The organism is Turicibacter sp. KK003, from assembly GCF_037014675.1.
GTDB lineage: Bacteria > Bacillota_I > Bacilli_A > MOL361 > Turicibacteraceae > Turicibacter > Turicibacter faecis.
This window is the reverse complement of record NZ_CP142738.1, coordinates 1-162,500: the sequence shown is the minus strand read 5'-3', so window position 1 is coordinate 162,500 and position 162,500 is coordinate 1. Positions and strand designations below refer to the sequence as shown.

At 35.7% G+C, this 162,500-nt stretch carries 153 protein-coding genes, 2 riboswitches and 1 other annotated feature (1 of these 156 running past the window's edge); of the genes, 45 read left to right on the top strand and 108 right to left on the bottom strand.

Annotated features, from left to right (window positions below):
• The 11 genes from VXM77_RS00765 to VXM77_RS00715 form a co-directional block, all read right to left on the bottom strand.
• Positions 1-808: the 5' portion of an alanine--glyoxylate aminotransferase family protein gene (locus VXM77_RS00765; RefSeq protein WP_262951162.1), read on the bottom strand. 284 nt of this gene lie to the left of the window's left edge; 808 of the gene's 1,092 nt are visible here — the first part of the coding sequence; it begins with the start codon at positions 806-808; the stop codon falls past the left edge of the window.
• Between the two features lie 125 nt (positions 809-933).
• On the bottom strand, positions 934-2,187 hold the full coding sequence (gene purD, locus VXM77_RS00760; RefSeq protein ID WP_161832471.1) for a phosphoribosylamine--glycine ligase: 1,254 nt from the start codon (positions 2,185-2,187) through the stop codon (positions 934-936).
• Positions 2,188-2,213: 26 nt separating this feature from the next.
• Positions 2,214-3,746: a bifunctional phosphoribosylaminoimidazolecarboxamide formyltransferase/IMP cyclohydrolase gene (purH, locus tag VXM77_RS00755; RefSeq protein WP_338506632.1), complete on the bottom strand. Its 1,533-nt coding sequence runs from the start codon at positions 3,744-3,746 to the stop codon at positions 2,214-2,216.
• A gap of 14 nt (positions 3,747-3,760) precedes the next feature.
• Positions 3,761-4,321, bottom strand: coding sequence for a phosphoribosylglycinamide formyltransferase (gene purN / locus VXM77_RS00750; RefSeq protein ID WP_338506630.1), 561 nt, complete (start codon positions 4,319-4,321; stop codon positions 3,761-3,763).
• Positions 4,318-5,343 (bottom strand): phosphoribosylformylglycinamidine cyclo-ligase, encoded by a 1,026-nt coding sequence (gene purM, locus VXM77_RS00745; RefSeq protein WP_338506628.1) that lies wholly within the window; start codon positions 5,341-5,343, stop codon positions 4,318-4,320. The genes purN and purM overlap by 4 nt, the downstream gene beginning before the upstream one ends.
• Positions 5,344-5,357: 14 nt before the next feature.
• Positions 5,358-6,788: an amidophosphoribosyltransferase gene (purF, locus tag VXM77_RS00740; protein ID WP_338506625.1), complete on the bottom strand. Its 1,431-nt coding sequence runs from the start codon at positions 6,786-6,788 to the stop codon at positions 5,358-5,360.
• Positions 6,789-6,798: 10 nt separating this feature from the next.
• Entirely contained in the window at positions 6,799-7,509 is a 711-nt protein-coding gene (purC, locus tag VXM77_RS00735; RefSeq protein ID WP_161832466.1) for a phosphoribosylaminoimidazolesuccinocarboxamide synthase, read from the bottom strand.
• A gap of 124 nt (positions 7,510-7,633) precedes the next feature.
• On the bottom strand, positions 7,634-11,341 hold the full coding sequence (locus VXM77_RS00730) for a phosphoribosylformylglycinamidine synthase (protein WP_161832465.1): 3,708 nt from the start codon (positions 11,339-11,341) through the stop codon (positions 7,634-7,636).
• A 16-nt stretch (positions 11,342-11,357) separates the two neighbouring features.
• On the bottom strand, positions 11,358-12,488 hold the full coding sequence (gene purK, locus VXM77_RS00725; protein ID WP_338506621.1) for a 5-(carboxyamino)imidazole ribonucleotide synthase: 1,131 nt from the start codon (positions 12,486-12,488) through the stop codon (positions 11,358-11,360).
• Complete coding sequence (gene purE, locus VXM77_RS00720; protein ID WP_161832463.1) at positions 12,481-12,993, bottom strand: 5-(carboxyamino)imidazole ribonucleotide mutase; 513 nt, start codon at positions 12,991-12,993, stop codon at positions 12,481-12,483. Before purE ends, purK begins: the two co-directional genes overlap by 8 nt.
• 126 nt (positions 12,994-13,119) lie before the next feature.
• Entirely contained in the window at positions 13,120-14,781 is a 1,662-nt protein-coding gene (locus VXM77_RS00715; protein WP_338506620.1) for a formate--tetrahydrofolate ligase, read from the bottom strand.
• A 213-nt stretch (positions 14,782-14,994) separates the two neighbouring features.
• A riboswitch (purine riboswitch) is annotated at positions 14,995-15,095 on the bottom strand.
• A 430-nt stretch (positions 15,096-15,525) separates the two neighbouring features.
• On the opposite strand from VXM77_RS00715, the gene guaB reads away from it, so the two are divergent.
• Complete coding sequence (guaB, locus tag VXM77_RS00710; RefSeq protein ID WP_161832461.1) at positions 15,526-17,001, top strand: IMP dehydrogenase; 1,476 nt, start codon at positions 15,526-15,528, stop codon at positions 16,999-17,001.
• A gap of 127 nt (positions 17,002-17,128) precedes the next feature.
• Here the strand turns inward: guaB and VXM77_RS00705 are convergent, their stop codons facing one another.
• The 13 genes from VXM77_RS00705 to VXM77_RS00645 form a co-directional block, all read right to left on the bottom strand.
• Positions 17,129-17,668 carry a stage V sporulation T C-terminal domain-containing protein gene (locus tag VXM77_RS00705; protein WP_161832460.1) on the bottom strand — a complete coding sequence of 180 codons (540 nt, stop codon included), beginning with the start codon at positions 17,666-17,668 and terminating at the stop codon, positions 17,129-17,131.
• Positions 17,669-17,726: 58 nt separating this feature from the next.
• On the bottom strand, positions 17,727-21,257 hold the full coding sequence (gene mfd, locus VXM77_RS00700; protein WP_338506619.1) for a transcription-repair coupling factor: 3,531 nt from the start codon (positions 21,255-21,257) through the stop codon (positions 17,727-17,729).
• Between the two features lie 25 nt (positions 21,258-21,282).
• On the bottom strand, positions 21,283-21,843 hold the full coding sequence (pth, locus tag VXM77_RS00695; protein WP_161832458.1) for an aminoacyl-tRNA hydrolase: 561 nt from the start codon (positions 21,841-21,843) through the stop codon (positions 21,283-21,285).
• Between the two features lie 322 nt (positions 21,844-22,165).
• Positions 22,166-23,140: a ribose-phosphate diphosphokinase gene (locus tag VXM77_RS00690; RefSeq protein WP_161832457.1), complete on the bottom strand. Its 975-nt coding sequence runs from the start codon at positions 23,138-23,140 to the stop codon at positions 22,166-22,168.
• Between the two features lie 107 nt (positions 23,141-23,247).
• Positions 23,248-24,615, bottom strand: a complete 1,368-nt coding sequence (glmU, locus tag VXM77_RS00685; RefSeq protein ID WP_161832456.1) for a bifunctional UDP-N-acetylglucosamine diphosphorylase/glucosamine-1-phosphate N-acetyltransferase GlmU — start codon at positions 24,613-24,615, stop codon at positions 23,248-23,250.
• 79 nt (positions 24,616-24,694) lie between these two features.
• Positions 24,695-26,025 (bottom strand): IS3 family transposase gene (locus VXM77_RS00680; protein WP_338505737.1). Its coding sequence is split into 2 segments (ribosomal slippage): positions 24,695-25,644 and positions 25,644-26,025, totalling 1,332 coding nucleotides; the frame shifts between segments, so codons are not numbered across the junction.
• A gap of 186 nt (positions 26,026-26,211) precedes the next feature.
• Positions 26,212-26,466 (bottom strand): septation regulator SpoVG, encoded by a 255-nt coding sequence (spoVG, locus tag VXM77_RS00675; protein WP_161832399.1) that lies wholly within the window; start codon positions 26,464-26,466, stop codon positions 26,212-26,214.
• Between the two features lie 192 nt (positions 26,467-26,658).
• A complete protein-coding gene (gene ispE, locus VXM77_RS00670; protein ID WP_161832400.1) occupies positions 26,659-27,513 on the bottom strand; it encodes a 4-(cytidine 5'-diphospho)-2-C-methyl-D-erythritol kinase in 855 nt (284 codons plus the stop codon).
• An 80-nt stretch (positions 27,514-27,593) separates the two neighbouring features.
• Positions 27,594-27,827 carry a Veg family protein gene (locus VXM77_RS00665; RefSeq protein WP_161832401.1) on the bottom strand — a complete coding sequence of 78 codons (234 nt, stop codon included), beginning with the start codon at positions 27,825-27,827 and terminating at the stop codon, positions 27,594-27,596.
• 111 nt (positions 27,828-27,938) lie between these two features.
• Positions 27,939-28,751 (bottom strand): sporulation peptidase YabG, encoded by an 813-nt coding sequence (gene yabG / locus VXM77_RS00660; protein ID WP_161832402.1) that lies wholly within the window; start codon positions 28,749-28,751, stop codon positions 27,939-27,941.
• A gap of 175 nt (positions 28,752-28,926) precedes the next feature.
• A complete protein-coding gene (rsmA, locus tag VXM77_RS00655; RefSeq protein ID WP_161832403.1) occupies positions 28,927-29,799 on the bottom strand; it encodes a 16S rRNA (adenine(1518)-N(6)/adenine(1519)-N(6))-dimethyltransferase RsmA in 873 nt (290 codons plus the stop codon).
• Between the two features lie 19 nt (positions 29,800-29,818).
• A complete protein-coding gene (rnmV, locus tag VXM77_RS00650; protein WP_161832404.1) occupies positions 29,819-30,370 on the bottom strand; it encodes a ribonuclease M5 in 552 nt (183 codons plus the stop codon).
• A gap of 28 nt (positions 30,371-30,398) precedes the next feature.
• Positions 30,399-31,697 carry an HD domain-containing protein gene (locus tag VXM77_RS00645; protein ID WP_161832405.1) on the bottom strand — a complete coding sequence of 433 codons (1,299 nt, stop codon included), beginning with the start codon at positions 31,695-31,697 and terminating at the stop codon, positions 30,399-30,401.
• A 208-nt stretch (positions 31,698-31,905) separates the two neighbouring features.
• Here VXM77_RS00645 and VXM77_RS00640 point away from each other — a divergent pair, with 208 nt between their 5' ends.
• Positions 31,906-32,232, top strand: coding sequence for a hypothetical protein (locus VXM77_RS00640; RefSeq protein ID WP_161832406.1), 327 nt, complete (start codon positions 31,906-31,908; stop codon positions 32,230-32,232).
• A gap of 43 nt (positions 32,233-32,275) precedes the next feature.
• On the opposite strand, the gene VXM77_RS00635 is transcribed toward VXM77_RS00640, so the two are convergent.
• Both VXM77_RS00635 and pta read right to left on the bottom strand, forming a co-directional pair.
• Positions 32,276-32,527, bottom strand: coding sequence for a DUF1450 domain-containing protein (locus VXM77_RS00635; protein ID WP_161832407.1), 252 nt, complete (start codon positions 32,525-32,527; stop codon positions 32,276-32,278).
• A gap of 107 nt (positions 32,528-32,634) precedes the next feature.
• Positions 32,635-33,600 (bottom strand): phosphate acetyltransferase, encoded by a 966-nt coding sequence (pta, locus tag VXM77_RS00630; protein WP_161832408.1) that lies wholly within the window; start codon positions 33,598-33,600, stop codon positions 32,635-32,637.
• Between the two features lie 339 nt (positions 33,601-33,939).
• Here pta and VXM77_RS00625 point away from each other — a divergent pair, with 339 nt between their 5' ends.
• Together VXM77_RS00625 and gerQ are read left to right on the top strand one after the other, a co-directional pair.
• Positions 33,940-34,362 carry a cell wall hydrolase gene (locus tag VXM77_RS00625; protein ID WP_161832409.1) on the top strand — a complete coding sequence of 141 codons (423 nt, stop codon included), beginning with the start codon at positions 33,940-33,942 and terminating at the stop codon, positions 34,360-34,362.
• 24 nt (positions 34,363-34,386) lie between these two features.
• Positions 34,387-35,052, top strand: coding sequence for a spore coat protein GerQ (gerQ, locus tag VXM77_RS00620; RefSeq protein ID WP_161832410.1), 666 nt, complete (start codon positions 34,387-34,389; stop codon positions 35,050-35,052).
• Between the two features lie 48 nt (positions 35,053-35,100).
• On the opposite strand, the gene VXM77_RS00615 is transcribed toward gerQ, so the two are convergent.
• The 5 genes from VXM77_RS00615 to VXM77_RS00595 all read right to left on the bottom strand — a co-directional run bounded on the left by VXM77_RS00615 (position 35,101) and on the right by VXM77_RS00595 (position 38,584).
• Positions 35,101-35,991 carry an IS3 family transposase gene (locus VXM77_RS00615; RefSeq protein ID WP_161832944.1) on the bottom strand — a complete coding sequence of 297 codons (891 nt, stop codon included), beginning with the start codon at positions 35,989-35,991 and terminating at the stop codon, positions 35,101-35,103.
• Positions 35,946-36,479: a helix-turn-helix domain-containing protein gene (locus tag VXM77_RS00610; RefSeq protein WP_161832943.1), complete on the bottom strand. Its 534-nt coding sequence runs from the start codon at positions 36,477-36,479 to the stop codon at positions 35,946-35,948. Before VXM77_RS00610 ends, VXM77_RS00615 begins: the two co-directional genes overlap by 46 nt.
• 76 nt (positions 36,480-36,555) lie before the next feature.
• Positions 36,556-37,224, bottom strand: a complete 669-nt coding sequence (locus VXM77_RS00605; protein ID WP_338506614.1) for a uracil-DNA glycosylase — start codon at positions 37,222-37,224, stop codon at positions 36,556-36,558.
• A gap of 28 nt (positions 37,225-37,252) precedes the next feature.
• Positions 37,253-38,026, bottom strand: coding sequence for an energy-coupling factor transporter transmembrane component T (locus tag VXM77_RS00600; protein ID WP_237658959.1), 774 nt, complete (start codon positions 38,024-38,026; stop codon positions 37,253-37,255).
• Between the two features lie 6 nt (positions 38,027-38,032).
• Entirely contained in the window at positions 38,033-38,584 is a 552-nt protein-coding gene (locus VXM77_RS00595; protein ID WP_161832412.1) for a Gx transporter family protein, read from the bottom strand.
• Positions 38,585-38,814: 230 nt separating this feature from the next.
• Here VXM77_RS00595 and VXM77_RS00590 point away from each other — a divergent pair, with 230 nt between their 5' ends.
• The 4 genes from VXM77_RS00590 (at position 38,815) to VXM77_RS00575 (ending at position 41,517) form a co-directional block, all read left to right on the top strand.
• On the top strand, positions 38,815-39,234 hold the full coding sequence (locus VXM77_RS00590) for an HIT family protein (protein WP_161832413.1): 420 nt from the start codon (positions 38,815-38,817) through the stop codon (positions 39,232-39,234).
• 75 nt (positions 39,235-39,309) lie between these two features.
• Positions 39,310-39,741 carry a hypothetical protein gene (locus tag VXM77_RS00585; protein WP_338506609.1) on the top strand — a complete coding sequence of 144 codons (432 nt, stop codon included), beginning with the start codon at positions 39,310-39,312 and terminating at the stop codon, positions 39,739-39,741.
• Positions 39,722-40,687, top strand: a complete 966-nt coding sequence (locus VXM77_RS00580) for a polyprenyl synthetase family protein (RefSeq protein ID WP_237658960.1) — start codon at positions 39,722-39,724, stop codon at positions 40,685-40,687. Before VXM77_RS00585 ends, VXM77_RS00580 begins: the two co-directional genes overlap by 20 nt.
• A 17-nt stretch (positions 40,688-40,704) precedes the next feature.
• On the top strand, positions 40,705-41,517 hold the full coding sequence (locus VXM77_RS00575) for a Cof-type HAD-IIB family hydrolase (RefSeq protein WP_161832415.1): 813 nt from the start codon (positions 40,705-40,707) through the stop codon (positions 41,515-41,517).
• Between the two features lie 144 nt (positions 41,518-41,661).
• Here VXM77_RS00575 and pflA read toward each other — a convergent pair whose 3' ends face one another.
• The 3 genes from pflA to VXM77_RS00560 form a co-directional block, all read right to left on the bottom strand.
• Positions 41,662-42,393 (bottom strand): pyruvate formate-lyase-activating protein, encoded by a 732-nt coding sequence (gene pflA, locus VXM77_RS00570; protein ID WP_161832416.1) that lies wholly within the window; start codon positions 42,391-42,393, stop codon positions 41,662-41,664.
• Positions 42,394-42,421: 28 nt separating this feature from the next.
• Positions 42,422-44,647 carry a formate C-acetyltransferase gene (gene pflB / locus VXM77_RS00565; RefSeq protein WP_161832417.1) on the bottom strand — a complete coding sequence of 742 codons (2,226 nt, stop codon included), beginning with the start codon at positions 44,645-44,647 and terminating at the stop codon, positions 42,422-42,424.
• 338 nt (positions 44,648-44,985) lie between these two features.
• Complete coding sequence (locus VXM77_RS00560) at positions 44,986-45,570, bottom strand: manganese efflux pump (RefSeq protein ID WP_237658961.1); 585 nt, start codon at positions 45,568-45,570, stop codon at positions 44,986-44,988.
• Between the two features lie 349 nt (positions 45,571-45,919).
• On the opposite strand from VXM77_RS00560, the gene VXM77_RS00555 reads away from it, so the two are divergent.
• From VXM77_RS00555 to VXM77_RS00535, 5 genes are all read left to right on the top strand, one after another.
• Positions 45,920-46,933 (top strand): ATP-binding cassette domain-containing protein, encoded by a 1,014-nt coding sequence (locus VXM77_RS00555; protein WP_262951158.1) that lies wholly within the window; start codon positions 45,920-45,922, stop codon positions 46,931-46,933.
• On the top strand, positions 46,933-47,601 hold the full coding sequence (locus tag VXM77_RS00550; RefSeq protein ID WP_338506604.1) for a methionine ABC transporter permease: 669 nt from the start codon (positions 46,933-46,935) through the stop codon (positions 47,599-47,601). The genes VXM77_RS00555 and VXM77_RS00550 overlap by 1 nt, the downstream gene beginning before the upstream one ends.
• Positions 47,602-47,676: 75 nt before the next feature.
• Positions 47,677-48,489 (top strand): MetQ/NlpA family ABC transporter substrate-binding protein, encoded by an 813-nt coding sequence (locus VXM77_RS00545; protein WP_161832420.1) that lies wholly within the window; start codon positions 47,677-47,679, stop codon positions 48,487-48,489.
• Positions 48,490-48,631: 142 nt separating this feature from the next.
• A complete protein-coding gene (locus tag VXM77_RS00540; RefSeq protein WP_161832421.1) occupies positions 48,632-50,092 on the top strand; it encodes a leucyl aminopeptidase in 1,461 nt (486 codons plus the stop codon).
• Positions 50,093-50,203: 111 nt separating this feature from the next.
• Positions 50,204-51,505 (top strand): alanine/glycine:cation symporter family protein, encoded by a 1,302-nt coding sequence (locus VXM77_RS00535; protein WP_202618780.1) that lies wholly within the window; start codon positions 50,204-50,206, stop codon positions 51,503-51,505.
• Between the two features lie 23 nt (positions 51,506-51,528).
• Here VXM77_RS00535 and VXM77_RS00530 read toward each other — a convergent pair whose 3' ends face one another.
• Both VXM77_RS00530 and VXM77_RS00525 read right to left on the bottom strand, forming a co-directional pair.
• Positions 51,529-52,077, bottom strand: a complete 549-nt coding sequence (locus VXM77_RS00530; RefSeq protein WP_161832422.1) for a hypothetical protein — start codon at positions 52,075-52,077, stop codon at positions 51,529-51,531.
• Positions 52,078-52,135: 58 nt separating this feature from the next.
• On the bottom strand, positions 52,136-53,416 hold the full coding sequence (locus tag VXM77_RS00525; protein WP_338506589.1) for an ArsB/NhaD family transporter: 1,281 nt from the start codon (positions 53,414-53,416) through the stop codon (positions 52,136-52,138).
• A gap of 506 nt (positions 53,417-53,922) precedes the next feature.
• Here VXM77_RS00525 and VXM77_RS00520 point away from each other — a divergent pair.
• Entirely contained in the window at positions 53,923-55,290 is a 1,368-nt protein-coding gene (locus tag VXM77_RS00520) for an MATE family efflux transporter (RefSeq protein ID WP_262951154.1), read from the top strand.
• Between the two features lie 165 nt (positions 55,291-55,455).
• Here VXM77_RS00520 and VXM77_RS00515 read toward each other — a convergent pair whose 3' ends face one another.
• The 4 genes from VXM77_RS00515 to VXM77_RS00500 form a co-directional block, all read right to left on the bottom strand.
• Complete coding sequence (locus VXM77_RS00515; RefSeq protein WP_262953871.1) at positions 55,456-55,866, bottom strand: hypothetical protein; 411 nt, start codon at positions 55,864-55,866, stop codon at positions 55,456-55,458.
• A 112-nt stretch (positions 55,867-55,978) separates the two neighbouring features.
• Positions 55,979-56,536: a hypothetical protein gene (locus VXM77_RS00510; protein WP_338506586.1), complete on the bottom strand. Its 558-nt coding sequence runs from the start codon at positions 56,534-56,536 to the stop codon at positions 55,979-55,981.
• 62 nt (positions 56,537-56,598) lie between these two features.
• Positions 56,599-57,174: a hypothetical protein gene (locus VXM77_RS00505; RefSeq protein ID WP_338506584.1), complete on the bottom strand. Its 576-nt coding sequence runs from the start codon at positions 57,172-57,174 to the stop codon at positions 56,599-56,601.
• 73 nt (positions 57,175-57,247) lie between these two features.
• On the bottom strand, positions 57,248-57,787 hold the full coding sequence (locus VXM77_RS00500; RefSeq protein ID WP_338506582.1) for a hypothetical protein: 540 nt from the start codon (positions 57,785-57,787) through the stop codon (positions 57,248-57,250).
• Between the two features lie 318 nt (positions 57,788-58,105).
• Here VXM77_RS00500 and VXM77_RS00495 point away from each other — a divergent pair, with 318 nt between their 5' ends.
• Complete coding sequence (locus VXM77_RS00495; RefSeq protein ID WP_338506581.1) at positions 58,106-58,660, top strand: hypothetical protein; 555 nt, start codon at positions 58,106-58,108, stop codon at positions 58,658-58,660.
• A gap of 78 nt (positions 58,661-58,738) precedes the next feature.
• Here the strand turns inward: VXM77_RS00495 and VXM77_RS00490 are convergent, their stop codons facing one another.
• From VXM77_RS00490 to VXM77_RS00475, 4 genes are all read right to left on the bottom strand, one after another.
• Positions 58,739-61,447, bottom strand: coding sequence for an N-acetylmuramoyl-L-alanine amidase (locus VXM77_RS00490; protein ID WP_338506579.1), 2,709 nt, complete (start codon positions 61,445-61,447; stop codon positions 58,739-58,741).
• Between the two features lie 12 nt (positions 61,448-61,459).
• A complete protein-coding gene (locus VXM77_RS00485) occupies positions 61,460-61,588 on the bottom strand; it encodes a hypothetical protein (protein ID WP_338506577.1) in 129 nt (42 codons plus the stop codon).
• An 86-nt stretch (positions 61,589-61,674) separates the two neighbouring features.
• A complete protein-coding gene (locus VXM77_RS00480) occupies positions 61,675-61,947 on the bottom strand; it encodes a hypothetical protein (RefSeq protein WP_338506575.1) in 273 nt (90 codons plus the stop codon).
• Positions 61,948-62,080: 133 nt separating this feature from the next.
• Complete coding sequence (locus VXM77_RS00475) at positions 62,081-62,428, bottom strand: sigma factor-like helix-turn-helix DNA-binding protein (RefSeq protein WP_338506573.1); 348 nt, start codon at positions 62,426-62,428, stop codon at positions 62,081-62,083.
• A gap of 375 nt (positions 62,429-62,803) precedes the next feature.
• Between VXM77_RS00475 and VXM77_RS00470 the strand changes: the two genes are divergently transcribed.
• The 4 genes from VXM77_RS00470 (at position 62,804) to VXM77_RS00455 (ending at position 67,676) form a co-directional block, all read left to right on the top strand.
• The gene (locus tag VXM77_RS00470; RefSeq protein ID WP_338506570.1) at positions 62,804-63,340 is read left to right on the top strand and encodes a hypothetical protein; all 537 of its coding nucleotides are present in this window, start codon (positions 62,804-62,806) and stop codon (positions 63,338-63,340) included.
• 400 nt (positions 63,341-63,740) lie between these two features.
• On the top strand, positions 63,741-66,212 hold the full coding sequence (locus VXM77_RS00465) for a glycoside hydrolase domain-containing protein (protein ID WP_338506568.1): 2,472 nt from the start codon (positions 63,741-63,743) through the stop codon (positions 66,210-66,212).
• A gap of 85 nt (positions 66,213-66,297) precedes the next feature.
• The gene (locus VXM77_RS00460) at positions 66,298-66,831 is read left to right on the top strand and encodes a helix-turn-helix domain-containing protein (protein ID WP_161832943.1); all 534 of its coding nucleotides are present in this window, start codon (positions 66,298-66,300) and stop codon (positions 66,829-66,831) included.
• Positions 66,786-67,676, top strand: a complete 891-nt coding sequence (locus VXM77_RS00455) for an IS3 family transposase (RefSeq protein WP_161832944.1) — start codon at positions 66,786-66,788, stop codon at positions 67,674-67,676. The genes VXM77_RS00460 and VXM77_RS00455 overlap by 46 nt, the downstream gene beginning before the upstream one ends.
• Positions 67,677-67,823: 147 nt before the next feature.
• Here the strand turns inward: VXM77_RS00455 and VXM77_RS00450 are convergent, their stop codons facing one another.
• Positions 67,824-68,588, bottom strand: coding sequence for a hypothetical protein (locus VXM77_RS00450; protein ID WP_161832743.1), 765 nt, complete (start codon positions 68,586-68,588; stop codon positions 67,824-67,826).
• A 430-nt stretch (positions 68,589-69,018) separates the two neighbouring features.
• On the opposite strand from VXM77_RS00450, the gene VXM77_RS00445 reads away from it, so the two are divergent.
• Entirely contained in the window at positions 69,019-70,248 is a 1,230-nt protein-coding gene (locus VXM77_RS00445; protein WP_161832790.1) for an IS110 family transposase, read from the top strand.
• A 452-nt stretch (positions 70,249-70,700) separates the two neighbouring features.
• Here the strand turns inward: VXM77_RS00445 and VXM77_RS00440 are convergent, their stop codons facing one another.
• From VXM77_RS00440 to VXM77_RS00425, 4 genes are all read right to left on the bottom strand, one after another.
• The gene (locus tag VXM77_RS00440; protein WP_338506565.1) at positions 70,701-71,321 is read right to left on the bottom strand and encodes a hypothetical protein; all 621 of its coding nucleotides are present in this window, start codon (positions 71,319-71,321) and stop codon (positions 70,701-70,703) included.
• Positions 71,322-71,554: 233 nt separating this feature from the next.
• Entirely contained in the window at positions 71,555-72,100 is a 546-nt protein-coding gene (locus tag VXM77_RS00435; protein WP_338506563.1) for a hypothetical protein, read from the bottom strand.
• Positions 72,101-72,559: 459 nt separating this feature from the next.
• Positions 72,560-73,135 (bottom strand): hypothetical protein, encoded by a 576-nt coding sequence (locus tag VXM77_RS00430; protein ID WP_338506560.1) that lies wholly within the window; start codon positions 73,133-73,135, stop codon positions 72,560-72,562.
• Between the two features lie 186 nt (positions 73,136-73,321).
• Entirely contained in the window at positions 73,322-73,690 is a 369-nt protein-coding gene (locus VXM77_RS00425) for a hypothetical protein (protein WP_338506559.1), read from the bottom strand.
• A gap of 750 nt (positions 73,691-74,440) precedes the next feature.
• Between VXM77_RS00425 and VXM77_RS00420 the strand changes: the two genes are divergently transcribed.
• From VXM77_RS00420 to VXM77_RS00410, 3 genes are read left to right on the top strand one after another with little or no spacing between them, the layout of a single operon-like run.
• Entirely contained in the window at positions 74,441-75,376 is a 936-nt protein-coding gene (locus VXM77_RS00420) for a hypothetical protein (protein ID WP_237658984.1), read from the top strand.
• Positions 75,376-75,624, top strand: coding sequence for a spore coat protein CotJB (locus tag VXM77_RS00415; RefSeq protein WP_161832740.1), 249 nt, complete (start codon positions 75,376-75,378; stop codon positions 75,622-75,624). Before VXM77_RS00420 ends, VXM77_RS00415 begins: the two co-directional genes overlap by 1 nt.
• Positions 75,625-75,639: 15 nt before the next feature.
• On the top strand, positions 75,640-76,230 hold the full coding sequence (locus tag VXM77_RS00410) for a manganese catalase family protein (protein ID WP_338506556.1): 591 nt from the start codon (positions 75,640-75,642) through the stop codon (positions 76,228-76,230).
• A gap of 70 nt (positions 76,231-76,300) precedes the next feature.
• Here VXM77_RS00410 and VXM77_RS00405 read toward each other — a convergent pair whose 3' ends face one another.
• The 3 genes from VXM77_RS00405 to VXM77_RS00395 form a co-directional block, all read right to left on the bottom strand.
• Positions 76,301-76,708, bottom strand: coding sequence for a GNAT family N-acetyltransferase (locus tag VXM77_RS00405; protein ID WP_262953757.1), 408 nt, complete (start codon positions 76,706-76,708; stop codon positions 76,301-76,303).
• A 38-nt stretch (positions 76,709-76,746) separates the two neighbouring features.
• Positions 76,747-78,405 carry a sulfate permease gene (sulP, locus tag VXM77_RS00400; protein WP_338506553.1) on the bottom strand — a complete coding sequence of 553 codons (1,659 nt, stop codon included), beginning with the start codon at positions 78,403-78,405 and terminating at the stop codon, positions 76,747-76,749.
• Between the two features lie 74 nt (positions 78,406-78,479).
• Positions 78,480-80,093, bottom strand: coding sequence for a DEAD/DEAH box helicase (locus VXM77_RS00395; RefSeq protein WP_161832736.1), 1,614 nt, complete (start codon positions 80,091-80,093; stop codon positions 78,480-78,482).
• A gap of 458 nt (positions 80,094-80,551) precedes the next feature.
• Here VXM77_RS00395 and VXM77_RS00390 point away from each other — a divergent pair, with 458 nt between their 5' ends.
• A complete protein-coding gene (locus VXM77_RS00390) occupies positions 80,552-82,132 on the top strand; it encodes an ABC-F family ATP-binding cassette domain-containing protein (RefSeq protein WP_161832735.1) in 1,581 nt (526 codons plus the stop codon).
• 1,251 nt (positions 82,133-83,383) lie between these two features.
• On the opposite strand, the gene VXM77_RS00385 is transcribed toward VXM77_RS00390, so the two are convergent.
• From VXM77_RS00385 to VXM77_RS00375, 3 genes are all read right to left on the bottom strand, one after another.
• Positions 83,384-83,863, bottom strand: a complete 480-nt coding sequence (locus VXM77_RS00385; RefSeq protein WP_161831535.1) for a hypothetical protein — start codon at positions 83,861-83,863, stop codon at positions 83,384-83,386.
• A 548-nt stretch (positions 83,864-84,411) separates the two neighbouring features.
• Positions 84,412-85,161: a LytTR family DNA-binding domain-containing protein gene (locus VXM77_RS00380; RefSeq protein ID WP_262953759.1), complete on the bottom strand. Its 750-nt coding sequence runs from the start codon at positions 85,159-85,161 to the stop codon at positions 84,412-84,414.
• Between the two features lie 4 nt (positions 85,162-85,165).
• Positions 85,166-86,467, bottom strand: coding sequence for a GHKL domain-containing protein (locus VXM77_RS00375; protein WP_262953760.1), 1,302 nt, complete (start codon positions 86,465-86,467; stop codon positions 85,166-85,168).
• Between the two features lie 300 nt (positions 86,468-86,767).
• Between VXM77_RS00375 and VXM77_RS00370 the strand changes: the two genes are divergently transcribed.
• From VXM77_RS00370 to VXM77_RS00355, 4 genes are all read left to right on the top strand, one after another.
• The gene (locus VXM77_RS00370; RefSeq protein WP_262953761.1) at positions 86,768-87,202 is read left to right on the top strand and encodes a GNAT family N-acetyltransferase; all 435 of its coding nucleotides are present in this window, start codon (positions 86,768-86,770) and stop codon (positions 87,200-87,202) included.
• Between the two features lie 267 nt (positions 87,203-87,469).
• On the top strand, positions 87,470-88,162 hold the full coding sequence (locus VXM77_RS00365) for a hypothetical protein (RefSeq protein ID WP_161831531.1): 693 nt from the start codon (positions 87,470-87,472) through the stop codon (positions 88,160-88,162).
• Between the two features lie 13 nt (positions 88,163-88,175).
• Positions 88,176-89,057, top strand: a complete 882-nt coding sequence (locus tag VXM77_RS00360; RefSeq protein WP_161831530.1) for a stalk domain-containing protein — start codon at positions 88,176-88,178, stop codon at positions 89,055-89,057.
• Between the two features lie 61 nt (positions 89,058-89,118).
• Positions 89,119-89,304: a hypothetical protein gene (locus tag VXM77_RS00355; protein WP_161831529.1), complete on the top strand. Its 186-nt coding sequence runs from the start codon at positions 89,119-89,121 to the stop codon at positions 89,302-89,304.
• Positions 89,305-89,335: 31 nt separating this feature from the next.
• Here VXM77_RS00355 and VXM77_RS00350 read toward each other — a convergent pair whose 3' ends face one another.
• The gene (locus tag VXM77_RS00350; protein WP_161831528.1) at positions 89,336-89,833 is read right to left on the bottom strand and encodes a GNAT family N-acetyltransferase; all 498 of its coding nucleotides are present in this window, start codon (positions 89,831-89,833) and stop codon (positions 89,336-89,338) included.
• Between the two features lie 183 nt (positions 89,834-90,016).
• Positions 90,017-90,331: a YbjQ family protein gene (locus tag VXM77_RS00345; protein ID WP_161831527.1), complete on the bottom strand. Its 315-nt coding sequence runs from the start codon at positions 90,329-90,331 to the stop codon at positions 90,017-90,019.
• Positions 90,332-90,807: 476 nt separating this feature from the next.
• Between VXM77_RS00345 and VXM77_RS00340 the strand changes: the two genes are divergently transcribed.
• Positions 90,808-90,987 carry a (2Fe-2S)-binding protein gene (locus VXM77_RS00340; RefSeq protein ID WP_161831526.1) on the top strand — a complete coding sequence of 60 codons (180 nt, stop codon included), beginning with the start codon at positions 90,808-90,810 and terminating at the stop codon, positions 90,985-90,987.
• A 76-nt stretch (positions 90,988-91,063) separates the two neighbouring features.
• Here the strand turns inward: VXM77_RS00340 and VXM77_RS00335 are convergent, their stop codons facing one another.
• Positions 91,064-91,276 (bottom strand): zinc ribbon domain-containing protein, encoded by a 213-nt coding sequence (locus VXM77_RS00335; RefSeq protein WP_161831525.1) that lies wholly within the window; start codon positions 91,274-91,276, stop codon positions 91,064-91,066.
• A gap of 192 nt (positions 91,277-91,468) precedes the next feature.
• On the opposite strand from VXM77_RS00335, the gene VXM77_RS00330 reads away from it, so the two are divergent.
• A complete protein-coding gene (locus VXM77_RS00330) occupies positions 91,469-92,197 on the top strand; it encodes a YebC/PmpR family DNA-binding transcriptional regulator (RefSeq protein WP_161831524.1) in 729 nt (242 codons plus the stop codon).
• Between the two features lie 156 nt (positions 92,198-92,353).
• Positions 92,354-92,731: a hypothetical protein gene (locus VXM77_RS00325; protein WP_161831523.1), complete on the top strand. Its 378-nt coding sequence runs from the start codon at positions 92,354-92,356 to the stop codon at positions 92,729-92,731.
• 132 nt (positions 92,732-92,863) lie between these two features.
• Here VXM77_RS00325 and VXM77_RS00320 read toward each other — a convergent pair whose 3' ends face one another.
• The 5 genes from VXM77_RS00320 to VXM77_RS00300 all read right to left on the bottom strand — a co-directional run bounded on the left by VXM77_RS00320 (position 92,864) and on the right by VXM77_RS00300 (position 97,960).
• Entirely contained in the window at positions 92,864-93,466 is a 603-nt protein-coding gene (locus tag VXM77_RS00320; RefSeq protein ID WP_161831522.1) for a VanZ family protein, read from the bottom strand.
• 20 nt (positions 93,467-93,486) lie between these two features.
• Positions 93,487-94,083, bottom strand: a complete 597-nt coding sequence (locus VXM77_RS00315; RefSeq protein WP_161831521.1) for a VanZ family protein — start codon at positions 94,081-94,083, stop codon at positions 93,487-93,489.
• Positions 94,084-94,279: 196 nt separating this feature from the next.
• The gene (locus VXM77_RS00310) at positions 94,280-95,107 is read right to left on the bottom strand and encodes an undecaprenyl-diphosphate phosphatase (RefSeq protein WP_161831520.1); all 828 of its coding nucleotides are present in this window, start codon (positions 95,105-95,107) and stop codon (positions 94,280-94,282) included.
• A gap of 188 nt (positions 95,108-95,295) precedes the next feature.
• Positions 95,296-96,990, bottom strand: coding sequence for a M3 family oligoendopeptidase (locus VXM77_RS00305; RefSeq protein ID WP_161831519.1), 1,695 nt, complete (start codon positions 96,988-96,990; stop codon positions 95,296-95,298).
• Positions 96,991-97,213: 223 nt separating this feature from the next.
• Complete coding sequence (locus VXM77_RS00300; protein ID WP_161831518.1) at positions 97,214-97,960, bottom strand: M15 family metallopeptidase; 747 nt, start codon at positions 97,958-97,960, stop codon at positions 97,214-97,216.
• Positions 97,961-98,307: 347 nt separating this feature from the next.
• Here VXM77_RS00300 and VXM77_RS00295 point away from each other — a divergent pair, with 347 nt between their 5' ends.
• Together VXM77_RS00295 and VXM77_RS00290 are read left to right on the top strand one after the other, a co-directional pair.
• Positions 98,308-99,021, top strand: coding sequence for a pirin family protein (locus VXM77_RS00295; protein ID WP_161831516.1), 714 nt, complete (start codon positions 98,308-98,310; stop codon positions 99,019-99,021).
• Positions 99,022-99,227: 206 nt separating this feature from the next.
• Positions 99,228-99,695, top strand: coding sequence for a hypothetical protein (locus tag VXM77_RS00290; protein WP_262953762.1), 468 nt, complete (start codon positions 99,228-99,230; stop codon positions 99,693-99,695).
• Between the two features lie 77 nt (positions 99,696-99,772).
• Here the strand turns inward: VXM77_RS00290 and VXM77_RS00285 are convergent, their stop codons facing one another.
• Entirely contained in the window at positions 99,773-101,329 is a 1,557-nt protein-coding gene (locus VXM77_RS00285; protein ID WP_161831512.1) for an AbgT family transporter, read from the bottom strand.
• Positions 101,330-101,680: 351 nt separating this feature from the next.
• Here VXM77_RS00285 and VXM77_RS00280 point away from each other — a divergent pair, with 351 nt between their 5' ends.
• Complete coding sequence (locus tag VXM77_RS00280; protein WP_202618713.1) at positions 101,681-103,051, top strand: GntP family permease; 1,371 nt, start codon at positions 101,681-101,683, stop codon at positions 103,049-103,051.
• A gap of 257 nt (positions 103,052-103,308) precedes the next feature.
• Positions 103,309-103,728, top strand: coding sequence for a hypothetical protein (locus VXM77_RS00275; RefSeq protein WP_161831510.1), 420 nt, complete (start codon positions 103,309-103,311; stop codon positions 103,726-103,728).
• Between the two features lie 104 nt (positions 103,729-103,832).
• Here VXM77_RS00275 and VXM77_RS00270 read toward each other — a convergent pair whose 3' ends face one another.
• The 3 genes from VXM77_RS00270 to VXM77_RS00260 all read right to left on the bottom strand — a co-directional run bounded on the left by VXM77_RS00270 (position 103,833) and on the right by VXM77_RS00260 (position 106,633).
• Positions 103,833-105,119, bottom strand: a complete 1,287-nt coding sequence (locus VXM77_RS00270; protein WP_289461271.1) for an ISL3 family transposase — start codon at positions 105,117-105,119, stop codon at positions 103,833-103,835.
• A gap of 219 nt (positions 105,120-105,338) precedes the next feature.
• Positions 105,339-105,947: a hypothetical protein gene (locus tag VXM77_RS00265; protein WP_161831508.1), complete on the bottom strand. Its 609-nt coding sequence runs from the start codon at positions 105,945-105,947 to the stop codon at positions 105,339-105,341.
• Between the two features lie 284 nt (positions 105,948-106,231).
• A complete protein-coding gene (locus VXM77_RS00260; protein WP_161831506.1) occupies positions 106,232-106,633 on the bottom strand; it encodes a helix-turn-helix transcriptional regulator in 402 nt (133 codons plus the stop codon).
• Positions 106,634-106,767: 134 nt separating this feature from the next.
• On the opposite strand from VXM77_RS00260, the gene VXM77_RS00255 reads away from it, so the two are divergent.
• The gene (locus VXM77_RS00255; RefSeq protein ID WP_161831504.1) at positions 106,768-108,744 is read left to right on the top strand and encodes a M28 family peptidase; all 1,977 of its coding nucleotides are present in this window, start codon (positions 106,768-106,770) and stop codon (positions 108,742-108,744) included.
• 50 nt (positions 108,745-108,794) lie between these two features.
• On the opposite strand, the gene VXM77_RS00250 is transcribed toward VXM77_RS00255, so the two are convergent.
• Complete coding sequence (locus tag VXM77_RS00250; RefSeq protein WP_161831502.1) at positions 108,795-109,004, bottom strand: hypothetical protein; 210 nt, start codon at positions 109,002-109,004, stop codon at positions 108,795-108,797.
• Between the two features lie 317 nt (positions 109,005-109,321).
• Between VXM77_RS00250 and VXM77_RS00245 the strand changes: the two genes are divergently transcribed.
• Positions 109,322-109,618: a CD3324 family protein gene (locus VXM77_RS00245; protein WP_338506540.1), complete on the top strand. Its 297-nt coding sequence runs from the start codon at positions 109,322-109,324 to the stop codon at positions 109,616-109,618.
• A gap of 94 nt (positions 109,619-109,712) precedes the next feature.
• On the top strand, positions 109,713-110,360 hold the full coding sequence (locus VXM77_RS00240; protein WP_262950769.1) for an FBP domain-containing protein: 648 nt from the start codon (positions 109,713-109,715) through the stop codon (positions 110,358-110,360).
• A gap of 30 nt (positions 110,361-110,390) precedes the next feature.
• On the opposite strand, the gene VXM77_RS00235 is transcribed toward VXM77_RS00240, so the two are convergent.
• The 4 genes from VXM77_RS00235 to VXM77_RS00220 all read right to left on the bottom strand — a co-directional run bounded on the left by VXM77_RS00235 (position 110,391) and on the right by VXM77_RS00220 (position 113,379).
• Positions 110,391-111,221, bottom strand: a complete 831-nt coding sequence (locus tag VXM77_RS00235) for a metallophosphoesterase (protein WP_161831496.1) — start codon at positions 111,219-111,221, stop codon at positions 110,391-110,393.
• Positions 111,222-111,399: 178 nt separating this feature from the next.
• Positions 111,400-111,624: a hypothetical protein gene (locus tag VXM77_RS00230; protein ID WP_338506536.1), complete on the bottom strand. Its 225-nt coding sequence runs from the start codon at positions 111,622-111,624 to the stop codon at positions 111,400-111,402.
• 25 nt (positions 111,625-111,649) lie between these two features.
• Entirely contained in the window at positions 111,650-112,468 is an 819-nt protein-coding gene (locus tag VXM77_RS00225; RefSeq protein WP_338506534.1) for a helix-turn-helix transcriptional regulator, read from the bottom strand.
• Between the two features lie 107 nt (positions 112,469-112,575).
• Positions 112,576-113,379, bottom strand: a complete 804-nt coding sequence (locus VXM77_RS00220) for a MerR family transcriptional regulator (RefSeq protein WP_161831492.1) — start codon at positions 113,377-113,379, stop codon at positions 112,576-112,578.
• A gap of 71 nt (positions 113,380-113,450) precedes the next feature.
• Here VXM77_RS00220 and VXM77_RS00215 point away from each other — a divergent pair, with 71 nt between their 5' ends.
• Entirely contained in the window at positions 113,451-114,776 is a 1,326-nt protein-coding gene (locus VXM77_RS00215; protein WP_237658894.1) for an MATE family efflux transporter, read from the top strand.
• A gap of 42 nt (positions 114,777-114,818) precedes the next feature.
• Here VXM77_RS00215 and VXM77_RS00210 read toward each other — a convergent pair whose 3' ends face one another.
• From VXM77_RS00210 to VXM77_RS00195, 4 genes are all read right to left on the bottom strand, one after another.
• The gene (locus tag VXM77_RS00210) at positions 114,819-115,298 is read right to left on the bottom strand and encodes an SH3 domain-containing protein (protein ID WP_161831490.1); all 480 of its coding nucleotides are present in this window, start codon (positions 115,296-115,298) and stop codon (positions 114,819-114,821) included.
• Positions 115,299-115,472: 174 nt separating this feature from the next.
• Positions 115,473-116,264, bottom strand: a complete 792-nt coding sequence (locus VXM77_RS00205; protein ID WP_338506532.1) for a hypothetical protein — start codon at positions 116,262-116,264, stop codon at positions 115,473-115,475.
• Between the two features lie 158 nt (positions 116,265-116,422).
• Positions 116,423-117,874 carry a DUF4179 domain-containing protein gene (locus VXM77_RS00200; protein ID WP_338506530.1) on the bottom strand — a complete coding sequence of 484 codons (1,452 nt, stop codon included), beginning with the start codon at positions 117,872-117,874 and terminating at the stop codon, positions 116,423-116,425.
• A gap of 1 nt (position 117,875) precedes the next feature.
• Positions 117,876-118,418 carry a sigma-70 family RNA polymerase sigma factor gene (locus tag VXM77_RS00195; protein ID WP_161831484.1) on the bottom strand — a complete coding sequence of 181 codons (543 nt, stop codon included), beginning with the start codon at positions 118,416-118,418 and terminating at the stop codon, positions 117,876-117,878.
• Positions 118,419-118,608: 190 nt separating this feature from the next.
• Here VXM77_RS00195 and VXM77_RS00190 point away from each other — a divergent pair, with 190 nt between their 5' ends.
• Positions 118,609-119,085, top strand: coding sequence for a flavodoxin family protein (locus tag VXM77_RS00190; protein WP_338506527.1), 477 nt, complete (start codon positions 118,609-118,611; stop codon positions 119,083-119,085).
• A gap of 319 nt (positions 119,086-119,404) precedes the next feature.
• Here the strand turns inward: VXM77_RS00190 and VXM77_RS00185 are convergent, their stop codons facing one another.
• Positions 119,405-120,025, bottom strand: a complete 621-nt coding sequence (locus VXM77_RS00185; RefSeq protein WP_338506524.1) for a hypothetical protein — start codon at positions 120,023-120,025, stop codon at positions 119,405-119,407.
• Between the two features lie 389 nt (positions 120,026-120,414).
• On the opposite strand from VXM77_RS00185, the gene VXM77_RS00180 reads away from it, so the two are divergent.
• On the top strand, positions 120,415-121,323 hold the full coding sequence (locus VXM77_RS00180; RefSeq protein WP_338506521.1) for an MBL fold metallo-hydrolase: 909 nt from the start codon (positions 120,415-120,417) through the stop codon (positions 121,321-121,323).
• Between the two features lie 2 nt (positions 121,324-121,325).
• Here VXM77_RS00180 and VXM77_RS00175 read toward each other — a convergent pair whose 3' ends face one another.
• Entirely contained in the window at positions 121,326-121,991 is a 666-nt protein-coding gene (locus VXM77_RS00175) for a DUF305 domain-containing protein (RefSeq protein ID WP_161831476.1), read from the bottom strand.
• Positions 121,992-122,658: 667 nt separating this feature from the next.
• Between VXM77_RS00175 and VXM77_RS00170 the strand changes: the two genes are divergently transcribed.
• Both VXM77_RS00170 and VXM77_RS00165 read left to right on the top strand, forming a co-directional pair.
• The gene (locus VXM77_RS00170; protein ID WP_161831474.1) at positions 122,659-122,835 is read left to right on the top strand and encodes a hypothetical protein; all 177 of its coding nucleotides are present in this window, start codon (positions 122,659-122,661) and stop codon (positions 122,833-122,835) included.
• Positions 122,836-123,700: 865 nt separating this feature from the next.
• Positions 123,701-124,720 carry a YdcF family protein gene (locus VXM77_RS00165; RefSeq protein WP_262950768.1) on the top strand — a complete coding sequence of 340 codons (1,020 nt, stop codon included), beginning with the start codon at positions 123,701-123,703 and terminating at the stop codon, positions 124,718-124,720.
• Positions 124,721-125,085: 365 nt separating this feature from the next.
• Here VXM77_RS00165 and ugpC read toward each other — a convergent pair whose 3' ends face one another.
• The 11 genes from ugpC to VXM77_RS00110 all read right to left on the bottom strand — a co-directional run bounded on the left by ugpC (position 125,086) and on the right by VXM77_RS00110 (position 136,406).
• A complete protein-coding gene (ugpC, locus tag VXM77_RS00160; protein ID WP_262950767.1) occupies positions 125,086-126,213 on the bottom strand; it encodes a sn-glycerol-3-phosphate ABC transporter ATP-binding protein UgpC in 1,128 nt (375 codons plus the stop codon).
• 11 nt (positions 126,214-126,224) lie between these two features.
• Entirely contained in the window at positions 126,225-126,965 is a 741-nt protein-coding gene (locus VXM77_RS00155) for a glycerophosphodiester phosphodiesterase (RefSeq protein WP_338506518.1), read from the bottom strand.
• A 1-nt stretch (position 126,966) separates the two neighbouring features.
• The gene (locus VXM77_RS00150; protein WP_338506516.1) at positions 126,967-127,764 is read right to left on the bottom strand and encodes an HAD family hydrolase; all 798 of its coding nucleotides are present in this window, start codon (positions 127,762-127,764) and stop codon (positions 126,967-126,969) included.
• A gap of 15 nt (positions 127,765-127,779) precedes the next feature.
• On the bottom strand, positions 127,780-129,084 hold the full coding sequence (locus tag VXM77_RS00145) for an ABC transporter substrate-binding protein (RefSeq protein WP_338506514.1): 1,305 nt from the start codon (positions 129,082-129,084) through the stop codon (positions 127,780-127,782).
• Positions 129,085-129,098: 14 nt separating this feature from the next.
• Complete coding sequence (locus VXM77_RS00140; RefSeq protein WP_338506511.1) at positions 129,099-129,923, bottom strand: carbohydrate ABC transporter permease; 825 nt, start codon at positions 129,921-129,923, stop codon at positions 129,099-129,101.
• Positions 129,923-130,852: a sugar ABC transporter permease gene (locus VXM77_RS00135; protein WP_338506508.1), complete on the bottom strand. Its 930-nt coding sequence runs from the start codon at positions 130,850-130,852 to the stop codon at positions 129,923-129,925. Before VXM77_RS00135 ends, VXM77_RS00140 begins: the two co-directional genes overlap by 1 nt.
• Before the next feature lie 183 nt (positions 130,853-131,035).
• Positions 131,036-131,611 (bottom strand): xanthine phosphoribosyltransferase, encoded by a 576-nt coding sequence (locus VXM77_RS00130; protein WP_338506507.1) that lies wholly within the window; start codon positions 131,609-131,611, stop codon positions 131,036-131,038.
• Positions 131,612-132,949: a nucleobase:cation symporter-2 family protein gene (locus tag VXM77_RS00125; RefSeq protein ID WP_338506505.1), complete on the bottom strand. Its 1,338-nt coding sequence runs from the start codon at positions 132,947-132,949 to the stop codon at positions 131,612-131,614.
• 90 nt (positions 132,950-133,039) lie between these two features.
• Positions 133,040-133,141: riboswitch (purine riboswitch) on the bottom strand.
• Positions 133,142-133,916: 775 nt separating this feature from the next.
• Positions 133,917-135,287, bottom strand: coding sequence for an RsmF rRNA methyltransferase first C-terminal domain-containing protein (locus VXM77_RS00120; protein ID WP_161831468.1), 1,371 nt, complete (start codon positions 135,285-135,287; stop codon positions 133,917-133,919).
• A gap of 170 nt (positions 135,288-135,457) precedes the next feature.
• Positions 135,458-135,805, bottom strand: a complete 348-nt coding sequence (locus tag VXM77_RS00115) for a zinc ribbon domain-containing protein YjdM (protein WP_161831466.1) — start codon at positions 135,803-135,805, stop codon at positions 135,458-135,460.
• Positions 135,806-135,965: 160 nt separating this feature from the next.
• Positions 135,966-136,406 carry a metallophosphoesterase family protein gene (locus VXM77_RS00110; protein WP_338506501.1) on the bottom strand — a complete coding sequence of 147 codons (441 nt, stop codon included), beginning with the start codon at positions 136,404-136,406 and terminating at the stop codon, positions 135,966-135,968.
• A 1,510-nt stretch (positions 136,407-137,916) separates the two neighbouring features.
• On the opposite strand from VXM77_RS00110, the gene VXM77_RS00105 reads away from it, so the two are divergent.
• Positions 137,917-139,296 (top strand): leucine-rich repeat domain-containing protein, encoded by a 1,380-nt coding sequence (locus VXM77_RS00105; protein WP_338506498.1) that lies wholly within the window; start codon positions 137,917-137,919, stop codon positions 139,294-139,296.
• Positions 139,297-139,456: 160 nt separating this feature from the next.
• Here VXM77_RS00105 and VXM77_RS00100 read toward each other — a convergent pair whose 3' ends face one another.
• The 14 genes from VXM77_RS00100 to VXM77_RS00035 form a co-directional block, all read right to left on the bottom strand.
• Positions 139,457-140,269: an HAD family hydrolase gene (locus VXM77_RS00100; RefSeq protein ID WP_338506496.1), complete on the bottom strand. Its 813-nt coding sequence runs from the start codon at positions 140,267-140,269 to the stop codon at positions 139,457-139,459.
• Between the two features lie 130 nt (positions 140,270-140,399).
• A complete protein-coding gene (locus VXM77_RS00095; RefSeq protein WP_338506494.1) occupies positions 140,400-141,260 on the bottom strand; it encodes a MurR/RpiR family transcriptional regulator in 861 nt (286 codons plus the stop codon).
• 54 nt (positions 141,261-141,314) lie between these two features.
• Positions 141,315-141,794, bottom strand: a complete 480-nt coding sequence (gene rlmH, locus VXM77_RS00090) for a 23S rRNA (pseudouridine(1915)-N(3))-methyltransferase RlmH (protein ID WP_338506492.1) — start codon at positions 141,792-141,794, stop codon at positions 141,315-141,317.
• Positions 141,795-141,847: 53 nt separating this feature from the next.
• Positions 141,848-142,021 (bottom strand): CxxH/CxxC protein, encoded by a 174-nt coding sequence (locus VXM77_RS00085; protein WP_161831454.1) that lies wholly within the window; start codon positions 142,019-142,021, stop codon positions 141,848-141,850.
• A gap of 13 nt (positions 142,022-142,034) precedes the next feature.
• Entirely contained in the window at positions 142,035-142,823 is a 789-nt protein-coding gene (locus VXM77_RS00080; RefSeq protein WP_161831452.1) for an MBL fold metallo-hydrolase, read from the bottom strand.
• Positions 142,824-142,950: 127 nt separating this feature from the next.
• Entirely contained in the window at positions 142,951-144,225 is a 1,275-nt protein-coding gene (gene serS / locus VXM77_RS00075) for a serine--tRNA ligase (protein WP_161831450.1), read from the bottom strand.
• A gap of 64 nt (positions 144,226-144,289) precedes the next feature.
• Positions 144,290-144,520 (bottom strand) — a binding site (T-box leader).
• Positions 144,521-144,619: 99 nt separating this feature from the next.
• The gene (gene gyrA / locus VXM77_RS00070; RefSeq protein WP_161831448.1) at positions 144,620-147,127 is read right to left on the bottom strand and encodes a DNA gyrase subunit A; all 2,508 of its coding nucleotides are present in this window, start codon (positions 147,125-147,127) and stop codon (positions 144,620-144,622) included.
• A 34-nt stretch (positions 147,128-147,161) separates the two neighbouring features.
• Complete coding sequence (gyrB, locus tag VXM77_RS00065; RefSeq protein ID WP_161831446.1) at positions 147,162-149,084, bottom strand: DNA topoisomerase (ATP-hydrolyzing) subunit B; 1,923 nt, start codon at positions 149,082-149,084, stop codon at positions 147,162-147,164.
• A complete protein-coding gene (recF, locus tag VXM77_RS00060) occupies positions 149,050-150,186 on the bottom strand; it encodes a DNA replication/repair protein RecF (protein ID WP_161831444.1) in 1,137 nt (378 codons plus the stop codon). The genes gyrB and recF overlap by 35 nt, the downstream gene beginning before the upstream one ends.
• Before the next feature lie 12 nt (positions 150,187-150,198).
• Positions 150,199-150,420 (bottom strand): S4 domain-containing protein YaaA, encoded by a 222-nt coding sequence (yaaA, locus tag VXM77_RS00055; RefSeq protein WP_161831537.1) that lies wholly within the window; start codon positions 150,418-150,420, stop codon positions 150,199-150,201.
• A gap of 314 nt (positions 150,421-150,734) precedes the next feature.
• Entirely contained in the window at positions 150,735-150,941 is a 207-nt protein-coding gene (locus tag VXM77_RS00050) for a DUF951 domain-containing protein (protein WP_161831442.1), read from the bottom strand.
• The gene (locus VXM77_RS00045) at positions 150,941-151,876 is read right to left on the bottom strand and encodes a mechanosensitive ion channel domain-containing protein (RefSeq protein ID WP_237658889.1); all 936 of its coding nucleotides are present in this window, start codon (positions 151,874-151,876) and stop codon (positions 150,941-150,943) included. Before VXM77_RS00045 ends, VXM77_RS00050 begins: the two co-directional genes overlap by 1 nt.
• Before the next feature lie 16 nt (positions 151,877-151,892).
• Positions 151,893-152,768: a ParB/RepB/Spo0J family partition protein gene (locus VXM77_RS00040; RefSeq protein WP_161831440.1), complete on the bottom strand. Its 876-nt coding sequence runs from the start codon at positions 152,766-152,768 to the stop codon at positions 151,893-151,895.
• A complete protein-coding gene (locus VXM77_RS00035; RefSeq protein ID WP_161831438.1) occupies positions 152,755-153,525 on the bottom strand; it encodes an AAA family ATPase in 771 nt (256 codons plus the stop codon). The genes VXM77_RS00040 and VXM77_RS00035 overlap by 14 nt, the downstream gene beginning before the upstream one ends.
• Positions 153,526-153,974: 449 nt before the next feature.
• Between VXM77_RS00035 and VXM77_RS00030 the strand changes: the two genes are divergently transcribed.
• Positions 153,975-155,261 (top strand): ISL3 family transposase, encoded by a 1,287-nt coding sequence (locus tag VXM77_RS00030; RefSeq protein WP_289461271.1) that lies wholly within the window; start codon positions 153,975-153,977, stop codon positions 155,259-155,261.
• 79 nt (positions 155,262-155,340) lie between these two features.
• Here the strand turns inward: VXM77_RS00030 and noc are convergent, their stop codons facing one another.
• The 5 genes from noc to dnaA all read right to left on the bottom strand — a co-directional run bounded on the left by noc (position 155,341) and on the right by dnaA (position 162,500).
• Entirely contained in the window at positions 155,341-156,162 is an 822-nt protein-coding gene (gene noc, locus VXM77_RS00025) for a nucleoid occlusion protein (protein WP_161831436.1), read from the bottom strand.
• A 117-nt stretch (positions 156,163-156,279) separates the two neighbouring features.
• The gene (gene rsmG / locus VXM77_RS00020) at positions 156,280-156,993 is read right to left on the bottom strand and encodes a 16S rRNA (guanine(527)-N(7))-methyltransferase RsmG (protein WP_161831434.1); all 714 of its coding nucleotides are present in this window, start codon (positions 156,991-156,993) and stop codon (positions 156,280-156,282) included.
• 64 nt (positions 156,994-157,057) lie between these two features.
• Positions 157,058-158,929, bottom strand: a complete 1,872-nt coding sequence (gene mnmG, locus VXM77_RS00015) for a tRNA uridine-5-carboxymethylaminomethyl(34) synthesis enzyme MnmG (RefSeq protein ID WP_338506485.1) — start codon at positions 158,927-158,929, stop codon at positions 157,058-157,060.
• Between the two features lie 907 nt (positions 158,930-159,836).
• Positions 159,837-160,973 carry a DNA polymerase III subunit beta gene (gene dnaN / locus VXM77_RS00010; protein WP_161831430.1) on the bottom strand — a complete coding sequence of 379 codons (1,137 nt, stop codon included), beginning with the start codon at positions 160,971-160,973 and terminating at the stop codon, positions 159,837-159,839.
• A 180-nt stretch (positions 160,974-161,153) separates the two neighbouring features.
• Positions 161,154-162,500, bottom strand: coding sequence for a chromosomal replication initiator protein DnaA (dnaA, locus tag VXM77_RS00005; RefSeq protein WP_161831428.1), 1,347 nt, complete (start codon positions 162,498-162,500; stop codon positions 161,154-161,156).

Here is a 162,500-nt window from a genome sequence, read left to right as displayed (position 1 = left end):
TAAGCATTCTCTTCTCATCAACGACTGTTGTTACACCTTTGTCTAGCAAGTAACTTAACGATTCCTTTAAAGCAACGACAATCGAAATAGCTGGCGTAAAAGGTTGTTCGCACTTTTCATTAAAAGAATTAAAATATTTTTTATAATCCCAATAATATTTAGGTAAACTCGATTGTTCCATGGCATCCTTTGCCTTATCGCTTAAGGCGACAAAACTTAATCCCGGTGGAAGCAAGAATCCCTTTTGACTACTAGCAACTGCACAGTCGACTCCCCATTCATCCATGTGAAATTCATGAACAATCATCCCGCTAATGCAATCTGTAATTAATAGGCAGCCTCTATTTCGCGTTAAATTCCCTAACGGTTTCAAATTGTTCAAAACACCTGTCGAGGTTTCATGATATGTCACAAAAACTCCTTTAATTTCCGGGAATTTATCCAAAATATTTTCAACTTCGTCAATATTATAACTATTTCCCCACTCATAACATAATTCATGAACAGTTAACCCATAAACCTGGCAGATTTCAATAAATCTTTTCCCAAACCATCCCGTATTAATAACCAGTACGGAATCACCTTGTGAAAAAAGGTTAACAACGGTTGATTCCATTGACCCTGTTCCAGAAGATGTTAAAACTAAAACATCGTTCGATGTACCGAACACAACTTTTAAATCTTCGTTGATTTCCTTTAGTAACTCGTGATAGTCTGCCATTCGATGATGAATTAAATCTCGTCCAAGAACCTCTCTAATAAAATCAGGAACATTCGTCGGTCCTGGTGTAAATAAAACTTTACTCATTCTCCTTCACCCTCTTTTCATTTATCACATAATCTTAGAAGCCTATTATCTCCAATCTTATAAACATTCATTAACTAATCTATGCAATTAAAGGGAGATAAAATGATATCTCCCTTCTATTTTAATTAACTATTTATCACTTTTTTTGCGATATCTGTACGGTAGAACAAATCTTTACAGTCTATTTTTTTTACTTCTTGATAGACTTTTTGACGTGCATCTTCAAGCGTATCGCCAGTTCCCACAACAAACAGAACACGCCCGCCATTTAAGGAGATTTGATTATCAATTAATTTCGTTCCCATATGACAAACATCTACATCGACTAATTCGTCTAATCCTTTAATTGGTGTTCCTTTTACGTAAGCACCTGGATATCCCTTAGCAGCCAAAACGATTCCGACAGTGGCTTTATCATTCCAATGACACTCAATATCTTTACCTTCTAATAAGGATAACATAATATCAGTTAAGTCTGTTTCAAGGCGTGGGAGTAACACCTCCGTCTCAGGATCACCGAATCTGGCATTAAATTCAATAACCTTAATCCCTTCCGCTGTCTTCATTAAACCAGCATATAAAATTCCTGTGAAAGGGATTCCCTCTTCAATCATCGCCTTTGTCATTGGTTCAATCACTTGGTTAATTGCATCTTCATAATCAGTGTCAAAAATTAATGGGTGAGGACTATGATTTCCCATTCCTCCCGTATTTAATCCCAAATCACCATCATGAGCACGTTTATAATCACGTGCGATAGGCATTGCCTTATAAATTTCATTTGAAACAAAAGCCATTAAAGAAAACTCTTCTCCGTCTAAAAACTCCTCAATAACAATTTTAGATGATGCATCATCAAATTTTCGATCAAGAAGCATTTCCTTGACAGTAGCTTCAGCTTCTTCCAACGTTTGACAAATCACAACTCCCTTTCCAGCCGCCAATCCGTCAGCTTTAATTACAATTGGCATCTTTTGTGTTCTTAGATAAGCCGTAGCCTCTTCTATATTAGTGAACTCTCCATAGGCCGCCGTCGGAATATCATACTTTTGCATCATATATTTTGCAAAGGCTTTACTACCTTCAATTAAAGCTGCCTCTTTAGTAGGACCAAAGATAGGTAGCCCTAATTGATTAAACTCATTAACAACCCCTGCCATTAGAGATACCTCAGGACCGACAATTGTTAAATCAATCTGATTTTCTTGAGCAAAAGCCGCCAATTCCGCAACATGAGTCTCCTCAATTGGAACAAGGGTTGCTTCACTCATTCCATCGTTTCCTGGGGCACAAAAAATTTGAGATGCCTTACGATCACGTACTAATTTTTTTACGATGGCATGCTCACGTCCACCGCGTCCAATAACTAAAACTTTCATAGCCTACTCCTCTTATCACTCATCCATTAATGTTTAAAATGACGAACCTTTGTAAATACCATGCATATTCCATGCTTGTTACATGCATCAATTGAATCTTGATCTTTAATTGATCCACCTGGTTGAATAATAGCTTTGATACCATATTTTGCAGCTAACTCCACCGTGTCAGACATCGGGAAGAAAGCATCTGATGCCAAATAAGCCCCTTGTGATAACTCTCCGGCTTGTTCTAACGCAATCTTAGCTGATCCTACACGGTTCATTTGTCCTGCACCAATTCCAATAGTCATATCCTCTTTTACTAAAGTAATTGCATTTGATTTTACATGCTTGCACACATTAAACCCAAACATTAATTGTTTTAAGTCCTCGCTTGTTGGTTGAACTTCAGTCACACACTCTAATTCTTCTTTGTTAACTTGAAGCGTATCAAGATCTTGAACAAGCACTCCACCTTTAACTGATGCTAATTTCATTCCATTTTCTAATCGTTTTGACATATCAGTAATTAAAAGACGAAGATTTTTCTTTTGTTTTAAAATCGCTAAGGCTTCCTCACTAAAGCTTGGTGCGATAACGATTTCTAAAAATAACTGATGTAATTTTTCAGCTACCTCTTTAGTCACCTCTTTGTTCAATGCAACAATTCCACCAAAAATAGATACTGGATCCGCTTGGTATGCTTTATCATATGCTTCTTCAATCGTTGAACCTAACCCAACACCACATGGATTCATATGCTTAACCGCAACGGCTGCTGGTCCTTCAAATTCTTGTAAAATTTCGAGTGCAGCATTTGCATCCGCAATGTTATTATAAGACAATTCCTTCCCATGTAATTGTTGACTATTAACCACACTATATGAAGGCTGTTGTAACGTTTGATAAAACGCCGCCTTTTGATGAGGGTTTTCACCATAACGTAATCCCTGTTTTAAGTCATAAGTTAACGTTAATTTCTCTGGAAATTCGATTTCATTAATTTCATTAAAATAATTAGCAATCATCGCATCATATGCTGCTGTATGATTAAACACTTTTCCTGCTAACATTTGACGTGTTTTTAATGTTGTATTTTGATTCTCTTCAATTTCTGAAATAACTAAATCGTAATCTTTTGCATCGACAATAACTGTCACATCATTAAAGTTCTTAGCGGCAGAACGTAACATTGAAGGTCCACCAATATCGATATTTTCAATTTTATCCTCATGAGTTGAAGCCGTATTTTGAATAGTTTTAGCAAATGGATATAAGTTGACACACACAAGATCGATATACTTGATTTGATTTTCATCCACCTGTTGTTGATGAGAACTATCCCCACGTTTTGCCAATAAGCCTCCGTGAATCATTGGATGTAACGTTTTAACGCGCCCTTCTAATATTTCTGGAAATCCAGTCACCGCATCAACTGCAATAACTTCCACACCGGCTTCCTCTAAAGCCTTTTTAGTTCCACCTGTTGAAATAATCTCATACCCTAATTCTACTAATCTTTTTACAAAAGGTACTAAATTTGTTTTATCTGATACACTAACTAACGCTCGTTTCATTCCCTAAACGCCTCCTATAACTCTAAAAGTCTTTCAATAACTTGTGGATACAATTCATGTTCTAACTCATGAATACGATTTATTATTTCTTCCTTAGATTCTTGACCTGAACGTTTGAAACACGATTGATCAATAATTTTCCCTGTATCTATTCCTGCATCAACGTAGTGAACCGTGACACCCATAATCTTCACACCATAATTCAAGGCATCTGTAATTCCATCACGACCTGGAAAAGCAGGTAATAATGCTGGATGAATATTAATGATCTTACCTTCATAGGCATCTAAAAGTGTCTGACCAATAATACGCATATATCCCGCTAAAACGATTAAATCGGGCTCCACCTTAGATAACTCCTGACAAATTACCTTTTCAAAGTCTGCCTTTTTGGCATAATCCTTAGGATGGAAGACGAAAGTCGGGATACCAAGCAGTTTGGCACGCTCTACACAATAGGCTCCTTCTTTATCGCAAACTAACAAGGCTACTTCACATTTTTTTAGATGTAATTTTTCAACAATAGTTTGAAAGTTGCTTCCACTCCCAGATGCAAAAACAACTATTTTCTTCATACTAATTGAACTCCTTCTCCCTCAATGACCTCTCCAATAATATAAGGTTCCTCATCACAGTTTTTCAAAATTTGCATTGTCTTTTCTGCATCCTGACGATCAACAATAATAACCATTCCAATCCCCATATTAAAGACATTGTACATTTCACGTTCTTCTAAGTTACCTAACTCTCTTAGGTAGTTAAAAACTGGAGGTATAGGATAAGAGTTCTTATTAATCTTCACACCACAACCTTTAGGTAAAGCACGTGGGATATTTTCATCAAATCCTCCACCTGTAATATGTGCCATACCATGGACACCGATTTCCTTAATAAGCGATAAAATAGGTTTTACATAAATCTTTGTAGAGGCTAAGACAGCTTCTTTCACTGTCATACCTAATGAATCTTCATAACGATTTAAGTCAATGTCATTATCTTTAAATAAAATCTTTCGAACAAGAGAATACCCATTTGAATGAATTCCACTCGATGGTAAACCAATTAGGACATCGCCTGCTTTCACCTTTTCACCGGTAATCAACTGGTCTTTTTCAACAACGCCAACTGCAAATCCTGCCAAATCGTAATGATCTAAGTCATACATATCCGGCATTTCTGCTGTTTCACCACCAATTAATGCGGCACCAGCTTGTTGGCACCCATCAGCTACTCCCTTAACGATAGCTTCAATTTTTTCAGGCTCATTTTTGCCAACAGCGACGTAATCTAAAAAGTAAAGGGGTTGAGCTCCTTGCACAACGATATCATTTACACACATAGCTACGCAATCAATTCCAATTGTATCGTGAACATCAGCTTTAATAGCAACCATTAATTTAGTTCCTACTCCATCAGTCCCCGAAACTAATAACGGTTTTTTATAATTTAATTCTGATAAGTCAAACATTGCTCCAAAAGCACCAATTCCTGAGAAAACTCCTTGTCGATGCGTTTTTGCTACATGTTTTTTAATTCGATTTACACTTTCATAACCCGCTTCTAAGCTAACACCAGATAACTCGTATGCTTTACTCATTTCTCTTTCACCTCTTATTTAACTTCCTTATTGGCACTTTTTACATCTTCATATAAGTACGTCGGGTAGTCCCCGTTAAAGCAGGCCACGCATTGACCACAGTTCTTTCCAAGTTTAGAATCACGTCCAATACCCTTTGTTAAACCGTCAACTGAGACAAACGCTAATGAATCCGCCCCAATTAACTCACATATTTGATCCGTTGTATGTGTAGCCGCCACTAATTCATCATAAGTTGAAAAATCTACCCCGTAAAAACAAGGAAACTTTATCTCGGGTGAAGCAATTCTCACATGCACTTCTCGAGCACCGGCCTCACGTAACATATCAACCATTCGTCGTGAAGTCGTCCCACGAACGATTGAATCATCAATTAGAACAACTCGTTTATCTTTAACGATTGAATGAACAGCTGATAACTTCATTTTAACTCCCTGTTCTCGAAGAGACTGTGAAGGTTGAATAAAAGTACGTCCGATGTATTTATTTTTGACCATCCCAATTTCAAATGGAATCATCGATTCTTCTGCATACCCAATCGCCGCACTCAATCCCGAATCAGGCACACCAACAACAATATCTGCCTCAACAGGAGCTTCTTTAGCTAAAATACGTCCACAATTTTTTCGCGCCTGATGAACATTAATTCCCTCAATATCACTATCAGGACGAGCGAAGTAGACATATTCCATACTGCACATACTCTGCTCACCCTTCACCGCATAACTTTCTGAAGTCATCCCTTCTAAATCAATACGGATGACCTCACCCGGTTTAACATCACGAATATAAGTTGCTCCAATCACATCGAAAGCACAAGTTTCTGAGGCAACAACAAATCCATTTTCACCAATTTTCCCAAGCGATAAAGGGCGCAGCCCTAATTTATCCAAAGCAATATACATTTCGTTTTCCTTTAATAATAAGAAAGCAAAGGCACCCTCGATATAAAGCAATGATTCTTTTAGGGCACTTAACATATCGCCACGTTGTCTTTTTAACAAATGCGCTAAAATTTCCGAATCAGATGTTGTTTGAAAAATACTACCTTCATTCTCCAAATATCCTTTTAATTGATGGGCATTAACTAAATTACCATTATGACACAACCCAAGTCTCCCCGTTTGAGATTGGAATAAAAAAGGTTGCACATTCATGATACCTCCACCACCTGCTGTTGAATAACGAACATGACCGATGGCATGAATTCCTGCTAATCGATTAATATCTTGTTGTGTAAATATGTTATGAACTAGCCCTTCACCCTTATGTTGGTGAAGAGTTTGTCCATCACTTGTAACAATTCCGGCTCCCTCTTGCCCACGATGTTGGAGGGCATGTAACCCGTAATAAGTTAACTCTGCCGCATTTTCGTGATTAAATACACCGAACACGCCGCATTCTTCATTCATTTTATTTTCAAAAAATAAGTCTAATTCTGACATTCCACTCACCCTATCGACTGACACGATTTAAAATTTCAATATACGCTTCTTCTACATTCCCAAGATCTCGTCGGAAACGGTCTTTATCTAATTTTTCGTTTGTCTCTTTATCCCATAATCGGCATGTATCTGGAGAAATCTCATCTGCTAATACAATGGTTCCATCATTTTTACGACCAAATTCGATTTTAAAATCAATTAATCGAATCCCTTGCTTATCGAAAAACTCAATAAGTGCTTGATTAATTTCTAATGTCATTTTTTTAATTGTGGCTAATTCCTCGTATGTTGCCAATCCTAATGCCACAGCATGATCATCATTAATTAATGGGTCACCATACGTATCGTTTTTATAGCATAATTCATATACAACGTTACTTGGTACTGTCCCTTCTTCAATTCCTAAACGTTTTGCCATGCTTCCAGCAATAACATTACGAATAATCACCTCTAAAGGAATAATTTCTACTTGATGGCATAATTGATCACGTTCATTTATTTTTTCGATAAAATGTGTCTTAATTCCGCGTTTTTCTAACATTTCAAAAATGATGGTTGTAATAGCGTTATTTAAGATTCCCTTATTAGCAATACTCGATTTTTTTACTCCATTAAACGCTGTTGCGTCATCCTTATAATGAATAACTACCTTTGCTGCATCATCTGTTTTAAAAATTTGTTTCGCTTTTCCTTCATATAACATTACACGATTTTGACTCATTATAATCATCCTCCGTCTTCTCTATATACCTCTATATATTATAGAAAGGAATTTGAGGGGATTAGACTGATCAATCCCTCTCAATCCCTCTCAATCCTTCACATAAACCGTAAACCAATAACTTCTATTTGAAATATTTAACTCCACTTTCAAAAATTAACTGATCATAATCCCCTGGGACATTTTTAAAAATTTGGTCTCCCATTCGCTCTGAGTGCCCCATTTTACCAAGGATTCGTCCATCTGGACTCGTAATCCCCTCGATAGCCATAATAGATCCATTTGGATTATAAATACCATCCATGGTCGCTTGATTATTTAAGTCAACATATTGCGTTGCAATTTGACCATTTTCAATTAATTGTTTAATCATTTTATCATTCGCTACAAACTTACCTTCACCATGAGAAATTGCCACATTATGAATAGCCCCTACCTCAGTTTGCGATAACCATGGCGATTTATTGGATGCGATTCTTGTACGAACAATTTTAGAAAGGTGGCGATTAATATCGTTCTTTACTAGCGTCGGTGAATCCTCTGTTACTTGATTAAATTTTCCATAAGGTAATAATCCAGATTTGATTAATGCTTGGAATCCATTACAAATTCCTAAGATTAATCCGTCACGCTCGAGTAATCCTTCAACACTTTCTCGAATTCGTTCATTCATTAAAACAGATGTAATAAATTTACCTGATCCATCTGGTTCATCTCCGGCACTGAATCCACCTGAAAGCATTAAAATTTGTGATTGATCAATATGTTTCACCATACGTTCAATGGAAGACTCAATATCTTGGTGATTTTGGTTACCAAAAACATCGATAATAGTTTGAGCTCCTGCCCTTTCAAAAGCTCGTGCTGTATCGTATTCGCAATTTGTTCCAGGGAACACAGGTAAAAATACTTGTGGAGTCGCTCCTAAAGGAGAGGTTTTAATATGTCTATTCGTGTAGTCAACTGTTTGAACCATTTTTTCCGATGATGAAGAGGCAATCGGATAGACGTGTTCAAATTTCCCTTGCCATGCTGCCAAACACTCATCAATCGTTAATACCTCTTGATTAACAATAATTAACGGATCTTTCGTCGTTTTCCCTAATAAATGAGCATGTTCAAATAATAGTGGGCGATCTGTTTCAACGATGATCGATCCAAAATCTATATTAAATAAATCATAACCTGTCTTAATGCTTGCCCCAATCTTATTACCAAACGACATTTTGGCAATCGCTTCAGCAATCCCCCCCTGTTTAATACTAAACGCAGATTTAATATGACCAAGCGTCACCATGTCGTAAATAAAATTATAATTTTCTTTTAATTGTTCAATGTTTGGCATTAAATCCTTCGTCGGATTATGCTTAATTAAATAAATGTAGTTATCTACCTCCTTAAATTCAGGAGATAAAACTTTAGACGCCTTTTCAGTTTGCACTGCAAATGAAATAAGTGTTGGTGGGACATGTAAATCACCAAATGATCCACTCATACTATCCTTTCCACCAATAGCCGGTAGATTAAATCCTTGTTGAACATAGATTGAACCTAATAGCGCGGCGAATGGTTGACCCCAATTTTCTGGATCTTGACCTAAGCGACGGAAATATTCCTGGAATGAAAAACGAATTCCTTGCCATTTTCCACCTAACGCTATAATACGTGCGATCGATTCAATTACTGCGTAAGCCGCCCCATGAAATGGTGACCAAGTTGTAATATCTGGATTATATCCATGTGTTAACATACTTACTGTATTTGTCACCCCATGACGAAGTGGAATTTTATGTACAGATCCCTCTGTTTCAGTTAATTGATACTTTCCTCCATAAGGCATTAAAACACTTGTTCCCCCAATTGTTGCATCAAACATTTCAACCATCCCTTGTAAAGATGCGACATTAGGTTGTCTTAAGTTATTTAAAAACTTTTCCTTAATGGTTTCTCCTTCAATTTTACTCGCAAATGGATCTTCTTCCTTTGGTGTGACAACTTTGACATCCATGTATTGACGTGCACCATTTGTATCTAAAAACTCACGTGATAAGTTGACGATCACCTTATCATTCCAATACATTACTAGTCGGTTTGTATCAGTAACCTTAGCAACCACTGTTGCCTCTAAATTTTCTTCAGTAGCAAATCCAATGAACGTGTCTAAATCCTTTGGATCAATTAAAACAGCCATACGTTCCTGAGATTCTGAAACGGCTAATTCTGTCCCGTTTAACCCTTCATATTTTACTGGAACTTTGTTTAAATCAATCTCAAGTCCATCTGCTAACTCACCAATGGCAACACAAACCCCACCTGCTCCAAAGTCATTACATTTTTTAATTAGACGTGTTACTTCTCCATTTCTAAATAAACGTTGAATTTTACGCTCGGTTGGCGCGTTCCCTTTTTGAACCTCAGACGAAGCCGTTTGAATAGATGTTTTAGTGTGAGCCTTTGATGACCCCGTTGCTCCACCAATACCATCGCGTCCTGTTCTTCCACCTAATAACACAATGATATCCCCTGCTTGTGGTTTTTCACGACGAACATCACTAGCCTTAACTGCACCAACTACAGCCCCTACTTCCATGTGTTTTGCCTTATACCCTTCATGGTAAATTTCACGTACAAAGGTTGTTGCTAAACCAATTTGATTTCCGTAAGAACTATTTCCATCAGCCGATCGTTTAGAGATGACTTGCTGTGGAAGTTTACCTTCCATCGTTTCTTCGATTGTTTCAAGAATATTTGCTCCACCACTGATACGCATCGCTTGATAAACGTATGAGCGTCCAGATAGTGGGTCACGGATAGCCCCACCAATACAAGTTGAAGCTCCACCAAATGGTTCAATTTCAGTAGGGTGATTATGCGTCTCATTTTTAAACATTAATAACCATGGTTCGATTACACCATCTACATCAACATCGATGAAAATACTACATGCATTGATTTCGTCTGAAACTTCTAAATCTTTTAATAACCCTAACCTTCTTTGCTCCTTCATTGAAATAGTCGCCATATCCATTAAAGTCATCGGCTTGCGATTATGATGTACACGTTGACGCATCTCACAATACTCGTTGTAAGTTGACTCTAAAATTTCATGAAAACGTCCACTTTCAAACGTTACGTTTTGAAGAACCGTTTCAAAGGTCGTATGACGACAATGGTCAGACCAATAAGTATCAAGCACCTTTAATTCAGTTTCTGTCGGATTTCGGTGTTCTTTTCGACAAAAATACGCTTGAATTAACTTGATATCATCTAAAGTCATCGCCATATTATGTTCGTGTAAAAATTGATCTAATTGCTCATCATTATAATCGATAAAACCTAGATGAATTTGTACATCTTCAATCTCAACTGACTCATCTAATTTCAAAGGAGAATCCATATCCTTTTCACGCATTTCAATCGGATTAATATAGTAATGTTTAATTTTTTCTAAATCCTCGTTAGAAGTATCTTCATCTAGAAGAATTACTTTACCACTTTTAACACGAACTTCGTCATTTCCTGTTAAAAGTTGAATACACTGCATAGCAGAGTCGGCACGTTGATCATATTGTCCCGGTAAAAATTCAACAGCAAAGTAAACCTTATTTTCTAGATCTAATGTCTCGCTAACCACATCCGTTACTTTTTCAGACAAAACATTTTGTTTCGTCACTTCTAATTGTTGATCATTAATATTAAACACGTCGTACACATTAACAATACGAACATTTTTTAATGCAAGGTGCAAGTTCTCGTTCAACTCATGCGCTAAGCTCATAGCCTCCGTTGCGTAACTCTCTTTCTTTTCTACATAAACGCGATACTGACTCATTTCTCATCCTCATCCTTTACTTGGGAAAATTATTTAAAAATTGATTAACCTGTTCTAATACTGTTGCTTCACACGGATTAACAAACGTGAGGTGCCCCATTTTACGATTTCTTTTTGCTTCTGCTTTTCCATAAAGATGAAGTTTAGCCTCTGAAAACTCGGGCTTTTTCCACATCTCTAACGCATAATCTACATGTTGGCCTAGAAGATTTAACATCGTCGCAGATTTAATTAATTGTGGTTTGATCAAAGGCAATCCACAAATGGCACGAATATGTTGTTCAAATTGAGAAACATTACACGCATCAATCGTATAATGACCTGAATTATGAGGGCGTGGAGCTAACTCATTAATAATAAGCTCATCTCCTACAACAAACATCTCAATCGCAAGTGTTCCCACAAAGTCTAATTTCTCAATTAATGTTTTTCCAATTTCCTCTGCTTGTAATTGTTGACGTTTATCTATTCGGGCAGGCACAACACTTAAGTGCAAAATATGATTGTGATGAATATTTTCAACAATCGGAAAAACCTCAACTTGTTTGTTCGTTCCCCGCGTCACAATAACTGAAATTTCTTTTGTAAATGGAACAAAATCTTCTAAAATACAAGGTTGAGTCGCTACAACGGATTGGACATTTTCTAAATCTAAATCAGACTTTAATGTCCATTGGCCTTTTCCATCATAACCTCCACTTACTGTTTTAAGAATACATGGGTAACCAATATTTAACACTGCCTGCTTTAATTCATCGACTCCTTCTACTTTTTCATAAGGGGCCGTTTGAAACCCACACTTATTAATTGCTTTTTTTTCGATATACCTTTGTTGGGTCAACATTAAAGGACGCTCTCCCTGAGGTAAATACCCTCTAGCTTCTACCCTTTTAATTTGACTTCCATCAATATTTTCAAACTCATACGTGACAACATCACTTAAATTTAATAACTTTATTAAAGCCTCTTCACAATCATAAGGGGCATTGATTTCATAATCAGCGATTTGAGCGAGGGGGCCATTTTTTGAAGGCTCCAACACCGCTATTTTATATCCCATTTGTTTTGCCGATATTGCCATCATTCGTCCAAGTTGCCCGCCACCAATAATCCCAATAGTAGCACCGGGTAAAATCACTCTACTCACCTAGATCACTTTCCTTTAACACAGATTCCGTCATTTCTTCACGATATTCATCTAGCTTTTTTGTAATCGTAGCGTTACTTGTACTCAAAATAGAAGCTGCAAGCAATCCCGCATTTTTCGCACCTGCTTTACCGATTGCAACAGTGGCAACTGGAATTCCTCCAGGCATTTGAACGATTGAAAGAAGCGAATCTATCCCATTTAACGTTCTAGACTGAACAGGAACACCGATAACAGGAAGTGTCGTTTTAGCTGCAACCATTCCAGGTAAGTGAGCAGCTCCTCCTGCTCCAGCAATAATCACCTTAATCCCTCTTTCTCGCGCAAGTTCAGCATATTCGAACATTTTATCTGGCGTACGATGAGCGGATACAACGTGTGCCTCATATGAAATTTGCAATTCGTCCAATACTTTCATCGACTCTTGCATCGTTTCTAAATCGGATTTACTACCCATGATAATTCCAACTAATGGTTTACTTGAAATTTCATAAATTCTCTCCATAAGTTTTTTCCTCCAAACTAGATCAAAACTCTATCCTTATATTTATTAAGTTAGAAGGAGGGAACCGTTAGCCCCGTTCCTTCCTATTTTAACCTCAAAATATATCGAGCGGATGCTTATTACTCTCTAGAATAATCCGACACATTCTCCCTCTGGCGTCACATCCATTTTAAGTGCAGCTGGTTGTTTTGGTAAGCCTGGCATCGTTAATACATTTCCTGTTAAACATACAATAAACCCTGCACCTGCCGAAATGCGAATTTCACGAATCGTAATATCAAAGTTTGTTGGACGTCCTAATACCTTTGGATCATCGCTTAACGAAACTGGTGTTTTAGCCATGCATACTAGGAAATCTTCATAACCTAACTCTTTAATTTTTTGAAGTTGATTTTTAGCTTCATCTGTATAAACAACTCCACGAGCTCCGTAAATGTTTTTTGCAATAGTTAAAATTTTGTCCTCTAACTTTGCCTCACGCTCATATAAAACTTTAAATGTTTGGTCATTATTCTCAACTAATTCAATAACACGATTAGCTAACTCCTTAGCACCTGCTCCACCATTTAACCAAACGTTAGCAATCTCGCATGGGTGGTTATTTTCCTCACACCATTTTTTTAGGAATTCTAATTCTGCTTCTGTATCGTGAGTAAACTGATTCACGGCAACCACATACGGTAAGTTGAATTTTTGAATAGAGTCGATATGTTTCGCTAAATTTTCAATTCCTTTTGCTAATGCCTCAACATTTTCTTCTTTTAAATTGTCGTATTCTACCCCACCATGCATTTTTAACGCACGAACTGTCGCAACAATAACAACACAATCAGGTGTTAATTTACCTTCACGACATTTAATATCTAAGAACTTTTCAGCACCTAAGTCAGCACCAAAACCAGCTTCAGTTACAACATATTCCCCTAATTTTAACGCCGTTTTAGTCGCAATAATTGAGTTACATCCGTGGGCAATGTTTGCAAATGGACCTCCATGAACAATTGCAGGTGTATTTTCACACGTTTGAACTAAATTTGGCTTTAAAGCATCCTTTAATAACATCGTAATCGCACCTTGGATTTTTAAATCCTTCACAAATACCGGTTGATCATTTTTTGTATACGCAACAATAATGTTACCAATTCTTTCTTTTAAATCCTCTAAACTAGTTGCCAAACATAAAACAGCCATAATTTCAGAAGCAACAGTAATATTAAATCCATCTTTACGTTCAATTCCATTAACATGTGACCCTTGTCCAATTGTAATTTCACGTAACGTACGATCATTTAAATCTAGGCAACGTTTAAACACAATTTTGGTTGGATCAATCTCACATTCATTTCCTTGATAAATATGATTATCTAACAAAGCACAGATGGCATTATTAGCACTTGTAATAGCGTGAATATCACCAGTAAAATGCAAATTCAAATCTTCCATCGGTAACACTTGAGAGTAACCCCCACCAGCTGCTCCACCTTTTAGTCCCATAACCGGTCCTAATGATGGTTCACGTAAAGCAATCACAGACTGTTTGCCAACATGATAGAAACCTTGTCCTAATCCAACTGTCATCGTTGTTTTTCCTTCACCAGCTTTCGTTGGACTAATCGCTGTCACTAAGACCAACTTTCCATCTTTACGTTGATTATTCATGACACTTAAATCAATTTTAGCTTTATATTTACCGTAGCACTCAATATCATCTAAGATATTTAGTTCCTCCGCAATTGTTGTAATCGATTTTAATTCAATCTCTTTAGCAATTTGTAAGTCGTTTTTCATTTTAAATACACTCCTTTTCACATCATAAGAAACTGCCCTACCCATTTAGAATAAACAATATCGGTCAAAACATAAACAAAAGGCACCTCTAGCTAAGAACTAAAGGTGCCTAAAACATTACATAAGTTTTAAAAATTCTCCCCTGGATAAAAAGCATTAACTCTACTTCATCCTGTATTAACGAATTTTCATTGTTTCTTCAACTTATTTAACTTTATTTTATGCAACCTTCATAGTCCCTAATTTTACGGTAAGGGGTAGAAACTTTCGAACCATATTATCGATGATATATGAATGTTGTAATATTTATTCAATTAAAAAGACTAAAAAACATACACGTTAAAAAACGCAATTAACCCTTATGCCTTTTAGTCTCTTTATTAATATTGTATTGAGGACATGATAAAATTGTCTGCTTTTTCTTTACTTTTCGAATATACATACAATTCATCCCAATGACCTCCTACAAATTTTTTCATTTAATAACAAAATATTTACAATTGAATTATAAACCAATTATTTGAAAATATCAATCATAATTTTCAAAATAACTCTATATTGTTTACCTAATCCATCCATTTTATTCTCCCACAACATGATTTTTCCGTTATTCATTCATTATATTATTTTTTGTAGTTGCACGCTACTACCAATTATGCTATCATGTTTACAAATTTAACAAGGCACACAAAATATACTATGCACGCCGAGGACATAAAATAACCAACTATAGGAGGACCTACTATGAATTCATTAAACGGAAAGGTTGTTTCAACAGGATTAACATTTGATGATGTATTGTTAATCCCTCAAAGAAGTGAAGTATTACCTAAAGATGTATCGTTAAAAACAAAATTAACACGTCAAATCGAATTAAATGTTCCTATCATCTCTTCAGCGATGGATACAGTCACTGAATCTCGTTTAGCAATCGCCCTGGCTCATCAAGGAGGAGTTGGATTTATCCACAAAAACATGACAATCACTGAACAGGCCGAAGAAGTGCGTCGTGTTAAACTTTATCAAAACGGAATGATTTCAGACCCAGTAACACTTTTAGAGGATGTAACACTTGAAGAAGCTAACGAGAAATGTAAACATTATAAAGTATCTGGATTCCCAGTTGTCGATGAATTTGGAATTTTAAAAGGAATCGTAACAAATCGTGACTTAAAATATCGTAATAACCATACCTTAAAAGTTAGTGAAGTTATGACAGGACGCGATAAGTTAGTGACTGCCCCTATCGGAATCACTTTAGATGAGGCAAAAGAAATCCTTATGAACCATCGCATCGAAAAACTACCTCTAATCGACGAAAATGGAGTCTTACGTGGACTAATCACTATCAAAGATATTGATAAAACAATGTCATATCCTAATAGCTGTAAGGACGAACATGGACGATTACGTTGTGGTGCTGCAGTTGGAATTGGTTTAGACACAATGGAACGTGTATCAGCTTTAGTCAATGCCGGTGTAGACGTTATTACGGTAGACTCAGCGCACGGTCACTCATTAGGAGTTATTAACACAGTTCGTCAAATCAAAGAAGCTTTCCCACAATTACAAGTAATCGGTGGAAACATCGTCACACCTGAAGCTGCTAAGGACTTAATCGCTGCGGGTGCTGATGCTGTAAAAGTAGGAATCGGTCCGGGATCAATCTGTACAACTCGCGTCGTAGCTGGTGTAGGTGTACCTCAAATTTCAGCTGTAAACGACGTTTACGAATACTGTAAAACTGTAGGGGTTCCAGTAATTGCAGATGGTGGATTAAAACTAAGTGGAGACTTTGTTAAAGCAATTGCTGCGGGTGCTGACTGCGCTATGTTTGGTGGATTATTCGCCGGATGTGAGGAGGCTCCTGGAGAAGAGATTTTATATAATGGACGTCGCTATAAAACTTATGTAGGAATGGGATCTTTAGCTGCTATGAAACGTGGATCAAGTGATCGCTACTTCCAAGGAAAGCAACAAGAAGCTAAAAAGTTAGTGCCTGAAGGAATCGAAGCCCGTGTTCCGTATAAAGGTAAATTAGAAGATGTAATCTATCAATTATGTGGTGGATTACGTGCAGGAATGGGTTACTGTGGAACAGCAACTATTGAGGAATTAAAAACAAATGCTAAATTTGTTCGTATTACCAATGCGGGTCTACGAGAATCACATCCACATGATGTTGAAATCACACAAGAAGCACCTAACTATCAAAAATAAAAAAAGAGTGTGGATTATCCACACTCTTTTTTTGACCATAAATTAATAAAACAAAATCATTTCATAAAATTTATCATGAATTTTAAAGGACATTAGCTTTTAATCAAAGTTAATGTCCTTTTCTTTATTATCCCTCTAAATATTTTCCTAAGAAGGCTGTTGCAATTTTAGCGCTATTAATATCTAATTCATTAACGAATTCATCTTCTTCAGTTCCAACTAAAATAACGGCACCTAAGCTATCACCATTTGAAATAATAGGAACCATAACAAATGAACGTTCTGTTGTCTCACCGTCTACGATTTCTAACACTTCTTTTCCTTCAGCAATTTTAGAGGTACGATTTTCAATCATATCGCTTAAAGGACGGCTTACTCGGCGATTTAAATATTGTTTTCTAATTTCACCCGAAGCAGCAATAATATCTTCGCGATCAACAATTAAAACACCTTTTTTAGTTGAACCTTGTACTGCATCTGCATATTGTTGAGCAAAAGCAGAAATATCTGCAATAGGAGAATATTTTTTTAAAACGACCTCTCCTGATTGATTAACGAAAATTTCTAAAGAATCCCCTTCACGAATACGCATTGTTCTACGAATTTCTTTTGGTATTACAACTCGACCTAAATCATCTATACGACGTACGACTCCTGTAGCTTTCATCTTTCTCAAAACCTCACTTTCGGATTATCTAACATTAGTTTTTATGTTTTTTTATAAATTATACCTTTTTTACATTATTTTTGAATCTTTCAAAATCTTTAAAGAGGTCCAATGCATATTCGAACCATTGTAATCTTTTTACAACAGGTAAATCAAAAATAATATTGATTCTTCCCTCTTTGTAAGCTAAGCGAATCATTGAACCAATCTTATGAACAGCCTCAAATAGCTTCTGTCCATTAATATCTTGTGTAATTTCTTCCTTTAATATGAATTCTATCGTATTTTTAGTCGATTTTGTTTTTTCAATATATCCTTCTGTTAAGTTTTTTAAATAAGTTAAATCAATTAAATACTTAACCTCATCAGGAAAATCTCCAAAACGGTCAATTAATTCATCGATAATATCATTATAAGAATGATCATTGGTAATTTTTTTAATTTTTTGATAAATTTCTATTTTTGTTGATTCATCACTAATATAAAAGTCTGGTATATAGGCATCGACTTTCGTAGGAAAGTCAAACTCTACCTTTGGTACTTCAAATGAAGAGACTTCAAAATCGCTACCTTCTCTAGCATGAACGACTGCTTCACTTAATAATTGGGTATATAAATCTAATCCGACCGTGTCAATAAACCCATATTGCTTCGCACCTAACATATCTCCGGCTCCCCGTATCGCCAAATCACGCATTGCAATTTTAAAACCTGATCCTAATTCAGTAAATTCCTTAATTGTCTGTAACCTTTTTTCAGCATTTTCAGTCAACACCTTATTTCGTGGGTACATACAATAAGCATAAGCAATCCGATCACTACGACCCACACGCCCTCTTAACTGATAAAGTTGTGATAATCCTAGGCGATATGCATCAGAGATAAGCAGTGTATTTGCATTAGGTATATCGATCCCTGTTTCAATAATCGTTGTACAAACTAAAACATTAAATTTCTTTTCTTCAAAATCTGCCATTGTTTGTTCAAGCTGCTCTTTACTCATTTGACCATGTGCATATTCTACAACTGCATCTGGAACTAATTTTTGTATTTTCGCAGCCCGCTTCTCTATATCAGATACTCTATTATACAAATAGAATACTTGTCCATCCCTCGCCAATTCACGCTCAATCGCATCTCGTATAACCCCATCGTGTTCCTCTAAAACATAAGTTTGTACAGGATAACGATTCATCGGGGGAGTTTCAATCAGCGATAAACTTCTAATTCCAATCATCGACATCTGTAATGTTCTTGGAATGGGTGTTGCAGTCAGCGTTAAGACGTCAACTTCAGTTTTAAACTCTTTGATTTTTTCCTTATGTTCAACCCCGAAGCGTTGCTCTTCATCAATAATCAAAAGTCCTAAATCTTTAAAAATAACATCTTTTGATAAAATCCGATGAGTTCCGACAACGATATTTATTTTACCACTTTTTATACTTTCTAGCAATTCCTGTTGTTCTTTTACTGAAATATATCTGTTCAGTAAGCCCACCTTGACATCAAAATCCCGAAAGCGCGAAACAAATGATTCATAATGTTGTTTAGACAAAATGGTTGTGGGTGCCAAATAAGCAACCTGTTTACCATCTTGAACGGCCTTAAAGGCTGCTCGCATCGCAACTTCCGTTTTACCATAACCTACATCCCCAATTAACAAGCGATCCATTGGATGTGGGGCTTCCATATCTTCCTTAATTTCACTTGCAGCTCTTAATTGATCGTCAGTCTCCACGTATGGAAAGGCATTTTCAAAGGCATGTTGTTCAATCGTGTCTTTCGCAAAAGCGTAACCCGGAAGATGTTCCCTTTTGGCGTAGATTTTAATCAACTTATCCGCAATATCTTTAACGGTCTTCTTAACTTTAGATTTCGTTTTCTCCCACTCGGATGTCCCTAATTTGTTAATTTTCGGCTTGGCTCCCTCGGAACCTACATATTTCTGAACCATCTGAATTTTATCAATAGGAACATATAGCTTATCGTCCCCGCGATAGGCAATCATTAAAAAGTCTTTACGCGCTCCATTAGTTTCTAATGTTTCAATTCCAATGTACTGACCAATTCCGTGTTGAACATGAACGACATAATCTCCCAGTTGTAGTTCATTATAATCTTTCATTTTTTTTCCTTCTTTAAAGTTGCTCTTATACGCCGTAGATTTCTTACGCTTTGTATGGACCTCATAATCGGTGTAGACAACAATATGTGGCTCTAATAGTTCATATCCTACCGCCAAGCAATCACAAATAAGATGAATAGACCCTTCGCGAATCTCGTCAATGGTTGTAGGGAATGCTACACCAACACCTAATTCATCCAAATAGTTCGCCAAATTATTCCGTGCTTCAACACTCGAAACAGCCACAAAAACCGTCGCGCCATTTTCTCTTAAACGTTTACATTCCTTAGCAAAGAATTCTAGTTGTCCGTGAAACTCCGATACACTTTTCGTTGCCAATTTAACATGTTGGTCCAATTCCACATTAGGTAACGTACCAAGATGTTCAGATAAAAATAACTGATGAGCTACTGAAATGGTCGTGATAGGTTGATACAGATTTAACCCTTTGACTGTTTTTCCATTTTCAATCGCGCCTTCTTGCCAAGCTAACGCATCTTCATTCATATGCTCTTGATTTTCCAAAACACGGGCATAATCAATATAAATAACAAGCGGATTGTCTAAATAGGATAATAAAGTATCCGGATCCTTATATAGAAGCGAAATATATTTATGCATTAATTCTAAATCCTGATGATTTTGAATTTTTTCGATATCTTGATAAATTCTCGCATATAACATCTCTCGTGCTTCCCCATCCACAAGAGGTAACGTTTTGTTCAAAAGATCCTTTATGCTTGATTCAAAGGCCTTAATCTCCTGATCCGAATATACCAACTCAAAGGTTGGAACAATGACAGCCCGCTCAACTTTCTTTATCGAACGTTGTGTATCCGTTGTAAAATAGCGTATCGTGTCAATCTCATCGTCAAAAAATTCTATACGTAATGGATTTTCTTCCGTCATTGGAAACACATCAAGAATTCCACCGCGCACACTAAACTCTCCCATATGTTCCACGGCACGTACAGATTGGTAGCCAAGTTCAATTAGCTTTCTTTTTAATGTATCTAAATCGTAACACTCACCAACCTCTAATGAAATATCCGCCTGTTGAAAAACTTCCTTAGGCGGTAAAAAACGGGCAGCACCTGCGACATGAGTAACGATGATCCTGTTAGGATCCTCAATAATCGAAGATAATGTATTCATCCTTTCAATACGTAATTCAGAACTTGAAGCTAGCATTTCCGCTGTGATAAATTCGTCCATTGGAAAAAGACGGACCAACCCTTCGTCCATCAACTCCACTAACTGATCATACAAACGCTGGGCCTGATATAAATTTTGCATCATAATAACTACAGGCCTTCTTTTATTCTCATACAACATTTGCATTAATGACGCATAAAAAGACGGAGTTACTCCGCTAAGTAAAACGTTTTGATGCTCACCATCTAACGCCTTTATCAAAGTTTGGATTGCATCCGACTTTGAAATATACTGATTCATTATATTCATTCTTCCATCCACCCCTTAGTTAAAACTACTTACTATACTCTGTCATCACCTTATTAAAAGATTCAGTTAATGTCATTTCACATGCTTTCACTGATAAATCAATCGCTTGATTGACTAATGCCAGTTCATCCTCTGTAAATTTTCCTAAAACATAATCCACAACAGGAATCTTAGGATGACGGTCAATTCCAATACGAATACGTTTAAACTCCTGAGTTTTAAGGTGTGCAATTAATGACTTAATACCATTATGCCCCCCTGCACTCCCCTTTAAACGCATTCTAATTTTTCCATGAGGTAAATCTAAATCATCATAAATTACAATAATATCTTCTACATCAATATCGTAAAAATCAATAAGTGCACGAACGGACTCACCTGATAAATTCATAAACGTCGTCGGTTTCAGTAATATAACTTTCTCACCCTTTACAATTCCTCTTCCCATCTCACCTTTAAACTTTTTCTCTTCTATTAAGGGAATATTCCATGCTGAACTTAGTCTATCAATCACCATAAACCCCGCGTTATGACGTGTTCTTTCATATTTTGAACCTGGATTTCCCAGACCTACAAACAATTTCATAAAAATCACCTCGTCTTGAGTTTTAATAGCCTCTTCTATTTTACATGAACCTTATATATTTTACCAATCATTATTCAATCATCGATTAGCTTTTTCCATACCTCAAAAAAATGTCCTTTAATTCCTACTCTTTTTCTAAAATAAAACTGGAAACCTTGATAAGCCACGCGTCCCCTCTCTCATCCATTTCTTGCCCATTAATTTGTTCATCAGGCTAGTCACCCTCTATTACTAGGGCCCCATTCTTAACTGGCATTCACTCATAGAGCACATAAAAAGGCAAAGCTAATGATTAGCTTTGCCCCCTCAGTTCATCATTTAATTAAAAATTATATAAGTCACGATTATAGACAAATAAGTCTGATACCGGCTCATCATTTAAAATATGTAAAATACCTTCTGCTAATAATTCGCCAACAGATAATTGTGTAATTTTAGAACTTCGTTTTTCTTCTGGTAGGTTAATTGTATTTGTAGTAACTAATTCTTTAATGGCTGAATTTTCAATACGTTCAACAGCTGGACCCGAAAGAATTGGATGTGTACAAGCCGCATAAACAGATAACGCCCCACGCTCTTTTAACGCATTCGCTGCAATCTGAATCGTTCCCGCTGTATCAATCATATCATCGATAATAATAGCATGCTTTCCTTCAACTTCTCCGATTAATCCCATAACTTCTGCAACATTTGGTTTCGGACGACGTTTATCAATAATTGCGATAGGAGCATCTAAATATTCAGCAAGTACGCGAGCGCGAGTTGCTCCTCCATGGTCTGGCGATACAACAACAATATCATCTAAGTTTTTATCAATAAAGTATTTTGCAATAATAGGCATTGCTCGGAAGTCATCGATTGGAATATCAAAGAATCCTTGGATTTGCGTCGCATGTAAATCCATTGTCATCACACGTGTTGCTCCTGCAGCTTCAATTAAGTTCGCTACTAATTTCGCTGTAATTGGCTGACGCGCTTTTGCTTTTCTATCCTGACGAGAATATCCATAATAAGGCATGATTACATTAATGGTTTTAGCTGATGCACGCTTTAAAGCATCGATCATAACTAAAAGCTCCATTAAGTGATCATTTACTGGATTATGTGTTGGTTGTACAACGAAAACATGATGTCCACGTACAGTTTCATTAATATTAACTTGTACCTCACCATCTGCAAAACGATTAACTGTTAAATCCGATAAAGGAACACCGATACGATCTGCAATTTCTTGTGCTAATGGACGATTAGCATTTAAACTAAAAATCTTAAACTTTTTACGATTAATTTCTGCCATGCTGATTTAACCTCCTAGAATAAACACACTTCAGACAATATTTTACACAATTTCGCATTTATTTTCAATTATTTCAATAAATGTTTAAATTTAATCTTTTTGTTAAATTATTTTTGTCGAATAATCTTAGCGTAGCCCTCTTTATTTTCTTGCTTTGAACGAGCAATCGCAAGCGCATCCTCTGGTACATTTTTTGTAATTGTCGAACCAGCCGCTAAGTAAGCATTAGGCTCAATTGTCACTGGTGCAACTAAATTCACGTTACATCCAACCATCGTATTAGCTCCAATTATGGTTTGATGTTTATTCTTTCCATCGTAGTTAACAGTAATTGAACCACATCCCATATTTACATTCTCACCTAAAATTGCATCACCAATATAACTTAAGTGTGCGGCTTTTGCCCCATCTTTAAACACTGATTTCTTAATTTCTACGAAATTTCCAATACGTGCATGACTTCCAACCTCAGCGTGCATACGAATATGAGCAAAAGGCCCTACTGTTGTATTCGCACCAATCACCGAATCTGAAATAACTGAGGCATTAATCGTTGAATTTTTTCCGATAACCGATGAGTTAATTTGTGAATTAGCACCAATGATAACCTCATCTTCAATTTTTGAACATCCCGTAATCATTGTTCCAGGATAGATAATAACATCTTGCCCAATTTCCACTTCAGTTCCAATATACGTAGCCTCTGGGTTAATAATCGTAACACCATTTCTCATATGCTGTTCATTTACACGTTTTCTTAAAACTTTTTCAGCATAGGCTAACTGAACACGGTCATTAACTCCTAATGTTTCTTCAAAATCTTCATTCTCATAGGCAACAACCTTTAATCCCATGTCGCGAATAATTCCAACTAAATCTGTTAAGTAGTATTCTCCTTGTGAATTGTTGTTCGTGATTTTCGTTAAGGCCTCAAACAATACCTTATTATCATAACAGCAAACACCCGTATTAATTTCCTTGACTAATAATTCTTGCTCATTTGCATCCTTTTGTTCAACAATTCGTAAAACATTACCCGCTTCATCACGAATGATACGCCCGTATCCCGTCGGATTATCTGTCGATGCAGTTAAAATAGTAATTGCTGCCTCTTGTTCTTGATGATAGTCAAATAAATTAGAAATAGTTTGTTCTGTTAATAACGGAACATCACCATAAGTTACAATCGTTACCCCTTCAAGACCTTCTAACAAATCTTTCGTCATCATCACAGCGTGCCCCGTCCCTAACTGTTCCGTTTGCATCGCATATTCTACGCGGTCTTTCAATTCTGCACGAACTGAATCCGCTTCATAACCAATCACCGTTACAATTTTATCTACCCCAATTTTTTCTAAGTTTGTAACTGCGTGGTCCACCATCGATTTTCCTAATACTTGGTGTAATACTTTATGTAAATTAGACTTCATACGGGTTCCTTTTCCCGCGGCTAATACAACTGCATACTTATTCATTAAAATCCCTCCGTTAATCTAACTTCTTTATTTAGTATAGCACTAATCTGTACCCTTTGTCAAGGACAAAGAAAAAAACCTAAGCAACTTGAAGCTGATTTCTGTATCCTACAGGAGTCAGCTTTTTTAAATTCCATTGATATCTAAAGTTGTTATGATAATCTATATATTCTTCAATTTCAATGAGTAAATCATCAAATGTCAGTTGATTGGTTATATCTGCTTCATCTTTTAGATGCCCAAAAAATGATTCTTGTGGAGCGTTATCCCAACAATTCCCCTTCCTAGACATTGATTGTTGAATTCCTAATTCCTTTAATTGATTCGAAAATTGCGGACTCGTATAATGCACGCCCTGATCGGAGTGAATAATCGTTTCCTTCGTTAATTGGACAGTCGGATTTTCTTGAAGTTGGTTCAGTGTTTGGAGAACAAAATCTATCTTTAAATGCTCACTTAATTGAAAAGCTAAAACTTCATTTGTTGCACTATCTAAGATGGTCGAGAGATAGGCAGTCTGACCCTTTCCATATTTTAAATAAGTGATATCGGTTAATAGAACTTTATAAGGTTCTAATGGCCTAAATTGACGATTAACAAGATTTGGACAGACACGATGTGCTTGTGTCGCTTTAGCGAGTTTACGATAGGGATTGCTTCGACGAACTTGACTCAATAGTCCATACTTTTTCATGATTCGATGAATAGATTTTAGGTTAAAGATAATGTTGAATTCCCCTTTAAGAACCATCGCTACTTGGCGAATTCCCTTGTTTTTTCGTCCCTTAAAACAAATGGCCTTTTGAATAACTTCTAAACGATGTTGTTCCTCCTTTAATCGCTTTAAACGAGCTTCTTCAGCACATAACGAAAAATAACGATAATAACCTGATCTTGAAACACCAAGACTATCGCATAAATGAGAAATTAAAGATTTAAATTTAGTTGATGTCTGATTCACTACTTGATGAATCATTTGAAACTTTACTTCTTTAGAGACTATTCGAGCATTTTTCTCATGAGTCTCAACTTTTTTAATAATTCGTTCTCAATCTTTAAAACTTCTAATTTAGCCTGCGTGCGTAATAATTGTTCTTCTAGCGTTAACTCTCGTTTTAGGGACCTTCCAGAATTCTTAGTACGACTATCATCCAATCCTAATGGGCCCTGGGTTTTAAAGGCTTGTTTCCAACGTTTAGCTGCAGAATTCACACGCTGCATGCCAAGCACCGTAACATTAAATCCATAGTATTCGAATATCTCTCGCGGAAACTTTCCTTTCTCGCTCATCATAATAAAGTTCTCCTTAAATTCTTTCGTATAAGTAATCCCTTTTTCAGATACTGACTTAACATATTCGTTTTGTTTGAGTTGTTCAATCTCTTGTGGTGTAAATAACTTCTTGCTCATTTAAAATCCTCCTAAAATCTAATAGTTAATATTATAACAAAAAGGCCCTAGAAGGTAGACTTTTTTTATTTGTCTACTCTCTAGGGTACATTTTAAAAAGAAGGTAGCTTTTTAAACATTCATTCATGACGCTTTTTTTATGTGTCATAATACGCCCATAACCTTTCAGTCTAAGCATTCACTCTCTTATTCTGCTTCCTCATAGGCCTTAATAACAAAGTCTTCTACTTCCTTACGGGTTTCATGATTAATTGGATGTGCAATGTCTTTAAATTCCCCCGTTGACGTCTTACGACTAGGCATTGCCACGAATAAGTGTTCATCCCCCTGAATGACTCTTAAATCATGGATAACAAAGCACCCATCTAAGGTAATTGATGCGATTGCTTTCATTCTATTATCTGTCTCTACTTTTCGAATTCTAACGTCTGTAATATTCATTCTCTCATCCTCCTAAGTTGTCCATATCACCTCTTCATTATACCACATACTGTAAGTGCTTTTTATGTCATTTGTGTGTTTTTCTTACAATTATATACATTCTCATGAATTTTTTTCCGATACTCTTTTAACTGTTTTGTTAATCCGACAAAAAAGCATCTTAATCGATAAACAATTAAGATGCTTTTCATACTAGCCAATTAATCTAACTGCATAAACTTCATGCTCTCTTAGGCAACCATTAATACTATTTATAATACGCCTTAACTTGTACTCTTTACGAACAAGAGCAAAAACTGTCGGTCCACTCCCACTCATGAGTACGGCATCTGCTCCAAATTGAATTAATTTATTCTTTATTTCTTCAACGACCGGATACCGTTCAAACGTTACGCTCTCTAACGAGTTACCTAAACGATTACAAATCCCCTGATAGTCCTGTAACTCGATACAGTCTAACATCCCTTTAATATCTAAATGTTGAACCTCATTTGCGTTGAGTGCCTCATAAATCTCTTTTGTTGACACGCCAATTCGCGGTTTAATTAAAATAACCCAACATTTTGGAGGGGACGGAATCGGATGAATAATTTCTCCACGACCTGTTGCTAATGCGGTCCCACCATAAACGCAAAACGGAATGTCTGACCCTAATCGTGCACCTAATTCGGCCAACTCATCCATCGTACAATCTACTTTAAAAAGTTCCCTTAGCGCCTTTAAAGTCGCCGCTGCATTACTACTTCCACCAGCTAAACCAGCCGCTACTGGGATTTTCTTTTTAATATAAATTTCAACCCCTTGCTTAATGTTAAAATGTTTTCTAAAAAGTTCAGCCGCTTGATAGGCTAAATTCTTTTCATTCAATGGAATTGTAAACTCATTTGATTGAATAACAATTTTATCGTCGTTACGGGGAGTGACTGTAATATAATCTGCTAGATCAACAGTTGTCATAATCATTTCAACCTCATGATAATTGTCATCTCGTTTATAGAGCGTATCAAGTGCCAAATTTATTTTTGCTGGAGCTTTAATTGTTACCATAGCCATTCCTCCAATCAGTATGATTTTATTTTATCATACAAAAAAAAGTAGTAAACATCGTCAACTACTTTTTTTTAATATTAATTAAACTTTAATTCTACCGATCCCGTTAAAACATCAATATAACTATAAGAAACTCGGTCAACTGAGTCGCGTTGACTATCTAAATCAATCACAAAAATAGAAGGATACGTATTCGATAAAATACCTGTATGTTCTACCACTCGATTACGACTTTCATAAGCGGTTAATTTCACTTCTTTACCGACTTGTTCACTCAACTCTTGACGAATATTAACAATATTATTTGCCAAAACATCACGACCTTTCTATCATAAAGCATACCATAAAAAGAAAATTTTTTCAATATTATTATATGCTAAAGGGTTGAAATTATTCATTATCAATGATAAAATAAAATATTTTTACATTTTCCTGATTCCATAGCGAAGGGTTCCCTTCGTTTGAAGACCACCAATTCCCGCTATTTTAGCAATCGTTTTTTCAATCGCTTCCCTTAAATCCACTTGTTCCTCGTAAGGGGTTAGGGCAATCGTTGCCGCAATAATCGCTGGATCAAGCGCGTGTATATTAATACGTTTAGGCGATGATGCAAAATTTGCTCCAGAACCAATCAACGCCTCAAAATGCGATTGGCACGCCCCAGCTATAACGATCAAATAATCAAGCGAAGGTTCGATTTCACGCAATGCATTAACCGTCTCTACAAAGTATTTTGAACTTCTATACGCCATCAAATCATCTTCATGTTCTTTATCTTCTAATGCATCATGCCCCGTAATAACAACAATATTTGGTCTTAACCGTTTAACTAATTCAGGAACTTTAACCTTCATATCCTTCTCAGGAACCGCAAATGCCTGTGCATAAACTTTTGCATATTTATACAGTTTGATACTTTTCTGGAGGTACTCTTCATCCCCATCAATGTGTAAAATCCGTCCACTAATATAAAAATCTCCATTATCATAACTTCTCATATTATCCATAACAGGGGGGAGAATGGTTCGATATTGATCAAACTCCACCTGCTCTGCACGTTGATACTCCTCACGCGAAATAATTTCTAAATCACTTAATGGGGCATCCGCCGTCAAACGAAAGAAGATTCCCTTTAAATGGGCGACGTCTCCCGTAATTTCCTCAATACGAAACATCGTGTCAGATCCATAAGAACGACGGCCTACAATATCCCCTACTTTGACTTCTTCATCCATCCTTATCACCTCACGTTATTATATGCCCCACCCCTTTAAATGTGCCTACACAAAAAAGCATAAAAAGATTCCTCTTCCCATGCTTTCAAATAAACTTAAAATGAATTGATTCCAGTAACCTTTATAGTCTAAAAGCCCCTTATAATAAGGGGCTTTTAGACTATAAAGAGAGAATTTATGCCTTTAAATGACGATAAAACACATTAGATAGATGGGCGAACTCCTCAATGGATAAAGATTCCCCACGGCGGTTCGGTAAAATATTGGCCTCTTCTAGAATTGCTGTCACTTCTTCCTTCGATAAAGAAGTAAAGTGTTGATTTAAATTATTTTGTAATGTTTTTCTTCGTTGCCTAAAAGCACCGTGAACAACTTCCATAAAGAAATCCTCATCTAAAACATCAACTGCTAACTCTTTACGTTTTGTTAAACGAACAACCGCACTATCAACATTCGGAGCGGGAATGAAAACAGTCTTTGGAACTGTTAAAGCAATTTTAGCCTCCGTATAATATTGAACGGCAATTGATAAAGCATTATAATCTTTTGATCCCGGAGAGGCTGATAAACGTTGCGCTACCTCTTTTTGCATCATAGTCACGTAACGATCAATAGGTAATTTCTTTTCGATGAGTCCCATCAAAATAGGAGTTGTAATATAATACGGTAAGTTAGCAACTACCGCAATTTCCTTCACATCTTTAAACTCTTCCTCAATCATCGATGCGACATCTGCCTTCAAAATATCTTGATGGATAATCTTTACATTATCATATGGGGCTAATGTTTCCGCTAAAATTGGAATTAAACGCGGATCGATTTCGTAAGCCACCACTTTTTTTGCCTTACGCGCAATAAACTCAGTTAAGGCCCCGATACCTGGCCCAATTTCAATGACACCCACCTCATCTGATAAATCAGCGGCATCTACAATTTTATTTAAAATATTTGTATCTGTTAAGAAGTTTTGCCCAAAGCTTTTTTTAAAGGTAAACCCATGTCTTTCTATAATTTCTCTTGTGTTTGACTTCGTTGCGATATCTCTCATACTTAATAGCTCCTTTATTTTAGACACTTTTTGGTTCTTCTGCTAATGCATTAACAACTTGTTGTTTAGTAACTCCAAACATCATTAAACGCTTTTGAAGTTGTTTTCCGTTCACATAGCCGATTCCTAACACTTCGCCTAGCTTTTCCCGTATTTTTGCACTATTTGGATGACCAATTAATCCTAAATCAAACAAAAATTCTGTTTCAATCTCCTCCGTCACCTCAGTTTTAGGCGTGATGACATCTTGTAAAGCCCGCTTAATCGATTCGGCGCTTGCATGCTCAACCCCGACTCCCTTATCATTTTTAGCAATTGCCTCCCGTTTAGGAAGGTGGGCATGTTTACAAAGTGGCACCTCTTGCATAATGCGTTGACGAATTTTATTTCCCGGAAAATCAGGATCGGTAAAAATAATCACTCCACGTTTTTTCTGCAACTCCTTGATGCGTGAAATAACGTCCTCATTAATAGCCGATCCGTTTGTCTCTAACGTTTCAATTTCTGGATATACCTCTTTTAATCGCCTCGTATCATCCCGACCTTCGACTACAATAATCTCTTTAAACATCTTTTTTCCTCGATTTCTATGTTAACTTTTACTGAATATTTTCAGGTAATAGCTCTAAAATTTTATTTTTTATCTCTACATTCCCACTCGCTTTAATTAAATCTAGCGGAAAATAAATTTTATATTCCTGTTTTGGTTTAACGGCAATAATCCCCTTAATAATCGTTGATACTTCCGATATTTCTTTAATAGAACCATCACGCATCAACAATTCGATGCAATCCGGTAAACAATTCGTCTTATGACCATAATAATCATACGGTGTTTTAACACTATGATCGGTAATTAAATAGTAGGTTGGATTGATACCTAAGATGGACATATATTCCCCGATTTTTATTAAATTTTTGTTCACTTCGTCATTTGGTACATAATGCATTTCCTTTAATAAACGACGATGAATAAAGCGATCCGCAAAATCGCTCAATATCTCATCTTCCTCTTCAACAAATAACGACGCATAGTGACTAATTGTCGCATCATCAAACTTTAAATACGTTTCAACAGATAAGTCCTTCTCCAAAAACAGGTCTGCTAACGCCCCAATAGGATGTCTAAATTGATACCCTGATAAAACAAGTTCTCGAACACGTCGTAACATATTTTGAATCACTAAGTCAAAGCTACGCCCTGTTGAGTGTAAATAAACTTGCCAATACATTTGATAACGGCTCATTAAATAATCCTCAATAGCGTGCATCCCCGAAACTTTATAAACAATTTTGTTATTAACAACCCTCATCGTCCTTAAAATACGTTCAACATCAATTTCACCATATGGGGCGCCTGTAAAATAGGCGTCTCTCAATAAATAGTCCAATCGGTCCGCATCTAACTGACTAGAAATAATGTTGATTACTAGTGGGTTTTCATACGTTTTATTAATGACATCACGAACCTTCGTCGCAAATCCTTTTTGATAGCTTTCCAACACCTGATTAACTTCTGTATCTTCCATAATAATACGTTCAGTAAATAGTTCATGACGAACATTAAAAACGGATTCAAAGGAATGTGAAAACGGACCGTGGCCTAAATCATGCAACAATGCCGCGGATAAGACTAGCAAACGCTCCTCCTCCTCTAACACCGTCCCACAATACATAAGCGCCCGGATAATTTTACGCGCCATTTCATACACCCCTAAGGAATGTGAAAATCGACTATGCTCAGCCGTATGAAAAACCATGTAGGTTCCACCTAATTGCTTAATACGCCGTAAACGTTGAACTTCCTTCGTTTGAATCAAATCCCAAATTAATTTATCAAATACATGAACATATCCGTAAACTGGATCTCTAAATACTTTTTCTTCTAATTTTACCATTGGCACCACCGTCTATATCTGTATATCTCATCATTATTTTATAAAATAATGCAAAACTTTTACTTTTTACAAGCTTAGTATACCACATTATGATTCGACATGAACGTCATGGCCATATACTAAATATAAAAAAACAAGCAACACTTTAACAAATACTAGAAAATATGATATAATAGTGTTATGAAAACGTTTTATAGGATGTGATACTATGTGTTTGAAAACACATGAGAGTTTTGTAACCGATCAGGAATCTTTCCTTAAACACCATAAGTTGTTTTCTATGCTTATTTGTGAAATTTATGATCTTTTAACACTCTATCAACCATCCCCACTTAGTTCTGAAGAAATATTTGAAAACTTAACTCCCTTTTTACAGTCTCGAATTCGATTTGTACTGAACCATGAACCGCATGCCCATCACTTCTTTATCGATGAGCAGGCGATTATACACTATATTATGCAACTCTTGACGAATAAAATTTCAAAAATTCGTTCAACTTCTAAAGGGGCCTATTATATTGACCCCGTAAAATAAAAGAGATGGGAATGTCACTTTATGATGACTTCCCATCTCTTTTTTATTTTCCTAAAAACTCTTTAACTTTTTGAATTAATTCGTCTTCATTATCAGCTAAGATTGGTTTATTGTTAATAAACACAAACGAACGATCACGACCAGGACCACAATAAGATTGGCATCCTTGATAAATCTTAGCTTTCGGATCAATTTCTTTCAAACGTGGTAATAATGTATTTAAATTAGTTGCCTTACACTTATCGCAAACACGAAACTCGTTTGGCTCTGCAAATAAATCATCTAAATTAAACATCGACTACACCTTCCCCTTTTTATCAATTTTTTTAAAGTGTATCTTCAACGATTTTATAAAAAATCGGGCTTCATGTCAAATAAAACACAAAGCCCGCTTCCCTTATTTTATAATAATGTCTGATTCGCTGTAATAACTGCTGTTTTGTAGACATCCTCTGGTGAACATCCACGTGATAAATCATTCACAGGTTTATTCAATCCTGCTAAAATAGGCCCTACCGCCTCAAACCCACCTAATCGTTGAGCAATTTTATAGCCGATATTTCCAGAATTTAAATCTGGGAAAACAAATACATTCGCTTGTCCTGCTACTTTTGAATCTTTTGCTTTTGTTTTCGCAACGGCAGGAACAAAAGCCGCATCAAACTGTAACTCACCATCATAATCAAAATCAACTTGCATCTCGTCTAACACTTTAACCGCATCCGTCACTTTTTTCGTTTCTTCTGTTTTCGCTGATCCCTTTGTTGAGAAACTTAATAAAGCTACTTTAGGTTCAATATCAAACATACGCGCTACGCGAGCCGATTCCAATGCAAATTCCGCTAAATCATTGCTTGACGGATTTGGATTAATCGCACAATCTGCAAAAATTAAACGCTCATCCCCACGTAACATTGCAAAATATCCAAATGTTTTTCCTATTCCTGGTTTTGTTTTGATGATTTGTAAAGCTGGACGAACTGTATCCCCCGTTGAATGAATCGCCCCTGAAACCAATCCCGCTGCTAAGCCCATATGAACTAACATCGTTCCAAAATAGTTAACATCTAAAACGAGTTCACGCGCCTTTTCTTCTGTTACTTTCCCCTTACGTACCGCGACTAACTCAGCAATCATTTCCTCTAATTTGTCATAATGTTTTGGATCAATAATCTCGCAACCTTCTAATGAATAATGCCCTGCTGCCGACTGCACCTCTTCAATTGACCCAATTAAAACCGGCTTTAACATATTCTCACGTGCAAGTAGGCTCGCTGCTTGAACAACACGTGGTTCATTCCCCTCCGGAAAAACAATGCGAATGTTTTTCCCAATAATTTGATTCTTTAAACTTGTCATGATATCCATTCAATTTACCACCTTTTGATGTTGTGTTAACCCTATTGTACTATTATTCTTAAAAAAATAAAAGGTTAATACCTTTTATTTTTTTAAGAACAATCGTCGTTTTTTGAATAGCAAAATTTTCACTTTCCTATATATAAAAAGGCCCCCTTTTATTGATCCATCAAACTTGAGATAATATATTCTTCCTAACCCCTCAACAACGAACGATGGGTCATCGGATACAACCTCCTTTTCAATTCATCCACTTCCCTCTTGTTTCACTCATTAACTTTTATTTTTTCATCACCTTTATTCATATTTTCTCCTCTGAGGTCGTATGATGAAACGAGAGGTGATTATATGGGAGTTATTCAAGCAACCCAAAAAGACATTGAATTACTTGCTCGACTCATGCGCGCTGAGGCTGAAAGTGACGGAGACATGGGAATGTTACTCGTCGGAAATGTTTGCGTAAATCGGATTTTAGCTAATTGCCACGATTTCAAAAACATTAACACCATTCCATCAATGGTTTATCAATCACCTGGGGGGTTTGAAGCCGTACAATTCGATTACTTTTATCAACGCGCAAGGGATAACGAAATAAGATTGGCTAAAAGGGTCATTAACGGAGAGCGTTTCGAACCCGCAACGACTGCGTTATGGTTTTACGATCCTTTTCAACCATCGTGTCCCGCCCAGTTTTGGGGACAATGGAATTCAGGTCGATATGGAGATCACTGCTTCTACATTCCGCTTGAATCCGAACATTGTTATGACTAATCGTATCTTGAAAGGAGAGACACTATGAATTATTATTATTCTTATCCTTACGGGGGACCCGTTCCAAATCCAAATGATCCATATTGGAGATATCAACAACCAAATCCTATGGGGGCTAATTACACAAACGTAAACCCTAGCACAGTGGAACCACCATTCCCATCTGGAGCACCAATTACGCCTCAAACACCTACAGAGCCAGGTCAAACACCTGCAGCCTCTAGTGGAGTAAGCTATGCAGGATTCGAACTTCCAGTAGGAAATGTCATTTCAATGGCTCAAGGTAGCAGTTATTTCAGTCAAGTTTTAAGACTTAACCGCGGAAAAATGGCTACCGTATACATGACATTTAGCGGAAATGATGCGGCAACTGCGCAACGTAGCTTCTTTGGTGTGATTGAAGCAGCAGGACGCGATCACATTATTTTAAGTGATCCAAATACTGGGCACCGTTTCGTCTTATTAACTGTTTACTTAGATTATGTTGAATTCCCTGAAGAAATCAACTATTACTATCCACAAGATAACACAATCAACATTGTTGATCCTGATTTATTTGAAAAATTCCCATCATTAGGGGCACTTTACAACTATCAAAAACAACAAGATGAACTTTACAAACAAAAATATCCTTACTATAACCAAATGCCTGAAACACAACACGGGTATGGAAATTCTGATCAACACTAAATAAAAAAAGACTCCTTTTGTAGTGAACCCCAAATGTTGAACTTAATATTATGCAGCTAATTGGCTGGTACGAATTCGGTATTTGACTGGACTCATACCAGCCAATTTTCTTTTAATTCGTTTATGATTATAGTAGTAGATATAGTTTTCAATGGCTTCTTTTAACTCCTCATAGGTTTTAAATGTCTTTCCATAGTACATTTCTTGTTTAAGGATTCCAAAGAAGTTTTCCATCGGTGAATTATCTAGACAATTTCCTTTTCGTGACATACTTTGAAAAATTTTATGTGTTTTTAATGCTTTAACCCATTTTTGATGTTGATACTGCCAACCTTGATCGGAATGAAGGGTTATTCTATATTTTGCTTGTTTGAGAATAGGTAGGACCTGATTCAGAGATTCCATGACAAAATTCAAGTCAGGTTTATGGCTCATTGAATAGGACAAAATTTCACCGGTTGCCATGTCCATGATTGGGCTTAAATATAATTTCTTTCCTTCCTGCGTTTTAAACTCAGTCACATCTGTTGTCAATTTCTGATACGGATAAGGGGTATTAAATCGGCGGTTAATTCGATTCTTAGCCACTGTTCCAACAGTTCCTTTATACGAACGATATTTACGTGATTTATGACTAAACTTAACGCAAATAATTCCACGCTTTTTCATCAGACGATAGACTTTCTTATGGTTAACCCGATGACCTCGATGATGAAGCTCATCTGTGATTCGACGATAACCATAATTCTCATCATTTTCTTTAAAAATGCTTAAAATAAGATTTTCAAGTTCTTGATCTGGATTCTCTTGCGCCATCTTTTTAACCCAATAATGATAGGTTGATTTAGGAAATTTTGTGACCTTTAAAATATCACTTAATTTAAAATTAGCCGTTAATTCTTGGATGATTCTTGTCTCGATTTGATTCTTTGGTTCCATGGCGTAATCCCATGGGCGTGACACTTTTTTAAGTATTCATTCTCAATTCTGAGTAATTTAATTTCTTCTTCTAATTGTTGTTCACGTGTTAAAGTTTTCGGTTGTTTAGATGCTTTTAATTTTGGCATAGGGCTTTGAGACCTTCCTTTCGGTTTAAGTAATGCCTCTACACCGCCTTTTAGAAACGTTGCATTCCAATTCGCAATCGTTCCTATATCTGATATTCCAAAATGAATAGCAGTTTGGCTATATGAAGCACCTGTTGTCTTGATATAGTTTAATACATTTAATTTAAATTCTCCAGTATATACTTGTTTTTCTTTTGGTTGTAATCCGTTTTTTCCTTCTTGTTTATACTGTCTAACCCATGTTTCAATTTGTGATTGACTTGGAATCTGATATTTCTTAGCAAGCGATCGATAACCTAAAGTCCCTTGTAAATATTCATTAACAATCCTTAATTTGAATTCTGGACTATATTTAGCCATAGAAAAAACACCCCTAACGTTAGATTTTTTAGTCTAACATTTGGGGTGCACATCATTTTAAAAAGGAGTCCTTTTTTTATTTAGTTAAGGTCCAATCAATAGGGTGAATCCCTTTAGAAACTAAGAATTCATTAGTTTTTGAAAAGGGGGCACTTCCGAAGAATCCACGATGCGCCGACAATGGAGAAGGATGAACCGATTCTAGCACTAAATGCTTCCTTTGATCGATTAATCTTTTTTTACTCCGTGCATGATTTCCCCATAAAATAAAAACAATAGGGGCATCCTTCTCATTCAAACAACTTAGAATATGGTCTGTAAACCTTTCCCACCCCATCGAAGCATGGGACATCGGTTGGCCTGATCTAACCGTTAAGGTTGAATTAAGCAATAAAACCCCCTCTCTTGCCCATTTACTTAAATCTCCGCTCGTTGGATAAGAACACTTGATATCCGAAACCAACTCCGTAAAAATATTTCGAAGTGAAGGTGGAATTTTTGTTGTTTCTGTTACGGAAAAACTAAGACCATTTGCCTGATTCTCACCGTGATACGGATCCTGACCTAAAATCACAACCTTCACTGCTGAATAAGGGGTGAGTTCAAATGCCCTAAACACAGACTTTTTAGGTGGATAAACAGTCTCAATTTCATATTGTTCGTGTAGCTTAGAAAAAAGCTCCTTCATATACGGCTTTTCAAATTCTCGTTCTAAAATAGGTGCCCAATCATTATGGATAAACAATTAAATCACTCCTTTCATTAAAAAAGCACTAAAGTAAAATAACTATAGCCAACACTAAAATACCATAAACTAACAGACAAACATCACGCATCCTAAACTGTAATCGATAAATAGATGTCCGTTGCTCACCTACAACATATCCACGACACTCCATAGCCTCAATCATCATCATTAGGCGTTTAACCGTATTTGAAATAGCAGGTATAATAATGGATAACAACTTTTTAAATTTATCTTGTAACCTTAATTCACTAAAGTCTAGACCCCGTGATTGCTGAGCATTATAAATCAACTTAACTTCCTCTAAAATCATTGGAATTAAACGGATAGAAAGCCCTGCCATAAAGGCAAATCGCTCAATCGATGGGCTTTTAAATAATGTCCTCACACCGGCCACGATTTCCCCCGGTGACGTTGTAAAAGTTAACAAAGCACCCAGAATAACAAATAACATCATCTTAGTAACATAAAACGCTCCTATCCACAATCCGTCTAGACTGACACGAAAGATTCCGATCTTCAATAAAAAGGTGGTGCCCTCCGTTAAAGTAAAGAACATCAAAAAAAAGAAATACATATATTTTAGAAACATCGCTTGTCTTAAATAAAACGAAAAAGGAATTTTACTAAGACAAAGTAAAGAAAAGGTAAAAAGCGTGACACATAATAGCTGTTCCCAATTGACAGTACAAATAATCATTAGGAGATTAAGCACCATCATCACTAATTTCGATCTAGGATCAAACGCATGGTAAACGGAAGAACCGTCAATATATCGACCAAGCCACAGTTTTTTCATCATAATTCCCTATACTTCCTGTAATTTATAATGTTTTTTGAATAATTCAAATTCATTCAATCGTGGCATGACGAGTTTGGCAACAATCCCAACAACTATTCCCGTCACTGCACCAAGAGGTAATAAAAACATCATGTAATAAGCGACCGCATTGGTTTTAATTAAAATCATTGCCACGATAATTTGACCAATATTATGCATCACGCCCCCTAAAACACTAATCCCTAATAAACTTATTTTGTCCTTCAATAATTTAAAAGCCGTCATCATCGTTGCATAACTTAACAACGCACCGACAAACCCATAAGCAAACATCGAAAATGTTCCAAGCAGTAGTGTTGTTAAAAAGGTTTTTAAGATAATGACAGTTAGCATATCTTTTCCATCTAAATAATATAAACCAATCACAATCATAATATTCGCCAACCCTAATTTAGCACCTGGAATGGGCAATCTAACCGGGATCATCGCCTCAATAATCCCCAAAACAATGGCCAAGGATCCAATTAAAATAATAAGCATCATCTTTTCTAAGTTTTCACGATTCCTTTTTTGATTCATTGGTTAAACCCCTCCTACTTAACTTCGTCTCTATTATATCATGAGCGGAAGACTCAAATCCCCCTTTTGTTGACAAAATGTTAGCACTTTAAAAATTAATTGAGTTTTGATAAAATTAGGTCGTAATCATATAATAACTAATTTAACATTCCTTTTAAGTTCTCACTTTTGGGGGACTCATCACGTCCCATCATAAAGATGAACTTCATGGGTTGACTGGAGGCATAAACATGCAAAAATGTATCTTCTGTAAAATTAGCAACAAGGAAATTCCCGGACATATTATTTTTGAAAATGAACACGTGTTGGCTTTCCTCGATATTTCTCAAACAACACTCGGTCATACATTGGTGATTCCAAAAAAACACGTTGAAGATGTTTTCTCAATGACTGAAGAAGATATGACTCACGTCTTTTCAATTATCCCTAAACTAGCGACTGCTCTTAAAAAAACATTTCATGCAGACGGAATGAATATTGTAAATAACAATAAGCCCGTAGCGGGACAAACGGTCTTTCATTACCATGTCCACCTCATTCCAAGATACTCATTTGAAGATTCTTTCAATGTTCATTATGTCAATAATGCAGCGTTATATACACCTGATTCACTTTCTGAATTAAAAGAAGAGATTATTTCTAACCTTTAATCTTTCTAAATTTTGTATACGATGTCCAATCCTTGGAATACTAAGGTTATCCTTATTAGAAACGGTGGATTAGACATGATTAAAGACGTAATAAATGAAATCACGCAACAACTTAAGCAAGTAAACATCACCCATATTAGCGTTAACCGTGCCCCACTTCAACGTCTCTATCAGACATTAGAGACCCACGCTATCATCCCGGAAAATTATTTTTCTTACTTCGTTTCCTATGGACTTCTTTTTCTTCATTTAGATACCCATCAAAAGTTGAAGGAAAACTCTGATGATCGGCAATGTAAAAAAATTATTTTGTACGGTGATTTATTCTATAGCCTATATTACGACTATACCATTCGCCACGCCTTCCCGTTGATTAAAAATAATATTTTTCAACATCTAAAAAACTATGAAATCACATCGATGACACACAGTGGCGCGGATAAAGTTTTAAACGGATGGGTTCGCATCATCGCAGAGGAGGAGGGGTATGATGGGATATCTAACTAAATTCGGATATGATGAACGTTATTTTAACGACCTTCTCATCCAAACGATTGCGGAAGATCCTGTATTAGAAAAAGAAGATGACCTAAAGACTTCCCTTTGCGAACTTATCGCCAACGGAGGGAAACGGATTCGCCCTCTCTTTTTATTAATGGCAACCGAGTTGGGAGATAAAATTTCTAAAGAAGATCGCTACTTAGCTGCAGTTGCCATTGAACTTCTGCACCTTTCCTCTCTTATTCACGATGATATCATTGATCATTCATCTGTAAGACACAATGTCCTTACTCTTCATGAACGTTATAATAAAACAATAGCGCTCAAATTAGGAAATTATACACTAAATAGAAGCCTTGAACTTTTCGCTTCATTTCCTTTCCCCCCCCTCCACTTGCAACTTGCGGATACAATGAAACAATTATGCCTGGGGGAGCTTCAACAACAAGATAATCTCTTTAACTTTAACCTCTCATTAGAAGACTATATCAAAAAAAGTGATCAAAAAACGGGAACCTTAATTTCGGCTAGCCTAGTGATTGGGGGAATACTTGCCCATGCTAACGAGGAAAAGTTAGATGAATTAAAAAAACTGGGAAGTTCTATCGGAATAGCTTATCAAATAAAGGATGACATTTTAGATTTCAGTGGTGATTCTCCCCGTCTTGGAAAACCCGTCGGTCACGACTTAAAAGAGGGTGTTGTGACTCTACCGACGATTTTCGCCTTAGAAGATGATCTTCTCAAAGATGATTTATCTCAAATTTATCAACAATGTAATTGGGATACTCCACTTCTTGATCTTCTTTGCCAACGCATCAGTCATGGAGAATCAATCAAAAAATCGGAGGAACTATGCCAAACTTATATTAATATTACCCGGTCTATCGCGAAGAACTTTCCGCTTTTACAACCAAAAATAAACCATTTAATTAGCTTAATTTTTAATTAACACGAAGGGAGAGCTTTATGAGTAATTATAAAATGATTGTTTTAGACTTAGACGGGACGCTTATGTCTTCAAAAAACGAAATTTCGCCCAAAACAAAGGAAGCCTTATTAAAGGCACAAGAACAAGGTGTCATGATTGTACTTGCCTCAGGTCGTCCAACTTACGGAATGACAAAAGCCGCAAAAGAATTACGTCTTGATCAATACCCTGGTTACATTTTATCTTACAATGGTGGGCGTATTATCGAATCTCATAGTAATGAAATGATTTACGATAAGTCACTTACACCTGAAATTTGTCATGAATTATACGACTTAGCCCGCGAGATGAATGTCAATATTATGGCCTATGAAGATGCCGCTATTGTTACGGCTGATAATGATCAATATATTCAAAAGGAAGCCAATATCAACGGGATGCCTATTAATCGTGTAGAAAATTTCAAAGATTCTGTAACTTTTAATTCTGTAAAATGCTTATGTACAGCTGATCCTGAATATTTAGAAAAAGTTGAAATCAAAATGAAGGAACGTTTAGGAGAACGTCTAAGCATCACTCGCTCTTTACCATTTTTCTTAGAGTTTATGCCTCAAAATATTAATAAAGCCTACTCTTTACAAAAACTTTTAGATCACGTAGGACTCGATCAATCTCAACTCATCGCTTGCGGTGATGGATACAACGATTTATCAATGATAGACTTTGCGGGACTTGGTGTGGCAATGGGAAATGCCGTATCTGAAGTAAAGAAAGCCGCCAACTATATCACCTCAACTAATGATGAGGATGGAATTGCCCACGTCATTGAAAAATTTATTTTTACTGCTTAACAGGCGGCCCTTGGGCTACCTGTTTTTTTTATTTCATAAAAACTAAAGATAGCTCTACTAATTGGTTAATCTACGCTCATCAAGTAAGCCCCTTTTTACGATGCAAAAAAACAGGCCTCTAAAAGGAGGCCTGTTCTAAAAGCTTTAAATTGCTTTACCTAGAATCTCTTCGGCATGTTTTACAAGTTCATCACTTGGAGGAAGTTGTCCTGTTAAGGGATAATCATACCCCAATTGTTTCCACTTGTATTCACCCATTGTGTGATAAGGTAAAACTTCAATTTTTTCAACGGTTTTCAGAGTTTTAATATATGCGGCAGTGTTTTCTAAGTCTTCTTCATCATCGGTCAATCCTGGTACTAGTACCCGGCGAATCCACATAGGAACCCCGGCTTCAGATACTAAGCGACCAAATTCAAGTATGTGTGTGTTATCTTTTCCTGTTAACTCTTTGTGTTTCTTAGCGTCGAACATTTTAATATCAAGCATTAGCATATCAGTAACAGCTAATAACTCTTTTAATTGTTGCTGGCGTTCTGGTGTATTAAACTTTAGATCACCAGAAGTATCGATGTTAGTATGAATTCCATGTTTTTTACACTCTTTAAATAGTTCAGTTACAAACTCCATCTGCAGTAAAGGTTCCCCGCCACTCACTGTGATTCCTCCACCTGAGGCGTCAAAAAACTCTTTATATTTCACTAATTCAGAAATGATTTCAGAAATTTCCGTTAATTTTCCGTCTTTCATTTTCCATGAATCAGGATTATGGCAGTATGCGCATCGCAGTCCACACCCCTGAACAAAGACGATGAATCTTAGTCCTGGTCCATCAACTGTCCCGAACGATTCTACCGAGTGTACATATCCATTCATACTATCACCTTATCTTCCCTTTTCCCAATTACATTTTTTCGTGCATTGTACGATTAATAACATCTAATTGTTGAGCACGTGTTAACTTAATAAAGTTTACAGCGTATCCTGATACACGAATTGTTAATTGTGGATATTTTTCAGGATGTTCCATCGCGTCTAATAAAGTATCACGGTTAAATACGTTGATATTTAAGTGATGACCTTTTTTAGCCACGTACGCATCCATAATCGCTACTAAGTTTTTATTACGTTCTGCATCTGTACGTCCTAAAGATTTAGGCACTAATGAGAATGTATTAGAAATTCCATCTTGTGCTGATTCAAATGGTAATTTAGCTACTGATGACATTGAAGCAATTGCTCCGTGAGAATCACGTCCGTGCATAGGATTCGCACCTGGTGCAAATGGTTCTCCCTCTTTACGACCACATGGAGTTGTTCCTGTTTTCTTACCGTAAACAACGTTCGATGTAATCGTTAAAATTGATTGAGTTTGTAATTTAGCACGGTATGGTTTATGTTTGCGAATTTTTGTCATAAAGGCTGACATAACATCTACAGCAATTTGGTCTACACGATCATCGTTATTTCCGTATTTAGGGAAGTCTCCTTCTACTTCGAAGTCTACTGCAATCCCAAATTCATCACGGATTGGTTTAACTTTAGCGTATTTAATCGCTGATAATGAATCTGCTACTACTGATAATCCGGCGATACCAGTTGCCGAAACACGTTCTGCATCTGTATCGTGTAACGCCATTTCGATACGTTCATAACTATATTTATCATGCATATAGTGGATGATATTTAATGTATTTACGTATAAATCAGCTAACCATTCCATCACTTCATCGTAACGTTCCATTACTTTATTATAATCTAAAACTTCATCAGTGATTGGAGCCCAATGTGGACCAACTTGCACTTTTGATTTTTCGTCTTTTCCACCGTTGATCGCATATAATAATGCTTTAGCTAAGTTTGCACGTGCACCGAAGAATTGTAATTGTTTACCTACTTTCATTGGTGATACACAGCAAGCGATCGCATAGTCATCACCATAGATTGGACGCATAATATCATCATTTTCATACTGAATTGCTGATGTTTTAATTGACATTTTTGCACAGTATTCTTTGAATCCTTGAGGTAATTGAGTTGACCATAATACCGTTAAGTTTGGTTCTGGTGCTGGCCCTAAATTATCTAATGTATGTAACACACGGAATGAGTTTTTCGTTACTAATGGGAATCCATTCGTTGACATACCTGCGATTGACTCAGTTACCCATGTTGGATCTCCTGAGAATAATTCATTATAATCAGGTGTACGAGAGAATTTTACAAGACGTAATTTCATAACGAAATGGTCCATCATTTCTTGTGCTTCCTCTTCTGTAATCACACCATTTTGTAAATCACGCTCAATATAGATATCTAAGAATGTAGACGTACGCCCTAAAGACATCGCTGCACCGTTTTGTTCTTTAATCGCTGCTAAGTATCCAAAGTATAACCATTGGATTGCTTCTTTAGCTGTTGTCGCAGGTTTTGAAATATCAAATCCGTGTTTAGCAGCCATTTGTTTTAATTCATTTAAAGCACGGTATTGTTCTGAAATTTCCTCACGTAAACGGATATTTTCTTCGTCCATAATACGTGACGTATTATTATGATCTTTTAATTTTTCTGCCATTAAACGGTCAATTCCGTATAAAGCTACACGACGATAATCCCCGATGATACGTCCACGTCCATAAGCATCAGGTAATCCTGTAATAACCCCTGATTTACGTGCTGCACGCATTTCTGGCGTATAAGCATCAAAAACACCTTGATTGTGAGTTTTTCTATACTCTGTAAAGATATGAGAAACTTCCTCATCTACATGATATCCGTAAGACTGTGCTGCTTTTTCTGCCATACGAATTCCACCAAATGGTTGTAATGAACGTTTAAATGGTTTATCTGTTTGGAATCCAACAATTTTTTCTAAATCTTTGTTTAAATATCCTGGTTCATGAGAAGTAATGGTAGAAACGATTTTTGTATCTAAGTCTAAAACTCCCCCAGCTTCACGTTCAGCCTTAGTTAATTCCATTACTTGTTCCCATAATTTTGTTGTTGCCTCAGTTGGTCCTGCTAAGAAAGAGTCGTCCCCCTCATAAACAGTGATGTTTTGATTAATGAAATCACGCACATCAATTTTTTCTTGCCAGTCAGTACCTTTAAAGCCTTGCCAAGCTTCCATAGATAATTCCTCCTTATAGTTCGCACTAGAACCGCTCTCTGAAATTTCAAATCTCATTAACACACACTCATTTTACAACGAGACTTGACCTTTTGTAAAGGGTTTTCATTATACGGATATAACATTTGTTAACATCTATCAAACGTTATAACGTATATATCTTTTTTACACTCTTATTATATTGCCCTAATTGGAAAAAATCAACTTAAACGCACGATTTTTTTTATTTTTTTCTTCTTACACTTAGGAATCCTTTTTTCAACAGGACTCTACTTAGTTATCCATAGAAATCCAATTAATCCTGCTCATAATTCACGCTATATATAATAAGGATATACTTAATTAAAAAAGATGGCGTGCATCCCCAATAAAATAACCATTAATCCCCCTAAGATATTAGCCTTATTTCCAATGAGAGATCCTAGTTTTTTTCCGAATGTCAATCCAATATACGAAAGAAATAAAGCAACAAAGGAAACACATAAAACGGCTACTATAAAGAAATCATAAATCAATCCGTATGTAATTCCAGCGGCTAAGGCATCAATACTCGTTACAATACCAAAAGCTGCTATAACTTTAAATGATAACTGTTTCCCTTGACTCAACTTTTTCTCACTTACCTCAATATACCCTTCGCCCGATTTATCTAGTGCCTCCTTTATCATTCGAACACCGAGCACAATTAAAATTGCACCTGCAATTAGGTGATTATAAACCGTCACCTCACCACTGACAAATCGTAACGAAAGTAGACCTAGTATGAATAACAGGCCCTGAAAAAAGCCAAATGTTCCTGCTATTTTCAAGCGATTTCCCCATCGATGGGCCATGCCATCCATTCCAAGTGTCACTGATACCGCAAAAGCATCCATGGCAAGGGCAATAGACATAAGCATAACGATTACTAAATAGTTGTTCAACGACTTTCACCCCAATTTTAGTTTAAATTTATCTTTATATCATATCGAAGCTCTAGCCAATATATGCTTAAAACTTTCTTCGTTTAACTGTTTCATCAATTTTTACTAAATGGTGCCTTGACTTTCCATTATTTACATCTAAAATAAGTACTACATGCAATTTGAAAAAGGATTAATCGTTGAAAAATCAGATTTATTTAACTGATCCGTCTCACAAAAAGACTAACGATTGTGGTGAATCTACTGTCACCACTGAGATAAATTTCTTTTTCTCGGGAAGTCATTTCCTAAAACAAAGAACCGTATCCTAGTATTCATCACACACAACTCAAAAAAAGGGGGGAAACTTTTGATTACTTTAACGAATGTTCAAAAAACTTTTACTGTGAACGACACGACTATTAAAGCTGTCAACAACGTTAATTTATCCATAAGAAAGGGAGAAATTTTTGGAATTATCGGATATAGCGGAGCGGGAAAAAGCACATTAATCCGAATGCTCAATCTACTTGAGCGTCCAACAGGCGGGACAATCCTTATCGACGGGCAAGACTTAACTCAAATCTCTGCAAAGGAGCTACGACTCGCTCGCCAAGAAATTGGGATGGTTTTTCAACATTTCAACCTCCTATGGTCTCGGACCGTGTTTGAAAATATTGCTTTTTCATTAGAAATTGCAGGCGTTAAAAAGGCAAAAATCAAAGAACGTGTCACCGAATTGATCGAATTAGTCGGATTAAGCGGGAAAGAACATAACTATCCTAACCAGTTGAGTGGTGGTCAAAAGCAACGCGTTGGAATCGCGCGAGCTTTAGCCAACAATCCACATGTTTTACTTTGTGACGAGGCCACATCGGCACTCGATCCACAAACAACAGATGAAATTTTAGATCTTCTCGTTCAAATTAATAAAAAATATCAACTAACTATTGTGCTTATTACACATGAGATGCACGTGATTCATAAAATTTGTCATCGTGTTGCTATCATGGAAAATGGAAATATTGTTGAACAGGGTGACGTCCTAGATATTTTCTCTTCTCCGAAACATTCCGTAACCCAGCGATTTGTAAAGCAAATTTCCCATGAAGATAACTCCCTCAAAACGGCTCGTCATCTCGCACATGAGTTTCCAAATGGAAAAGTGGTCCTACTCAAATTTTTAAAGGAGAAAGCGGAACAGCCCTTTATCACGAATATCATTCGTAACTTCAAAGTTGATATTAACATTATTCAAGGTAAAATTTTGCATACCCAAGAGGGAGGCTATGGATCTTTATACATTCATTTAACGGGAAGCGAAATTAATCCTGCCCTAGACTATTTAACACGGGAAGGTGTAGAAATCGAGGTGATGACTTAATGATTTTATCAGTATTACCCCATGTTAATTGGGATAAGATGCTATCGGCAACTATTGAAACATTATATATGACACTCGTTGCCTCAGTATTTAGTTTCTTATTAGGAATCGGTCTTGGACTTATCCTATTTCTAACGGGGCCTGGGCAACTGTTAGAAAACAAATGGATTCATCGATTTTTTTCGGCATTCGTTAATATCTTTCGATCAATTCCGTTTGTCATTTTAATTATCCTTTTATTAGATTTCACTAAATTACTAGTTGGAACGATGCTTGGGCCAAATGCCGCTTTGCCCGCCCTTATTATCGGAAGCGCCCCGTTTTATGGACGTCTCGTTGAAATAGCGTTCAGAGAAATCGATAAAGGCGTGATTGAGGCATCACTTTCTATGGGAGCCTCGATAGGCACAATAATCAAAAAGGTTCTGATCCCTGAAAGCTTACCGGCTCTAGTTTCTGGGATTACAGTCACAACCATTTCACTCGTCGGTTACACGGCAATGGCAGGTGTTATCGGAGCCGGTGGGCTTGGAAATCTTGCCTATTTAGAGGGATTTCAACGTCACCGATTTGATGTCGTTATTGTCGCAACCATCATTATCTTGCTTATTGTTTTTGTGATTCAATGGATTGGGGACACTTGTTCTCATTACCTCGATAAACGTTAAAAAATTAATTCTTTTGTTAAATCCTTAATCAACGATTAAGATTTAAATATATGATTTTACAGGGGGAGATTTAAGATGAAAAAACTAGCCTTAGGTTTATGTAGTTTTGCAGCAGCGATTTCACTCGTCGGTTGTGGGCAAAAAACCGATGAAGCAACAAAATTATCAGTGGGTGCCTCTGCGGTACCTCACGCAGAAATTTTAGAACAAGTTCAACCTATTCTTAAAGAAAAGGGAATTGATTTAGACATCACTGTCTTCCAAGACTATGTCTTACCTAATACAAGTGTAGAAGAGGGAGAACTTGATGCAAACTATTTTCAACACATTCCATACTTAGACACCTTCAACAAGGAGCACGGAACTCACCTCGTGAATGTGGGCGGAATTCATATCGAGCCCATCGGAATTTACTCAAAAAATTACACTTCATTAGATCAACTACCAGATGGGGCGACCATCATCATGAGTAACTCTGTTGCCGACCACGGCCGCATGTTAACCCTATTACAGCAAAACGGTCTTATTAAATTAAATCCAGATATCGATTCAACCACAGCAACAGTTGAAGACATTACTGAAAATCCTAAAAATTTAACTTTTAAAACAGATATCGATCCTGGTCTTTTAGTCACTGTTTATGAACAAAATGAAGGTGATGCCGTTTTAATCAATACGAATTACGCCCTAGACGGAGGGTTAAATCCAATGAAAGATGCCATTGTTCTAGAGGATAGCCAATCACCTTATGTTAACATCATCGCGGTCAAAGAAGGAAACGAAGACAATGAAGCCGTTCAAGAGCTCATTGATGCTTTACACTCAGAAGAAATTCAAGATTTTATTAAAGAAACTTATAAAGGTGCCGTTGTTCCTGTTTCAGAATAATCCCAACAAAAGAGAGAGATTTTTAATCTCTCTCTTTTTATTTTTAAATCATATTTCTCATAAAAATGGAAAAAATAATAGTAAATTACTGTCGAAATTTGAAATATAGTATATAATATTGAAAAAGGAAAGGGTGAGATCTATGATTCAATTTAAATCAGATTTAAATCTAGAAACCGAGGAGCGTCCTCTTATTATTGGGGTTTTCTCTGATTTCTCACATCAAGATATTTTTCAATTAGATCATTTATTAAACAACCAATTAACAACAGCTATAAAAGAAGGCTTTATTCCAACAAAATTTAAAGCAGTCACTCCAATTTATCCTCTTGGAAAAATTAACAGTAAAAAATTATATTTTATCGGATTAGGAAAATCAACAGAATTTACATTTGAGAAGGCTAAAGAAGCAATTGGAAAAATCGCTAAACTAATTAAAAATGAGGCTATATTATTATTAGAAACTTTTCAATCACCAACTACCTCTATCAACGAGTTGGCTACCTTATGTGCCGAATCCATTACATTAGCGACCTACAAATTTGATTGTTATAAAACGGAGCATCCACATACTGAGCCTGTCACCTTATCTATTTATGCACAAGAAGATGTAACTTCTGATTTAACTCGTGGTGTCGTTTACGGAGAAGCAACCAATGATGCCCGACAATTATTCAATCAACCTAGCAACCATCTGACAGCCACTCATTTAGCCGATCATATCAAAAAATTTGCTAATCATCATCACTTAGACATTCATATTGTCGAAAAAGACGAAATGAAAAAACTAGGGATGGGTGGAATTCTCGGAGTAAACCAAGGATCAACTGAACCACCAAAACTTATCGTTGTAAAATACCAAGGAAATGCAACAAGCAATGAGGTTACTGCCTTAGTCGGTAAGGGAATCACCTTCGACACTGGGGGCTATTGTTTAAAACCCCGTTCAAGTATGGAAGGAATGAAAGGAGATATGGGTGGAGCTGCTTCTGCTTTCGGTGCTTTTCAGGTTGCCGTGCGTCTTCAATTACCTGTTAATTTATTACTTGTTATTCCGGCTACAGATAATGTGATTAGTTCTCACGCGATTAAACCCGGTGATGTTCTTAAAACCATGGACGGAAAAACAGTTGAAGTGACAAACACCGATGCTGAGGGACGTCTCATTTTAGCCGACGCTCTAACATTTGCTAAGCAGTTAGGGGCCACTAAAATTATTGATTTGGCAACATTAACTGGGGCCATCATCGTTGCACTCGGGTCAGATATTACGGGTGCATTTACAAACAATCAAGCTTTCTTAAACGACTTCCAACAGGCGGCTGATCAAGCCATTGAATATATTTGGCCAATGCCTCTCCATCCTCGTGATCAAAAATCAATTCGTAATAGCGAAGTCGCTGATTTAAATAATGCTCCTCTTGGAAAACCAGGAGCGATTATGGCAGCTGCATTCCTTAAAGAATTTGTAGGTGATACCCCTTGGATTCACCTTGACATCGCAGGAACTGCCGAAGCAAAATCTGCTTACGATTTAGGTCCAAAAGGTGGAACCGGGGTCATGGTTCGTACGATTGCAAAATATTTAGAATTACATCATTAAAATAAAAAAGGGATATCGTCTAAAGATATCCCTTTTTCATATTTTTATCATATTCCTCATGTACTATCATAAGCTAGATACTAACTATGAAACAATGATGGGGGATTTAATATGACAGAAATCGTCAAAAACTTTGAACACATCCTATGGTCCTACTTGGCTATTCCAACCTTAATGTTAATTAGCCTAATCTTCACCTTCTATTTTAAAGGAGCGCAATTTAAATTTAAAAAAATGCTTCAATGCTTAACAAAAAAAAATCCTCATAGCAACGTGTCGTCTTTCCAATCCTTTACGATGGCCCTCGCCGCACGTGTCGGTGTCGGTTCTTTAGCAGGAGTTGCTCTAGGAATTTACATTGGCGGCCCGGGAAGTGTCTTTTGGATGTGGGTCAGCGCCTTAATTACCGCCGCTTCTTCTTTCGTCGAGAGCACACTTGCCCAACTCTACAAAAAAAAGGATGGTGATCTTTACGTTGGGGGACCTGCCTATTATATTAAATACGGAATGAACCAAAAAGGATTTGCAATCATCTATGCCTTTATTATCGTTTTAACCTATACCTTTGGTTTTAGCGCCATTCAGGCAAATACGATTGCGACCTCTTTTCGAGACGTTTTATCGATCCCACCTTTATTAACTGGGGTTGGTTTAAGCCTCATTACTTCAATGATTATCTTCGGTGGTGCTTCAACGATTGCTAACATGACCTCAAAAATCGTTCCAATTATGGCACTATTTTATATCGGGATGGGACTTTTCGTGATGATGACCCACCTCGACTATGTCCCAACCTTTTTTATCACCATTTTTGAGGATGCTTTTCGACCTTCGCCTTTAATTGGAGGAACCGTGATGTATACCGTCATCACAGGTGTTAAACGAGGCGTTTTCTCAAATGAGGCAGGGATGGGATCTGGGGCACATGCCGCTGCAATGACCAATAGTGACTCTCCAACCGATCAAGGATATATTCAATCTTTTGGAGTCTATGTCACAACTTTATTTATTTGTACCATTACTGCCTTCTTGATTATGGTCACTCATGCGACAGAGGTTGGAAGTTTATCAAGTAACGGAATTGAACTCACACAATACGCCCTCACTCAGCTATTTGGTCCCATCGGCGGAATCATTCTCTCTATCTCCATCTTTTTCTTTGCCTTTAGTACGATTCTCACTGGATACTACTACGGGGAATGTAACGTCAAGTTTTTATGGAAAAATGAAAAGATTTTGACAGTTGTTCGAATCATTGTCTTACTCGTTATTTTAGTGTCATCTATCGGATCGGCCTCGCTCATTTGGTCACTCGTAGACGTTGGGGTCGCCCTTACTGCAACGATTAATGTGATGGCTCTGTGCTATCTTGCTAAAGAAGTTAAAAAAATCATGAATAAGAAAAAGTCGTAAAGCTTATGCTTTACGACCTTTTTCTATTTCGATGAAGTTTCTAAGAATTGAACTAATGAACAAGGTTCCTCTTCTTCGTATAAACGAACTGAATCTTTCACCGTTTTATGAATCTCTTCTTTAATTTCGTCTAATTTTTTTAAAATAGTATCCGTATGGAACGTTTCCACGTTGTAATATAAGAACAAATCTTCAAACGCGTTAGCTGTCTTGTTCAACTCCTGATTTACTTTAATAAAGGAGTGAATATTTTTACTTTTCGCTGCATTTTCAAAGTGCTCTAAATCACGACGGATCATTTCAACCACATCTTCTTCGTTTTCGTATTCTTTTAAAGGAAGAGGATACGGTTTAAGACGCTCTAGGAAATAATGATTGGAACGATTAATGTTATAAACGTACGACAGTCTAAAATCCCCCACCATAAATCTCACGTAACAACATCTTGAGTTTAATTGGAGAACTTCTCCTCCCATTTGACGTAACTTCATTTCGTGTTGTTCAGCTTCCATGTTTAAAACATTTCCATTCGTAAAGCTAGAAGCATTCGAATAATAATTTCTATTTGCCATAATTTGATTTCCTTTCCGATTCAACATCCCTATTTCTAATTTTAAAATTCCAATTTAATTATACATAAAAGATAATTAAATAAATCATCGAAATAAAGACTGAAATGAGCATTAATGGGAAACCAATTTTTAAGAAGTCACCAAATGTTAATTTATAACCTTTTTTATGTAACATTCCGCTGACAATAACGTTAGCAGTTGCTCCAACGACACTACCATTTCCTCCAAGACAAGCACCTAAAGCAAGTGCCCACCAAAGAGGTGTCGTATCCATTCCTGTGGCACCGATGCTATGAATCAGTGGAATCATCGTCGCAACAAACGGGATATTATCTAAGAATGCTGAGGCAATGGCTGCTACCCATAAAATTAACATCGTCGTCACAAATACATTACCATGAGTTAAACTAATTAATTGATTAGCTACCACCTCGATAACCCCTATTTCTTCTAGGGCACCAACCATAATAAATAGTCCCATAAAGAAGAAAATAGTCGGCCATTCCACCTCGGTTAAAATTTCTTCTACATCTACTTTACTGATTAAGAGTAAAATTCCAGCTCCTAATAAAGCAATCGTTGCCGATTCAAGTCCAAATGATTGGTGAATCGCAAATCCAATAATTGTCCCTAACAAGACAATCCCGCTTTTTTTCAGTAGGACAGGGTCGGTAATTGTTTTCGTTTCATCAAACTCAGCTATTTTAGCCTTATTTTCTTCACTAATTTTCAGTTGAGATCCGTAAATAAATTTCAATAAAAATAACACAACAATAAAGATAACAACAACTACCGGTCCTAAATTAACTAGAAAATCCATAAAAGACAAGTTAGTTGCTCCACCGATCATAATGTTAGGTGGATCTCCGATTAACGTCGCCGTTCCACCAATATTAGCCGTTAATACTTCGGTAATTAAAAACGGCACTGGATTTAAGCCCAATGTTTCTGTAATTACAAACGTAACCGGCGCAATTAACAAAATCGTCGTTACATTGTCAAGTAAAGCTGAGGCAACAGCCGTAACAACCGAGAAGTAGAGCATAATCTTCCATGGACTACCCTTCGACAATTTAGCAGTTTTTATCGCAATATACTGAAAGATTCCTGTCCTTTTCAATATATTAACGATAGTCATCATTCCGACTAATAGCCCAATCGTATTAAAGTCAATGACGTGAAAAGCTTCTTCTTGCGATAAAATATGAAATACAACCATCGCAATTGCTCCAAGTAGGGCAACAACTGTGCGGTTTAGTTTTTCAGAAATAATAATTCCATACGCAACAAGGAAAATAATAATAGCTGGTAGAAAATTCGTATTTTCCAAAAGTCTCACACCCTTAGTTTGCTAAAATATCTATACTCAAATAGGCTTTAGTAAAAAGATGCTATGAATTAAATTTCATAACCATTAATCTATGAAAATTAATAAATATGAAGCTTAATCCATACCTTTTCATACCCCCTATTTGAACTATTTTACCGAATAATGTAAAAAAAAGTCAAGATAATTGAATGTTTTTCTAGCATTGCTATACCCTTTCATAAAAATTATCTTTTTTTTATACTCTTCTATTACTATCTATCGTTTTACGTTTTTTATTCATTCTTTTGCAACTTTATCCAATAATATTTGATCCTAAATCTTTACCTTTCTCTAACTCATCATCCTATCTGAAATTTTATTGAATAAAATTAATAAATACCTATCAATAGAGCCATCCAAAATCGCCATACTATATAAATGAAAATTATTATTTATCTATTGAAATCCACTACATTCATTATGAGGTAAATATATAAGTCGTAGGCGTTTCAATTTAATTAACGGAGGCTAGATTCATGAAGGCACCACGAGACAGTCATTTTCTCGGAACAGAGAAGATTAATAAATTACTTTTTTCGTTATCCATGCCCGCTTTTATTGCGATGGTCGTTAGCGGAATCTATCCTATTGTCGATACCATTTTTGTTGGAAAGGGAGTCGGTGCATTAGCGATAGGTGCCATCGGAATTGTTTATCCAATTCAAACGATGTACACTGCTTTTGCACAAATGGTTTCTATTGGGTGTGCATCCGCTCTTTCCCGTAGTCTCGGTGAGAAAAATAACGAGCGCGCCAACCAAATCACCACAAATGCCTATATACTAACCCTCATCATTTCTCTTCTATTAATGGTCATTAGTTTCTTTTTTGCTGATAAACTACTTTACCTTTTCGGTTCTAATGAAGAATTAATCCCTCAAGCAAAAAAATATTTTTTCGCTGGGATTTGGGCGATTCCCTTTAATGCGCTCGCCCTACTTGCAAGTGCCGTCTTTCGTGCCGAGGGCAATATCAAGATTTCGATGATCACTGTTTTAATCGGAGCGCTATTTAATATTGCACTTGATCCATTATTTATTTTTATATTTCATCTTGGCATTACCGGGGCTGCGTGGGCGACGGTTATTTCTCAGGCACTCGCTACTACTTTCTCGCTCTTTTTTATTTTAAGCCATCGAAGTATCGTGAAATTTGAGCGACGTTTTCTTCTTCCCAACCCTAAAGTCATAACTGCCATTATTAGCGTTGGATTTTCCGCTTTTGCCAGAAATGCCGCGAGTTCTCTCTTTGCACTTATCACCAACGCTACATTAAGAAGTTTAGGTGGAACCGTTGCTCTTACCGCCTTTGGAACAGTCAATCGTATCATTTCCCTTTTCTTTTTACCGATTATGGGAATCAACCAAGGATTACAGCCGATTGCTAGTTACAATTATGGAGCCAAACAGCCAGAGCGAATTAAACAGGTCGTTAAACTAGCACTTATTTACACAACCATTATCGGAGCCGTCGGTTCCATGACAGGATTTTTATTCCCCCAATGGTTAATCAAACTCTTTACCAAGAATGCTGATTTAATTTCCCAGGCAACTTTCGTCTTAAGACTTCAACTCCTTTTCTTTTGGACTATCGGGCTCCAAACCGTTGCCTCTACATTCTATCAGGCACTTGGTCGGGCACTTCCCGCCCTCTTTCTATCCATTCTAAGACAATTCATCATTTTAATTCCTTTGATTCTTATACTACCACGATTCACCACCCTTGGACTCAACGGTGTCTGGTATGCCTTCCCAATATCCGACTTTACCGCCTTTTTAATCTGTGCCCTTGTCTTATGGAAAGCTTGGCACCACCTCAAGAAAAACGAATCTCCTGTAAAATAAAAAAAAGCCAAAAATTACTGGCTTTTTTCCTTATTATAAAAGCAATCTTCGAGTTGGGTACTCAATGAAATTAATGTTTTATATAACCACTCAACTTCAGTAGAATTGTATAAGCAATGATTATTTAAGCCTCAAGATTAAACCTCCTCTATCCTAATAGAGTGGCTATAATTCAAAATTATTTGGAGCATTGTAATAGATTGTTTGAGCATAATCACCATATAGAGTAATAGTAGCATTGTTATCATCTTTCCATTCAATTAAAACATTCGAATCATCAAAGTTCTCGTGGCAAACTAAGTTCACTTCTATTCTTGTCCCATCATCAGTTTCTATATAAAACATATATTTTCCGTGAAAACTGATACCTCTTTGGATAATTGAAAGAGTATAATTTTCATTAGGAGAAGAGCTTTTAAAAATAACTATTTCGTTTGTTACTTCTCTAGATATAGACTGAAAAAAGAGGAAAATGGGAATTAAAAAACAAATAAGCGGAATAAGACATCCACCTAAAGCAAGAAGGCATCCACATCCATTAGCTTTTAATTTATGTTGTGCCTCTAATTCATTCATAAATAGGTCTCTCCTTATTATTTTATATTCTATTTATATTGTAAATTATACAGAAATAACGAAATATTTTAAAGGAAGCCCTTTTCACAAATATCCGCTTAAATCGATGATGTTATTTCCACCACCAAATACCCCAATAAAGGAATTTTCTTTTGAATACCTCAATAGGTAAATTTATAGTAGACAAAAAATCCTCCTTTTCTTCCTTAAAACAAAATAATTCACATGGAATAATTGCTACTATTAAATACCTTTCTCCATAAAGATACAGCTTATCATCTTTTTCTAAAATATACTTTAATTCTACGGTCATTTCTCTATTTTCATAAATAATTTTTATCTTATTATATAAAGGTATGATTTTCTTTTCTTCCACAAGATGAGGATGCTTTTCTAATAGTTTTTTAAACTGGATTCTGTATCGTAATCTTAGCATAGGACCTATCGTAAAAAATGCAACAGTTGTAGTTATAAAAAGACGAACAAAAATCATCCATGTATTGAGAGTTACACCATAATAGAGAAGATAAATTAGGTATACCAACGTACATATTGGTAAAACAATTCTCAAAAAAATAATTCCATAATAATATTGCCATTTAATTCGACACGAACTTAACACTCCTGCGTCAATATAATCACCCAATGAAGGCTTATATTTTAACTCCATTTTATCATCCCCTTTTTCTATATCATCAGAGAATTTAATTCCCCTAATTTGACAATCAATTTTTAATATAATCCTCGATACAATATGTTTTTACTCGGATACTCTACAGACATATTTAAAATCTCTAAAAATAACTTTTGCTCACTTGCCGATTTAAAGAGATAATGGGGAATCACATCAATTACCTGATAATCCTCAGTGAATAAGTAATACTTTTTATTATTTTCCACTAGGTGACTAACAGCTATATCTCTTGCATAATCTTTGTATTTTACGGTAATACGTCGATCGTAGATAACCATCGTTTTAGGCTCAAACAGATAAGGTCGTGTTTTCAACTCACGCTTTAACCCTCTTTTTATGTGAAATATTATATTTCTTTTTTGTAGCAGAAAGACCATAACTATAAAAATTATACTTCCTCCAGTAACAATGAGCCATCCTTTTAAGAAATAATCAAAGTAATCTAAGTGTTTTCTATACTTATATAACTGGATCAATTGACCATATACGGTATTAAAAGGAACAAATAGACGAATAAATGCAACATGCATAAAAAAGAAAAGTTTACTTTTTAAATTACTTAATAAATTTGCCTCAACCCAATCATCTAATATCAATTGATAGTTTAACTCCATTTTATCATCCTCTTTTCGACATCATTATAGAAATTAATCTTCCTAATTTGATAATCAATTTTCAATATAATCGTCAATAAAGGATATTTCTTTTTACCGCTTTAATAGGTGTATTAATGGTTTTTAAAAATAGTTCCTTTTCAACACAATTTTTGAAAATATTTTCAGGTATAATATCAATTACCCGATTATCAGAGTATAAATAAAACTTCTGATTAAAGTTCAAGATGTACTTAACATCAGTATCTATTTTATTTTCAGCTGAATAATTAAGATGAACTTTCTGGTTTTCAACCACCATACATTTCTCTTCAATCAAATATGGACTTTCTAATAAGACTTTCGAAAAATTTTTCTCTATTAATTGGACCATGCGCCGTTTTTGTAAAAAGGCTATTCCAATTAACAGAATAACAGTCGTAGCCCCTAAAAAAATAAAACTATCTAAAAAGCAATTCTGCATGAATAAATAAACTGTATAAGCTAGAACAAACATAGGCAACAGAACACGCAATACAACAATACTAAAAATGAAAATGATTGGTCTATCCCATACAAGCAATAGGCTTGCCTGAATATAATCTTCTACTGATGTTTTATGCCTTAACTCCATTTTATCATCCCCTTTTCGACATCCTCTGTCATTTGTTAGTAATATAGCACGATACCTTACCTAAAAGCTATATATCCCTTAATACCAATTATTAGCTCTGTATTCAAATTCTAACTATTAAACAAAAAAATTACGTTACCTTTTTAGATTTCGTAATTGATGATTTCCCATACTAGAAAAAGCGCTGATTCTTCTAACGAATTAACATTTTTACATTTTTATGAGAAATAATCATATCTTATAGTAAAAATTGCCTATTAAAACAAAAAAATATATAATAATGGCGTGGATAAAATAAAAAAGGAGGAAATTTATAAAATGAATGCTTTGTTTAAAAATCAGACAACACTAACGAAAACTGCCTACATAGAAACTGCCCTATCATCAAATAAAACCATTGTAAGCATTATATTATTTCTAACATCATTTGGATTTATTAGTACAGGGTATGAGGCTTATACAATTAAAGAAGATATTTTAGTTCTATGTTGTTTAGGCGGTGCTATCATCACTTTTGCTACACCTTTTTATATGTATCGTTATCAAGGGTTAAAAAATTATAAAAATCAGTTACTGTTATCAGAAGGAAGGGAATCTAAAGTTAATATAACTATTTATGAGGATTATCTTACCTTTAATAAATTTATTTCAACAATAAATGAAGCTAAAACAGGATATAAAAGTGAAGCGGATACAAGTATCGAACACGATAAAATTACTATGGTATATAATCTTAAAGAAAATTTTATTATTGTCTATGCAAATCAAATTTACCTTCCAATCCAAAAATCACAATTTACAAAGGGAACTTCTAAAGAGTTTAAGGAATTTCTACTAAAAAAGGGTGTAAAAGTGAAGCGTAAAATAATTTAAATTTTATCCTATCTATAATAAAAAATACGACATAAGTTAATTAATCTTTAAACTTATGTCGTATTTTTAGTTGTTTCATTATTTATCCGATTTAACTATTAAAGCAAACGCAAGCAATGCTGTTACAGGCGCAGCCATACCGCCAGTTATCCCAGATGCCAGACATGATGCAAATATAGCACTATACGCAAGTACTGAATATACAATTTCACCTTTTGATGTAGTTGTAATGTAATCTTTTTTCTCTTCCGCATTGTCTTTAAGAGGCTCAGTGGTACGAATTGGAATATGTACTAACCCAGGCTTTTGAATATCAGGATGGATAGTAATTGTTAGCTGTTGATAAAATGTAGTTTCTAAATTTTCGAATATTTTTGTTTCTTTAACTTCTGCGATAATATTAAACGTCCCATTGTTTAGATTAAATGTAAATGAAATTTCATCACAATCAAATGCTTCTAAGTTCATATTAGAAAGTGTAAGTACAAGACCCTCACGACTAATATTAACCTCAACATCATCTTGAGAAAATGTGATATTTAAAAGTTCATCAGCTATTTGCTCAGGAGTAAGTGATAAATCAATAATTTTTTTGACGTCTAAAATATTTGTAATTTTAGGAACAAGTGAAACTTCACCATACACAATAATATGTGGGCGCCAAGGGATAGTCCCGGGAACCTCTAAAAGCTTTTCTTTGTGATTAAATTCTTCAAAATCCACATCATAACCTACAAACAACCCATTCTCAGATGCAAATTTAAGAATTTTTCGTTTACGTACTTCTTTTATAATCATGTCGACAAAGCGGTCCCAACCTGCATCTAAAGTACGGTGAGGGCAATATTTCCCATTCCAATCCTGATGTTTACGGACTCTATCAATTGGAATATTAAATTTATCCATTAATGATGCAATTAATTTAGCTGCATTTTTTTCTGATTCATCAAATTTATCTCCACCATATTTTGAATAACAAATCTCTACTGCAATTGATTTTCTATTTCCTGTCCCTTGGCTGCCATCACCAGAATGCCAACCATTTCTATTTAATGGTAACCCTTGAATGGCTTCAATGTCGTCTACTGCATAATGAAAAGAGACTTCATTATTATTATCATGCATATAAGTAATTTCATTAATTGCGGAAGCCTGATTGGCTGTATTATGAACAGTGATATATGTTGGATCCATTGGATAAGGACATTTGATATCATATTTATTGGTCGGAGGCAAAATTTTTCTAACTTTTAAGCCCGGTACACGACCAATTTCAGTTAAGCCCTCCCCAGTATCTGTTGAACCATTATCATCATTAGTGGTAGATCCCGGACGTTTTAATTGACCTGACATTAATAAATTAAATAGTTTATTATTTTGATCCGCGCTACCGGTATAGTTAGTAATTCCATTCACTGCTGCGATTTTTTCTCGATTATCAAAGCTTGAATCTACACCAATTGCGTCTAATGCACCTACTAATGAGGTACCGCTATAGCTTGGTGTTGGATAGTATGAAGTATTAGTTACTTCACCATTAATAGACCCCGGACGCTTTAATTGACCCGACATTAATAAATTAAATAGTTTATTATTTTGAGCTGCAGTACCAGTGTAGTTAGTAATTCCATTCGCCGCTGCGATTTTTTCTCGATTATCAAAACTTGAATCTACACCAATTGCATTTAATGCGCCTACTAATGAAGTACCGCTATAGTTAGGCGTTGGAAAATATGAGGTACCAGTTCCTCCACCATCTAAGTCACTATCACCATCCGTAGTTGGGCATTTTAATTGACCTGACATTAATAAATTAAATAATGAATTATTTTGAGCTGCGGTACCAGTATAGTTAGTAATCCCATTCGCTACTGCGATTTTTTCCCGATTATCAAAACTTGAATCTACACCAATTGCATTTAATGCGCCTACTAATGAAGTACCACTATAATTAGGTGTTGGAAAATATGAGGTAACACCCCCTACTGCCCCTGGACGCTTCAATTGACCTGACATTAATAAACTAAATAGTGAATTATTTTGGGTTGCAGTACCAGTGTAGTTAGTAATTCCATTCGCTGCTGCAATTTTCTCTCGATTATCAAAACTTGAATCTACACCAATTGCATTTAACGCACCTACTAATGAAGTACCATTATAGTTAGGCGTTGGATAGTATAAAGCTCCGATACTTCCATCAGGTTCTGATTCATCACACCTATTATAATTTATATCTGAATTCAACCAACAATTTGAGTTTGAGGCCCCTACAACTGACTGGTAATCTGGAGCGGTATTTTTAATATATAAAACATCGGCTGGATTTAATGTGCTGTCTGTTCCAGCTTTAATAATATTTGAACTGCTACCTAATGTTGGACTATACATTGGATAATTAACATCGGTATCGAATTCTACATGAAGGTGTGGACCTGTTGCATACTTCCCTGTACTTCCATACAATCCAACACGAGTATCCTTTGTAATAGATTGCCCTTTTGATACGTCGATACGCTCTAAATGATAAAGTCGTTGAATAAGATTCTTAATTGATCCATTTTTAAGTTGACAATTATCATATCGAATAACTACGACATTTCCCAATACATTATCAAACCCTGTCTCTAAGATTTTCCCTACACCAGATCCCCAAACAGTACGATTACTATTTGTAGATGTTGAATCAGAACCATAATGATTAAAACCAAATTGATTTTTATAGTTTGCATTTTTATAACCTGCTGTTATACGCGTTTTATTGATAGGTAAAATAAGTTTTTGTGCCATTTATAATTCCTCCTAATTTCCTTTTTTTAAAAATTGATTAGTATTTGGATCATCCATAATCCCTAAAATTGCAACAACCTGTGCTGCAATTTCTAAAATTTTCTGTAGTAACTCATGTGTTACTACGTTAGTGATTAACAATGGTGCAAGTACCACTATTGCTATATAAATTAATACCGTTCGATTTTTCAGATGTTTAAGAATTTCTAATTGATTTTTCATGATATTTATGAGTTAAATAACTGAGTCACTATTTGTGTCGCAATAGCAGTTGTCAATACTGAAGCTATGTAAATTAATATTTTATTTGAAGATTTCATTTCAATTAGCATCAACTTTAATTCTTTAACCTCACCCTCCATACCTTTTAATTGATGTCCTTGAATATTAACTGTATTATCTAAGGTTTGTAACTTCAAATCATGTTCTCTCAACATTAGTTCTTGTTCTTGATCAATTTTACTGCGCCATGCATACCACTTTTCAGCTAATTCCTCCAAATTACTTCCCTCCTATTCCTTTCAATGTGTCTGTAAGTTTCAAAGGCCTTTTTGCTTACAAACATATTAAAGCATCTAAATAATGAATTAACTCTGCTTTAATTGTGCAATATAACCGCAAAAAAAAGATTACTCAATCAAGTAATCCTAAAAAAATCTTAATCATTTGTGCAAATTTAATCGTCGCGTCTTTTTTATAAGTTGCTACTGTTCTTTCAGAAATATTTAAAGCTTGTGATAAATTATAATTTGTTAAACCCTCCTGATAGGAAAGTTGAATAATCTTTTGTTCTTGCTTTTCTAAAGCTGATAAACAAGTTTCTATAACAGTTTCTAAATGTTTATGCCGTTCTATTAACGCAACTTGACTCTCTAATAATCTTTTTTGATTAATACCCTTAAAAAGCAATATAACTCCGTCTAAACTTTTCTTTTCTTCAAAGATTCCTTTTACTAAAATCTTTTCTTCTCGCCACTCCATATAATTAATCTCCCTTATTTTATTATTACTTCTTTAATTAAAATCTAAAATCAAAGAAATTATTTTGTAGAAAAACTGCAATTAAAGTGCAAATTATACTCAGTCATATCATTTACTGGTATATAAGAATAATTTTTCATATCAAGAAACTTTTTATCATGACTTATGTATATCTAAGTATCAAAAAAAGCCCAAAAATTGTGAAAAAAATATTTTTACGAACTTTAGTTCGCTTTAATCATATCATGATTATTCATAAAGTTACACATTTTTACAAAAAAACCTAAAAAAGATGTGCTATACTAAAAAAAATATTACCGGCTTAATTGATTATATAGACTATGTAATTGATTAAGCCGAGGAGGAAGAATATAGATGAATACTATCTTTGAGCATTTTATAAATAATTATAAATACCACCATGAATTTCCGGATAATACTATTCGAGCTAAGGAAAAATTCAAAACCCTAATGAATAACAGTAATAGCGTAATTTTAAATGTCACTGAGGATAAAAATACACCAGATCATCAATTAAAAGAATTAGCAATAATTGATTTGCAAAATAATGAATTATTCAATCGAAAATTTCATCTCTCTGTTCAATTTGCACTAGAATGGGATAATATTAAACGAATACTTAAAAATAAAAATGTTTTAATTTATAATGTTGATTTTACTGAGTTTATAATTGAACAAACATTAAGAAAATGCTCAATTTATGAAAATCTCTCATTAGACACGACCGACATTATGACTCTATACAGTTTAATTTCAAACGATAATAGACCTATCAGCCTTCAAGATGCTTGCAATGATGAGGGAATATCAGCTATTATTACAGATGATGCTCTAAAAAATAGTTATTATATTAAAGCCTTATTAGATAAAACACTAAAAGAATGTTATTAACCTTTATAATACTTAGATAAATTTAGTGATCATTCATAAATTTAATTTAATCCAATAAAAAAAAGACTAATCGGTAACCTAGAACCTATAAGATAGATACTTTTAAAAAAAGTGTGATCTTATGGTGGTAAAGTATAGTACCTTCATAGTAGACAAAAAAATAAAAGCGACGCTACCATCATTTATTAGAATCGCTTTAGAGTTTACTAGGGAGGTACTTTTCTTATGTAATCAAAACGAATTCAAAATAACACAAAGGGATGGGAAAAAATAGTGATAAAAATCATCCTATCAGAAGAAAGAATTTGCATTTTTTTTACACTCCAACTGCACAGCATATCTGATTAAATTACTTTGTCGGTAACGACGAAAATCCAATCTAACTTAAAGGAGTGTCTTTATGAAAGCTAAAAGAGATGAAAGAGTAGCAGAAGTTCAACAATGGCTAAACGATACATACGGAAAATATGAACCCTCTGGTCGATTCAATACGATTGAAGTCAATGGTAAAACTGGATGGCCAACTATTTATGCCCTACGACGTGCGTTACAAATTGAGTTGGGGATTACACAAACTAGCGATGCTTTTGGACCGACCACCTATAGGCAATGTCCAGCTATTAACCAAGGAAGTGAAGGTAATCTTGTTTATATTGTTCAGGGAGGTTTATGGTGCAAAGGATACAATCCTGGTGGATTCACAGGTTACTATGGAAATGGAACATATGATGCTGTTAAAAAACTAAAAGCAGACATGGGATTTCCCACTGCGTCAGGAAATATGAATCGAGATATCATGCGCGGATTATTAGATATGAGTGCATTTACTTTATTACCTGGTGGGAGAGAAGAAATTCGTGAAATTCAACAAAAACTAAATTATGAATACTATGATTTTTATCAAATTTGTCCATGTAACGGTTTATATGATCGAGACATGAATAAAATGCTAATGTATGCTTTACAAAAAGAAGAAGGAATTTCAGCATCTGATGCAACGGGAGCATGGGGTCCAACAACAATTGAGAGATGTCCAACAGTATCATTAGGAGATTCTAATGTTTTTGTTACTTTAGTTAAATATGCTGTGGTTTGTAATGGATATTCAATTAATACGTCTTCAAGTGTTTATGACGCTGAATTAGAAGCGACAACGAAAGATTTTGCTAATTCATTATTAATTGAAAAAACGCCAAATAAAATTGGTTATTCAATTATTCGATCTTTATTGAGTAGTAACGGAGATACTTCACGTTCTGCAAAAGGTTGTGATACCTCTACACGATTAGATCAAAATAAAATTGAAACACTAAAAAATCATGGATATGAAATCGTTGGGCGATATTTAACAAATGTAGAAAATGGAACTTTAGATAAAAAGATGACTAAATCAGAAGTTGAGCTTATCTTAAAAAATGGATTATCTATTTTCCCAATCTTTCAAGAATACGGTGCTGAAAATTCTGCCTTTAATCAACAACAAGGATATACCCATGCTCAAAAGGCGGTTCAGGCAGCTTATGACTTATGTATTCCAAGCGGAACAACGATCTATTTTGCGGTAGATTACGATCCACAAGAGGCTGAAATCACCAATTACGTCTATCCTTATTTTAAAGGAATTAACCAATACTTTTCCCAAATTGACTCTCCCTACAATATTGGAGTTTATGGAACACGGAATGTATGTAGACTATTAAGAAAATATGAAAATGCCACATTCAGAATTGATAATCTTTTTGTTTCAGATGCTTCCTATGGATTTAGTGGAAATTTAGGATTTACAATGCCAGAGTTATGGGCATTTGATCAATTCGCAACTGATATCACCATTGGTGAGGGAAATGGAAGAATTAGCATTGATAAGGTAGCTATATCTAGACTTGATAAGGGATTTAATTTATTAAGTAAGCCTACACAAATTGGGCAAGTCTATAATTCATTAATAAAAATTGAAAGGGTTGCGCGTACTTATTTAGAAAATAAGGGTACAAGCGCAACAGCACAAAATATCAATTCATTAACTTTACAGTACTTAAGAAAATTAGGAGGCTACGGTGAAGAGTATACACCAACTCAAATAGCAGATTTTACTGCTACACTTGAAAAAATCAATCTCAAAATCTCTTATGTACAAACAGAAGAAGAAAAATATGAACTTTTAAACAAATTTATTACGCAATATAATCTCAAACGAAGTAGTATGAACACTTTGTTATGGTATTGTACTGCTGGTCCAATTGATGGTGATTTCTGTAAATTAGTTGACAGTGAGCTAACAGACTTAACACTTAATTTTATTGATCCTGTCACTTCTTTAAATTATGACTTCTATCATATGGCAGCAACCGCGCATGGAATAGACTATATGCACCCTCTTCTTTCTTTTATTGAAGAACAAATTAATTTGTTTTCAGGATGGGGAGGAGATTTAACAACCTTTGCAAAAGATGTTTATAACGGAACTGAAGGAAGTAAAGATATAAACTTTTTAAATCAATTTGCAAAATCACATATTTGTAATCCACAATACGATACTTTATTCAGTCTTGAAGATTATATTAGTGACATTGATGCCGTAAACATTGGACTCTTGTTAAAAAGAGATTATTTTTCAGCTTTATTTCAAGAGTATTTTATTACTAATGCCAAAACAAATTGTTTTAAGCGATCAACACTATATATTAAAAATAATTTTTCTGGGGATATTAAGCAATTTTATAACCTCTGCGATGAAATAAATAAAGGAGATGGGATATACTGGGGATTTAGATTTGTGCTAAACGGGCCCTTTCTAGACACAATATATTATGATGCTGCAAACGAAGCCTTTAAAAATTTTGTTACAAATGAGGTAAGTAATAGTCGTTAATTGTTAAAAATAAAAAAAGGAACCTAATAATGATGTGCACCCCAAATGTTAGACTAAAAAATCTAACGTTAGGGGTGTTTTTTCTATGGCTAAATATAGTCCAGAATTCAAATTAAGGATTGTTAATGAATATTTACAAGGGACTTTAGGTTATCGATCGCTTGCTAAGAAATATCAGATTCCAAGTCAATCACAAATTGAAACATGGGTTAGACAGTATAAACAAGAAGGAAAAAACGGATTACAACCAAAAGAAAAACAAGTATATACTGGAGAATTTAAATTAAATGTATTAAACTATATCAAGACAACAGGTGCTTCATATAGCCAAACTGCTATTCATTTTGGAATATCAGATATAGGAACGATTGCGAATTGGAATGCAACGTTTCTAAAAGGCGGTGTAGAGGCATTACTTAAACCGAAAGGAAGGTCTCAAAGCCCTATGCCAAAATTAAAAGCATCTAAACAACCGAAAACTTTAACACGTGAACAACAATTAGAAGAAGAAATTAAATTACTCAGAATTGAGAATGAATACTTAAAAAAGTGTCACGCCCATGGGATTACGCCATGGAACCAAAGAATCAAATCGAGACAAGAATCATCCAAGAATTAACGGCTAATTTTAAATTAAGTGATATTTTAAAGGTCACAAAATTTCCTAAATCAACCTATCATTATTGGGTTAAAAAGATGGCGCAAGAGAATCCAGATCAAGAACTTGAAAATCTTATTTTAAGCATTTTTAAAGAAAATGATGAGAATTATGGTTATCGTCGAATCACAGATGAGCTTCATCATCGAGGTCATCGGGTTAACCATAAGAAAGTCTATCGTCTGATGAAAAAGCGTGGAATTATTTGCGTTAAGTTTAGTCATAAATCACGTAAATATCGTTCGTATAAAGGAACTGTTGGAACAGTGGCTAAGAATCGAATTAACCGCCGATTTAATACCCCTTATCCGTATCAGAAATTGACAACAGATGTGACTGAGTTTAAAACGCAGGAAGGAAAGAAATTATATTTAAGCCCAATCATGGACATGGCAACCGGTGAAATTTTGTCCTATTCAATGAGCCATAAACCTGACTTGAATTTTGTCATGGAATCTCTGAATCAGGTCCTACCTATTCTCAAACAAGCAAAATATAGAATAACCCTTCATTCCGATCAAGGTTGGCAGTATCAACATCAAAAATGGGTTAAAGCATTAAAAACACATAAAATTTTTCAAAGTATGTCACGAAAAGGAAATTGTCTAGATAATTCACCGATGGAAAACTTCTTTGGAATCCTTAAACAAGAAATGTACTATGGAAAGACATTTAAAACCTATGAGGAGTTAAAAGAAGCCATTGAAAACTATATCTACTACTATAATCATAAACGAATTAAAAGAAAATTGGCTGGTATGAGTCCAGTCAAATACCGAATTCGTACCAGCCAATTAGCTGCATAATATTAAGTTCAACTTTTGGGGTTCACTACATAACCTATTTATGGTCTATTAGGTTCCTTTTTCGCTTAATATCTTGGCTCTTTGGTACTATAACACTTATAGAGAAGTACTAGTTCTATAATTTTTTGGGGGGTGAAATTACCTGGATCAAAAATTATATAACCAATACAGTGCGACGTTAATATAAGCACTAATAAAAGTCATAAGTGGAATACCAATGAAGAGTACGAGTAGTGATTTTTTCCATCCAATCCATTTATCGGCGAGATATGATTTGTCTAAAATCCGTTTTATCAACAATATTTCGCAAAAAAATATCGCATACCATACTAATTGAAGTTGGATGAGGAAATAATCTCCGTGAACGTAATCTCCGTTATTGACGACCAACGTCGATGCTAGAAGTCCCCCAATTATCATTATAAAAATTAAAAACAACCAAGCGATTAATTTATCGTTTTTTAAAATTTTAGTAGAACAACACCATCCAGTAATCAATAAGAAAATAACATAAATCGGGTTAGAAATAAAAGCATAACCGTTCCAACCTAAGCTAGCACTTATCTCCTTCATAATGTATACACTGATGTAAAAGATAGATAGCTTACCACACAAAAAAGCATTAACCATCCAAAAAGCAACAGAGAGCGGCTCTCTTTTTCTTACCGATTTTAAATACCGATAAGCTAAATAAATCAAACAAAGACCATATTGAAATACATCTACAAACCAGGTTACGTATAACAGTAATACACCCAGTGCTAAAAAACTAAAATCAGTATCCTTAAAAATAAAATACGCTAACGTGGGAAACAGAATATGTACGATAAGCATAAGTGCTGGAATAGATGCTATGACTGGTAATAGATGATATTTTTCTATAAATTTTAATCGTTGATATTTACTCCTCATATGTTCATCCCCTCCCTCGTATAATAAGTTTATGCCCTTGTTAATGGGCGTTAATTGTTCTTTGAAAACTTCATGTTATCTTGACTCTTCTTTCCGTCATTTCAGTTAATTGGTTACCCTCTTTTTGTCTGAGATTTTATCGGACATCCCACCATATAGGTAATGGAATTGGATCCATCAGGAATATACTTTCTCCCCCTGTAGTTTGACTACTTTTAAAGACTGTGACCCAGACCAAAACTGTTCGACATACGCACAAGCTGTATCGATTCGTCCCATATTCCTCTTCTTAGTAGGCTGAGGGCAGCACTCATGGGGCGATTCTTTAGAATACTTATACACGAGGTTGTCGCCATGTTTTGGGCCCTAGGGATATCCGTCCGCATCCGAGTTTATTCCAAATTTATCTCAAAGAAAGGAGGTCCTTTCCATGAAATTGTTTGTCGGTATTGATGTGAGTTCTGAAAAGCTTGATGTTTGTTTTCTAGATAGTTCAGACACCACTCTGAAGGAAGTCACACTTCCTAATAATCTAAACGGTGCCTCATCTATCAAGGAATCTGTTCTAACGTTTCACCACTCTTTTAACTATGAAAAGATTGTGATTGGAATGGAGTCCACCTCTATTTACAGTTTTCATCCTGCCACATTTTTATCTGAGGACACTGACTTAAATTCCCTTGGATGCGTGGAAGTTGTCGTTCAAAATCCGAAGTCTATCCATCGATACAAAGGCCTTTTTGAAGAGGATAAAACCGACCGCATTGATGCCTTTCGTATTGCGGATTTCTTACGCATTGAACGCTTTAATAAGACGGTTTTAAAAGAGGAGCGTTACATCGCTCTTCAACGGTTGACTCGTTCGAGATACCAACTCGTTCACCAATTAACCGAATGTAAACAACACTTTCTTGAGAACCTTTACTATAAATGTAATACGCTCTCTAAGGAACTTGATACTTCTGTTTTTGGTGCCACCATGCTTGATCTTCTCTCTGACTCGCTTTCACTTGATGAAATTGCCCAAATGGAGTTAGAAGATTTAGCCCTTCTCTTACAAGAAAAGGGGCGCGGTCGCTTTAGTGACCCGCAAAAGATAGCTAAAATGATTAAGAAAGCGATTCGCGACTCTTATCGTTTAGCCCAAGTCGTCCAAGAATCAGTGGATATGGTTTTAGCGACTTATGCGAGATTAATTCAAACATTGAAAAAACAAATTAAAGATTTAGAAAAAAGTATTGTCGCCTTATTTGAAGTTGTTTCAGAGGTCCAATGCTTAAAAAGTATTCCAGGAATCGGTATCGTGTATGCCGCCGGTATTGTCGCTGAAATCGGTCAAATTGAACGTTTTGAAAATGAAGCCCAATTAGCCAAGTATTGCGGACTTTATTGGAAGAAGAATCAATCTGGAAACTTTGAATCGGAACGCACACCTATGACACGAACAGGTAATCAATATCTTCGATATTATATGGTTGAAGCTGCCAACTCTATAAGACGTCATGAAGAGAGTTACCGTCTCTATTATCAAAAGAAATATGATGAAGTTCCGAAATTTAAACACAAACGAGCCCTCGTCCTTACCGCTAGAAAATTTGTGCGTTTGGTGGATACGCTACTACGTAACCGCCAACTCTACACGCCAGAAAGGAGCGTATAACTCAAAGGCTAACATCTGTTGCTTTTGAATCCTTTCTGTTCTGGCGCTAGGCTAATTTTTTTAGAGATTAGCCGAGGGTCTAGTTCAGTGCGCCTAAATTTTTAAAATCTTTAACTATTTTTATCAATTAACTATTTGACTTAATACCACAAGTCTTTTTAATAATCATAAGTATAGCACTAAATAAACGAAACTTGAAGGACCGTCCATTAATTATCCAAGCATAATCAACAAAAATCATTCCCATCTGTTGTATTCAAACGGATGGGGATGAAACAACTTTTTACCTTGACCAAAAATTATTCAAGACAATTATAAATAAAAAGCAAGATTCAGTGCACCTTTAGTGTACAGCAAATCTTGCTTTTTTTGGATACGTGTTATAATTACCCACTTACAATTAAAGTATGGATTGCTAGTTTCTATTTTTAAGTTCATTATCAAGTTTTATCTCAAAGAGAGTTTTTATTTAACACTTCCTTAAATAAAAATATTTCAGCAAAAAATGAAATATTTGAAAATAAAAACATAATTGTCTGATGCAATTCAATATCATTAAAAAATGCATTCAAAAAATGATATATAATAAAAATAAATATTAGATTAATTGTACGGGTTTTATTTTTAAATCTTGTTATCGAACACCCCCACCCTATACTCAATAAAAGAAGGCCATAAATAAACTTATAAAAAAAGCATAAATCATAAGAAACAGGAAAAATATATCTATTGTAATCAGCAGTTATGATAAAAATAATTAATAATATACTAATAAAAACTCTATTAATTAGCCTAAAAGTAGGAGATAAGGGAAGTTTCCTCTTTAAAGCGCTAAAATACATATATATCAGATAAGGAAAAAATACAAATAAATTTACCAAATATAAACATCCAACAGTTGGAATCACCAATATAAAAATAAGTAAAGCCGCCTCGTGTGATACATCAAAATTTAATACCGATAAATTAGGGAATAATTGGTATGCGATAAATATGATTGCTGGAATAGACGCTATGACTGGTAATAGATGATGCCTCTTGATAAACTTCAATCCTTTATTTTTACTGCCCATATGTAAATCCTCCCTCCCGTTTAACGGTCATAAGTATAACACTAAATAAAAGAAACTTGAAAGAATTTTCTAGAAAAAGGAAGTAACAGGGTGTAAGGAGGATTTTTTTCTTCATATATCACGCTAAAAGCTTTTAGGACCACCTACATAGCAGGTGGTTTTCATTTATATAAAAAGAGTTGTAGAGAATATATCCTTAATAAGTCCATCCTTTTTAGATAAATTTTAAAAATTTAACGTTTTATCAATTTAACCGGAATATCGATTGTTTTCAAAAATAACTGTTTTTCTTCGTTAGATTTAAATAGCGTCCATGGAATAACGTCTACCATTCCATAATTTTCTCCGTACAAGTATAATTTATTATTTTTTTCTAGAATATACCTTACTTTTACATTAACTTGATGATTATAATATTGTATTTGCAACTCTTTGTTTGCAACCTTAACTATTTTTTCTTCTAATAAATAAGGCTTTTCATCTGTTAATATTTTAAGCTGTTTTTTTATTTTTTTGCGATTATTATGATTAATTAGGAAAAAAACTATTACCCATGCAATCCATATTAATACTAAATATAAAGTTCCCTTAATAATAACTGATGTAATCTCATCAAAAAATCGATATCTATATAACTTACTCAGTGCAAAAATGATTATATAGATTGGTACACCTATCCACATAATTGTAAGACTAAGCCTTTGAATCGGTCTTCTATATAGACCTAGTATTGACAACTCCTCTAAATCAGCAAATTGCGTTTTATATTTTAATTCCACGTCAATACCCTCCTTAAGTTTTTTATATTGGTAAGTTCATTATAACATCCAGCTTATTAGAATATGTGTTCAAAATATTAACAGTAGTCTATGTCTTATTACGATGTAATCCCCCCCCTATTCGTAAATTTTCTTTATTACATTTTCTAAATATAGTATAATTTCATCAATATCTTCAGTTACTTAATAGAGGGGGAAGTCGATGAACTTCAAGGACTATATTTCAATACTGGGAATTTCAATTGGTGTATTATTGTTATTATTATCCTTAATGTTATAGTTTCATTGGGAGTATGCAACCTATTTTCAAAGACAATGTCTTTATCTATAACCTCTTCACCCCATAACATCGGAACTGCATGCTACACAAAATAGCTTTTACACCCGATCTACCTGATAATCATAAAAAAGAACCTAATAGTCCCCTATCTTATATGGGCTATTAGGTTCTTTTTTCGCTTAATATCTCGCTAACCCGAATAGGATATAAAAACTAATAAAAGTCATAAGCGGAATACCAATGAAGAGTACGAGTAGTGATTTTTTAAATCCAATCCATTTATCTGCAAGATATGGTTTATCTAAAATCTGTTTTATTAACAATATTTCGATAAAAAACATCGCATACCACATTAATTGAAGTTGGATGCCGAAGTAATCCATATTAAATGCGACCAACGTCGATGCTAGAAGTCCCCCGATTATCATTATAAAAATTAAAAATAACCAAGCGATTAATTTATCGCCTTTTAAAATTCTAGTAGAACAACACCATCCAATAATCAATAAGACAATAACATAAATCGGGTTAGAAATAAACTCATAACCTTCGTTACCTATAGTAATCCTCGTCCCCTCCATAATGTATAAACCGATGTAGAGGATAGATAACTTACCACACAAAAAGGCATTAACAATCCAAAAAGCAACAGGTAAAGGTTCTCTTTTTCTGACCGACTTTAAATACCGATACGCTAAATAAATCAAACAAAGACCATATTGACATACATCTACAAACCAGGTTGCGAATACCAACAATACCCCCAGTGCTAAAAACCTAAAAGCAATATACTTAAAAATAAAACCCTCTACTGTAGGAATCAGAATATGTACGATAAGCATGATTGCTGGAATAGATGCTATGACTGGTAATAGATGATGCCTCTTGATAAACATCAATCCTTTATTTTTACTCTCGATCCACCTTTTCTCCCCTCAACTTTATTCTTTCACCGATTCTATAGGCAAATCTAATTCCTCCAAAAATAAGTTTTCCTCTTCCTCTGATTTAAAAAGATACTGTGGAATAACCGCAATGCCCTGATGATATTGATCATACAAATAATACTTATCGTTAAACTTGATCAGGCGTTGGGCCTCAATCCCGAGGGTTCGCTCCTCATAATAAGCCGTCACTCTTCGTCCCTTGATTTCAACGACCTTATCTTTTAATAATCCAGGATAAGTACGCACCGCCCGTTTAATCCTCCCCTTAATCAAGAACCGTCGCCAACACTTACTCATCCCCTTTACGAGAACGTGCATCTCGATTAATTCATCCATTGTCGTTTGATATTCTAATCTAATCATCCACTCGCACTCCCTATTCCTTTTAATTATTTATATTATAACATTCTTTTCTCTTTTTTATGATTCATCTTTTCTTAACCATCTGCCACGACTTTACAAACATTCCCTCTCCCTCTTCTTAAGATTTAGATTTCTTCTCGTTCAAGGCCTCTTCTGTTATGAGTGAAATCTTTCTCTGTTATAGGGGCACACTCCCTCTTTTCCCCATAAGAAATTTGTCACTCCTTGAAAATCTTATCATATATTAAGATTAGGCAAGTTGATGATGCCTACAAGTTTAAAGAATTTGAGAACTTTGGAGGAGGTTCACACATTTTTTAAACTTTCTAAATGGAGGTAATGCCTCCCATGTTTGGAAACAAGCATGGAGTGAGAGTCGTACTCTTCAACATCCTTTGAATTGCTGGAATCTCCTAAAGCTCATTCAACCACAACGTAAAAGCGAATAGTTTTAAGCGTGAAGGTGACGAAAGTAGAAAAAATGAATGAGATGGCATATGGTTAAATCCTAAGTGTTCGTGCAATGGACGATCAGCAGGTAAGCCTCGAATAGAGGAAACTTCAACGACTATCCCGAGAGGGAGTAGGTCATAAGCGATGGATGACCGAAGTGGAGGATCCCCCTTTTAGATGGGGAATGATATAGTCTGCACTCATATGAAAATATGAGACGTTCTTATGAGAACTGCACGAGCGTAGCGCCCTCGTGTGAACATCATCAAAACGAAATTGTTTTGATTAGGTGTAAATGTGATTTATAATCCTTATAATACAACGGTTCAAACTCCCGGTGTTGCCCAACCTGGTATGATTGGACAACCCACACCAGCATTAGGAGCTTATCCAACAACTCCGGTTCAAGCTGGTTTCCCTATGATGCAACAATCAGTAATGCCTGTGGATACTTATCAACAGGTGATGACTCAACAACCCGTTACTGCCACTACCTATCAGCAAGTAACGACTCAACAACCTGTGGCTTCTGCCCCTTACCAACCAGTAACGACTCAACAACCTGTCGTACCAACAACTTATCCACAAGTTGTCGCTCCTGCACCTATGTGTCAGGCACCTGCGCCTGTCCCTGCTCCTGCACCCGTTTGTAAAGCACAGCCCTATGTGGCTCCAGTCCAACAACCGGTGATGCCTGTAGATGTTCAACCTAAACCAGTTGCTCCAGTGGCACAACCTGTTCAAAAAACAGAACCACAAGTCGCTAGTACCCAAACAACAACAGCTAAACATAAAAAAACAACCTATGTTGAAGCTTACTTAGAACCTGTAGATGCAAAAGTTCCATTAATGCAACCAACCGTTTCAAAACAAGTTGTGGATAAAAAACAATATCCTGTCAGTGATGAATTAGTTTACGTTGATCAACAACCACTCAAAAGTTCAACCCAACAAGATTATAACTTATACTTAATGCAAAATGAGTACTACGCAAATAGTCAAATGGGTTACCAAGCAACTGTTGCTTCACAACCAAGAGCTGACCAAGTAGGAATGACTTGCGAAACTCTTCCGTTAGCAACAACTTATGTTAAATCTCAAACTTATCAAGGATACAACACGCCTGCACAAACGATGCAACAAGGAACAGGATTCAATGAACTTTATTCTCCTTATACCCCTAAAAAAGTTTCGGCACCAGCGGTTTTCATTTTTAAAGGAGGTCAACACTAATGACTAAAGATCAATTATTAACACAAATTTCAGCGATTAGTTTAATCGTGCACGACATTCACCTATTTCTTGATACACATCCCGGTGATGCTAAAGCATTAAAAGACCACAAAAAACTTTCAGAAGAACTTCAAAAGTTAGTCCGAGAATATGAAAAAAAATATGGGCCTCTTATGAACTTTGGTCACCAAACTGTTGACGCAGAAGGCAATTGGATTCAAGGACCTTGGCCTTGGCAAAATAAATAAGGGGGAAAGAAAACCATGTGGATTTATGAAAAAAGACTACAAATGCCAGTCGATATTAAAAAACGCGACCCAAAAATGGCACAAAATATTTTCAGTGCGCTCGGTGGAGCAGACGGAGAATTATCAGCCTCTATGGAATATCTCCAACAACGTTACACCATGCCAACCGATCAATCTATCGCAACACTAACAGATATCGGAACGGAAGAACTTGCACACCTTGAAATGTTATCTGCTTTAATTTATCAATTAACCGATGGAGCTCCAATAGAAGAGTTAAAACAAGCGGGGTTTGATTCTACTTACTCACTTCACGGAAATGGAATCTTTTTAGCCGATCCAAATGGAGTTCCCTGGAATGCCGGTTATATCGCGGTGACTTCTGATCCAGTTGCTGACTTGACTGCTAACCTAGCGGCTGAACAAAAAGCGCGCGCTGGATATGAACATTTACTTGATATCGCAACAGACGAAGACGTTAAATCTGTGTTACGTTATCTTCGCGAACGAGAAATCGTCCATTTCCAACGCTTTGGTGAAACATTAATGGATGTTCAAGACCACTTCAGTACCAATCGTTATTTCTTCATGAAAGACGAAGATTAATAATAAAATAAGGGGCTATCTCCGAAGAGACAGCCCCTTTTTCTGATGCGATTTAAAATCACCCTATTAATTATAACGTTTTTCTCATCACGACGTACTCTTTTCCACCCTTTACAAATCGGTTTTCCGTCCTAATCAGCCCAAATTTAGCATAAAATGAACACTTCGTCACTCGGGCATTGCAAAAAATAGCTTTCGCTCCTCGCCCCTTGGCGTAATCCATCGTATATTGTAACAATTCACTCCCATAACCCCTATTTTGAAAGTGTGTCTGTGTACAAAACTTTCGAAACTGCGCCTCATCTCCATCGATAAATAACGAAATGACACTTACAAGACTATCCTCAACAAACAATCCTAAATGAATTCCTTGATCATCATTCGGTAATTGAATATATTCAATCGATTGATCCGGCCACATCACCTCGTGGCGCATCTTCCAAACCTCATCCAATGAAATTCGGCTAATTCTTTTCATGATATCCTCCTGCTGCCATCCCCTATTCTCATAACTTCTTACCGACACACCAGCTGTTTCGCACGTTCAACCGCCTGATCAAAATAACGACACACTTGCTCACGACCAATCTCCCTCACCAATCCAACACGCTTAACCACCTGATAAGGTTTATCGTTAATTTCACTCAAGATAAGGGTTGTGTTCGAACGACGACAAGTATCCTGTAACAACTCCAGTGCATGAACCGCTGTGGCATCAATCACCGGAACATTTCGAAGTCGAATGATTAAAACTTTAGACGGTCCTTGTAAAGATTGAATCGAACCTAAAAACTTATCCGCGGCTCCAAAGAAAAATGGACCATTCACTTCATAAATTAAAATTTCATCGGACAAGACCTCCTTTAACTCTTCATCTAAAAGTTGGCCTTCCTCCTCCTCATCGTGCAACTCAAATCCTTGAACATTCGTCACATCCGTCATCCGTTTCATAAATAAGAACGACGTTAAAACCATTCCCACACTAATCGCAAGCGTCAAATCAAATAATACCGTTAAGAAAAACGTCACAAGTAAAACTGACACATCACTTTTAGGTGCACTTAACAACCTTTTAAACATTCGCCACTCACTCATATTGTAAGAAACCATAATTAACACGGCCGCCAACGTTGCTAATGGAATCATTTTCACTAATGGCATTAAAAATAACAAGATAAATAATAACGTCACCGCATGAACTACCCCTGCAATTGGAGTGCGTCCACCATTTTTTATATTAGCCACCGTTCGAGCAATCGCCCCTGTTGCCGGCATCCCCCCGAACACTCCCGACGCAATATTCGCAACACCTTCAGCGACCAACTCCATATTCGAACGATGCTTACTTCCAATCATTCCATCTGATACAACCGCCGAAAGCAGCGACTCGAGTGAACATAAAAAAGCAATTGTAAACGCCGGGGAAATCAACATCTCAATCTTATTCCACGTCACCTCTGGGAACGAGGGCCTTGGAAAGGTGGATGAAAGATGAGTATACTGTGTTCCAATCGTTGGCACATCTAAATTCAAGAGTGCTACTAGTACCGTCGTCACAACAATCGAAACTAAAGAGGCTGGAATTTTTTTATTTATTCTTGGCCAGATCATTAAAATGATCAATGCAATCAAACCGATAATAAACGGCATCCAATGAATTTGATTGGCCGATGAGAAATAAAGTTTCCACTTATCAATAAATCCCGTCGGAACATTTTCAAGCGTCATCCCAAAAAAGTCCTTAATTTGTGAACTAAAAATCGTCAAGGCAATCCCACTCGTAAACCCGACAGTAATAGGATATGGAATATACTTAATCATACTCCCTAATCGTAACAATCCAAATAATATTAAAATAATTCCAGCTAATATCGTAGTAAGTAGCAATCCTTCTACACCATGACTAGCAACAACCCCATAAACAACTACCATAAATGTAGCGCTTGGTCCCCCGATTTGAACTCGACTTCCACCAAGTAATGAAATGAAAAAACCAGCAATAATCGCGGTATATAATCCTTGCTCAGGTGAAACACCTGATGAAATAGCTAAAGCAATCGATAACGGGAGTGCAATTACTGCAACAATCACTCCCGCTATGGCGTCTTTAACGAACTGCTCTTTTGTGTAAGTTTTCATAACTGATAATAATTTAGGCTTTAACCGCGTTGACACTCTTCATACTCCCTTTCATATGATTCTTAATCAAAAGAAAAAGCCTTCATAATTATATTATGAAGGCTTTTGAATTACTTCCCTTTTGGCATTGACGCTCCAGGTGCTGTTTTTTCAGCACGAACTGGTTTTCCATTAATTAATTTCGAATTTAATTTACGGATAATTGCGTTTGCATGTGCTTTATCAACATTGATGAATGAGAATTTTTTATAAACATCAATATCACCAATCGCACGTGCTGGAATATCTGATTTTTTCGTTAACATTCCAACGAAGTCTTTCGCTTTAACTTTTTGTTTAGAACCAACATTTACGAATAAACGAACTTCGTTTTTACGCATTCCTTTAGACTTCGTATTAGCTGATACCTCTTGAATTGGTGCATAATCTTTTGTTGATTGCCCAATGTTCATACGTAATAATCCAGCTGCTACTTGTTCTAAGCTATATCCTTTTTCTAAAATCGCTGCAATTAACTCGTTTTCTTTTGTGAAGTCTTGTCCCTCAAGGTTAGAAATAACATCTTCAATCACATGATTTGAACGTTTCTCTTGAATTTGTTCTACGGTTGGAATTGGCATCTTAGACATTTTTGTTTTTGTATATTCTTCAATACGACGAATACGGAACATATCTTTTCCGAATACAAATGTAATTGATAATCCCGTCATTCCTGCACGACCTGTACGTCCGATACGGTGTACATAATTTTCTTCATTTAATGGGATATCATAGTTAAAAACAGCTTCAACGTTGCTAACATCAATTCCGCGAGCCGCGATATCTGTTGCAACTAAGATATTAACATTTTTACGACGGAAACTATTCATAACACGGTCACGTTGTGCTTGTTTTAAATCTCCATGTAATCCTTCTGTTACATATCCTTCTTCTTGTAACTTAGAAACTAACTCATCAACTTCACGTTTTGTATTTGTGAAGACAATTGATGATGTTAATCCCATCATGTCGATGCAACGAATCATTGCATGAACACGATCTTGACGACGTACTTCTACGAAGTATTGGTCGATTTTTTTATTTGATAACTCTTCTGAAACTACTTTAACGATTTCAGGAGATTTTTGATAAGTTTTCGCAATGTTCATGATTTCACGAGCCATTGTTGCTGAGAACATAACTGTTTGACGAGATTCCGGTGTTTTTTCTAAAATCTCTTCGATATCATCTTTGAATCCCATGTTTAACATTTCATCGGCTTCATCTAAAACTAACATTTTTAAGTTATCTAACTTTAACGTTCCGCGGCGCATATGGTCCATGACACGACCTGGTGTTCCGACAACGATTTGTACCCCTTTCTTTAAGGCACGAATTTGAGGATCATATGATTGCCCTCCATAGATTGATAAAATGTGTACGTCACGCATATTACGTGCGAACTTTTTAGATTCTTCATGAACCTGAACCGCTAATTCACGTGTTGGACATAATACTAAGGCTTGCACGTGACGGCTTTTGTGGTCAATTTTCTCTAAAATTGGTAACATAAACGCAGCCGTTTTCCCTGTTCCGGTTTGGGCTTGTCCGATAATATCTTTTCCAGATAATACAACTGGGATAGCTTCTGCTTGAATTGGTGATGGATTTACATATCCGATTTCTTCAATTGCCTTTAAAATCGCAGGCGATAAAGCAAGATCATTAAATTTAATTTGAGTCATTCTTTGCTTCCTTTCTATCTAAAACACAAAAAAACGTAAATGAATCGATGATCACTTACGATAGTGCATGTTTTTACGAAGTGTCCACTTATTATACAATATTTTTTAAAAAGTTGCAAGATAGGTCTTTTGATGATATCGTTTCCCCTACGTAATTTCTGTGTTACGATTTAACCATTCTAATCTTCCTTATTATGTGCCACTTCCTCGATTCTCTTTCATATTTTTTTTATTTTCACAAAATATCTAAATCTCTCACAACAACTATATATTAAGGATAGCATTTTTTCTATTCCTCTTTTTTATGTTCTTTATCAGAAGAAACGGTTCCTCTTAACAACTTGTCCAAACTTCTAACCTTTTCTCTATCTTTTTTAACCTCGCACACGGCTTTTTCGACGACACTTGCAAAAGTATGATATAATGTTTCAAGATAAATTACACGGAGGTGTTGTTACATGCTTACAGTATCTAATGTCGGTTTACGATATGGTGATAAAAAATTATTCGAAGAAGTTAACTTGAAATTTACACCAGGAAATTGCTACGGAGTAATCGGGGCAAATGGGGCTGGAAAATCAACTTTTTTAAAAATTTTAGCGGGGGAAATCGAACCTAATACAGGTCATGTGAGCTACCCTAAAGATTTACGTATGTCAGTTTTAAAGCAGGACCACTATCAATACGATGAATTACCTGTTTTAGAGACTGTTATCCGTGGAAATGAACGTTTATTCCAAATCACTGAAGAGAAAAATGCGTTATACATGAAACCTGATTTTAATGAAGAAGATGGGATTCGTGCAGCAGAGCTTGAAGGTGAGTTTGCGGAATTAAATGGATGGGAAGCTGAATCAGATGCCGCGTCTTTATTACAAGGATTAGGAATTGGAGCAGAATTACACGATAAATTAATGAAAGATTTAACAGGGGCCGAAAAGGTTAAAGTTTTATTAGCACAAGCTTTATTTGGAAATCCTGATATTCTCGTTCTCGATGAGCCGACCAACCACTTAGACATCAAGTCAATTAACTGGTTAGAGGAATTTTTAATTAACTTTGAAGGAACAGTGATCGTTGTATCCCATGACCGCCACTTCTTAAACAAAGTCTGTACGCATATTTGTGACGTGGACTTCGGAAAAATTAAGTTATTCGTTGGAAACTATGACTTCTGGTATGAGTCAAGTCAGCTTTTAAACCGCATGGCAAAAGAAGCGAATAAGAAAAAAGAAGAACAAATTAAAGAATTACAGGATTTCATCGCTCGTTTCTCGGCTAACGCCTCAAAATCAAAACAAGCGACTTCTCGTAAAAAATTATTAGATAAAATCAAATTAGAAGACTTAGAACCATCAAGCCGTCGCTATCCATACGTTGGATTCAAGCCAGAACGTGAAGTAGGAAACGATATCTTAATGGTTGAAGGACTAACAAAAACAATTGATGGCGTTAAAGTTCTTGATAACGTTAGCTTCATGGTCCGCAAAGACGATAAAATCGCCTTTATCGGAGATGAAATTGCCGTGACTACTTTATTCAAAATCTTAAATGGAGAAATGGAAGCAGATAGTGGAACCTTCAAATTTGGAGTTACAATCAAAACTGCTTACTTCCCGAAAGACAACTCAGAGTTCTTTAATGAGTCAGAACTTTCATTAGTCGATTGGTTACGTCAATACTCTGACGATCAAACAGAAAGCTATGTTCGTGGATTCTTAGGACGTATGTTATTCTCAGGAGAAGAAGCTTTAAAACAGGCTTCAGTTTTATCTGGAGGAGAAAAGGTCCGTTGTATGTTATCACGCATGATGTTAGCAAACGCCAACTTATTAATGCTTGATCAACCAACCAACCACCTTGACCTTGAGTCAATCACCGCATTAAACAATGGATTAAAAGACTTCTCAAGTAACGTCTTATTCGCTTCACATGACCACCAATTCATCCAAACCATCGCTAACCGCATCATCGACATCAAAGAGGATGGATCAATCGTCGACAAACAAACAACATACGACGAATACCTAGCCCTTTAATATAATATAAAAAGTTGAAGGTCTCGCTTTGTTTACTCGCATAAGTCTAAGCGAGGGAACAAAATTCACTAAAAGAATTTTGTAACACTCGAAGACTTAGAAGAGAAACTGAGGCCTGAAACTAGATTATATAAAAAATTGAAAATCCCGCCTAGTTTGATTGGGGGTTCCCTGTCATTTACGAAGTAAATGTATCCTCCTTTAATAGGGTAGGGTCTCCTTTGCTAAGTGGGGTGTGAAACGATACCCTTAGCTTTCCTCAACTAATAGGACTTTAAAGTGGGGAAGTAATCTCGCAAAATATTTATAGTTAAATTTTAAATCGCACACAAAAAAGCACTGGCGTTGCCAATGCTTTTTCTTTTATAAACGAAGTTTTCCTAATCAAGCTTTCATAATCTGCCACAATCATTTTTACTGAATGTTTTTTGTTCTTAGCCGTCCAGTAAATCAGTTATCTCAAAATTTATTTTGAGCGTTGTTAGGACCTTTATATTTTTCATAAGAAAATCTTCTTCCGCTTTGATGGATACTCCAATTATAGTAGAGAGATAAAGTAACGATTCTATTTATTTTTGAAAACGGAGACTAACTTGAAAAAAAACTGAAAAATAGTTATAATATAACTATAAAGTACATAGTATAAAAAAAGAGCCATAGATTGTCCATGCGACTTTCTGCTCTCACTTAAATGTTTCATATGAAAAGTAAAAGCTATTCTAGTCCGGCAAGACAATTAGGTGCTTTTACTTTTTTTTATTATCACGAACATTTTTAACTAATTGAAAAATTCCATTAGCTACATTAACTACTAATAATACAAATGTTAATAAAGCGTTCATGAGATCACCCCGCTTTTGAGAGCGAGATTAAAAGTCGCACCATATCTATGACTCCCTTTATTATTATACATGAAAAAAAGAAAATTGTAAAAAATCCTCGATAATATGTTGACGTTTAATTATTCAATCCTCTATATCCAAAAAAAAAAAAAAAATCTTTCCCCTATTCAACTGAACCATTCATTTAGTCAAAAAAATCCCTTTTTTAAAAGGGATTTTTTAATTTAATTTCTCCAACAATAATAAAACTCCTATTTTCAAGACTCGGCAAATGACGATTAGCAATACGGTTGCTAACAAAATCACGCAGATACTGCTTAATAGATTATAACAATATGCAATAAAATTCATATAAAAATTCTCCGTTTTTTTGAAAAAACTCATCCTCAGCCATCAAAATAATAACTATTTACCACTGTAAGTGGAATTTATATTTCCCTGAGACTGACGGATTAGCTCTTACATGGTGTGATTTTCCCCATCCTCCACCACTTTTCGCACTCCAAGATGAACCTTTACCGTATTGTGTTCCCTTAGAACTAGCAATCGTTTTACCGTCGCTACCCACAATTTCAAAAGACGCCTTTGCTCCACCCTCTGGAACTTCCTTTACCGTAATGACAATACAATCGCTATCCCATTTATTAATAGAATAGATTTTATCAAATCTATCTTGCGTCAAAGAAACTAAACTTGTCGTCGTGCTTGTTCGAGTAATCCCTTCTTCATCAGTATATTCATATACCACCTGACCATTATCATCAAGCGTCATCTCTACCTCCACACTATGCTCGGTACCGGCTTGATCATCGGCAAATATGCTTGTCCCAAAAGAGCTACACGCTAAAATAGCCGTCCCCCCTGCAACTAACAATTTCTTTTTAATCATACACATCCTCCTCCCACTTTAAGTCTAATCATATCATAAATGGAAATATTTACATAGAAAATGGTTTTATATTGCATACAACTTTCTTATTCAACAGACTAAAGTCTCCAATAAAAATACGCTATTTAAAATTAAGAAGTAGGGGTTATAACATAAGCATAGGAATGCTAATCATTAAAAAGGTGATTAGAAAGATTATTTTATAGCTAATTTCTCTATGCGTATTGGTTTTTTTCTTTTTGAAATAAATGAGCACATAAGATAAAGAAGATATGATTAACGCTATAGCTAAAAAAGTTTTCATATAAAATCTCCTTTCTTTTATATAGGCTCTACATCAAAAACAAGAGCCTAAGTAACACCTACCTAAACGCCTTTCCCTTTGTTAGTTGCTGCTACTCGAACTGCTAGTAAAGTTCAATCCCCATACATTCCCTCAATCTGTTGCCTCCTCATCATAACAAATCAGTTCGCAAACAAGAATAGCGATTCCCTATTCGGTCATTGAAAATGCCTGAACGGTTCATTTATACAAAAAAATCCCTTTTTTAAAGGGATTTTTCTGCCGCATTGAGTAGTAATCGTTCCAATTCTTTGACGAGCCGTCGTGAGACGAAGCATGATTCTCCATTCTCAAAATAGACCTTTTTTTCTTTTTTATCAATTCTCACCACATTTTGAAGGTTAACGACATAAGATTTATGGCATTGAAACAACCGTTCATGAAGAGGTTCCACCTCACGTAACTTCCCATAAAATTGCGTACTCGCCTTTTTAGTCACTAAATGTAGTTTATGGGACCCGGTCAACGTCTCAATATATAAAACATCCGCTAAGGGAACACTCAAAGTCGTAAATTTATTATTGATCACAAGTTCCTCTTTTTCACCCTGTCTTCCCTCGTATTCCTTCGCCAGCCTTAAACAGGCCTCCACTTGCTGAGAAAAGGCTTCATTTGGTTGATCTTTTTCAATAAAATCAAGTGCCGACACTTTGTAAGCATACGTTTTGGGTGCCAACTCAGAATGGGTCGTCACAAAAATAACCATTCCATGAGGATCTTTTTTCCGAATTTCCTGTGCAACCTCTAATCCCATTCGTACCTCATGATTTATTTCAAGGTCGAGAAAATACACGTGATGGCTATCAATAACATCTAACTTGCTTAACAGCACCTCTGGGTCATGAGTTGCAATTAGTTGTTCACAAAAGATTTGGAGTGTGTCTTGTAACTTGGTGATTATGGTTTCCAAGCGTTCCCTTTGAACGGGGTCATCCTCTAAAATAAATAGTTTCATCTTCTCATCCCTGCCTTTTTAAAATTAAAACTTGTCTAAAAACACCTGCATCATAAAACGTTTGAAGGGTTATATAATGATCCGCCTCCATCAGTTGTTGAACCGTCGCCAACCCGATTCCGCGATTCTCTCCTTTCGAGGAATACCCCGGTTGATAAATCTTTGTTAAAGAAATCTCTTCCTCTTTGCATGAGTTTTCAATTTCAATTTGTTGAATCCCTTCCCCTTGCAAAAATGAAATGGATAGATAGGGGATTGTTGCCTCTTTTGCTCCCTCAATCGCGTTATCCAATAGAATAGCCAACACCCGATAAACAGGAAAGACATCGACATAGAGGGTATCAATTAGCTCTTCTAGCTCCAACCTCACGTCTATTTGCTCTGTTTGTGCCCGAACCATTTTCTCAAAAAGTAAACTTTTAATTTCGAGAACGCCCATCTGATAGAGCTTTCCAAAAATATAATCACGACCCTTCACCAGTTTTTCAGTGGGTTGAATGACTCGGTCATAAATCCCTTTAATCCCATCTAAATCCTCTTGGCGAATGCTCTCACCTAGGCTCACTAAAATATTTAGATAATCATGTCGAAAATGATGGAGTTCTTGATATAGTTGCTCAAGTTTATAAGCGTAGTCATAGATTTGCTGATTCGCCATCCGCTCCTGTTCTAGCTTGGCGTGTTTAATAACGACCAATAATAAGTTTCCAGCACTCCAAATTAGTAGTCCTCCATATGCAATAAATAAAAGGCTCGTTAATTGAATGTGCTGCGAACTAAAACCTTGCTTCTCCCCCGCGTAAATATTCGCATACAATAAAAGGATTAATAAACTGACTTGCACTAAGACTAAGCGTCGATAACGTTTTTCTAGTGCTGGAAAGCGATTCATTTTTTTAAATAAACTTTTTAAAAAATAACAACAACTTAAGGTGAATCCCCCCATCATTAATGTTTCAAGAACAACTGACTGCTCCCACGTTAAATATAAAGACGAGGATTGTCCTGAAATTCCAAGGATCAATTGCGATAAATAATCCCCGATGATCATCGTAATCAATGGTACCCCCGACGCAATCACGCTTAAAAAAAATTTCTTTGTTTTAAATAGTCGGTAAACCAAGAGATAAAGCACGACGAAAAATATCGCAAAAAATTTAATCGTTGGATAAAGCCCTTGACCTATTAGATTGATGATGAGCAACTGAACCCAAAATTCACGTCGCCCCATTTTTTCATTCAATAGCCATTGGCCCCCTAAAAACAATACAACTAATTGAAAAAAAGGTATAAAAAAAGAAACCATCAAATCATCCTCCCCGACTTAATGATTCCATTATATCAAATTATCGTTTTTTGTAAAATTATTAACTATTTTCCTTAATTTCGTCTGTTTATCCTTTTTATCAATCATTTTAATGAGGTAGATTATTTCTTTTATTAAATTCCCTATATAATAAGGATAGCATTTTTTATATTAAATGAACCCATGGCAGATTGCGTCAAATGTTTAAAGTTTATCACTACTTTTGCGATGCTGTATAAACAGCCACTTACGTGATTATAATGAATATACAACGCTAATCGTTTTATAGGGGGAATCAAAATGATTACATTACGACCGATTTCAAAAGATAATCTTTGGGAATGTCTCGATTTAAGCGTACATCCCAATCAACAACAATACGTCGCTTCCAATGCGATTTCCATCTCACAATCTAAGGTCCAACCAGAATGTATCCCGCTTGCCATTTACCATAACGAAGTAATGGTCGGATTTTTAATGTATTGCCTAGACTCGGAGGATGATGAATACTGGATTTATCGCTTAATGATCGATCACCACTTTCAAAATCAAGGGTTTGGAACAGAGGCCCTTCACCAAGTCATCGAACTCATTAAGGGAGATAAAACACGCCACCAAATTTTTCTTGGTGTAAATCCAGAAAGTGCACCCGCTATTCATTTATATGAAGAAGCCGGTTTTGAATTTAACGGTCAAATCTTTGGACAAGAGCACGTCATGGTTCTGACTTATTAGCCCTTATTTCGGCAGAACATGAATACGTTAGACTGAAATCATGCAAATGAGTAATAATTTTTTCACCCTTTTTAAATTATTTAAAAAAAATAGCTCGAAGAAGTCATATCTTTTATGACTTCTTTTTTAGTTATATTGTAATTTCCCTCTATTTCCTCTAAAATAAAAAGTATACAAAAAGTGGTAGGGGAGTCTACAAAATTACATGATTTTGAGACAAAACAACAACAAACTTATGATTGATATTGAGGAATTTGGAGGAGTCTTATGAAGCGCAATATTTCAAAAAAACCGGTCATTGTACTTGGAACATTACTAACCCTTTTAGTCACCGTCACGGTTGTCTACGGTGTCTCTCATCTAGAACCAAAGGATGTAGAACTTAATCAACTAATTGAATCTCCTTACGAAATCTTAGACGTTCGTCGACACAAAAAGGAGAAAAAATATGAAGTCGATATTAAAGCCGACCTCAACTATGCTGATAACATTTTATTAGCGAATAAATTACTTTCTGAGCTACAAAAAAATGATTCAAAAAATGTGACGCAAGTGCACATGAATGTCTATGAAAACAAGACAGACCAACAAACCGTTGATTTTACAGATCCCAATTATCGTTATACCATCGAGACAAATGGATCATATACTTATCAATACGAACCCATTTATACAGAAAATTTCAGTGAAAACTTATTATTTACAGCCGAATGGAAGATTGAAGACTCAAAATTAACCAAAAAGAACCTTTCATTTAATACCATCGTCCCTGATCATTTATCAACAGACGAAATCAATTCCCTGCTAAATGAACTATCGGACGAAATGATTCGCTACAATTTTGAAAATAGGGAAGGGGCAACAACAACCATCCAAGCTAAAGTTAACACCTCAGATACTTATTATCATCTATCAGAAAATAAAAATTATCTTATCCATAAAACACGTTTAATTGGTTAGGGGGACCAGTATCATGAAACATTCATTTCTTTTTTTACTATCATTTTTTCCTTCCTTTTTAATGGGGGGACAAGATCCAATTACATTAACAACCATAACACCTGATATTCATGAGAACCTTGCTTCTATCGATGACGTTATGTCTTCCTTCGAGGGTTCAGTGGCCTTTGATGAAGAAACAGGTACCTATACTTACACAATCAATGATCAAGAAATCATTTTAAATCTTAACTGCGGATATAGTCTCATCAACGGTGAAAAGGAAGCCCTATTCCTTGAACGAAACGATGAAACGGCGTTAATGACGATCAAATGGGTAACCCCAAAATTGATTGACGATGAAGTGTTCGTTCCCGTTCAATACATTGAGCGCATCTTTAATGCTACATACTCAGAAGAGGGCTTTACATTAAACGGCGATGCTTCGAACACGATGACCGTCTTTGAAGATAAGGAAGACTCGGGGGATTCTGCTATTGGAAAACGATTAACGGTTGAAGAGACAGAAGGTGAAAAAGAGGTAAGTCAAACGACGAATAAAAAGCCGTCCACATCAAAACCAACTCCATCTATCACCCAAAAGCCAGAAGTATCGAAGCCGACTCAAAAACCATCAACGTCTAAACCAAATCAGAATACGACGCAAAAGCCATCCACTTCTACGCCGGTGAAGCCACAAGAACCAACGGATTCACCTCAACCGCCGGTGGGGGATAAGCCAGAAGAGATTGTCCCACCGACACCAGAACCGGAACCGACTCCAAAACCTGAACCACCAGTAGAGGATCAACCCTCTGATGTCACACCACCGACACCGGAAGGACCCTCTCCACTTCCACCAAGTGATTCTGAAACTGGGGATAACTCAAATTCACCTGAATCCGAAACATTTTAACTGAGTCACTGGGATTGTCAATCAATCCCAGTTATTTTATTAATCTGAAAGGGGAGTACTTATGAATAAATCGGCACTTCATTATACGTTAAAATCCAGTTCGTTCTTTATCATCGCCTCAATCGTTATGTGCCTTATCATTAACGAACGCGTCAATCCATCCTTAATCCTCATGTGGATAAGCTATTTTATGATTTGCTATCTCATGATGCATCTTAAACAACACCAAAAGAATCAATCCAAATAGATTGATTCTTTTTTTATCTCTTCCGCTCATTCTACCCCAATGTCTTTTCCCGTAAGTTCCCTCTATACAAACCCTCTTCGCATTGACCACACCATAAAAAGCCTTGCTCTTCATAATATTGATTCAGCCTCTCGTTATCCATTGCACAATCTAACCTTAAACAGTGCTTCTTATGTTTCCGTGCCACCCCTTCTATCTCCTTTAACAAAATGTGTCCAACCCCTTTTTCACGGTAATCCGTCACCAAATGATGCAGATAATAAGCAGACACTTCCTTCGTATCACACCATCGCTCGTCTTGATCAAAGCAAGCAACAGCCCCTATGACTCGATGTGTTTGATTTGATTTTAAAACATATAGGCGACCTTGTCTCATCAATCGTTCATAATAAGTTTTAGGATACACCTCACAATAATTCGTTTCATTCCATTGCTTAATTCCTACTCGATTCATCCACTCGATCCTTTGTTCAATCAGTTGAAAAACAATCTCAAGATCAGATTTACTGGCAACCATCAGTTGATACATCGTAAAAACTCTCCTTTAGCAAAAAATGAAAACCCAAAATGCTCGGTTTTCATTTTTTTATTTTTTAATCGTGATGCCGTCTTGTGATTTTTGCTATGAGTAAGCCAGCTACATCCAATATACCGCTTAAATAAACGATTAACACTGTACAAATAACCATGTTTACCCATATTGCTTTCATTTTTATCTCACCACCACCGCTGTGCCGTATGCCACCATTTCCGCTGCCCCCGCCATCACAGCAGATGACATCAATCGAACACCAACAACCGCATTAGCACCTAACCGTGTTGCATCATCTGCCATGCGACCTAATGCAATTTGACGAGCCTCAATCAGCATTTCATTATAGCCATTTAACTCTCCACCAACAATCGTTTTTAAGGAAGCCCCAATATCCTTTCCAATATGTTTTGACCGAACCGTGCTTCCTTTCACAAGCCCTTTCACCTCTACAATTTCTTTCCCCACAATCGAATCTGTTGTCACCATTAACATGAAACTTCCTCCCTCCGTAACCTACTACATCATATGACAAATCCAATAAATATATGTCAATCTATTGCTTCTATTCATCGGTTATTCCTCTCCAATCGTTAAATCTATCTTCATGAATAAGAAAATTCGCTTCCCATTATCCAAACCAAAAAGAAAACTCATTTTAGTTTTGCTCCTTTCTAATATTTCAGACCTCTTCCATGGAAAGTCCGGTTTTTAACGCAATCGTAGGTTATCTAAAACATCCGCTAAATTTTTTGCAATTTCAATCTTTTCATGCTTAACCCCTTTTTCTGAAACAATATCTTCCCTCAATTCCCATCCTTGCCTCAATATACGTCACAAAATGAGCATGAAAGAAGCTTCCCCTTTTTTTAAAGAGCACTATCTCCTCATAAAAATCTTGCATCTCTCTTGTTTGAACCTCATTTTTCATATAAAATGGGACTATATCTAATAAAAGGGGAGGCATTCACATGGATTTAAATAAAAAAATCTGCTACTGCTTCAACGTAACAGTAGGGGACATCAAAAAAGAAGTTGAAACAGGATCAACAACACTTGCTGAAATTCAAACAGAAACAAAAGCTGGAACAGCTTGCAAAGGTTGTGTGAAACGAATTCAAGAAACAATCGATGCTTTATTAGCTGAATAATCTACTCCTATAACCAAAAAGAACCGAGCAATCCTGCCCGGTTCTTTTTATATCCATTCAAAGAATTCTTTCCTTCTTAACCACCAATTAAAAAGTCAAAAATATTTTCCAAATCACTCGTTGATCCTTTATAGATCTCTGTATATTTACACTTGGTGCACGTAATCGTTGTAAACTTCTTATTTTGGACATCAAACAACTTCGAAAATCCGGTTCCTGTTGCGCAAAATTCATCTACTTCATAGTGATGATTTCCACACTTCATACAGGTATAATTTTTAATCTCCATCTAATCATCTCCTGTGACCTAGTTTTCTGTTCAAACTTAGGTTACCAAATTAACCCACTTGTGTCAAATACTCTTTCTTTTTTTCACCCCTAGACGACCATAATAAGGATAAAACTTGAAAAGATAGGAGAAAGGGGGGTATAATAAAGAGAGGTAGATAACAATAAAATTAAATATTAGGAGTGATACCCCATGGGTCGTAAGTGGAATAATATTAAATACGGTAAAGCGGCTAAAGATGCTGCCCGTTCAAAAGTTTTAGCGCGTTTCGGAAAAGAAATTTATATGGCTGCCAAAAATGGTGATCCAGATCCAAGTTTAAATCGTAACTTAGCTTCTGTTATTGACCGTGCAAAGGTTGCTGGGGTTAACCGCGAAATCATTGACCGTGCAATCAACAAAGCAAAAGGTGGATCAGACGAAAACTACGATTTCATCCGTTATGAAGGATACGGTCCGAACGGGGCTGCAGTTATTGTTGATACATTAACAGATAACGTAAACCGTACAGTTGCAGAAGTTCGTTCCGCATTTAATAAAAATGGTGGAAAAATCGGGGTTAGTGGTGCCGTGGCTTTCATGTTTGAAGCAACAGCTTTATTCGGATTCAACGGAAACTCTGCCGATGAAATCTTAGAAGGATTAATGGAAGCAGATGTAGACGTTCGCGATGTTGAAGAAGAAGATGGAGAAATCACTGTATACGCGGACCAAGACCAATTCCATGCCGTTCAAACAGCATTAAATGCAATGGGAATTAACGAATTTGAAGTGGCAGAATTAACAATGCTTCCAACGTCAACTGTTTCATTAGAGGGAGATGCCCTTACTAAATTCTTAAAATTAATTGACGTATTAGAAGACTTAGATGACGTTCAACAAGTCCACCATAACGTTGACTTACCAGAAGAGGAAGAATAAGACTAGGCTTCCACTTCTCACAATTACGTGATCAAAAGCGAACACCTCCTCTTTTGTTGGAGGTGTTTTATTTTAAGAAATTATTTTACATATTAAGCAAAAATTGGTCGATACTAACACTAGTTCTTCTGTTTTTCACGAAAGGATGTTGAACCTATGGAAATTAAAACAAAACACAAAAAATTTAAAACCTTTTCCGATCTATATCAATTTATGTGCGAGAGCCACCTCGATGAAATTAACGTTACCATTAAATACCCTGATAAAAGCAAAAACAACGGAACAATGCCAATCGAAATGGTTCTTTCCCTCAAATGCATTGAAGAAGTTAAAACGATTGATCAAGACTTAAAAGCACTTGCTTCGTCACACCAAATTGATATCGAAATCGCTCGTGAAATCGCGGAAACCTATCACGAACTAAACCACTTCGATGACGAGGATGGCACGCTTTCAGCCCAACTCGAAGAAATCGATGCCACATCGGAAATCAAAGAAGAGATTCAACAATTAGTGGCGAGCCGTCTTCAATAATAAAAAAACAAAATTCTTTGTATAATTTTTTACCTTTATCAAATACTATTTATTGAGTCTAGGTGGGACTCTTCTCAAACTAGTTTCACTATCAAGAAAAAACGTCTATCCCTTCCCGGAATAGACGTTTTTTTATGCGATGAGACGCCAATTAAAGAGTAAAAACTCCCCTAAAATAGATAATACAACATATACTATGGGCTCATATTTAGCAAGTAAAATTGATTTTTCCCCAACCTGTGGAAAAATCTTTTTCAATCCTACAAACATTAAATACCCAAATAATGCACCCAATGTATTCATTAATAAATCATCAATATCTGTTGTCCGATAATTAAACAACTGAAAAAACTCAATTAAACCTGAAAACAATAACCCTATCCCCATCACCTTGATGCCATTTCTATACGAACGCCAAATCAGTGGGACTAAAAAACCAAGTGGCATAAACATAATAATATTAAGCACCGTGGTTAGCCCGATTCCCTCTGAGAATGGAAGAAGGTGAATCTCATCCCCGCGAATGATGGTCTTAAATGATCCAATATCCCAAACACTTCCGATTCCCGCTACGTCTATCGCCAAGTAAAGATAAAGAACACATACATTAACCCAAAACAAATGATAACCTAAATGGGCTGTTCGCCCCTCTTTTTTTAATAGCCATCCTTGATAAATCAAGCAAGGAATAAACACGCATAAAAAGCCGTAAAATCTTTCAATCAAAATCCCCATCAATCATCCTTCTTTCTTCTTCACTCATTTTCTTCCAACTCAGTGTCCTCGCCTGTTTCAGGAATTGCACACTTTTCTTGACTATTCAACTTCCTAAATAACCACTTATCGGTCATCAAATAAACGCCAAAACCAAGCATGCCGCCTAATGTATTTAAAATTAAATCATCAATATCCGCTGAACGTCCAATAAAATATTGAATAAATTCAATCGAAAAAGAAAAAGTAGCCACCCCCATCAATGTTTTGTACGGGGATTTACATGATTTAAATACGAAGGGAAGTAAAAATCCTAACGGTACAAACATAAGGATATTTCCAATCACCTGAGAAATCATCGCTAAAAATCCCATGGCCCACGTTTCCCTCACCCAACTAAATGGAACTAAATTCAGAAAATGATAGGGGGGATTGAACGCGTATCTTCCTCCAAGAAGGAGATCAAACAATCCCGTAGCTACTAAAATAACAAAAATAATTCCCACAAAACAAACCCAGCTCATCTGTTTTAAAAGCGGAATATTTTTCTTTCTTAATAAAAAGAAAATTGGAATATAAAAAAGAAAAACAACAAGCATTAACAATGATCCAGTCACTACGTAATCAATGACTTTCATCACTCCCACTTCCTCTCATTAAATGACTCATACAGTTAGTATACCCTATAGATATTAAGAAAAGGGTCACTAATTTATGAAGATTTTATTAAAATTTGACCTTTTCGGACAACAAAAAAAAAATCATGGATTATTCATCCATGATTTTTTATCTTTATCTATTAGCCTCTTTAGTAAATTGGCTTACTCTTATCTATTACACATTAAAAAAGAAAAAATAAGCAAGCACGATAATTCCTAGAATAATACGATACCATCCAAACACTTTAAAATCGTGCTTTTTAATATATCCCATTAAGAATTTAATCGCTAAAATAGAAACAAAGAAGGCAACTAATGTTCCAGTTCCCAGAACCACTGCTTCAGACGCTGTAAAAACTAAACCGAACTTTAGAATTTTTAATAGACTCGCACCAAGCATAACTGGGATAGCTAAGAAAAATGTAAACTCTGATGCAACATAACGTGAAGCACCAATTAAAATTGCACCTACAATCGTTGCCCCTGAACGTGATGTTCCTGGAACAAGTGCTAATAATTGAAAGATACCAACCATTAAGGCAAATTTATAAGTGATTTGTGATAAATCATTAACCATTGGACGGCGTCCCTTATTTCGGTTTTCAATCACAATAAATAATACCCCATAAAGGATTAACATTAAGGCAACTGTCACTGGATTGAATAAATATTCATCAATCACGTCGTCAAATAATAAACCAATAATCGCTGCAGGCACACAAGCTACTGCAATTTTAAACCATAAATTCATCGTATCCGTCTTAACTTTGAAGCCACCTTTAAATTCAAACGGAAATAATTTATCCCAGAATAAACAAACGACCGCCATAATAGCACCTAATTGGATAACGACGAAAAACATCTCCATAAATGCTGGTGTCATGTTTAATTTAATAAATTCGTCAACTAAAATCATATGCCCCGTACTACTTACAGGTAACCATTCCGTAATCCCCTCTACAATCCCAAGGAAAATTACCTTCAATAATTCAATAAAATCCACAACTAACCCTCCTAAGTAAAAATCTTTAATCAATCCCAAAACGTATTGATTTCTTCCATAACCCTTTTATCATACTACGGATTGAGGATGAATAAAATACTAAATTTGTATAAACTATACACAAAACGAAAAAAGTGATGGGAAAATGTCCTCCCATCACTTTTTAACATCCGTGGATAATCATTTTATTATAATTTTTTATCCTCTACTTGCTCTAACCACGCCTGGATATCAGAAATAATTGAACTTACACATCCTTCTTCAAATGGCGATTTCAAATGGGCATATTCAACAAGTCCTAAGAAAGATTTCGTTCCTCCGGCCTCACATAATCGAACATAATCCTTCCATGCATCTTCTCGATCATCATGCATTCGTTTCCAAAATTGTAAGGCACAAATTTGGGCAAGTGTGTAATCAATATAGTAGAATGGACTATTAAAAATATGAGCTTGTTGGAACCACCAACCTCCTCGCTCTAAGAAGTCACACCCTTCATAATCTTTATGCGGTAAATACTGTTTTTCTAATTCACGCCAAGCAGCTTTACGTTCTGCCGGTGTTGCCTCTGGATGTTCATAAACGAAATGTTGGAAAGCATCTACAGTGATTCCATAAGGAATAAATTTAATCGCACTACCTAAATGAACAAATTTATATTTTTCTGTATCTTCTTTAAAGAAGAGATTCATCCATGGCCATGTAAAGAATTCCATACTCATTGAGTGAATTTCACAACTTTCGTAAGTTGGAAAGTTTAATTCAGGAATTTCAATCCAACGTGATGAATACACTTGAAAAGCATGACCTGCTTCATGGGTTAACACATCGATATCTCCCGATGTTCCGTTAAAATTTGAAAAGATGAATGGAGATTTATAATCCGGTATATATGTACAATAACCTCCACCCGCTTTACCTGGCTTATTAACTAAATCCAACAACTCAGTCTCTACCATATAATCAAAAAATTCTTTTGTTTGTGGTGAAAGTTCATGATACATCTTAACACCATTTTCTAGAATCCAGTCTGGTTCACCTTTCGGTGTCGCATTTCCTGTGGTAAACTCAAACTTTTCATCAAAATATCTAAGTTCTCCATATCCTAAACGTTCTTTTTGACGTTTATATAATGAAGATGCAACGGGCACAATATAATCAAGAACTTGTTGACGGAATTTTTTTACCATCTCCGGTGTATAGTCACTGCGAATCATCCGAATGTATCCAAGCTCCACGAAATTTTCAAATCCTAACTTTTTAGCAATACGGGTACGCACCTTAACGAGTTGATCATAAATTTCATCAATCTCCTGCTCATGTGCTTCAAAGAATCCATACTTCGCATTCGAAGCCGCTTCACGAACATTTCGATCTTCACTTAATAAATATTTTCCCATTCCGGGAATTGTTCGTTCTTCACCATCAAACATAATTTTAGCCGAGGCGATTAATTTCGTATAATCACTAGATAATTTATTTTCTTCTTGTAAATCCGAAATAATCTCCGGAGAAAAAGATTTTAAGCGATAATCTAAAATCGTAAAAAACTGTTTACTAAACTTGTCCTCTAAAGTTTTACGATAAGGTGAATGAACAATCGCTCCATAAAAACTAGAGTTAACTTCTTCATACAGTGGACTATATTCATCCCAATAAGTTTGTTCCTCATCATAAAATTTATCGCGCGTATCAATACTATGACGAATAGAAGCTAATGTCGCCATCGTTTCAACATGACTACGCACCTTATTAATTTTTGCTACAAGTTCTAACTGAGCGTCTGCATCAGATGCTTGTTTAAATTGATTCGTTAATTCATCCATAGTTTTCTTATACTGATCAAAATCTGGTCTGGTGTATTTAAATTCCGAAAATTTCATATCACTCACTCCTAACTTTAACAAAAAATTCTGTTTAACTTATAAATAGTATGTTCTTTATCAAACAAATCATGCTTAGGTTCTTTAAAGCCTCCCCATTTCCTAAGATGATATTTCTATTATATGCCATTTAAAATTGTTTTGTAAGTTTTTGCCATGAATTTTTTGAAATTTTCTAGGCTATCGTACAAAAATGTAAGGTTCTAGAACGATCTTAGTCTCCTCAGTCCCACAGAACGCTCATTTGTTTCATCACATTAAGCACGTAGTCCTCAAGAATTAATTGATCATTATAAATAGAGGTCGCCGCCTCAGTTCCTACATAACGAAGATGCCAAGGCTCATACTGATACCCGGTCTCATCAACGCGATTCTCAGGGTACCTGATAATAAAACCAAATCGATGGGCATTTTCGGCCACCCACTTTCCTTCATCAGTTTCACCAAATGTTTCAGTTAATCCCCCATGAACGGAGTCGGATGTAATATCAATCGTCAATCCTGTTTGATGCTCGCTATGCCCAGGTCTCGCACTATAAGTATCAGCTGCCTCTACCCCATCTTCTTTAACGTAACGGTCGTAAAGCATCACCTGTGTGTCATACGAACGATAGCCGCTTCGCGCGATTAATTCATACCCCTTCTCATTATAAGCGGCTTCAAATAAATTCTTTAAGGCACGTGCAGCCTCTTTTCTTAAATAGTTTGCCTCATTATTCTTATCCTTATTATAAAGGGGCACGTCTAAAAGAACTAAATCCGATGGTTCATAATCAGCAGGTAAACGATAATTTTTATTAACTAATGCACGGAAACTAGCCGGATTTTCTATCTCCACAACATCCTGATAAAAGGTGGGAATGTCTGTTTCCTTCTCCTTCAGTTGCGTTTGAAATAAAAACACGGTAATCATCCCTATCGTTAAAAATAGTCCACTCATTGCAATTAAAAACATTCGCATTCGATTCATTATCACGCGCCTCCTCTTCAATTCACTAGTTTCTTTATTATTGAGCATCTTTTTTTAATTTTAAACATTCCCTTCACTCAAAAATAACGATTCGTTTTTTCTTACACAGATGAATTGAAGGATTAGTTAATAAATGACAAATTCCCTCCTAATTTAAAGACAGCAATATTTTTAACCACAAATTAAAAAATAATTTTAAAAGCAAAATTTTATAAAATTTCTAATTATTATCTAGTCGACCTAATTTCTGCTTGAACTATCCAACTATTTCGCCGTATAGTTACCCAAGACAAACTGATACTAGTAATAGGCAACCGCCTAAATTTTCAGGAGATGGAGTGATTCACATGCTTAGAAAACTCGATCATCAATCAATGGGTGGCGCTGAATTTGACTGGTTATCAACAGTCTATCACTTTTCATTTGCAGACTATTTTGATGAGACAAAAATTAACTTTGGCGTATTACGTGTTTTAAATGACAACCTTATCTCTCCTCATTCCGTCTATAAGACAACAACTAATAACAATATCGAGACACTTACCTACGTTGTTGACGGCGAACTAACCTATACCGATCAACACGGACACAATTGCGTTCTCAAACGCGGACAAATGCACTACATGAGCGCAGCATCAGATGTTGAACAAATCCGATCGAACAACACGGCTCAACCCACTCGGGTTTTAGAGATTGGGATTTCCCCACAACCCCATCATCGTCACCAAACACACGGGGATTACCACTTTGACTTCGAGGCACGTCACAACCAATGGCTCCACATGGTTTCTGATATTCATGGGGATGCGCCCATCACCATAAACCAGGACGTGAACATCTATACTATTATTCTCGATGAGAAAAATACAGCAACCATTAACGTCCCTTTAGGTCGACAGGCCTATCTCATGCAAATTGAAGGTTTTTCCGAAGCGAACGGAATTGCCCTTAAAGAACAGGATGCCCTTGAAATTATCGAAGATGAAATTCATATAGCGGCAACCCATACTTCCCACTTTATCGTCATCGAGATGCCTAAATCGAGTCATCCTTATATGTAAAAAAAGAGCGATTTAATCGCTCTTTTTTTATCTGTTGATTCTTATTATCTTTTGTCAAATCTCAACCGTTTATTAATTTTTTAGATTTAAAAAGCTAAAGGAAATGATGCCAAGCGACTATCGATTGCTTCATAAAAAGTAGGATATTTTCCCCCTTTCGAATCACATCTAGACATGGTATGTTAATTCGTGAAGGGGGAATTTTTATGAAACCATTTCAACTCGTTATCGGAAGTGTTTTAATCCTTATCGGGGGACTATCACTCCTTACTTACGCCTTCCATTTAGATACCGTCATCCTCGATAATCTTTGGTTTTTATTTGTTTTAATTCCGGGGCTCTATTTTGAAATCAATTATTTTCAAACGAGAAAAAACCCCGGTCAACTTGTACCCGGGGGGATTTTATCTGCCATTGGATTAATCTCTCTTTTTGAAATTTTAACCAAGTGGCAATATTCAGATTTTACCGCACCACTTTATTTATTAACTGTTGCTTTTGGTCTTTATCAGCTCTATTACTTTGATGTCAAGGATAAAGGTCTACTCATTCCTATTACAATCCTTTGCACCATCGCCCTATTCCTCTACTTAAATTTTTTCGTTTCTTATCTATTTTTATTTTCAATTTTTCTTATTGGTTTGGGACTTTATATTTTATTCAAGAAGAGATAATCGTCTCAAACTCGATAGGAGATTTTTAAATGACACAAAAAAAGACTTAAGCAAGTGCTTAAGTCTTTTTCATTTAATTAAAATCCTGGTAAGAAAATTTCAATACCTGGCCCTAATGGTAAACGTAGTACAAACCAAACAACTAATAAAATCGTCCATCCAATTAATAAGGCAATTGAATACGGCACCATCGTTGAAACCAATGTACCAATTCCAGATTTTTTATCGTACTTCGCTGCAAATGTTACGATTAAGGCGAAGTAACTCATTAATGGTGAAATTAAGTTTGTTGTTGAATCACCAATACGGTAAGCCATCTGAGTGAATTCTGGCGTGAATCCGACCTTCATTAACATTGGCACAAAAACTGGTGCTAGGATTGCCCATTTAGCTGAAGCTGATCCCATGAAGATATTAATGAATGCCACCACTAAGATAAATAAGATAACAAGTGGAATTCCTTGTAATCCAATCGCCGTTAACAAGTCAGCCCCTTTAACAGCAATAATTGTTCCTAAATTTGAATAATTGAAGTAAGCAACGAATTGAGCGGCAAAGAAGACTAAGACAATGTATGATCCCATTGATGCCATACTTTTACCCATCAAATTCATTACATCTTTATCATTTTTTACAACTTTAGCTCCAAATCCATAAGCGATTCCGGCCACTGCAAATACTAACGCAATCACAACAACCATTGAATTCATAAATGGAGAATTTAAAACCCCTTGAACTCCTGCTTCCGTTCCGCGTAAGAAACCATTCGCTGGAACAACTAATACAGCAAATAATATAATCATTAACAGTGTCGCAATTCCAGCAAAACGTAATCCACGTTGCTCCTCTGTTGAAACCTTCATTTCATGGTCTTCAACTTTTGCGTCACCTGTATATTTTCCTAAACGAGGCTCAACAATTTTTTCAGTAATAACCGTTCCGATGATTGTAATTAATACTGTTGAAGCAATTAAGAACCACCAGTTAGCTTGAATACCAACAACATAATTTGGATCCACTAATTTCGCACCTTCTGTTGTTAATCCAGCCAGTAATGAATCTGTTGGCCCGACCATCACGTTAGCACTAAATCCACCAGATACCCCGGCGAACGCTGCTGCTAATCCGGCCAATGGATGACGTCCCATACTTAAGAAAATGATCGCTCCTAACGGAATTAAAACAACATATCCTGCATCAGATGCAATACTTGATAAAACACCGGCAAGCACCACAACAACCGTAATTAAACGTTTTGGCGTACTCATTACTAATTTTTTTAATAATGTTCCAATTAATCCTGTTCCTTCGGCAAGTCCAACTCCGAGTAACGCGACTAAGACTGTCCCCAGTGGTGCAAACCCAGTGAAGTTCGTTACTGCAGAACTAAATAAATACTGAACCCCTTCTTTTGAAAGTAAACTGTTAACCGTTACTGTCATCATTTCAACCGCATTATTATTCGCACGATTAATCCCCTCATACGTAACTGATAACCCGGTTGCTGATAAGATCGCTGATAACACAACGATAACAACTGATAAAATTAAGAAAATTGTTGCCGGATGCGGCAGGGCATTCCCAATCCTCTCCACCCGATCTAAAATACCAATCTTTTTCCTTTGCTCACTCATATTATTCCTCCTTGATTCCCTTTCCCATTATTTGGGATTCCCGTTTAAATAGTTAAACATAATTAATTATATCCCCTTAAAACGCTTTCTGAAAAGAAAATTCTGATTGTACTTGTAATATTTTTTCATTATTTTATAAAATGAGGTAAAAAATTGCATATTATTTGTGAAATACCTTTGTTTCTCCTATAATAATCACGCCAAACTTATTTATACAACTTTCTTTTTTCTTCCTACTCCCCTACCTATTTTTTTGAAGGCTCGTTTGGATTTATCAAATAGATAGGCAATAAAAGTAAGGCTCGTGCTCTTTTAACTCGGAAAAAAAACTTCAAGGAGGGTTTTATCATCATGCATTTAATTATTTTAATTTTATCGTTAGGAACCATTATGTTTCTTGCATATAAGGGGTACTCGACGATTATCACGGCGCCGATCGTCGCCCTCGTCACGCTGCTTTTAACGTTTGGGTTTGATAGTCATCTCATGGCAAACTATACGCTTGTATATATGGATGGATTTGCTGGATTCGTTAAAAATTACTTTCCACTTTTCTTAACCGGAGCCATTTTTGCAAAACTGATGGAGGAAACGGGATATGCCCATGCGATCGCCCACACGATTATTCGGTGGTTAAAGCCTGAACGTGCGATTTTAGCTGTTGTTCTGTCTGGTGCCTTACTGACCTACGGGGGTGTCTCACTCTTTGTCGTCGCCTTCGTTCTTTACCCTATCGCCACCTTATTATTTAAAGAGGCGGACATTCCCAAACGTTTAATCCCTGGAACCATTGCACTCGGAGCCTTCACCTTTACGATGACTGCCCTTCCAGGAACGCCCGAAATTCAAAACGTTATTCCTATGACCTACTTCAAAACTGACACCTTTGCCGCTCCAGGAATTGGACTCCTTGCGAGCGCCCTCATCTTCGGATTAGGGATGCTTTACCTCAACAATCAAGCAGCCCGTGCGAAAAAAGTTAACGAAGGTTATGGGGAGAGTATGGAGCAAAAGACAAAAATTCCATCAAAAACTCCGTCTATTTGGTTAGCCCTCGCACCCATCGTTGTTATTTTTAGCGCCAATCTCTTCTTTTCAAAATTTTACTATCCTTATATAGATGGAAGTTATTTAGAAAAATACAACACGACACTCGATAGCCAGTCTGGAACATGGAGCGTCATTATTTCCATCGTGATTGCTATTGTATTAATTCTCCTCTTGAATATTGGGAAAATAAAAAATCTTCAATCCGTTCTCGACCAAGGGGTCAAAAATTCCTTTGTTCCCCTACTTAATTCAAGTGCTATCGTCGGATATGGTAGCATCATCAAAACTCTTCCCATTTTCGCCAGTATTCAAACGATGATTTTAAATCTTTCTCCTAATCCTATTATTACTGAGGCCCTCTCAGTTAATATCATTTGTGGATTAACGGCTTCAGCCTCTGGCGGACTCGGCATTACCTTAAATGCCCTTGCCCCTACCTTTTTACAAATGAGTGAACCTCTTGGTATTTCTCCTGAACTTCTTCACCGAATCGCCGCTCTAGCTTCCGGTGGACTCGATACCCTTCCTCATAACGGTGCCGTCATTACGACACTCGCCATCTTCGGCCTCACCCACAAACAATCTTATAAAGATATTTTCTTCACATCCGTCATCATTCCAATTACAGTGACAGCACTCATCGTTATACTGACCTCATTCGTCTATCGATAAAGCCAACGAACTTCAAATAAAAAATTCCTAGTGCTTAGACAAAACCAAGTCTTCGCGCTAGGAATTTTTTATGCCCTATCTTTTTCATGAATTAAAACTCACCTTCTGAGCAAGGGATGCCACAACTCTCCCGACAAAATCACGTCAGATGAAATAATAAGGGATGTTATTATCTATTTTTGTACTTTTCTTCTCTCCTTTGAATAAAATATGTTATGATTTTCCTATAAACTTATGATAGTTGGAGAGGATATAGGATGAAAAAGGGATTCGTAGTTAGTTTCACATGTTTAACATTATTAGGAGTAGGATGGCATGCAAATTCTATCACTGCTTCAACACCCGATGAAATTGTGATTAAACAGAGAGAACAAAACTCGAAAGCTTGGTTAAACTGGAGTGGATCAACGTATTTAACTGCAGGACAATGGTGTAATGTCATAGGAGATAATAATCTTTTTAAAGCAGACGTTAACGTAACCAATAATGGAGGAAACCCAGGGAGCATTAAAGTTCAAATATTAAATAATAAAGGGGAAATCAAGGGGAAACCCCAGACGATTAAGCCGGGAAAAACAGTTACTTTTGCAGAAATTCCAGCAAATAGCGGAACATTTGTTGTTCAAGCCAAAGCAGAAACTTCTGGAACCTATACCCTAAAAGTAACGAGCCGTTAAACGTCAGTAGTTCACAATCCGATTAATAACGGTTCTTTGTCAAATAGTGTTGCTGATTAATTTGTAACCTGTTACAACGAAAATTCAAATCGAAATCCTAGTAGCTATGCTGCTAGGATTTTCGTTTTAGGCTTTGTTAGATTTTGAACCATGAGAATACGAGATTTAAAGTGATAGAAACTACGATATCCAAAGGCAATACGCTTAATGACCTTAATTTTATTATTAATTCCTTCGATGGGACCATTTGTGTAATGAGTTGAGAGTGTATTTTTAATATAGGATTGATAAGTTTTAAAGGTTTGGAAAGCCGTTTGAAACTCAGGAGAAACAAGCGGATGTTCCGTTTCGAGTAAATGATTAAATCGTTTTAAGTTTTTTGTCTGAAGAGCGAAAAGTAACTCTTGATATAAATCATAGGTTGCTTTTAATTCAGGAGATAAATCAAGTAGAAAGTTTAAGATATCAATTTCACGCATGGGTTGTTTAAAGCAGTAAACTGATCGATAAGTGGTGGTATTAAGTAAAGCGTGAGATTTTAAAAATAAGCGCCAATAACGTTTGAATTTACGACCATGCTTTTTGAACTTTTTCATGAATCGGATTCGAGTTTTGTTCAGTGCACGAGAGAGATGTTGAACGAGATGAAATTTATCAATGATAATTTGGGCATGAGGAAAAAGATCCTTAATGAGGCTGATGTAAGGAGCGTACATATCAATCACAATATTTTTTACTCGATGACGTGCTTCCTTTGTGTATCGTTTAAAATAAGCTTGAAGGGAGTTTAAACGACGATCTTCAACGATATCGATGATTTGTTTTGAGTCAGCATCGCAAAAAATAAAAGACATATGCCCCTCAGCAGACTTAACGGATTTAAATTCATCAAAACAGAGATTTTCAGGTAAATAATTAAGGTTTAAGGTTTGAGATTCATAAAAGCTATGGATGATTCGATTGACGGTTGAATGAGAGACCTGATGGCGACGTGCGATATCACATTCAGAAATTTTATTTTGGGCCTCTAAAGCAATGGCGTGTTTCGTATGATAAGAAATGTAACAGTTCTTTTCAACAATTGAAGTACTTAGTGTAAAAGTAGACTGGCAATGCCCACAATAATAACGCTGTTTTTTTAGGTCTAAGTAGGTATCGTGAAGAGAGACTTTTGGAATGACAATTCGAGAGGTTTTAAATCCATGCTTCTTAAATTTTGAATCAAATAGGGTTCCGCATTTTTGACAATGAGTCGGTTGATACGTAAGAATACCTTTAAAGATAAAGCTAGTAATTCCGTTCAACTTCACTTCCTCAAGATAATCTTCTGAAAATGTAATATTTTTATCTTTAATATTTAAAAGTTTTCTAGTAAAATATGAGTGAGACATTAAATCTTATCCTTTCAATATTGTTTTAGTCGATAACATTGTAACAGGATTGAGACTTGAAGTCTCTTTTTTTTTATCCTATGAAAAAAGTGCTGCTTAATCAGCAACACTAAATATTATAGAACCTTAATAACGCGTAAACAAAAGGAGGTCTTTCCACTGGAAGACCTCCTTTTGTTTAGGTGCTATATTCTTCTTTAAAAAAATTTCGCCAACCTTTTAGTCTAATGAATACGTGTGATCGATACTCGTCCAAATATTTGAATCCGAACCTTTTTTCATCTTAACTGTCCCAAACATGCGCGCCTTTGTCCCTACACCTTGATCATTTTTATCTGAAATATACGAAGTGTATTCACATTCTAAAATTGATCCTGAAACTGCAATCCATTTTGTAGATTTAATTTTATTGATTTGACGATGATTACTATCCTGATAGCACTCTAAAACCATTTGTAATTTAGCTTCTGCCCCATTTGAAGAAGTAATCTTTGAAACAGTTTTCGTATATGCTCCACGGGCATTCGGGTTTGTCCCCTCTTCCTCAAACCCAAATAAATAAGTTTGACTCTCTTTATCAAAAACAGATACCACTGTTTTTTCACCTAAGACTTCCCTTGTCACATAAACTGAATCACTAGGAACACCTAACGTTGTATACACTTCATCAATTCTAATTTTTCCATCGATAACCTCAACGAATTCGACCTTTTGCGTCATCTCCTGATTGTCTTCTTCCTCATGACGGAAATCAACATGGATTGAAAGAATCAAAACTCCAGTTAAAAAGACTATGACTGCTCCAATCATAAATACTATTTTCTTCATCTTACTCACTCCCTATTATTAAAACTCGCTACTTTATTCCCTATTCCGAAGATAATCCTCCTTTCTACCTATTGGTTGAAGTTAATTCCACCTATTATAATTCCTAACAAGTGAACATCCATCCAATAAATAGAAGTATATCGTAGTTGTTGACAACTTCATACCCTTTGATGCTAACTAGACAATAACTATTGCAGTTTGGACAAATTTGTCTTATTTTTTCAATAGATAAATAAAAAAAGCAAGCTCCTCATTAAACAAGGAGCTTGCTTTTTTATGTTTGATTATCTTTGTTTTTTCAAACGAATCCCATAGTATATCCCGGTTCCTAAAAGACCAAATATAGCACCTATTAAAAAGTGATTAAAAATAAAGCTCATGATCATCAGCATCATGCCTACAATTAAAATAAGATTTTCAAGAAAATCGTTTTGAACAAGCTCTTCTTCCTGCTCAAAAAACCCCAACCGATTTAGTGTATCCAAGTGAATGCGATCACGCAGTAATTCGTCCAAACTCACGTTAAACCAATCCGAAATTGCCATTAAGTTATGCATATCTGGCAACTCTTTTCCTGCTTCCCAATCGACCACTAATTTCTTCGGTACCCCAATTTCTTCTGCTAACATTTCCTGGGAAATCCCTTTTGTTTGCCGTAGTAGTTGTAGTTTTTCGTTAAATTCCATCTTATATTTCCCCCTTTGTACTTCTATCTTATTCACGAAGTGAAATAGATATACATTTCTCCTTTAGGATTGGAACCTATTTCTACCTTTTTTACTATGATATAGAAGGAAAGAATCAAAGGAGGAGTCATGCTATGACTTATCAAGAAGAATTAAATCATTTTTATGATGCAATTAATGTTGATTACGCCACTTATGTAGCCGGTACTCTCTCTCAATCAGGATCAAACGAAACGCTCGGATTTCGTACGGCTGGATCACCGTCAGAAAAGTCATCTGGCCAATTTTTATATCATCAGTTTCAAAAAATCGGTTTATCCGATGTTCGCAAAGAAGAAATCACCATCGATTCCTGGGAATTCAAGACAAGCACCCTTCACTACCTTGATCGCAAAAAAAGACTCCATCAACTCACCCTTTGCGCCTACGCAACGCACTGTATTGAAGAAAACCTAACCCTCGATCTCGTTTACGTTGGAAAAGGGACTAAAAATGAATATAAAAACATAGACGTCAAGAACAAGCTAGTTCTCGTTGACTTAGACACCTATATCGGATGCCAGATTGGGATTTGTGCCCTACAAGCAAGACAAAAAGGTGCTTATGGAATCATCGCCGCTCCAATGCGGGACGATCAGCAGCTTCCTGCTGATGCACTCACTTACGAAAATTTCAATGCACCCGTTGATATTCCAGCCTTTGCCGTTAGTTTGCAAGATGCTTGTATGTTGAAAAAACAATTATCCAGCTCTAAAAATCAAACCCTACCTGTTGTTCTTAATTGCTATAGCCATATTTTAAAAGACCAGCCATCTTACAATATCATCGGTGAAATTCCAGGGAAAAATCAACATGAGCGCATCCTTATTATGTCCCACTATGACGGACTCTTTTATAATTTCCACAGCGGAGCCTGTGGGTGCGGCTTATTACTAGGATTAGCCCGAGCACTTATCAAGAGTCATTACGTTCCCGATAAAACCTTGGTCTTTATCGCCCATGGTGCTAAAGAATGGGGACTAAGTGAGTCTTCTTTTAATTGGTCCATTGGCGGTTATCAACAAATTACTAAAAATCATCCTGAGTGGGCAAAAGAGGCGATGGTGGCAATTAATCTTGAAGGGTTTGTTGCTTATGATGACTTTCAATCCCATCATATTAAAACGACAGAAGGGTATCAGGATTTTATTCGATCCATTTCCAAACTCGTACCTGGATGTCCCTATCCAGATGGCTGTGTCATCGATGCACCAACTACTATTGTAAGTGACGATTTTTCGTATTCACAAAGTGGAATTCCAACCATCATTAGCTACCGCCCCACTCACGAACAGGATTTCATCCTTCGTCAAACATCCTATGATGAAATCACTCATCATTTTAGTTATCCCGCATTTGAGTATTGCCACAAACTTTATGGAACATTCATCATCTTATTTGATCAGATGAAAATTATGCCGCTTAAATTTGAGAAGTTCTTCGAAGCATTTGAAGAGAGTCTTGATTTTCAATCGTATCATTCCCATAAAGAACTCTATTTTCTTCTTCAAACGGCAAAACATTTAGCACGTCATCTTTATACATTCACTCAATTTGCCCCCCTTTCACCTCGGAAGAGTCACCTCATGAATATTCAACTTCACGAGCTGTATTTAAAAATTCAACAGTCGTTCGTTCGATTAACTTGGGATGGAACAACTATTTTTCCGCATGAAGCTTATCAAAAAAATATGGTTCACTTGAAAGAGGCGCTCCGGTTGTTAAAACAAGAAAAATTAAAATCCGCTGTTGAACAACTTTGCCGTGTTGACCTCAATCTCTATGCTTTCTACTATGACCAAGACACTTATGAGTATTTTCTCAAACAATCTACTAGCCAAGACGACAAACATATGACATGGGGAAAAAACCTAATCGTCAGCCAGATTAACTTATATGAACTTATCGATTCCCTCCTCCATAAACACGCCAACGACGATCTTTGTCATGAAATTAGCCAATTAAAATCTCTCCTCGCCTATGAAAAAATCCAAGAAGATCAAGTAATGGTGGAAGAAATAAGAAACCTCAAACAAATCATCCGAAAAATGCGTCGTCTTTTAACTCTATAACTAAAAACCCCCTTTGTCACTCAAGGATGAGGACAGTAGGGGGTTTTTAGTTACGCTTGATGTTTACCTTTCATATTTAAGACTAATAACTTGAATGAAAGGTAGCATAGTATTCCTGATGCAACCACATACGCCAAACGCAAAATGAACACAACATATGGACCAAACGGCCATAGAATATCCATCAGCTCTTTTGAAGAAATTATTAATCCTAAACACCCAATCATCGCACCTATTAGTGATAAACTTCCCTGCTTCATCTCACCACTCCTGATCTATTTCTCCTACCATTATAGCATATCCTCCTCTTGTCATTAACTTCCGTCTTTCTTCTTTTCCCTAATTAGTCGTATAATAAACCTATGAGATGAGGGGGTGATGCTCGTGACTGTTTTAAAGACTTTCATTTTTAAATCAGTTTGCTCCACGCAAGGAACGTCAAAGTCAGCTATGCTTTGTTTGGAGCCTCGTTCACTTAATAGCTGAGAAAAAATCATAACTAGGTTCTTTTAAACAAAGCAATATGGCGTTCTTTGCTCTTACGACTGTATAAATTTAGCCGTAAAGGAGCAAAATGATGAAGTACACGAACGCAAAATCTATCTTACCTGAAGAACTTTTAACTTTAATTCAAGATTATATCGATGGCGAATATCTTTATATCCCACGAAAACAAGAAAATCAAAAATCATGGGGTGAAAAAAATGGAGCTAAAAAAGGCCTACTCGAACGAAATCGGGACATTTACGAACATTATCTCGCGGGAATCCCAATTTCTGAATTGGCCCACCTCCACTTTCTATCAGAAAAAAGTATTCGGCGCATTATTGCCCAACAAAAAAAGGGCCCATCGTTGATACAGAATCAAAGATGAGCTAGCGCCTCTCTCACCCTCCTGTTATACTAATTATAAAAGAGCTGATGATCATCGCATCAGCTTTTTATCTAGGAAAAGGAGTGATTTCTTCATGGAAGCCTTCTTAAAAAAAGAAGAGTATAACTACATAAAAAAACGATTAAAAGACTTAAATAATGCCTTGCGAACGTGTAACGATTATCGGACACGAGATGCAAGTCGTGATTACATTCAAGATAAAATTCTTTCGCACCTCAGTCATCTCCTTCCTGAACAAAAAAAATTACTCGATATCACGGCTCTCAAAGATTCCCACGACATCGATGTCTTTTTAAACCAATTACAACCTTACATTTTTACAAACCCACCGATTACAGCGAGTGAGATTTCTAAACTCTTTAAGAAAGAAAAAAAATTGAAACTCCCTTCGAGTGAAGTATTGGAACGTCCGTGTGTTTATCTCGGTTGGTTTGATTTAGCGACGAAAAAACTCTTTATCGTCCACCGCTATCATCAACAATTACTAGGGATGGCTTGCCGACTCACGGAAGCCAAAAATAAACAGACAAACGTGTGCGCCCTCTGTCATCATATGGGGCCTAAAAGTGAAGTTGCTTTTGTCTCCCCTCTTTGTAAGGGAAATAAAAATTATCGTTCCATCGGTTTTTTCGCTTGTTTAGATAGTGCAGCCTGCAATGAGCGTATCACATCTACTGAAAAATTAGAGGGGCTTCTTAAAGAGGTTAATAATATTAAATAAAAAAGTCTAGAGTTTCTAGACTTTTTTTCATTATTCTCTTGCTTTTAACTCAAACACGGTCACCTGCGGCACATTAAATAGACGAAACGGTACCTTCGTATTTCCGATTCCTGTATTCACATAAAGCGAAATTTGATTTCCAACTTCATAAAAGCCACGAACATACTGTTGGCCGAGTGCCGTTGTCATCAAAGGACCCACAAATGGAAGATAAACCTGTCCCCCATGACTATGCCCAGCTAACGCTAGATCAATGGGATAACCAACAAACTCGTTGACTAGGTCTGGCTCATGTAACATGAGGAGATTTAAATTCGTTTCCTCCATCCCCTGCACCGTTTGATTGAGATTATAATACCCTATCAAAGCATCATCGGCGCCATATAAATTTAAGGTCGTTCCCTTAATTGTTAGCGCCTCATGCTCATTCAGTAAAACTTTAAATCCCGCTGCTTCCATTAACTCTTCATAAAATTTTTCGGCTCCGCCACCATAATCGCGATTTCCAAAGACAGCATACTTCCCATCTGTCGCTTCTATGGTAGACAGGATTCTTTGAACTTCCTCTAAACTTCCCTCATACTTAGCTGCGTTATCCATCAAGTCCCCTGTAAATAACACTAAGTCGGCGGACTGCTCATTAATCTTGTTCACAACCTTCTTAAGATCCTCCGTTGAAAAAAATTCACCGATATGTGTATCCGAAAACTGAACAACTTTAATCGTTTCACCCTTCACCTTTTCACTCACGATTTCGTGGGAAACAACATGTAACAACTTTGGCTCAATAAATGTTGCGTAAAGACCGACTCCTATTCCAATCGCTATCAACCAACCTAAACACTTCAGTAATACCTTCATCGCCTCATCCTCTATACTCTCACGTTATCTTTACAAGATTATATTGTACTCTCATTAAAAATAAATCACAAACTCTTTTTTTAGAATTTATTCCGATAATATGTCGAAGGCGATTTTTTTCAAAATTTTTTCTATCCTTATTATATAAGGAATTTTTTTCAAGGAAACAACTGCCTAATTAATCTGCTTGAAGGATACCCTCCAGTCTTTTAATCAACTCCGGGTACTCTTTTCGCGAACGAATCCCCTCAAATGTAGGATCCGTTACGATTAACTGGAGCAACAGTCCCGGAAACCTTTCTGACTGAAGACTTTCATTCAACTCTAGTTCACCGAATAAAGGCGTCGGCATTTTCATAGTTGTGTGTTCAAGTTGATCGATTATTTTTGTTAATTGACTCATGACCTCTTCTTCACGATGTTGACGACTAAAAAAAAATAATTTTTTCTAATGTATAACTAACCCTAAATAATGCTTCCAACTCAAAAAGTTCGATTAACGCCCCCTCTATCTGCAACAACCGCTCCGTCATCAAAGACTGATTTTGCTTCACACAAAATTGACGATAATGTCCTAAGGTGATGCGAATAGATGACAGATGGTTAAACAATCTTCGTTGAATTCGTTGTTTAACCTCCTTATTTTCTTTGCGCTGAAGATAAATAGCAATTAATAAATCATCCGGATGAAAGGTCAAGCGTGGCATTTGAAGTAAAATCTTTTCTGCCTTTTCATCCTCTTGATTTTGAATATAGATTCCCGCTAATAAATAGTTTGCTTGATTCATTAAAGAGGCATCTGTTCCACTTGCGACCTCTTCAAGTAATGAAATGACCTGTTTTGACAAGTCGTCTAAAATATCCTTTGGCGCAAACCCTTTTTCCATTAAGTAAAACGAGGCAATAGCCAATTTCAACTCATTACTTTTTGTATACTGTCTCAAATAGCCCGTACATTTTTCAATCATTTCACCAAATAAACGTTTGTTCGCTAGTTCTTTACATTCTACGACCCACTGATTAATTTGCTGAGGCGTCAATTTTTGTTCATACGCCATCAGTTCATCGATGCTACATTCAAAAAACTGAGCAATCTTTGGCAATAACGTAATATCCGGATATGTTGTCCCCGTTTCCCATTTAGAAACAGCGGGAACCGATACGCCAATTGCCTGTGCTAACTGTTCCTGCGTCAAGTGATGTTCCTTTCTCAAACGATAAATAACCTCACCAATTTTTAAGTTCATCCTTCCATCCCTTCCTACAAACAATCTATACTCCTATTATAAACGTTCCTCAAACTGACCCACCATAACCCAACTGTTAAACATTTGCTGACTTTTTTAACCATGAGTTAATCTTTGATCTTGATTTGAATCTTTAATAAATAATTTTCGTATCCTTTCACTGATACCTCATCGAGTATAAACTCTTCATACGCATAGCCCTCAAATTCAAGGTGATTAGCTTTTGCGAATGCCTTTATGCGATCATATGTTTGATAGGATAGTTCGTAATCCCCCTGGTGATACGCCATTAAATACGTCCCTCTTGGTTTTAAAAATAATGGTGCTCTTTCCTTCCTCTTATCAGATTTTGAATATAAATAACTATAATGACCATACTCTGAAGAATTCAAATGCTCTTCGTCAATCATACAACCGATGGCTGATAAATAATTCAATCCCCTTTCCTGCATAAATTCAGCCAGGTGATTAAAAAAACCATGATGGCTCGTATAATCTAAAGGTGGACTCAACGTTAAATACTCTTCTTCTAGGTGTAAACACTCAATGGCATCCTTATTTATTGTGATGGCCTGCTCTGTTATTTCTATTTTTTCTTTCATAAAGTGCTTTATTTTTTTCAAATATTCAATTTCTCGATCAATATCCTCTATCTTTTGTAAAAAGAGTTGTGATAAATTTTCTGGACTCCGACTATCTAAATAAGCTTTAATCTCTTTCAGAGACATTCCTAACTCTTTTAATGCCGTAATCACTCCGAAAACTTCAAACTGTTGATAACTGTAATAACGGTACCCGTTCTCCTGCTTGATTATCGGTTGAAAGATGCCGATGTCATCATAATGAAAAAGCGTTTGTTTTTTGATGCCCCACAGTTTAGCGAATTCACCAGTTGTAATATATTGTTTCATTTACTGTCCTCCTCTTGACTATACGGTTACCGTATACTATATGATAGTACCGAAAGGTGGGATTTATTAAGATGTCTTTAACAAATAAGCAGTTAACACTCAAATCATTTTTGGTTTTTACATTCCCAACGATGATTATGATGATTTTTTTATCACTTTATACGATTATCGACGGGGTCTTTGTCTCACGAGTTGTCGGACAAAATGCCCTATCCGCGATTAATATCTTTTTACCCTTATGGGTTGCCCTCAACGGGATTGCTGTCATGTTCGCCACGGGGGGAAGTGCCATTGTGGCGAAAAACTTTGGGGAAGGGAAACCTGAACAAGCTAAGCAACATTTTTCATTAATCGTAGCTGTTACCCTTGCAATTGGTCTCTTTTTAATGCTTCTTCAGTTACTCTTTCTCCCAAAACTTTTACGATTATTAGGAGCTACTGACAATATTTACGAACATGCCTATGCTTATGGAACGATTTTAACTATTTTTATGCCGACTACTATGTTGAAATCACTCTTTGATTACTTCATGGTTACTGCTAATCAACCGAAACGTGGTCTCTTTTATACGGTAATCGGTGGTGTGACAAACATTATTTTAGACTACCTTTTTATCGTTGTCTTTAAGATAGGAATTGCAGGGGCCGCCCTAGCTACCGCCATTGGTCTATTAGTTCCTGCAATCTTAGGTTTCATTTATTTTATGAATCAAACAAACTACCTCCACTTCACTAAACCGAAGTTAGAGTGGTCGATTATCTTAAAAAGTATGGGAAATGGTTCTTCTGAAATGGTCACGAATCTTTCAAGTTCTGTCACAACCTTACTTTTCAATTTAGCCATGCTTCATTATCTTGGCGAGAAAGGGGTAGCTGCGATTACCATTGTTTTATACGCTCAATTTTTCTTAATGTCCGCTTACCTTGGATTTTCATCTGGTGCTGCCCCACTCATTAGTTTCAACTACGGTGAAAATAACCATGAAAATCTAAGAAAACTGATTCGTTATAGTTACCGAATTCTAATGGTTGCCTCCGTAGCAACGTTTGCCCTTGCCCTCATTCTTGCTTCGCCACTGATTAAACTATTTACGGGCGGAAAGAATGAACTTTATCACTTAACCTTGATCGGATTCAATTTATTTGCGATTAGTTTTCTACCCGTTGGTTTAAATATCTTTACCTCTGCCATGTTTACTGCCTTTTCAAATGGGAAAATCTCAGCCTTTATTTCTATTTTAAGAACCTTAATTCTTGTCTTAGTTGGAATCATCCTGCTTCCAACCCTCCTAGGGGTTTACGGTGTATGGCTCACCATTCCATTTTCAGAGGCTGTGACCCTTATTTTTTCACTTTTATTAATGAAGCGCTATGGGAACTATTATCACTATGCTTAAAAGAAAGGTCATCTCCAACCGGAGATGACCCTTTTTTTATCATTATTCAAAATCTAAATACTCCACGTACACATACCCAGTTTGTCCTTCAAAAGAGATTTGTACCCATTCATCATTATAATATCGATTTAAGACGGTTACTTCATCTCCCGCATCAAGATTTCCGATAATGTCGGTCCCTGTTGCCGCTTCACTACGGACGTTAACGCCGTCAATATTACAATAAGCAACGGAATGATCTGTTTCTTTATCTTCAGTTGGCGTAGCAGGCGTTTCACCTTCAGAATTTGCTGCCGAATTTTGATCCGATGATTCTTGGTTTACCTGATTTTTATCTTGGCCCTCATCATAAACAATAAATTCATTCTCAGCCTCTGGTTGCTCATACGTTGCCGCCATTACCCCGGTATACATAATAAGTCCAGCCCCTAGTGCCGTTAATAACCCAATAAATGAGACCCCAATTCGTTGCGTCCATGAAATGACTTGTTCATTCGATTTTGATTTTTTCTTTGGTTGCATGATAACCCTCCTCATTAACACTTGTAAAAATATCACTAAATCGATCGAGAATTATATTATTATAACTAATCATATCATATTTTTGTAGAATAATGATGTAATTTCAGCTGACATTATCAGCCATTAAAAAATCTCTTCACCGCTTAACGCAAGGAGAAGAGATTTTTTTCTTGATTAATAAGCCGAAAAATACTCCGTCGCCGGACGATTACCTACGCCATCTGCCGTTAAAATATGTTCGAAACGGCCATTTGGTGCCTCAACAACGATTTTTAAATTAGGAATTCCACCCGAAATATAACATTTTAAAGACACCACATCATGCTCATCTGCTATATATTTTTCAAAGACGATGCCATCTTCTACTAAATCACCCTCTTCAAATTTCAGTTGATAAATCTTAACTCGTGAACCTACCTCGTTTGGAACAATAATCACATGTTCTTCGACAAGATTTTCGCGATATTCAGCTACATTTAACTGTTGAAGTGCTGATAACTGTGCCGAAGAAGGTCGATGAATAATCGCACCTAGGTGATTGGCGTTCATTTGTAGTCCTAATAAGTGAGCAGCTGATGGGTCGCTCACAGTAGGCGTCTCTTCTACTGTCGCTTCAGGTTCTTTTACCTCATTTATCTGTGGGGGTGTCTGCTCTTCAACCGTTGGTTGTGGGATTACTTGTTCCGTTGACGGTTCAACAACCCCCGATTCCATGGACTGATTTTCCTCATTAACATTAGCCTCATCTTCCTCTGGCTTAACGTCTAACGTCGCGCGTTGAAGAACTTTAAACTCTTTGGCCTCTAGTAACACCGGTTCTACGGACTGATCCTTTTCCTTGGCTTGCGCAGACTCTATTTTTACCGTCAATAACGACGCACAAAGTGCGACAGCTGTTACACCTGCTAGTGATAATCCAATTTGAAGCCCCCTTGATTTAACAACTTGATACATCTTTCTTCCCATCTTCACATTCCTCCCATATCGTTCATTTAAAATCATCTCGTGCCCCATGATTTAACTTTCGATTAATTATAACAAATTTCTTTAACTTTTTTAACTGACATTATCCCCCCAGAAAAAAAAGACCCCTAACAATCAGGAGTCCTATCAGATTTCACTTTTTATTTTAAGGGTACTCTTAAACACCATGGTGCCACCTCTTCATTTGTTTCGGGCATCAGAGGCAGAGCTATTGTATACATTTTGTTAGTGTCAATGGCGTCTAATTTAATTTGATAAATTCCTTGTGATTCGTCTTTGGGGGCAACAATTAATTGTCCTTCGCGCGCTGCATAATCGTTCATTGTTTCATCAAATAAGACAAGACGCGCTAAATTACGTTCCGAATAAGTCGATGGTATTTTTACAGTGACAACAACCTCATCATTTTGTAATTCCACATTTTCAATCGTGACCTTCTCTGTTGAATTAACCCAAACTTCATCAGAGATGTATTCCGTTAACGGTTTAAATTCTGTCGGTAATTGACCGTTAATATAATACGTCACGTCATCCAATCCATATCCTGCTGCTAGTTCTTGTTCGTTTGGTAAACGTGTAACTTTCTCATATTCATCCGAAAAGATAGGCTTATTCGGTGTCTGATATATTTCATACGTCCAACCATCGACCTGAACATGGCGAGCAATTTCCTCTCTTGGATAAAGTTCTAGCCATTCCAGTCCATCCATATCTGAATCTACCCTTAAGCGCCCTGAATATTCTTTGGATTTCTCATCGAAATTTTCTGAAATAAATGTAGGCTCGTAAATATATCCGTTTGATCCCCTTACAACTAATTGATCTAACTGATAGCGAACCTCGTTAACAGTTTGCCCTTTAACCTCCAATTCAAATGTTGTAGCAAGCGAACTTTTCATCAATCGATTAAGTGAGATAGATGTATCCTCATACGCTGTCTTGACATTAGGGTGAAACTCTTCCGTTCCTTCCAATTTTGCAACCTTAAATTTAAAGTCCCATTTCCCTTCTATAAAGTTATATCCACGCGCAATTCGATTGACTCCTAATTCAATCATCACTTCATCCTTTAAATTAATAGTTGAAAGATCCGCCTCAATAATAATTGCTCCCGTTTTTTCATCAATTTTTCGTACCCGGAAGGCATTCATTGCCTCAGGAATCCTATGATTCACACGTAAACGATAATCTAAATTGAAAAAATCATTCTCATTTAATCCCTCATACCCCTTCAAAAACTCACTTTCTACCGTTAACGCCATAAGAAGAAGATTATCGTCTAATACAACTTCTTCTACCGTAATCACCAAATCTTTATCTGTCATTGACTCGCCAATCTCCGTTGCTACCTTTTGAAATTTTTCGGTTGTCCCCCCAAATAAATACCCTGAAAATTCATTAAAAGACTCGCCAATTTCTTTTAAAGCATTAATAATCGGTGGTTGGTTAAGCCCAACTCCTCCAACTAAACAAAGACTCGCCACTATTGGGACCACTTTCTTAGACTTTATCCCTCCCTTATTTTTCTTCATCTCCTGGTTAGCCCGTTCTATTCCTTTAATCACTGCTTCTTCATACATTTTTGAATTCATCTTAGACATCCTCCTTCAACATCGTCTCAAGTGCTTTTTTCCCTCTTCTTAAATGACTTTTTACTGTATTCGGCTTTAGTTGAAGCCGAATAGAAATATCCTCAATACTTAAGTCTTCAAAATAATGCATCTTAATCACTGACTGATAATCTGGACGTAATTTTTGAATGGCTCGATTCAAATCCATCCGTTCTTCAATTAGGCATCCCTTAGAGGGGGCCTCAAGGTCCTCACCCAACTCATTTAACTCCACCTTGTGCCAAAGATTCATCGCTAAATTAATTAAAATCCTTGTCATCCATGTTTTAAAATACTTCGGTTCCTTTAATTGATGGATATTCAAAAGCCCTCGATAGGCTAACTCCTGAATTAAATCCATCACATCTTGCTCATTTTTCACATATCGATAAGCCATCTGAATGAAATAGTTCTCGTAACGTCTCATTAACTCCAAAAAAGCCAAATCGTCCTTTTTCATCGCGCGCTTAACTAATTGAACCTCTGATAATTGACTGTACCGTTGCTCCCACCTAAAAATCTTCATTTCATCCTCCTTATCTTCCGACCTTTGTCCTCACTCTCTTAGAGTCTATCTCCCTCTAAAAGGTTGCAAAAATATTGTTCTTCATCGAAAATTTATCCTCATGAATATAAATTTTTTAAAATCAAATCCTATTAAGGGTTATTCTATCAATCAAGCACCCTATTTTTCCATAACTTAAGGAGATTATCTTATGAATTATTCAATTGTTTACAGTAGCGTCACAGGTAACACCGCAAAATTGGCTGAGGCAATCAACAATCACCTAGGAGCGAGTTATGTTGGAAAGCCCTCGAATGAGGCATTAAATGCAGACGTCATCTTTGTTGGATTTTGGGCAACTAAAAATTCATGTTCAGCTGATATCCAGGCCTTTATCGAAAAGCTTACTAACAAAAAAGTATTCATCTTTGGAACCGTAGGTTATGATAATACCGACGCTTATTTTGAAGAAATTTTAAATAATGTAAAAGCACTTGTTCCCGCTTCTAATACCATTATCGGTGCCTATGCTTGCCAAGGAAAAGTTTCAGAAAAAAAACAAGAACAGCTCCGAGAAGCCGTCCCTGAAAAATACGAGGCGATTAAAAATAATTTAGCCGAATCCGTCCATCACCCTAACGAAAAAGATATCGACGGACTCTTATCTGCGGTAAAAGCGGCGATTTAAAACCAATGAAAAAAGAGGTTATTGTTTTAAAATAATAACCTCTTTTTTCATTGATACACCTTTTTAAACGTTAAAGCTATGAACAAAGGTCTATAATAGGCAAACTCCCTATTAAAAAATTAGTTGGACCGGTTTCCTAAACGCTCATTTTATCCCCATACATGTTCTGGATTTAAAGCATGTCGTTCAAATAAGTAAATAAGTGAGAATAATAAATGAAATCCATCCGTTCAATTAGTCCCTGCAAACGGTCTTTATCCATTAACTCATCACATGCTCCCTCACCCTATGAGGAATTTTTTTATACAAGCACCGAAGTCTATTCCCCACTTACCTCTAAATATTCAACCTGTGCTCGGTCTCCCCGACCATCATAAGTCATCAAATACTCCACCTTTTTCTCTTTATATTCCATCACGACTTTTAGATTAGGAATCCCTTCTGGAACTCGGCTTCGAACATCTATCACCTGAAACTGTTCAATTACCATTTCATTAAAAACTGGCTCCTCATCAATAAAACGCTCTCCATCATACCAAGTCGAGTAAATCGCAACCGTTGTTCCAACTTCTTTTGGTATAATTAAAAGACGATCACTCCATCCTTCTTCTTCATAGAGCAACACTTCTAATGAATCAAGTTGGGCTAATTGCTCTACTGTTGGCTCATGAATAATGGCTCCGAGTTGATCCTCTGACATCGTCAGGTGGAAAGCATCGACGGCAGAATTAATCGTTGCCTCTACCGGACATTCAATCGATAATTTGATATCCTCTTTTTCGACAAAAACTCCATCTGTTTCAATCGGTGATTGGTTAGAATCATAGGCCACACTCTCCTCCGGTGTCAAAGGAGTTTCTATGATTTCCTCATTCCCATCCACCGAATGACAACCTACCAATAGTGTCATTAAAAACAAAAGCGCTCCCCACTTTTTCATGCCTCTCCCTCCCAAAAAAACATGGTCTCTACTACTATACGCACCTCACTCAAAAATGCGACTAAATTTTTTAAAATTTCTTGATCCTTTCGATTAAAATGATTTCAACTGATTTAAACTATAAGTAAACGATAAGTTATCGCTTAAAACATAGTCTTTGGTTTTGAGTCATTGAATAAAAAAAGGACTCCCTAACCTCATGTTAAATCGGTCAATGATGGACCAACTAATTCTTATTTCCCCTAAAAATTTAATGGACACGTTTATCTTTTCAATGAATTTTCACGTTTTTTATATATTAATACTACCGAGATTTAACCCTATTTATGCTATTCTTTAACTAGAGAATTGTGTGCTAAAAATGTTGTGATAGAATGGAGTTTTTATATATGAGAAAAACCTCTTCCTTAAAACTAGCTTTTACCTCACTGATTTCTACTTTATTAATCTGCCTATCTGGTTGTGAGGGGACGACGTCAACAAACGGGCCCCAATTAAATACAAAAGCTAATTTAAGTCCTGCTCCATTAACCATTGACATACTTGCAACAGGAAAATCCGATTGCATCATCATTCAAATACAAGATAAAACAGTAATGATTGATACAGGACTAGATGAAAATGGAGAAACAATTACCGATTTTTTAAAAAAAGAAAACATTGATACGATTGATTACCTTATTATCTCTCATCTCGATAAAGATCACATCGGAGGTGCAGATATTATCTTAGATGAAGGCATCGAGGTGCAAAACGTCATTCAACCGAACTATTCGCGGGATACAAAACAACATAAAGAATACGTAAAGGCCCTTGAAAAACACGACATTAAGCCGACCCTTCTAACAAGTGATACAGTACTTGAAGTAAATAGCGCAACCATTATTGTTTCCGCTCCGCTAAGAGAGGAATACGAACAATCAAACGACTATTCTTTAATTACCTCTCTCTCATATAAAAATCAGAGTTTTTTATTTGCTGGAGACGCTGAGGCCATTCGAATAAGTGAATTCCTTGCTTCTAATCCTCATGCTTACACCTTATTAAAGGTGCCTCATCACGGAAAATACAGTGACAATCTAGAAGAACTATTACAAATGACAACTCCTGATTATGGCATCATTACGTGCTCAGAAGATGAATATCCGGATCAAAAGGTCCTTGATCTTTTAACAAAATATCAAGTTCAAACATTACTCACAAGTGATGGTCCAATTATTATACGAAGTGATGGTCAACAAATTACGGTTAATCAACAACTCACTTCAACACTTTCCCTTAAACAAAAAGGAGACTAACTTTAGTCTCCTTTTTTCTGTTCAATTTTTTCAATAAGCTGAGAAACATCATTTTTTATCTTTTTAGAAGATTCTAATAACTCATTGGCTACAGACTTAACCTCTTCATTATCCGTTTGCGTTAAAACATTATTAATTAAAATCATCCAAACATCGCATTGTTGCATCACACGATGCAAGTAATCCTCATCTACACTCTTACCTATTAAGGTAGTCGGCTGTTCTGCACCTTCCGATTTAAGCGCAACTAAAATTTGTTGATAAACTTCCTCATAACTAGATAGGTAGGTAGCTTCCTTCTTCTCATCATAAACTAACTGTTGATGAACCTTTTTTTGAGTTTGATTAATTTTATTAATATTAGATTTCAATTCGTGAGTGATGTCATTCACGGATTTTTTTATTTTATTTCGTTCTCCATGTTCTAACTGATTTTTTGATAATGCAATGAGTCCACGTTGATGATTCAACATCTGATTTAAAAAATCGGCGTTTAAATCACCCATTTTTTCCTTGGCGCTTAAGCTATTTTGCATCTGTAAGTAAATAAGATCGACCTTTTTCAAATAATCTTGCTGTTTTAAACTTACGCCATCATTAGCAAACACGGTTATGGATAAAAAGAAAAATGAGAAACACACCAATAACGAATATTTAAACCATTTCATCTTATCACCACCTTCTTCATGATTCATTTCTTCCTTAGTATTCGGTTTTTAATCATTCTTTATGTAACGGTTTTAAAGAGGAAAAGTTGTCGAACTCCACTTGTATAATTTAACATTTTTCTCATTAAAAGTTAGCTATACTTAAACTACTGCAAAATCGAATCTTTTTAATTTCCCAACAACTTCAATACAACATATAGACAAGTTAAATTTTAATCGATAGTTTTATTCTATAAATATAATCTATTGATAGAATAATTTTATAAATTACCTATTGGAAAAAAGTATTTTTTAAGTTTAATAATAAAATATTATAAAATTAGTATTATTGTTTTTTTAAAATAGTCATACCATTTTCATGAAAATGGATCATCCAATGAGTTAAAAAAAGGTTAAAAGAAGATAAATAAATTCAATTTAGCGCGGAACTATTTAAAAAGAGAGCACAAATAGAGGAAAGAAGAAGTAAAAAAAAGCAGAGTAACTCCGAAAATCGTCTCTTTTGAATAACGTTAAAAGAACATCTGGAGAAATCACGATTAAAAAGTGTTTAAATTAATCTTCTCGTCCAATTTAGAAAGAGGAAATAAGGAAAGACTATTCAAAAAAAAGAAGATATTTTATAATAAGACTTAGAAAAACAAAACCTATTAGGAGTTGAAAGATAATGAAAAAAATAAATAAGCCAAAACTATCTACTGTTTTAATGGCAGGATCCGCTTTAGCTGCAGGGGTTGGAATTACACTTCTAACAAAAACAATGGTTAAATACAAAGAAAAAAAGGAAGAAGAAAAACAATTAAAAAGTTTAGAAGATGAAGAGTTCAATGATTTATTTGAATAATTAAAAGCACACCTACGAAGGTGTGCTTTTTTTGTCCACAAATTTATTTTGTTGTTTTTATTCTCTTCATTAAATTATCCTCAATTTAAAAAATTTTAAATTGGGGATAAAAAAATTTGCGCCTTATTAGCAACTGTGGATACTAAAAAAGCGATCGATATAAAAATTTAATATCCTCTATTCCAATTTTAATAGATGATTTATACACAGGAAAAAAGATTCCATCCTGAAGAAGAGAAATCTCCATCAACTTTTAATCTTATTAAACCGACTCACAATCTATTAAATTCAAAAAAACAAAGCTTTTTTATCCGTTGATTGTATCCATTATAAAAAATACGACAATCGATACATCAAGTATTTTTTATAAAAATAAAATCTGGGGATAATTATCCCCAGATTAACCTCTATCGTCTACCAAGAAGAGAATCGTTAAGTCCTTCTTTCTTGCGAATAAAAAGATGAGGCACGAATGACCTTTCAATTAAAGGAATCCCCAATTTCATTTTTTCTAAACTGAGGATAACCTGATGATCTTTCAATAGCAGACTTAATTTAACGATTCCCACTTCTTTTTTTATCTTCTCTCTTCTAGAAATGTCCCTATCTTCTCATTTTTTCTCTTTTCCTACATAATTTGTTTATAGAGAAACTGAAAAATGCTTCAATAAAGAATCCTAGATCTTTCACACCTAAAAATGGAGGTCATGAATGAAGTAATCCCGTATAACAGTAGACGATAAAAAGGTAAAAGACCTCTTCCTCTTTCCCTCCCCTTCACCATTCATTTTCATAATGGCTCCTAGCCATTTGCGAACTTCGGTGTATTGTTTCGGTTCTCAATAAAAATTTGTGAGGTGATTTTATGACCCTATTTTATATCAATTTGACGGCCCTTTTTGTTTTCCTTTTAAGCTATAAACTCGAACCACGAAGACTATTAAATGGTTTTCTCTTTAATATCCTTTTTTTAATAAATGCTTTAAACGTTGTCTATCTGGCAATACAGATTCCTAATCTCTTTATTATCTTCCTCCTCGGATTACTGCTTCTTAACCTTCTATTTTTTCTATTCTTCGGCATCTATATCCTAATTATCGCCCTCCTGATTAACGCTAAAATAGTCATGAAACGGGAGCGTAAAACCTTTGCGAACCTCCTCACGCTATTTCTAGCCCTTGGTCTCATCACCTTACTAGGATGCATTTTTATCTGCCTAATCTATCCGATTCCCCGAAAACTTCTTATTTTTCTCAGCGGGTTCGGCCTCGTTGCCTTCTACTATCTCTGCAATCTCCTAAGCTTCCTGAGTATTTCATTCCTCTTTTCAATCAGAAAACCTACTTACCATTATGATTACATTATTGTATTAGGCAGTGGTTTAATCAACAATAAAGTGCCCCCACTACTCGCTAGTCGTATCGATAAAGCTATCCAAATCTATCAGCACCAAAAAAGAAGTTCAACGCCTCCTATGCTCCTCTTTTCTGGAGGACAAGGCCCAAACGAAGAGATCCCCGAAGCGATTGCCATGCAACAATACGCCCTGAATCACAATATTCCCCTTGAACACACACTCGTCGAAACAAACTCCAAAAATACCTACCAAAACATGCAATTCTCTAAACAACTCATGGAAAAAAACCATCCTAACGGCTACCAGACCACCTTCGTAACCAACAATTATCATACCTTCCGTGCTAGCCTGTATGCCAAAGCCATTGGACTAAAAACAGCGGGAATTGGCTCTAAAACAGCAGCCTATTTTTTACCCAATGCTATGATTCGAGAATACATGGCACTCCTCATTATGAACAAAAAACGTCATCTTACCATTACACTCCTCTTTCTAATCTTCGGACTCCTACTAACCCTTTTTATCTAACAACATCCTATTCCTTTTCCAACCTCTCACCCTTTCCCCCATAAAAAAAGCACCCTACCTTATCACGGTGCTCCTTTTAATCCCTATAATTACTACCTACCAAACACCAACTTGGTTAATAATCCTCATCATTGTCTCGCTAAAAAAGGCTGTCTACTTCATCGTGACGCCTTTTTTATCCGTGGAATCATTCCCTATCATCCTTTGACTTTGTGGACAACATGTCAACCATCTTCCATTAAAACAGCTAACCATATCCTTAATTGAAAATAAGAGGAGTAAATTTCAACTGATATTAACATCCCCAATCATAAAAAGGATTTAATTCATGTTCCACGTGGAACAAAAATTAAATCCTTTATTTTTTACATCGTCTGCTCACTATGTTTAGTTATAATCATTCGCTCTTCTGTTTCCCTATCAAAGAGATGGATTTGATCTGGATTTAAATAAATATCAATGATTTCTCCACCCGTCTTAGTTGTTGTTCCGTTAATACGTACCACCAGCATTTCTTCTGCTATTTTCACGTAAATATAACTTTCTGCCCCCATTAATTCAACCATGTCGATAACACCTGTAAGTTTAGTATCCCTTGTCGTCTTAGGCACTAAACTAATGTTCTCTGGTCGGACGCCTAAAATAACTTCCCTTCCAAAATATCCACTATTCATTAAATATTTCGCCTGTTCTGGTAATAAGGTTATCTTTTCGTTGCCGCCTAACATTGCAACAGTATTTTGATTCTTGATGACAATTCCATTAAAAAAATTCATTTGTGGACTTCCTATAAAACTTGCAACAAATTTATTTTTAGGATAATTATAAATATTTTGAGGTGTGTCTACCTGTTGAAGAATTCCCTTATTCATGACAACAATCCGCGTTCCCATCGTCATCGCCTCAGTCTGATCATGGGTCACATAAATAAATGTTGTTCCTAGTCTTTTATGTAACTTTGTAATCTCTGCTCTCATTTGGACACGTAGTTTAGCATCTAAATTCGATAACGGTTCATCCATCAAAAAAACCTTAGGTTGACGAACGATAGCACGCCCTAATGCGACCCGCTGCCTTTGTCCCCCTGATAAAGCCTTTGGCTTACGATCTAAAAGTGCCTCAATATCTAAAATTTTAGCTACCTCTCTGATCTTTTCATCAATCTCCTTCTTTGGAAACTTTCTCAATTTTAAGGCAAATGCCATATTATCATAAATGGACATATGAGGATATAAAGCATAATTTTGAAATACCATCGCAATATCTCTATCCTTCGGTTCAACATCAGTCACCAATTGATCCCCAATAAATAAATCCCCTTTAGAAATTTCCTCTAATCCCGCAATCATTCTTAACGTTGTTGACTTCCCACATCCAGATGGACCAACAAAAACAATAAACTCCTTATCCTTAATCTCTAAATTAAAATTACTAACCGCTGTTACCTCATCTTCGTATATTTTATAAATATTTTTTAGTGCTAATGTTGCCATCCTAACCTCTCCTAAACCAATGATTTCAATTTATTCTCTTCAATTATTTCATTCAATAAACTTGGATAGTCCGTAAAAATACCATCAACTTCCGCCCTAATTAACTCTCTCATATGAATTGGCGAGTTAACCGTATATACATTTACATCTAATTGATTTTGGTGGGCCTTTTCAATTAAATCCTTCGTTACCAATTTTAAATGAGGATGAATCGCATCAACCCGCAACGTTTTTGCATACTCAATGATTTGCTCCATTGGCTGATAATATAAGAAGCCAGTCTTTATTGTTGAATCAATTTCTTTACATTTTTTTAGAGACTGAGGATTAAAACTTGAAATTAACGTTTTATTTTTAATACCGTAATGTTGAATTAATTTAATCACATCTTCTTCAATTCCACTGTAAGAAATAACATCCGTCTTTAACTCAATATTTACAACTATCTCCTGATCCTTCACTAACTTCAAAACTTCATCAAGTGTTGGAATACGGCACTCCTCATGATTAGCAAACAGCGCCTTTTTACACTTTAACTGTCTAATTTCTGCTAATGTTAAATCTTTAATTAACCCTTTTGATTGCATCGTTCGTTCAACATCTTCATCATGAATAACGACTAACTCGCTATCCTTTGTCTTATGAACATCTAATTCAATCCCATTTCCGCCTCTTTTAATCCCCTCTTTAAAGGCAAGTAATGTATTCTCTGGATAATCTCCGCTAGCTCCACGGTGAGCAAAATTAATCATCCTATCCCTCCTTAATCAAATTTAACTTTTTTAACGCATTATAAATTCCATTCTGATTAATTGAATCGGTAATATACGTGGCACGTTTTTTCAATTGATCGCATCCATTTCCCATCGCAATGGCGTAATCTACCTCATCAAACATTTCTAGATCATTAAATCCATCTCCAAATGCGTAATACGTTATATCTTTGGTTATATTTTTTTCTTTAAGAAATTTTATGGCACTCCCTTTACTACAATTTTTATTAAAAATATCGTATCCTTCTTCAATATCAATGAGTTTTACAAAACTAAATAGAGGATAGCTCTGTTTTAATTGATCAATCTCCTCATTTTTAATATGAGCATTTAGTTGAAAAATCTCATATTCATCCAAACAATCCAATATATTTTCTTCTAACGGTTTTATTCTCATATTATATTTTTTGGAAAAATGATGCACCCAATCTTGTCCCAACTTCCCTTTACTTTCTGTCAATAAATGAATACAGTAAGGGATATTTTTCTCTTCAAAATAACGAATTAATTGTTCAATTAATCTTCTATCCATGGGTTGTTTATAAATAATTTCATCTTGTCTTGTAATTAAAGAGCCATTTGCTGAAATAATGGTTTTAAACATGTGATGAAAATCTTCTTGTTTCACCATCGCTAAGGATCTTCCTGTTGCTATTACTAGTTCGGTCTTATTATCTTTATTAAGCTTATTAATTGCATCCCATGTACTGTCACAAATCTTATTCTCACTTCGACAAACGAGTGTATTGTCAACATCAAAAAATATAGTCTTATTCATTGTTTCCTCCAACGATTATCTATTCGCTTTATTATATTTATCTAATGCCGTATTAATTGTTTTAGCTATCGTTTCTACCGCTTTTTCTGAGGTTAATTCATTATTTAAAACTTTCTCAATATTTTCTTCAATGGTTGCCCGCGCCTCTGTTAAAACACCGAGTAATGCCCCTGATTGGTTGTTAGCTTCACGTAGTTGATCAATAGCCGTTTGAAATTCTGGATTATTATTTAAATGTTCAACCATGCTTGGAATTTCATAAGCATCTTTTGTTACTGAAAAGTATCCTGTTGCCTGTGCCCATTTCGCCTGGCTCTCTGGTGAAACCATAAATTTAATAAATTCAAAAGCTGCCTTCGCCTTTTCATCATCACCATTATCCATGACCCATAAAGAAGCCCCTCCAATCGAAACACCCCCATTATCTTGACTCGTTACCGTAGGAAAATAAGCTGTTCCTAATTCAAAAGAACCATCAATTTTACTTTTAATCTCTGCTAAGGAAGCGGTTGAAGCAATCGTCATCGCTACTTTACCTGATGCAAATGCATCCTTTACTGCATCACCATCACGTCCAAAACTAATGATCCCCTCTGAGTCAACTAAGTTCTTCCATCCATCAATAATGTTTAATGCTCCTCCATTTTCATCAAATAAAACCTCTGTTGCATGACCTGTTCTTCCGTTTCCTTCATTCGCATAGTCTAACCCTTGTTTCAGTAAAAATTGCTCAAAAAACCATCCATAAATTTGCATTGAAAATCCGTAGCGTCCATTGGTCGCCAACTTATTAGAGTATTCTAGAATTTGATTAAAATCATTTGGTGCTTCTTCTGGATCTAATCCGGCCTCTTCAAAGGCTGTTTTATTATAATAAAGAATCGGAGTTGACGTATTAAATGGCATTGAGTATAAATCACCATTAACTGTGTAATAATCCACAATATTTTCCTCTAAATGGGAGATATCATATCCATCTTCATCAATTAACTCTTGCATCGGAATCGCATATCCACTATCCATCATCCATTTTGTTCCGATTTCGTAAACTTGCATAATTTCTGGACCTGAATGGCTAAGTGCTGAACTTTTTAGTTTATTAATCGCATCATCATATTCCCCTTGAAATTCTGCAACAACTCGAATATCATCTTGCGAATCGTTAAATTCTTCTACTAACTGGTTAATGGCTTCTCCACCTTTTCCTCCCATGGAATGCCAAAAGGTGATTTCTGTTTCGGATGCTTGATTTCCACCACTACACCCAACTAATAAAGATGTTCCTAAAATCCCTACTGCTGTTAATAAATTTTTCTTCATTTTTTCCTCCTATTTTATCCTTTAACTGACCCTGCCGTCATTCCAGCGACCAGTGATCTTTGTCCAATAATAAATACTAATATAGATGGGATTAAGATTAAGATAGCCCCTGCTAATACCACCCCATAATTACTTCCTTCGGCAAATTGAAGCATACTAATTCCAATTTGTACTGTCCGATTATTTCCGTTATTTATTGTTAACAATGGCCATAAATATTGATTCCACGTTCCAATGAAAGTATAAATTGATAGAGAAGCAATCGCAGGTTTTGAAATTGGAATTAAAATATTGATTAGAATTTTAAAGTTATTGCAGCCATCAATTTTTGCTGCTTCTAATAACTCTTTTGGAATGGTTAAATAAAACTGACGAATTAAGAAAATTCCCATTGCAGATGTTAAAAATGGAATAATCAACACGTGTAAACTATCCGTCCATCCCCAGGAACTTACAGTTAAAAAATTAGAAATAATTGTTGTTTCCGATGGAATCATCATGGTCGCTAAAACTAATAAGAACAGTAATTTCTTATATTTAAATTCATAAAAGGCAAAGGCATATGCTGCTAAACTAGACGTAATTACTTGTCCGACGGTCACAAAAACAGAAACAATTAAACTATTTATCACGAATCTAAGCAAAGGGACGGTATTTAGCGCCTCTTTATAATTATCTAAATTTAAATGACTTGGAAGTAGTTTAGCCGGATACTGGGCAATCTCCCCCTGAGACATAAAACTTAACGACACCGCATATAACAAAGGAGAAATAATCAATAAACCACAAACAATATTCACTCCGGTTAAGATCATACGATTTTTTTTACATAGTTTCATTATTGATAATGAACTCCTTTCTTTTCAAACTTAAATTGTAGTAGTGTTACAATCAACATAATGACAAATAAAACAAGTGCTTGTGTACAAGCCGTTTCGAACCGTCCATTAAAGAATGCCTCGCGATAAATGGAATGAACAAGAACATTTGTTGAATCTCCAGGCCCACCCTGGGTTAACAACTTTATTTGCCCAAACGCTTGAAAGCTATTAACTAAATTCATAAAAATAACTAAAAACATCTGAGGAGATATCATTGGAATAATAATATGTTTTAATTTATGCCAGAAATTTGCCCCATCTATTGCAGAACTTTCTAATAATTCACTTGGAATATTACGAAGACCCGTTGTTAGAAAAATAAAGTTAATACCTAAGTTTAACCAACCCGTTACAATTGAAATAGAGAATAACGCGTAGTTCGGATCAGTTAACCAACCAATCTCTTTCCCTAAAATGAGATTCAAAACCCCATTAGTCGGATGGAAAATCATTGCCCAAATAGCCGCTGCTGGTGCGGAGGCAATAGCCATCGGTAAGGAAAACATCAGCTCATACACCCGATTTCCTTTTAACTTGTTATTAGCTAATAAAGCTAACATCAAACTAATCCCTACAGATGGAATTGAAACAAACAAAACAAATTGAAAGGTAACGATAATTGAATGATAAAACTCTGGACTTTGAAACAATTCAATAAAATTATCTAAACCTACAAACTCTTGAATTTCTCCTCGTAAATTAGTTTGAGACAAACTCAATAAGATTGTTTTAATAAACGGATAAAACACAAAAACGATAAATACCGAAAAGGCAGGTATTAAATAAAATATTGGCTCTAACTTCCCTAATCTTAATCTTCTCCTTTTCTTGACTTTGTCCTTTTCCATAGGCATTATTCCTGATGAATACATAGCCCGTTGTTCCATACAAGCCCCTCCTAATCAAAATAAATCTTACAATATTAACTATACCATCCTTATTTTAATTGCCCGTGAATCAATTGTTAATAAATGTTAATCTCTGTTAATAATTCAATAGCATTATTAATATTTCATCAAATCCGCATAAAAAAAAAGCCAAACGACCCTCATCATCGTTTGGCTTTCCAATTATTCTTCTACAAATTCGATTATTCCTTTTCCTAATTTATTAATTCGTGCTAAGGAATAAACGTCGTATCCTTTATCATCTAACAATTGACGTCCTGGTTGAAATGATTTTTCAATCACAATTCCAATCCCGGCTACTTGTGCTCCCGCTTCCTCAACAAGACGAATAGCTCCCAGTGCTGCCTCGCCATTTGCTAAAAAATCATCAATAATTAAAACTTTATCTTCGTTAGAAATATATTTCTTTGACAGTGTCAATTCATAATCCGTTGCCTTTGTAAAAGAATGAACTGTTGTTTGGTACACATCATCCTTTAATACTTTAGAGGCCTGCTTCTTTAATGTCACCATCGGTAAATCCATTTGGATCGCCGTCATGACAGTTGGAGCAATACCTGAACTTTCAATTGTAAAAATTTTCGTTACCCCATGGTCCATAAAATAATTTTTAAATTCTGTCCCAACCTCATACATTAACTGGGCATCCACCCCATGATTTAAGAAAGAATCAACCTTTAATACTGTTTCATTTAATGCCATTCCATCCTTTAAAATTCTATCTTTCAAACTCTTCATCTAAGCAACCTCAACTTTCTTAATCTGCACTTTTTTGGGTTTCATATCTTTTAAAACTAAATTTAACACAAGCGCCACAATCGTTCCCGTTGAAATTCCTGACGCAAAAATCATCTGCAAAGCCTCTGGTAATCCTGAAATAACTTCCGGTCTAAATGTCACTCCAAGACCTAATGCTAAAGAAGCGGCGATAATTAACAGATTTCGATCGGTTAACTCTACACGGCTTAATGTCTTAATCCCCGCAGCAGCTACCATACCAAACATCACTAATCCTACTCCACCAAGAACAGGTTGTGGAATACCATTAATAAGTCCCGCTAACTTAGGAAATAATCCTAGGCAGACTAATAAAATTCCTGCCATTAAAGCCACGTGCTTACTTGCAACTTTTGTTAACGAAATTAATCCCACATTTTGACTAAATGATGTATTTGAGAAAGAACCAACAAGTCCTCCACAAATACTCCCCACTGCATCAGCTAAAATCCCTGAACTCATTTTCTTATCCGTCATCTCAACATCTGATGTTTCACCAATTGCTTTTAAACATCCAACCGTCTCAATTGTCGTTACAAAATAAGCGGGAATAAATGCAAGTACCGCTTTTACATCAAATGTGATTCCATATTCTAAAATATTCGGAATCGCAAACCAACTCGCCTCTGTCACTGCCGTGAAGTCAACTAGCCCTAATGGAATACAAATTACATACCCCACAGCCATCCCAATTAAAATTGCCGCACTACTGATAATTCCTTTTCCATAGCGATTTAACAGTAAGGTTACACAAAGAACAATCATCGCAATTGAAATGTTTAATAAGCTTCCATAATCACTCGCACCACTTCCCCCAGCAGCCCAATCAATTGATACAGGTAAAAGAGTTAATCCAATTAAACAAACAACTGTTCCTGTAACAAGTGGAGGGAACAACTTCATTAATGGCTTAATAAAGAAACTCAACACTACTTCAAATAATGATCCCAGGATCGTTGCCCCTACAATTCCCGCCATTCCAAGCGTTGAACCAACTGAGATAGCCGGTGATACAAACGTAAAATCTGTTCCCATAATACACGCCACTCGTGATCCGACTGGCCCTATCCCTCGAGCTTGAATAATCGTTGCTACTCCGGCCGCTAAAATAGATGCACTAATTAAAGCCGTTGTCATTTGACTATCAAACCCTAAAGCCCCTGCAATAACAAGCGGTACAACAACAATCCCCGAAAATGCTGCAAAAACGTGTTGTAATCCAAATAACAACTTCTTTAAAAACGCAGGATTATCATCCACCCCATAAATTAAATTGTCCTTACTCTTCATCTCTTCCATACAACTCCACTCCTTTTTACTTTTATCTCCAAATAAAAAGCAGCACCCACGTTGGCCGAGGTGCTGCTAAACAAGAGATGTCCCCATCTCCATTCATCAACAACGCCTCGTAGTCCGCACTTTTACGGTTTGCAGGTAGAAACGCCCAGTCCATATCACCAGGTATATACGAGTCTTTATTTCATTTAATAAAGGTATTATAGTATGTCTGTGCAAAAAACACAACCTCTTCCTAGAAAATTTGTAAATTACTTCTCCTATTTTCATTTTTTACCCCCTTTCATAAAACTGTGGATAAAAAAAAGACCGCGTTAGCAGTCCTTTCAATTATTAATGGTAGATTTAGTCTTACGTAAAAAAAATGTCTTCTTCCTTTAACGGTAACACCTAACAATATTAGCTGGATTGAACCTCCCACGACTAAAGTTACGAGTGTTCTTACGCTCTCCTAAAAGGTCCATTTATGACTTTAATTTAGAAAGTTGATCGTAAATAAATGTTGTACAACTAAAGATAGAAGCGATCGTCGCTGAAAATCCCACTAACATTAATAAAATTTCAAATTCATTAAATATATTAACGAATTCGATTCTTGTTATCCAAGAGATACTAAAAAATAAAGTAACGACTGAAGTCAAAAACAGAAGTATCCACAGCTTTAAATATTTTCCCATTTATTATCCTCCCTTTTCATGAGAAATGATTATTTTTATCTTAATCACTTCAACTATAAAATCAGCGGCGACATTCATTTACCACTTATACCTAATCCCCATGAATATATCATATTTTAATAAAATTTCCTAAGACTTGTGGCAAACTAGACAAAAAATGTTGCAGTTTGGATTTCCTCTTCATCTTCTGACCACCTTTTCTAACTTAATCAATAAAGATGGTTTCCTAAACATCACGATACCTCTTCATGAATGGATTAAACTCTAAAAAAAGTGGACGTCTCGTCCACTTTTTAATTCCATCGTAACCCTTTAGGATAATGATTCTTCAACATATGATTCGCAAGTTTCGCCCATCCAAGCGAATACCCATCGACGCAGATTAAATACCAACCTTTCTCACCTTCAAAAGGAAGGGTTCCTCCTCGTAGATACGTCGCGATTTCTTCACTATCTGCCGCAAACGAGATGGAATGTTTAACATCTGCTTGATTTAATGAAAGCGCTAAGGCATGAGACGGTTCAAAACGATTCTTCTTCATCGTTCCCAAATGCCATCCCGCACGTACCACCTTTAATCCATCAAAAGATAGCATACCTGACGGAACAATATACAACTGATCGCCAAATAAAACATAATCCCCTGAAGGAACATTGATAAACGTCTCCTTCGCAAACTCTAAATAGGGCGCTAGCTTCTTCTTATCCTTTAACGGTTTAACAAACTGACGTTTCGGTTCACGAACCTCAGGATCTTCCATCTTCTTTAAGACAGCCACATAATGCCCTTCCCCATGAACTCGATGTGGCCATAAACGATACGTTCGCTTAATCTCCTCCATCTCATACCCTGACCATTCCACTCGCCCTTCGCTAAATCCTTCATAACTATCCACAGATTCAATTTTAAACTCTGGATGTCGTTCAATGAATGAAGCAATCGCCTGCTCATTCTCCTCTGGTGCAAATGTACACGTTGAATAAACCATACGCCCACCTGGTCGTAACATCGTTGCCGCCTCTTCTAAAATATCCGCCTGACGGCTTGCACAATTCAATACATTATCAAGGCTCCACTCCTCTTGCGCTACCTCATCCTTTCTAAACATCCCCTCACCCGAACATGGCGCGTCTACGACGATTCGATCAAAAAAAGAAGGAAAATGCTTCGCTAACGTTTGAGGACTCTCATTTAACACAACTGCATTTTTAACCCCCATACGCTCAATATTTTGCGAAAGAATTTTAGCGCGTTGTGGATAAATTTCATTGGTAACTAACAATCCATCATTCTGTAACTGAGAAGCAAGATGCGTACTTTTTCCACCTGGCGCCGCACATAAATCCAACACACGCTCCCCAGGTAAAGCCCCTACAAACGTTCCAACCGACATCGCACTCGGTTCCTGAATATAATAAACTCCCGCTTCATGATACGGATGCTTTCCTGGACGATCAGCTTGCTGATAAAAAAAGCCTTCTAAAACCCATGGAATAGGTGTTAAATGCATATGATTTATCTTTATAAAATGATCCTTATCGGTTTTCAATAAATTAAGTCGTAACCCTAGTGATTTCTCCTGCTCATAACTTTTTATAAATAAATCATACTCATCTTGAAGTAACTCTTGCATCTTATCTAAAAAGTCCTTTGGTAATGACATCATCGCTCACCCTTTCCTAATGTTCCTAACTATCTATCGATTATAGTACAAAACGTCTCCCCATTAAAGAATCAGTGCATTGAAAATACTGGAAATTAGAGCGTTGATTCTCCATAAAGAAACTCCCTCTTATAACATAAAAAAAGGCGTTCTATTTGAACGCCTTTTAACTAGATTTTTTTAACGAATTCTGATTTTAAGCTCATCGCTCCAAATCCATCAATTTTACAATCGATATCGTGTCCATTTGTTGAATCATGAACTAAACGAATTCCCTTAACTTTAGTTCCTTGCTTAATCGCTGAAGAACTTCCTTTAACTTTTAAATCTTTAATAACTGTTACTGTATCTCCATCTGCTAATACATTTCCATTCGCATCACGAATTACATTCGCTTCTGCTGCTTCAGCATCTGCCGCTGGATTCCACTCGTAAGCACACATTGGACAAACTAACATACTTCCATCTTCGTAAGTATATTCTGAATTACATTTTGGGCAATTTGGTAAAGCTGACATCTAAATTCCTCCATTCAAGCAAATCTCATAACTCAATATCATATCATAAAACACCTATTTTTTCAAAGTTGTCCTCATAAACAACACTTATATGAATTATTTCTTTCCTAATCACCCCAACGTTTAAACTACTTCATCACTGTATAGATATAATTTGCACCTAATCATCCAAATTAATTCTTTCAATCCTTATTTCGTTATCTTCTACCCACAAAAATGCCATCGTTAAAGGTAAAGAAAATCGTCGTCTTCCACAACTTCCCGGATTTAAAAATAATACTCCCTCTCTTTCCTCCTGCTCATACCGATGAGAATGCCCATAGATCACCACATCTATTCCAGCTAACTTATCAGGAATATTCCTTTTATCATGCACAACATAAATCAAACACTGATTCATTTCTATTTCTAAATAATCTGGAAGATCCAATAAATCGTTATTGCCTCGCACGACAAATGTCTTAGTGATCTGATTTAACCTATTAATCACCTCTTCCTTACAAACATCACCTGCGTGAAGAATATAATCACATCCGTGTAGATGACCGACGACCTCTTCTCTTAAAACATTATGTGTATCAGAAATAATACCAATTTTCAAAAATATCATCCTCTCATTCTTACGTTCCACGTGGAACATTTAAATTTATCTTACTGATATGAAAAAAAATGCCACATGTAACACTCGGATCATCCAGCAATGAAAAGGGCACCGTTCAAATGATTAAGAACTAGAGGCTGCCTTCCTCTTCCATTATTTATAATAACTAGCTCCCTTTAATTATACTTCCGATGATTAAAAAATTTTTATCCTCTATACTCTGATAGAGTCTAGACTCCGTCAAAACAAATATTACTACCCTAACATCACTGTTTCAATTATTCTAATATTTTAGGTAATATGATGCCAATCTCTAGACCAATGATTATGAACACTCCTGAATCTAAACTAGAAGAGGCATTCGATAACTCCCTTGAAATTTCAGTAATAAGTACTTTAACTAAGAAAAAAATTTCTTCTCAAAGCTTCTTCCGTTAACATTAGTAATCTTATAGAAACCTAAACTATATTAAATGAAGTGATTCCAAAATGTCTGACTTATCTCCATTTTAAAATTTAATAAACTTAACTCGTTTATCGTTAGAAACAAATACTATGATGAGTATTGCTCTCTTGAAAAATCTACTTAATTTAAATCAACTATTATTATATGAAAATTTCATCTCGAATATTCACTCGCTCCATGACTGAATAATTTTAACTTTATTAACTTTATATTCAAATAAAATTAGCAACTACCGTTGGAATTATTATTCATTTATGCTCATCATAGCTCTAATCATTCTATCCTTAAAAATCTGACTAATCTACAAAAACTTTTTCTAAATCAAAGTTCTCTCAATGATTTTAGCATTTTAGAAAACCTCATTCACTTACATCAGCTACAATTAATAGATACAAATATCTCCAATCTAAATCCCATCAAAGAATTAACCCACTTAACCGATTTATCCCCTATATATGTATATCCAATGTTTTTGCCCTTCTTCATATAATTGTACAGACTTTCTGTGGATAACAATCATATATTATATAGAAACAGATATGTTTCAATTATTCTAATACTGGATGTGATACTATGCCAACCCCTAACTCAGGGATTGTTAATATCCCTGATCCCCAGTTAAAAGCTGCTATCTGTGAAGCCTTAGGAGTACCAACAACGACCGATTTAACGGAAGAAGAACTCTAACAGTTAACTACCTTAGACGCAAAAAATAGAAATATCTCTGATCTTACAGGATTAGGTCATCTCACAAACTTAGAAACGCTCGAACTACAAGGAAATCTAACTTCTTCAATCACAGAATTAGAACCACTAGTTAAACTACAAACACTTATCCTATCTAATAATCAAATATCATCACTAGAATTATCTCCATTAAAATACTTAAAAAACCTAACTCATTTGGAACTAGAAAATAATCAACTTATTACGATTTCAGATTTAGAGGGTTTAACAAAACTAACCTATTTATCCCTCGATCGAAATAATATCAGTGACATAACGCCTCTTAGACCGTTAGTCTCTCTTGAAACCTTAAAACTGATGGCTAATAACATTGGTACCATCAGAGCAATCGAAAATCTAACAAATTTAAAAAACTTAGATATTAGCCAAAATCGTATCAACAATATTACACCGTTAAAAGACCTACTTCAGCTTGAAAGTTTATCCATGTCTTATAACAAAATACGTGATATCTCTAGTTTACAAGATTTATCAAACTTAAAAGAACTCCAAGCAGGTGGAAATGAAATATCCGATATCTATGCTCTAGCAGACCTTCAAAATCTGGAACAATTAGAGCTTCCGATTAATCAAATTACTGATATTTCCCCCCTAGCAAATTTGAAAAACTTAAGTGACCCTGTCTTATATGACCAACAAATAACACTACCAACCCAAGTTTCCTATACACATAACCTTTCGGTGAGTAACCCTCTTATCAATCGCTTAAGCGAAACAATTCGACCATCTGAAATCAGCGATAATGGTCAATACAATTCTGCAACAAACTCGATCGAATGGACGAACCTTAATGGAAAGGGAACACTAAGTTTTATATTTAACGTTGATTATACTAATCCTAATAGTTTCTCTGGAATTGTTTATCAACCTTACTTAATTCTAAGTGGGGCCACTGGTCCAGCAGGACCTCAAGGAGCCACTGGTCAAACCGGGCCTCGTGGATTAACGGGGGCCACTGGTCAAACTGGGGCTACCGGTCAAACCGGTCCCCGTGGAGCCACTGGTCCTCAAGGAGCCACTGGTCAAACCGGACCTCGTGGATTAACCGGAGCTACTGGTCCTCAAGGAGATACTGGTCGAACTGGAGCTACTGGTCCCGAAGGTCCGACAGGTCCAACCGGGCCTCGCGGATTAACTGGGGCCACCGGTCCTCAAGGAGATACTGGTCGAACTGGAGCCACTGGTCCTACTGGACCTCGTGGATTACCTGGACCTACTGGGCCTCAAGGGCCTCGTGGGGCTGAATTTTCAGGTGATAATAGACAATATATTTCAAAACCTCATTCAGAACTCTCTATCCGTCCTAATGACTTTATTCCTGTCTATCCTATTTTGAATATAGATTTGGGGGACAATAACAATCTGCATTCTAGTAAATTACACACAACTATTGAACTTGATCCTAATTCTATATACCTTATCACCTACCGTACATCAGCCTATCACTGTCACAACTGTGATAACATTCCTATTAGTGTAGAATTAATGACTAACTATAAAAGATGTCTGGGATCAAAAGCGATCGTTACCGCAGATGAAAGACAACTAGTCGAACTAAGTGGTACTATTGTCTTAAAAACCACGGATATCACTTCTCTATCTCTCGTTAATACATCTAAAATAGATGTGCATTTTATCTACACATCCATCGCAATCATTAAAGTTAATGAAGAATAATCCTCTTCATTCTTAAAAGGGATGAGTTGGCCTAATGGCACGACTCATCCCTTTTTGTATACCATCTAAACGTGATTCCCCCTATAAAACAGGACTCCAACGTATTGAATAGAATAAACTAAAAATTATTCCGACATGAGTAGCCCCCTTTACCTCTCCGTCATAAATATTCATCATTTTTCTGACATAAAATATACTTTCCAATCCCTCTTGCTACCCCATCCTGACTTACGCTATCTGTTACCTGCTTAGCATGCCTCTTTACATTCTCTGCAGCATTCCCCATCGCAATGCCACATCCGACTGTAGCAAGCATCTCAATATCATTTTCCCCATCACCAAAAGCATAGCTCTCCTCAATCGGAAGATTCAAATACTCCAGCGCTTTTAAAATTCCAGTTGCCTTATGATTCTCTTTATAATAGACCTCTAAATGACTAGGGTGAATACTGTGAAAAAAGCCATACTCTTCATAGTTTTTTAACCATTCCTTGCATTCCTCTATCACTTCACTCGTCTTCCCAAATATTTCGAATTTATAAATCTCTAAGTCTTCTAAACGATACTCACTCTCAAAGTAGCTTCTTGGAATATGAATACTCTCATAAAACTCATAAAACTCCTGACTCTTTTTATCCAAATAACTGTTTCTTTCACCAACTAATACATATTGGATTCCCTTATCATCCAATATGTCAGCAAACATCTTCACAAACCGTTTATCCATCGCTTGATTATAAACAACCTGATCCCTAACAATAACCTGCGCACCATTAACTAATACATATCCATCAAAACCAAAGTTTCTTATCTCCTCATCTAAAAAAGAATATGGCCTTCCAGTCGCAATAAAAACAAAATTTCCTTCATCCTGTAACTGACGAATAGCACGTTTAACCCGCGACGAAATCTGCGTCACTCCATTCAATGTATCAATCAACGTCCCATCAATATCGAAAAATATAGCCTTCATCAATTCACTCCTCCTTCACCACTACTATATCTTGCCCCTCTTATTTTCGTCAATCAAAGAGATAAAGACTGATACATTGTTCCTAAACTTCCCCTTAATTTCACATCAATCTGAAATCATTTGACACGTTTTATTCTTCCTCAAGATGCCGGTCATCTACAATCGAAAGAATCTCATCAATATAATTAATATTTTTCCTATAATCTTTTTTAAAAATAGAACTAAATAAGACGTCTAACATATATTGCATCGCAATGTGTGAAGAAAAATGAGAAATACGATTCTTAAAATCTTCTCGATCACTTAAATATAATCGGTTCTTAATCGCACCATTTGAAGTTGTATTTCCTATCCGACCTACTAAAATCATTTCGACTTTATTTCTACTCAACATCTCTATAATATCCGGTAAAAAGACAGCTCTCCCCGAATAAGAAAGTAACATAGCCACATGCTTACTATTAGATGCTGCTGCTGTATATCGTTGTTCATAAAAAGATTTTGGACAATTGACAACGCGTCCAATTGTCCTCATTTTATCTTGAAAATTCTCCGCAATATTTAAATTGTGAGCATAGGTATAAATATCAATAACATCCGCCACATGCAATAAATTAACACACCTCTCTAGCATGTCCACATCAATAGAATGGAACGTGTCCCTCACAGTAGCCTCGTACAAATCTAACAAACGTTTAGCAACCATAGCATGATTATCTGTTTCTAAAAACGGAAAATTCGCATCAATAGATTTATCCTTTGTACCCAGTGATAAATCTTGAATCAACTTTAACTTTAGTCCATTATATCCATCAAAACCTAACTTTTTACAAAAACGGTGAATCCCCGATTTTGAAATAAAAGTCTGATTAGCCAGTTCCTGAATAGATAATTTTTGAATTAACCTTTTATTCTTTATAATAAATTGTGCCAATTGGTACTCGGTCGGCGTCAACCTATCGCAACACTTAACCATATTCTCAAAAGTCATTCCATCACCTTCTCCTAAAAATTAAAAAAAGGAGTTACATAACTCCATTAATGATTACTTATGATACGGTTCATTATGATTAATACGATATGCTCGATACACCTGCTCTAATAAAATCAATTTAAAGAGTTGATGGGGAAAGGTCATCTTTGAAAAGCATAACTTATAATTTGCTCGCTTCTTCACCTCGTCAGATAGGCCCAAAGATCCACCGATAATAAAGGCTACATTACTCTCCCCTCTTAAGGCTAACTGGCTTAACTGTGTTGCAAATTGCTCTGATGTTTTCATTTCCCCCTGTAAATCCATAGCGATAACATACATATTATCTTTTACCTTATTTAAAATTAGTTTTCCTTCCTTCTCCTTAATCAATTCCATCTCCCGCATAGAAGCCTGATCTGGCGTTTTCTCATCTGGAACCTCAACCATTGTTAATTTACAATATCTTGATAATCGCTTTGAAAACTCATCAATTCCTAACTTAATATATTTCTCCTTAATCTTACCAACAGAAATAATCGTAATATTCATAACATAACGCCTCCAATTTGCTCCTAATACTATTTAAAAGCAAGTTCTCTCTCCTAGAAATCCTCTTCGTCTTCAATCATCATACCCTCTATAATTTTATACACAGCCTCCTGCTTGCAATAATCACAACTATGACTAAGCTCCACTTCCACCAAAATAGGCAGCTTTCCATACTCATCTAAATATCGATCCATTGCCTCTTCAATATGTTCTAAACAACTATACATAAAACCCCTCCTATTATAATTGAATAACCTTAGATGGTTGCATCGGATATGTCATATACAAATTTAAACAATCCAAATTAATATTTTCTTCTCGTAACACATGTCGGACCGTCATCATAGCCAAATCAGGTAAATTCGCCTCTTGACTCAAATGGGCTAAATAAATATGTTTTGTTTTATCCCCGATTAACTGACTCATCGCATAAGCCGAATCTTCATTTGATAAATGGCCGCAGTCATCTAAAATACGTTGCTTTAAAGCCCATGGACGATTACACATCTGAAGCATCTCCACATTATGATTCGTCTCCATAATATAAACATCCGCATTACCGAGGGTTTTTAAAATATCTCCTGTAATATATCCTGTATCAGTCACATAAACCAGTCTCTTATCTTCCTGTTGAATCATATATCCAACAGGATCAACCGCATCGTGAGAAATTCGGAAGGGCATCACAGATAAATCGCCTAGCTGTATCCACTGATCTTTTTCGACGGCCATCGTTTGTTCTACATCAGGTTTAATAATTTTTTTTCGATACATTTCCTCAATTGTCTTCTGTGTTGCACATACGTTTAACTTCCATTTTCGTGTACAAACACCAACACCTTTAATATGATCACTATGTTCATGAGTAATCAAAATATGCTCTATTTTATTTTCATCAAAACCACTTTGTTTAATTAATTCCTGTAACTTTTTTAAAGATAAACCATTATCTATTAAAATTGCCGTTTGGTCGGTTTCTATAATTGTCGCGTTTCCTACACTGCCGCTTGACAACACACAGATTTTCATTCTATCACCCGATTTCAACACATTTTTCTTAATGATTCATTTTAACATTTTTATTCCGTTTAATCTAGTCCTACGCTAAAAACATTCTTTTCCTCAAAAAAAGGAGCTTTCGCTCCTCCTTTAATCTCTATTTAATTACCTCAAGATTACGCATATATGGACGTAAAGCTTCCGGAATTACGATGCTTCCATCTGCTTGCTGATAATTTTCAATAATAGCGGCAACCGTACGACCAATTGCTAAACCTGAACCATTTAATGTATGAACAAATTCAGGTTTAGCCTTCGCATCGCGACGGAACTTGATGTTAGCGCGACGTGCTTGGAAATCTTCAAAATTTGAACAAGAAGAAATCTCTTTATACGCATGATAAGATGGCAACCAAACCTCAATATCATATGTTTTTGCTGCCGAGAATCCAATATCTCCTGTACATAACTCAATTACTCGATAAGGTAACCCTAATAATTGTAATACTTTCTCAGCATTAGCCGTTAAACTTTCTAACTCTTGATATGAATCTTCTGGCTTAACAAACTTCACTAATTCTACCTTATTAAATTGATGCTGACGAATAATTCCTCGTGTATCTCGTCCCGCTGATCCAGCCTCAGCACGGAAACATGGACTATAAGCTGTATATTTAATCGGTAACTGTTCACCATTTAGAATCTCATCGCGGTGTAAATTTGTAACCGGAACCTCTGCTGTTGGGATAAGAAAATAATCTGAATCTACTAGCTTAAACGCATCTTCTTCAAATTTAGGTAATTGTCCCGTCCCTGTCATACTCGCACGGTTCACAATAACCGGAGGTAAAATTTCCGTGTATCCATGATCTCCCGTATGTAAATCTAACATAAAACTAATTAAGGCACGCTCTAAACGCGCTCCTAATCCTTTATAAACCGCAAAACGACTTCCCGTGATTTTCCCAGCACGTTCAAAATCAATAATATCTAACTCAGTAACTAAATCCCAGTGAGCTTTTGGTTCGAAATCAAAATGAGTTGGCTCTCCATATTTACGAATTTCTACGTTATCATTTTCATCTTTCCCAATAGCAATTGTTCCACATGGAACATTTGGGGTAATTAATAATAAATTTTTAATTTCTTCATCAATTTGACGTAATTTTTCATCTAATTCTTTAACTTTTTCACCAACACCATTCATTTGTGCAAGTAATTCAGACGCATCCTTTTTTTCACGTTTATATTGACCAATTAATTTTGATACCTCATTACGATTTGATTTTAATTGTTCAACCTCTAAAATAATATTTTTACGTTGCTCGTCTAATTCAGTGATTTTATTTAAATAACTGAAATCACCACCGCGTGTCCCTAAACGCTCAATCGTGCCTTGTAAATCTTCTCTTACTCGTTTTAAATCTAACATCGATATTCCTCCTATAAGCTCATTTGATTAGTTAGTTCAAACGCAAAAAAGTCCCGTCCCCTGACTTAGGGACGAGACTTAACCCGCGTTGCCACCCTAGTTGCTTATCAACAGATTCATAACAAATCATTTGATAAAACCACTTGTAAAGATAACGGTTAAACCGTGAATGAATACTAAATTTCTTCATTCCACTCCTAGGTTGATTCCTTATTACTTACTCTTCAGTTTCCACCGACCACTGACTCTCTAGGCAATAAAAGTAAAAAGTACTAATCCTAATCAATGCTTTTTTATTTAATTGTACTATAGCACTAAGACCTTTTTTTGTCAATATTAGTATATTAATTGTATTATATTATATACCTCTTTAACACAAATTATTTCTTTTTTACTATTCTGACTCTGGTTTATTGTCTAACTCTGCTCCTTCAGCAACCTTTTGGACTTCTTCACTAACTAGTTGTGACTCGTCAGACTCCTCATGTTCAACAATTGCAACACTAGACACTAATTGTTCATCAGTTAGTCGAATTAATTTTACCCCTTGTGTTGCACGGCCAGTTTGTGAAATTTGTTGAATTGGTGTTCGGATAATAACCCCTTTATTTGTTACAATTATTAGATCCTCATCCCCATTTACAGCCTTCATGGCCACTAATGTTCCGTTTTTATCCGTGATAGTTAACGTTTTAACACCTTTTCCACCACGTTTTGTTTTGCGATATTCTTTAATTGAAGTTCGTTTACCAAATCCGTTCTCTGTTACTACAAGAATTTCTTGGTCCGTTGTGACCATTTCCATTCCAATTGCAACTTCATCTTCCTCTAAGAAAATACCTCGAACACCAGCTGCTGTACGTCCCATTGGACGAACCTCAGTCTCATCAAACCAAACAGCTTTTCCACCACTAGAAGCAATAATAATATCATCTTGTCCAGATGTTTTTCTTACCCCGATAAGTTCATCGTCTTCCCTTAACGATAGGGCAATAAGACCATTCGTTCGGATATGTCCAAAGGCCGATAAAGTAGTACGTTTTACGACACCAAATCGTGTAGCAAAGAATAAAAATTCATCATCATTAAATTCTTTAACTGGGATAATTGCACTAATGTATTCATCCTGCGCGATTTCAATAATATTTACAATAGGTAATCCCTTAGCCGTACGCCCGTATTCCGGAATCGTATATGCCTTTTTCTGATAAACTTTTCCCTTACTTGTAAAGAACAGTAAATGATCGTGGGTAGATGTTGATAATAATTCTTTTACATAATCATCATCATGCGTCCCCATTCCTTGGACCCCTCGACCTCCACGATTTTGAGATCGATACGTTGATATCGGTTGACGTTTAATATATCCATTATTAGTCAAGGTGATAATAACTTGTTCCTCTGGAATTAGATCTTCATCTTCAATATCAAAATCAGAACCCCGAACAATCTGAGTGCGACGCTCATCACCATGTTTTTGCTTAACTTCAAGTAATTCTTCACGAATGATTGCATGAACACGTGATTCATTCGCCAAAATATCTTTTAAATCAGCAATTAAAACGACTAAATTTTGATATTCATCTTCTATTTTACCTCGTTCTAATCCTGTTAAACGGCGAAGGCGCATCTCTAAAATAGCTTTCCCTTGACGTTCCGATAAAGAGAATTCTGACATTAATGAATTTAACGCTTCTTCATCATTAGAAGAACCACGAATGATTGCAATAATTCGATCAATATGATCCAAAGCAATACGTAATCCTTCTAAAATATGAGCACGATCTTCGGCCTTATCCAAGTCGAATTTTGTACGACGAACAATAACTTCTACCTGATGTTTAATATATTCTGAAATAATCTCTTTTAGGTTCAATACTTTAGGCTGCCCATCGACTAAAGCTAACATATTAATACCGTAGGAAACCTGTAATTGAGTTAACTTAAATAAATTGTTTAACATCACCTGTGGATTAACATCTTTACGCAATTCAATAACAATACGTGTTCCTTCACGATTCGATTCATTTCGTAAATCCGTAATCCCATCTAAACGCTTTTCCTTAACTAACTCAGCAATTTTCTCAATTAAACGTTCACGATTAACCTGATAAGGAATTTCAGTTACTAAAATAGAATATTTGCCACCATGACCTTCAACGATTTCACATTGAGAACGAATCATAATTGATCCATTTCCTGTTTCGTAAGCTGAACGAATTCCTTTCGTACCTAAAATTAGCGCACCTGTAGGTAAATCAGGCCCCTTAATAAACTGCATCAAACCCAAAATATCAATTTCAGGATTGTCCATATAAGCTAAACAACCATCAATAACTTCCGATAGGTTATGAGGTGGAATATTCGTGGCCATACCGACTGCTATCCCGGTTGTCCCATTAACTAGTAGACTTGGAAACCTTGCCGGTAACACAACAGGTTCTTGTTCCTCACCATCAAAGTTAGGTTGGAAATCAATCGTATTTTTATTAATATCCCGCATCATTTCCATTGCTAATTTCGACATTCTCGCTTCAGTATAACGCATTGCGGCCGCTCCATCGCCATCAATCGAACCAAAGTTACCATGCCCATCAACTAAAGGATAACGATAACTAAAATCTTGTGCCATACGTACCATCGCATCATAAACAGATGAATCGCCGTGAGGATGGTACTTAGCGATAACATCCCCAACAATACGGGCAGACTTTTTATATGGTTTATCACTGTGCATTCCTAAGTCATTCATCGAATATAAAATTCGACGATGAACAGGTTTCAATCCATCACGAACATCTGGTAGAGCACGTGATACGATAACACTCATCGCATAATCAATAAAAGAGGTTCTCATTTCTTTAGCAATATTATGCGGTTTTACTTGGTCATATCCAGACATTTTCGTTCCTCCTGATACTATCTATTGCTTTGAATTAGAAATCTAAATTTGTCACATATTTTGCATTAGCATCGATAAATTCTCGACGAGGTTCAACACGATCACCCATTAAAATATCAAAAATTTCATCTGCTTCAACAGCATCTTCAAGAGTAACCTGTAATAATGTACGCACCTCTGGATCCATCGTCGTCTCCCATAACTGTTCAGCATTCATCTCTCCAAGACCTTTATAACGTTGGACATTTGGACGTGGCGTTGGTGACAATGTTTCCATAACCGCATCAAGCTCCTCAGGTGAATATACATACTCAATTCTTTTCCCTTGTGTAACCTTATAAAGTGGTGGTTGAGCAATATATACATACCCTTTTTCAACTAAAGGTCTCATATATCTATAAAAGAACGTTAATAATAGTGTTCGAATATGGGCTCCATCAACATCGGCATCGGTCATAATAACTACCTTATGATAACGGGCCTTTTCAATATCAAATTCATCCCCTACTCCAGTTCCGATGGCATGGATCATACTCTTAATCTCATTATTTGCATAAACTTTGTCGATTCTGGCTTTTTCAACGTTTAATACCTTTCCTCGTAGTGGCAAAATGGCCTGAAACTTATTATCTCGTCCCTGTTTTGCCGATCCACCCGCTGAATCTCCCTCGACTATAAATAACTCAGAAATTTGGGCATCGCGCGATTGACAATCGGCTAGCTTACTCTTAAATCCAAGAGATTCTAATGGCGATTTACGACGAACCATTTCACGGGCACGCTTCGCCGCCATTCTTGCACGCGCCGCCATCAATGCCTTATCAATAATAATCCTTGCCGCTTGCGGATTCTCCATTAAAAATCGTTCAAAACCTTCTGAAAAAATATTATCCGCAATACGACGAACTTCGCTATTCCCCAGTTTTGTTTTAGTCTGTCCCTCAAACTGAGGATCTGGGTGCTTCGCTGAAATAATTGCCGTTAATCCTTCCCGAATATCCTCACCGATAAGGGCATCATCGCTCTTTAACAAATTCAATTTTTTAGCATAACTATTGATAATACGTGTTAATGCCGCACGGAAACCAGCTTCGTGAGTCCCTCCCTCATGTGTATTAATATTATTCGCAAATGAATAAATATTTCCCGCAACACCCGTATTATACTGCATTGCAATTTCAACGCTAATTCCATCGCGCTCACCTTCAACATGAATGACCTCGTCGTGAATTACTTCTTTATTTTTATTTAAGAAGCGAACATATTCACTAATACCGCCTTCATAGTGAAATTCATGACGTTGTGGTTTATCAGACCTTAAGTCCTCTAGTGTAATCTTTAATCCTTTATTTAAAAATGCTAACTCACGAATACGATTGCGCAAGATATCATAGTCATAAACTGTTGTTTCTGTAAAAATAGTCGGATCCGGCTTAAATTTAACCTCTGTCCCCGTTGAATCAGATTCACCGATAACATGCAACTCATCAATTGGTGTCCCCTTTTCAAATTGTTGAAAATATTTTTTACCGTTACGGTTTACCGTTACCTCTAGATGTTCAGATAAGGCATTAACAACTGAGGCCCCTACACCATGTAATCCCCCAGAAACCTTATATCCTCCACCGCCAAATTTTCCTCCAGCATGAAGTACCGTATAAACCGTTTCAACAGTCGATTTCCCTGTTTGCTTATGAATATCTACTGGAATTCCCCGACCATTATCTTTTACAATTATCTCGTTATTTTCCGTAATAGCGACATTGATTTCTGTACAATAACCCGCTAAGGCCTCGTCAATCGAGTTATCTACAATTTCCCAAACTAAATGGTGTAATCCACGGCCACTCGTTGAACCAATATACATTCCTGGTCTTTTACGAACCGCCTCTAAACCTTCTAGGACTTGAATATTACTTGCATCATACTGTTGTGTGTTCGTCATTTCCTGCGTCATTCATATCACCTATCCTAATCTTTGCATTATTAATCGTAAAAATATCAGCTAATTCAATCATAAATTTATCAATTCCGTCAATATTTGTTGTCGTAATAAAGGTTTGTACCTTATTTTTTATCGTATTTAGTAATTGAGTTTGACGAACATCATCTAACTCACTTAAAACATCATCCAATAATAAAATAGGATACTCATTTAAAACAGAATAAATCAACTCAATCTCGGCCAATTTCATCGATAATGATGCTGTTCTTTGCTGACCCTGTGATCCAAATTGATGAGTATTTACCCCATTAATTGAAACACCGAAATCATCACGATGGGGACCTAAACTAGTTGATCCTAATTGAATATCCTGATCATACAACTCTTTATATTTTTTTAGCAATACTTCTTCGCTTAACTCCAAGTTCTTAAATGAATTTATATAGTTTAAACTAATATCCTCTAACTGGTTAGAGATTTCTCCGTGAATTTCCTTTGAAAACAACTCTAGTTTATTTAAAAAATCAATGCGGCTATTTAGCACATAAATAGCATGTGGAACTAATTGTTCAGTAATAACATCTAAAAGCAAATCATCCGTACGATTCAATCGTAATTGCTTTAATAACTCGTTTCTTTGCTTTAATAACTTCGAATATTGGCCTAAATGAAATAGATATGATGGTGATAACTGCCCAATCTCCATATCCATAAATCGACGACGATACTGGGGACCACCCTTAACCAAGGATAGATCTTCTGGGGCGAACATTACAACGATCAACTTACCTACATAATCACTTAACTTCTTCTGGTCAACTCCGTTATAACTCGCCTTTTTCCCCTTTTTAGAAATAACTAAGGATAATTGCAACCTATCACGTTCACGGGTAATATCAGCCTCAATACGAGCAAAATCCTCATTAAATAAAATGAGTTGAGAATCCTTACTCGTCCGGTGTGATTTAGTCGTCGATAAAACGTAAATTGACTCAATCAAACTTGTTTTCCCCTGTGCGTTATTTCCAATAATAATATTAATATTTTTTTTAAACTCGACAGTAGCCTGTTGATAATTTCTAAACTGCTTTAATGATAATCGATTAATAAACATTAATCTAACCCTCTATTTCTGGATTAAAATAATAAACTCACCAAACTCTTCAATGGATACAATATCACCCGGATATAGCTTTCGACCACGACGATTATCTTGTTCACCGTTTATAAAAACCGGGATTTCTTCTAAAAAGAATTTTACACTTCCGCCGCTTTCAATTAAATTCTCATACTTTAAAAACTGACCTAGTGTAATATATTCACTTGTAATAAAAACTTCAGTTTGCATACTAATCACCTTTTTCTTTCTATATATATTATAGCATAATTGGTAACTTTTTAACACGATAAACCGTCCTAAAAAAACTCTCAAATCCACTGATTTTAACGCCTTTTCTCCACTTTTCCCTATATAAAAAAAGGGGATTTTTATCCTCATCTCTAACGTTTCTAAAAAGTATGTTTATTACTAAAGAATTTCCTTGATTCCCCCTCCCAGAGATGTCCACAACTATATTTTAAAACGAAAGTTTTATGACACTAAAATGCATACTCTAAATAAAAAGAGGATTTAGTCGCTCAATGGCGTCCTAAATCCCCACATTAGTCCTCACTAATTTGTGAAGACTCTAAAACTTTTTTTAATTTCTTTTTAAAATCTGGCCTTGGCATCATTAAAACTCTCTCACAGTGACAACACTTGATTTTAATATCAGCCCCTAAACGAATAACTTGCCAACGATTAGTTCCACAGGGGTGCTGTTTTTTCATTTCAACAATATCATTCAAACCAAATGATGCATTATTCACTACTGTGCCCCTCCTTCATTCTTCTGATAAATTACCATTTTAGAATATGGAATCTCAATATTATGCTGGTCAAAAGATTTTTTTATTAATCGACGTAACTCACGTTGAATATGCCATTGTTGTAATGGTGAAACCTCTGCTATCATTCGAATAACAATTGCTGAATCAGCTAATTCTTGTACACCTAAAATTTGTGGCAACTGTAAAATAGTCTCATATTTATCAAAAGCGTCTTGTGCTACACCCTCTAATACTAAAATTGCTTGATCAATATCGGCCTCGTATGCAATGCTAATATCCAACACGGCTTGTCCATTTGAAACCGAGTGATTAATCACCTTACCTATATTTCCATTAGGAATAATCACAATTTCCCCGGTTAAGACACGAATCTTTACAGATCTTAATCCAATTTCTGTTACTGTTCCTGTATTCCCGTCAATTTCTACAAAGTCTCCTACTGAAAATAGGTCTTCAAAAATGATAAAAAATCCCATCGTAATATCATCTAACATACTCTTTGCGGCAAATCCAATTACAACAAAGAAGGCACTGGACGCAATTAATAAATTTTGAAGTGGAATAAAAATAGATACTAACCATAGAATCAAAACAATATTAACAGTATATCGCCAAATATTTAAAGACAGGCTTTCAAATGTTTCTTTTCGTCTCTCTGTTCCCCCAGTAACCTTCTGAATACGTTCAACATTTACAGCAAAGGCTTTTTTTAACATGTTCTTTCCAAGCCTTCTTATAACTGACATGATTACACAAACTAAAATTACACTAATAATTTTGAATCCCACGTTAATTAGTAACTCGTTTAATTGTTCCTTCGCAAAAAAATTCTGAATTCTATCAGCAAGTGCTAGAGAAATAGCAAAAAACGGATTTACTTTTATTATATCTGGACTAAAAAACAAAAAATTCAATTAACTTCCTCCTCATTTACTCTAATCCCATCATCTCCAGTAATCTATTTAAATCATCCATTGTCATATAATCAATAATAATTTGGCCTTTACCATTTTTTTCTTTAAGTTTAACCTTTGTTCCAAAATAAGATTTTAAATTAGATTCGACATATTCTAGGTGCGGATTTACTATTTTTTTTATTTTCTTCTCTTCTGCCGGATGTGTAATTCCAATTTCTTTTATTAAATCCTCTAGTTCACGAACCGAAATTTGTTTTTCTTTAATAATATTTACGAGCTTTAAGACTAACTGTTCATCCTTTAATCCCGCTAAAACTTTACCGTGTCCCACCGAAATTACACCATTTTCGATTTCTTCCTGTACCGATTGTGGTAATTGTAATAAGCGCATCGTATTGGCAATATAAGCACGGCTTTTCCCTAAACGTTCTCCCAATCGTTCCTGTGTTAGGTCTAACTTTTGGATTAGTAAACGATACGCCTCTGCCTCTTCAATAGCTGTTAAATCCTCGCGTTGTAAATTTTCAATTAATGCATATTCCATCATCAAATGATCATTAAATTCACGGATAATAGCCGGAATAGTCTTTAATCCTGCCTGTATGGCCGCTCGAAAACGTCTTTCTCCAGCGATAATTATATAACCTTTTATGTCTTTTTTCACAATAATTGGCTGAAAAACACCATGTTCTTTAATTGACATGGCTAATTCTTTAATTTTTGTTTCATCAAAATATTTACGTGGTTGATATGGATTAGGTCTTAAATCACCGACTTCTAATTGATGAATAACCTCTCCCTCTTTTACCTGTTCAAAAGACTCTAGGCTTTCAATGTCATGTTCTTGAAATAGTGCACCTAATCCTCTACCCAATCTATTCGCTGACATTATTTTTCACCACCTCTTTAGCTAAATCTAGATAAAATTGAGCTGCTGTTGATTTCTGATCATACGCAATAATAGACTTACCAAAGGATGGCGCCTCACTCAATCTAACTAAACGTGGAATAATTGTATTAAATACCTTTTCTTTAAAATATAGCTTAACCTCATTAATCACATCTAGTCCTAATCGTGTTCTACGATCAAGCATAGTAAGAAGTACACCTTCAATCGATAAATTTCGATTCAGGCGGCGTTGAACAATACGAATTGTATTTAATAATTGTGTTAATCCCTCTAACGCATAATACTCACATTGAACAGGGATTAATGTGGAATCCGCTGCTGATAATGCATTGATTGTTAAAAGACCTAATGATGGTGGACAATCGATAATGATATAGTCGAAATAATCCTTTACCTGATCTAATTTAGGTAATAACTTAAATTCACGGTCTTTTTCCATAACAATCATAGATTCAAATCCTGCTAATTCTTGAGACGAGGGGATTAAAAATAAATTTTCCTCATTCGTTTTTAAAATTACTTGACTCGTTGGTGTCTCGTCCACCAGTAAATCAAAAACCGTTAACTCAGCGTCTCCTTTATAAACACCAATACCTGTAGAGGCGTTAGCTTGGGGATCCATATCAACAAGTAATACTTTATGACCCAAGTAAGCCAAGGATGCTGATAAGTTAATACTAGATGTCGTCTTACCAACTCCACCTTTTTGGTTCGTTATAGCGATAATTTTCCCCATATTAACCCTCCTAAAGTCATACTTGCTAATATTTTACCACGAAATGATAAGTTATGAGAAATAAATTTGGAACTTAATCAGTAAATTTTGGGTTTTATAAAGGTACACATTATACCCAATAAATATTATTTCCAAACATGCTATTTTTATGAAAAAAATTGGTTTTTCCCGCCTTAAAATATCATCTAATTATTGCTGGTTATAGTATTAAAAGAAAGTTCCTGTGGATAACAAAAAGATTTTATCCACACCTGCCCAATAGAACCCTCGTTCACTGTTATTTAATAACAAAAAAAAGGGGCCTATGACCACAGACCCCTTTAGGTTCTATAATATTTAGTGTTGCTGATTAAGCAGCACTTTTTTCATAGGATAAAAAAAAAGAGACTTCAAGTCTCAATCCTGTTACAATGTTATCGACTAAAACAATATTGAAAGGATAAGATTTAATGTCTCACTCATATTTTACTAGAAAACTTTTAAATATTAAAGATAAAAATATTACATTTTCAGAAGATTATCTTGAGGAAGTGAAGTTGAACGGAATTACTAGCTTTATCTTTAAAGGTATTCTTACGTATCAACCGACTCATTGTCAAAAATGCGGAACCCTATTTGATTCAAAATTTAAGAAGCATGGATTTAAAACCTCTCGAATTGTCATTCCAAAAGTCTCTCTTCACGATACCTACTTAGACCTAAAAAAACAGCGTTATTATTGTGGGCATTGCCAGTCTACTTTTACACTAAGTACTTCAATTGTTGAAAAGAACTGTTACATTTCTTATCATACGAAACACGCCATTGCTTTAGAGGCCCAAAATAAAATTTCTGAATGTGATATCGCACGTCGCCATCAGGTCTCTCATTCAACCGTCAATCGAATCATCCATAGCTTTTATGAATCTCAAACCTTAAACCTTAATTATTTACCTGAAAATCTCTGTTTTGATGAATTTAAATCCGTTAAGTCTGCTGAGGGGCATATGTCTTTTATTTTTTGCGATGCTGACTCAAAACAAATCATCGATATCGTTGAAGATCGTCGTTTAAACTCCCTTCAAGCTTATTTTAAACGATACACAAAGGAAGCACGTCATCGAGTAAAAAATATTGTGATTGATATGTACGCTCCTTACATCAGCCTCATTAAGGATCTTTTTCCTCATGCCCAAATTATCATTGATAAATTTCATCTCGTTCAACATCTCTCTCGTGCACTGAACAAAACTCGAATCCGATTCATGAAAAAGTTCAAAAAGCATGGTCGTAAATTCAAACGTTATTGGCGCTTATTTTTAAAATCTCACGCTTTACTTAATACCACCACTTATCGATCAGTTTACTGCTTTAAACAACCCATGCGTGAAATTGATATCTTAAACTTTCTACTTGATTTATCTCCTGAATTAAAAGCAACCTATGATTTATATCAAGAGTTACTTTTCGCTCTTCAGACAAAAAACTTAAAACGATTTAATCATTTACTCGAAACGGAACATCCGCTTGTTTCTCCTGAGTTTCAAACGGCTTTCCAAACCTTTAAAACTTATCAATCCTATATTAAAAATACACTCTCAACTCATTACACAAATGGTCCCATCGAAGGAATTAATAATAAAATTAAGGTCATTAAGCGTATTGCCTTTGGATATCGTAGTTTCTATCACTTTAAATCTCGTATTCTCATGGTTCAAAATCTAACAAAGCCTAAAACGAAAATCCTAGCAGCATAGCTACTAGGATTTCGATTTGAATTTTCGTTGTAACAGGTTACAAATTAATCAGCAACACTATTTGACAAAGAACCCCCCTTTACTGCTTACGCTTAGGTAAAGAAATTTTAATAACATAGGAATCGTCTAATTCCTCAGTTTCGTGATTTACCCTCATCCCAGTTTTTTCAACCATCATAATAGCCTGTTTAAAGGTATTCATAGCAATTCGACAGTCTCTTGGCATACGAGAAATAGTCTTGGCTTTCACTGGTTTTTCCTTTGGATTTAATGTCTCGTCTATTAAGCGTTCTGTTTCCGAGACATTTAAATCCTTCTCTATAATTTTTTGCAATAATTGCTCTTGCAATTGAAAATCCTTTACTGTCAATAGCGCACGTGCGTGTCGTTCTGTAATATTACGCTCCAAAACTGCCTGTTGCACCGCTTCACCTAAGTTTAATAAGCGAATTTTATTCGCAACAGTCGACTGAGATTTCCCCATCTGTTTCGCTAGAGTGGCCTGCGTAATACCATGTAACTCAATCAATTGTTTATATGCCATAGCCTCCTCAATAGCCGTTAAATCCTCACGTTGAATATTTTCAACGATTGCAATTGATGCTGATTGGCGATCATCATAATCCCTTATAATAGCTGGAACTTTTTCCAAACCTATTAGCTTTGAGGCACGATAACGTCTTTCCCCAGCAATAATTTCATAACCGCCTTCAAATTGACGAACAACTATAGGTTGAATTACTCCGTGTTCTTTAATCGATTCCGATAACTCAGAAATCTTTTCATCATTAAAGATATTTCGTGGTTGATATTTATTTGGAATAATTTTCGCAATAGGTAATTGAATAACTTCATCCTTTGGTTGGTTACGAGAATCATCCCTTAAAAATATATTAAACACCCTGAATCCCCCCTTATAATAACAGTTAAAAATCACTCTTAATATTTAAATTATAGCTTATTTTTCTGCTTTTTTCTAGGATTTCTATAGCTTTACCCTGGCCCATGACATTTAAGCCTATTTTAATGGTTTATTTTTAATTTGACCATAAGCCCTAGGATACTTATTAGGTGTTTTTTTGTGTTTTTTTGTATAAATATTAGTGCGTGATCCCGCTTCCTCGGGTAATTCTATTTGTTTAACATCAATAATCTGTACACCTAAAGTTTCGAGTGCCCGCTTTGACTCTATTAACTCATCTTCACCTGTTTGTCCCTTTAAGGCAATAAAATATCCCTCTTCTTTAACCAATGGAACACACAACTCGGAAAGAATGTTTAATCGCGCAACCGCACGGGCAGTTACAATATCAAAGGACTCCCTATGACGACCTGCATATTCTTCCGCCCTAGAATGATACGCCTGAATGTCTTTTAACTTGGTCTCGTTGATAACATGATTTAAAAAGTTAACTCTTTTTCCTAGCGAATCGACCAAATCCATTTTTAAATGTGGGAATACAATTTTTACAGGCAATGCTGGAAATCCAGCCCCAGATCCGACATCACATAGTGTTCTACAATTTCCAATCTCCTCAAACATCAAGAAGCCAATTAAGGAATCATAAAAATGCTTTAAATAAACTTCATTAACTTCAGTAATTCCTGTTAAATTCATTTTTTCGTTCCACTCTACTAATAATTCATAATATCGGTGCAACTGCCATTTTTGTTCTTCGCTTAAATCAATACCAAACTCTTTTAGTCTACTGTAAAATTGTTCTGGTGTCATAAAAAACCTCTCCTTAGCCCAAAAGAGTTAAGAGATCCTTTCCCTTAACTCTCAATTTATATTTTTACTTATTAAATCTTCCAGATTCAATATAAACCATTAAAATTGAAATATCCGCTGGATTTACTCCCGAAATACGGCTAGCCTGTCCAATTGTTAATGGACGTACATCTTTAAGTTTTTGTTTCGCTTCTATAGCAAGATTTGGAACATCATCGTAGTCAATTGAAATGGGGATTTTCTTTTCTTCAACCTTACGCAATTTTTCTACCTGTTGAAGAGCCTTATTAATATATCCTTCATACTTAACCTGAATTTCAACTTGCTCAATAACTTCTTTAGAAATATCCACATTTTTTTCATCGATAAGGTTGTGGATATGTGTGTAAGTTATTTCAGGGCGCTTTAATAAATCAATTGCTGTAATCCCATCTTTCAGTGGAGAAGAAGGAATACTTAATAAATACTCATTAGTATTTCCCTTCGGAGTAATTTTAATCATCGATAAACGTTCTTTTTCTAATGCGATAGCTTCTTTCTTATTTAAGAATTTTTTATACTTTTCTTCACTTACCAATCCAACCTGGTAACCATACTCTCTTAACCTCATATCTGCATTATCATGACGTAATAACAAGCGATACTCCGCGCGAGAAGTTAATAAACGATAAGGTTCTAATGTCCCTTTTGTAACTAAATCATCTATTAAAACCCCAATATACGCCTCACTTCTTTTCAAGATTAACGGGTCTTTCCCTTGAATTCGTAATGCGGCATTAATTCCTGCCATAATTCCCTGACCGGCCGCCTCTTCATAACCACTTGTTCCATTAATCTGCCCTGCAGTATACAAATTTTTTACTAATTTCGTTTCTAGAGATGGCCATAATTGCGTAGGGTTGATGGCATCATACTCAATCGCATAGGCATATTTAACAATTCGACAATTTTCAAGTCCTGGTATTGTTCTAATCATTTTTTCTTGAATATCACGTGGTAAGCTACTTGAAAATCCCTGAACATAGATTTCAGGAATATGTTTACTTTCAGGCTCTAAAAAAATCTGATGTCTTGGTTTATCATTAAAACGAACTATTTTATCCTCAATTGAAGGACAATAACGAGGACCAACCCCTTCAACAGCACCTGAATACATCGATGAGCGTTCTAGATTTTCCATTATAATGTGGTGTGTATCCTCTCCAGTATAGGTTAAATAGCATGGAACTTGATTTTCTAACGGTAGGTGGTCAACGGTGTCGAAACTAAACGATCGAATGACGTTATCACCAGGTTGAATTTCAGTTTTCGAGAAATCAACACTATCCGCTGCTACACGTGGAGGGGTTCCTGTTTTTAAACGAAATAACTCAAAACCTAATTCCTTTAAATTATTTGATAAACCTAACGAGGTTTTTGCTCCGTCTGGACCACTTAAAGTGATTTCGTCACTAATCATTACTTTAGAATGCATATATGTACCCGTAGTAAGAATGACAGCTTTTGATAAAATCTTTTCTCCACTCTCTAACTGAACCCCTTTTACCTCTCCATTTTCGACAAGTAAGTTATCCACAATTTCTTCTATTACATCTAAATTTTCTTGGGATAAAACCGTCTTTTGCATTTCGCGTGGATAATCCACTTTGTCTGCCTGTGCCCTTAGTGCGCGAACGGCCGGACCCTTACCTGTATTCAACATTCTCATCTGAATATGTGTTTTATCCGTATTAACCCCCATTTCACCGCCCAGGGCATCGATTTCGCGAACAACAATTCCTTTTGCCGGTCCCCCAATAGCTGGGTTACAAGGCATATGACCAATGCGACTAATATCTCCTGTTATCATCAAGGTTTTACACCCCATCCGCGATGGTGCCAATGCTGCTTCAATACCAGCATGTCCTCCACCGACAACGATTACATCATATATCATCAACTTCAACTCCTTATACAAAGATATTTTTTCATTCAACGCAACTATTTCATTTTACCTCTAAATGTCGACAATAAACAAGAAAAAAGAATATATCCCCTACATAGGCGGCTTTTTATCCCTTTTTTTCAACGAAATACAACATTTTATTTCAAAAAATAAATTACTTAAGAATTGAGTTTAATGAATTTTAGTATAAAATAATTGTTTTTTTACGTTCACCCCTGCATAATATAAATATCTATATTTTATATCAAAAACATCCCCCTTAATAAAACGACATTTTTTATTAATTAAACATTTTTTATATGAGATAAAAAGAGTGATTACTCATATTTTATGAAGATTGTCCATAATCCTCTCAATATAGTACATAACTCACACCGCATATTTACCTAGAAAAACCACTCAAACTTCTATTTAACATTCATATAAATATCATCCAAAATCGATCCTTTTTAAATCCAAACAAGACTGTTGCCTCTTTTCGAGGGAGGTATAAATGAAATTAATCTTTTTTAAAATTAGATGAAGACGGAAGAAATGAAAGATACTTATACTTATTTATGAACTGATTATATTTCATGGTGCATTCAATTATTTTAATTTTTTTGATCTCACAACAACGATAATCATCAATTTTATGTAATTATAAAGCTAACCCCCTCATTTATCCACAAATCAAAAATGTGGATAAGTTATTATTTCTCCGTTTATTAAATCACCAACTTTATTTTACAATACGATTGTTACGTAAACCCAAACGATATATTTTTACTAACGGCAGATTTACCCGTAACAATAACTTCCCCTACAAGCTTGTTTTTATCAATTCGTTTTATTATTGATGATTTTTATTTTTATTATTCATTATTTTTATAAAAAAAAGAGCCAATTGGCTCTTTTTTTATTCTGTTCGAATTGGAACAATAAGTTGAATTGTCGTCTCATCGTACTGATCTCGAAGAATAAATGGATACATATCTCCGTTAAAACTCATAATTACGCTTGATTTATTGATTGCTTTAAGAGCATCCAAGATGAATAAAGCACTACAAGCAATTCTTAATTCTCCTCCTGAAATCATTTCCACTTGGACCTCTTCCTCAACCTTTCCAATTGCCGGATAGTTAGCTGTAATTAGCATTTTATTTTCATTAGGTAAAATATTTAATTTGACAACCTTCGATTCTTGATCACGGGCAATCAAGGCAGCACGGTCAAAAGCCTCATATAATTCATGATAATTAGCCTTAATCTCAATCCCAAATGTTGTAGGAACAAAATCTTTAGTTTCTGGATATTCTCCATCTAGCAATCTTGATTGAAAAGAAATATTTCCAATCTGGAAAAGTACCTGGTTATGTGCTAAGTATACGTCAATTGCATCATGCGAATCATCTAAAATTTTTGATAATTCAATTAAACTACGTCCTGGAATAACAATATTAAAAGGTTCATGCAGCTTATTTAGTGGAATTACTTTTTTTGATAAGCGGTAACTATCTGTTGCAATACACATCAGTTCATCAGCATCATACCTGAAGTTCACCCCAGTTAAAACCGGCCTGTTTTCAATATGTGCAGTTGAAAAAACTGTCTGTCTTATAATCGTTTTTAACAATTGTTTTTCTAAATGAATCGGGTTATCATGTTTAATCAGTTCAATGTTCGGATATTCCGAAACATCTAATCCATTTAAGGTATACTCACTACGTCCACATTTAATAATGACATAATGTCCCTCAAAGGTGCTAATTTCTATGATATCCCCATTTAATTTCTTTATAATTTCAATAAAATATTTTCCTGGGATAATAATTGATCCAATCGAGTCAATCTGTATTACTTGTGTATCATTAACCTCTAACGGTAAAAACGTATTAATTGTAATATCTGAATCACTCGTAGTTAGATATAATCCTTCTTCAGAAACAACAAATTTGATTCCCATCAATGCAGGAAGAGGTGTTTTTGATGGAATCGCCTTACTAATATAAGACAGTTGGGTTAACAATAAATGACGATCAATCTTAATTTTCATCTGAATCACTCCTATATAGTTATATATTATTGCTGTTTAATAATCTTTTTAGTAATAAAATTTGTGGATATAGGGGATAAGGCTATCAAACCAAATAATAACAGTATCAGCACCCTGTGTGTAATATGTTGATATTATGTTGATAAATTAGCCCTTCATCTTCAAACCCATGTGTATAACTTATGATAATGTTTGTTTTAAGTCACTAATAGCCTTCTTTAAATCCGTATTATCCTTTAACTCTTTTTCTATTTTTTCGCATCCATGCATAATCGTTGTATGATCCCGCCCGCTAAATGCTTCACCAATTTTAGGAAATGAACTACCCGTTAATTCCCGAGTTAAAAACATGGCCACTTGTCTTGCATAAGCAATATTTTTTTTACGTTTTTTAGATAAAATATCCGCAACAGATACGTCGTAATAAGCCCCAACCTCTTTAATAATGTTATTTACATCAACTTTTGATTTTTTTTGCTCAGCCCTAAATAAATCTCTTAATGCTTCATTAGCTAATTCAATAGTGAAATCTGAGTTATTAATTGTCGCATAAAAAATTAATCTTTTTAAAGCTCCTTCTAATGTACGCACATTACTGTTAAATTTACTTGCGATAAACTCTAACACCTCTTCAGGAAATTCCTCTAAATTAATATTCTCCCCGGCCAATTTTTTTTTCATAATTTCTATACGTGTTTGGGTATCCGGAATTTGAATATCTGCTTGTAATCCCCACTCAAACCTCGAAGTTAAACGATCCATAATATCCTTCAAATCTGATGCCGGACGATCCGATGTAATAACAATTTGCTTATTACTATTATACAATTCATTAAATGTATTGAAGAATTCTGTTTGAGTTTGTTCTTTTTTGGACAAAAACTGTATGTCGTCTATTAAAAGAACGTCGATATTTCGATATTTTTCTTTAAAAGATTCAAAATTATTATCTAATGTTGCATGACGGTAATCGTCAATAAACTTTTCAGAGGTACAGTATAAAATTCTCGACGAAGGATTATCATCTAAAATGAAATTTCCTATCGCTTGCATTAAATGGGTTTTTCCTAGTCCAACACCACCAAATATATATAAAGGATTCGCAACTTCCCCTGGTCGTTCAGCCACTTGAAGAGCAATCATGTACGCGAGTCGATTGCTTTTTCCAGCAACAAAACGATCAAAAGTGTATGTTGTATTTAAATTACCTCGATAATATTTTGGCAAATTAGGATCTGGCTTCGTTAAATCAAATGCCTGTTGATCATTTTTCACATAATCGGCAGTAATAAATTTAACATCATAATTTAAACCAGATACCTCTGCTATCATCTCTACAACTTCTTTTAAATAAAATTTATCTAGCATAAATTGTTCGTGATTGTTTTGAACAATAACGTACATTTTGTTATTTTTTATTTTATAAACCTTCTTAGGCGTGCTAAAGAACATATCAAAAGATTGTTGTGAAATATTTGACTTTAAACGATCAATAGCATCATCCCATATTCGTTGATATTTTTCCAC

What these genes read in the sequence shown, in the direction of transcription:
- purD (WP_161832471.1), bottom strand. Translation starts at nt 2,187, where the DNA reads ATGAAAGTTTTAGTTATTGGACGCGGTGGACGTGAGCATGCCATCGTA.
- purH (WP_338506632.1), bottom strand. Translation starts at nt 3,746, where the DNA reads ATGAAACGAGCGTTAGTTAGTGTATCAGATAAAACAAATTTAGTACCT.
- purN (WP_338506630.1), bottom strand. Translation starts at nt 4,321, where the DNA reads ATGAAGAAAATAGTTGTTTTTGCATCTGGGAGTGGAAGCAACTTTCAA.
- purM (WP_338506628.1), bottom strand. Translation starts at nt 5,343, where the DNA reads ATGAGTAAAGCATACGAGTTATCTGGTGTTAGCTTAGAAGCGGGTTAT.
- purF (WP_338506625.1), bottom strand. Translation starts at nt 6,788, where the DNA reads ATGTCAGAATTAGACTTATTTTTTGAAAATAAAATGAATGAAGAATGC.
- purC (WP_161832466.1), bottom strand. Translation starts at nt 7,509, where the DNA reads ATGAGTCAAAATCGTGTAATGTTATATGAAGGAAAAGCGAAACAAATT.
- VXM77_RS00730 (WP_161832465.1), bottom strand. Translation starts at nt 11,341, where the DNA reads ATGAGTCAGTATCGCGTTTATGTAGAAAAGAAAGAGAGTTACGCAACG.
- purE (WP_161832463.1), bottom strand. Translation starts at nt 12,993, where the DNA reads ATGGAGAGAATTTATGAAATTTCAAGTAAACCATTAGTTGGAATTATC.
- VXM77_RS00715 (WP_338506620.1), bottom strand. Translation starts at nt 14,781, where the DNA reads ATGAAAAACGACTTACAAATTGCTAAAGAGATTGAATTAAAATCGATT.
- guaB (WP_161832461.1), top strand. Translation starts at nt 15,526, where the DNA reads ATGAATTCATTAAACGGAAAGGTTGTTTCAACAGGATTAACATTTGAT.
- VXM77_RS00705 (WP_161832460.1), bottom strand. Translation starts at nt 17,668, where the DNA reads ATGAAAGCTACAGGAGTCGTACGTCGTATAGATGATTTAGGTCGAGTT.
- mfd (WP_338506619.1), bottom strand. Translation starts at nt 21,257, where the DNA reads ATGAATATAATGAATCAGTATATTTCAAAGTCGGATGCAATCCAAACT.
- pth (WP_161832458.1), bottom strand. Translation starts at nt 21,843, where the DNA reads ATGAAATTGTTTGTAGGTCTGGGAAATCCAGGTTCAAAATATGAAAGA.
- VXM77_RS00690 (WP_161832457.1), bottom strand. Translation starts at nt 23,140, where the DNA reads ATGGCAGAAATTAATCGTAAAAAGTTTAAGATTTTTAGTTTAAATGCT.
- glmU (WP_161832456.1), bottom strand. Translation starts at nt 24,615, where the DNA reads ATGAATAAGTATGCAGTTGTATTAGCCGCGGGAAAAGGAACCCGTATG.
- spoVG (WP_161832399.1), bottom strand. Translation starts at nt 26,466, where the DNA reads ATGAATATTACAGACGTTAGAATTCGAAAAGTAGAGACAGATAATAGA.
- ispE (WP_161832400.1), bottom strand. Translation starts at nt 27,513, where the DNA reads ATGGTAACAATTAAAGCTCCAGCAAAAATAAATTTGGCACTTGATACG.
- yabG (WP_161832402.1), bottom strand. Translation starts at nt 28,751, where the DNA reads ATGGATGAAGAAGTCAAAGTAGGGGATATTGTAGGCCGTCGTTCTTAT.
- rsmA (WP_161832403.1), bottom strand. Translation starts at nt 29,799, where the DNA reads ATGAGAGATATCGCAACGAAGTCAAACACAAGAGAAATTATAGAAAGA.
- rnmV (WP_161832404.1), bottom strand. Translation starts at nt 30,370, where the DNA reads ATGTTTAAAGAGATTATTGTAGTCGAAGGTCGGGATGATACGAGGCGA.
- VXM77_RS00645 (WP_161832405.1), bottom strand. Translation starts at nt 31,697, where the DNA reads ATGGTAAAATTAGAAGAAAAAGTATTTAGAGATCCAGTTTACGGATAT.
- VXM77_RS00640 (WP_161832406.1), top strand. Translation starts at nt 31,906, where the DNA reads ATGTGTTTGAAAACACATGAGAGTTTTGTAACCGATCAGGAATCTTTC.
- VXM77_RS00635 (WP_161832407.1), bottom strand. Translation starts at nt 32,527, where the DNA reads ATGTTTAATTTAGATGATTTATTTGCAGAGCCAAACGAGTTTCGTGTT.
- pta (WP_161832408.1), bottom strand. Translation starts at nt 33,600, where the DNA reads ATGGATATCATGACAAGTTTAAAGAATCAAATTATTGGGAAAAACATT.
- VXM77_RS00625 (WP_161832409.1), top strand. Translation starts at nt 33,940, where the DNA reads ATGGGAGTTATTCAAGCAACCCAAAAAGACATTGAATTACTTGCTCGA.
- gerQ (WP_161832410.1), top strand. Translation starts at nt 34,387, where the DNA reads ATGAATTATTATTATTCTTATCCTTACGGGGGACCCGTTCCAAATCCA.
- VXM77_RS00615 (WP_161832944.1), bottom strand. Translation starts at nt 35,991, where the DNA reads ATGGAACCAAAGAATCAAATCGAGACAAGAATCATCCAAGAATTAACG.
- VXM77_RS00610 (WP_161832943.1), bottom strand. Translation starts at nt 36,479, where the DNA reads ATGGCTAAATATAGTCCAGAATTCAAATTAAGGATTGTTAATGAATAT.
- VXM77_RS00600 (WP_237658959.1), bottom strand. Translation starts at nt 38,026, where the DNA reads ATGATGAAAAAACTGTGGCTTGGTCGATATATTGACGGTTCTTCCGTT.
- VXM77_RS00595 (WP_161832412.1), bottom strand. Translation starts at nt 38,584, where the DNA reads ATGAATCAAAAAAGGAATCGTGAAAACTTAGAAAAGATGATGCTTATT.
- VXM77_RS00590 (WP_161832413.1), top strand. Translation starts at nt 38,815, where the DNA reads ATGCAAAAATGTATCTTCTGTAAAATTAGCAACAAGGAAATTCCCGGA.
- VXM77_RS00585 (WP_338506609.1), top strand. Translation starts at nt 39,310, where the DNA reads ATGATTAAAGACGTAATAAATGAAATCACGCAACAACTTAAGCAAGTA.
- VXM77_RS00580 (WP_237658960.1), top strand. Translation starts at nt 39,722, where the DNA reads ATGATGGGATATCTAACTAAATTCGGATATGATGAACGTTATTTTAAC.
- VXM77_RS00575 (WP_161832415.1), top strand. Translation starts at nt 40,705, where the DNA reads ATGAGTAATTATAAAATGATTGTTTTAGACTTAGACGGGACGCTTATG.
- pflA (WP_161832416.1), bottom strand. Translation starts at nt 42,393, where the DNA reads ATGAATGGATATGTACACTCGGTAGAATCGTTCGGGACAGTTGATGGA.
- pflB (WP_161832417.1), bottom strand. Translation starts at nt 44,647, where the DNA reads ATGGAAGCTTGGCAAGGCTTTAAAGGTACTGACTGGCAAGAAAAAATT.
- VXM77_RS00550 (WP_338506604.1), top strand. Translation starts at nt 46,933, where the DNA reads ATGATTTTATCAGTATTACCCCATGTTAATTGGGATAAGATGCTATCG.
- VXM77_RS00545 (WP_161832420.1), top strand. Translation starts at nt 47,677, where the DNA reads ATGAAAAAACTAGCCTTAGGTTTATGTAGTTTTGCAGCAGCGATTTCA.
- VXM77_RS00540 (WP_161832421.1), top strand. Translation starts at nt 48,632, where the DNA reads ATGATTCAATTTAAATCAGATTTAAATCTAGAAACCGAGGAGCGTCCT.
- VXM77_RS00535 (WP_202618780.1), top strand. Translation starts at nt 50,204, where the DNA reads ATGACAGAAATCGTCAAAAACTTTGAACACATCCTATGGTCCTACTTG.
- VXM77_RS00530 (WP_161832422.1), bottom strand. Translation starts at nt 52,077, where the DNA reads ATGGCAAATAGAAATTATTATTCGAATGCTTCTAGCTTTACGAATGGA.
- VXM77_RS00520 (WP_262951154.1), top strand. Translation starts at nt 53,923, where the DNA reads ATGAAGGCACCACGAGACAGTCATTTTCTCGGAACAGAGAAGATTAAT.
- VXM77_RS00515 (WP_262953871.1), bottom strand. Translation starts at nt 55,866, where the DNA reads ATGAATGAATTAGAGGCACAACATAAATTAAAAGCTAATGGATGTGGA.
- VXM77_RS00510 (WP_338506586.1), bottom strand. Translation starts at nt 56,536, where the DNA reads ATGGAGTTAAAATATAAGCCTTCATTGGGTGATTATATTGACGCAGGA.
- VXM77_RS00505 (WP_338506584.1), bottom strand. Translation starts at nt 57,174, where the DNA reads ATGGAGTTAAACTATCAATTGATATTAGATGATTGGGTTGAGGCAAAT.
- VXM77_RS00500 (WP_338506582.1), bottom strand. Translation starts at nt 57,787, where the DNA reads ATGGAGTTAAGGCATAAAACATCAGTAGAAGATTATATTCAGGCAAGC.
- VXM77_RS00495 (WP_338506581.1), top strand. Translation starts at nt 58,106, where the DNA reads ATGAATGCTTTGTTTAAAAATCAGACAACACTAACGAAAACTGCCTAC.
- VXM77_RS00490 (WP_338506579.1), bottom strand. Translation starts at nt 61,447, where the DNA reads ATGGCACAAAAACTTATTTTACCTATCAATAAAACGCGTATAACAGCA.
- VXM77_RS00475 (WP_338506573.1), bottom strand. Translation starts at nt 62,428, where the DNA reads ATGGAGTGGCGAGAAGAAAAGATTTTAGTAAAAGGAATCTTTGAAGAA.
- VXM77_RS00470 (WP_338506570.1), top strand. Translation starts at nt 62,804, where the DNA reads ATGAATACTATCTTTGAGCATTTTATAAATAATTATAAATACCACCAT.
- VXM77_RS00465 (WP_338506568.1), top strand. Translation starts at nt 63,741, where the DNA reads ATGAAAGCTAAAAGAGATGAAAGAGTAGCAGAAGTTCAACAATGGCTA.
- VXM77_RS00460 (WP_161832943.1), top strand. Translation starts at nt 66,298, where the DNA reads ATGGCTAAATATAGTCCAGAATTCAAATTAAGGATTGTTAATGAATAT.
- VXM77_RS00455 (WP_161832944.1), top strand. Translation starts at nt 66,786, where the DNA reads ATGGAACCAAAGAATCAAATCGAGACAAGAATCATCCAAGAATTAACG.
- VXM77_RS00450 (WP_161832743.1), bottom strand. Translation starts at nt 68,588, where the DNA reads ATGAGGAGTAAATATCAACGATTAAAATTTATAGAAAAATATCATCTA.
- VXM77_RS00445 (WP_161832790.1), top strand. Translation starts at nt 69,019, where the DNA reads ATGAAATTGTTTGTCGGTATTGATGTGAGTTCTGAAAAGCTTGATGTT.
- VXM77_RS00440 (WP_338506565.1), bottom strand. Translation starts at nt 71,321, where the DNA reads ATGGGCAGTAAAAATAAAGGATTGAAGTTTATCAAGAGGCATCATCTA.
- VXM77_RS00425 (WP_338506559.1), bottom strand. Translation starts at nt 73,690, where the DNA reads ATGATTAGATTAGAATATCAAACGACAATGGATGAATTAATCGAGATG.
- VXM77_RS00415 (WP_161832740.1), top strand. Translation starts at nt 75,376, where the DNA reads ATGACTAAAGATCAATTATTAACACAAATTTCAGCGATTAGTTTAATC.
- VXM77_RS00410 (WP_338506556.1), top strand. Translation starts at nt 75,640, where the DNA reads ATGTGGATTTATGAAAAAAGACTACAAATGCCAGTCGATATTAAAAAA.
- VXM77_RS00405 (WP_262953757.1), bottom strand. Translation starts at nt 76,708, where the DNA reads ATGAAAAGAATTAGCCGAATTTCATTGGATGAGGTTTGGAAGATGCGC.
- VXM77_RS00395 (WP_161832736.1), bottom strand. Translation starts at nt 80,093, where the DNA reads ATGACTCAAATTAAATTTAATGATCTTGCTTTATCGCCTGCGATTTTA.
- VXM77_RS00390 (WP_161832735.1), top strand. Translation starts at nt 80,552, where the DNA reads ATGCTTACAGTATCTAATGTCGGTTTACGATATGGTGATAAAAAATTA.
- VXM77_RS00385 (WP_161831535.1), bottom strand. Translation starts at nt 83,863, where the DNA reads ATGATTAAAAAGAAATTGTTAGTTGCAGGGGGGACGGCTATTTTAGCG.
- VXM77_RS00380 (WP_262953759.1), bottom strand. Translation starts at nt 85,161, where the DNA reads ATGAAACTATTTATTTTAGAGGATGACCCCGTTCAAAGGGAACGCTTG.
- VXM77_RS00375 (WP_262953760.1), bottom strand. Translation starts at nt 86,467, where the DNA reads ATGGTTTCTTTTTTTATACCTTTTTTTCAATTAGTTGTATTGTTTTTA.
- VXM77_RS00370 (WP_262953761.1), top strand. Translation starts at nt 86,768, where the DNA reads ATGATTACATTACGACCGATTTCAAAAGATAATCTTTGGGAATGTCTC.
- VXM77_RS00365 (WP_161831531.1), top strand. Translation starts at nt 87,470, where the DNA reads ATGAAGCGCAATATTTCAAAAAAACCGGTCATTGTACTTGGAACATTA.
- VXM77_RS00360 (WP_161831530.1), top strand. Translation starts at nt 88,176, where the DNA reads ATGAAACATTCATTTCTTTTTTTACTATCATTTTTTCCTTCCTTTTTA.
- VXM77_RS00355 (WP_161831529.1), top strand. Translation starts at nt 89,119, where the DNA reads ATGAATAAATCGGCACTTCATTATACGTTAAAATCCAGTTCGTTCTTT.
- VXM77_RS00350 (WP_161831528.1), bottom strand. Translation starts at nt 89,833, where the DNA reads ATGTATCAACTGATGGTTGCCAGTAAATCTGATCTTGAGATTGTTTTT.
- VXM77_RS00345 (WP_161831527.1), bottom strand. Translation starts at nt 90,331, where the DNA reads ATGTTAATGGTGACAACAGATTCGATTGTGGGGAAAGAAATTGTAGAG.
- VXM77_RS00340 (WP_161831526.1), top strand. Translation starts at nt 90,808, where the DNA reads ATGGATTTAAATAAAAAAATCTGCTACTGCTTCAACGTAACAGTAGGG.
- VXM77_RS00335 (WP_161831525.1), bottom strand. Translation starts at nt 91,276, where the DNA reads ATGGAGATTAAAAATTATACCTGTATGAAGTGTGGAAATCATCACTAT.
- VXM77_RS00330 (WP_161831524.1), top strand. Translation starts at nt 91,469, where the DNA reads ATGGGTCGTAAGTGGAATAATATTAAATACGGTAAAGCGGCTAAAGAT.
- VXM77_RS00325 (WP_161831523.1), top strand. Translation starts at nt 92,354, where the DNA reads ATGGAAATTAAAACAAAACACAAAAAATTTAAAACCTTTTCCGATCTA.
- VXM77_RS00320 (WP_161831522.1), bottom strand. Translation starts at nt 93,466, where the DNA reads ATGGGGATTTTGATTGAAAGATTTTACGGCTTTTTATGCGTGTTTATT.
- VXM77_RS00315 (WP_161831521.1), bottom strand. Translation starts at nt 94,083, where the DNA reads ATGAAAGTCATTGATTACGTAGTGACTGGATCATTGTTAATGCTTGTT.
- VXM77_RS00305 (WP_161831519.1), bottom strand. Translation starts at nt 96,990, where the DNA reads ATGAAATTTTCGGAATTTAAATACACCAGACCAGATTTTGATCAGTAT.
- VXM77_RS00300 (WP_161831518.1), bottom strand. Translation starts at nt 97,960, where the DNA reads ATGAATCGAATGCGAATGTTTTTAATTGCAATGAGTGGACTATTTTTA.
- VXM77_RS00295 (WP_161831516.1), top strand. Translation starts at nt 98,308, where the DNA reads ATGCTTAGAAAACTCGATCATCAATCAATGGGTGGCGCTGAATTTGAC.
- VXM77_RS00290 (WP_262953762.1), top strand. Translation starts at nt 99,228, where the DNA reads ATGAAACCATTTCAACTCGTTATCGGAAGTGTTTTAATCCTTATCGGG.
- VXM77_RS00285 (WP_161831512.1), bottom strand. Translation starts at nt 101,329, where the DNA reads ATGAGTGAGCAAAGGAAAAAGATTGGTATTTTAGATCGGGTGGAGAGG.
- VXM77_RS00280 (WP_202618713.1), top strand. Translation starts at nt 101,681, where the DNA reads ATGCATTTAATTATTTTAATTTTATCGTTAGGAACCATTATGTTTCTT.
- VXM77_RS00275 (WP_161831510.1), top strand. Translation starts at nt 103,309, where the DNA reads ATGAAAAAGGGATTCGTAGTTAGTTTCACATGTTTAACATTATTAGGA.
- VXM77_RS00270 (WP_289461271.1), bottom strand. Translation starts at nt 105,119, where the DNA reads ATGTCTCACTCATATTTTACTAGAAAACTTTTAAATATTAAAGATAAA.
- VXM77_RS00265 (WP_161831508.1), bottom strand. Translation starts at nt 105,947, where the DNA reads ATGAAGAAAATAGTATTTATGATTGGAGCAGTCATAGTCTTTTTAACT.
- VXM77_RS00260 (WP_161831506.1), bottom strand. Translation starts at nt 106,633, where the DNA reads ATGGAATTTAACGAAAAACTACAACTACTACGGCAAACAAAAGGGATT.
- VXM77_RS00255 (WP_161831504.1), top strand. Translation starts at nt 106,768, where the DNA reads ATGACTTATCAAGAAGAATTAAATCATTTTTATGATGCAATTAATGTT.
- VXM77_RS00250 (WP_161831502.1), bottom strand. Translation starts at nt 109,004, where the DNA reads ATGAAGCAGGGAAGTTTATCACTAATAGGTGCGATGATTGGGTGTTTA.
- VXM77_RS00245 (WP_338506540.1), top strand. Translation starts at nt 109,322, where the DNA reads ATGAAGTACACGAACGCAAAATCTATCTTACCTGAAGAACTTTTAACT.
- VXM77_RS00240 (WP_262950769.1), top strand. Translation starts at nt 109,713, where the DNA reads ATGGAAGCCTTCTTAAAAAAAGAAGAGTATAACTACATAAAAAAACGA.
- VXM77_RS00235 (WP_161831496.1), bottom strand. Translation starts at nt 111,221, where the DNA reads ATGAAGGTATTACTGAAGTGTTTAGGTTGGTTGATAGCGATTGGAATA.
- VXM77_RS00230 (WP_338506536.1), bottom strand. Translation starts at nt 111,624, where the DNA reads ATGAGTCAATTAACAAAAATAATCGATCAACTTGAACACACAACTATG.
- VXM77_RS00225 (WP_338506534.1), bottom strand. Translation starts at nt 112,468, where the DNA reads ATGAACTTAAAAATTGGTGAGGTTATTTATCGTTTGAGAAAGGAACAT.
- VXM77_RS00220 (WP_161831492.1), bottom strand. Translation starts at nt 113,379, where the DNA reads ATGAAACAATATATTACAACTGGTGAATTCGCTAAACTGTGGGGCATC.
- VXM77_RS00215 (WP_237658894.1), top strand. Translation starts at nt 113,451, where the DNA reads ATGTCTTTAACAAATAAGCAGTTAACACTCAAATCATTTTTGGTTTTT.
- VXM77_RS00210 (WP_161831490.1), bottom strand. Translation starts at nt 115,298, where the DNA reads ATGCAACCAAAGAAAAAATCAAAATCGAATGAACAAGTCATTTCATGG.
- VXM77_RS00205 (WP_338506532.1), bottom strand. Translation starts at nt 116,264, where the DNA reads ATGGGAAGAAAGATGTATCAAGTTGTTAAATCAAGGGGGCTTCAAATT.
- VXM77_RS00200 (WP_338506530.1), bottom strand. Translation starts at nt 117,874, where the DNA reads ATGAATTCAAAAATGTATGAAGAAGCAGTGATTAAAGGAATAGAACGG.
- VXM77_RS00195 (WP_161831484.1), bottom strand. Translation starts at nt 118,418, where the DNA reads ATGAAGATTTTTAGGTGGGAGCAACGGTACAGTCAATTATCAGAGGTT.
- VXM77_RS00190 (WP_338506527.1), top strand. Translation starts at nt 118,609, where the DNA reads ATGAATTATTCAATTGTTTACAGTAGCGTCACAGGTAACACCGCAAAA.
- VXM77_RS00185 (WP_338506524.1), bottom strand. Translation starts at nt 120,025, where the DNA reads ATGAAAAAGTGGGGAGCGCTTTTGTTTTTAATGACACTATTGGTAGGT.
- VXM77_RS00180 (WP_338506521.1), top strand. Translation starts at nt 120,415, where the DNA reads ATGAGAAAAACCTCTTCCTTAAAACTAGCTTTTACCTCACTGATTTCT.
- VXM77_RS00175 (WP_161831476.1), bottom strand. Translation starts at nt 121,991, where the DNA reads ATGAAATGGTTTAAATATTCGTTATTGGTGTGTTTCTCATTTTTCTTT.
- VXM77_RS00170 (WP_161831474.1), top strand. Translation starts at nt 122,659, where the DNA reads ATGAAAAAAATAAATAAGCCAAAACTATCTACTGTTTTAATGGCAGGA.
- VXM77_RS00165 (WP_262950768.1), top strand. Translation starts at nt 123,701, where the DNA reads ATGACCCTATTTTATATCAATTTGACGGCCCTTTTTGTTTTCCTTTTA.
- ugpC (WP_262950767.1), bottom strand. Translation starts at nt 126,213, where the DNA reads ATGGCAACATTAGCACTAAAAAATATTTATAAAATATACGAAGATGAG.
- VXM77_RS00155 (WP_338506518.1), bottom strand. Translation starts at nt 126,965, where the DNA reads ATGATTAATTTTGCTCACCGTGGAGCTAGCGGAGATTATCCAGAGAAT.
- VXM77_RS00150 (WP_338506516.1), bottom strand. Translation starts at nt 127,764, where the DNA reads ATGAATAAGACTATATTTTTTGATGTTGACAATACACTCGTTTGTCGA.
- VXM77_RS00145 (WP_338506514.1), bottom strand. Translation starts at nt 129,084, where the DNA reads ATGAAGAAAAATTTATTAACAGCAGTAGGGATTTTAGGAACATCTTTA.
- VXM77_RS00140 (WP_338506511.1), bottom strand. Translation starts at nt 129,923, where the DNA reads ATGAAACTATGTAAAAAAAATCGTATGATCTTAACCGGAGTGAATATT.
- VXM77_RS00135 (WP_338506508.1), bottom strand. Translation starts at nt 130,852, where the DNA reads ATGGAACAACGGGCTATGTATTCATCAGGAATAATGCCTATGGAAAAG.
- VXM77_RS00130 (WP_338506507.1), bottom strand. Translation starts at nt 131,611, where the DNA reads ATGAAGAGTTTGAAAGATAGAATTTTAAAGGATGGAATGGCATTAAAT.
- VXM77_RS00125 (WP_338506505.1), bottom strand. Translation starts at nt 132,949, where the DNA reads ATGGAAGAGATGAAGAGTAAGGACAATTTAATTTATGGGGTGGATGAT.
- VXM77_RS00120 (WP_161831468.1), bottom strand. Translation starts at nt 135,287, where the DNA reads ATGTCATTACCAAAGGACTTTTTAGATAAGATGCAAGAGTTACTTCAA.
- VXM77_RS00115 (WP_161831466.1), bottom strand. Translation starts at nt 135,805, where the DNA reads ATGTCAGCTTTACCAAATTGCCCAAAATGTAATTCAGAATATACTTAC.
- VXM77_RS00105 (WP_338506498.1), top strand. Translation starts at nt 137,917, where the DNA reads ATGGCTAATAACATTGGTACCATCAGAGCAATCGAAAATCTAACAAAT.
- VXM77_RS00100 (WP_338506496.1), bottom strand. Translation starts at nt 140,269, where the DNA reads ATGAAGGCTATATTTTTCGATATTGATGGGACGTTGATTGATACATTG.
- VXM77_RS00095 (WP_338506494.1), bottom strand. Translation starts at nt 141,260, where the DNA reads ATGACTTTTGAGAATATGGTTAAGTGTTGCGATAGGTTGACGCCGACC.
- rlmH (WP_338506492.1), bottom strand. Translation starts at nt 141,794, where the DNA reads ATGAATATTACGATTATTTCTGTTGGTAAGATTAAGGAGAAATATATT.
- VXM77_RS00085 (WP_161831454.1), bottom strand. Translation starts at nt 142,021, where the DNA reads ATGTATAGTTGTTTAGAACATATTGAAGAGGCAATGGATCGATATTTA.
- VXM77_RS00080 (WP_161831452.1), bottom strand. Translation starts at nt 142,823, where the DNA reads ATGAAAATCTGTGTGTTGTCAAGCGGCAGTGTAGGAAACGCGACAATT.
- serS (WP_161831450.1), bottom strand. Translation starts at nt 144,225, where the DNA reads ATGTTAGATTTAAAACGAGTAAGAGAAGATTTACAAGGCACGATTGAG.
- gyrA (WP_161831448.1), bottom strand. Translation starts at nt 147,127, where the DNA reads ATGTCTGGATATGACCAAGTAAAACCGCATAATATTGCTAAAGAAATG.
- gyrB (WP_161831446.1), bottom strand. Translation starts at nt 149,084, where the DNA reads ATGACGCAGGAAATGACGAACACACAACAGTATGATGCAAGTAATATT.
- recF (WP_161831444.1), bottom strand. Translation starts at nt 150,186, where the DNA reads ATGTTTATTAATCGATTATCATTAAAGCAGTTTAGAAATTATCAACAG.
- yaaA (WP_161831537.1), bottom strand. Translation starts at nt 150,420, where the DNA reads ATGCAAACTGAAGTTTTTATTACAAGTGAATATATTACACTAGGTCAG.
- VXM77_RS00040 (WP_161831440.1), bottom strand. Translation starts at nt 152,768, where the DNA reads ATGTCAGCGAATAGATTGGGTAGAGGATTAGGTGCACTATTTCAAGAA.
- VXM77_RS00035 (WP_161831438.1), bottom strand. Translation starts at nt 153,525, where the DNA reads ATGGGGAAAATTATCGCTATAACGAACCAAAAAGGTGGAGTTGGTAAG.
- VXM77_RS00030 (WP_289461271.1), top strand. Translation starts at nt 153,975, where the DNA reads ATGTCTCACTCATATTTTACTAGAAAACTTTTAAATATTAAAGATAAA.
- rsmG (WP_161831434.1), bottom strand. Translation starts at nt 156,993, where the DNA reads ATGACACCAGAACAATTTTACAGTAGACTAAAAGAGTTTGGTATTGAT.
- mnmG (WP_338506485.1), bottom strand. Translation starts at nt 158,929, where the DNA reads ATGATATATGATGTAATCGTTGTCGGTGGAGGACATGCTGGTATTGAA.
- dnaN (WP_161831430.1), bottom strand. Translation starts at nt 160,973, where the DNA reads ATGAAAATTAAGATTGATCGTCATTTATTGTTAACCCAACTGTCTTAT.